We start from the raw sequence: 165,608 nt of genomic DNA, 5'->3' as shown, positions 1-165,608 counted from the left end.
GGTGTGAACCGATCGGGTGTTACGTGTCAAGGCAGAAAAATGTTACTTTAATTAGTTTTGGGGACCAAGTTCAGATATTGATGCACGCAGCCGGGTAGTTTCTTTGACACATTACCGTTAGATGAATACTCGACTTATCAAAAATATATAAACAATGATTATATTAAAAATAACAACTTAGTGGGTATTTAAGCCATTGTTGCCTAAAAAAGTTAGCGTTAATCAAGAAAATAAATAACCGAAAGTAAAAAATGCCTGAACCATCAAGGTCGCAGGCACTGACATCTAATTCAAGTTTAATGACAAAACATATTCTATATAATGACAAAACTAATTACAGCGGACACAAAAGTAGGCTCGTTAGCTATAGAGATTGTTCATTATAACATACAATTGTATAATATATTGATCATTTTCGAGGTTCCGTTATATACTATAATGAAATTTAGAATGGAGGGAAGGTTGAAATGTCTATAGCTTCGGGGTTGAGCGAAACGGAGCGCGATCCACTCCACTTTTTACAAGGAGTCAAGGATTGTATCCCTACGTTGCTCGGTTATGTGTGTATTGGCTTCGCGGCAGGCATTGTGGGGGCCTCGTCAGGTGTGAGCACGATGGAAATTGCCCTGATGTCGGCGCTTGTGTACGCAGGAGCTTCCCAATTTATTATGTGTTCGATGCTGGCTGCGTCCAGTCCCCCCTCTGTCATTATTTTAACGACATTCATTGTGAATGCCCGCCACCTGTTGTTAAGCGCATCGTTGGCTCCTTATTTCTCAAAATATTCATTGTGGAAAAACATAGGCATCGGCGTACTGTTGACAGACGAATCCTTTGGGGTAGCGTCGGATAAATTGGCTAAAGGCGGGCAGGTAAGCGATCGCTGGATGAACGGGCTTAATATCACCGCTTACCTCGTCTGGATTGCCTCCTGTGTGGCAGGAGGGATTCTCGGGAACTGGATTTCCCGGCCAGAGGCATTTGGTCTGGATTTTGCCTTGCCAGCAATGTTTCTGGCTCTGCTTATTTCCCAGTTGCAAAGCGTCCAGATCTCCAAGCTCAAGCACCGTCTGCTGCTCGTGCTGTGTATGGCTGTTCTGATGTACCTTTTGTCCTGGTGGGTGCCGTCGCATATCGCCGTCATTGTAGCTACTGTGATGACCGCAACGATTGGAGTGTTAACCGACAAATGAACATTGATCCCAACGTCATGTACATCATTATCGGCGGCATGGTCGTCACAGCCATCCCGAGAATCATTCCCTTCGTCGTACTGCAAAAGCTGGCTCTGCCCAAACCAGTGCTCCAATGGCTGTCCTACATCCCTATTTGCATTTTTACGGCGCTCGTCATGGAACATCTGCTCGTCCGAACGGAAGGCTCCGTCACTTTTAATTGGCAAGTGCTTATTGCGATCCTTCCTACACTAGTGACTGCCTTATGGAGCAAAAACCTGCTGGCTACCGTTATTGTCGGTATTGTGAGTATGGCTGTAGTTCGGCTGCTATGGCTGGGATAGAGAAAAAAAGGTGCAGTCCCTTTTTACGGCTGCACCTTTTTAGATATTCATTCTTCGTTCGTTACCCTGCTCCCTTATACAAACTTGCGATGGTGCTTCTTGCCATCGTATGAGAATAAGGCCAGCTTGCCTTCAATCATCGTTTCCAAATGAACGGTCCGCCCCCACAGCTGATACACATACGGAAGCGTACGCTCCATATATTTTAAATCCAGCTCAATCCCTTCAAACTGGTGCTTGAGCTTCAATTCGCCAGTGTGCAGATAATCTCCATCCTCAACGACGATATAAGGAGAGCCACCATTCACACGCGAGAATACGAGCTGGTCCCGTATGTTTTCCCACGATTTATCTGTGATTTTCCAATCCGGTCCCCGTTTCTCGAATACGTACAGATCCAAATCCTCCGTCAGTTGCTTGGTCATGTAATTGCGTATAAAAGAGGTGTCTGAGTCAAACTCCCGTACCTCGAACATTTTAGCGCGTCCTTCGCCCGGTTTTCGTCCTTGTCGCTCCTGCTCTTCACGGGTTGGGTTATCCCATCGCTTTTCAATATCCTCAAATATTTTAAGCCCCAAATAATACGGATTCAGGCTTTGCTTGGAAGGCTGTACGACAGAAGCATTCAGCAGTGCAAATTCAACAGTTTCATCCCCGGTCAAATCCAATTCCCTGACAATCCGCTGATGCCAATAGGAGGCCCAGCCTTCATTCATAATTTTAGTCTCCATTTGGGGCCAGAAATACAGCATTTCGTCCCGCAGCATCGTCATAATATCCCGCTGCCAGTCCTCCAGCACTTCCGAAAATTCCTGAATAAACCATACGACATCCTTCTCCGGTTCAGGCGGGAACTGTCGTATCTGGATGCCTTCGCTTTCCGTCGAATCCGGCTGTAGCTTCACCATGTCCAGTGACCATAGATCATCGTAAGGACCGTCTGGGCGCTGCCGTTTTCCCGGTTCCTTTTGCTCACGGATTTTAAGCTCCATATATCGCTGTTTATCCAGATGCTGCGGTTTGATCAACTGCGGATCAATATGCTCCTGTATAGCCAGTACTGAATCAATGAAGGATTCGACGACCTTCGAACCGTATTCCATTTCATAACCGTTAATTCGGTCTGCCGTAGCGGACATACTCTCCACCATATTGCGGTTGGAAGCTGAGAAGCGGGCGTTGTGCTTGAAAAAATCACAGTGCGCCAGCACATGGGCGACAATCAGTTTATTTTGAACCAAAGAATTTCCCTCCAGCAGGAAGGCGTAGCAGGGATTGGAGTTGATGACCAGCTCATAGATTTTGCTCAGGCCAAAATCGTACTGCATCTTCATCTTGTGAAACGTTTTTCCAAAGCTCCAGTGGCTGAAGCGCGTGGGCATCCCATAGGCCCCGAACGTGTATACAATATCCGCCGGACAAATCTCATACCGCATCGGATAGTAATCGAGCCCGAATCCATTTGCAATCTCCATAATTTCTGATATCGCGTATTCCAGCTCTTTCTGGTCGGTGCTCATCCCACCGTTCCCCCTTCCCGTTTGCGAAAAAAGGTGCGTAAGGCTTGGTATACCTCGCCCTTTTCCTTGATAACGTAATACATAAACTGATCCATTTTAATGTTCTTATAGGCCGACATCAGTGTGCTGCTGCGGTTATATTGATTCACTTCTCCATAGCCGAACATGTTGCTGCGCTTCATAAGCTCCTCGATTAGCTTCACGCACCGCTCGTTGTCCGAGGTCAGATTGTCGCCGTCCGAGAAATGGAAGGGATAAATATTGTAGTTGGAAGGAGGATAGCGCTTGTCGATAATCTCCAGTGCCTTGAGGTAGGCCGAAGAGCAGATGGTGCCGCCACTTTCTCCACGGGTGAAAAATTCTTCCTCCGTAACCTCTTTGGCTTCGGTATGATGCGCCAGAAAGACAATCTCCACCTTTTCATATTGACGGCGCAAAAAGCGGGTCATCCAGAAAAAGAAGCTGCGGGCGCAATATTTTTCAAAAGATCCCATTGAGCCTGAAGTATCCATCATCGCAATGATCACCGCGTTGGATTGGGGGATGGTTTTTTCCTCCCATGTTTTATAACGGAGATCGTCCGGACTGATATGATGAATGCCCGGATTGCCCTCGCGGGCGTTGCGACGCAGATTTTCGAGAATCGTTCGCTTCTTGTCAATGTTGGCCTGCATGCCTTTTTTGCGTATATCATTGAATACGATGGACTCAACCTCAATCTGTTCCTTGTCTTTCTGCTGCAAATGCGGTAATTCCATGTCCTCGAACAGCATATCTTCCAGTTCTTCCATGCTGACTTCCGTCTCCATGATATCGTGTCCGGGCTGGTCCCCGGCTTTCTCGCCTTTACCGGGCTTCTGGGAAGCAGGATCACGTCCGATGACATCCCCCACCTGACTATCTCCGTCCCCTTGGCCTACATGCTTTTGCTTCTGATAATTATAAATGAAGCGATATTCGTCCAGACTGCGAATCGGCACTTTAATAATCTGCTTACCGTCTGACATGATAATATTTTCTTCCGTAATCAGATCAGGCAGATTTTGCTTAATCACATCTTTGACCTTCTGCTGATGACGCTGCTGGTCTTGGTACCCTTTGCGATGCAGCGACCAATCTTCACGGGATACGACGAATGAATATGGCTGACGTGGTTCCGGCATTGTTAGGCACCCCCCAAGTGGATACACGGCACAGTTTGGCCTTGTTGGTTATTAAGTATATTCACGGGGATGTACGATATGTGATGGAAGCCAAAAAACCTTTCCAATTTCAGGGCGGCTGTTTCAGTTCGGATGAGGGGGGTGTATTATAATAATAGAAAAAATGACCCGTGGGTCATTTGTGTAAGTCATATATGCAAATGAGAACAGGAGTGTGGATATAGATGAACAGCCATCCTGGCTTTCGTGAAGTACGAGAAAGTGACCAGCAGGTATTCCCCGTCGGCTGGTCCAAGGAACTGCGGGATAAGCCGCTTAAAAAGCGGCTGCTCGGCAAGGATATCGTATTGTACCGTGACAACCATCGGCAGGTACGTGCCATACATGCGTATTGTCCGCATCGGGGAGCCGATTTGTCGCTGGGCTTTTGTCAAAACGGGCAAATCACATGTCCTTATCATGCATGGTCCTTCGATGAGAATGGGCAGTGCGTGGATATCCCGGCTCATCCGGGGCGTGCCATTCCCGATTTTGCTCATACCTACGCCTATCCTGCGATTGAAAAAGTCGGGTTGTTGTGGGTCTATCCTCAGGCTGTTGGCCCAGTATCCGGGCCGGGTACAGAGAGTTGGGCATCCACTTTGACACCTCCCCCGCTGGAGCTTTTTCCCGAGCTGGAGGACCCGAATCTTATGATGTCACCCTACGATTCTGTATGGAAGGCGCATCTGACAAGAGTTGTGGAAAGCGTGCTGGATGTCGCCCACCTGCCGATTGTACACAACAAAACCATTGGTAAAAAATCGTCTACCGACATCCATATCCAGTTCGAAGCAGATCACGATCATATTCGGGTGAAAAACGGAAGCGGGCTACTGCAATACACCTTTCCGCAGCAATGGATTCTGACTCCGGCTGAGGAGGGACGCAGCAAGTTTATTAATTTCGTCACCTTCACCCCAATTGAGCAGGAAGTGACCGCCATCTACGGGCTGGCTGGGCGTAATTTTGCCAAATTTGTACCGGGTATGAGCCGGATTTTTTCCAGATATAGCAACAGAGTGCTGGAAGAGGATCGAACCGTGGTGGAAAGCCAGCATCCGCGTCCTATCCCTGAGGCGCTGCGCATGGAGGCGCACGTACCCGCAGACGGGCCTCAGGTTCGTTTTCGCAACCGCTGGTACGACTTTCTCGTTAACGATGAACCTCGTGTCCGCCTGGACCAAGAATCAACGTGGTGAATGGATGGGCAAGCGCCAAGCAACTGGCGTTCGTTCACAGTATCTTTTCTGCCTTATAGCCTATTCCATACACCGTCTGCAATAGCGACTGATGCGGCTCAAGCTTCTTGCGCAAGCGCTGGATGTGAATATCCACCGTCCGTGTTCCACCTGCATAATCGAAGCCCCATATCTGCTCCAGCAGCTCGTCCCGCGTGTATACCCGCCCAGCGTGTGACACCAGAAGCGCCAGCACATCAAACTCCTTGGGTGTCAGCTCCAGCACTGTTTCCTCCAGTTCAGCCGTCCTGCTGGACGGACGCACTCGTAACGGGCCAAGTATCGTTTCTGATCCTTCCGGCGCGGGCGCTCCTTCCCGCTCCAACCTCCGTACCAGCGCCTTGATGCGGGCGAGCAGCTCTCGCAGATCAAAGGGCTTGCTCATAAAATCGTCCGCGCCCAGCTCCAGCCCGAGCACCTTATCCACGATATCGTTTTTGGCAGTCAGCAGCAGAATACCGATGCCCTTCCGACTTTCCAAACGGCGGCACACCTCATATCCGCCCAGCTTGGGCATCATCACATCGAGCACCAGCACATCGGGGTGAAACAAACGGACTTTTTCCAATGCGTCCTCCCCGTCAACAGCGGTTTCTACCAAAAAACCTTCTCTTTGCAACGCATAGGCCAACGCATTGCGAATGCTGGGTTCATCGTCCGCTACTAATATTTTTTTATCCATGTCTTTTCCTCCCTGCCCTATAAACCAACCGGTTCTGCCTACTTATGTTCCCGCAAATAATAATGGATCAGACAGGTATGGCATATGAACTGCTCGCGTGGATCGTTGAGATCAAAATCCGCAATGTCACGAATCCGTTCCAGTCTGTATTTGACCGAATTACGATGTATAAAAAGATAATTCGCTGTATCCATCAGACTGCCCCGATTTTCCAAATAATAAAATAACGTTTTAAGCAAATCGCTGCCATGAGACCGATCATACTGCTGGAGTTTGCCCAGCTTACGTTCAAACAAATCGGCAAATTCCTCTTTGTTCATTGCTTCCCCAAGCATATAGTGCATTTCGATATCTCTGAATTTACATACACGTCTATCGGGGTACAGCCGCTGGGAGACAGTGATGGCACGTCGTGCCTCATTATAGCTTTGCATCAGCTCCCACAGCTTTTTGGTACTTCCAATGCCTATATAATAATCGCCCGTTCCCAATGCTTTTTCACTGTTCCAGCTCTTTAGCGTTTCAGCCCAGGTTAGTCCCTGATCAGCGCCAGCCCCGTCATGGTGGTCATTCGGATGAAGAGTAGGTAAAAATAGTATCGCCCGATTGGAACGGAACTCAATATGGGATACCACACGCCGCCGGATGGATTCCTGACTCAGCAATCCGGACAGAATCTCTTCTGGCGGAGCGGTAGCACTTTCCAGTACAGCAACCTCCCAATCATATGCCGGGTTAAATCCCAGTTGACGCCCTCTCCGCTCAACCTCATGTCGCAAAGGTACCGGAGGGGTCATCAACTCGTCGATAAAGTTACCCCGTAGTCGGCTTTCTGTATCTTCTACTGCCTTTTCACGCATTAATTCCAGTGCCATGACCAGACGTGCCTGCTCAATGCCCACCTGCTCCATATCATCCAGCTCATTGCGGGCAATGACCAGCTTGGCAACCGTGCGTTTATCGACATTAATTGGAAAATGACGGGAATCCTGCGCCTCCATCCAATTCCATTCCTGTGGTGAAGTGACGATGGCTCGGCCTCCATTATCAATCAAAGCAACCGGGGCTTTAAGCAGCTCTGCTATATTATCGCTTACAGCCTGTATACCGCTGTTCTCCAGCACCATCGTTGTTAAGGTCCGATATATTTCTTCCGAGCGTCGCAGCAGCTCTGCCTGCCGATTCAACACCATATCCATGACTCGCTGTGTAATATCCGTATATGGAATATCGGCCGGAATCTCAATCACGGGCAGGCCGCACGCATTGCTTTCCTCCAGCGCACTGCGGGGAATTTCCTTGAGAAAGCGGGTCGGCTTGATCGCAAGTGCTGCGGCCCCGCCCTGGTGCAATAATTGAATAATTTGACACAATACCTCAGGCTCATGACGGATGGAATAAGCGGTTGTCATCAATAGTACGCCTTCCCTGATCCAGCCCTTCAAGTCAGGGACCTCCATAATATCAATAAAACGGACAAACCGATTTAATCCCTGCTCTCCGCTTAGTACCTTCGCCTCCTTCAATACGGGCATTGTCATAAGCTCCTGAACGGTTACACCCGGTATTTTCATATGGACAGACCACCTTGCTATTTATTTTGCGGTAACGGCACATATATTGAGGATTTTGCAAAGTTCTCGCCTAACTTAATTTTCAGGATAGTGTACCAAAAAAGTATACAAAACAAAACCTTTTACCGGATGGAACGCAAATAAACCGCCCTTTCAGGAAAAGGCGGTTTAATTCAATACCCTATTATTTTATAAGTCAGGATTATCCTGCCTGGACTTCATCATTCTCCCGCTGCCAGTGCACCGATGCGGCTGCGCCGAGCGCCACAATCGGATCAATGGCACGGATGCCCAGCCTGCGCTCCAGCTCCGGTGCGAAGTTCATCGTCACAAAACCCGTACAGGCCAGCACGATAGCCTCTGCTCCCTTCTCCTGAAGCCGCAGCGCCGCTGCCATGGCCGCTTCCTTGCCTTGCTGAGTGTTCAGGTCCAGCGTCGTACGTACACCCTCAGGGCGCTCTGTGCCGATGTAAGACTCACCCAGGATACGGCGGATCAGCGGGGGCGCCTCCTCCAAAATGGTCAACACACCGACACGACTGGCCGCTGTCAATGCCAGATGCGCCGCACAGGAGCCTGCGCCGTATACAGGTACATTCACCGCATGGCGGGTGTCCTCCAACGCCGGATCAGCCGCGCAGCTAATGCCAATAGACGTGCAGCCCTGCTCGACGAGCTGTTGTGCTGCGACCACAATTTTAGGCACCGATTCCCGATCCGTTGCATCGTCGTAGATTCCCTGCGGCTGGTCAGGGATACACACACTGGTGACAGGCATTCCGTAGCGCTGCTCGATAACTCGGCCGTGAAGGCCAATAGCGACTTCGTCTTGCATGGTAAGCACTCTGATAATTCCGAGCATGATGAATTCCTCCCTGTTTTTACAGCTCCTGCTGTTTCTCACCCACCTAGCGCTCCAGCAGTTGCCCAGCTTTCATAATCAGGCGGTCATCCAGATACACATCCGGTCGCTGAACGACACCGTCAATATGTACACCCGCAGCGATGGTCCCACCAAAAGTATTATTGCTGCCAAAAGCCACATGAATCGTGCCGTACACCTTCTCATCTTCCAGTACGACACCTGTAATACGTGCTTTATCATTCGTACCGATACCGAACTCTGCCAGCATTCTGCCGTCACCTTCACCCAGCATTTCCAGCAGGGACTGCCCTGCTTCCCCTTCTGCGGCTGTCAACCTGCCGTTTTCGACCGTCAGCAACAGCGGCTCCTTCAAGGCACCGATTCCTGCAACAGAACCGTCCACCACAATCTGGCCTTGCGCCGTCCCCTCCAGCGGAGCAATATACGCTTCACCGGAAGGAAGGTTGCCGGATTCGCCAGGGTTCAGATACATGCCCGTGCTGGGCACGCCGTTGCGACCCTCAATGGTAAAGCACAGGCTGTACCCATCCTTCTCGATCCGCACCTGCTTGGCAGCTGTCAATAATGCGGTCACCTCTTCGGTCAGCGCCTTGACCTTCGGATAATCAGCAGCAATCGCCCCGTTCATGAACATGTCGTCCGTCATGCCAGGCATCGTCGCTAGACGCGCTCCAGCGGCTGCTGCTTGCTTGCGGGCATGGGTATGGGTCAGCGAATACCGGGTGACACATACGACAACATTGGAGCGAAGCATGGCTTCGGCCACAGGTGCCGGAGGCTCTTCCCCTGATTTGGAGCGTACCTTCATCGTCAAAATAGCAGCTTCTGCGCCCAGCGCCTTGCCAGCTTCATAAATGGACTCGCCCAATTCCTTTTTATCATCGTCCGTTACCACTAGAAGCGTCTCTCCAGCGGTAAGTCCCAAACATTTTTGCAATACATTTTTACTAATTTCAACACGTTGTTGGCTCATTTTTTTACCTCCTATTTTCAGTTAGCTTATACGCTTACACCATTTCCGATACCAGCTTGCCGATCAGGGCATTGGACAATACGACGGGAACCCCCGCGTAACGCGCCGCCAGTTCTCTGTGAACATCCGTATACCCCATACAATCCAGCACGATAAGATCAGCCTGATCCTTGAACTGCCCGGCAGCCTGGCGAAATTCCTCTTCACTGCTGCTGTAAGGCGAGGCCGCTGCAAACCCGGGATTCATTCCGTGAGGACTGAATTTGAGCTTGAGATTGTCCTTCTGCTCTTCCAGCGGACCAATCAGACCGACCCGCCGTCCGCCGGACATCGCCTTAATCACAGGAGGAAGCACATGGTCCGGCTCAATCAAAAAGGCGGTTCGGGTATGCAATCCCGGAAATACGCCGGTACATAGCAATAAAATCGTACGGATGCCTTGTTCTTCCATGCGCGTGATTTTCTCCTGAAGCAGCGGCTGGATTTTTTCGCGTGATATAACCACCGACTCGCCAGTCGTCAGGCGGGAGGTCAATACATACTCTCCCGGCGACGGAGACAAATGCTCTTGTATATAAGCAAAAGAAAGACCGTCCAGCGCACCTGCCTGTACCAGTTCTGCACGTCCTTCCAAAGCCCGTTCCACGATAGGAGCCACATCTGTCCGGGGCGCTTGCCCAATCGTAATCATCCCAAGCTTATCCATCTTCAATCCCCTGCTTTCGCATCCATTTTATTTTACGCTCCTGACGGCAAAGGGCAAGCCTGTGGCCTGCCCTGTTTAGCATCAGCCGTGGTTTTGCGCACTGCCTGCTGTCTGAAATATCTTCATGGAGCCGTACAATTCGGTAATTTTGACAAATTCCTGCGGGTTATAAAATGCACAAGTGCCATTCGTAAATTCCTTGGCCGTTTCAATGGAAAAACGTACGGCTGCCGCGATATCAATCTCATGACTGGCCCCGGTCCCACATCCTGGTACGGCAGCCTGCGCTGTAATAGCAACACCAACCACAGGCGCATCCGTCGCTACAGCAGGCTGTAAAATGGAATTAATATGGTATAAGTCATTACCGTACGGCGTGATATCCTGCGTGGTTACCGGAAAAGTAACGGGCAATTGTCCCGTAGTCTGCTCCATCAGGCGCAGCAGATCCTCACTGACTCGCAAAATATAGCCTTCCTTCACCGTGGGTGAAATGGCGATCCCCTTATGATTAATAACACGATTGCCCTTGGTGGTATCAATGGACAGAATAGCTTCCATCTCGGGAACAATCTCATGACGATTCATTTCCAAAATATCCACAGGGGAGTCCATAAAATCAACCGGCTCGTGCGGACGGGTAGGTGCATCCGGGCAAATATGCGTAGTTACGATCACATCACCCTTCAGCTTGTCACCTTTAATTTGCATATCCGCCAGCTTCAGCCCAGCGGCAACCGCTGCAATAGCTCCATCCGCATCAGATACAAGACCAATTCGGGAAGGACGTGCGCCGATCCCGCCTAGACGTCCTACAATGCCAAATGTCGGTGCCGTACCTCCAGAGCTTTTGCCTTCCGTACCCGGAATAAGCACTTGTATAAAATCCGTGCTGCCCTTGGCTCCTTTTACCTGTTTTACCGTTACCACAATGTCCTCGTATCCGGCGAAAAGCTGCTTAACCCGCTCTCCGTTCACATAGGCGCTGTCCAGCGCTTCGAATACGGTTAATGTCTGTTGAAGTGCCATCGTTGCATTCCTCCCGAAATCATTTTATAGATAGGACAGTATAGGCTTATGGATAATTTGCTCAATCGGTTGCAGCAGCTTGGTGTTAAACATGGTCGTACTCAGCAGCAGCTTTTCCTTCGGTACCACGATGACAGCCAGACGCTGTCCTTGGGCTACGGCGGCTGTGATTACAGGTCTGCCTGTATCCATATCCAGTGTCATGATCAGATCTGGAAATGTCGCCAGCCGCTCCCCATCAAGCTCCAGGGACATGTACTCATTCCAGAAGGTCATTTCGTAGGCCCGACCACTATCGGTAATGCGAACCAACCCGGCATCAAAGCCCCCCGATGTTTCAAGTCGGCATTCTGTTACTTCTCCTGCGGCGATAACCTTACCGCCCAGCTCAGCTGCCACGGCTGCAATCGCAGCTTCGCCTTGATGGGCCAGCATCGCTTCTCCAACAGCAATTGCCCGGGAAATGGCTCCCGGTGCACCGTTGGCTCTCGCATAAGCGGCCGTCACCGGATTCCGTGCAACCGCTACAAGTCCTCCAGCCTCTACCGAGGCTTTACGAACCAGCGATGCAGCATGGTCCAGGGAGCCTGAAATACCCACTTCCATATAATGCTCTCCACGTCCGCCCACCGCAGCCTGATGGCTTACGTAATCTGGAAGCTCGGTCAGGTTCATGGAGCCCATTGTGCCTGTCGGATGTGCCCGGCCATTACATGCAAAATCCACAACCGGAATACCACTCAAAGCCGACTGAAACCAGCCGTTAATCGTTGTCTCGCCGCCATTTTCATTCGTATGCAAAGCCCGGACACCCTTTCCTGTCATGGAGGACACCATTTCCAGCGCCTTCACATAATGAACAGGCTTCACATATTTATTCGGAGCAGCCGGGGCACCAACGACAGCCACGGTGACGAAGAGATCGTCATCTGCGAAGCTTTCGACGGATACCAGCTTCGGCTGTCCCACTTCAAGAGCCAGCTTTCCGATCCGCAGACCTTCTTCAATCCAGCCTCCGCCTCCTCCGCCCAGAACAGCACCACCATAAACGGCATATTCAACAATTCTCTCATCCAGCTTCAAAGCGTCCATCTGCATCATCTCACTTTTTTAGTTTAAATACGGAATTAAAGAAGTTGTACAGCGCATCCCCTGCGATAAAACCTGCGGCCAGAATCGTCATGGAAGAAACGACCTCTTTTTTTGCGAAACGGGTTACGAGGAAGCGAATTGCGATGCCGGCCAGAACAGCCCAACACGCATTCGCTGTCGCAATCAGTAGCCCTGTCGCGAACATAACACCCAGTTGGCGCTTGGAGCCACCTATGAGTTGGAGAATCGCTCCCGGTATCGCCCACAGCAAGAGCTGGCTTGCCACACCCGGTGTAGCTCCGGCCTGAATGGTGGATACATATACTTTATCAATCGGTGGCACCAGATTTTGCGCAAAATAACTCGGATAAGCCAGAGCTACAGTCACCAGTGCAACAGCGAAGGCGATCAGAGCCGTTATATACTGTTGCTTTCGACCTTCCCGTTCCAGCTCCTTATCCTTACCGTTGCCACGCAGGATATAGCCTGTTTTCAAATCAAAGCCCATATCCGCAAAGGCAGGACCTGTAGCCGCGCTAAACCCGGCCAGCAATGCCAAAGCCACTGGCGGAAAGCCGATCATCATACCGCCAAGCAAGGTAATGAAGGCGACCGCAAAGGCGGGGAACCACCCGGAATGCATGGCGGCAATGCCGACGATAATTTCATGCACGAACGCGGCAAAGGCTGCAAACACGATAAAGCCGATCAGCATGCCTACGGACATGTGCGTTACCAGTCCACCGATGATGGCGATCAGCAGGGAAATCGCCAGATACGCGATGAACCCGAGTCCAAGCGTACGACGAGCCTCTGCAATCGGACGGGTGTATTCTTCATCCTGCGAAGAGGCTTGCACGGGAGCCCCATCCACGACAATGCTACTCGTGCCGGATGCTTCATTTGAAGCTTTATCCGAAAGCGCGGCGGTACTATCCTTTTTCTTGCCGGAACGGCCGAATACGAGTACAGCAGCCTGAATCAGCGCCACAATGCCCGCCCCGATCATCACTCCATGCGCAATGTATAGCGCATTTACATCAATCTGAAATAGCGGCATGGAATACTGGCGAATCAATAAGCCGACACCAAACATGCCCAGGGCCCAAATATTACCGATAAAAGCCACACCAAAGGCAGACATCGGAATGCTGAGATAAGAGCCGACTACCCCGATCAGTGCGCCGACACCCAGCAATCCGGCACGCTTGCCGCCCTTGTCCCCGGCTCTGATGGATTCCGCTGTCGCAACACCCGGAGCCCATGTACCCGAGGCGGGGAACAGTCTGGAATCAAAAATTTTGTACAGTATCGTTGCATCTGCGAACATAGCCAACGCCGCCCCCAGCAGCATGGGTACGACCAAATCAGGGGTTCCCATGAGATATGGAATTCCAATCGGAATCAGCAGGCTATTGGCCGCCCCGAAGGTAGCCGAGGAAATCGCCGTCTGGACCAGATTTTGACGATGTACCGATTTATAACGTAAAAACCAGTTAAACGGGATACGTGCAATCAGCATCGCGATTAACGCTCCGATGATGGCCGTATTTGGGGTCACCCCCAGACTGGTTACGATCTGCATTCCGATAATAGCTCCCAGAACACTTGTAGCCACAATGAGAATAAATGCAAAAGGCTCAAACGTTTTCGGGTGGCGTTTTTCTTTTTCGTTTTCCATATGACCCTCCTGTGGCTTAGACATGATGTATTTCGTCCTCTATTGAATAGGTTTAACTTATGTTACTGCAACTTTCCTTCCATAAACAATGTTCGTCCTGACCAAAACAAAGGCTTATTTATTGTGCATACAGGATAAAAGACGATATATATAGCGCTATCATGACATTTTATCCCTTTTCAATGTAAAGAAATATAACACAAGAAAGTTCGCTCAATCCTTGGTATAAAAATAATCTATATATATATATGTCTTATCTAGTATATACTTACAAATCCTGTGCTGCTTAAGCGTGTCTTACTCGACCGCTTATGCTAAAATACTTCCGTATCGGCTATTCGCCTACAGGGGGGGCATCACAATGAACCAATCCATTCTGATCGTGGAAGACGAAGAGAAAATTGCCCGGCTTCTGGAGATCGAGCTTGAGTTTGAAGGATATCAAGTATGCAAAGAAAAAAACGGAATTGACGGACTGGAGACATATTGCAAAGGTCATTGGGATCTGGTCCTGCTGGATATTATGATTCCCGGCCTCAGTGGCATCGAACTACTGCGGCGGATTCGTAAGGATGATGCGAGCATTCCTGTCATTTTACTGACGGCCAAAAGTTCTATTGCAGATAAGGTCGAGGGGCTCGATCTTGGAGCTAACGATTATATTACCAAGCCCTTTGTGATCGAAGAGCTGCTTGCACGTGTCCGCGCCGCGCTTAGGGTAGGTGCAACGAAAGAAGCCGTTCCCGAAGTGGAAGATGCATGGCTTCATGCCGGGGATTTACGCCTCCATGAAGGTACCCGTGAAGTTCTTCGCGGTGAGCACAGCATTGAGCTTACGCCACGAGAGTTTGACTTGCTCGTTCATTTGCTGAGACATCAGCGGCAGGTGCTTAGCCGAGAACAATTACTGGAGAATGTATGGGGTATTGATTATTACGGCGATACCAACGTAGTGGACGTGTATATCCGATACGTGCGCAATAAAATTGACCCCACGCGCCAGCTCCCTGAGCTGATTCATACCGTACGCGGAATTGGCTATGTGCTGAAGGAATCGTTATGAAGCTGCAAAACAAGATCCATATGTACACCTCGTTATTACTCGCGATTTTACTTGTGGCCATTAACTTTTCGGTCTATTTCCTGTTCAGCCACCTTTCGATAGACAGCCGCAAAGATCAGGTAGAAGCCGCAGCGGACAACATGATTCGCGGCATTCAGCGCGCCCCCGCATCGGTAGTCGCAGGGGATCTTCTTCGAGCCTATGTGCCACCAGACGGTATGCTTCGGCTAATGAAACCGGAGGGCGATTTTCTTTCCCCGATCACCTCTTCTTCGGAGCAATCTCTCAGTTTGATGAAGGCTGTTTATGATGAGACACGACAAGTACGCGTGATTACCCATGAAAACAACCGTTACATTCTTGTATCGGTTCCCATGATCTGGAGCGATGGAGAGGTCGTCAATCTTCAGATAACCGAAAGTCTGCAACCAACGATGCAGACGCTACAGGTACTCAGAATCGTACTTATAGCTGTCACAGGGATTGCGCTCATTCCTGTCGTGATCTCGGGAAGATTGCTCGGCAGATTCATTACACGTCCAATCACATCTATGATCAGCACGATGAGAGAGATTCAACGTAGCGGGAAATTTAAGCGCCTTCCGCTCAACTCCTCATCACGCGACGAACTGGTAGAAATGGGAGAAACGTTTAACGACATGATTGAATTGCTGGAGCGCAACTTTGTCCGGCAAGAACAGTTTGTTTCCAATGCATCCCATGAACTGAAAACACCCCTCACCATTATTGAAAGCTATGCTAGCCTGCTCAAACGCCGGGGACTGCAGCATCCCAAGATTTTCGCCGAGTCCGTTGAAGCCATCCATTCCGAAGCGATACGAATGAAGGAAATGGCAGAGCAGCTTCTTCTTTTGGCGAGAAACGAGGAGCAATGGAATATCGTGTTGGAGCCGGTTCGCCTGAGCAAAATCGTGACAGAGTTGAAGGTCACATTTGAAAATGCTTTTGCCCGGGAAGTGCAACTGGACGTGCAGGCGGACTGTATGGGCTACAGCGATGAAAATAAGCTGAAACAGCTACTGTTTATCTTTTTGGATAATGCACGTAAATACAGTGACGAGTCGATACGCCTAACTATTGGAACCACGGGTGAGATGGCTCAACCTTGTATCAGAATCACAGACCAAGGGATTGGAATTCCGCAGGACAAGCTATCTAAAGTATTTGACCGCTTCTATCGTGTGGATGAAGCCAGAAGCCGCGAAGAAGGTGGAGCCGGACTAGGCTTATCGCTGGCTACAGGAATTGCAGAGGCCCTTCATGCTCACATTGGGCTAGAAAGTATTCAGGGAAGCGGAACGACAGCAACGATCATCCTCCCCGCCGTTCCCGCAGATTAATCAAAAGGAGAGAATAACGATGAAAGCCATCTATGCGTGGATGATTGGGGCGGCAGGGACGGCTATACTGATCACACTTTACCTTCTGCAATCGCCTTGGGCACAGTCGCTATCAGCTTCACCGTTGGAGGAAAAAGCGGCCATCCAGTCTGTATTGCATCAATATCCCGGCGAGGTGCTGGAATCCAAACGATTGAATGATGCTTATCTGATCATGCTGCAGCGTCCCAAAGGAAAATACGAAATACAAGTCAACGCCTATAACGGCCATATTGACTCCATTCGACGAACACAAGCTTATACGGATACGACACAGGAGCCCCAGAAAAACACCCCAAGCTCCCCTAAACCTGATCCTGTATCTCTCGTCATCACAGAAAAGGAAGCGGCCCAGCTTGCTGCAAAGGCGGTGAACGGAGGAACCACAGATGATATTGAGCTTCATCGTAACGAAAAGAGTCTTTATTATCTCGTTGAGGTTGATGTGAAGGATGGGCGTGAGGCCGTGGTGCAGGTCAACGCGGTATCAGGCTCTATTGATTCTGTAACTTGGGAAAAAGAAAAACAGGACAACGAAGATTAATAATGACTCTCTTCTCATCATCGCTCATTTTCTCTCATCGTTTTCTAATGATTTTATTACGTTCCTCTCATTTTCAATAGATAAGCTGTACTCAAGCTTACATCACAAGGAGGAACTATACATGAAAAAAAACTATACATTAGGAATCATGGCGGCAACAGTTTTGCTCGGTGCTACAGTAGCAGGTGTTTCGGCGAATGCCGTCTGGGCAGCCAAGCCTGCGAATCTCATTGGAGCGACAGCCGCTGCCAATATCGCCAAAAAGGCTGTGGGCAATGGTGCTAAGGTTGAAGATGTAGAACTGGAACATAAAACCGGAAAAGCCTACTATGAGGTGGAACTTCAACAGGGTAATAAAGATTGGGACGTGGATGTGGATGCTTATACTGGAAAAACCCTTCGGTCCCATTCAAAGTTGGATGATAACTTGAATGCCAAGAAGCCCCTAAACAAGCCAAGTAATATCACCATAACCGAAAAACAGGCCGGACAGATTGCTCTTAAGACAGTACCCGGTACCCTTCTGTCTACCCAATTGGACAAGGGAGACGGACAGTTTATCTATGACGTGAAGATTCTCACCAACGAAGGAACCGTTGACATCGAAATCCATGCGACATCTGGAAAAATCGTGGATACGGACGATGATCATGATGATGACCGTTACGATGATAGTAATGATTAAATATCCAGACCCTATTCCAGCTTGCAAAATACAGAGTTAATTCAAAAGGAGTAGCGAACTTTCGCTGCTCCTTTTTTTATGGCTCTTGCAATATTTGAACTCACCTTCATCTTCCTCATGAATAGACTGATAACTAACAAAGGATTACCTTTTTCTATAATCACAAGTCAAGTGAGGTTCTTATGACGAAATCCTATACCAAAGCACAGATTCGCAAAATCACCAGTCGTTTCGGTCTGATCCCGTTAAAATCAAGCTTGGTCTCATCACTGTACCGAAAAAATGCAGTAATCCAGGTGAAAACGAAAAAGGGAACTTATGCATTAAAGCCCTTCAGCCGTACTAAGATGGTCCGCTCAAATACAATCCAACAGATGGAGCAGGCCGCAAGCATGATCAGGCTTTTGAAAAAGAGAAAGTATAGCTACATGCCCGCATGGCTTCCAACACATGCCGGGAAGCTGTGGACTATACATCAAGAAACGCCATTTTATGTAAGTCAGTGGATCAAAGGACGGGGATTGGAGAATGCTGAAGATTTTGAAAAGCTTGGGTGGGCACTTGCCACGCTTCACGCCTCGTCCACTGGCTTGCATCGGATTGGAAGCGGTAAATCCCCTACGTTTCAGCAATTGCGGATATGGAAAAACCAGGACCGTCTTTTTCAAAGAAAAATAACACAAATCAGCCGTCATGACAAAGAATATGGCAACTGGTACAACGCTCACGGCAAAGACTGCAAACGTTTAGCCAAGCGGGCATGGAAGGATTTGCAGGACACATCCATTGTTAAGCTGCTTCAGAAGGAAAACCGTTCCCCCTCTTTAATACACAGCGACATCACGATCCCCAATGTCATTATTTCAGATGATGGTCAACTCAAGATCATTGATTGGGATCGGGTTAAGGTCGGCTCAGTCTATGTAGATCTGGCAAAGGCCCTTATGAATACGACCCAATTCAATCCTGAATTTGTGCAATCCTTGCTGAAGGGATACCAAAAACGCAAACCACTAAGCCGAACTGAACGAAAAATGGTTACAGCCTTGTATAAACTGCCACGCGAAGCGTGGCATGCCTCCCTACACCCGAATCGCTCAAGAAACCGCGAGATCCTGAACAATTGGGATCAATCGTGGCCCCTTCGTTTACAAATCATTCATATTTTGCAGGAATGGGTGCATGCATAAAAGAAAGTGAGGATCAAAATGTCGATTTTATCGAACGTTGAGCAGATGTACGGAATCAAAATTCAACGTACTCGTCAAAAGAAGGACATACACAAGATTGAGACCGCCGGCATGACCTATTGTTTAAAGCCTTACAAATTCCCAGAAGATGAAATTCGTTTTATTACACGTGTGTTGTCCTTCCTGGATGAGCGCGGGTTTACCCGTAGCCAAAAGGTCTATCCGACAGTGCAGCAAACCGCTTATATGACCCATGAAGGCATTTCGTATACATTAACCAATTGGGTTGATGGAGGAAGACCAAAATTTACAAAAAAAATAGATTTCAAAAAGGGAATTTCCACCTTAGCCAAATTTCACTCCAGTGCCGTAGGCTTTCCTGTCACCGAGACTCCGGCAGACAGAATACGTTACGAAGGCTTGGGTGATGAAATAGCTAGATACAAAAAACACCTCAGTCCCTACAAAGGCACAGCACATCTCGTGGCTCTCTGTGAAGAAGCGTCGAAGCATCTACAGCAGCCCAAAGTTCGAGAAGCAATTAACTCGGAGCAAAAAGCTGCCGCATTTATACATGGCGATTACAATTATCCCAATCTGATTAAAGACAGACAACTCAAGATTCATTTAATCGATTTTGAAAATTGCTCCCTGCACGTAAGAATGAAAGACTTGTCCCATCTTCTTCATCGAAATTGTCTTTGGAACGGGACCAAGATGCTGCGCGCGGTCGACTACTATCAACGATATCGTCCGTTGAGCGCCCATGATTTACATTTGCTTCACACACTTTTGATCTCTCCCTATCATGTGGTCCGCAACATCAGAATAGGCGGCATCCGTTCTGCCAAACGTGTTATTCCATCATTCGTGCAGTTAAACAAATACCGACGTGAACTTAGAGCGCTGCTATAATCTGTCGGCTTGGAACTAAACAGGAAAACAGACCTGGCGAAACGGTCTGTTTTTTTATGTTCTGACAACTATCTTTGATAAATCTACATGCCACCGAACCGAATCCACTGGCTGATTGTACCGGTACAATCAAAAGTTTATAGCATTGTAATCAATACGCCCCCCTTCTACAATGATGCTATGACTCAGGGATCATTTGTTCCGAAAAGATAAATTGAGAAACTAACAATAGAGGTGACTGCACATGTACATCATGACAAAAGAAGAAATAAAGGCTTATCTAAACAGGATCGGAATTCAAGACATTCAGCCTCCTACCCAATCCTATTTATTTGAGCTGCATAAGGCCCATGTGAAACATCTTTCGTGGCAAACGGTGGACATTTTTGCAGGTAAGCCGGCAGCCATTGGTTTTCAAGAATCCGTTCAACTTATTTTACAGGGAAGAAGCGGTTATTGTTTTCATCTGAATGGTGCCTTCAGCACACTACTACATTCACTGGGCTACAAGGTCTGCCTGCATCGTGCCGGGGTTCAGCCTTTAGGGGCAGAGCCACGCATCAATTCATTTCATCTTGGGTTAACCGTGAACTTGTTAAATGAGCAGCACGAAGATGAAGTATGGATTGTTGATGTTGGTTTAGGCGATATGCCCTATGAGCCTGTTCCACTCCATATGGGCACTTATGAACAAGCTCCTCTTCAATATAAGATTACGGAGTCTGGGGTTGTTGCAAAAGGCTGGCGGTTAGAGCATGATTCGCTTGCTTCATTTGTTGGCGTTGATTATGACCCTACGTTTGTTCGGGATTTGGAAGAGTTTATGCCAAAACATCATTTCTATAGCCGCTCAGCGGATTCTCCATGGTTCAACCTGTTTCTGATTCGGCAAAGACAAGCATTAGAGACGAATGAACTAAGAGGCTGCATTTGGAAAAAACACGGGCTGAACGGATTGGAAAAAATAGAGCTGGATCATAAATCGCAGTGGCTGGAAGTGTTGGCAGATGTGTTTGGTGAGCCGCTTGTTAACTATAGTCACCAGGAACGGGACGAGTTATGGAAAAGGGTATTTGCGGCTCATACTGAATGGAAGAAATCAATCATTTCCTTATAAGTATTACGCTCTTCCTCGGTTGCGTTGATTGGACCGCCACGGAGGGAGAGCGTTATTTTCCCGTCATGCTCAAAGAAAGAACGTATCGATATCTAATTCTATCCTCTCACACCTACATCATTTCGCCGGGATGTTGAAGCGTTTCCAATTCTTTCACCATATTTTCGATCAGCTTTGTGAATGAAGCCAATTCCTCAGAACTGGAGGCCTGTTGTCGGGCGCTGGCTGTTGTGGCAGCCGTTTCGGATTGCACACTGTTCAACATATGGGCAATATCCAGTACCTTGCACTGGATTTGCTCCTGCGCCTGCTTGGAATTGGATGCCAGCTTGCGTACTTCCTGTGCCACAATCTGAAACCCGCGCCCTGCTTCCTGCGCATGTGCTGCTTCAATCGCCGCATTCAGCCCCAGCAAGTGTGTCTGATCCGACAGCTCGCGAATCGTGCCGCTCATCTGCTCAATATGCTTGATCTCATCGCCCAACTGCTGTACCAATTCTTCCGTATGTTCCTGCGAAGAGGCCGTTGTACGTGCACTATCTGCAATGTTACCTGTATTTTCACGTAATTCAGCAATCATACCGGTCAAATTTTGAGCAATTCGGGACACGACGGTTAATACTTGTGTCTGCTCATCGGCCAGCTCGTTAATTTGCTCCTTTTCCTTCTTCTGATAAGCTTCCAGCACAAGCTGCGAGTCCAGATTGAACATTTTGGAAAGAGCGTGAACAATCGGATACCAATCGTCGATCCCCGAATGCTTCAAAATATCTACTGCAATGTCCAAGTAAGTTATGTATGTGCCCAAATAATAATCCGAGGACAGACCAATGCGGGAATGCACCTGACCTACAAAAAGACGGTGCTCTATAAATGGTTCATCTATTTTCCCATCTGCCAGAGAAAGCCAGTAATCTCGTTGTGTTTGCTTTAAGCGTTCAATATTGGACCATTTGGAGATAATCGACATGAGATGCGGGACCTTTTCCACATGATCATAAAATCGATCCACCACCTCATCCACAATAGATTGGAACAAACCCTGATGGAGATGCAATAAAGCCAAATCATCATCCGTGATTCCAATATATTGAATCTGTTTTAATCTACTTTCAGCTACATCAATCATAAGGTTCCTCCAAATAAATAGTTTACATCCATTTAACATTACCATATTTATCGGCGCATTTTTGGAAAATGTTATAAATTAGTGGATTCATTGTGACTTTTCACATATCCATGATGGACAAGCACCTGAAATAACTTCTTCATGATAAAAAAAGAATCCGGTAGCAAGTACTTGAAACTCCCAGTGCTTGCTACCGGATTCCTCATAGGTTACGCAGCCGATTGATATATCTGTTCAGCTACAACGCCGTCCATTACAACTCATTACTCCAGCCTATTGCTTTTGCTTACCTTAAGCTTACCGATTTTTATCGATTCAACAGACTTCCTACATACCTGAGCAGGTCGTTGGCACTGGCACCTGTATAACCGTGTTCCTCAATCAATCGCTTAATCACCTCATTCATGCGTTTGAGCTGATTAGCATCGGGTGTTTTGGTCGAGGTCGTAATTTTCACAATATCCTTCAAATCAGCGAACAGCTTTTTCTCAATCGCTTCTCTCAGCCGATCATGATGATGATATTCGAACTTGCGTCCCTTGCGTGAGTAAGCGGAAATCCGGATGAGAATTTCTTCGCGGAACGCCTTTTTCGCATTTTCCGATACCCCAATCTGCTCTTCGATCGAACGCATCAGCCGCTCATCCGGGTCGAGTTCCTCATCCGTAAGCGGGTCGCGGATTTTCACCCAATTGCAGAAAGCTTCGATGTTATCCAGATAGTTATCGAACAGCGTCTTGGCTGATTCCTCGAACGAGTACACAAAAGCTTTCTGGACTTCTTTTTTCGCCAGCTCGTCATACTCTTTACGGGCTACGGAAATGAAATTCAGATAACGCTCCCTTTCTTCCTTCGTAATAGAAGCATGCTGATCCAGACCATCCTTGATAGCTCGTAAAATATCCAGTGCATTGATGGATTCTACATTTTGCTTAATGAGCGCACTGGAAATGCGATTGATGACGTACCTTGGGTCTACCCCAGACATACCTTCCTCCAGAAACTCATTTTGCATTTCCTTCAGATCGGCTGTCTTGTAGCCTTCCACCTCTTCGCCATCATACATGCGCATCTTTTTGACCAGATCCATGCCCTGCTTCTTCGTCTCCTTCAGGCGGGTAAGCACGGAGAAAATAGCAGCCGTCCGCAGCGCATGAGGGGCGATGTGAATATGCTTCATGTCGCTTTGTCCAATGAGCTTGGCGTAAATTTTTTCTTCTTCCGAGACTTTAAGGTTGTAAGGAATTGGCATCACGATCATCCGCGATTGGAGGGCCTCGTTCTTTTTGTTCGAGATAAAGCTTTTATACTCCGACTCATTGGTATGGGCAACGATCAGCTCATCTGCACTGATTAACGCAAAACGTCCCGCTTTAAAATTCCCCTCCTGAGTCAGAGACAGCAAATTCCATAAAAACTTCTCATCGCATTTCAGCATCTCCTGAAACTCCATCAGTCCACGGTTGGCTTTGTTCAGTTCTCCGTCAAAACGATACGCGCGCGGATCGGATTCCGAGCCATACTCCGTAATCGTAGAAAAGTCGATGCTGCCCGTCAAATCAGCAATATCCTGTGACTTCGGATCCGAAGGACTGAACGTACCGATGCCGATCCGATTTTCTTCCGATATAAACACCCGCTCCACGCGGACCTTTTCAATATCTCCATCGAATTCTGTACGCAATCTCATCTGGCAGGCTGGGCACAGATTGCCTTCAATCCGCACCCCCAGCTCCTTCTCAAAATCCGGACGCAGCTCATGAGGAATGAGATGAAGCGGATCTTCGTGCATGGGGCAGCCTTCAATGGCGTATACCGCTCCCTGATCCGTCCTCGAAAATTTCTCCAGACCGCGTTTGAGCAAGGTGACCAGCGTGGATTTACCTCCACTGACGGGTCCCATCAAAAGTAGAATACGCTTGCGCACATCGAGCCGACGGGCTGAGGAATGGAAGTATTCCTCCACCAGCTTTTCAAGCGCACGGTCCAGCCCAAAAATCTCCTGCTCGAAAAATTTATATCGCTTATGTCCCCCAACCTCTTCTACACCAAAAGATTCAATCATCTTGTAAACCCGTGCATGAGCGGTCATCGCCGGCGTCGGGTCTTTCTTGAGTATCTCGATATACTCTCTAAAAGTGCCGCTCCAGGCCAGACGGTTGTTTTCCGCCCGGTACTCCGCAACGCGTTCAAAAATATTCATGCTCGGTTCCTCCCATGACTGCGTAATGACTATCCTCCACTCCGGATGGTTAATGGCTACACTCGTCCACGCCTTTCAGGATATGATGCAATCCTCTTAAAAAAAGTGTAATACATACCTATGCAGATTGATTTCAGAATTGACCTTTTTTTTGCGACAGGTTCCCTTGCTTTTTCGAAAAACAGAGAGATACACTGTGCTAAAATATACAACAACGACGCGGACCTGACGCATTATGGTACAATATAAACTCGGAATAATGGGATAAAGGAGCGGGAGAAGCATGGCGGTTCGGCATGAGACGGAGCTGTACGCTCCGATCAAAGCCTTTTTTGAGAGCTTGGGATACGAAATCAAGGGAGAAGTGCGTAACTGCGATTTGGTGGGTATAAAGCCAGAACAGCAGGAGCCACTGATTGTGGAGATTAAAAAGACGTTTAATCTGGCTCTTGTGCTGCAGGGCATGCAGCGTCTGAAGCTAAGCAGCAATGTGTATGTGGCGGTGGAACGAAACCGTGCGAAAAAAGGGGCTGTCAATCAGCGCTGGAACGAGCTGGTCGGACTGTGCCGCCAGTTGGGGCTGGGCTTGCTCACCGTCACCCATTATAAGACCAAGCCGCCGCTCGTAGAGGTACTTTGCAAGCCTGCGAGTACGAACGGTGGTGACCGCAAAACGGCGACAGCCCGCACCGGCTCGCGCAAGGAAAGGCTGCTGCGAGAGTTTCACGCACGTAGCGGCGACCACAACACTGGCGGCAGTACCCGACGCAAGCTGGTCACGGCCTACCGGGAAAAAGCGCTGCGCGTGGCCGCAGCCTTGCAGGGCCTGGGGGAAGCTGCCCCGGCGCAGCTCGCCCGCACAGCAGCCATCAGCGGGGCAGCAGCCGTGCTCCAGCGCAACTACTACGGCTGGTTCGAACGCGTAGCTCGTGGCCGCTACAAGCTGACCCCGTTTGGCGAGGTTGCCCTGAGCGAATATGCGGCGGTACTGCAAGAGCAAGGCGCCGAAACGGCCGCTGGCAAGGCTGTAGAGCCTGATGACGGCGGCGGACAACAGCGAATCGCGGAAGCGCCAGCCGCGTACTCTGCCACTACGAATGCGGAGGATCTCTGAATATCCTGCCGCCTACTTCAGGCGCTCCGAATGCAGACGATCACTGAAAAGCCTACAGCTTACTTCTGACGCCGCGACTGCCGGAAGCTCTGCTGTAGCAAGCAGAGCATTCGGCCCCAGCTAGCTTCGCGCAGTGAATTCACTGATCGTCTCACCGATCAAATTCATGCCCATGAGTAGCTGCTCGCGGCCCGGATGGCTGAAGTTCAGGCGGATATGGGACGCGCCTTCGCTGCCAACCGCGCACAACTCTCCTGGCATAAAGGCTACACCCTTGGGTAAGGCCGCCTTTAGCAGCAGTGCGCTGTCCAGCCCATCGGGCAACCGAACCCACACATACATGCCGCCGGACGGAATATGGTACGTCACATCTTTCCAAAATGGACGCTTGAGCAGCTCCAGAATTAATTGCAGACGTGTCGAGTACTCTTTGTTCAGCATGGCTAAATGCTCGTGCCATTGAAACCGCGAGCTGGTCAGCAACTGGAACAGGAGTCGCTGGTTCATCGTACTGGACTGCATATCGGCCAACTGCTTCAAAGCGTACATACCTTCGATCAACGGAGCAGGGCCTGCCGCCCATCCGGTTCTCAGTGCGGGCGCAACCGTTTTGTTGAATGAACCGATATATAGCACCTGACCACCCTGCCCCGCATGATCCAGCGCAAATAGCGAAGGATAGGCTTCTGCAAATTTCCGACTTTGCCCATGCTGGCTCTTGTCGCCGGATTCATTTTTTTGTTTAAAATGTAGCTCTCCGTAAGAATCGTCCTCCACGATCAGCACCTGATGGAGCCTGCACAGCTCCAAAATCTCCTGACGTCTTGCCGCGCTCCATAAGGAACCGGTCGGATTCGTAAACGTGGGTGTGGCGAAAAAAAGCTTGGGATGGTGGTGAATGATTAAGGCTTCAAGCTGATCGGGACGCACACCTTCTCCATCAGATTCAACGGGAACGATCTGCGCACCTTGCATTGAGAGCACTTGCAGACATCCGGGAGATGTCGGATTTTCGACTAACACAGGGTCGCGTTCATCCACCATCAGCCTTACAATCAGGTCAATGGCCTGCTGACTGCCTGTTGTCAGGAGAATCTGTCCTGGTGGCACTCTAACTCCTTTGCGCTGTTCCCACTCTCCTGCAAGCCACGCCCGCAAAGGAAAATAGCCCTCCGGTTCACCATACTGGAGGGCGTCAGGGCCAGAACCAAATACATCATGAGCCGCTTCTTCCAGCAGCTTCACTGGAAAGAGCTCTTGTGCAGGCAATTCTTCAGCCAAAGATATAAAGGAGTGTCTTCTCGCATTTTCCCGGATATGACGCACTGGAGAAGCCAACATTGCAGCGGTTCGTGAAGCAAAGGAATATTGCATGAACATCCTCCTTCTCCTGAAAAATAGGCTCACGACCTCCGGGTTGGCGCGTCAGGCATACAGCTGCTTCGCTTGACGCGCGTACAAGGCATAACGTTCAATCGCCTGCGCCCGGCTGGACACGCCCAATTTAGCATAAATTTTACGTAGATAATTATCAATGGAGCGCCGACTGACTTCGATCTCGATAGCAATTTTGTCATATGTAATTCCTTGCACAATACGTTCCATAATGAAAATTTCGGTCTGTGTCAATTCGTCGAAAGGTTCAGAAGCCATGAGCGGCATAAAAGGCCAATTTCCACAACGAATCCAATCCATCGGTAACGAAGCAAATCCTTCGCGCAAACCGTTGATCAGATGGATCAACTGGCTTGGTGACGCCTGTTTGGATAGCATTCCATTCGCTCCCAGCGAAATCAGCTGTTGGAACAGCGTAATATTATCCTCATCCGTCATAATAACAATATGGCTGTCTGGAGACAAGGCCCGTATTTGTGTTAGGAACGGTTCCGCCGTTCCCTCAGGCAACCTGTAATCCATTAAAATGATTTCCGGCCGAATGGAGCAAGCCAATTCCAGACCTTCCGTCCCGGAGGAGGACATCCCTCTGACAAGCAAATCCTGCTGGTCTTCCAAAATAAGCTTTGTTCCCAGCATACTTGTAGGATGGATGTCTATGATGACCACCTGCCATACTTTTCTCATATCTAAACCTCCTGATTTCACAAAAAATACATAAAAATACATAGTTAGCGAAAATGAATCTATAATTTGGGGTTGCATATGTAGAAATTGCGCAAATATGAACATATAAGAAGCGAAAATCGCTTAAGGAAATTGTATCCTAGGACTTCCTTCCGTTGCAATCTCTTTTTCCAAATAATTTTATGCATCTATTTCGCTTTTGCGAAATAAATAGGCCCATGATAGAATTGGAACTGCAAAATAAAGACTGGAAATTTGATTTTACACGGGAGTTGAAAAATCGCATGCAAGCTTCACCTGAACACCCTCCTGCCGAATCCCGGCGGGGCACTTCAAGAAAGGGGATGCCCGTAAAGGCTTTTCTGCTATTTTGGTTCCTGCTTATTATACTAGGTGCTCTCGCAACCTATCTGTACAGCAATCATTTGAAGCAGGAAATGTTGAACGAAATGCAAACCCATACGAACCAGCAGATTCAAGCGCTCAAAACCGACTATGAAAAACAGTTGGCTGCGCTTTCCAAGGAAGTTAACGGATTAGAGGGCAAAGTGCAGTCCTTCAATGAGCTGCTGACCTTTACCAAGGATAATGCAAACAATAAAACCGACAACAGCAATAAGCTTTACACCCAACTGAACGAAGTTAAGCAGCAGCTCAATACACTTCAGAAAAAAATGGACCTGCTGAAATGAATATGGATACAAAACAGGTAAATCGTTTCTTCATGTTGGCCCTTGCTCCTTTTATCGGTTTGTTGGGGTGTGTTTTGTTAATTCATCCCACATTTAGTTTTTCGGGGTCTACCGTCCCGAGTCTGCAAAAAGCCGAGGTCGTTCTACAAACGCAATCAGTAGGCAAGCAGCTTGATGAAGCCAAACAAACGGCAACATACACCTTGTCTACTATTCGCCGAACATCGGAACTGTACAAGCAAACAACCCAAACGATGAACCAGCTTGTCCAAACGGCCTCCACTCAATCCAAGCGTCCCGAAAAAATCTATAATCGACGCATCACCGCCAAGCTCGGGGTTCCCTATGAGCGGGTAGACAGCAACCGGATTACTATTGAATTGTTTAAGGTGAACCCGGGGATTTATCATGGCTATGCCATGAAGGTCAAGCTTAAAGATCCTGCCGCTATGAAAATGTCTCTGGGGAGCGACAAACTGGGCGGCTCCGAAACGACCATGCGTGCTGTCCTGAGACACGGAGCTGTCGCTGGTATTAATGCAGGCGGCTTTGCGGATGGAGACGGCAAACGCTATCCATTAAGCACTACCGTCATGAACGGCCATTACCTGACCGGCTTTCAGTCCAGTTTTAAGGATTTGTCCTTCGTCGGATTGAGCAACACCGGCAAGCTCATCGGTGGCAAGTTTTACAGTCAGGGCGCTCTGGACAGCCTAAAGCCTGCCTTTGGAGCTACCTTCGTTCCCGTACTGCTGCAAAGCGGCCAAAAGATGCCTATTCCGGATAAATGGAAGGTATCGCCCAAACGAGCGCCACGTACAGCCATCGGCAACTATAAAGATGATCAACTGCTCATTATTGTCGTAGACGGCTACAATGAAAGCGGGGGTTCAGGTGCAACACTGGAAGAACTACAGGGAAAAATGTACAATCTCGGCGTTCAGAATGCTTATAATCTGGACGGGGGAGGCTCCTCCTCACTCATCCTGAACGATCAGATCGTGAACAAGCCGTCGGATGGCAATCTGCGTCCGGTCCCTACTCATTTTTTGTTCTATAAATAGGAGTTTATCGTTTACAAGCATGTAAACTACGCTTGCTCCCTTATACTCTATAAGAAAAAAAGCATCACGAACAAATGTCGTGATGCTTTTGCCCCATTTTAGGAGTACTGTGTCATTTCCGTCAAGCATTGAGCACAAATATAACGATCTTTAAAATTGTTCACTTGCTCAACTGATCCGCAAAATACACATTTCGGACGATAACGCTCCAAAATAATATGGTCACCCTGAACCAAAATTTCGACAGGGTCTCCCTCATTCATTTGATATCTTTTGCGCAGTGATTTGGGCAACACTATTCTTCCCAGTTGATCAACTTTACGCACCACACCGGCAGGTTTCATCGTGATCGTACACCTCTCCTATTTCATTATGAATTGCAATTTTTTCCCTGCGAAAAACTAGGTACAAAGACACTATTCTTTATGTAGTATTCGCTGTCTTTTTGTCGAATCCTGCTGATCACAGGAAATTTTATTACATTTTTTCATAAAATCATGAACCATATCAAAGTATGGCACAGAATGTCTGTAATATTTTTATCGACCGAAATGTCCATTATCATTAGCTTTCTCTGAGGATTTTACAAATTACTGATTATAACCTTATTTTCAAGCCCTACGTCGGGTTTGTCTGAACAACAGAGGCGCGAGGCTTGATTAGCAACTAAGGTCCTGGTTCTTTATTCGCACTTATACCCACTCACTTGATATTATTCACGATAAACCTGGAAATTCCATTTGCCGCAGCGCTTCATATACGATAATTGCAGCGGAATTCGACAAATTTAGCGATCTTACTTTATCTGACATAGGCATCTTGATGCATGTATCCGGGTTGGCAGCCAGAAGCTCGGGAGGCAGCCCCTTCGTTTCTTTGCCAAATACCAGAAAGTCTCCATCCTGAAATGCAATATCACTATAACGCTGATTCGCTTTCGTGGTGGCATAAAAAAAGCGACCTTCCTGATACTTCTCCTGCACCTCAGCAAAAGATTCATGGTATTCAATGTGGACCGCATACCAGTAATCAAGTCCAGCACGTTTTAACGTGGCATCGTCGGTACGGAAGCCCAGCGGCTTTACCAGATGCAGATGTGTTCCTGTAGCAGCACACGTTCTAGCAATATTCCCTGTATTAGCCGGAATTTCCGGCTCAACAAGCACAATATGTAATGGCATCACGTTTCGTTCCCTTCATTTTTGAACTGAAAAAATTTACACATTCTATTATTTTAACAAAATCGGTGAGATATGAACATCAAACCAAAAAAATAATCGCTCCACACCACTAAAAGCCTTCCCCTATACACGTTCAGGGAAGGCTTTACTTCGTTTTTTCGATTTCCAACATTCGTGTATCGAAATATATGTCCGTTACAATCAGCTATGACGCTGCTTAAAGCTATCCATAAACTCGGCCAACGCTTGACAGTTCTCCAGTGGAACAGCATTGTAGATCGAAGCGCGGAGCCCTCCTACACTACGATGTCCCTTCAGACCGATGAAACCGGCCTGCTCAGACTCCTTAATAAATTGCTTTTCCAAGTCCTCATTTGCGAGGCGGAAGGTCACATTCATAATGGATCGGTCAGCGACGTCTACACAACCACGGTAGAAGCCTTCACTGCTGTCAATACGGTCGTAGAGCAAAGCAGCTTTCTGCTGGTTGATGCGTTCAATACCTTCCAGGCCGCCTTCTTCCTGAATCCATTTCAGTACCTCATTCACCATGTATATAGCAAAGGATGGAGGTGTATTGTAGAGAGAATTATTCTTTTCATAAGTGCTGTAACGCAGCATCGTAGGAACGTTGTCCGGTGAAGTTGTCAACAGTTCTTCACGGGCGATCACGACCGTTACGCCGGAAGGTCCCAGATTTTTTTGTGCTCCAGCATAGATCAGTCCGAATTGAGTAGCATCAAACGGCTTGCAAAAAATATCACTGGACATGTCCACAATCAACGGCACAGAACCGGTATCCGGGAATTGCTTGAACTGTGTACCTTCAATCGTCTCGTTGGAGGTAATATGCACATAAGCAGTATTGTCAGGCAAGTCCAAAGAATCCACATTCGGAAGACGCATATACTTTTCATCAGCAGAGGATGCAGCAATGTGGGCTTTGCCCAAAAGCTTGGCTTCCTTATAAGCCTTGTCTGACCAGCTTCCTGTCATGATATAGCTTCCTGTCTGCCCTTCGCTCAAGAAATTTAAGGGCAGCATAGCAAATTGCGTACTAGCGCCTCCTTGCAGAAATAACACCTTGTAGCCTTCTGGATTGCCTAGCAGAGATAACAGACGTTCCTGCGCTTCATTATGAACAGATTCATACACAGCTCCACGGTGAGACATTTCCATAATGGACATACCTGTTCCCTGAAAATCTACGAATTCAGCTTGTACACGTTCCAGCACTTTGAGCGGCAATGCCGCTGGTCCTGCATTAAAATTATAGGCTCTCTTACTCAACAAATTCCCATCCCTTCTCTACTCTGGTGCGGATATTATCGCTATGATAGCAGTAATCATAGGAGCGTTCAAGACTTGTTAAAAAAAGTTGCCGATTTCATTTACGATGTGACAAAGATGTGAATGTAAGTATATTTAACATCTTAACTTTGTGGTATTTAATTTAATGTTAAAAGGTCCCCGGCTTAAAAACCGGAGACCTATCTTGAATACTAACCGTTACCCATAGGCAAATGGTTAGTATTCAAGGCAGCTATGCTGCTTGTTTTATTAACTAATGATTGTTATTCAAGAGCAACCATGCAGCTCATTTATTAACTGCTATTAGCAGTCGAAATACAGGCTGTATTCGTGCGGATGAACACGGATGTTAACCGATTTAGCTTCAGAACGTTTGAGCTCTACATAGTTATCAATAAAGTCCTTCGTAAATACGTCGCCTTCTGTCAAGAACTCGTAGTCAGCTTCCAGAGCATCCAAAGCCTCATCCAGCGAAGCAGGAACACTGCGGATTTTACCAATTTCAGCGTCAGACAGCTCATAGATGTTCGTATCAAGTGGACCATATCCCAATTCGATCGGGTTCAGTTTGCGCTTGATGCCATCCAGACCCGCCATCAGCATTGCAGAGAAGGCCAGGTAAGGGTTAGCTGTGGAGTCTGGTGTACGGAACTCGATCCGACAGCCTTTAGGCGTAACAGCCGCTACTGGAATACGGACAGCCGCAGAACGGTTACCTTTGGAGAATACCAGGTTAACTGGAGCTTCATAGCCTGGAACGAGACGCTTGAACGAGTTCGTACTTGGGTTCGTCAAAGCGATCAGCGCTGGTGCATGGTACAGGATACCGCCAATGTAATGAAGGGCCAGTTCGCTCAGGTTAGCGTAAGCACCTTTTTCGTAGAACAAAGGAGTGTCTCCATCGAAAATGGATTGGTGAACGTGCATACCGCTTCCGTTGTCTCCAAAGAGTGGTTTTGGCATAAATGTTGCCACTTTACCGTATTGACGAGCTGTGTTGTGTACAATGTATTTATAAACAAGCAGATTATCAGCTGTTTTCTTGAGTGTATCAAAACGGAAGTTAATTTCCGCCTGGCCTGCCGTAGCAACCTCATGGTGATGGCGCTCAATTCTCAGACCTGCTTCTTCAAGCAAACGGCACATTTCACTACGGATGTCTTGTTGGGTGTCTACTGGCGCTACAGGCACATATCCTCCCTTCACTCCCACTTTAAAGCCCAGATTGCCGCCCTCTTCCTTGCGATTCGTATTCCAAGCTGCTTCTTCGGAATCTACAAAGAAGGAGGAGCTGTTCATACTGCTTCCATAGCGCACTTCGTCAAAAATGAAAAATTCGGATTCAGGTGCAAAGTTAACTTTTGTACCTACACCAGCAGTTTTCAGGAATTCTTCTGCTTTTCTTGCAATGCCGCGAGGATCGCGGTCGTATTTTTCGCCGTCTGGCGTAGCAATGTCACACAGAATATTCAGTGTAGGATGCTGAGTGAAAGGGTCGATAAAAACCGCTTCCGCATCGGGCAGCATAACCATGTCGGATTCCTCGATGCCACGATAGCCGGGAATGGAAGAACCGTCGAAAGCAACACCGTTAACAAATGTTTCTTCATCTACTTCGGAAGCTGGCAACGAAATATGGTGAGCACGGCCGGACAAATCTACAAAGCGAAAATCTACCCACTCAATATTATTTTCCTGAATTGTTTTTAATACATTTTCAACGGACATGTCTTCTTCCTCCCAATTTTCCGAACATTAAGTCTTATACAACCCTGAAATGTTCATGATCGAATGTTTTTTTCTGTCGTCATTATAAATCTCAAACATGACACGGGTCAATAGCTATGTAAGGTATTTTTTAAACTAATGTTAGATATGCTTACGCTCTTGATAACATTTGAATAGCACAAAAAGCCCGAAACATCGGGCTTTTGGGGCGATTTTAATCAAATGACTGCGTTGCGGCAAAACTTTTATGCATTAATGTTAAGTATTGGTTTTAAGAAATGGTACTAGGCGTATGAAATGTTTTTCCTACAGCTGGAGCCAGCAATTCCAAATCTTTCAGCAAATCTGAAAATTGATCCGGGAACAGGGATTGTACACCATCACCCGTCATCGAATTGTCGGGGTCCGTGTGCATTTCAATAATTAACCCGTCTGCTCCGGCAGCCACCGAAGCCTTCGTCATAGGAACAACCAGCTCACGGCGCCCTGTGCCATGGCTCGGGTCGGAAATAACCGGCAAATGGCTCAGTTGTTGCAGAACAGGAATAGCTGACAGGTCCAGCGTATTTCTAGTGTAGGTTTCAAATGTCCGGATTCCGCGCTCACACAGCATAACATTCGGGTTACCGCCTGCCAAAATATACTCGGCAGCATTCAGGAACTCATCGTAAGTCGAACTGAAACCACGTTTGAGCAGCACTGGTTTGCCGCAAGTTCCCAGCTTGCGCAACAGATCAAAATTTTGCATGTTACGTGTACCTACTTGCAAAATATCCGCATATTCCGCACAGATATCCACATATTCGGGGGTCATAACCTCTGTGATGGTCAGCAGGTCATGCTTCTTGCCCGCCTCGGCCATCATGATCAAACCTTCTACACCCGTTCCTTGGAAGCTGTAAGGACCCGTACGCGGCTTAAAAGCACCTCCACGGAGAACTTGTGCGCCCGCAGCTTTAACCAATGCAGCAATTTCGTCAATCTGCGCAGCAGACTCAACGGCGCATGGTCCACCCATAATAACAAGCTCGCCTCCGCCGATATTCACACCTTTGATAGAGATGACGGTATTTTCGGGATGAAAATCACGGCTCGCCAATTTGTAAGACTTCGATATTTTGACTACATTCTCTACGCCCTTCATTTGGCGCAGGTGTTCAGCCAACTTGGGCTCTACACTTCCGATCAGCCCGATAATCGTACGATCCGATCCATGGGAAACATGAGCCTGCAAACCTTCTTTTTCAATAACTGCAACAATAGCCTGGATATGTTCTTCAGGTGTTTGGACACCAGCGATAACGATCATATTTTTCTTCCTCTCTATTAAACATATTTAATGGACCATTTACAGATGACATTATATCACTTAAACGCTTGTTCGCTTTTAAGCTTTTATTCGTTAAAGTAAATATACCTGTTTTGCCTGTACTCGTCAAGACTTAATTATCCTGAATACTGGCCTGCAATTTCGATCCTCGTGATGCCGATTTAGTCCGGGTGGGTCTAGCGTCCAATTCAAAAAAAGCTGCTATCCGGGAGTCCCTTTCCGAATAGCAGCCATGATCTGTTACAAATTATTTAGTCGTTTTTGACTTTTCACGCACAGGGGGTAGCAGCTTCTTCATATCAATCGTCCGCTGAATCTCCCATGTATCCGGGTTAGCCGGATCATATTGCTCCAGGTACAAAATAACCTCTTTCGTAATCAACGTAGGCGTAGAAGCTCCAGAGGTCACTGCTACCTTGTGAACGCCCTCCAGCCATTCCCGCTTCAGCTCTGTTACATCGGAAATACGGTAAGCTGTTGTACCCGCAATTTCCTCAGACACCTGAGCCAATCGGTTTGAATTGTTACTGCGCGGATCGCCAACGACAATCACCAGATCCGCCTGTCCGGCTTGCTCCGCTACCGCTTCCTGACGCACTTGAGTGGCCAAACAGATTTCATTGTGTATTTCGGCACCCGGGAACTTCTCCAGCAGCTTTTTCATAATGTGCTTGATGTCCCACTGACTCATAGTCGTCTGATTCGTGATCAGGATTTTGCCCGCAGACAATGTAAGGCTGTCGATCTCCTCTTCCTTCTCGATCAGATGAACATGGTCGGGAGCAATGCCGATAGCTCCCTCCGGCTCGGGATGATTCTTTTTGCCGATATAAATAATCTGATATCCCTCGGCAGACTTCTCCCGAATCAGATCATGGGTCTTCGTGACGTCCGGGCAAGTTGCATCAACCGTAGTCAGCCCCTTATCGCGAGCCAGCTTGCGAACCTCAGGGGATACACCATGGGCGGTGAAAATAACGGTACCACTCTCCACCTGGCTTAAAATCTCCATACGGTTAGGGCCGTCCAGTGTAATAATTCCCTCATCCTCGAAGGAATTTGTGACATGACTGTTATGCACAATCATGCCTAGTATATAAATAGGCCGAGGTAAATCCAAGTTTCTGGCCGCCTGACGAGCCAATACCATGGCATCGACTACGCCGTAGCAGTAACCCCGGGGCGAAATTCTGAGCACTTCCAAAAATAGCACCCGCTTTCTTCGACACAGTATACAGCTCCAAAAACTGGGTAGCTGCGGCATCCAAGCCTTTACCGGCCAATTCTATGATGTAGTTGCCTTCCTATTATAGCCTATTCCAAAGGCGCGGAAAAGCTGACCGGAAGCCAGATGATAAATGTCGTCCCTTCCCCTTGGCGTGTAACCACTTCCACGGACCCGTGATGCTCATCTATAATCCACTTGGCAATGGACAAACCCAAGCCAATTCCCTCCGTCACCCCGCGCGACTCATCCGCCCGATAAAAGCGGTCAAAAATAAAGGGAACCTCACTCTTGTCCATCCCGATGCCTGTATCACTAATCCGCAGACCTACCTGTCCCTGATAGACGATAGCATCAAACCGGACCATACCTTCAGGTGTATATTTGAACGCATTATCTATGAAAATGAACAGCATTTGCTGCAAATAATCCTTACTGCCATCCATATAAACGCCATTCAGTATCGAAAAGTCACCCACATTCCATTCGGACGTCCGCTCCAAAAATTGAGCACGCCGGGCAACCTCACTTACGAGTGGTTCCAGCGCCACCGGGGCCTTCTCGAAGGTTTTCCCTGTATCTGCTCTGGCGAGCGACAGCATATCGCCAACCAGACGGCTCATCCGTTTTCCTTCATCCGCCATATCACTCAGGGCCTCCATAGAGAGTTCACGAATCATCGCTTCATCCATATCGGGTCGGTCTCCCGGCTCGGTAGTCCACATTTTAAGCAAAAAATCAACGTTGCCTCGGATTGTCGTAAGCGGCGTACGCAGTTCATGGGAAGCATCGGCTACAAAGCGGCGCTGGGCTCCATAAGCATCCTCCAACTCCTTATAAAAAACCTCCGTACGCCCCAGCATCTTGTTAACCGTCGCGATCAGTTGCCCAATTTCATCTGGCGGTCCATCATATTCAATGCGAACACTCAAATCATTACTGGACTGAATCTGATTAGCCCCTTCGATCACCTTGACCAGCGGCTTCATGGACTTGCGGGCTAAAAAGAGGCCTGAGGTCGCAGCGGCGAGTAAAGCAAATAACGAACCGTATACAAGCACACTTTGCAGCCTGTTCATAAGCCGATCCTGAGAGCCTGTAAATTGCCCCACCTGTAACAGTCCAACCACTAATCCCAGTTCCTCAGATTTGATCGGTTGCTGATAAATCATAAAGGAATCCCCATCCACACTTACACGTCGAATTCCCTCATTTTGAACCGCTCCTGCCGCTGTGGATGGAACCGGAAAGGTAATATCGAGATTTTTCATATTTTGCGTCGTCTTGGTGACACCGGATGTATAATTATAAATTTGTACATATAGCTGTGATTCATCAATTCCACGACCCTGCACCAAGCCCAAATCCAGATTGGGGACCTCAAACAGTCCTCCTTTGACGGTAAGCAGTAACTGCTTGTTAATACGTGGCGTCTGGTTCATAAGCTGACTTTTCACTTCATTATATGTGTAATAATATACCAGTCCGTAAATAGCCAGTCCAAACATAACAAGTACTATAGCCAAGATGCTGGAATACCAAGCTGTCAGTCGCCAACGAATAGGCATAATTACACATCACCTCTTAAAATATAACCCGCTCCCCGAATCGTACGAATGAGCCGTTTGCCGCCATCCTGCTCCGTTTTTTGTCGGAGCATGGCAATATACACTTCTAGCACGTTTGACTCTCCGCTGTAGTCATAACCCCAAATTTTGTCCATAATCAGATCACGAGACAGAACGCGCTTCGGGTTTTGCATAAACAAGTGGAGCAGTTCAAATTCCTTTGCCGTCAGCTCCAGCCGCTTGCCGCCGCGAACCACTTCACGCGATTCGTTATCCAGCTGTAAATCTTCGAAGGTCAGTCGATGTCCATTATGATCCTGCTGCTCGGTTTTACGGCGCAGAAGCGCCCGCACACGAGCCAGTAGCTCCTCCAGAGCAAACGGCTTGACGAGATAGTCGTCTGCACCCAGATCCAGTCCCTTGACCCGGTTCTCCACCTCGTCCTTGGCTGTAAGCATCAGAACGGGCACCGTACTTCCTCCCTCCCGCATGCGACGGCATACCTCAAAACCATCCAGTTGAGGCATCATCACATCCAGCACGACAACGTCTGGCTCAGCTGTAAGCATTTTATTCAATCCCTCTGCGCCGTTGGCAGCCGTCATCACTTCATAGCCCTCGAAGGCCAGCCCTCTGCGCAGCATGGACACAATTTTTTCATCGTCATCAATAATCAGAACGGTAGAACGCATACACCATCGAGCTCCTTTATTATCTTCTTTTCACTCTATTGTAGCAGGAGTAGACGCGTGTAGCATCTTGCTGCCGCATACAGCAAGAAACGGAAGGTAGCTTCCTTCCGCTTCTTTTCACATTTTTCACTTTTAAGAATGATTGAATTACTGTTGAAGAGTCGAGCTAAAGTCGTTCTTGTTACCCACTTTTAACTGGACATCCTTTTTCTGTCCTGCCCGTTCAATGTTAAGCGTCAGTGCTGTACCCACTTTTTGCTTTTGAATGAAATCGATCAGCTCCTGTGATGTGCTGTAAGGAGTACCATTAGCTCCGATAATCACATCATAAGGACGCAGATCCGCCTGATAAGCTGGTGATTTGTAGATAATATCCCGCACCACTGAGCCTTCAGTCAGGGTTGTCCCCAATTCCTTGGCTACTTCGGGACTCAGATTCAACAGACTTGCGCCAATGAAAGGAACGGGTTCTTTCGGAATAGGCTGATTGTTTTTCAGCTTGTCGACGACTTCCAAAATCGTATTGGACGGAATCGCAAACCCGATTCCCTGTGCGTCAGCACTGACAGCTACGTTCATGCCGATAACCTGTCCTTGCAGGTTCAACAGAGGGCCACCAGAGTTCCCCGGGTTAATGGACGCATCGGTCTGAATTAAATGTTTATATTGAGTAGGTTTTCCCGTAGACTCACTGTTAATGGTAATCGTACGTTCCTTCGCACTCAACACCCCGGCTGTTACCGAATGCTCGAAGCCTTCAGGGTTACCGATGGCTACCATCCACTCACCGACTTTAGCATTTTCGGAGTTGCCTAACGTTACCGTCGGGAAGTTATCCTTGCCTTCAATTTTCAGCACAGCCAGATCCAGGTCTGCATTTTTGCCCAGCACTTTGGCTTCATAAGGCTTATTGGTTCCCTCTACCGTGACCTGGACCACATTCGCGCCTTCAACAACGTGATTGTTCGTCAGGATGTAGCCCGTTTTATCGAAAATAAAGCCGGAACCAATACCAAGCGGAGTCAGTTGTCCGCTGTTGCTGCCTTCATTTTCATTGCTGCTGCCGTTGTTTCCGCTATTACCACTGTCTCCATACTGATTACCGAAAAAATATTGATATAGCGGGTCATTATAATAAGGACTGCTTTGTCTGCCACTGCTACTAGATTGCTTAGCCAGTGTTTCAATTTTGACGACTGCCGGACCCGCTTTGGCCACAACGGATTGAACGTCTGCAGTGCCGGAAGGCATCACAGCCGGAACTGCGTTAGGTAACTGACTCGTCGTTCCCGAATTAGTCGTTTCTCCGCTTTCAGCTGCCGCCGAAGTCAACGCCGTCTCAGGAGTGAACATATTCGTGCGGTCGGCCGTGTACATCAGAACCGTAATAACCAGCATCCCGGCCAAAAAGGATAGGAAAATCGTCTTTACCTGGGACTTGGGTTTATTTTGTTTAAATTGCCAGTTACCACCGTTCCGACCCGAGCCGTCTTGTTGTTGTTCAGCCCCGGCACGATGGTAAGAGGAAGGAAGAGGCCTTACCGCCTGCGGTGGCGTAATCTCAACGTCCTTCTCTACAAGCTTCCCATCCTTGCGTTGTCCATCTGATTGAACCGAAGAAAAGGGACCGTACGAATAGTAATATGAGGAACCGTTTGAATCATTTTGCCGGGTTGTTTTATCGGATTCAACCTGATCGTTGTCATCCCGGCGTCCGGAATTATTATTTTTAAATTCGTCCATTGTATATCTCCTCCCAAACCCTATGCTTCAAGGTGGTGTTGTTTAGCTGACTTTATTTTGCACTTTAAACCTTAATTCCACCTTAAAAACAATTAAAAAGGAGATAAAACCTTTTACTCCATGATAGCTTACGCCTTGTTCAAACACAAAATGCCCCGGATATGAATCCGGAGCATTGTCAATCGTATATGCTTTTTATTTCGTGTTAAAGTTTTCGTCGAATTTTTCGTTCGGTGTTTGAGCATTGTTTTGAACTTTGCTGCGGCTGGAGTTTTGTACCTTTTGTGCGACAGAGCTTGTGCCGCCTTGATCTGCTGCGAATTCTTCGCTATATTTCTCATTTGGTGTCTGGTAGTTGTCCTGAATTTTATTTTGCTCGGACTTTTTCACCTTTTGAGAAACGACACCTACCGAGTTGTCTTGGGCAAATTCCGCTTTGTACTGACTTCCTGCGTTTGCCTTGTTACCTTGATTTGTGTACGAACTTCCGCCTTGATTTGCCATAATTCTCAACCTCCCAGTATGTTTTCGGGATAAGCTTATCCCGCAACATAGTATGTGAAGTCAGGAAGGACAATATACACGAATTATATGGAATCATCCAGCGTAGCGGCCGGAATGGATTTGTGCGTCTCGATCACCCTTTGGAGCGAATTCAGCATCTTCTCCGTACATTTTCCGCTTCCTTTTCTAATAATTTGCACATCCACTTCTTTCTTGCCCCACTCGGAATACACCTGCCGGGTAGTTTTGAAATACAGGTCGATTTTATTGCCTTTGATCGCTGATCCCGTATCTGCCACAATGCCGTAGCCGTAACCTGGAATGTACAAAATGCTGCCCAAAGGAAATGTTTTGGGATCGGCCGCAATCGTGGACAGTGTGTTTTTGTCACGACGCACTTTAACACCGGAATACGTAATACCGTAACCCGGATGACTTGGCCGCTTGCCAGTGGATTCATAGCCTGCTGTATATCCTGTTGCCGTGACCGTCATGGTCGTAATCACCGGCTCCTTCCGTGGAGCCAAAACAGGCGTTGACTGCCCTTTTTTATGCTGGACCGGCTCTTTGTGACCATAAACCTCATTGCCGGGCAATACCAGACAAGTGGTGGTTAACACGGTTCCCAAAATCCGTTTCCATACCAACATGGATCTCATAAAAAACCTCCCCTTGAGGCAAAGGCTTTCCAGAAATCCGTTGGTTTATACGAGCACTTGATTATTTTTGAACATCCTGCCCGGGATAGAGCCTGCTGAGCTTCATTTTATCTTCAAAAATATGCAGGAGCGTCCGCACAATAGGGGTGTGCTCGTCGTCTGTGTGTAATATAATGGAAGCAGGCGAAATCGAAATGAGTGTACTGACGATCCTGTCCTCCACCTCCATTTCCAGTTCAACCCCTGGCATTTCCACAATAATGTCATCTCCTTCAGGTGTCGGTATCGGCACCATGGAGCTATCGAGGATGGTAAAATCATGCCCACCCTGATGAAGCACATGCACTAGTGGAACTTTACTTTCCTGGAAAAACACAAAATATTTGAGCAATCCCATAAATTCTTCATACTGCCGATCCGCCCAAAACTCTTCCATGGCATAGTCGACGATTTCCTCAAGCTCTTTTTTGTATGTGTTCAACCTGAATTGAATAAGCCCTTCCAGATTAATCACGCGCAGCTCCATAAAATCCTTTTCCAGTAAGGCCGCCAGTTTGCCGTGACGCTTCATACGCCCTCTTGAGCCATCATCCTTTAACAAAGAACGCACCATGCTGCGAATCTGCTCCGTATCCTCTTCCTCCAGTAGCGAACAGGCTTTAGCGAGGATCAGATTGAGCATCCCCCATTCCTTCACTTCGATAATATAATCCGCTATTGCGGAAGCCATGATGCTGTATACACAGGGGAGAAAGCTTTCAAACGCTGGATTGCTCTCTGTACCCTTGCAGGTCCATGCCACTTTGTTTTCCAGTTGTCTGAAAGTGAATCGAAATCCGCGCCGTGACATATGTAGTCCTTTGTTTCTACTCTTGACCACCTGATAAAAACGGTCGCTTTCCTGATTCCCGTCTGTATGGGTCCACACTGTAAACAGTTCCATTGGCTCACTCCTTTCGATCACTGATTACAGTATATGGCGGGCTGCAAAGGGTTATACGAAGTGAACGACTGGAAACAGGATACAGCGTAAAATGAGAAAAATCAGGTTTCAAAGAGCAGGTTTTGGTGTTATAAAGAATGGCTGCAACTCAATACGTTTGAATATTTAGGGTTGCGTATGTTAAGGTTATAGTAATATGAATTTTTCACAAGAGGGAGGGGATTAGATGTCAACGATGCTGAACATGCTGCGTACACTCATGATTGTCATATTGAGCCTCGTTCAGATTTTGTCCCTTCCTGTGACGTTTCACGCGGAAGATACTACTCAATCCCTCCAGTTTACTGCGGGATCTTCTCTCATGCCGATTGTTGAAGCTTCTTCGTTGGAAACGGATTCCCATGGGCTGGAGCATCACTCCAAACCAGCGATCCGCAAATCCTCTCCGGTCCTTCATCTGGTGATTGCTGCGGCCAAATCACTTCCCTTTGTCATTTTGGTGGCGTTGGTGCTACTATTGAGTATTCCAAAACTACGTCTGCCTTTTATTCCAGTCATCTGCAAGCTGAAAAAGCAATTGTACTTGTTCCCCATCAAATTCACCTCCAATTATGTGGCTTAACCCCTCTTGCATGCACACCATATTTGCATGTCTTTTTGTAAACTTTTCCTAATAGTTTAATAAGTAAGTCTGTTCTCTGTCTGTTTTTATGCCAATTATGTAATTTTATAATGTGAGAAAAAATTCCATGTCACGCCTAATGTATGTGATTTATTTCCCATACCAATTTTAAACAAATGTACAATACAGGAGGCATTACAAATGGATATTCGAGAATCTATTTTGCCAGGAATCGGGATTAAATATCGAATAGATGCGGAAAATGGCGATCGCCTTGTCATTATTATTCATGATGACGGCAGACGTGAGTTGTATCATTTTGATTATGAGGATTTGGAACAAAGTATTTCTATGACGACCCTAAGTGATCAGGAAGCGCGATTGGTGGCCTCCATTATCGGTGGCATGACGTATAAGCCCAAGCAGCTTGAAAGCGTAGAAATGACGTTCGACGATTTTATTATTGAATGGTACAGAGTGGAACCTCACTATGCTAGTGTTGGCAAGTCCATCGGTGAGCTGGATGTACGCCAAAATTCAGGAGCTACGGTTATTGCCATTGTTGAGAAAAAAGGGAACAAGTATGTAAATCCCGGCCCGGAAGTGATTATTAGCGAGGATGCTACTGTGGTCGTGGTCGGGGAACGTGATCAGCAAAAACGCTTTAAACAAATTCTTATGAACGGAAGCGGGTGATTGGATGGATCATCTGGTATTTGAGGTTGGATTGGCTATTGCTCTGATCGCCGCAGCCGGACTTATCTCCACCAAACTCCGCTTATCGGTCATCCCTTTTTATATCCTGATTGGAATGGCCGTCGGACCGCATGCGATGGAGCTGTGGCATTTTGATTTTCGATTTATCGAAAGCGCGCCTTTTATTGATTTTATGGGAAGAATCGGGGTGCTGTTTCTTCTCTTCTACCTGGGACTGGAGTTCTCGGTAGGCCGTTTGATTAAATCAGGCCGTTCCATCGCGGTGGGCGGCACCATATATATCGGCATTAATTTTACATTAGGACTGGCGCTCGGCTTTCTAACTGGTTTTCCCATCGCAGAGACACTCGTCATTGCCGGGATCACCACGATTTCCTCCAGCGCCATTGCTGCCAAGGTGTTGGTCGATCTGAAGCGAACCGCTAATGCTGAAACTGAAATGATTTTAGGCATTATTATGTTTGAGGATGTTTTCCTCGCCGTCTACATTTCTATCCTCTCCGGATTGGTTCTCAGCGATTCATCCTCGCTCGGGGGTGTGCTGTTATCGGCGCTAATCGCGCTTGGTTTTATGCTCGCAGTTATTATTATCGGTCGGAAGGCCGTCCCTCTGTTAAATCGAATTCTTCGTATTCGCTCCAATGAGGTATTCGGACTTGTTATTTTTGGCTCTCTGTTTCTTGTGGCAGGTTTTTCGGAAACGATTCATGTGGCGGAAGCCATCGGAGCCTTATTAATCGGACTCGTGCTAGCCGAAACAGAACATGCCAAACGGATCGAGCATTTAATTGTTCCTTTCCGCGATTTCTTTGGCGCCTTGTTCTTCTTCAGCTTCGGACTATCTATTGATCCACTGTCTCTGGGCGGAAACGCGATCTGGCTTGCGCTGGCAGCAGTCATTCTTACGTTAATCGGTAACATTTGGGCCGGAATGCTGGCTGGACGCACTGTCTCTCTGTCACCCAAGGCGTCGGCAAATATCGGTTTGACGATTGTGGCCCGCGGTGAGTTCTCGATCATTATGGCTAATTTGGGAAAAGAGGGCGGTTTGCTGGATATTGTTCAGCCCTTTGCCGCTATCTATGTACTTATATTGGCAATTATGGCTCCGTTACTGGCAAAGCAGTCAAAACCTATTTTTAATATGATGAATAAGGTTTTCAAGTTCAAGGACCCCCGCCTTCGAAAGGAAGAGAGGAACTCGGTGTAACTGAAATGTAAAAGCTGGATACGACAATCCAATAGGAGGGAAGGCTATGCCGCACGCTGTAAAACATGCCGAAGCTCTATGAGGCGGCTTGTGAAGCCCGCTTCGGGAGATGCGAGCAGGTTCCCTGTCTTTTATACGGTGATTGGCGGAATTACGGCATCCGTCGGTCTGGAATTGTTTTTGCATCCGCATGATATGATCGCTGGTGGCGTCACAGGCATTTCCAGACTCATGTCGCTTTATACACAAGAGCATTTTGGATTACTGCTGTTCATTTTGAACTTGCCGCTCATGCTGCTATATTCTCTGTCGACCCACAAGCCCATGCTACTTCGGGCGCTTCCAGGTCTGTTTGCCTTTTCAGGCTCAGCCATTATTCTGTCCCCTTTCCCGGCAGTAAGTGGTCACCCGGTAGTATGCGCTCTGGGCGGAGGGATCTGCATCGGACTTGGCGCAGGGCTGGCGGCCCGTCACGGAGGTTTGCTCGATTCTCTGGGGCTGAACGAATCTGACGATGGCCGTCCGTCCAGTCTGTTTCTGACACAGCGGAAGATTCCGTTGATACAAATTGTGATGCTTTGTAATGGCTTGCTGCTAATTACGGCTGGCTTCGTGCTAGGCTGGGAACCAGCTCTGTATTCAGCCCTATCCTGCCTTGCTGCCTATGAAACGACCCGACTGATGTTTACCGGTCTGACTCGGATGATTTGCGTCGTCAGCAAGGATCAGCAAACCGTCCAAGAAGCCTTATACCGCAGGCTCCGTATTTACAGTACGCCTGTGGGAAATCCTGCACAGATAGAGGGCAAAAATAGAGGTGAACGGGCAGAGGAAAAAGATGAACAGGTCATCGTCTACAGCGTTCATCTATTGGATTTGCAGCGCTTTAAGGCGGTCATCCAAATGGCAGATCCGCAGGCTGAGATTATGTATGTGAAGCGATGGGAAGTGTAGCAAGGCCAAGTATATTTACTTCTATATTAATGCGATTTGAGAAAAAAGAATAATCAATAATTATAAACACATTAAAAAACGCTTATCTACACTAATCCCTCTTCACGGATTAATGATAGATAAGCGTTTTGTCGTGATTACGATATATTAACGGTTGTATTCCTAATTTCGCATAATAAAGTCATGTTCATTTGCTTAGCAAAAATATGGATTGCTTGATTTTTATATTATGGATGTACTAACTCAATCCAATCACTGATATACTAACGAAAACAATCCAACATTATAGGAGTGGTTGAAAATGGATAAGGTTCGTTACAAGATAAGAGAAGTAACAGACAGTGGCAAAATTGATTCTTTCTTGAATAAAGCGAGGATTGGGCATCTGGGTATGGTTGATGGTAAGTTGCCATACGTTGTTCCGCTCAATTATGTTTGGTCAAACGGAAAGCTTTATTTTCATGGAGCTACTGGCGGGAGACGAAATCAGGTGATGAGTACAAATCCAGAGGTTTGTTTTACAGTTTGCGAAGAATATGGAACTATTACTGATCCAGTACCAGCTAAGACAGACACCGCGTATATGAGTGTTATGATTTTCGGCAAGGCTGAGCCTATTGTCGATCTGGACGAAGTTACACATATGTTGCAGGAAATGATTCGAAAATATGTGCCTGATTATTATAACCGCCCATTAGCCAAACAGCACGTTGACAAATATAGGTCCGCTGTATTCGGAGGTCCAGTTCAGGTATACCGAATTGACCCCTATCATATAACGGCGAAAGAAAATCCAATCGAAGAAGAAAAAATGTATAGACCAGCAAAAACAGTCTAATAGCCGTCTCTAATGAAACACTTATTTTTGCCAATTTGCATGTGTCTTTCTTTGTGATCTCCATTCCTGAACCAATATAGAGGTTACTTACATCTATAAAATAGGGGTTGGGATGAAAGTTAAACCAGCCAGGTCGAGCAATGACCAAAAGCCATGGATCCTAATCATAAGGACTGTGGCTCTTTACTGATGTTAGAACCAAAAATTTTGATAAGAAGGCATCAGAAATGCGAAAAGCTAAAATACTTGAACAAAATACATGGGTGAGAAGCAGAAAGAGGGTAAAACGAACATGGGCCATTTAGTCGAAGAAAATCTTGAATCCGTACGACAACGGATGGAATTGGCTTGCCAAGCTTCAGGGCGCAAGAAAGAAGATGTGAAATTGTTGTTAGCGACAAAAACCGTACCCCTTGAAAAATTAAAAATTGCCATTCAAGCGGGCGAAACTTTATTTGGTGAAAACAAAGCTCAAGAACTTTTGGGGAAATTACCACTTATGCAGCAGTACAACCAGGTGGAATGGCATTTTATCGGACATCTGCAAACGAATAAAGTAAAAGACGTTGTAAAATATGTCAAGCTCATTCATTCTGTGGACCGTTTGAGATTGGGGCAGGCATTGCATCATCAGCTCTTGAAAGAGAACAAGACCATGGATATTTTGGTACAAATCAATACGTCCTACGAAGAAAGCAAATTTGGCGCTCCGCCAGAAGCAGCACTGGAGTTAGTTGAACAATTGTCTCAGTTCGAAACGTTAAACATTAAAGGCTTGATGACTATTGGAAAACTGAATGCCTCAAATGACGAAACCAGACATTGCTTCCGATTGTTAAAACAAATTCAGGCACAGATTATGGTGGAAAAATTTCCACGTGTAGAAATGGACACTCTTTCGATGGGCATGTCAGGGGATTTCAAGGTTGCCATCGAAGAAGGAGCTACAATCATACGCGTAGGGACAAGCGTATTTGGCCAACGTTATTTGCCAGACACGTATTACTGGAACGAAAACGCGCGTCAGAACGATTAGGAGAGAGGCAGGAGAGAGCTTATGAACACAACATCAACTTCACTGCGCGGCCGCGATTTAATTTCACCCACTATAGCTGCTTTAATATCTGTCATTGTCAATTATGGGGGTACATTTATTCTCGTATTTCAGGCAGCAAAAGTAGCAGGTCTAAGCTCTGAAATGACCACTTCATGGATATGGTCGATTTCTATTGGTGTGGGTGTAACTGGTATATGGCTAAGTTACCGATACCGTGAACCGATTATTACCGCTTGGTCAACACCAGGCGTAGCTTTTCTTGTTTCGGCGTTAGCTGTAACCCCCTATCCAGAAGTGATTGGCGCCTATATTATCTCTGCTTTAGGATTTATTATTTTGGGGTTATCGGGGATGTTCGAACGTTTCGTCCGGCTAATCCCTCCAGGCATTGCTTCAGGGCTGCTGGCAGGTATTTTACTGCAGTTTGGCATTTCAGCCTTTGGTGGCGCGAAAGTTGACCCTCTGCTTGTAGTTGTCCTGTTTTCTGCGTATGTAGTATTAAGAAGGTTTACATCCCGTTACGCTATCGTGGGTATTTTGGCAATCGGACTTATTTATTTAATTAGTGTGGGGAAAGTAGATTTCAGTAATATCAAATTGGCAATTGCATCGCCGGTATTTGTCGTTCCAGAGTTTTCGTTTCATGCTTTATTGGGTGTTGCATTACCGCTGTTTATTATTACCTTGACAGGACAATATATGCCTGGAATGCTAGTGTTACGAAATGACGGATTTAAAACGAGCGCGAATCCGATTTTGACTGTAACGGGTTTAGGCTCGCTCTTAACAGCGCCTTTTGGTTCACACGCCTTTAATGTAGCAGCAATTACAGCCGCGATTTGTACAGGGAAAGACGCGCACGAGGATTCAACAAAACGTTACATTGCAGGTATTGCCTGTGGCATTTTTTACATTGTTGTCGGCATTTTTGGTGTGACGCTGTCTGCTCTGTTTCTGATTCTTCCTGCTACCTTTATCGCCACCTTAGCAGGATTGGCACTCCTGGGTACAATTGGCGGTAGCCTTGCCAACGCATTAACAGATCCCAAGGGACGTGAGACAGCATTAATTACTTTTTTAGCAACAGCCGCAAATGTTACATTACTTGGAGTTGGAGGTGCATTTTGGGGACTTATTACAGGTTTGGCGGCACATATTTTGATTTATGGACAATTTCGAAAAAAGCAATATAGTACGAATGTAATACAACAAGCTGAGCAGAACCAATAGAAGGCTTGAAATCAGTACAGATACAGATAAGGTCACATGAGAAGCTGCTTGGCGGTAAGCAACGAGTATTCACCTTTGCTGCAAAAGTGGTAGCTACGCCATCTCATGAAGCTTTAATGATGCATCTCGGCGTAGACGGCGCCTTATAAAAGCATCTCCGCAAGGCGATAAATACCGACTTCAATTGCCTCCTCATCTACTTTAGCAAAACCAAGTACCCATCCTTTTCGGTCGCTATTTAGACAATAATTGCTTAGGGGATAAACACGTATTCCTTCTTTGAGCGCTTGGTTAGTCACAGCTTCTTCGTCAAACGATTCCTCAGCTTCGAGAAGCATGTGCAATCCTGTTTCTACCCCACTGAGTTTAAAACGCTTGTCTAGACCAGTAGCAGCTATGGCCTTTGTCATGGCTGCATGTCTACGCCGATATACATTTCTGACTCTTCTCATATGGCGCATGAAATGCCCGTGTTCAATAAAATGAGCAAGCGTCAATTGTTCCATAATTGGAAGATGACGATAAGTGAGTGCATGGACTTGAGCAAGCTGTTGGATGGCCCCTTTTGGCCCAACAATCGCCGATATTCGTATTCCAGGAGCAACCATTTTGGAAAAGCTCATCATATATAACGTATTTTGGGGTTGATGGCTGAATAACGTAGGAAGTGGGTCCCCACGATATCGAAATTCACTATCATAATCGTCCTCAACAATCCAAAATTGATGTTGTGAAGCCTTACGTAACAATTGTTGCCTCCGTGGTTCCGACATTATGACTCCAACTGCACACTGATGCGAAGGCGTGACAAAAGTTAGCTTGGATTGTGGATGAATGTGATCTACCTGTAATCCGTATTCGTCAACAGGAACGGGCACAACATTCATACTCCTATATTTCATGGTCATCCAAGCGGCAGGAAAACCGGGATCTTCAACAGAAACCGTGTCTCCTTCAGTTAATAGCGCTTGGGCGATCAAATCAAGGCTATGCTGCGCTCCTGAGGTTAACATAATTTGATCGATATGCACATGGATTCCTCGTTCAAGTGACAAATACCGTTGTATCTGTTCGCGCAGTGATACAAAACCGTAGGCGTTACCATAAGCCCAATTCGCCAAGTCCATTTCTGTGGAGGCTTGTAAAAATGATTGTCTCCATTTTCTTTGAAAATGTTGGTCCAAATAAGGTTCGTGGGGACAGAAATCAATCTCCACATTTTGCTCTTCTTTGCCTCTAAGCCAGCCGTGTAGATGATTGACTGCAGCCTTTAATACAGGTAATTCAGGGGTGACTGGCCCTTGAGGCATAACATCTTCAAAAGAGCCTGTTATATAGCTCCACTCACTTACCCTTGTTCCACCGCGCCGAGATGTCACGGTGTATCCACGGCTGAATAATTCCTCATAAACAATCTGTATGGTTGAACGCGAGACACCGACTAATAAAGCGAGCTCACGAGATGGGAGTAGCAATTCCCCTGGTGGCCATTTTCCTGTTCTAATATTATGAATCGCTTGGTCTAGAAGTTGCTGCCATAGGGGACGTTGGTCGTTTCGGTTAACTTTGAGCATAAGATTCACCTTCATATGTATTTGAATTCAACATGTGGATTGCTTAAATCACTTATTAATGTATGATTATAACACTCCATTAATTAATATACTATCATGACGATAGCTGCCTTTCAATACGATAGTATTTAGAAAAAGAGGACAACTAGAGCGTTTCTCCAAACTTTAAGCAGCCAAATCATGATGGAAACCAACGTCAAAAAAACTTGTCTATCATTAATCCTTACATTTGGATTAATGATAGACAAGTTTTGTGTTACTATCGCAAAATAACAGGTTATATGCTCCATTATGTGTTAATTTAGTTATGGTGTGTTTGTCTTAATTTTGCATAATAAAGTCATGTTCAATACTGCTGGCACCGTCAAAGGTTCGAATAATATCATAGCGGGTATTGCGTTGTGCCGGAACATGACCCGTTTCGCGGATCAGCTGTAAAATGGATTCGATGTTGACTTTGTACGTTGCGCCTGCGGCGGAAACGACGTTTTCCTCAATCATGGTACTACCGAAGTCGTCACAACCGTAATACAGTGATTTTTTACCGATCTCTGGTCCCATCGTTACCCATGAAGACTGAATATGTTTGATGTTATCCAGTACAAGGCGGCTGATTGCGACAGTCTTCAAATATTCCTCTGGCGTCTGGCGTTCCTTTTTCAGGTTCGTATTATCCGGTTGGAAGGTCCATGGAATAAAGGCCAGGAAGCCTTCGGAATCATATTTGTTTTCAATGCATTCGTCCTGAGCATCACGAACACGCAATAAATGCAGTGCACGCTCCTCCATCAACTCGCCAAAGCCGATAACCATCGTGGCCGTCGTGTTCATACCCACCTTGTGAGCGGTCTGCATCACGTCCATCCAATCACGCCAAGAGCCTTTGAGACGGCTGATTTTGCGGCGTGTGCGGTCATCTAAAATTTCTCCGCCCCCGCCTGGCAGGGAATCCAATCCTGCTTCATGAATGGCTCGAATCGTATCTTCCATGGACAAGCCGGATTTTTCCTTCATCTTATGAATTTCAGCTGGCGAGAAGGAGTGCATCGTAATATCGGGAAAACGCTCCTTGATCGCTTTGAGCAAATCGGTATAGTAACTGAACGGCAGATTAGGATTCACACCGCCTTGCATCAGAATCTCAGTGCCGCCTACATCCTGGGTTTCCTTGATTTTCTGGAAAATCACTTCATCGGGCAGGACATAGCCTTCATCTGAACCCGGTCTGCGGTAAAAAGCGCAAAAGCGGCAATATACGTCACAGACGTTCGTATAGTTAATATTTCGTCCGATGACGAAGGTTTTGATCGGATCAGGATGCATACGGTTCATCACTTTGTTCGCCGCGTGACCGATTTTTTCTACTTCGTCTGACTCGAACAAAGCAACGGTGTCCTCTAAATTCAGGCGTTCGCCGCGTAGGGCTTTATCTAAAATATGGTCGATTACACTCATGGTGTATCCTCCTTCGCTTTCACAGGGGGACGAAATGAAAGACAGGACTTATGAACGAGAATGATTTCACAAACCTGCGTTCGAACCCTGTCGTATTATATGTGTTCATGACTGGCTTTGTATTTGTCTGTGCTATATAGCATAGTAAAACCTAATGATAATACTAACATATCTTTAGGTAAGGAACCATACTTATTCCCGTTTCTTTCTGCTTTCTACCCAGGGGATGATGCGACGAACAAGCTATAATTCTACGGTACATTATCCCATGGAAAGGGAAGATGGGGTTGTGCAACAGCGTTCATATTGCCCTCCGCCATGTCGCGCCTACACAAAGCAGCAAGCTTCCCACTACACAGAAGCTTGCTGCTTTTTTAGATTTTATGTTTATTATGCCGTGTTTTTGTTTTAGCGAAGAGCCTCATTCAGATCATTGATCAGATCGTCAATATCTTCCAGGCCTACGGAGAAACGCAGCAGACCGTCCGTGATTCCCCGCTCCAGACGTACACTATGCGGCATTGCAGCATGTGACATCATTGCCGGATACGACAAAATACTTTCTACAGCTCCCAGGCTCACCGCCACAATCGGAATTTGTACGCGATTGAGTACCTCTTTTGCACGCTCACCGGAACCTACATCAAACGAGATAACCGCACCGTATCCACTGGATTGGCTTTCATGTACGGCACGCCCCGGATGATTTTCCAGACCCGGATAGTATACCGCCTCAATGTCACTTCGCTCGTTCAGCCAATTGGCCAGCTTCGCTGCACTCTTTTCGCTGTGAGCCATACGTGCTTCCAGTGTCTTCATCCCGCGCATAAGCAACCACGACTCCTGTGGGGCCAATACGGTTCCAAGTCCGTTTTGAAGCTGCTTGATTTGTCTGCCCAACGACTCCGTACGTGCTACCGCAAGACCTGCCAATACATCGCTGTGGCCGCCGAGAAATTTGGTTGCGCTGTGCAACACAATATCGACACCCTGCTCAATTGGACGTTGATAATATGGCGTCATAAAGGTGTTATCCAGCAGTGTCAGCAGCCCTTTATCCTGTGCCCAAGCTGTTATCCCTGCCACATCGGTGATTTTGAGCGTTGGATTGGAGGGCGTCTCCATGTACACTGCCTTCGTATTTTCCTGCAATGCTTCTTTCACAAGGTTGATGTCTGTCATATCGACGAAGGTGGTTTCGATATTCATCCGTTTTAAAATAGAAGTCAGCAGGCGGTAGGTCCCTCCATATACATCTTCCGAAACAATGACATGGTCCCCAGCGGACAACAGCATAAACGTACTGGATATAGCCGCCATGCCCGATGCAAAGGCAAAACCTCTCGCTCCACCTTCCAGTAAGGCGATGTAGTCCTCCAAAGCTTGCCGTGTCGGGTTGCCGGAACGGCTGTAGTCATGCAGCGGAGGATTGAAAATATCGTGATGGTGAAAGGTGGACGCCTGATAAATCGGTACGCTCGACGCACCCGTAACACTATCGATTTCAGAGCCAAAATGTAGCAGCTTGGTAGCAAATTTCCGTTCTTTTTCCGACTCTTGCCCGATTTTCCGCACGTCCTCAATCATTGCTGTTGTCCTCCTTCGATTTCCTGACGTGCCGCCTCCAACGCTGAACGCAAATCTTCAATTAAATCATCCGTATGTTCAATGCCGACGGAGAAGCGCAGCAACCGATCATCTACTCCCACTGCATCCCGAATCTCAGCCGGTATATCGGCATGTGTCTGCACAGCAGGATAAGTCATTAACGATTCCACACCGCCCAGACTTTCTGCAAAAGCAATAAGCTTAATGTTTCGAAGCAATGGCTCCACATAACGGGCATCTTTTACTTTAAAAGAGAAAATACCTGTGTTGCCGCTGGATTGTTTATTTTGAATTTCACGACCAGGATGACCCTCAAGCCCCGGATAAAACACCTCAGCCACCGCCGGATGCGTCAGCAGATAATTGGCCAGCACCGTCGCATTGTGCTCATGCCGATCCATACGCAGCGCCAATGTTTTCATGCCCTTCATCAACTGGTAGCTATCGCTCGGAGAAAGTACAGCACCAATGGAATTATGAAGGAAGGAAATTTCGGCTGACAGCTCCTTACCCTTGGTTACAATCAAGCCTGCCAGCACATCGTTGTGTCCGCCCAGATACTTGGTTGCGCTATGTACCACAATATCGGCACCCAGTTCCAAAGGACGCTGGAAATACGGTGTTAACAGCGTATTATCTACAATGGTAAGCAACTGACGTTGTGATGCCCATTCGGCTACAGCGCGAATATCCGTAATCATCATTAATGGATTCGTAGGCGTTTCAATGAATACCGCTTTGGTATTCGGTCGACATGACTGCTCGATGGCTTCAAGATCGTTCGTATCCACATAGCTCGCCGTCACGCCGAATCTGGATAAAATACGTTCCAGCAAACGATACGTGCCTCCATATAGATCCAGCGATACAATCAGATGATCTCCTTGTCCAAACAGGGCAAATACCGTTTGCAGCGCCGCCATACCTGAACTGCATGCAAAGCCTGCATCACCGGATTCCAGTGTAGCGGACGCCTCTTCCAGCACCTTACGTGTCGGATTGATCGTTCGAATGTAATCAAATCCTGTGCTTTGACCCAAACGGGGATGGCGAAACGCCGTAGATTGATAAATCGGAAAATTCACTGCTCCGGTTACCGGCTCTTCGATTGAACCAATTTGTGCTAATCTGCTTTCGATTTTCCACTGTTTCTCACTCATATGAATCCTCCTGTTCATTTCCACAATAGGTGCTGTAACATATGCTGCAAAATTGGATTATCACATCTATACTGCTGCGCTGCTGCAAGGTGGTACTGCGTAGATATAAACGTTAAGCCCCTTTTTTAAATCTGGGGCCCGATATCGAAAGGGGTTTCTTGGTATACATAATAGTTGAGCCAATTTGAAAATAATAAATTGGCATGCGCACGCCAGGTTGAGGGCGGTGTACGCTCAGGGTCATTGTTGGGAAAATAATTTTTCGGTACTTCAATATCCATCCCTTTGGCGACATCACGATCATATTCCCATTTCAGGGAAAGTGGATCGTATTCGGAATGCCCAGTCACAAAGATTTGTTTGCCATCACGCGTAGCTACCAGATACACTCCGGCTTCCTCAGATTCGGATAAAAGCTCCAGTTCGGCAATATGCTCAATATCTTCGCGCCGAACCTCTGTATGCCGGGAATGAGGTGCATAAAACAATTCATCAAAACCGCGTAGCAATTTCACTTTAGGTTTAATAACGCTATGTGAAAACACGCCAAAACATTTGTAATCAAGTCCGTATTTAGGAACATCGAAATGATGGTACAGACCCGCCTGTGAAGCCCAACAGATATGCATGGTCGAAGTTACATTCGTTTTCGTCCATTCAAAAATTTGCCGGATTTCCTCCCAGTAGTTCACATCTTCAAACTCAAGCTGTTCAACGGGTGCTCCCGTAATAACCATACCGTCAAAACGGCTGTTTCTGATCTCGTCAAAGGTTTTATAAAACATGTTCAAATATTCCTGCGATGTATTTTTAGATACATGCGACTTCATGTGCACCAGCGTAACGTCCACTTGAAGCGGGGTATTGCCGACCAGACGCAACAGTTGGGTTTCCGTTGTCTCTTTGGTAGGCATCAAATTCAAAATGGCGATGCGCAACGGACGAATATCCTGATGATAGGCCAGGCTTTCATCCATTACGAAAATATTTTCGCCCTCCAGCACTTCCTTGGCAGGTAGTGTATCCGGAATTTTAATCGGCATGTAAATTCACTCCTTGTTCGGTGAAGTTTTTTGCGAAAATCGTCATGTTGAGATGCCGGGCATATAATAAAAAGACCTTCCTCGGTTACGAGAAAGGTCATATTTGTATCCATATGCGCCTCTCTCATCTGTCAGGGCATCGCTCTTTGTAAAAAGCGCGCGTCCTGCAAGAATTAGCACCGTGCGATTAAAATCGCCGGTTGCCGGGTATCATCGGGCTAGTCCCTCCACCTGCTCTTGATAAGATTTCGCTATATTCATTTTGGGTTCATAAAAAGTTCTTGTTGTTCACTTTAATGCATCCGCTGGGCTTCGTCAAGATGGGACTTGTAATTTTCCACCCCTGCATTCACATTTCGTCTTACATTTCCATATGTTAAATCATACATTACCCCATCGCCGAAGCTCTTGTCACTCCTGTTGATTTAGCCCATGATTTTGCGCTTGAAAGGCTGTAGGCCGAGCGTTATACTATACAAGTGCTATAGGCGAAAATATAAAGCAGTGGTGCAGATTTAGAGTGCTTTCTGCGATACTGTGGCAACCTAAAAAGAACATTTGTGAGGTGAATCCGGAATGGAAGGCGACCCGAGTCCGAATAGGCGGCGATCCCTGAACAACAGCATAGGAATGACTTCAGCTTGCCGAAAGACGGGACGCCAGGCTCTGCATGCTCCAAAAGCCTCTGGCTTTTGATGGGATGCCGCTTACCCGATCCGGCTAACTGGCTAACTGAGTCCATTCCTTATGCTTGAGATACACGTATTTTCCGTTACGACGGAGCATAAGGAGTGACATATATGAAAATCCGTTTGGTAAACAATGGGGTTTTTACCCCTGTCGAAGAAATTGAAATGGCGCTTACTCCGCCAGCAGAAGGCTTTTATTGGATTGATGCCGATGTTGATGATCTGGCAGTGCTCCAGCCTTTGTTCTCCATGCATGATCTCGCGGTAGAGGACTGTTTGAGTGAAGAAGAGCAGCGTCCAAAGATTGAAATTTACGAGAGCCATTATTTTATCGTTGTAAACAGTATTCGTTTTGATGATGAAGAAATATTTTTACGTGCTTTGAACATTTTCCTAGGCCGCCATTTTATCATTACGGTGACGAAGCAGAAAATCAATGAGCTACGTACCCTCAAGCCTATGCTATGGGAGCAGGAGGTTAGCCAGCCTGACCGTTTTATGTATCTGTTGATCGATTTGATTGTTGACAACTATTTTCTGGTTGGTGACCGGATTGAGGTTCGCATTGAAAAGCTGGAAGAAGACATTCTGATGCATACGAAAAAATCGCATTTGAATGAAATTATCGGCTTACGCAGTGAGATCCTGTGGCTGAAAAAAGTGCTTGGTCCACAAAAAGAAGTCATCAATACGTTGAACAAACGGGATTTACGGCTGATTGACGATCAATTGCAAAAATATTTCAGCGACATTTATGAAAATGCCGTGAAAATTTCGGAGACTTTCGAAACTTACCGCGATCTAATGGGTAACCTTCGAGAGGCTTATCAATCCAGTATCGCTAACCGTGCGAATGAAATCATGCGCGTGTTTACAGCGATTACAACCGTGTTTATGCCGTTGACTGTTATTACCGGAATTTATGGTATGAACTTTGATAATATGCCTGAGCTTCATACACGTTATGGTTATTTTGTCGTCATTGGTATTATGGTGGCGCTGGGTGTAAGCATGTTTTGTATTTTCCGCAAGAAGGACTGGGTTTGAAAAGAATCAGCGGCAGCCGTATCCTCACAGGATATAGCTGCTGCTTTTTTTGTGTGGTTATTTTTATATTTGCGCTATGTTATCCCGCATGTCGTTCTGATGCTACCTGATGACGAAAACGGATACGAATCAGACGCAGCCGCTCATAAACTTGATCCAATCCCTTTTCCGCAGCCTGTTCCTCACCATATACCCGCAGCATGACGGGCTTGAGCAGCGTATCCCCCAGTTCTTCAAACGCAGACCAGATCGCCATCTGCTCTTCTTCAGATACGTTCACCAATTCCTGACGGATCAGTTTTTCCATATCGATTCCATCTCTATCCAAATGCTCTACTGCTTCAATCATTTCTCTACGATGTAACCCCGCCTTCAGTCCGATATGCTCCAATGTAAGACCGTCTGAAATACCTTCAATAATGGTTTTTGTCAGACTGAATTTATTCAGTTCCTGCTTATACTGGGTCTCTTTTTGCTTGTACAGCCATGATAAGAAAACTTCCTCATCCAGCGTCTCTGTTACCCAATTTAGCGGAAATGGCGTAGTCCGGTCATTTTGTGTCGTTATAGCCAGTAGCTCTGGCCCATATTGAGATATTTTACCTTGCCCCATCCCTGGTAGCTCCAGCAACTCCTCCTCGGTATGGGGAAGATAGACGCTAATCAACCGGAGCAGACGATTGGTAGCGATAAAATAAGGTGCCTTTCGCTCGGCAGCCGCCTTTTGCCGCCTCCACATCGTCAATTGCTCATACACATCATCACGCGGAAACAAATCACTATAGCAATACAGCTTTTGTAATGTTTGTCCACGTCCTGCTGCCCCTGCCCCTTCCTGCTCATGAAAAACACCATGGATTAAGGGTCTGTAGCCCTCTGCCATCTTCAGCGCCAGCTCATGGCGGTATACATGCAGCAACTCCTGCCACAAGCTGCCCTCATACCAAAGATCATCTGTACTTTCATCCAAGCTGTGTTGTGTGCTCCATCCTGCACTCCATACCCCATCATGTTGACCAATCCATACCTGGGCAAATAGCTCATGGCCCTGTTCATTCCGTTTGGACAAGCGGTTTAAAAATACAATTTCCATGCTTTTTTCCTCCATGCTTATAATTGGGTTACAGTCCGGTACAACGCCAAACGCAAAAAAAGCACCTATCCCGCGTATTCGCAAGAAAGGTGCTTCCCTTTTTGAGCCGTACTATACTGTTGCCTATATGATAACCGTACCTCGGATCGCCGTCAACCCAAAATTATCATTTGTTCAGCTTTTCCTTTGCCAAGGCAAGAGCACCGCACAATCCGGCATTGTCTCCCAAGCCTGGGGCCACGATATATTGATCAATTTCTGTAGTCAGACTCCGATGCTGTACGTATCCGTTCAACAGTTTTTGAAGCTCGGCGCGAACGAGTGGGAACAGTTGCTCCTGCTTCATCACTCCGCCGCCCATAATAATTTTTTGCGGTGAAAGAATCAATACATAGCTCATCAAAGCCTGTGCCAAATAATAAGCTTCCATCTCCCATGCCGGGTGATCCACAGAAAGCTCATGGCCTTTGACCTTCCATCTTTTTTCAAGTGCAGGACCCGCAGCCAGCCCTTCCAGACAATCTCCGTGATAAGGACATGTCCCTTCATAGGTATCTTCCGGATGACGACGCACCAGAATATGGCCCATTTCAGGATGGGACAGTCCATGAATCAGCTTTCCACCGACCTGAGCACCCGCTCCGATACCTGTACCTATCGTAATATAGAGACAGCTATCCAGTCCCTTAGCCGCCCCCCAGATGGATTCGCCCAATGCTGCACCGTTCACATCCGTGTCAAATCCCATAGGTACGTCAAAATGCTCTTTCAGTTTGCCGATCAGGTTATAATTGCCCCAATGCGGCTTTGGCGTTGTTGTAATATAGCCATATGTATCACTGCCTTCGATAGGATCAATCGGCCCAAACGACCCTACACCCAGCGCTTCAATGCCCTTCCCTTCAAAAAATGCAACGACATTCGCCATCGTTTCTGCTGGCGTGGCTGTCGGAAAGCTTGCGCGTTCCAGCACCTCTCCCTGTTCGTTGCCAATTCCACATACAAATTTGGTACCGCCTGCCTCAATTGCTCCCAATACTGTCATAGCTGCTGTTGTCCCCTCTCAGTCATGATCCGATTCTCTCTACCCTATATTCTCCTGAAACGTATCCAAGGTCAATCCCCTTAAAAGGACACTAACGCACAAAGCGCCAGCATCCTCATATGTGTAATGAGAGCTCCGGGTTGTACTTGTGAAGCCAAGCTGGCTTCGTTATGATCCAGTTGCCACACCCATTAACGTACACAAGCTTTTCATTTCAAGCTCCTCAAACTTGTCTACAATTTGCACATGATCCAGTGTCAGCAGACAGCTGTCCAGTTCGCATGCTACAGGTACACCACAGTGAATTTCAGCCAACTTACGTGACAAATGCAGCATATCCAGATCACTCTCGATCTTTTTGCGCACCGCCGGCGTCAATTGATCCAGATTCTCCAGAATACCTTCAATGGAGTCATATTCCTGTACCAGCTTGAGTGCCGTCTTCTCACCAATGCCCCGTACTCCCGGATAATTGTCACTTGCATCCCCCATTAGTCCCTTGAGGTCCACGACTTGGCGAGGTTTGAGTCCTTTTTCGGACAGCAGCGTTTCCGGGGTATACACCATATAATTGCCGTGGCCTTTTTTCATAATAATGACCCGTGTCCGCTCATCCACCAATTGGAGTAAATCGTGATCTCCGGAGAGAATCATTACATCCATGTCCTCAGTCTGCGTATAAAGGCGTGCCAGCGTACCGATACAATCATCCGCTTCAAAGCCTGCCGCTCCAATGTTAGGAATGCCGAGGCTGTCCGTCACTTCACGGATCAATGTAAATTGGGGAATCAAATCATCTGGCGCGTCAGCCCGATTCCCCTTGTACGCAGCAAAATGCTCCCCGCGAAACGTCGTTCCTCCCATATCCCAGCAGCATACGACATGCGTTGGATTATATGTTTGTACCGCATCCCAAAAATATCGAATAAAACCATATATGGCGTTCGTTGGCACTCCGGCCTTTGTACGCCTTATATAACCGTTTGCAGCAGTTGCATAATAAGCGCGGAATAACAGAGCCATGCCGTCAACCAGCATTATGGATTGTTCTTTACGTTGTGTCACAGATTGTATTGCTCCCATTCATGATATTATTATTTAACCCCAACAGTATAACATATCACGGAGCCGAATTGGACGTTATTGAGCGCCCCATGCTTCCTCAAATGTTTCCTCTTTGAAGCCTACCGTTACTTTGTTCCCGTCTGTTACAATCGGGCGCTTGATCAATCTTCCATTCGAGGATAAAAGCGAGATTTGTTCTTCACGGCTCATGTCTGCCAACTTGTCCTTTAGCTTTAGATCCTTATAAGCCTCACCGCTCGTATTGAAAAACTTTTTCAGCTCCAGTCCACTTTTGCTGATTAAATCAGCTAATTCCTCCGGGCTGGGAGGTTGTTCAAAAATAGGAACCAATTCCGTTTCATGTTCCTTGCTTTGCAGCCATTTCACTGCATTGCGGCAAGTGCTGCATTTAGAGTACTGGTATACTTTCAACTGGCTCATTGTTATGCTAACCCTCCATTTTGATTTCTTAACACCTCTTGCAACTTGGCCATATCGTCCGGCAAAGGAGCGCAAAACGTCAGCTGCTCTCCGGTCACAGGATGCACCAAGGACAGCTCTGAGGCATGCAATGCCTGTCGGGGCATCTGGGCATCCAACTGATCATAGCGCTCACGTTGTGCAGCGTCATCAGGCGTATTTCGGTACATTTTATCTCCAATCAACGGACATCCGATAGAAGTCATGTGTACCCGGATTTGGTGCGTACGCCCGGATTCCAGCTTAATCCCGATGCGGCTCCCCTCATTCCAGGCTTCCTCCAGCTTATACAGTGTAAGGGCCGGATAACCATCAGGGGTCACCATGCGCAAATGTGGATCATCCGGATTACGGTCAATCGGCCCATCCACCCTGCCTGTCTGTGGATCAGGGCAACCGTGCACCAGGGCAGTGTAACGCTTATCCACCGTTCCCATAATCATTTGCTCTGAAATATGCTGGTGTACATATGGATTTTTAGCCACCACAAGAACGCCAGTCGTCTCCTGATCCAGACGATGAACGGGGCGAAACCGGAACAGCTCACCTTTGGCCTGCCAATAATGCACAATCCCATTAGCCAGTGTTCCCGTGTAATGACCGTGAGTAGGATGGACAATCATACCCGCCGCCTTGTTGACAACCAATAAATGCTCATCCTCAAACAAAATGTCAAAAGGAATCGGTTCAGGCAAAATATCATCAGAACGCTCTCGCTCCATACGAATTTCCACCCGATCCCCGGACTGTACCTTTACACTGATATACACTCGTGTTCCGTTCAGCATAATGCCTTGTTCCGTCAGCTTGAGTTTGGATATCAGCTTGCGTGAAACATTCATACGTTTTTGCAAAATGGTCTTCAACAGCATTCCCTCCTCCTCAGGAGGGATCGTATACACGATAGGTTCATAGTACAAGCTCATCACAAATTCCCGGTTGCCTCCTTATTTGCGGAACACTTTTTTGCTGCGCACATATTCGACATCCGGCACCCCTTGACGTACATTCGCGGTGCGGGCCACGACGAAGAAATAATCGGACAGACGGTTCAAATACCGACGTACCGCAGGATTGATTTCCGTATGCTTGCCCAGTGTGACAGCACGACGTTCCGCTCGGCGGCAAACCGTACGACAAACATGAAGCGCTGAGGACAACGTGCTGCCTCCCGGAATAATAAAACGCTCGACCTTCGGATTTTCCTCCTGACATGCATCAATCCAGCCTTCCAGCCGCTCTGCCAGCTCATCCTTCACCTTGTATTTGCTTTCGTTGATTTTGACAAACGCCAAATCCGAACCGCAATCAAACAGTTCCTGCTGTACTTCCTCCAATTGGGTCCGAATATCTGCAAACTTTTCCCCTTCGGCAAAGCTGATCGCTTGACCTACAAAGCTGTTCAGTTCGTCAATCGTACCGTATGCCTCCACACGGTCATCATCCTTGGCCACCCGACCGCCGATCACCGAGGTTTGTCCCTCATCACCTGTTCTTGTATAAATTCCCATGGTATCTCATCCCCTCTATCATTCCGTCAATGCTTTTAACACCTTGATGGCTTCTTCCTTATTACTCGTACGCGGTGGCACGGTAGCAAATAATGTTTTGGAGTTATATTTTACATCCTTGAACATCTTCATCTGCTCCACCGGAATCCCGAACAAATGAGTTTCCTTGATCATATCTGTTCCTTTTTCCCCCTGCTCCTTCTCCTTAAATACGCCGCCCTCGAACACACCCCGAGCATACGTTTTCTTGTCAAAAGCATCGTCTAAAGGCAAATTCGAACCATTCTGTCCATACAACTTCATATCCTCTTCCGGCAAAATAAACAGGTCGTTTTCCCCGGCCGCATATTCAACGACCAGTTTCTGCTGGTTATACAATGGGCTAACTGCAAGCTCGATGGTTGGAGCCTGTTCGCCCAGTTTATCCTTAAGCTTTTGCGCCAGCTCATCACGAATAATTGAAGCATCCCCTTGCTTATCCATGATAAAAATGGTGAAACTGTCCTTGTCCCGCCCCCCGCATCCCGCCAACAGCACGAGTGCCAGCATTCCGATAATCCATGGCGACAGCCTTTTCAGCCCTGCTCTCATATGTACGCCCCCTCTTCCATGCCACTAATATATCATAAGTTGTGAACGCAAAAAAAGAAGGCCCTGCGGCCTTCTCTATACGTACGGCTTGGCTTCACACGGTTACACCTTGCATTCCGTACCGTACAGCTTCATGTATTCGTTAATTTTCAAATCGAGCTTGCAACTGATCTCAATGACAAGATCAGAGGTGAAGGACTTCTCTTCCTGAAACGTCCGCATCATCTCATTGCGCAGGAACAAAATTTCATCTTCCAGGGAAATGTCGTATCCTATTGAACCCGATGAATTATATCCAACATATGACATGATCATTCCTCCTGCAATTGAAAAATTGAACTTCCTGCTTTCGATTTTACATTATAGCATATAAATTTAGAAATAAAATACTTTTTTCTATGAATTACCCATAAAAAAATAATTTTAACCTTCTTTTCTTACTTTTTCTACAAAATGACCAATACGATCCAATGCTTCTGTCAGTTGAGACACAGAGGTCGCATATGAGCAACGAAGGTATCCTTCGCCCCCCAAACCGAATACGTTCCCCGGCACCGCCGCAACCTTGGCCTCTGCCAAAAGACGCTGCGCAAACTCATCCGAGCTCAGCCCTGTGCTTTGAATACTTGGGAAAACATAAAAAGCCCCTCTCGGTTCGTGGCATTCCAGACCAATTTCCCGGAACCCCTCAACCATCAGACGGCGACGCTGATTGTAAGCTTCCACCATGCGATCCTTCTCGCCCAAACCATTGCGTAGACCCTCAAGAGCCGCAACCTGACCCATCGAAGGCGCACACATCACGGTATACTGGTGGATTTTAAGCATAGCGGCAATTAAATCAGGGTGCCCGCATGTATATCCAATACGCCAGCCCGTCATGGCGAAGGCTTTGGAAAAACCGCTGACGAGAATGGTACGATCCATCATGCCTGGCATAGCCGCGAAGCTAACATGCTTCTCACCATAGTTCAACTCTGCATAAATTTCATCAGAAATGACGATCAAATCATGCTTTTCTACAACTTTCGCAATCGGAAGCCAATCCTCATAGGTCATGGTCGCCCCGGTTGGATTGCTCGGATAGCATAATATCAGCACTTTGGATTTAGGTGTGATTTTAGCCTCCAGCGCCTCTGCTGTCAGCTTGAATTCATCCTTGGCGAAGGTTTCAATCCCTACGGGAATACCGCCGCCAATCGAAGTGATCGGAGAATACGAAATGTAGCATGGCTCAGGAACCAGAATTTCGTCGCCAGGTACAATTAACGCACGCAAAGCCAGGTCAATCGCTTCGCTGCCGCCCACCGTCACGATGATTTCACTTTTTGGATCATAGCGGACTGCAAATTGCTCATCCAGATATTCACTAATCGCCTCACGCAGTTCAGGCGTCCCCGCGTTGGAAGTATAGCTGGTAAAACCCCGCTCCAATGAGTAGACGCAGGCTTCCCGCATATGCCAAGGGGTTGTAAAATCCGGTTCGCCTACCCCCAGAGTAATAATATCCTTGTTGCCGCCCACCAGATCAAAAAACTTACGAATGCCCGAGGATGGAATCTCGCGCACCAATGGAGACAAATACGAGCTCATGGCTTTGTTACTGTCAGTCAATGCTTCAGGTTTGATATTCATCATGATCTTCCTTTACGGCGAAATCATCAGACGATTATCTTCCTGATGATCTTCGAAGATAATTCCGTCCTGTTTGTATTTTTTGAGCGTAAAATTGGTCTTGGTAGACAGGACCGAATCAATAGGCGACAGCTTTTCCGACACAAAGTTCGCTACCTCGCGAAGATTGCGTCCTTCTACTTCCACTAACAAGTCGTATGCACCAGACATGAGATATACCGATTTAACTTGTGGATACAAATAAATCCGTTCAGCGATGCCTTCAAATCCTCTTCCCCGCTCCGGTGTAATTTGCACCTCAATTAAAGCAGTAACCTTTTCGTCGTCAACTTTATCCCAATTAACCACAGCGGCGTATTTGACGATCACATGCTGGTCTTCAAGCTCTTTAATCGCGGTACATACATCCTGTTCGGCAACTCCCAGCAAGGTAGCAAGCAGAGTCGGCGTCCTTCTTGCATCTTCTTTTAACAATTCCAGCACTTTTAATTTCAAATCATTCAGTTCTGTCATTCTACATAAGGCCTCCATCAAAAGAGATTACTATACATCATACAATACGTGCTTTAAACCTGCAAAGAAAAACCGCCCGCCCCGGTGAACCCGGCAGACGGACGGCTTGTTATGAGAAAAAGCTTCAAAAGCGGAGTGCCCCGTTTACATATAGTAAGGGTTGTTTTGGTGAGAAGGCTGGCCCTGTTGATGCATAGGCTGGCTATACACTCCCGCGGAGGACGATTTTTGCTGAATGAACTGCTGGCATTCCTGTTGGGTTTTTCGGGCTTCCTGAATCTGTTTGTCCAAATCGGTGCGCAACGCTTTGGTCGTGGTGGAGTACATGTTGTTCTGACTCATCAAACGGTACAAATCACCTTGCAGACGCAGTGTATCGCTCGTAAGGTCGGTGAAAAGCTGGCGCACAGACGGACAATTGGATTCAGTTGTCGCCGTTGTATATTCTCCCACAGTGCGTTTCATATCGGCAAGAATGGTATAGAGCAAATCTTCTTCGGGCATAAATGACGTATTGTTCTGTGAAAACATCGTGATATTACCTCCTTTGTTGGTTAATCCATAGTTACTGCTGCGGTTGCATAGGGGCAATCTGCTGGTGCTGTTGAAGGGCATTTGAAAGCAGATTCAGGTGGTGCTCATGAGTTCTCGCGAATTGCAGACAAGCTTGCTGAATGGCAGGATGCTGAACGGATGCTGCCGTTGCCGCACATTGCTTGAGCAGCAGTTCTTCATTGGAAATGGAGTCCACGATGTACTCCAGTTCTTTGCCAGTCAAAGGTTGCATGTTCGTAGATTGCATGGTCTGTGCCTCCTTAAATGTTTTGTTGCACGCTGGTTAGCTTGTCCGTTTGGCGGAATTATATGTATATGTGAAGAGGAGCGGAGTTTATCGAAATTTGACGATTTAGTGAAGTACGGTTCCTGAGGAGGACGCTACGCGATCCATTTGATCTTACGATCGCTGTTGCCTCGGGATTCTTTGGATTTTATAAAATATTTAGAGGTAAGAATTCCATGGCAAAGGCGAACGCTGTCGCTTCTTCAGATTCAAATGAATCGCTTCGCTGCTTTTGGCGGAAACGCCCACCACTAAGGCGCGCCAAAGATTTCGATAAGACTCCCCTTTGGGGTGGGAAGTGAAGGGTATTAAAATATGAGAAGCCTGATGGCTTCTCGGAACTACTTTAAATAACTACACACACATTGGATATTGCTTATAGGGAGTGTTTTGTTATGGATTTGATTAGTGGGAATACGTATTGGCCTAGCACCCTGGAGCACAAACTGGATTTTCCTTCTTTAACAGAAGATTTGACTTGTGATGTGCTTATCGTCGGGGGTGGGATGGGTGGGTCAATCTGTGCCCGACTGCTGGGAGAACGACAGGTGGATACAGTGGTCATTGACAAGCGTAAGCTGGCGCACGGAAGTTCTTCGGCCAATACCGGATTGCTGCAATATAGCAATGATAAGACGCTGACTTCTTTTATCAACACTTTTGGCGAAGCTAATGGGGTGCTGTTTTATCGGATGTGCAAGGATGCTCTGGATCAGTTGGAAAAGCTGGCCAGCACAGTGGACATCGACCCGTCCTTTATCCGGCGCAGCAGCCTATATTATGCGAGTACGCCGGAGGATGTGTCGGTGCTCCAAAACGAGTTCGAACAGCTAATCCGCTTTGGATTCCCAGTGGAATATTGGGATGAGCAACAGGTGGCTGCACGTTTTCCTTTTCGAAAACCGGCTGCGCTGTATACACATGAAGATGCAGAGGTAAATCCGTTTCGTTTTGCACAGGGACTCCTGCAATCTGCCAGCCGTCTTGGTGTACACTTATATGAGCATACCGAAGCGAAGCATTTTGAATTTGGTGACAATGAGGTCGTTTGTCATACCAGCGGTGGAACCATTCGGGCGAAAAAGGTTATTTTTGCGGCAGGCTATGAAACGCAGGAAATTAAAAAGGATCGTGGAGCCATACTGGAAAGCTCTTATGCGATTGCTACCCAGCCGGTTGGAGATTCAGCCATGTGGCATGAGCAATGTCTAATCTGGGAAACCGCCCGTCCTTATCTGTATATACGCTCCACTACGGATGGACGCGTGATTATCGGGGGGCTGGATGAGCCTGTACTCGACCCGAGACAGCGTGAAGTCAGGCTGCTGCACCAACAGAAAAAGCTGCTGCAAGCATTACAGAAGCATTTTCCCGATATACCCTTCAAGATTGATTACGCGTGGGCAGCCGTCTTTGGCTCCTCCCATGATGGCTTACCGTATATTGGCCCGCACCCGCGCTTTCCGAACTGCTACTTTTTGGAGGGCTACGGGGGAAACGGCACAGTCACCAGCATGATGGCTGCACAGCTGTTGGCTGATGAACTGACGGGCACACACCGACCTGAGATAGAGTTTTTTTCACTAACACGTACCACCAAGCCTTCACCCGAAATAACGGAGCCGCTGGCTTAATAAATACGAAACACGAAAGAGCCTCCCATTCCCATTTTCGTGGGTTTGGAGGCTCTTTTTGAATATATATTTTAAGCTACTCGGTTTGCCTGTGCCAGCGTCGTGCCTTGGAATGAGACTTGTTCTGCTTCGTTGTTTGCTCCTTCTTTAGCACATTGCGCATAAATACCCATCCCGCCACGGGCATTAACGCAAGCCCAATCAACAGCCAGATCATGGCTATAGGTGCCTTGCTCATACTCAACACACCCAGAAAGATAAGCATTCCGGTCAATCGACCTACCATCAAACACAACTCGCGCAGTACGACCAGTTCCACCCTCTGATTAACATCCTCTTCGCTCACGCCCATCAGGTCAAAGCTCGCAGAAATCATCGGGATTAAATATAACGGCAAAAACAAGGCGGTCCCGATGCCCATAATCAACAGCATGCTATACTCCATACGCCACAGTAACGGCAAAAGTACAATCACCAGCAGCACGGCCCCCAACAGCATGCCAACCGAGCGATATTGTGGTTTGAGCCATTTGCCAACAGCCCAAAAGCTGAAAAATGAAACTGCGGATGTAATAAGTGAAAACTGCGCCAGCTTCCACTCCTGCTGAGTAGCGACATACACAAGCAGCGTAATCAGAAATGCAAAAACTCCTTCACGAATACCCTGTGTAACAAGCGACAACGACAATGGCCGCCACATACTTCCTTTTTGCGACAAACGTTGCTTGGACTCCTGCCAATTGTAACTTCCTGTCGTCTTACGCTTGTGAAGAAAGAAACTCAGCACTACCCCTACCACATAAAGTGCCAGAGAGATACTAAATATCACGCGATATCCCGCATCATCCTCCATACGGGCAATAATCCAGCCGGACAGCAAGGGACCGACAATACCTGAAAACGAACCCAGCAGACCGACCCAGCCATTAAAATGATCCCGGCTTCCCTGATCTGTGACTTCGAAAAAAATCACATTAAAAGCCAGCCAAAACAAACCCAACGCTGCACCCAATAGCATCCCTAAAGGCCATATGTAGTTTACAGCCTGCGATCCCGTATATAAAACCACCAGATAAAATAACCCGGACAATGCGGTCCCTACGCGCAGAGCATTCATTTTGTTATGCTCCTTGACCCATTTTCCAGCTACCCAAACCATGATTCCCAGCGCAATTTGCTGGCTGACATTAAACCAGCCAATCATCGCGTAATCCTGCCTGCTTTTCCACAGATATACGTTAAGAAAAGTACCTGACAGAGCTGCCGCAAACACAAACAATCCATTCAGGCTTAGCAGCAGAATGGATTGTCCGTTCAGGTTTGATTTCAATGTAGTTCCCCCTAACCGAAAATCACCATTCAGCTCCTTTTATCTCAGCTTGCTTCAGAGCTTCTTCGGTTTAAGATGCCCGAGTTCAACTTGGGCTTATCCGGGGGAATATAATTTAATTGTTGGAAATACCACTCAGCTTCTCTAACAAGCGCAATCGGTCATCCTCTGACAACGTCTGCTGAACATGGAAGCAGCTTGGACATACATATACATTTAAGACAAACGGCAAATCCAGAACAGGTCTGCCAAGCGCAGGAGACATCGACGGTACAAAGCCTTCTCCGGTCACGGTTTGCGAACCTGCATGCAGCATGTATTCACCGCATTGGGAACATTCGAGAACCTCATCTTGTCTGTCGAGTATTTGTTCAGCGCCTTGTTCATAAGCCATCAGATCCGCACCGCTTTCTTCGAATTTTTGCAGGGTATGCAGCACAGGCAGCTTGTGAAGCTCGTTGTCCTGTAACAGTGGAGCGTCAGCCGGCTTTTCAACTACGGCTTCATCCTCTGCTTCATATAAAATATCCTGCTCATCATCATCCCCAAGCTGAATGCTTAACGTACGATAGCCCTTTAGGTCTTCCTTCACAGGGGAAAGCGCTGCTTGACCCACAGAGGTCGCATCATCATGGCTATGGTCGTGGTCATGTGCAAGAGTATGCATGTGTTCACTTTCTCCATGTCGGTGCTCATCCGTATGCCCATCAACATGTGCAGAATCAGACTCCGTTTCATCTTCATCATCGGTGATATCCGAATACCCTTTCAGGTCATTATGGCAATAAGGGCACTCTTCTTCAGGTCCCAATTCTTCATCCCAAATAATTTCCATGTTACACCATGGACAAATAGTCATTTCCAAGCTTCATCATCCTTCCGTTCCAAGCGTATACCAAGCTCTAGTATACAGGATGTGTCAAGTTACACTGGCACCAATCACATAAGATAACGATATCGAGATAATCATGGAGAACAAGCCGACAGCGCGGTTGTCCTCCTTAATTTCCTGATCGATTGAAAATACCGGTGTCAGAAACTCAAACAGAAAGTACGCCGCAAGCAGTAGTAAAAAGCCAACGAACGACCAAATCATCGTATCGTACACGCTGGATTTGGCCTCCATCGCAAAGCGGAGCACGTTGCAAATGCCAAACATTTTCCCGCCCGTAGCCATCGCTACCGAAATATTGCCGCGTTTGATCTCTTCCCAGCATTTATACCGGGTTACCAGCTCAAAGCAAGACAAAAATACAATCAGCTCCAGCACCGCCACCGAGAAATAGCCCAGCATCATTCCTAACGGATGTGACAGCAATTCATCAATCGCCATCTTCACTTTGTCCCTCCCGTTCTACAAAGCGTTCCCGGCCGGAGCCAGTAACCCGTAGCTCATTCCAATTCAGCAACCGTCACGCCTGTGCCGCCTTCATTGTAATTTCCGATACGGTAGCTTTTCACATGCTTATGCTTGCGAAGGTACTCCTGAATACCGGTCCGAAGAACCCCTGTACCTTTGCCATGAATAATGTGTACCTGCCCCAGATTGGCCAGAAATGCTTCATCCATGAAGCGATCTACCTCCATCAGTGCTTCCTCTACGTTCGCACCACGCAGATCAAGCTCGTTTCGCACATTATCATCCCGTGTTCGCTTAATGCCGGTTACCGGTTTCTGGGCTCTAGGTGTAGTTGTTTGGGCGGGTTGCAGCAGCTGCAGATCGTCCAGACTGACCTTCATTTTCATGATGCCCAACTGCACCACGGCTTCCTTGCTGCCAGACAGTTCCACCACATGACCTTTTTTATTCAGGCTGTGAACGGATACCTCATCACCCGCTACGATAGAGCGAGTACGTGTAGCCGCCGGGCGCTTGACTGCGCTTTTCATACGCTGTTTCGGTTCCGCTTCATCCAGCTCTTTGCGGGCTGCAATCAGCCTATGTTCCTTAACAGAAGCTCCTTCTTCCTGAGCCAACTTACGCAGATCAGCAATGATTATCTCCGCTTCACTGCGAGCTTTGTCCACGAGACTTCTCGCTTCGTCCGCAGCTTTCTCCAGCAAACGCTCCCGCTGTGCTTCCAGCTTTTCCAGTTCATTCTGGTGACGGGTGCGCAGTTCTTCCATTTCACCTCGCAATTGTTCCGCCTTTTCCCGCTCTTGCTCGGCTGTCAAACGGTTCTGTTCCAGTGACGCAATCATGTGCTCTACGCGCTGATCTTCTTCCGTCACCTCACCACGTGCATAATCCAAAATACGGCCCGGCAATCCCAAGCGCTCAGCAATGGCAAAAGCGTTACTTCGACCGGGTACACCTACAAGAAGACGGTATGTCGGGCTTAATGTAGCAACATCGAACTCCATGCTCGCATTAATGATTCCTTTGCGCTCATAGGCATAGGCCTTCAATTCACTGTAGTGAGTCGTCGCAACCATACGGCAACCCAAAGCATGCATATGCTCCAGAATGGATACAGCCAAAGCCGAGCCTTCCGCAGGATCGGTTCCTGCACCTACCTCATCAAGCAACACAAGGCTTTTCGGCGTCATATTTTTCAGAATGCTGATAATATTGGTCATATGACTGGAAAAAGTACTCAAGTTTTGCTCAATACTTTGCTCGTCACCAATATCTGCATAGATGGCATCAAATACGCACAATTGGCTTTCGTCCTCTACAGGCACAAAAAGTCCAGACATCGCCATCAGACTAAGCAAGCCGATGGTTTTCAGCGTTACGGTTTTCCCCCCAGTATTCGGTCCGGTTACGATAATGGAAGTGTACGAATTGCCCAGCTCCACATCAATCGGAACGACCTGCTCCAACGGAATAAGAGGGTGTCTGCCTTTTTTCAGCTTCAAGTAACCACGATCATTCATCAATGGCAAGGTTGCCTTCATCTCACGAGCAAGACGCGCTTTGGCAAAAATAAAATCAAGCGTCCCCAAAACATCTACATCATATAGCAGCATATCCGCTTGTTCTGCGACAAGTGCAGTCAGCTTTTGTAAAATCACTTCTATTTCGCGTTCTTCTCTCAACCGTGTTTCCCGCAGCTTGTTGTTCATGGCCACGATGGATTCAGGCTCGATAAACAGCGTTGCCCCGGACCCGGATTGATCATGCACAATTCCGCCAAAATAAGAACGATACTCGGCTTTAACCGGAATTACAAAACGGTCTCCACGGATCGTAATCAACTGATCCTGAAGCATTTTGGATACGGTGGAGGAACGAATCATGGAATCCAGCTTTTCCCGAATACGCACTTCACCCGAGCGCAGCTCTCTGCGGATCTGTGAAAGCTCTGTACTGGCAGAATCCAGCACCTCTGCATTTTCGTCGATACAGCCTTTAATCGAGTTTTCCAGACCTCTCTGTTCTGAAAGCTGTTCACTCCAATACAGCAGTGTTTCCACTGGATTTTCCTCATGCAAGCTTGCCACGTACACCTGTACACGGCGTGCTGCCTGGACTGTTGTCCGAATGCCAAGCAGCTCTTGCGGACTCAGTGTTCCGCCGATACGTGCGCGCTTGACCGCTGGAGTAATATCCACAACTCCGTTAAAAGAGGGTACTCCTTTAAGTCGATCGGCAGCATAGGCCTCATCCGTGCCTTTCAGCAATTTCTTGATATGTTCCAAATCATCGCTGGGCTGTAGCCGCTGGGCTGTCTGCTGACCAATCGCCGTTTGAGCATAGTGACTTAGTTTATTTAAAATTTTTTGATATTCTAGGGTTTTGAAAATTTTAGAGTCCAACTTCACTACTCCTTTCACTTATATCTATATTATAACGAAAGCCGCGCACTTACGCTATTTGCCAACTCCGTTTTACACATAAGAAAGCCCTTCATGCCACACAATAACCTTTGTATAACCCTGTACATTCAAAAAACAAAGGAGGTTATTCCGTGAGCATTCTCGGGCACATTGTGCGTTTCATCGTCGCCGCTTTGGTTCTGATGGTCGTAAGCTGGATCGTTCCCGGCTTTAGTGTAGGCGGCTTTTGGAGCGCGCTGATCCTTGCCATTGTCATTGCCTTGATCGGTTACATCATTGAGGCTATGTTTGGCCGACGCGTTTCACCATTCGGACGCGGTATCGTAGGCTTCCTGGTGAGCGCTCTGGTTATCTGGATCGCTCAATATATCGTAACCAGTGTCAGTGTTTCCTTTTTGGGCGCATTGCTCGCTGCATTGGTTATCGGGATTATCGACCTGTTCATTCCGGTATCTACACCGTTTGAAGCTGGCCGCAAGAGCGAGAAATAATTTGGGGTCACATTCCCGACAAGGCTGTTCCACAGCAGATTTCTTCTGCCGCTGGACAGCCTTTTGTCATCCAAGAACCGAATAGGATACAGCATACAAATAATCCCCGGCGATAAGCAGCCGGGGATTGCATTACATTGCATTTATAATCCGTATCTACTGATCCTGTTCAATTAATTCAATCCACTCATTGTACTCGGATTGAAGCTTGGTATATTCTTCTTGCAATTGACGTAATTCCGTCGATATCTTCTCCGTATTTTCCCGATCCACATCCTGTTGAACCTGTAAAAGACGAAGCTGATGAGCCGCCAGCTCATACTTCTGACCGACTTCCTCCAGCTCGGACTGTAAAGCCATCCGTTCCTGATCTACAGATTGCTGTTCAGCCTTCGCCGCCTCGGCAGCTTCAACGGCCAGACGAATTTCCTCTTGAAGCTGTTCCTTTTGTTCAACAGTTACGGCTATTTCTCGTTCCCACGAGGCGAATTCTTTCTTACGGGCAGCATCTTCGGCTTCCAAACGTTCCGCTTCGGCCTTCAACTGCTCATATTTAAGCTGCCATTCCAGTGATTCTTCTTCGGCGCGCTCCAGTTCCCTCCGCCGTTCGCTATCTTCACGCTGGAGCTGCTTGATATTCTGTCCCAGTTGCTCTGCCCGGCTCTTCATGCTTCCATACTGCTCCTGAAGCGTTTTGTAAGCCTTTGTTCCCTCTTGCTCACGCAGGATTGCCTTCTCCAGCTCATCCTGAGCGCGAATCAGCTCAGGTGAAAGTTCCTTGATTCTCGCTTCCAACTGCAACAGACGTTGCTGCTGTGCAGCAAATTTATGGTTTACAGCTTCAACCTCAGCCACGGCATGCTGTAATTGCTCCTGTACAGTATCCTTCTGTTCACGTACTTCCAATATCGAAAGCTCCAGCTCATCTACTGCGAGCTGGCGTTCCTCTGCAAGCTTCTTCCAAGATTTCTCGCTTTCGCCCAGTGTGGCCAACTCACTTTGCAGTTTGCGGGAGGACACATGCGCCTGCTCCAGCAACTTCTGCATCCGGCGCTGTTCTTCCTCCAGCTTGGCCGCTTGCTGCTGCGTTGCCTTGGCTTCCGCTGCCAATTCATCGTAACGGCTTTGCAGCTCTTCACGCGCAAGCGTATCCGCCTGCTCGCGTTCTGTCGCAGCCTGTCGCTGCGTTTCTAGCATAGACTCCAGCTCGGACTGCTGTTGCTTCAATGCTGCAACCTGCTCTTGCGCCTCTCCCAGACGGGAAGACAGCTCTGTACTACCTGCTTGTACCTGCTCCAATTGCTCTTGAAGCTCCTCGATCCGAATTTCCTGCTCCAGTGCAGCTTCCTCGGCCCGTTTCTCCGCTTCCTGATGCTGGAGCTTTTCTTCATTCAACGCCAGTTCCGCCTGTTTACGCTCCTGCTCCAACTGCTCCTTTAGCCCGGACCACTTGCCCTGCCATTCGGTGACCTTCCGGCTATGCTCCTGCTGCAAAGCAGAACGCAGCTTGTCCAGCTCTGTACGCTGACGCTCCTGATGAGCCTTTTCCGCAGCCGACAGCTTGGCTTCCGCCTGCTTGACCGCTTCGGCCAGCTCCTTCTTGGTTTGCTCCTCCATCTGGCGGATACGGGCATTTGCCGCCTCCTGCTGCTCTTTCAGCTTACGGGAAGCTTCCTGACGGGACTCCTCCAATTGACGTTCAGCCTGCTTTTGTCCATTTTCGAGTTCTGCCGCTTTTTTCTCCTGCTGTTCCAGCTTCGCCTTTAATTCGGCAATTTCCCTGGCTGATGTGGATTCGGTCTCCTTCCATTTTTTCAGAACCGTTTCCTTCTCTTCCTTCAATTGGGCAAAAGACTGCTGCATATCCGTATTTTTTTGCTGCTGTTCTCCAAGAGCCGTCTGGAGTTGAGCCAGTTCGCCCCGAAGCTCCGCCCGCTCCCCGGCCAACCGGTTCATATGGCTCTGAATTTCCTGAATTTGTACAGCTTCTTCTGCCATATGAACCGCAGCCAGTACGGCAATTCGGGGCATATCAAGACGCGAATGAGCCTGAGAAATGCTATGCATGCGCTCATCCACGTAATTGGCAACCTGCTTCATATAATCGGTATTACTGCCGACGAGTTTATAAGAAGTACCGTAGATCTCTACAGTGACGCGAGTACGATCTGGTGTAGTCACAATTAAGCCCTCCTTCAATACTACTGTATGTTGATTCTAAGTTGTGTCCGGTACTATGGTAACCCGCCCTTCGTGAAGCGTTCAACCCCATTAGTCCGGCTTCCCCGCAGCGGGTGAATATCAGAGTAGAGAGCTTCAATGATGATAGGCCAAAAAGCCGTATCGAACCTCTGTCACTAAGATTCGATACGGCTCCCCGCATTTCCTGCTACTTTCTCAATTCCGCTCCAAAAGTTTGTTCCAGAGACGTAACGACAGGAATATGTGCCGCATTAATCTCTTCATCCGTCAACGTATGCTCCCAGTGACGGTAGGTCAGGGAGATAGCTACGCTCTTCTTGTCTTCGCCAAGCTTGCTGCCTGTAAATACATCAAACACCCGTGCATCCTGCAATAGCTCTCCGCCAGCCGCATGAATCACACGCAGCAGTTCGCCTGCTTCTACGTCCTTATCCACCACGAGGGCAATGTCGCGTTCCACGGACGGGAAGCGAGCCAGCTCTCTGAACTGAATGTGACTGTTGGCGTGTTCGATCACCTGTTGCAACGCAATTTCCGCTACATACGTATCATTCAGCCCATAAGACTGTTGCAGCTCCGGATGGATCTGCCCGATGGTGCCGATTCGTTGGGAGGTTCCATTCACATCCAGCCATACGGAGGCAGAACGTCCCGGATGATAGCTTTGCGGCTGGTCAGCCACATAACGGATGCTTGCACCCAATCCGAAATAGTCAAATACCGTTTCCAGCGCGCCTTTAATATCAAAGAAATCAACCTTCTCAGCACCGATATTCCATTGTTTTTCACGGCGTACGCCAGTCAGCAGCAGACTGAGCACTTGAATTTCCTGCGGCTGGCGGGTCAACGTTTGTTCCCCGGTATAAAATACAGTTCCTATTTCGAAAATCGCCAGATTTTCCTGCTTCCGGTTCATGTTATACACTGCTGTATCCAGCATTTGCGGAATAATACTCGTACGCAGCACACTGCGGTCTTCGCTCATAGGCATCGCCAAACGTACAGGATGGCTTCCCTCTGTCAGCGCATTAAACAAACCTGCACTTTCCGGATGCACAAACGAGTAACTGATCGTCTCTTGCCAGCCGCCATGGGCCAGCAATTTACGCAGCGAACGGCGCAGTGATTGCGATGCCGTCAAAGCACCTGGCGTCGTTGGTCCTTCAATCGGCGTCGTCGGAATATTGTCATAGCCATACAGACGGGCCACCTCTTCAATCAAATCCACATCCATGGAAATATCTCCGCGCCGTGTAGGCACTTCCACTTCCAACACACCTTGCTCCACGTCACCGCATCCGAAATGAAGCTTGCCGAAAATCGTCTTCACCTCAAGCAGCGACAATTCTGTTCCCAAATACCGGTTCACTTTATCCAGCGACAACTTGATAATCCGGCTTTCGGCCTTCGCAGAAACAGCTTCCACGATGCCTTGATGCACAGTGCCTCCTGCATAACGCTGAATCAGCGCAGCCGCACGGTTCACCGCAGGTACAACAGCACCCGGATCAACCTCTTTTTCAAAACGCAGGCTTGCTTCGGAACGAAGTCCAAGCTGACGGGACGTTTTGCGAACCGTACCGCCGTCAAACTTCGCGGATTCCAGCGCAATGCTGACCGTCGTATCCGTAACTTCGGAATTCGCTCCGCCCATCACCCCTGCCAACGCAATTGGCTTTACGCCGTCTGTAATCAGCAGCATATGCGGCTCCAGCTTCCGCTCCTGATCGTCCAGCGTAACCAATGCTTCGCCTGCACGAGCGAGACGCACTTCAATGTTGCCACTTTCCAGCTTATCCGCATCAAAAGCATGCAACGGCTGACCGTATTCCAGCATGACATAGTTCGTAATATCCACGATGTTGTTGATCGGACGAACTCCCGCCGCCATCAGGCGGTTTTGAATCCACAGTGGAGAGGCCCCCACTTTCACACCCGTGATATAGCGAGCCGCATAGTGCGTACACAGTTCAGGTATATCCACCTTTACCGACAGATGATCTGCCGCCACATCGCTGATTTCCACCAAATCCTTAGCCGGGTCAGCCAGCGAAATGTCACGCCCCAGAATCGCGCTCACTTCATAAGCCGCTCCATGCATACTCAAGCAATCCGAACGGTTTGGTGTCAGATCAAAATCCAGCACCTGATCATCCAGCGCCAGCAGCTTCGTAATCGGCGTACCGATTTCAGCATCCTCAGGCAGCACCAGAATACCTTCCTGCAACTCTTTGGGCAACAGCTTGTCATTCATACCCAGTTCCTTAGCCGAGCAGATCATGCCCATGGATACGACACCGCGCAGCTTGGCCTTTTTAATCTGAAAATCTCCCGGCAGCTTCGCGCCCACGACGGCAACAGGAACCTTTTGCCCTGCATCCACATTTTTGGCGCCACACACGATTTGCAGATCTTCCTCTTGTCCCGCATCGACGATACACACATTCAGCTTATCCGCATCAGGGTGCTTTTCCTTGCTTTTGACATAGCCGACCACGACGCCAGTAATCCCTTTGTTGCGATGTTCGACCTCATCAATTTCAATGCCCGAACGGGTGATTTTCTCTGCCAGATCCTCCGCGCTCACCTGATCCAGCGATACATACTCGGATAGCCAATCGAATGATACTTTCATATGGGTTCACTTCCCTTCATATAGTTGTTTATTGACGCGCAAACTGCTTCAAGAATGACAGGTCGCTGTTATAAAAATGACGAATATCGTCAATTCCGTATTTCAAAATGGCAATCCGTTCTACACCCATACCGAATGCAAAGCCGCTATATACCTCGGGATCAAAACCGCCCATTTCCAGCACTTTCGGATGCACCATGCCACAGCCCAAAATTTCGATCCATACGCGCTCGCCATTTTTCTTTACAAAAGTCACGTCCACCTCGGCACTCGGCTCTGTAAACGGAAAGAAGCTTGGACGCAGACGGATTTCGGTCGATTCCCCGAACATTTCGCGTGCGAATTGCAGCAAGGTTCCTTTCAGATCACTCATGCGAATGTCTTTTCCAATCACAAGCCCTTCAATTTGGTGGAATTGGAAAGAATGCGTAGCATCGTCATCATCACGTCGGAAAACCGTACCCGGACAAATGACCTTAATCGGCGTTTCGCCCTTCATCGCCTCCATTGCGCGAATCTGAACGGGTGACGTATGGGTACGCATCAACAGATCCTCGGTCAGATAAAACGAATCCTGCATATCCCGCGCCGGGTGATTTTTAGGCAGGTTCAACGCTTCAAAGTTATAATAATCCGTCTCAGCCTGTGGACCTTCTGCAACCCGGTAGCCCATACCTGTAAAAATATCCTCGATCTGCTCAATTACTTTGTTGAGTGGATGCAATCCACCTTGCGGCATTGTGCGTCCAGGTAGTGTAACGTCGATCTTTTCCGCTTGCAGACGCTCATTCGTCTCCGCTTTCGTGAACTCATCCTGTTTACGGTTGACGACTTCTTCAATCGCCTCGCGCACTTCATTGGCTACTTGTCCGACAACTGGACGTTCTTCCGCGCTCAGCTTGCCCATACCGCGCAAAATTTCAGTCAGCGCACCCTTTTTACCCGAATATTTGACCCGCAGATCAGCTAGCTCTTTGGGCGTTGCCACCTTCTCCAATACTTCCAATGCTTCTTCCTTCAAGGCCAGCAAATGTTCCTTCATTTGGATGGTTTCGCTCATCGCCTGTTCAGTCCCCTTTCTTCATATCCAGTTTTTCAGACAACAAAAAAAGGTCCTTTCTCCCGGTAAGGGACGAAAAGACCGTGGTACCACCCTCGTTAGACAATCCTGCTCAGCCCACCCCGCGCTTTGCCTTTCGACAATATCTGCCTCTCGGCAACACAGGTGTTTATCCATGCTATGCAATCATGATCTCGCTCTGCACGTTGTAACGGTCGTGAACCGGTATCCCCTACTTGCCCACTTGCCATCTACAGATGGCATACGAGGTTCAAGGAACTGCTCCGGAGCGAACTTCAACAGCCCTGTTCTGCAGAAACGCTCTCAATCCTACGGCGCTTCCTCCCTGTTCAATCGGACACTGCCTACTCTTCTCCATCAAGACATTTTCAAATTTCGAACTATTGTCCATTATTATATGCAAACCCTAGCGCTTTGGCAAGCCGGGCACACGGTTTTACCCATTCTGACGCAGCCGTTTAATCCGACTGATCCAGTTTGGCACGAATACGCCTGATTTCTGACAGCAGTTCCTCATTTTCATCGTCCGGCCCCGCCGTACCCATCAGCTCCGTAAGACGCAACTGTAATCGCAGACGCTCCTCACGCTGTTCCTGATCCTCTGGTTCCTGTTGACGGTTCCGCTGTTCTTCCTGCTTTTCGTCGGCTGTCCCTTCATAGATTTCATAGGTGCCTCCAGGCTGCATATCAAGCAAACGGGTTGCCGTCCGTCGCACCAGCTCCCGGTCATGTGAGACAAGAACCAGCGCCCCATCGTAACTGCGCAAAGACTCCTCCACGATTTCACGGGTTTCAATGTCAAAATAATTGGTTGGCTCATCCAGCACCAGCAGGTTGGCTCCACTAAAGTACAAACGTAGAAAGGCCACTCTGCATTTCTCACCCATACTGAGCGTCCCGATCCTCTTGAACACATCTTCTCTGGCAAAAAGAAAGCATCCCAGCACCGTTCTCGCTTCCGTCTGCGTCATGGTGGGGAGCGCAAGCAAGCTGTCCAGCAATGTCTGATCCTTTGGAAGCTGCTCCAGCTCCTGTGAGAAATATCCGATTTTTAGCTGTGGATTCGCTGTGATCTTTCCCTTATACGGCTCCAACTGTCCTGTTAACAGCCGCAGCAGCGTTGTTTTGCCAATTCCATTCGAACCCCGAACAGCCAGACGATCGCCACGAGCAATGTTCAGGTTGAGATCCTGCACAATGGTATTATGGTCGTCGTAGCTAAAATAGACATGCTCGGCACGCAGCAAATATTTGGCCTGAAATCTGCTGTCACTTAATTTCATATGCAGAGACGCGGCTTCACGCGGCTGCTCAACCCGATTGGCCTCCAGCCGTTCCAACTCCTTCTCCTTCGCATGATAACGGGAAATATTTTTATTAGCCTTGGCCTTATAAAAGCTTTGCGTAACGGCCATTTCCACATTGGAAGCTGCCCGGTGCGCCTGATGGAACCATTCCCGATAACTTCGGATCGTCTCCTCCAACGCCTGCCGTGCCAGCTCCTGCTTCCGGTAGTTGGCTTCCTGCTCCCGCAGCTCCCTTTCCTTTTGCTCCTTATATTCCGTATAGCCGCCCTTATAGCGCCGAATGCCCGTTGACGTCAGCTCGCAAATACCTGTAGCTACTCGATCCAAAAAGGCTCTGTCATGCGATACAAACAACAACGTCCCATGATATGTGGACAGCCACTGCTCCAGCCAGAGCAAACTTTCGGCATCCAGATGGTTGGTCGGTTCATCCAGCACCAGCAGCTTCGGCTGTCTGACCATCAATCCGGCTAACCGTACTCTGGTCTTCTGCCCTCCGCTCAGGTCACCATAGGAAATAGGCCACGTCTCAGCAGGCATCCCCATCCGGGTCAGCGCCTTTTCCACTTCGGACTCCCACGCAAAACCTTGCAGCCGCTCGTACTCATCCATCAGCTCGCCGTATTGCTCCAGCCGACGCTCTGCTTCCTCTCCCCTATGGGCAATTTCAGCCTCCAGTTGCTTCAGCGTCGTCTTCACTCGCCAATGCTCAGGACTGGCCTGCTGTGCCGCCTCCAGTGCAGTTCGCGCGGATTGAATGGTATCCTGCTGCTTCATCCAGCCCCGCTCCTCCAGCGGCAATTCATGCTCTAACTTACCTGAAGTCGGCGCCTCGTCGCCCAACAGTATCCGCAATAGCGTCGTTTTGCCTGCTCCATTTCTTCCGAACAGGGCGAGCCGCTCCCCCTCCGTCACATCCATGGACACATTCTCAAACAAAGACGTCCCGTTCCAATCCTTTATGACATCTCGAATACGCAAAATGGTTCTCATATGGTAATCATCCTTTCCCTGTCCGGTTTTCATCACCGGAAGCAATAAAAAAAGCCGCAGAAGGCTGCGGCTTGCTTACAAGGAATATAGAATGACTGCTATGAATCGTTTCAGAACATACGTTTATAAGAAAGAGAACCGTAAACGGAAAAAAGCATAATCCCGTTCCGGAGCAAACGTATACGTCCCAAACCTCATTTTCAGACACACTTCTCCCGTTGCAGCATACAGCCGCCTGCCACTAACTGTGCAGTTTATGGGGAAAATCGGTGTGCTTACTTCATCGGACGTATCGTTACCTTCCTTTTCACGGAATACTTGCTTGCAGCCAGTATAGCAGATCAGAAAATATTTGCAAATCCGTTGTACATCAAAATTATTTTCCGAATACAAGAGTTGTATTGGACGAGCCTGCATATTTAGTTACAAATTCCTTGGTATATTCAGGAGTTTGAACTTGATAACTGTAGTTCTTGCTCGGATTCCAGTTGGTCACCCGCGACTTTTGGTTGATAATGGCTGGAAAGCTGCCGACGTCTTTAAATTCTCCATTTGCTTTATCGTCCAGAATGCCGCCCTTTTCGCTACCTTTTCCAAAATAGTTGTACTCCGAATAGATCTGCATTCGTAGCTATCCTGTAGGCCAACTGAAAATTATTGATGTAATTATTTTTAACATGGAAATATCCATATCTCATAAGCCCAGGACCGCGAACTTGCAAATTTTCAAAATAATTATTGGAGATAGTGATATAAGGTAAAGCTGAATATCATCATTATCGTTAATGTGGCGCTATGTTCAAAAGTCAAGTTTTGAAAGATCACAATACCGGAATTAGCCGTTGTTTTCAAATGAATATTAACCAGTTGTTCTGCGCGTATGAACCCATAAGCGATTTGTTGGAACCAATATTGACAACGGTTTTAGAGGAGGCAAAAATATTTTTTTCAATCACCAGGATTTTGGGAGTTGAATCCCCTAACTGGTTTTTCAAATCGTTGAGATTGTTGATATAGATATTTTTGTATAATAGTGTAAAAAAACAGTTCGTAAGAACGCAAACAAGCCGGTACACCCGATTGGCATCCCGGCTAACTATATGTAATCCAACTGCCCCTTGATCTGCTCCTATTTTAAAAAGGAGTCTGTCGTACGTCGAGCTATGGGCAAAACAAAAACCCTTGTAGGGCAAGGGTTTCAAGCATTTTATACAGCAAAGCGGGTGATGGGAATCGAACCCACGCTATCAGCTTGGAAGGCTGAAGTTCTACCATTGAACTACACCCGCACTTTAAAATATCTTAATTCTTATGAATGACATATTCGAACTGTTGTCAACCAGCAGAATCAGGATGTTATCTAGTATAACTTACCTGCCTGTAAATTGCAAGCAAACTACATACCATCCTGAACCAGCCAATTCATAGGTTTGCGCAAAAACAGGTTTTCAAAGGATTCTGCCGGAATGGGCCGACTGAAATAATAGCCTTGTCCCTCATGGCAATCCTGAGACTGTAAAAATTGGAGCTGGCCCTCATTTTCCACTCCTTCAGCCGTAACCTTCAGCTTCAAATGGTGGGCCATGGAGGCAATGGTCGACACAATAGCCGCATTTTTGCTGTCCACCAGTACCTCATTGACAAAGGAACGGTCAATTTTAAGTCGGTCAATCGGAAGATTTTTCAAATAATGCAACGAACTATAGCCTGTTCCAAAATCGTCGATACTGATTGCAACGCCAATGGCCTTTATGTTTTTCAGTTGCTCAAAGGCCAGATCCTTATCAAAAGTCATACTCTCTGTAATCTCCAGCTCCAGGTAGCACGGCTCCAGTTCCGTGTAGGTCAAAATGCCCCGTATCACATCCACGAGCTTTTTTTGCTGAAATTGGCGCATGGATAAATTCACTGATATCGGGATCGGCTGGTACCCTGCCTTCTGCCAACTCTTGTTTTGCAGGCAAGCTTCCCGCAGCACCCATTCCCCCAAAGGCACGATCAGACCGCTTTCTTCGGCCACCGGAATAAAATCTCCCGGCATCACCATTCCGCGATGAGGATGATTCCAGCGCACCAGTGCCTCCAAGCTTGTCAGTTCACCGCTTTGTAAATGAACACGCGGTTGATACACCAGTGAAAATTCCTCATTTTCAAGCGCACGCCGCAAATCATTTTCCAATTGGAGCCTTTCCTGCGCACGCATCTGCATAACACTGGTATACCGCTGAAAATTCACTCCCTGCTCCTTGGCATTATGAACAGCGGTATCCGCATGCTGAATGAGCTGCTCACCCTGAGTGGCATCCAGAGGATATAAAGCTATCCCCATACTCACCATCACATGATAGTACTCACCATTAATATCAAAAGGCTGCTCAAACAACTTTACCATATCATCAATACGATTTTTCATGGCATCTATATCCTGGTAGCCTGTGAGAAGAAACGCAAACTCATCTCTGCCCATACTGAAAACATCCTCGCCTTCACGGCAAAAATGCTCCAAGCGTTCTCCCACCGCATACAGCAAATAATTCCCTGCCATATGCCCCAACGAATCGTTAATGGTTTTGAATCGGTCAATATTCAATATTAAAAGAGCTGCCGTCTCATCGGGTTTTAATGGATTACGCAGAGATTGCTCCAGACGTTGTGAAAGACGCCGACGATTCGGTAGCCCTGTGATATCATCATAATAGGCTATGTAATTAAATTCAGATTCTGCCGCCTTCTTTTCCAGGTATGGAACAAGGACCATGAGCCGAACCAAGCCGCTTAGCAGATCATAAAACGCAATAGCATTCATCAAAAGTCCCATAAGCTGATTTATATCACTCATTTGCCGGGAGGACAAATAAAACAACTGGCTCACGATACATAGCCCAATCCCGCGAAGCATAAGCAACATACCAAATTCCGATGGAAGATATTTAAAATATTTTCGTGCGCCCAAAATAAAATTGGATACAAGCAGAAACAGGATAACCCAGTTCAACATCCATCCCAGATTGTCCAGTTCATGTCTTATACGAAGATCCGGTAAGTACGGTCCGTAGATCTGAATAGTCCCAAGGATCAGCAAAGTAAAACTTATACCTGTCCATAAAGCGGTTTTCTTGTGTCCTGATTTGGCTTTTCTAAAGGGGAAGGAGCAAATGACTATAAGCATAATGGAGGTAAAGACACGGTTCACATAAAGAATCCATAGCGAAATACCCGGAGACAAAACAAAATCTGTCAGGCTAATAAAACTAAACGAGACGATATGAATAAGGTAAAGAAGACCAGTCACCAGAAATGTGGGCGCGATGAGAAGTCTCTGCCAGGATAAGTGCTCCAGCAAAACCGACCAAGATTGATAAAAAATAGAGAAACAGATCGCCGCACAGACGAATCCAGCAATGGGATATAGCAAGAAAAAAACATTATAGGAGTATAGCTTATTCAAAGTTACATGAAATAACTGAACCAGGACAAACAGAACTAGCGCAGCAATGCCGATGCCTATCGTTTTCTTTACTTCCAGCCGTGTACTCATTCAGCCTCTTCAGCCCCCTGCATATCGGAAATTCCGATCATCTAAGACGTTTGACAGCTTTGGAAGCCGTTTTTTAAGTCTTTAGTATCAAAAATAAATATGGATTATGGTACATAATAACATTTAATCTGTGAAAGGTGAATCATTTTTTTGTCTTATATTCATTATTTCATTTTCGTATTTACGCAAATAAATAAGCTTCCAGAACCAAAAAAGCGCATCATCTCTTCAGATAATGCGCTCTATCCGGTCTTTTTCAAATGAGTGATACCTATGCCCCAGTTCTGTACAACACAAAAGAATCAGTACCTACTACATCCCTTGTGAAAGTCCCAGAACACTAAACTACAGGAAGCGTGATTTTAAACTGTGTCCCCTTTCCATGTGTACTGTCTACATGAATAAAGCCCCCGTGATTTTTGATGATCCGATAGCTCACTGCCAGTCCCAAGCCGGTACCACTTTCTTTCGTTGTAAAAAATGGATCAAATAAACGTGATAATGTATTGTGATCCATTCCCAAACCGTTATCTTCAATGCAAATATGGACATACGAGCCTTCCAGCACTGTATGGATATCAATGCATCCCTTACGGTCCTCTCTGATACCTTCGATGGCATCCATTGCATTTTTGATCATATTGAGAATGACCTGCTTAATCTGCTTTACATCAATCGAAACCTTCATGATCGTACTATTTTCATCCAGTGCAATTTGACAACCCTTCATCAGCGCCTCGCTTTCGGTCAGCATCACAACCTCTTTCAGCAGACCCATCACAGGTACGGCTGTTTTTTGCGGAGCTGAAGGCTTGGACGAATTCAGAAACTCATAAATAATGTCGTTCGCACGATCTATCTCTGTCAATATTATACGAGCATACTCATCTCTTCCCAGCTCCACCAGATGCGGCCGCAGTAATTGAATAAAGCCCCGAATAGCGGTAAGCGGGTTACGGATTTCATGAGCAATCGAGGCGGAAATGCGGCCTAACATCGCGAGCTTGTCATTTTGATACGCCGTCTGCTCAATTTGCTTATAATCCGACACATCCTTGACACTGAACAAAAAATCGCCATCCATCTGATCCCCGTAGGTCACCGTAATCAACCAATGCCGACTATATTCATCAATTAGCTCATGATAGCGCTTTCTATGAAAGATGGTCTCTTTGTATATCCGCATAATTTTCTTCTTCTTAAATCGGCTTAACTCGGGATGATGCAAAATTTGCATCAAGTTGCGGCCTGCCAGCGAACTACGCGGCAGTTCCAGCAGTTTGGCCATTTGCACGTTAATAAAGGTCAGTACACCGTCACTGTCAAACAGCATGATACCACTATCCAGGTTCTCCAGAACATTTTCATACTTGTTATTGGCGATCTGAGTGGAAGGACAAGCTCCCACGGTATCAAGCAAGGCTTCTTGGAATTCACTGATCATGCCAGGCTTCCCCCTTGTTTCGGAATGATAAACTGGCCGTATCGGACGCTTAACATTTTTTGAAGAAGAGAAAGACATCATCTATCGACTACCCTTCAACGGTTAGAAAACAGATTCAGAAAATCCTGGTCATCTCTTTCCAATTGAGAGTCTAATTTTATGATAGACAAGACTTAGGATTCCAGTCAATCGGAAAAAGTGTCGAATTCACATTTTTATCCTGTTTTCTTTCGTCATAATATCTGCGCAACATTACCAAAAACGAAATAATAAGTTAGGAATAAGCATCCTACACACCAAAGAAGCTCTCTAGGTGTGAGAGCTTCTTTGGTGTGTAGGATGTCAACTGCCGCTCTTATTATGCTGAAGCCGAGAGCGTCTCTGGCTCATAACAGCCAGTCTTCTCTTGAGCTCTCCCTGCCATTTTTCATCGTTCATCTGTTTTGCTACCATCAATAAATCCAGAGACATGTCAATTTGACGCTTCACAATTTCAAACGCATCTTCACTCTCTCGATTCACACAATTCTCAAATATCGTATCATCATCTTCCATGACGTAGTCCTGAAAATCAATCTCGCTTGCCCCGTCTCCATGTGCATACTCCGCCAAAATTTCATACTCATTCTCGACTTTATAATGGACCTCAATGCGACGACATACTGGGCAAAACAGCAAAGGAACATTATGAACTTGGGTGCGGTAATGCTTCAGCGTTCCCTTGGTTCCTACCATGCTTGCTCCACAGCAATAACTCATCCGGGCTCAGCCTCCTCTGAACAAAACCTGTTCCGCCTTGTTTATCCTCTATGTTACCTTATTCGCTTTCACCAGTCGAAATTCCTCCAAAACACAGTAACATTTCCACAATTATTTCTTATTTCACCCTATACTGTTCACTTCAAACACACATAATTATAAAATCTTTTCCTGCATAACATAGGCAAGCAAGCCCCCAATGTCGGTAAAAAACCGCTTGTTGGGGGCTTGCAAGTTTAATGCTCAACTTCTTCTGAAGTTTGTATTACAGGTTCTTGTCGCCTGGTTTCCAGTTCATTGCGCACAAGCCGCCAGATTGCAAAGCTTGCAGTACACGCAATGTTTCTTCTACACTACGACCTACGTCGTTGTGGTTAACCACTTGATATTTCAATTCGCCTTCAGGATCAATGATGAACAAACCGCGCAATGCAACTCCTTCTTCTTCGATCAGAACGCCATAATCGCTTGCTGTTTTTTTCGTGATATCAGAAGCCAACGGGAAGTTCAGTTTGCCCAATCCATTGTTTTCTTTTGCTGTGTTGATCCATGCTTTGTGGCTGTGTACGGAGTCTACACTGATACCCAGAATTTCAGTATCCAGCTCTTTAAATTGGTCAGCAGCATCGCTCAATGCTGTGATTTCTGTTGGGCACACAAAAGTGAAATCCAGTGGATAGAAGAAGAACACGAGCCATTTGCCACGGTAATCGGAAAGCTTCACCGAACCAAATTCTTGACCGTCCCCAGTCACTGTTTCCAATGCAAAATCAGGTGCGGGTCTTCCTACCAATCTTTCTGCCATAATATGAAATCCTCCTTTTAAAATATGTAAGGATTTTGAAAACTCCTCATGTAAGAAAAACATCAAATGTGTTTTCCTCAATCATCTGTATTGTATTAAAACAACCTACTTGATAAATGTTATCATTCGCAGAAATCAAAGTCAATATTGTAACCATTACTTTTTTAGAATTATTTTAAACTAGGTTTTGAAAATTCACAATTTATACACATTCACCAGGTTGTACACTTCCGGATATAACAGCAGCCCCTGATGGCTCAGGAGCTGCTGTATCATCATGCACTTGCTGTATAATCAGCTACCTTGTTTTAAGGAAGCCTCTAAGCTTTTATCGAATAGCCGCTGCGATCAGATCGCCCATTCGAGTTGTCGAGATGGCCTTGGATTTATCCACCGCGATATCGGCTGTGCGATGTCCGGCATCCAGTACCTCAGCTACCGCCTTCTCAATGGCATCAGCAGCTTTCTCATATCCGAAGGTCATACGGAACATTAAAGCAACGGACAGGATGGTTGCAATCGGGTTGGCCAGTCCTTGACCCGCAATGTCCGGTGCCGAGCCGTGGACCGGCTCGTACAGACCGAAGCTGCCTTCCCCGAGAGAAGCGGAGGACAGCATACCGATGGACCCGGTCAGCATAGCCGCTTCGTCACTAAGGATATCGCCGAACATATTTTCCGTCACGATGACGTCAAAGCTGGACGGCCGACGCAGCAATTGCATTGCGCAGTTATCAACCAGCACATGCTCCAGTTCAACATCCGGATAGTCTACTGCGACCCGGTTAACCACTTCACGCCACAAACGGGAAGTTTCCAGCACGTTGGCCTTGTCCACCGATGCGAGCTTTTTGCGACGCTTTTGTGCAATCTCGAAAGATTGGCGAACAATGCGCTCCACTTCCATTACATTATATGCACATGTATCGACAGCTTCCTCACCCTGCGGGCTTTCACGTCTGAACTTCTCACCGAAGTAGATGCCGCCCGTCAGCTCGCGCACAACGATCAGATCCGTTCCTTCCAGCACTTCAGGTTTCAGTGTCGATGCGTCCTTGAGACAGTCGAAGACGACAGCCGGACGAAGATTCGAGAACAGTCCCAGCTCTTTGCGTATACCCAGCAATCCTGTTTCAGGGCGAAGCTCCTTCGGATTGTTATCCCACTTGGGACCACCTACGGCTCCCAACAGTACGGCATCTGCAGATTGGCAGACAGCCAGCGTTTCTTGCGGCAATGGTGTACCCTTCTCATCAATGGCAATTCCACCGAACAGTGCATGCTCCGTTTCAAATGAATGGCCAAACACTTCCTCCGTACGCTTCAAAATTTTCTCTGCCTCAGCGACCACTTCCGGTCCAATTCCGTCCCCGGCTATTACCGCAATCTTTTTCACGTCTGCCATCACGTACACTCCTCTTGTTTTACAGCCTTACGGGCGTATTATTCATACCTTCTTTGTAACATACATGACAGGGCTTTGACCAAGATATAGAATCTATCAATTTAATAGGATTAGCCTATAAGCTGAAAAGCTGTAGTAAGACAAAACAAAACAGGACCGGAAATACCCGATCCTGTAAACTCCAAATTGCTTGATTCGCAACCATTAGGACTTGTAATCTACACGATTGCTGTAGTTTTTACGCTTGTCGATCAAGCCATTCAATGCATCCACATAAGCGCGGGCACTTGCTTCCAGAATGTCAGTGCTTACCCCACGTCCCTGTACAGACAGATCGTTTTGGGTCAACACGACATGCACTTCACCCAGAGCATCCTTACCTTGGGTAACAGACTTGATCGAGTAATCCGAAAGAACGACTACCTCGCTGCTGGCTTGGTCAATCGCATTGTAAATCGCATCGACCGAGCCGTTCCCTTCAGCTTCCGTCTCAATAACCTGACCCTCGTCGGTAACCAAACGTACCTTGGCGGAAGGTGTAGCCTCGTTGCCATAGGTTACGAAAATCGTTTCCAGCTTGAAGACTTCCGGTGAATCGGCCAGTTTTTCTTCCAGTAGCGCCAGGATATCATCATCCGATACTTCTTTCTTCCTATCAGCCAAATCCTTGAACTGTCCGAAAGAGCGGTTCAGCTCCTCTTCGCTCAATTCGTAGCCCAGCTCGATCAAACGTTCGCGGAAAGCATGGCGACCGGAATGCTTGCCCAGTACCAGCTTGCTCTCCTTCAAACCAATACTTTCCGGCGTCATGATTTCGTAGGTCGTTTTTTCCTTCAACATGCCATCCTGGTGAATACCCGATTCATGTGCAAAAGCATTCGCTCCAACAATCGCCTTGTTGCCCGGCACAACCATGCCCGTCAGGCGGCTGACCAACCGGCTCGTACGTGCGATCTCGGACAGTTGCAGAGACGTTTTGGCCTGGAAAAATTCCTGTCTCGTCTCCAGCGCCATTGCAATTTCCTCAATAGCGGTATTTCCGGCGCGTTCACCGATACCGTTAATGGTGCCCTCAATCTGATCCGCCCCGTTCAGGATCGCAGCCAGTGTATTGGCCGTAGCCATTCCCAGGTCGTTGTGGCAATGTGCGCTCAGTTGAACCTTTTCCACATCAACCACATTTTCCTTAATATGCTTGAAAATGTTGCCGTATTCATAAGGTGTCAAGTAACCCACGGTATCCGGAATATTGACGACAGACGCGCCTTCCTGTACAGCCATGGTGACCATTTCCACCACAAAATCAAGCTCTGTACGACCTGCATCCTCCAGAGAAAACTCTACCTTTGGCAAATATTTTAACCCGTAACGAATGGCTGAACGAGCGGTTTCCAATACCTGTGCCTTCTCCATCCGCAGCTTATGCTGACGGTGAATCGGAGAGGTTGCCAAAAAGATATGGATACATGGGTCCTGAGCTCCCTTAAGTGCCTCGCGGACCGCATCAATATCTTGTTCCCTCGCACGTGAAAGACCAATAACCGTTGAATTTTTGACAGCCTTGGCGACTGCATTGACAGCAGCCAGGTCACCCGGAGAAGCAGCCGGAAAGCCAGCTTCCATACGGTCAATTCCCAGTTTCTCCAACTGGTAGGCGATCTCTACTTTCTCACGGGTATTCAAGTTCACACCAGGTGACTGTTCTCCGTCTCTCAACGTTGTGTCAAATATATATATTTTGCGCAACCTAACACACCTCCCTCAGGATAGAAGCATTAAATTACAATGCGGCTCACGCAATAAGCAGGGCCGCATTGTAAGATTACATTATGAATGAATCATATTGTCGAACTCGTTGTACAAAAAGATCTTATTTTTTGATCCAGTGCATCATTTCGCGCAATTGTCCGCCCACCACTTCAATCGGATGGTTAGCTTCATTACGGCGAGTAGCCGTCAGGAATGCACGTCCGGATTGATTTTCAAGGATAAAGTCACGAGCAAATTTACCTTGTTGAATGTCTGTCAATACGTCTTTCATTGCTTTCTTCGTATCTTCTGTTACGATACGTGGTCCAGTTACATAGTCGCCATATTCCGCTGTGTTACTGATAGAATCCCGCATTGTTGCCAATCCGCCTTCATACATCAGGTCAACGATCAGCTTAAGCTCATGCAAGCATTCGAAGTAAGCCATCTCAGGAGCATATCCTGCTTCAGTCAGCGTTTCAAAGCCCGCTTTTACGAGTGCGCTCACGCCGCCACACAATACCGCTTGCTCACCGAACAGATCCGTTTCCGTTTCTTCACGGAAGGAGGTTTCGATCACGCCTGCACGTGTACAGCCAATACCTTTGGCATATGCAAGACCGATTTCTTTCGCTTGACCCGTTGCATCCTGCTCGATTGCGATCAGACCCGGTACGCCAAAACCTTCTACATAGGTACGACGTACCATATGACCTGGGGATTTTGGAGCAACCAGCAGTACATCGCTATCTTTAGGAGCAACAATTTGTCCGAAATGAACGTTGAAACCATGGGAGAATAAAAGAGCTGCGCCTTTTTTCAGGTTAGGTTCAATTTCATTTTTGTACACAGAAGCTTGTGTTTCATCCGGCAACAAAATTTGGACCACATCTGCACGGCTTGTTGCATCAGCCACGTTCAGAACTTCAAAACCGTCGTTTCTTGCAACATCTGCCGATTTGCCTTCACGCAAACCGATAACAACATTCAGACCACTATCACGCAAGTTTTGTGCTTGAGCATGTCCTTGGCTACCGTAACCGATAACGGCAACTGTTTTTCCTTTCAATACGCTGAGCTCTGCATCTTTTTCGTAGTACGTTGTAACTGCCATGGTTAATTTCCTCCTTTTAATTGGACCCTTCATAATGAGCGGGTACTCCAAGAGACTCTGCCTCGTTACCAAAATTTGAAAATCTCTTCGAGCCCCCGCTCTTATGCGGGCGGTTCTTTATTGATGTAATGCGCTATAAGCGGTAATTCGTTAAAGCTCCGTATTAAGCATTGCCACGTATCATGGCCGTAACCCCGGTTCGGGTCAGCTCACGAATACCGTAGGGCTTCAACAACTCGATCATAGCATCAATTTTTTCGGTATCGCCAATGACCTGAACAATCAAGCTCGTCGTTCCAACATCAACTACTGCTGCTCTGAACGTTTCCACGACACCCATAATTTCTGGCCGCTGAGGTGGTTCTGCTTTCACCTTAATCATCGCCAATTCCCGCGCAACCATTGGCTTGGAGCTAAGATCAATAACCTTGATTACATCAACCAGCTTGTAAAGCTGCTTTTCAATCTGCTCCAGATTGTTCTCATCTCCTATGGTCACAATGACCATACGGGATAATCCAGCTTCCTCCGATTGACCCACGGTAATGCTCTCAATGTTAAAGCCACGGCGACCGAACAGGCCGGACACACGCTGCAAAACGCCGGGATGATCATTTACCAGTACAGCAATGGTATTTTTAATCGTCATTTTACTCGTCCCCCATCAGCATTTGATCAATCGTCGAACCTTGCGTCACCATCGGATATACATTCTCTTCCTTGTTGACCACAAACTCGACAACGACCGGTCCGGGTGTATCAAGCGCCTCCTGCCAAGCCCGACGTGCCTCTTCCTTATTCGTAGCACGCAGTCCTTTTACGCCGTATGCCTCAGCCAGTTTCACAAAATCCGGGCTTCCGGCCAGATCAATATGGCTATAGCGATTGTCATAGATCAATTCCTGCCATTGTCGAACCATCCCCAGCACCTGATTGTTGATAATTACGATTTTGACCGGGATGTTATTGATTGCACAAATGGCCAGCTCCTGCGAACACATCTGCATGCCGCCGTCTCCGTTAATTGAGATAACCAGTCTGTCGGGATTCGCCATCTGAGCGCCGATCGCGGAAGGGAAACCAAATCCCATCGTGCCCAGCCCACCGGATGTTACCCATGAGCGCGGCTGATTGAATTTATAATACTGCGCCGCCCACATTTGATGCTGACCCACATCCGTCGTTACGATTGCGCCGCCTTTGGTCGTTTCATCCAGCAGCTCGACAACCCATTGCGGCTTAAGCACTGTATCCGAATCCTTATAAGAATAAGGCTTCTCATTTTTCCATTGTTGAATTTGCGCTCTCCATGCATCCGCTCGATTCGCGCGTTTCACATCCTGATTCAGCAATTCCAGTACCGCTTTCACATCGCCTACAATCGGAATGTCTGTCGGTACGTTTTTACCGATTTCAGCAGGATCGATATCAATATGGACGATTTTGGCGTGAGGAGCAAAGCCGTCCAGCTTGCCTGTCACCCGGTCATCAAAGCGGGCACCAATACAGATTAGCAAATCCGACTGTTGAATCGCCAGATTGGAGGTGTACGTTCCGTGCATCCCCGGCATTCCCGTCCACAGTTCATGACCGCTTGGGAAACCGCCCAATCCCAGCAATGTTGTCGTAATCGGAATTTCCGTTTTGCGAACAAACTCGTAAAGTGCCTCATGTCCGCCGGAGTATACAACCCCGCCACCTGCCAGAATAAATGGGCGTTCCGCTTCAGCAATAGCCTGAGTCAGCTTGTCTAGCTGAATTTTGTTTGGTAATACCTTCGGGTTATAACCTCGCATGGTCACAGGTCCCGTTTGCGGAACAAACAGCGTTTGGGCTGCCGATATATCCTTCGGAATATCAATTAGTACCGGACCCTTGCGACCCGTGTTGGCAATATGGAACGCCTCATGAATGATTCGCGGCAGATCCTCTACATCTCTTACCAGATAGCTGTGCTTCGTAATCGGCATCGTGATTCCCGTGATATCGGCTTCCTGGAAAGCGTCCGTGCCGATCAAGGAAGATACAACGTTACCCGTGATGACCACTAACGGCACCGAATCCATAAAAGCCGTCGCAATGCCGGTTACCAGGTTGGTTGCTCCAGGTCCGGAAGTCGCGATACAGACGCCGACTTTACCGCTGGCACGTGCGTAACCATCTGCCGCATGAATAGCTCCCTGCTCGTGACGGGTGAGGACATGCTTGAAATCCTCAAAGCCGTACATGGCATCATAAATGTAAAGCACTGCACCACCAGGGTATCCGAAGACACAATCTACTCCCTCCAGCAACAGGCTACGGAGCAAAATTTCCGAACCTGTAATCACTTCAGGTTTCATCCACTTTTCACGTAATTCATCGGTTGACCGAACTTCAGGAATTTGTGCACTCATTGGTCATCCTCCTTCACAAAATTTACATACATCTGACATTTGTAAAAACAAAAAAACCTTCCATCCCTAGAACAGACTTGCTGTTACTGAGGGACGAAAGGCTGTAGCTTCCGTGGTACCACCCGTGTTTGCCCGATATTTCGCAATACCGAACCTTGGCAGGTACAGAAATCACAAAGGATCTCCATATCTGGCGTCTGTAACGTAGACCATACGATTTTCCCTAATAGGTGATTCAGCGCACCGCTAAATATCATCGGGCCCAAATACTTTTCAGGAAAACAGCTCCAAGGTGAGCTCGTTAAAAAGGGATTTTGGTGAAGCTTGCAGCTAATGCCTCACTCTCTGAACAAAAGAGCCCTAATCACTTCGTCCTTTTCATTGCCGTTGAGTTCATGTCATTCTTTCAAATGTTTAGACACATTATATGTCCCCCATCTGGGATAGTCAATACCCAGATTTCATAAAAATTTATGTTTTTTCTCCGGGGTACCTCTGAATCGCACGCTTCCATGAGGTATCCGCATATTATAAAAAAGACCACACGGCGAGACTGTGCGCACCTCCAAAGCTGCGTCTTGCCTTGCTAAAAGGGTGGAAAAGGAGGCCCGCTTATGATCCGCAAACGCAGCGCTCAGGATGACCGCATGATCCTTCGACTGATCGAGCAAGAGCTTGTTCCCCTATCGCATTTAAGCGCACAAGAAATGGATCAAATTCGTAAAGAATTACCCCGGCGCTTAAACCGGGGCATCACTTTTGTCGCTTGTAGGCCGGATAATGCACAGCCTGTCGGCTTCATTCATGTCATGCTGCATGGAGAGCTGCTGTATATTGATTTGATCGCAATCTCTTCGTCTCATCAAGGCCAGCGCTACGGAATAAAACTGCTGGAGCATGCCGAGCAATATGGGCGACTACGACGCTGCAAGCGGGCAAAAGTCATGGTAGACGAAGACAATATCCGTGGAATCCGCTTTTATCTGCGCAACCAGTACCAAATGCTACGATACGTCTCCCTGAGCCGATGCCATGAACTTGAAAAGGCATTGTGAAAAAGTACCTCCTACAGCTCATCATTCCATTATCCTAGAATAAATTGGGGTAAAACGGATAACCTCCGGGGTATCCCCCATCTGTATATGGGCCGTACTGAGGGCCACCGTATCCCGGTCCCCCATAACCTGCTCCGTAACCGCCATAACCGCCACCATATCCACCAACATAAGGAGCCGTGCCGATGGCAAGCAAGTCGAACAGCACCAAGGGAATAATCGCCTTCGTCTTTACCTTTTTCTTACGATTGGGTTGAAGAATCAGTCGGTTACCCGAAATGCGAATCAGCTTGCCGCTGACCTGGGAACCATCCTTGCGAGTAGCCAGAATGACTTTGCCGACAAGCTTCTCCACCTGCTTTCTGGTCACTGCCTGTTTCATCGTATTTCCTCCTTCTTTCTCAACGGATGGACAGATTGAACGGCTCCTTGATAGCTCACCGCCACCACAAAAACAGACTGGAGCTGACAGGGGCCGAGCGTTCGTCCAATCTGCATAGCACAGTCTATTCCATCCATGCCAGAAGCGTATGTTTAAATGCCTGCACAACCTAAAAAAATCCGGTACCTGCGAATGCAGATACCGGATTTGCGAACAAATGCAATTTTCAGATTTCAAGACAAACAGCTTTTAGCTGCCCATGTAAAATTAGCGCTTGCTTGGATCATAGAGCTGACCCAAAGCAGCAGGAGCACGCGAGCGCCCTACAGCCGCTACCAGAACAATAATCGTTAGGAGATACGGCAGCATAAAAATAATTTCCTGGGGAATACTTTGCGACCATGCGAATAACTGCACATAGTTGCGAATGGCCTGAGAAAAGCCAAAAAACACAGCTGCGCCAAAAGCGCCGAGCGGATTCCATTTTCCGAAAATCATAGCGGCAATGGCAATATATCCTTGACCGGATACCGTATTATGCGAAAACATATTTGTCGTCGTCAAGGTGATCGTAGCTCCGCCAATACCAGCCAACGCACCGCTGATCATGACCCCGATATAACGCAGTCGATTTACCTTGATACCAACGGTATCCGCAGCGCCCGGATGCTCTCCGACAGAACGCAAACGCAAGCCGAACGGCGTTTTATACAATGTAAAATATCCAATAATGACTAATAATATGGCCAAATAGGTCGTTGGATAGGCTTGGAAAAAGGCTTTTCCCAAAATCGGAATATCTACTAGATAGGGAATGGATATTTCGCTAAACCCCTGAATTCGCCCAGTATCCCCATCACCCTCAAATAAAAGCTTAACCATGTATAGTGTACTGCCTGCCGCCAAAAAGTTAATAACAATCCCGCTAATGACCTGATCGGCTTTAAACGTAATCGAGGCTACAGCATGAATCAGCGAAACCAGAATGCCGAATACCGCCGCCGACAGCACACCTACCCAAGCCGCAGAGGTTCCCCCCAGCCCTGCTTGTTCCGCATAAAATCCGCCTACACCCGCCGCAAACGCCCCGAACACCATAAGACCTTCCAGCCCGAGGTTCGTTACACCGGATTTTTCCGAAAAAACTCCGCCGAGAGAGGCAAATATAATCGCCGTCGCAAAAACGAGCGTTGTATGGATTAATTCACCAAGTGTTAACCAACTCATTTTACAACACCTTCTCTTTCTTCCGCTTGGAGTAGAGCGGCTTCACAACCCAACGTACAATTCCCTGGGCTGCAATAAAGAAAATAATCGAGCCGATGACAACCCGAATAATTTCGGGCGGTACATCCGCGCTAAAGCTCATCCCCGCAGAACCATACGTTAGCGTTCCGAACAAAACAGAGCCAAGCAGCACACCGAACGGATTATTCATCCCGATGAGCGCCACGGCGATACCGTCAAAGCCGGTCCCCGGCGATCCTGCCATGACAGATTGATAATGGAATACCCCCAGCACTTCAAAGGCACCCGCCAATCCGGCAAAAACACCACTAATGAACATCGCCTTTACGATGTTGCGATTCACATTCATACCTGCATAGCGGGATGCGTCCTGATTAAATCCGACAGCACGCAGCTCATAGCCCTGCTTGGTTTTCCACATGAAAATATAGAAAAACACCGCCGCCAGCACAGCAATGACGGTCCCCCAATGAACCCGGGCATTTCCCATCATCTGTGACAGCCATTCAATCGAAATCGAAGCGGAAGGCAGAATATCCACGGAACGATTTTCACCCTCCATGAGTGCGAACTGGTTAATCACCAGGTTAGCCAAATACAGACCAATCCAGTTCATCATAATACAGGTGATAACCTCATTAACGCCACGCTTGGCCTTCAAATAGCCAGCAATTGCAGCCCATAGACCCCCGAATACCGCCCCAGCAATGATTGCCAGCGGTGCATGAATAATAGCAGGCAGTCCATGCAGCTTGATGCCCACAATCGAAGCAGCCGTCATACCCACCAGAAATTGACCTTCGCCGCCGATGTTAAACAATCCGGCACGGGCAGCAAAAGCAAATGCCAACCCCGTCAAAATCAGTGGGGTCATCTCACGGATTGCCTCACCAAAATTGTATGAGTCTCCGTACACACGGCTAAATAGTGCAGAATACGCCACAATGGGATCATAGCCGCCAATCAGCATTACGACAGCACCCAGAAGAAGACCCAAAATAATAGAGACCAGCGCCAGAACAAAGGAGTCTTTCGTAAATATTTTCAATAGGTTAGCCATTCTCTACTCCTTTCTTCACTGCACTTCCGGCCATCATCAGTCCCAATTCCTGATCATTCGTTTCTTCCGGCAGCACTTCCCCAACAATCTTGCCCTCATAGATGACAGCAATTCGGTCGGAAACATTCATAATTTCGTCCAGTTCAAAAGAAATGAGCAATACCGCTTTGCCTTGATCCCGCTGGGCAATCAGTTGCTGCTGGACAAATTCAATCGCTCCAACATCCAGCCCCCGTGTAGGTTGGGCCGCAATGAGAAGGTCTGGATTTTTATCTATTTCACGCGCAATGATTGCCTTTTGCTGATTACCGCCAGATAATGCTCTCGCCTTGGTATGAATATCCGGCGTTCTCACATCAAATTTCTCAATGAGACTTTTCGCCTGCTTATCAATAGCCTCTTTGTTCAGAAAGCCGTTTTTACTGTAAGGAGCCTGATAGTAGGACTCCAGGACCATGTTTTCGCTCATGGAAAAATCGAGTACCAACCCGTGCTTATGCCGGTCCTCCGGGATATGCGAAACGCCTGCCTCTGAAATTTTACGTGGCGACTGATTCGTCATCTCTTGTCCGAGCAATCGAATGTGTCCGCCATCGACCTTGCGTAAACCGGTCAAAGCTTCAATCAGCTCACTCTGTCCGTTACCATCCACTCCAGCGATTCCCAAAATCTCACCTGCCTTGACTTGCAGGTTCAGCTCATTCAGAACGCTAATGCCATCCTTGTTTTTAGAGACCACATTGCTCATTTCAAGAACGGTTTGTCCCGGCTTCGCAGGCTGCTTGTCCACTTTAAAGGTCACACGGCGGCCTACCATTTTCTCCGCCAGGTCATTCGGCGTCGTTTCCGATGTCTTGACCGTATCAATGACCTGACCCCGACGAATAATCGTAACTGTATCTGCAATTTGCATGATTTCTTTAAGTTTATGAGTGATCAGAATAATGGACTTGCCTTCAGCTACCAGACGCTTCATAATGTCCAGCAACTCAATGATTTCCTGTGGAGTCAGTACCGCTGTCGGCTCGTCAAAGATCAGGATATCTGCACCACGATAGAGCGTTTTGATAATTTCCACACGCTGCTGCATGCCGACGGATATATCTTCAATTTTGGCATTCGGATTCACCTGAAGGCCGTACTGCTCAGACAACCGCTGTACTTCGGCGGCAGCCTTTTTATAATTGATTTTCAGACCTTTGCGTGGCTCCGAGCCCAGGACAATATTTTCGGTGACAGTAAACGGCTGCACGAGCTTAAAATGCTGATGCACCATGCCAATACCCAGATCAATCGCCTTATTTGGGCTATCAATCTGTACTGGTTTTCCACCGATTTCTATCGATCCTTCATCCGGCTGATACAGTCCGAAAAGAATATTCATAAGCGTAGATTTACCCGCACCATTCTCACCCAAAAGGGCATGAATTTCTCCCTTATGCAGCTTGATGCTGATGGAGTCGTTGGCAACGATGCCGGGGAATCGTTTTGTAATTTGCTTTAACTCAACGACGGGGGTCGCTGCATCCATGAGATCACCCTTATATACTTTATAGTATGTGCTCCAATGAGCTGATTTGCCGTTATGATCTGTATAACTCCAGACGTAAGAACAAGGCTAGTCTTGTGAACCAGCCTTGTCGCCACCTTTATTTATCTTGCAAGCCAAATCTTATTTCGAAGGAACTGTAATTTCGCCCTTAATAATTTTTTGCTTGTATTGTTCTACGAGATCAAGCACGTCTTTAGGAACGTTTTTACTGGATGTATCCGCCAAGCCAATTCCGTTATCTTTCAGAGCCAGCGTTTCGATACCGCCCTTAAATTTACCATCGATAACTTCCTGGGATACGCGTTTTACGGCTTCATCCACACGTTTGACCATTGAAGTCAACGTTACGTCATCACCAAACTCAAGCGATTGGTCTTTATCTACACCGATAACCCATACTTGCTGACCTTGTTGCTTCCGTGCGAGCGCTTCGTTAAATACGCCTGTACCTGATCCGCCAGCTGCGTGGAAAATAATGTCCGCACCGCTGTTGTAGATCGTTGCAGCCGCTGCTTTACCCAGATCCGGCTTATCAAACGCACCTGTGTAGTTTACTTCCAATTTTGCATTTGGATTAACTGCTTTAATACCCGCTTCGAAGCCTTTTTCAAAACGTTTGATCAGCGGGCTATCTTGTCCACCCACAAAACCGATTTTGTTTGTTTTGGTGAGTTTACCAGCTACAACCCCCACCAGGAAGGAACCTTCATTTTCAGCAAAAACAACCGATTTTACATTAGGCGCATCTACGACACTGTCGATGATCGCCAGATTTTTGTCAGGATTGTCTTTCGCTACTTGTCCAATCGCATTCGCCAGATTAAAACCAATACCCCAAGTCAGGTTAAAACCGCCCTTAACAAATTGGTTCAGGTTAGGAATATAATCTTGATCCGATTTACTTTGCAAGTATTTAGCCTTGGCGCCTGTTTCTTTTTCAATGGCTTGCAATGCTTCCCATGCAGATTGGTTAAACGATTTGTCATTTACTCCACCTACATCTGTAACCATGCCGATTTGGACATTCGATGTTTTGGCAGAACCACCTGCGTCTCCGCCACTTGCGTTGGACGCCCCTTGATTTTTGTTACCGCAGCCTGCGAGAATGACTGAGATCGCTAGCAGCATAACCAAAGACATACTGAACATTTTCTTCATGCTGATACTGTTCCCCCTTAGTGTTAGATCCCTGGACTGTCTCTTTTCTCTGAAAATGGACACGTCATACATTCCATTTACTGTCGAGACAGATCGTACAGAAGACTTACTTTAGAGATTATACAATTATGATCGACTAAAATCTAGATGATTAATAACCTTGGGTCAATTTTTTTTGAAAATTGATTAATGTAAGCGCTACACCTATTGTAAAATCCATACATTCTGTCATCATACGTCATGTTTATTCGTATTTTGAATAATTTGGACTTTTTTCATTTCGTTAAGTATGTACAAAAAAAGGCATCCCTACACAGCATACTGCTCGGGATACCTTTTCAACCACTTTCGCGGTTTCAACGCCTTCATTTCAATAATTAAGCGTTGATTTTGCCTTTAGCAACAGTTGCCAAAGAGTTGAACGCATTGATATCGTTGACTGCAAGATCAGCCAAGATTTTGCGGTTAATGTCCACACCAGCCAATTTCAGGCCGTGCATCAGTTTGCTGTAAGACAAACCGTTCAAACGAGCTGCTGCATTGATACGCACGATCCACAGTCTGCGGAAGTTACGTTTCGTCTGACGACGGTCACGGTATGCGTAAACAAGCGATTTCATTACCTGCTCGTTAGCTGTTTTAAAAATGCGGTGTTTGGAACCAAAATAACCTTTAGCAAGCTTCAATACTTTTTTATGACGACGACGAACGACGAATCCGCCCTTTACTCTTGCCATATCAAAAGACCTCCCAAATAATGTTTATGCTTAATTCATTGCCGTGCTGTGTGCTATTTCAGGTTAGCAAGACCTTGTTTCAGACGCTTAACGTCCCCAGGTGCCATCTCAGGGTTAGTACCCAGTACGCGTTTTGCACGTTTGGATTTGTGGGAAAGCAAGTGGTTTTTGTAAGCTTTGTAACGCATTACTTTACCAGTACCAGTAATCTTGAAGCGGCCTTTAAGGCTGCTATGTGTTTTCATTTTGGGCATTGAACTTCCTCCTTAATTTGTCATTGACTCTTTGGAGCCAATATCATAATCATGCTGCGTCCTTCGAGCTTGGGTTGGCGCTCCACGGTACAAAGATCAGCAACTTCCACTTTCACACGCTCGAGAATTTTTTGACCCACATTAGCATGGGTAATTTCCCGACCACGGAAACGAACGGAGCATTTCACCTTGTCCCCTTCATTCAGGAACTTAACCACATTGCGAAACTTGGTCTGGTAGTCATGCTCCTCGATGTTGGAACGGAACCATACCTCTTTGATGTCAACGATCTTCTGGTTTTTACGGGCTTCCTTTTCTTTCTTCTGTTGCTCATAGCGGAATTTTCCGTAATCCATAATCCGACACACGGGCGGCTTCGCTTGAGGCGCCACGTTCACGAGATCCAAGTTTGCGTCAATCGCCATTTGCAGAGCTTCACGAGTCGGTGTAATCCCGATTTGTTCCCCGTTAGCACCAACCAGACGTACTTCTCTCACCCGAATCTCATCATTGATCATATGTTCCTTACTAATAACCCTCCACCTCCAGAACCTGTTATTGTTGTATTGTGTTAAAGCACAAAAAAGGGATGACGACTATGCAGCCGACATCCCTGTCTGATACTCAATTCATCATGAAAGTTCAATTCACAAATCATTGGATCAAGACCAGCCGGCAATACCGGACAGGTGAGAAGTCGGACCTTCTACTTATAATCCATACTTTTCAATTAACATGCTTGAACATCTTATCACGCAACTCACCAGAGTGTCAACACATTTATTCAAAACAGTTGGCACTTAGGATCTGCGATACACTCAGCATTTAGCCCTGCTTACTTTGAACTTCTTCCAGCCGAACGACACGGGTATGCTGGGTGTGGCTCCATTGCTTGTTGTTTTGCGTAAAGAACGCATAGAACGTAATCGGATACCACGAAACCAGATAGACAGGGAACAGCAACAAATAAAGATACACTTTTTTGAACGTGACCTTTTCCAGGATCATCGCGATCAAAAAGGTGGTAATATTCAGACCAACAGCTATAGCACCGGTCCAGGCCGGGAATTGTACATAGATATTTTCGATATTAGGTCCACCAAATAACGTAATGTCTACCCACATCGCTACTGTCATCAAGAAGGTAAGCAGTACGATATACACGTTCAGACCATAGAGAGCCATATCGAATTTGACCAGGCTTCTATGCTTGATGCTCTGCCACAGCAGTGGGAAGAAATAACGGCGAGCGACTGTAAAGTGACCCTGCATCCAGCGCAGACGTTGTCTGGAGGAAGCTTTAAAAGTCAACGGCTTCTCGTCATATACCTTGGCATCATAATTAAATCTTGGATATACATTACGTTGCGTACAGCGCATGGTAAACTCCAAATCCTCTACCAGACTCGTCGCACCCCAGCCCATTTCCTTGAGCAGGTTCGTTTCAAAACACATGCCTGTACCACCAAGGAAGTTAGCCATGTTCAGGTTGTGACGTGACAACTGCCACAGACGGTTGATGTACCAGTAAGATACTCCGTATGCCGCAGTAATCCATGAATCCTCAGGATTCTTCGTATCAATGTACCCCTGGATAACACGGGCACCTGTGCACAAGTCGTTGTTCATTTCACTCAAGAAATTCGTATGTGCCAAATTGTCAGCATCGAACATGACAATCGCATCATATTGACGTGGCATAGCCCACAATTCCTTGAGCATCCACTCAATGGCGTAGCCTTTACCACGCAAATTCGGATTCGTACGTTCACAAGCATTCATGCCGTGTGCGCGAACGATATCCGCCGTCTTGTCCGTACAGTTATCACAAATAACGAATACATCGTACAGTTCCTTTGGATAATCAAGTTGCTTCAAGTTCTCCATCAATGCTCCAACAACCTGTTCCTCGTTGTGGGCAGCGACCAAAATGGCAAATGATTTTTCCGGAGCCGCATGCTCTTTCCTTTTTTTGCGAACCAGACCGAACAAGGAGAATCCAAACTGATAGACCGCGATCAGCGCCAGAATAATCTGGAGCGTCACAAAAATGGCGTCTAACATAATCTCTTGTTACCCCCTTTTTTATACCCCTTAAAAATCTTGCGTTTGTTTGTTTTCTATCTCTGTAGCGCAAGTTGCGGCGCTTTGCGCGCCTTTTTTTGTAGTTTTTGACCCGACCCTTGCTTTTTTCATTGACTGTGTGCAGCCCCCTATTGGCTGACACAGGAACGCCATTACGATTTTCGTTGGTTTTCAATCTTTTGTCAAAGCCTCTAAACCGTTCTCAGCAGCAAAAAAACACGACAAACTCCCGTTTGAACCAGGAATGCGACGCTGATCCTTTCATACATGACGGTAGGTCTTATTTTCATCCATTTGCTAACTTTTTATTTCTTTAGTCCCTCCTTTTTTGTGGTCCATTTAACAGCCACTTCTAAATACTCTATCGTATTAGACGAATGAACGCAAAGAAAGTTATACAATTCAACTTATATTCCATTAACATTTTTGTGTAGAATTGAACCAGATAAGTTGTGATTCTTGAAATGAGCAGCGTTTAAAAATATGATGAGAGCAAGAGAATAATGACTTATCACCTGATTCTGTCCAAGTGATTCAAAATATTTGCCGACCAACCCGGCACGGCAACCGGAGGAAACCAAATGCAACGTCTAGTCGTAAAACTTGTAAATCTGGAGCAGCAGTTGTTCAAATGGATCAACGGACGCTTACACAATCGTTTTTTGAACTTCTGGCTTTATTATCTTACACATCTGGGGGGAGCGACCTTTACAATCACCTCTACACTGCTTGTATGGCTGCTCGCTCCGCTTCCATGGAAGGAATCCGGTATGAAGGGGGCCATCGCGCTTGGAGTCAGCCACATCCCTGTAGCCATCGCCAAAAAGCTGTACCCGCGGATTCGTCCGTACCTGGCACTGCCAGATACGAATACGTTCCGTAATCCCCTGTCGGATCATTCTTTTCCTTCGGGGCATACAACCGCTATTTTTTCAGTAACCGTTCCTTTTATGCTACAGTCCCCCATGCTAATACTGCTTTTGCTGCCCGTCGCGCTGATTGTGGGTTTTTCCCGAATTTACCTGGGGCTCCACTATCCTACGGACGTACTCGCAGGGGCGGTCATCGGCACATCAGCAGCAATAGGAACGGTTGCATTCTGGCCTTAAAGCCGATATGGTATGATTGAGAACATCCCAGCAGGAACAGGTGAAATGAGAGTGGCTAAAAAACGAGTGTTATTATTATCGGAAGGTTTCGGTGCCGGACATACTCAAGCTGCGTACGCACTCTCAAGCAGTTTGCGCAAGCTTTCTCCGAATGTGCAGACCAGAGTGCTGGAATTAGGGAGCTTTTTGAATCCGAGAATGGCTCCGCTCATTATTACAGCGTATAAGAAGACTGTCATATCGCAGCCTCGCCTGATCGGAATGGTTTACCGTCATCAGTATAAAAAATCATTAAACCGTCTTACAACGCTCGCTTTGCACCGTCTGTTCTACACGCAGACCCGAAACATTCTTCGGCAGCTTCGTCCTGATTTGGTGGTATGCACTCATCCCATCCCAAGTGCAGTGATTTCACGTTTGAAGCGCTTGGGCGTACATGTTCCGCTCTGTACCGTCATTACAGATTACGATGCGCATGGAACGTGGATCAGTCCCGAGGTGGACCGTTACTTTGTATCTACGCCTGAAGTCATGCGTAAGCTGCGCACACGCGGAGTGCCTATGTCGAAAATTCAAGTAACGGGTATTCCGGTTCATCCGAATTTCTGGGAACATCCGGGGCACGACGAAATCCGGGACCAATTCGGTCTTAAGCCGATTCCCACCGTACTCGTTATGGGCGGCGGCTGGGGTCTGATGAACGACGAAGTCATTCATCGCTCGCTTACCCACTGGAGAGAAAACATTCAATTTATTTTTTGTCTGGGTCATAATGATAAAATTCGTCGTAAAATGCAGCTGGATCCCCGCTTCATTCATCCGAATATTCATATTTTCGGATTTACGCGGGAAATCGACAAATTAATGGAGGTATCGAATCTGCTCATTACCAAGCCCGGCGGAATGACATGCACCGAGGGGCTGGCAAAAGGGATTCCGATGTTGTTTCACAAACCTCTCCCCGGACAGGAAGAAGAAAATTGTCAATACTTTACGGCTCAAGGCTTCGGAGAACCGATTACTTCGCTGGATGTTGTCGTTAAATGGATGAACCGGCTGTTACACGAATTTCCGGAAATCGTTCGCAAGCGACAGGATCACGTTCATAATGTAGCGCGATATTATCCTCTTCAGAGTGCACAGAGTATTTTGGATATACTGGAACCAAACAGGGTGCTTTCCTAAAAGGAAGCACCCTGTTTTTTATTTATTTCCCATACTTCTCAAGACGCATTTTCTCATACTCTTCCAATGCATCTTTGCCAATCAACACCTCGACACGATGGATGTTCATGCCTTTGCCCATAAATTTATGTTCATACTCAGTCATGACATGCTCTTCGTTGATACCATCACGATGAAGATTCAACGATATATTCGTCATTTGCAGACCACTATCAGCAAACGAATTCAGCGAGAACTCAAACAGCGTCTCCGAATCGGTTTTGAAATGAATTTGCCCCTTGCTATTTAAAAGTTGCCGGTACTTGTCCAAAAAGCGCGGATGTGTCAAACGACGACGCGCGTGCTTGGCTTTAGGCCACGGATCGCTAAAATTCAAATAAATGCGTTCAATTTCCCCAGGTTCAAAAACATTCTCAATCTGTTCAATGTTCGCAAGCGCCAATTTGATATTAGGCGGCGTATCAACCTCTGTATCACTCCAGGCCAGACGCGACTTTTCCGCTGCGCGACGCACCAGTTCATCATACATATCAAAGCCAATATAGTTGATTTCCGGATTCCGATAGCTCATTTGACTGATGAACCGACCTTTGCCCATACCGAATTCCACATGAATCGGACGATCATTGCCAAAAAGCTGCTGCCACTTTCCTTTATACTGTCCCGGCTCCAAGATCACCAGGTCCTGCTGTTCTTCCAGACTTTCCCGTATTCCTTTTCTTCCGCGTAAACGCATGTTACTCCTCCATATGCTCTGTTATCAAGGAAAAAGGAATCTCACCCCCGCTTGAAGATACGGAAATGAAATTCCTTTTTCAATATATTTGGATTGGGGTCCAACTAATTTAATTGTTCATAGTCTACCCCATCAGCAGGTGAAAAATCAATCGTCTTTTGGCAAGCGGCTCTGATTTTTTGACGTGCGGCCGTTCCAATCTGGCGGTCTTGCCCAAAACGGACACCAGTCAGCGCCAATGCCTCGTCAAAGGTTAACTCAACAGTAACTTTATCCATACGCGTTTTATCCTGCGTATTCATAAAAGATCACCTCACGGGTTATTAGTGATGGAACCGACGTGCATTTACCCTAAAGCAGGCGATAGAAGCAGCATAGCTGCCCTGAAAAATAATCATTAGCCGATGGTTAACTTTTATTTTCAGGATCGAAAACAGTCCTTTTATATTATGTCTGGTACCGCTTACAATATAACACATGGTGTAACCTTTTTCAATCCTGAATCCAATAAAATCCGCACTTTCTCTTGCCTTTCGCTCTCAAGTGATTCCCAATTCCGACTGATTTTTGTTACAATAGGGTGATCGCAAAAAAAAGGAGTACACCCATGAAAACAGATTTGTTGCCTGCTTCTCTCCTGTGGGGAGATAAACGGTTCCATACGTGGAATTACGAAATGCGCGAGCAATTTCAAAATAAAGTGTTCAAAGTCATGCTGGATGCAGGCTTTACCTGTCCGAACCGGGATGGTTCCATTGCCAAAGGAGGCTGCACCTTTTGCAGCGCACGGGGATCTGGTGATTTTGCCGGACGCCGCCGGGACGATCTCGTCACCCAATTCAATACGATTCGGGACCGACAGCATCTAAAATGGCCAAACGCCCAATATATCGGCTATTTTCAAGCCTATACGAATACGTATGCCCCGGTTGAGGAGCTACGCGAATACTTCGAGGTCATTCTGGAGCAGCCCGGCGTTGTTGGTCTGTCCATCGCTACACGTCCCGATTGCCTGCCTGACGATGTAGTGGATTACCTTGCCGAGCTGAACAAGCGCACATACCTGTGGATCGAAATGGGCCTGCAAACCGTCCATGAATCCACCTCGGAGCTGATTAACCGCGCCCATGACACTCAATGCTATCTGGAAGCGGTGGAAAAGCTGCGCAAGCGCAATATCCGCGTATGCGCGCACATCATTTACGGACTGCCGCAGGAAACGCATGAAATGATGCTGGACACAGGTCGTGCAGTGGCGGCTATGGATGTGCAGGGCATCAAAATCCACCTGTTGCATCTCATGCGCAAAACGCCGATGGTCAAGCAGTATGAAGCCGGATTGCTTCGCTTTCTGGAAAAAGATGAATACGTCAAGCTGATCGTCGATACGCTGGAATTTTTGCCGCCCGAAATGATCGTTCATCGGTTGACCGGGGATGCACCACGGGATTTGCTGATGGGTCCGATGTGGTCGCTCAAAAAATGGGAAGTACTCAACGCCATTGACGATGAACTAAAATCACGGGAAACGTGGCAAGGTAAGTATTGGAGGCAGCCTTAAATGGGCTTCCTGTCTGTACTGAGCTACGCTCATCAATTGGTAGCTGCGCGAGTCCAGCCGGGCGATACGGCTATAGATGCCACAGTTGGCACCGGAGCGGATACGCTGTTCCTGGCTAAGGCTGCCGGAAGACGGGGACGTGTCTATGGCTTCGATATCCAGCAGGAGGCTTTGCAGCTCGCTCGTCGTCGGCTGGACAAAGACGAATCCCTCTCACTGGCGGAGGTATCGCTATTGCTGCAAGGTCATGAGCAGATGCGGGAAGCCGTTCCCAACAAACTGCATGGCAAAGTCGCTGCGGTCATGTTTAATCTCGGCTACTTGCCCTCCGAAGGCGCTGATCCATCTGTTATCACGCATACCGACAGTACACTCGCCGCTCTTGATGCGGCACTGTATCTGCTGCGTCCGCGCGGTATTCTGACCGCCATACTGTATCCGGGACACGCTGGAGGCGGCGAGGAAGCCGAAGCTGTCCTTCAATGGGCCTCCACCCTCCCGGTATCCAGTGGTCAAAGCATTATTTACCGCCAATTACAACGAGCTGCTTCGCCTTACGTAGTGGCGGTTGAAAAGAAATAATGTCGCATTTTTAAATTCGCATATTCAGGTTATGAGCGGCTTTTTTAGCCGCCTTACATATATCTTTTTTTGAGCGTCGTACGGGCTATTCACCCCAGTTTTATTGCCCCAGCGGCATGTTTCTGGTCGCACTCATTACTCATTATGGAGGAGAGAAATTATGCTAAAGCCATACCCGCTGCAATTTCAACCTGAGTTCAAAGAGAGAGTTTGGGGAGGACGAGCCTTGGAGCAATTCGGTTTAACCCCGCCGGAAGGGCATATTGGGGAAGGATGGATGATTGCCGATCATCCAAATGGAACCACAACGGTCATCAATGGCCAGCTGGCTGGCAAGGGGCTGGATGAAATTCGCGAAACCTACGGGCAGGACTGGCTCGGGGCCAAGGGTGTATCGGAAAAAGGCGGACGTTTTCCGCTTCTGATCAAGCTGCTGGATTGCAATGACGATCTGTCCGTGCAAGTGCATCCGACAGACGATTATGCAGGACTTCCAGCCGGAGAGCTGGGAAAAACCGAAATGTGGTACGTGCTTGATGCCAAGCCGGATGCCAAAATTATTTACGGTTTGACCGAGGGCGTGACCCGGGACAGCCTGCGTACCGCCCTTGAAAGCGGAGACATCCTGGGTAGCTTGCGTCAGGTTCCTGTTGAGGCAGGCGACACATTCTTCATCCCTGCTGGAACCGTACATGCGTTGTGTGCAGGCGTTGTTGTTGCTGAAATTCAGCAAAATTCAGATACCACCTATCGGTTATATGACTACAACCGTCCTGGTCTGGATGGCAAGCCCCGTGAGCTGCATATCGAGGATTCCCTCAATGTGACCTCTTACGAGGGGGCTGGTGCAACAACAATGAAGACAGGTGGTTTACAGCCGGGTGAATGGCTTCAACTCGCAGCCTGTGAGTATTTTGTCGTGGAAAAGGGTATCGTAGAGGGAAGCTGGGCGCTTTCCACAACCGATGACAGCTTTACCATTCTCGTGATTTGCGAAGGCAGTGGTACATTAACGTGGGACAATCATTCGTCGTCTCTCTCCTGCAAAGCTGGAGATTGCTTCCTGCTCCCCGCTAATCTGGGTGGTTACACGCTGAATGACGGAATGACTGTCCTTAGATCTTATCTTCCTTAAAGCTTAAAGGGTGTGTTGTCTAACTTATGCGGGAATATACCTTCACCATCGCTGAAAATGACGGAACGGAGCTTTTTGCCTACCGCTGGCTACCGGATCAGCATACGCCCGTGCGGGGAATCGTTCAGATTTCGCACGGGATGTGCGAGACATCCTACCGCTATATTCGCTTGGCTGAGAAGCTTACAGCTTCCGGCTATGGTGTATATGCCAACGATCATATCGGCCACGGACGTACCGCCGGTGATTCTGATAAGCTTGGCATGCCAGGGGCGAATGCATTCCAACGAATGGCAAGCGGTATGCTGGATCTGGGCGAAATTGCGGCCAAGGAGTTTCCAGATCAGCCTCGTTTTTTGCTCGGTCACAGTATGGGATCCTTTTTAACCCAGAAAATCATGTATGATGATAAGCAACAGTATCACGGATTTATTTTATCGGGAACGAACGGACGGCGTGGCCTGCTGAAACTTGGAGAACAAGTTGCCCTGCTGCAAGCCAAACTGCAAGGAATGGATCACCGCAGCATACTGCTCAACGCTATGGTCTTCGGCGGATTTAATCGAGCCTTTCGTCCGGTGCGTACAGCGTTCGACTGGTTATCCCGCGATCCCGATGAAGTAGACCAATTCGTACATGATCCGTTATGCGGTGCCATCTGCACGACAGGCTTTTTTCTAGATTTTTTCCGGCTTTTGCAGGAAATTCATTGGCCCTCCTCACTCGAAAAAATCAATCCCAAGCTGCCAATCTATATTTTTGCCGGGGATCGTGATCCGGTGGGGTTGTTCGGTAAAGGTGTTCTAACGCTGGTGGATATGTACCGGAGTCTGAAGCTTCAGGATGTAGAATATCGTCTCTATCCTGACGGCCGACATGAGATGCTGCATGAAACGAATCGCCATGAGGTCATGACCGATATCGTTGATTGGCTGGATCGCCATATTAACACAGCAGCGACCTCCGTTTCTGTTATGTCTGGAGGCTCTGAGGCATCTTCATAAATAGCTCTTAATAAAAAGAAACCTTCAAAACCACGGTTAAAGTGAGTTTAAAGGTTTCTTTTTATTTCTTTGTCTGCGTCGTGACACCACAAGTAACTTTTCAGTTCAGCTTATTAGGAGATTACCATGTATTCCGTTCTCTTAGGGAAGTAATATGAGCTATATGATGTTTGCCGTGCCAGGCATAGATGCCAATGTTTCGTTCCAGGCGGATCGTCTGACCCGATTCCGGATGGATAAACGTTCGGTGTAATTGATCATCCCCCAGCGAACGCAACACAACCACCCACCGTTCATGCAGCCCTTCCAGCAATTGCAGAGAAGGCTCCAGCGGAAGCTCCCTTGCATCCGGTATTTCGGCCCAACGCCCCTCATCATATGGCTTAATCGTGGGTGTATCCTCTGTTAGCGCTAGCTTGAAGCGAATATAACCGTTCATATGGCTGTCTGCCAAATGATGGACAACCTGCCGAACCGTCCAGCCTCCTTCGCGATAAGGCGTGTTCAACTGTTGTTCGTCCAGCCCTTCGACCGCCTGACGAAGCTGAGAAGGCAGTTCAGCAATATCGTGAGTCCATGCCAGAAGCTGTTCTTCTGTAATGGTATCCGGAACGACGAATGGCCCAATCGGGTAGCGCAAATCATGATCCAAAACAGTTCCCCACCCTTCTCTGCATCTGAGTATCCTACTACCTGTAATCTTATGTTATAACTATGCATGAAAAAAAGCAGACCCGCAAGAGCCTGCTTTTTCATATACGTAAAGATTGGATACAACTGTTGATCTATTTATCCTTCCAGCAACAGTGATTCCGGATCTTCCAGCAATTCTTTGACCGTTACCAGGAAGCGAACCGCTTCGCTGCCATCAATAATCCGGTGATCGTAGGACAACGCGATATACATCATCGGACGATTTTCCATACGTTCCTCGTCAATGGCAATCGGGCGAAGCTGGATTTTATGCATTCCCAAAATACCCACTTGCGGTGAATTCAGGATCGGCGTAGACAGCAAGGAACCGAAAATACCTCCGTTGGTAATGGTAAAGGTTCCACCTTGCAGATCCGCCAGAGAAAGCGAATTGGAACGTGCTTTGCCAGCCAAATCTGCAATGCTTTTCTCGATTTCGGCAAAGCCGAGACGATCAGCATCCCGTACAACGGGTACAACCAGCCCTTCCTTCGCAGATACAGCAATCCCGATATCATAGTATTTTTTCAGTACGATATCATCGCCGTTAATTTCCGCATTTACAGTAGGGAAACGCTTGAGCGCACCGACCACTGCCTTCGTAAAGAAGGACATAAAGCCCAGCCCAACATCGTGCTTCTCCTTGAACTTATCTTTGCGGCGTTTGCGAACATCAAGGATGGCGGTCATATCCACTTCATTAAAGGTCGTAAGCATAGCGGCCGTTTGCTGTGCCTCAACGAGACGTTTGGCAATGGTCGCTCTGCGGCGGGACATGCGCTGACGTTCTACCGGCTTGCTGTACTCTGTCTGAGACGGAGACGCAGCAGGTTTATTCGCAGCGGGAGAAGCAGGTGCAGGTGATGCAGCACGCGAAACATCGGCGCTGTTCCCATGCGTTTTAACGTCCTCCTGGAACACGCGTCCAAGCGGGTCCTTCCCCTGTACCTGCTCCAGATCAATTCCGCGCTCACGCGCCAGCTTCCGGGCAGAGGGAGATGCCGTCTGACCGTTCCCGTCACCGTGGGACGGAATAGGCTGTGCGGCCTGTTCCGCTGCTGATTTGCCATCGCCTGCTGTGGAAGCAGGCGAAGTGGCTACAGGCGGTGCCTCCGGCGCTTTGGTCGCTGCTGCTTCTCCGGCACCGGATGATCCTGCGCTAACGCTCCCACTGCCGCTTCCGATCAAGCCTACAGCTTCACCGATAACCACCGTTTCCCCTTCCTGTCGAAGGATTTTCTGGACTACGCCCGCTTCTTCTGCGCTAATTTCCAGATTGACCTTATCAGTTTCCAGCTCCAGTAGAACATCCCCCTGTCCTATGGAATCCCCTTCCTTCACAAGCCATTTGGAGATTGTTCCTTCCGTGATGGATTCTCCCATTGCTGGCACTAAAATATCGCTCACAGCCGCTACCTCCCCAGTGTAATATTGTTTTTGGAATCCTGCTTCAACGCTGATTGAATAATTCGCTGCTGCTCTAGGCTGTGTACTTGCTGATAACCGCTCGCTGGGCTGGAACGATCCGGTCTGCCTGCATAGCGGATTTCCGCTCCTTGCGGCACAACATTCCGCAAACGAGGCTCAATGTAACTCCAGGCACCCATGTTTTTCGGTTCTTCCTGTGCCCATACGAATTCCTTAACATGCTGGAAACGGCTGAAAATATTCCGAATTTCCTCTTCTGGGAAAGGATACAACTGCTCGACACGAATAATGTGCAGACGGTCCTCCGCTTCAGCCTTGTCCTTCTCCAACGCTTCTTCCAGATCAATGGCAATCTTGCCACTGCATAGTACAATCCGTTCTACACGATCCGGGCGCGCACCCAATCCGGGCTGCTCCAGCACGGGACGGAATGTTCCTTCGCTGAATTCGGAAGCAGGCGAAGCCACACGGTTATTACGAATGAGACTCTTCGGCGACATCATCACAAGCGGACGAGCTTCCTCACTCTCGCTTAATACAGCCTGACGGCGCAGCAGATGGAAATACTGCGAGGCACTGCTCAAGTTAGCTACAGTCCAGTTATTTTGTGCAGACAGTTGGAGGAATCGTTCCAGACGTGCACTTGTATGCTCCGGTCCTTGCCCTTCACTACCATGCGGCAACAGCATTACCAGACTGGATTTCTGTCTCCATTTGGCACGGCCAGCGGAAATGAACTGATCGAAAATAACCTGCGCACAGTTGGCAAAATCACCGAATTGCGCTTCCCAAATCACTAACGTTTCAGGAGAGTACACGTTATAGCCATACTCAAAGCCAAGGACAGACGCCTCAGACAACGGGCTATTATGAATACTGAACGAAGCACGTGCTTCCGGCAATGTGTGCAAAGGACAATGCGTATTGCCCGTTTCAGGCTCGTGCAACACGAGGTTACGGTGAGCAAACGTTGCCCGCTCCGCATCTTGACCCGTCATACGGATCGGTTTGCCATCTGCCAGAATCGTAGCCAGAGCGAGCGTTTCCGCCAAGCTCCAATCCACCTTTTCACCTTCGTTCAGAGCCGTTTTTCTACGCTGTAAAATACGATCCAGCTTCGGATATACCTGGAAGGCTTTTGGCCATTTCAGCAGGTTTTCATTGATCTGACGCAGCTTTTTCAACTCTACAGCCGTACGAACCACAGAATCCTGACCCCGTTTTGCCTTGGAAGGAGCAATTGCAGGCTCCTCTTCCGGGTTATTCTTCACATGCTCATGCGCTTCCTTGAGTCGATTTTGTACCTTTTCGATAAGTCCAGCATTAAACGCTTCATCCACGATTCCTTGCTTAATCAGTTTTTGAGCGTACAATTTGCTAACCGTTGGATGGTTTTTCACCTTGCTGTATACCAGCGGTTGCGTTGTTTCCGGATCATCGGATTCATTATGACCGTAACGGCGGTAGCCAATCAGATCAATCAGGAAATCCTTCTTGAAACGGTTGCGATATTCGCCAGCCATTCGAGCTGCTGCAATGCACGCCTCGGGATTGTCCGCGTTCACGTGTACGATCGGAATTTCGTAGCCTTTGGCCAGATCGCTTGCATAGCGGGTCGAACGTGAATCCACGCTTTCTGTTGTAAAGCCCAGACGATTGTTAACAATAATATGAACCGAGCCGCCATTACGGAAGCCGCGTAAATTCGTGAAATTAAGTGATTCCGCCACGATGCCTTCACCTGGAAAAGCCGCATCGCCATGCATGATAATGGTTGCCGCCTTGCTGACATCCAGCTTCGGATAGCCTGCCTCACTGCGATCTTCCTGTGCTGCGCGGGAAAAGCCCTGCACGACCGGGTTCACGTATTCCAGATGACTCGGGTTATTCGCCAATGTCAGACGGGCCTGTACCGCTTCCCCATCCTTTACAAAACGATTGGCACCCAGATGATATTTTACATCTCCGGTCCAGCCATAATTAATCCCTGTCGAGCCTTCCGACGGAATCAGATCCTTATTCGGAGAATGATGAAATTCAGAGAAAATTTTGCTGTAAGGCTTGCCCAGTACGTGGGCCAGTACATTCAGACGACCACGATGCGCCATCCCCATCAACACGTGGCTTGCACCTGCATTCGTCGTAAGACGGATAATCTCGTCGAGTACTGGTACGAGGACATCATTACCTTCGATGGAAAAACGTTTCTGTCCGACAAACGTTTTATGCAAAAACTCTTCGAACTGCTCCACCTCTACCAGTCTGCCTAGCAACGCCTTGCGTTCCTGTGTGGTGAGTGGTTTGGAGGACCAGCCGGATTCAGCGTAGCTGTTCAGCCAGCGGCGTTCCTCCTCGTTATGAATGTGACTAAATTCATAGGCAATCGGGCCTGTGTATGCCACACGCAAGCGTTGGATGGCTTCCCAGCCGTTAAGTGTTCCAGCGGGAGCGTTATCCCATATTAAAGAGGCCGGAAAAGCCTTTAGGTCCTGTTCAGTTAAACCGTAGGATGCCGGATCAAGCAAGCGTGTATCCTGCTCGGCATCCAGTCCCAGCGGGTCTATTTGTGCAGCCAAATGTCCGTATTCACGGATGTTCCACACCATTTTCCCAGCTGTAACCGCTTTCTGTAATGTGTTCGAATCAAGATGTCCCTGAGCGCTTGCCGGGGGGCCTTGCAATTTGTAGTCTATCATGGAAGCAGCCGAGTATTCGGATTGCGGCGGCTCACCCCATTGATCAAACAGCTCGCGGTAAGCCGGATCAACTGTTCCGGGGTCCGCTACATACTTTTCATACTGGTCCTGCACATAACCTAAATTAGGTCCATAATAACTCTGCCAAGGTACCTGTCTGCTGCTCTCTTCCATTGTCATCTCGTTCCCTCCGTCAAATTTTGAAATTCATAGCTGGACGGAAATCATTTTCATTTCAGTTTTCGCAAAATTCTCAATTTAAGTTGTTCACAATATGCTCACATTATATGAAATCCTTCATCAAAAGTCGAATTTCACAATTCCTATCCTTCTTCCATTGTATAAACTTTTCCGTCGATGAGCATTTCCTTTTTCTCAACATACCAATGCATAAATTAGATCAATCAGGTTATTTCGTATGAAAACAAGCGCCAGAGACTGGTTTGTCCCCCAGCCTTGGCGCTTTTATCGTACAAATCATAGTATCAGGAACCAAATTGGGCAGTATGCAGACGACTGTACACTCCACCCGCCGCCATTTGAATTAGAATCGGAGTAGTTGTCGTATCTGCTTCACATCCATTTTTCTAAAAATCACGTAGTTGATCAAAAATCTCAAACAACGGATCTCTGTCAACGAAAGCCTTCCTTTGCTCACCAAGCTGCTGCTCCACTTGATCCAATAGACCTGCCAGCACCATATAAATTTCTTCGCGTTCTACCGTTTCGATAAACCCGATACGTCGATCCATTTCGTTAAAAGCTTCTGTGTATTCCGTCACCAGCGATTTCAATGTTGCATTCACTGTATTTATGCCCATTTGTTCATCCAGTGTTCGTACAGTTGCCAGCATTTTTTTATATAGTTGGGCGGATTTTTTGGCATTGGCTGCTGTGATCTGCTCGCGTCCATCCCAATCCCGAAACGGATTGTCCAGATTTTCAGTCAGCCATTCCGGTTTACGCGCTTTGGTAATGGAGAGGTCTAGTCCACGTGGGACTTCTTTTTTGTAAGCAGCCTTAATCAACTTGCCTGCGTCTGCTGGTAAGCTGGTCATCCACAACATGGACAAATGCGGCAATCGGTCTGGAGCAGGAAATTCTTCACCCTTGAATCCGAACAGGTCGTATGTAGTGAATTGGCGCAGCTCCTTGAGTCGCTCTAAGCTATGCAGATTAGAGATGATTCCCGGCTTGCCCCAGATCCGTAATTCATACAGATGAGGAAAACGAACGACAATTTGCTGCATATTGATTTCTTTAACATTGGTCAAAGAAAGCGCATTTAAACGATCAAGTCCGTGAAATGTCGGAACATCGGCAGAATATTGAACACCCATCCATCGTCCATCCTCATGAGCATGAATCGTCAGGCCGGGTGAAAGGGTGCCGCTTAACATGAGTTGTTCCAGATCCTCGTTCAGATAAAGTTCTTCGATACCTTCTGCATTCAAAATAAGCCGACTCACATGACTATTTCTGAGATCCAGTTGGCTTGAGCTACATGATATGAGCTGAAGTTCATTGATAAATGGATTGCTTTTTACATAATGAATCAGTGCTTGATCTGCGTTATCGGTGTGTATCGTCATCAGGCAAGGAAGCTTGTCCAATTCAGACATATCGTCTATCACTTGCAGGATCGTAACGTTAATTTTACTGGTATCCCGGCGTATGCTCTGACCCCCGATCTCAATAAAGGTGTCATCGTTTGCAGCAGCTTTAAATTGTTCCCGTTTACCCGGATCAATCTTTTCCCAATTACGCTGACGATGCAGGCTTCCTCACATGCCACCCGCCACTGTAACTGTTCGTTTCCTCCTGAACTAAGGGTGGAATATTGCCAACCAAAGTATAGTTAGGCGGGACATTGGCTCCGACAAAACTATGATCTAAGCGATTGTTCCAGAAGTGAAAATCGCAAACGAGAGGTTTCATCGTATGTAGTTCTGCCTCATCTGGTAGACGATCTCCTGTCCAATCCAGTTCAAGTACAGCGGCAAGCTGTGGGTTTCTTTTAGAATCAGTCTCTCTAAGCATGGTGATCTGACAGGCTACATATTGCTGCAATTTGTCCGAGTACACACAATAAATATCTCCAACGGATGGTATCATCGTAATCTCCTTTATGTAACATGATTCTGTAAAATTTTTTTTTTTAGTATAGCAAAAGATTCTACTGGTGGTTCACTTCTAATCTCAAAAAAAGTTGACAACGTTTTCAGATCATGATAACTTATCCGTGAGGCTTGTTACCGGTAATGCGGGCAAAACCACAACAGAAATGATGATGTTTATTTCTGTTGTAGTTTTGCTCTTTTTTATTCCTCAAAATGGGTGGTTCAATGTGATAATTAAACAAATCTTCAACAATAATATTGTCAGTACGGTGGACGATAAAAATCAGGAGCTGCTTATCCTCGGCCGGGGTATCGGCTTTAACTTCCGTGCGGGTGACCCGATTGATGAAAATCGGATTGAGAAAATTTTCCGTCTTCAGGATGCAAATATTTATGAGAAGTTTAAAGCGATCGTCATGGAAGTTCCGATTGATATTTTACAAGTCACCGATGACATTGTTAGTCTGGCGCGCACACAGTTGAACAAAAAAATAAGTGACGGTATCTATGTATCCCTATCCGATCATATTCATTTTGCCATACAGCGTATGGAGCATGACATGATCGTACGCAACCCACTATCATGGGAAATTCAGCATTTTTATAAGGCTGAATATGACGCTGCCAAAGAATCGTTGACGCTTTTGCGCGAACGTCTGGGTATTGAATTCCCTAAGGAAGAGATTTGTAATATTGCCCTTCATTTCGTGAATGCTGAAATTAATGATTCGATGAATGATGTCACTCATATGATGCAGTTGCTTCAGGAGATCATGAACATTATTAAATATCATTTTAATGTGGAATTTGATGAGGACAGCGTGAATTACTTCCGTTTTATTACACACCTCAAATATTTCTGCCAACGCGTTATTACGCATTCGAGCCATGATGATGCAGAAGAATATTTGTATGAAGTCGTGAAGAAAAATTATGCAGACACTTTTAAATGCATTGGTAAAATCGAAAGATTTATTCAAAAAAATTACGAGTATACCATGACGCATTCTGAGCAGTTGTATCTGACACTGCATTTGGAGCGTCTCATCAAAAGAAAATAAATATTTTCAAGGCTTGTAACTGTTAAATCAGGCAAAACCTGAATGAAAAAGGCTCACGATACGTGGGTCTGCTCATTCGGGTATTTTTTTACCTAAAAATGGGGGGATTCAAGATGGATCAACAGGAAACAGCCCAAAAAATTGTGGCCTCCGTTGGTGGAACAGACAATATTAATTCTGTATATCATTGCGTTACACGCTTGCGCTTTGATCTCAAGGATAACGACAAGGTAAATCTGGATGAATTAAAGAAGCTGGACAAGGTTATGGGCACAAATGTATCTGGTGATCAATTTCAGGTCATTATCGGCAACGAAGTGGCCAGCGTATTCAATGCCATGACGCAGCTATATCCTGTTTTAAAGAGTGACTCCAGCGAAAAAAAACCTTCTGAAAAAAAGAAACAAAATGCTATCTCCAGATTATTTGAGTTCATTGCAGGTGTATTTGCTCCTATTTTGCCTGCCATTGCGGGTGCGGGTTTGCTCAAAGGTTTGATTGCTTTGCTCGTATCCGTGGGCTGGCTTACAGCGGGCACTGATACGTATCGAATTATCTCAGCGATCGGAGACGGAGTCTTTTATTTTCTGCCGCTATTGATTGCTGTGAGTGCCGCCCGAAAATTCGGTTGTAACCCTTATGTCGCCGTTGCCGTCAGTGCAGCACTCATGTACCCGGACATGGGAACGTTATTATCGAGTGGTCAAGCTGTTTCTTTTATCGGTATTCCGGTTACTGCCGTTACCTATGCGTCCTCCGTTATCCCTATACTTCTGGCCATTTGGCTGATGTCTTATATCGAAAAAGGCGTAGACCGTATCATTCCTTCTTCTTTTAAGCTATTACTTGTCCCATTGATTACGATGCTCATTGTCGTTCCGGTTACATTGATCGCTATTGGACCGCTGGGTACTCTGATCGGTAATGGATTGTCAGGCGGTATTAATTGGCTGATTTCCGAAGGCGGCTTGTTCGCAGGTATTATTTTGGGCGGAGCTATGGCGTTGATCGTGATGACAGGCATGCACTATGCGCTCGTTCCAGTCATGATCAGTAATTTGGCGAAACTGGGTTTTGACAAGTTTCTGCCGCTGACCTACATCTCCAATATGGGGCAGGCAGGAGCAACCATGGGAGTATTCTTCCGTGCAAAGAATAAGAAGCTGAAATCTGTAGCATTTTCTACAAGTCTGACAGCACTTATGGGTGTCACCGAGCCTGCTATGTATGGAGTTAATATGAGATATAAACGGCCTTTTGTAGCGGGTATGATCGGTAGTGCCGCAGGTGGCGGCTTCTCCCTTGCCTTTGGTGCGAATGCCTATGTACTGGCGGGCAACGGTGGGATTCCGGGGCTACCTGCACTGATTGGACCGACGTTCTGGTATGCATTTGGCGGTATGGTAATCGCATTCGTTGTAGCCACAATCGCAGCTATACTGATGGGGATTAACGAAGAACTGAGCGACGAAGCTTTGCAAACCACGAGCGAAACGGCCGTCTCTCCAGCAAACCGTGACAGCTCAACGGATTCCTCTAATGAGGTACAGGAAGATGTAAATATTCCCGCTTCGAATGAGACAATTTATGCTCCCATGACAGGTCGGTCGATTCTACTAAAGGAAGTGAATGATCCGACATTTGGTGACGAATTGATGGGTAAAGGCGTGGCCTTTGTTCCTGCCATTGGCGAATTGTCCTCACCTGTAAGCGGCACCGTGCTGAATGTGTTCAAAACGAAGCACGCCATGGTTATTCGCAGCAACGACGGTGCAGAGCTGCTCATCCATGTGGGAATCAATACTGTTAAGCTTCGCGGGCAGTTTTTTGAGGCTCATGTTCAGGCTGGTGATGTAGTTCAAGCAGGCGATAAGCTGCTCACGTTTGATCTGGAGCATATCGCAAAAGAATATGATATCACAACAGCCATGGTTGTCACCAATACAAGCGATTATCAATCTGTTTTTCCAATCAAGCTGGGGGATATCATCATGAAGGAACCCGTACTGAAGGTAGAAATCTAAAAAACGATAAAGGAGCACACACTTATGAGTAAAGCACAAGTATTTCCCGAGAACTTTCTATGGGGAGGCGCTATCGCCGCCAATCAAGCTGAGGGCGCATTTGACGCAGACGGCAAAGGCTTGTCTACCGCAGATATGGTTCCTTATTATAAGAAAAAAGATTATGCCAATCTTAGTGCCCTCATGCACGTATCCAGTGAAACGATTGCAGAGGCCATGGAAACAAAAACAGCCGAGGGTTATCCGAAGCGTTATGGAATTGATTTTTATCATCATTTTAGAGAAGATATTGCGTTATTTGCTGAGATGGGCTTCAAAACATTCCGTCTTTCCATTAACTGGAGCCGCATTTTCCCTAATGGAGACGATCAGGAGCCAAATGAGGCTGGCCTACAATTTTATGACAATGTTTTTGAAGAGCTACGTAAATACGATATTGAACCTCTGGTTACTCTATCGCATTATGAAATGCCGATGACGCTGGTATTGAATTATGGCGGATGGAAAAACAGAAAGGTCATTTCGTTCTTTGTGAAGTATGCCGAGACCGTTATGAACCGATATCAGGATAAAGTAAAATACTGGCTGACGTTCAATGAAATCAATACAACCCTTATTGAACCGTTCACAGGCGGCGGAATTGTCGGGGACAAGGAAGAAAACCTGTTGCAAGCGTCCTATCAAGCATTACATCATCAGTTTGTTGCCAGCAGCCTGGTAACCAAAAGAGCACGTGAAATCAATCCGGCCTTCCAAATCGGCTGTATGTTGGCCAGAATGATCCATTATCCTGCTACAAGCAGCCCGGAAGATGTACAGCAAGCTCAGATCGACAACCAGATGAACCTGCTTCACACCGATGTCCAGGTACGCGGTAGCTACCCGCCAATCATCAAGCGTTATTTTGAGGATCATCAAATTCATATCGTAAAAGAAGCAGAAGACGATCAGATTTTGAAAGAAAATACTGTCGACTTTATTTCCTTCAGCTATTATACATCCCTCGTCTCCACTACAAAGCCGGAGAAGTATGGAGTTACTGGAGGTAACCTGTACAGTACCGTCAAAAATCCAAATCTGAAGGTGACGGAATGGGGCTGGCAGTTGGACCCGATTGGCTTGAGAACGGTTTTGAAAGAATTGTATGATCGCTATCAATTGCCTTTGTTTGTGGTAGAAAACGGGCTGGGAGCCAAGGATACTGTCGAAGAAGACGGCTCCATTATAGATGATTACCGGATTGACTATTTTAGACAGCATATTGAACAACTAAAAGAAGCTATTCTGGATGGCGTTGAAGTGATTGGCTATACCAGTTGGGGAGCAATTGATATCATCAGTGCATCCACTTCAGAAATGTCCAAACGCTACGGATTTATTTATGTGGATCAGGACGACGAAGGCCACGGAACCCTTAACCGCAAAAAAAAGAAAAGCTTCGACTGGTATAAAAAAGTGATTGCTACGAATGGCGAGGATTTGGGTTAATTTAGATTAGAGACTGCCCCCCATTTGTGAGTCAGGAATCAAACACCTGGCAAGTTAACCAGCCAGTCGTCGGATATCAACCGACGGCTGGTTATTTAGTTTATGTTGCACCTCATACTACGCCAAACGAGTTTAAAAACAACTCCCCAGTCCACCCTACTATGTTTATCGTTAATAGCAGAATTTAAAAGACAGATGGTCCGATACGATGCAAACTCAAATTTTAATATGACATTAAAGTCACTTTTCTGTACAAAATTCCTACTTTTCACTATTATTTTAATTAGGCATCTAAAAACCGCTTTGAAAGCGAAAGGGATGGAACTGTGACTGGATTAAAACAAGTACTCAGAAACAAGAATTATGTCAGGCTTTTTCTGGCAACGTTCGCCTCACAAATGGGAGGAATTATTGGGGTTACTGCATTCATGTTTTATTTGTTGAAACGGTTTACGAATCAGCCATACTATGCAACGCTTGCCGAGTTAATGTATTCGCTCCCGATGCTGGCAGTATTTCTCGTAGTTGGAGTACTTGCAGATCGGATGGACCGACAAAAAATTGCTGTTAATTGTGATTGGATCAGCGCTTTTTTATCCTTATGTTTGCTTATTTTTGTTTGGGTTGATTCGATTCCTTTGATATTTGTCTGCCTCTTCATCCGTAGTGCTGCTTCCAAATTTTTTTTCCCAGCCGAAAGTGCCATTATACAGGGAATCTTAAACAAAGATGATTACACCATTGCCGCAGGCCTCAATCAAATGATGGGGAGTCTTTTCATGTTGTTTGGAGGAACTCTGGGGGCCGTCGTTTACTGGCATTTTGGAATTACTGGAGCCATCCTAATTGATGCTGTTTCTTTTATTGTGTCTGCACTGCTTATCCGTTCCTGCAAAATTCAAAAGGAAGTACTCCTTCCAAACGGGGCACATCAATTTAAGCAATTAAAATTTAAACTGGTCATGCATGACTTTAAACAAGGGTTTCTTTACATATTACGCAACAGACTATTGATTTGGTTGGTTTCAGGCTTTTTTATGTTCGGTATTTTAAATGGTGGATTTAGCGTTTTACCGATGTTTATTCTTAAATATAAGCTAGCTCCAGGCAACTATGAGCAGTATATGGTATGGGCAGGTATTATTTTTGGGTCAGGTGTGTTGCTTGGCACCTTAATCGCTTCTCTTATCTCCACCAAGCTAAAGTTACACCAAATGATTGCAGCGGGAGTTCTGGTAGCCGGAATTGGTATATGCACACTTGGATTTGTTAATCACCTCTATGTATTTTTGATTATCAACTTCGCCATTGCACTGGTACTTCCGTTCATCAATATTGGCATAGGAGGATGGCTGCCTTGTATTGTAGATCCTCAAATGATGGGACGTGTGCAAGGTTTAATTAATCCGTTAATGATGCTGTCCCAGTCTCTTACATTAGGTTTCATTGCTGTAAGCTTTCCTTCATTTATTTCAATTGAAGTCTTATTTTTATTAGTCGGGATCTGTACCGTTATTGTAGGAATATATTACACTATTGTGCTCCCCCGTTATGCTGATTACGGCACTTCTTCTAACGTCCTTCAGGAATCTTTATAGGCAGATTAAAAGAGTCCTAAGTTGAATTGCCACTTCTGTCTCCATATCCAGTGCAGAGGTGGCTTCACCATAGCTCCCCTCAAATGCTCCACAAGCACGTACATTATGGTAGATACAAAAGTTAAGAGGTCAAAAACGGAGATCATAGGAGTTAACCATGCAAAGCAAAAAAGTGTTAATACCCGCAGCATTACTTCTTTTAATACAGTTAAGCGTTCCTGTCAGCTGTACCTTTGCACAGAATAACCTTGTCATAGATCATGAAACTAAAGAGAGACTCAAAGAACAATATGGCTTGGAAGAACCTCAGTCACCTATATTAGAGCAGCAGCAAAACATTTTATTCGGAGGTGATTGGGGCTTTAGTCCTTCTGCCGATGCCGCGATGCTGGAATTGACCATATGGATTCGGAATCCGCTCATTTTCATCAGTCAACAACTGGTACATTCACTGAAATCATAAGCTGTTTTCTATTCGGTAAGTTCCATGATATAGAGCATAAGGGTCATTTATTTTGTAGTAAGTTGTCTGCCACTTGGGGTCACTTCATCCTTCTTATTGAAAAGGTTTAATTCAATGGGTCCCCTACCATGTAGCCACAGCAGTTCATCGAATAAAAATGTCAGTCCATCCTTGGCGCATAAGCGTTCGATGATCTCCGTGACAACTTGCATAACCTCCCCTTGTACACCCGCTGCCAGTTGCAGACCTCCGCTCTCTCCATCCAGGTAAAGATGCGTATGATATGATTGCTCCACCTTCTTCACATGGCGCAAACACAGTATGCCATTTTCGAGGTAAAAGAAGTATTGATGGTCATAAAGAACCCCTTCGCATATCTCATACATATGAGGGAAATCATACGGCCCCTGCACCATTGAGACCCGCTCCAATCCCATTACTGATTCTGTCATACATCCTCGCTCCATTCCTTTGTTCAAAGTTTCTTATTTGCCAATATACTTTCTTCTACAGGTAGTTTTTCAAACTAGGTGGTTGAACGATAATTAATTGCTAATTGTAAAACGTTTTGGTACGATAAGCATATTACTACGACGTTCACAAATAACATTTCAATAAACCTAATGCACATTACAGTGTTATTTTTGTTGTTTTCAGAATACATCCAATAGTGTTTATTGTCAATACTTTGATGTTTCTTTTTAACACTATAGAATGCATTTAGCTGGAGGAAAATATGATAAAGATTCATCTTTCCCGTATTATGGGCGAAAAACGAATAAATATTGCCGAGCTTTCCCGCATGACTGGATTACATAGAAACGGAATCACCAAACTTTACAACGAAGAAACAGACGGTGTGAAATTTGATACGCTAGATAAAATTTGTAAGGCTCTACACTGCCATGTTCAAGATGTTATCGAGTATGTAGAGGATGATACAGACTAGATCCCTTCCGTTTATTTCCCCCTCCTCACGCATTTATTTGTTTAGGATTATCAAAATAGTAACTGTTGCTAATTTTAAAGCATTTTGATACTATGAAGGGATCAACTTAGTTTACTTATAATCTTGTTAACTAGATTACTTATTTACAAATATACACTTCTATTCTATACATGTCAACTAGTTTACTTGATTACTTTTGGAGGAATTGTTGTGATTAGATTTTCTCTTGATAAAATTATGAAGGACCGTGGACTCGAACAGAAAGATATTGTTTCTATTACGGGAATTAATAGGAATACAGTTAAAGCTTTGGCCTCCAACGCAAACGCCCGAATTGACTTTCCAACCTTGAACACACTTTGTAGAACCCTTGGCGTACTCCCTGGTGAACTGATCGAATACTTGCCAGAAGACGACGAAGAGAGCCGTTAACATGCTTAACGGCTCTCTGTTCTTTATATAATATTCAAATTTTTAACGATCTTCCCACTCAAATTAGGTTCGAAGATCATAATCCCTTCCTATCAGCGATTTCAAATAAACTCTTCCCACGTATGATAAATATCAAATAATGCATTAGGGTTACGTTGCCCTTTTAAAATTGCGTACATTTTATTCGATACAATCCTGATCACATCCATATCTTTTTTCCTGAATCCAACAATAACAGGGCGATTAACGCTAATATAAGACTTTGGTTTAAAAACAATGCCCCAATCCAACCCACTATGATTACTTTTTACAACCTCTCCTAGATAAATGGAAATATCCAGTGTAAAAGCTTGAGATTTTGTGTCGAGTTTATTCTCATATATAGCTCTTCAACCATTCTTCGGTTTCTGAATGCTCCTCTTCTAATTCCGAAGCACTTTTACTTTGAATCTGTACACTCCCTAGATACCATTCTCAAATATCTATGAGCGAACGATCACTATAAATCCAGATGTATCTGTGAAAATGCGCCAAGGTGCTCTAAACGCGAAGGTATTTGTTGTTTAAACCAATTAAAATGTTCTTTCGCTTCATTTTTGTTCATTTCTGAGTATTCTTTCATGTCGAAAGGTGATTGCATAAATCCATAGTTCATTTATATATTTTTCTCATTTAAACCTTTTTTATCCTATATAAATTTATATAATCGATACAGTTTCCCAACTCCTCTTAAACCCTTAGAAAAGAAAAACCACACAGAATTTATCCATGTGGTTGGAGTGCAAACTCACTATTAAAGAATCATCTTGGACCGAATAAAAAATCGGAACATGTATTTGCTCTCAATTTAATTTGATTATTTCCTATTACCTTGAAGATTCTTTACAGTTCCAGCAATGGCCTGATAGTGATTAATAATTGAATTATTTTGAGGATTAGAAGCAAAACTGTTAGAGATTTGATATGGCTCTCTATTAAAATTACTAATTCCACCTATATTTTTAATAGAAGGACCATAATTTTGATCGTAGTACCACTCACCATCTAACGTATGGATAAAAAATTCTCCTAAGAAATAGCTTGATAATAGAACGTTTTCCTCCGTCGGTTCTGAACTTAGCAAAGCTTCGATGGTTTTTAATGAATTTTCATCTTTAAAGTTTAGATTATTTACCTCGACAAATTTCTGTAGCTTCTCAAACCATCCTTTATCTAAAAAGTTAGCAGGAGGAAGCGTATCTTTAGGCACATTCTCTTCAAACCATTTTAAAGCAAACTGATCAATAATCTTTTCTAGGGTGATAAATATATCTCGTAATGACTCTTCATCCTCATAGTAATGAAATTTCTCCATCTTTGATCCATCAATGAAAAAAAAACTATTAACTGATTCGGATTCAGTCATAAAAGTAATGCGTATTGCATTCTCCGTCCAATAACTTTTATCGATTTGGATTGTTTCCTTAAATCCATTGACTACTCTTGTAAAAAACCAAGTATTGTTTAAATGCTCATAAACAAAATTTAAAGTAGCCAATTTCTTACCTATAGTTTGTTTAATAATCATGGATATTTTCATGCAACATTCTCCTTACAGAATAATTGGCACACGCATCCGTGGAACAGGGAGAAATCCTCCTCCTCCTCCATGTGACGAGCTACCACTCGGACCTGGCATACCATTAGGCAATGGAACACCTTCAGGGTAATAATCAGCAGAAAAGAAGTCTTTGATTTTATCCCAAACCGTTCTTGTAACTGGAACTCGTTCATCCAAATTTTTGTCCCTACGATTTCTCTCACCATAATATATCATCCCCTGATCATTTGGATAAGTATAGTAGGTGATTTCCTTTTTTGAATTATATGGACTTGGGATAGAAAGCCCATTCGGATTCCATTTATTACCTATATAAGCAAAGCTTCTTTTTCCTTTGAAACCATTCACATTAATACCATCAATATAATTTTGCAATTGTTTTCTACCCGATGCGTGCAATGCTAGACTCTTTTCCTTACTCCAAGATACTGGCTTTAATTCACAAACTTCATAAGCATTCTCTCCTGTTTTCAAGATAAAATCAGCATACCCGATCTTCCCATTAGTTAATCTAATAGTCTGTTCTGTATACGCTACTTGTTTTCCTGTTACATAGTTAACAAATTTAAATATGAACTGTAAGGATCTATGTGCATAAATACCATAGGCTGTATCTCCAAATTGTGGAAGATGGCCTGTTGGATCGCCATATTTAAGTGGGTTATTTAACACATACGTATACAAATTCAAACTCAGAGAACTATCGATATCTCCTTCATACGTATCCTCATTGATAAATCTTCCACTATCAGGATCATACCATCTGGCGCGCAGGTATTGTAATTCCGTTGTATCATCCCACAATTCACCAGAGTAACGGAATGGATTGTGGACTTTTTCCTCCTTGACCTCTTCATTACCCCAAATATCATATTGATATTGATTCAGCAAGGCTCCGGAGGAATCCCTGATTTCGATAATATCTCCATGACCATTGTAGACGGGATAGGCTTCCGTTAGATCTGCATATGCTATGGCCTCTAATTTTAGACCTCGAATATAATTGGCTTTTAAAACAGGTTTCCCATTTTCAATCGTAGCTTCTGCTATGATTTGGGCACTGTTTCCATCGTAGTAGTATCGGGTTTGAACGCCATCCTGTATACGGTCTGTCAGTAATCCATCCCCGTTGTATCGGTACTCTACGCTCTTTCCGTCGATCTTGACTTGAGTCAATCGGTTCTGATCGTCGAAGCTATTCTCCCTCGGCTTCGTATGAGGCTCTCTCTCTGTTTCCATCGTAAGACGGTTACCTCTGGCATCATACGAATATGCATCCTGATTTTCGCTCGAAGTCGTAATCCGATTCAGCTTATCGTACGTAAAGGCATCCTCTACACCATTTTGAGTACGTTTGGTGATATTTTTACCAGGATCGTAGCTATATTGAAAGCTATTGGTCTCCGAATCGGATCGGGTGTGCTTCAATTCAACTAACTGAATCCCGTTATATTGGTTTTGCTGGCGATAACCATTTGCAGATACCGTTGAGTCCAGCAATCCATTTTTGGTGTAGGCATATTCTGAAACGGGCTTATCTTTTGTGCTGCCTACGGTCTTCAATCTGTTCAATTGATCATACGTGTAGTTTACTTGCTCGCCAAATGGCCCAGTCATTTCGGTTCGATTCCCATTGGAATCATACTGATTGGAAAGCTTTAGGCCGTCCGGGTAAGACAAGGTGTCTAATTGCTCCGTATACGGATCATACGCATAGGAGGTTGTGCCCGTTCGATCTGTCATGCTCAGCCGCTTGCCCGTAGCATCGTATACGTAGCTGACCGTTTCATCCTTACCTACACGCGACTTCAACCGATTACGGCTATCGTATTCAAAAGAAGTGACATTCCCGTTACGGTCTATTTTCTTGGATAAATTCCCGTTGGTATCAAAATAGCTCTTTTCTATCTGGCCCTTCTCATCTTTGGTTTGAATCACTCTACCCAATTCATCATACGACTTCACCTTGGCCTGACCATCCGGATACGTGATCCGAGTGAGATTACCCAGCATATCGTAAGTGTACTTCGTCGTTTCGCCGTTTGGCTCCGTCACAGCTGTCTGATCGCCCAAGGCATTATATGAAAATTGGGTCTCGTTTCCATTCGCATCGGTTTGACTCAAAATCTGATCGTTTACAGCATCATACTCCACTTTGGAAGTTAATTTTTGATTACCATCCATTGCTGATTTTTCTTCGTTTTGTACTAATCGGTTCCATTTGTCGTAGGTTTGAATTTGTTCATTCAACTCACCGTCTCGTTGCGTTACTTGACGAAGAGCATCATTATATCCTACTACAGCTTCTGAACCGTCCGCATAGGCTGTTGATGTAGTACGGCCCCAAGCGTCATAACTATAGCGCGTAAGATGTCCAAGCGCATCTTCACTGGATACTAATCTGCCGTTGGGATCATAAGCTGATTTGGACTTAATCACATAATCGTTACCTTCATACAGCCCTGACTCGATATTCCAGCCTAAAGCATTGTAACGTGTTTTTGCTCGTATCCCCAGCTCATTCGTCACCGTTACGATGTTCTCAAGATCATCATAGGCTACACGGATACTTTTACCGTCCGGATAGGTTACAGCCTTTACGCGATCAATAGCATCATATTGGTACTCTGTTTTTTGACCTTTTCCATCCAGCGAGGAAGTGATTAAACCAGTTAACTTATCATAATCCGACTGAATGGTAACTGTAGATTTTTCTCCATCTATATTCGTAACCTCTACACTTTGTTTCGTTGGAAAAGCATGATCGTCATCACTGCTATACTCCGTCGTTGTCGTCACGGATTTGTTACCATTTGCAATAGTTTGAACGGTTGTATTTCCGTAAGCATCTATACCTGAATAATTTACTTTTTGTAGTAATTCACCCCCGGGATGATCCTTGGAAACCATAACCTGCGTTACTTTCCCTTGCGGGTTTCGAGTGTACTCTGTAACTCCAGTGCTTTTGGAGTCAATCGGTTCAGTAACCGTTTTAATCCGATGCTTGTCGTCATACGTATACGCCGTTTGTGAACCCTTCTCATCCACTGAGCTTGTCACATTACCGTAATCATCATATTCAGCAGTCGTTGTCAAAACGTCTCCATTTTGATTATTGCTGGACGAGGTACGGGTAGGAACAGGTACGGTATAAGCTTTGCCTGTCACCTGCTTGCCGTACTGATACGCTGTGTTCTTTTCAGAATCTCCTGCTTTAACTACTGACTGATCCAGGTAATACTGCGGTGGCGTGTCTGCACTAATAAACTTTTTATTATAATTGAAGGTTGAACGAGTTAATCCATTGTCTGTGATGGTAGAGAACGAAGTATCTTTCACATAGCTCTCACCCATATCAGAATTGTAATGAATGGTTTCCTGATTATAGTTTTCGGTTTTATTGTTTTGATAAGTGATTTGATCTACACGTGAAACCGCTCTATATGCCTCGTTTACTGAGTTGGAGCCAATATAGCGTTTTACTGGCTGGTCCTCGTAAGTATACAGAGTAGAGGCTCCTGTAGGATGAAATACTTTGGTTAATAAAGCGTACGGGTTAGATATTTGTCTTTCCGGATGCGAAGCACTCAAATTAAACTTGGCCGGTGCTAATGTATATGAATATGTGGTTTTTCTACCTTCGGCATCTGTCACGGAATCCAGTAATTCAACGCCTTGTTCTGTATGTTTACGATAGACAACAGTGCGGTTTCCTTTAGACAGAGTGACGTCTGTAGCCGTATATTGAATATCAATCGAGTTACCGATTGCATCTTCTACTTTGCTAAGCAGCTTGCGTTTATACGTAGCATTGAGTTCATAATTAAACTTAATGGCATTATGATAGGCATCTTCAATTTGCAGCAACTGACCGTCTTTGGAGAAATATTGTTTTTTCGCTCCATCAACAGAAGTTAATACAGAAGCTGAGTTCTCCCCACTAACCGTTACTGAAGTATCGGGTGTGAAAGTCAGGCCTTTCCAGTCGTAACCTTTAAGCTGATCTCCCTCAATTTCATAGCTGCCGCCATCCCCCAAGTGCATGTACTGCTTGCCCTCTTTGGTTTCTACATAAGGTAGATTCCAGGACCACCCCTTGCCAAGAGGATTCAGTTGATCTTCAAGCGCAGGATAAGTTCGGTTTTGAAAAATAAATGAAGGTTGATAGGCTACAATTTCAGCAAAAATGGTAGCATCCGCATCTGCTGCAATATAGTATTTATTCCCATCGTCACCCTGAAATACAGTCGGAGGACTACTGTTAATTAAGTCTCTATAGTGTTCTGCCTCAGAAATGGTTTCAAACGGGATTGTCTGTCGGCGAACAGCCGTTTCGAGCCCCTCTGAAACAATCGTTTCAATTTGCGGTGATCCTTCCATAGTAAAGGCTGTTCTTGTCCTTCCACCTTTGCCATTACTTGTCCACTCGCTATAACCAATATCGCTTGTATAACCGGGCTTCGTAACGGTTCCGCTATAATCTTGTCTCCATTCTCGGGTATCGGCAGTTCCCTGATTGAAAACTGTTCCTGAATAAAACGCTGATCCTGACTCGGTACACATTACTCTACCAGGAGAGTACATGGGACATCTTGGATAAACCAGCATAGATGATAAAGATAAATCCCCTACATATGAATCCCTGTCGTAATGCATTTTAGAGTCCCCACATACCGGGCTACCTGGAAAATATCGCGAAGCGTTACCCGCACTATCATAATAGTACGAATTCATGACACTACATTGTTCCCAGAATATATTTTTAGAACTTGGACCCGTATATGATCCCTTGATGACTCTGGCTTGTCCATCTTTGCTTAAAGTTCCTGTAAATCCATCTTTACTATACTTTATTGAGTCTGGGAAGGCCTTCTCCCACTTTCCAGTTTCAGAGTCCTTTTCTACTCTTGATTCCGAGGGTATAGTATAGGTTATTTTTTGTCTCGCTGCTTTGCTAGCAGCTTCATAAGTCGTGTATGTGCCTATAACTTTGGTTTCAGGCTGGAGATTATAGGTATTAACATCAACATTCCCATCACCGTCTGTATCCTCTTGTACCCATCTTTTTTGCTGATAGGCTACCTTGTACGACTTGGTAACAGGTATCATCATCGCCTTAAAGTAGACATAATAGTTCTGCACAGCAGCACTGTTGTCAATGATTTCAGCGCCTTTGTCGAAAAATTGAGCCCGATTCGTATCATATTGACGCGTCAAAGAAAAGCCCAGTCCGTTTCGTCCAGGCAGTGTTAAATCTGTATTTTGCAGCGATAGGCTGCCTGATAAAGTGGATATAGATTCTTTATCGTCGCCAACAGAATAAGGAGCTTCATTAAAAGAAGCTTTATTGTATACTGGTGCTTCTTCTCTAATGGGTGGAAGCTGCGGTACATTCGCCACGAGACTCTGTTTCAGGAAATCTGTCTTATATACATCTTCAGTGACTTTGTTCGTAGAAGCAAGGTCATCTGTTGGATAAACATCATCTGTAACATTATGAGAGATCAAGTTATCTAGTGGAGCATCCGATAGCTTATTGTATACGTCACTTGTGACGGTTTGTGATTGGTTCTCTTCTATAGGAAATAACGAAGCTGCTGCTTGTTCATAGCTAATATGATCTTGTTCAGCCGAATATAACGCCGTATAAATCTGGTTTAAAGAATAACCTTTTCTTAATTGTTCTGACAAAAAAGATGACGTGACTCCAAATCTGGCAGCCATTTGATCCGCCGAGTATTGCGAATTGTCATTCCCCGCACCGAATACATTTGGAGGAACAAGTCCGCTAATTGTACCGAAAATAAATGTGATAATCATGATTATTGCTATATGACGTCTTGTTGTTCTAAATCGCAAGTTCTTCTCTCCATTCCCGACTTTAAATTTGGTTACATATCATTTATTTAGAAATTGCTCACTTTATAATCTGTATCAGGTTACCATTGGAGTCATATTGATATTGGAAAACAACTTGGCCATCCTGTTCAATATGTTCAAGCCTTCCATTAACGTCATAAATGTATTTATACTTTCTGGATAAGCCGCTTTTAACACTATTGCTAAATTCCGAATAGTTACCAGCCGCATCCTTGGCTTTTACTGCGAACATATATATTTTCTGAGGTTCTAATTGGTCTACTTGAAAGGTTAATTCCTTGGTATTGCCTATCATCTGACCATTACGATAAACATCATAGCTAACGACTCCAACATCATCGGTAGATGCTTCCCACGTTAAAATAATACGGTCCGGTGTAGGTCTGGAACCTGCCAGCTTCTTCGGTTTGGAAGGGCTTGTTATATCCTTAGGTAAATCATCAATAGCCGGTATACGATCCAATCGATCGTTAAGCTGTTGCTTGTCCGCATCATTGAGATGCACAAGCAAAGCACGGGCTATATTAATCTCAGTTTGTAAATTTGAAGTTTCTGCTTTTACAACTGCTTGTGTAGCTGTGGTCAATTGCTCAGTATAGGCAGCTTTTGCATCAATATTTTTCTGTATGGCTACTACCCTTTCAACAAGCTTGCCCTTGTCTGGATCACGCAGCTTGTTTATTAGTTCTACAGCTGCTGTTACATCGACTTGTAATTTAGAAGTCTCAGCTTGTACTACCGCTGCTGTAGTTTTGGCCAGTTGTTGTACATATTTGGTATCTAGAACTTTTACAACGAAGCTCTGGGATACAGACTTGCCTAACGGATCTGTAGCAGTTATCGTTATCGTCGATTCTCCCGAGCTTTGCGGTTGCAAATTTAGTATCGAGGTATTCCCTTTTGAATCCTTAACCAATTGATGTGTGACAACAGATGAATTTGAATTCGCACCGGAATACCGAAGCTGCTGCTGGTCAGGATCTGTAAAGTATTCGGATAAATCTTTAACTGAAATTCCCTCATCCATTTCAATCGTGGTTGCTGGAATGGTTTTAATAGCTACGGGGCCTCTGTTTATCAAATTTATGACAGAATCTGCAATCTGAGAAACATTTCCAGCGCTATCTTTTGCCCGTGCTTGTATGCGCATCCCGTACTCATTGACATCGATTGGTGAATTGTACACCTTCCATTCGCCTTGATTGATACGATATTCCCTTGATACTGCATCAGAAGGGTAGTTCATTGTAACTCTGATATTGTTGGCTATTTCACCCGCAGGGCTATGACTGAATGATGGCGGCGCAGGCGGTGCTTTATCAATGTTATTGACTACTAATGAATTCACAGCGCTTATATTCCCATATTTATCTGTACAACGAGCAAAAATAGTAGTGTTTTCAGACACTTGAAATGGGTTACTGTATGGAGTCCACGTACCGTTCACACCGATTTTATACTCGCTTTTAGAATTAGCAGGTACACCATCCAATTGGATAGGGACATTTTGATTCGTTATCCCTGTCATATTGGTACTCATACGTGGGCTGGCTGGAGTGGTTAAAACAATTCCTGAGTATGTAAAATTCCCCGAGGATTTAGCTCCATTATTCTCATTAATGTAAAAGTAATTGACAGTAATAGCGTTATTAGAAGATGCAGAAGCACTGTAAAATTTAACCGATAATGCAGCCCCAAGATCTTTGGAATAAACGACTACATTGTTGCGAATAAAATTGATATAAGGAGAACTCGCCTGCACATGTACAATCGAACCGTCTGACAAGGTTACTGCTTCATGTGTAGATGATGGCTCTGTCGTCGGTGTTTGACTGTCTTCTGGTATCCCTATTGATCCGCCCCTGTCTGGTCGTGGATAAATATTTATGGGTATTCCACCTGTAAACGCTGCTGACACTACTGCCTGAGGAAGCACAGTTGTGCTCCATGGAGATAAAAAAACAAATAAGCCAAGTATAGTTAAAACGAGTGACTTAGCTTTCTTTCCCTTTTCCTTCATCCCCAATTCGGAAAAATTATATTTCATTTTTAAAATCCATCTCCTCAAAATTAGTAACAATACGTTGTTAAAAGAATATTAAAATTAATATTCTTTCCTATACCCTCTCATATTCCTCCCTCTTCAAAAGGATATATTTGTATTTCATATGATAACAATGTCGCATTTAATTTGTATATAGCGAATAATGTCGAAATAAAGAAAATTAGAGAAATATTTTTAAATTACCATTAAAAATACTTAAAATAATAAATATCTTTTTTAAACATAATTCCATTTGAATGACCAGTATAATTAACCCCTTCACTTCATCCATTGATTTTATATAAACAAAATATTATATTGTCTATAAAATAATCAACATTTAATCGAGGTGTTTGTAAAAATGGATCATTCCGAGCTATTCTGGAATGCTGGAATCGAGGAACTGAAGCGTGGATATATCCGTCAAGGGGAGCAGGTGATTTGTCTGCTGGACGGACAGCACTACGAGCAAGGAATCATATATCAGGATCAAGGGGTATTTTATGACGCAGAGCGGTATATGCGTCTTCATATTGAGCGGACGTACAGTTCGGTCTTTGACTATTTGATCGGCCTGGACAAAAAGCTGACCGGACTGACGGATCATCAGAATCGATTACTCCAGTTGTTTTATCAAGGCATGGGCGATGCGGATATTCAAAAGGAAACCGGAATCGGCAGCGCATCCACCATCCGCAATCATCGCTTTGGCCTCAAAGAAAAGGAACGGCAGGCCAAGGTATTTCTGACCTTGATGGAGCTGCTAAAAGAAAAAGACCGCCACGCTCCCGCTATCGTCGAAGTGCCTGTACGGGCACGGATGGTGGATGAACGCTACAACATTACCGAAGACGAAAGGCAAAAGGTACTGGCAAAGTATTTTCCAGATGGTACACAGGGTCGCCTGAAAACCTTCAAAATGCAGGAAAAGCATAAGTTGATTGTGCTGCGTGAAATTGCGGGACGTTTTGAGGAAGGACGGACGTATCATGAGAAGGATATTAATGCCATTTTACAGGAAGTGTATGACGATTATGTCACGTTACGAAGATATATGATTGAATATAGTCTACTGGATCGCAAGCCGGATGGCAGTGAATATGGGTTGAAGGAATCTTGAGGCACGATATTTAAAAAACAAGGAGGACTCAACATGAATCGAAGAAAAGAACTGGTGCAGCAGTATATGGAGATCAAGACAGAGGCCGGAATCTACTGTATTCGAAATACACACAACGGAAAAATTTTTGTCGCTGGCACACCAAATTTAAAATCACTGAACGGTCGTCGGTTTGAGTTACAAATGGGCACTTGTCAGAACCAACAGCTGCAACGGGAATGGAATGAGTATGGCGAAGATGCGTTTGAGTTTGAGGTGCTGGAACTTTTGAAGAAAAAAGATTCGGAATTCTTCGATGTCAAAGATGCGCTGGCCAAACTGGAGCAGACCTGGCTTGATCGGCTCCAGCCTTACGGAGAAAAAGGATATTTGTAAAATTACCAATCCGCGCGATATTCTTCTCGAAGGATAGCAAAAATAACAGCATCGACAAACTGACCTTTTTCATAAAAATAGTCTCTCAAGTGACCCTCTTGGGTAAAACCACTTTTGAGCAATAACCGTCTGGAGCCTTCGTTATCTGGATCAATGAAGGCTTCAATACGGTGAACCTGCGGCAAATGAAATCCATAATGAATCACTGCCTTCATCGCTTCTGCCATCAGGCCCTGTCGCCAGTATTCGGGTGCCAGCTCATAGCCGATTTCAATACGAGAGTGCTTCTTGTGCCAGTTATGAAATCCAATAGTACCAACTACACGTTCAGGAGCTTCTCTTAACGTAATCCCCCAACGAAAGCCCTCTTGCTTTTCATATTTGGATCGCATGGAACGAATAAAATGTTCTGCTTGCTTTACCTCTGTAAAGCTTTCCAGATCATAATATTTCGTAACCTCATCTTTGGAGAAATAGGCGAACACATCCTCCGCGTCTCCCAACGTAAGCTGTCTTAAATGCAAGCGGCTGGTTTCCAGCACCGGAAACATTTCCTTTGTCATCATCTATCTCCTTCCTCATATATGAAGATACTATTTCATCAGCCACCAGCCGATTCCGACCATCACCCCATTGATTAAAAATAATAAAATACATGCCTTCCACTTATTTATTCCACTTGTTTGAAAAAATCCAGTCACTGTACTACGGCACATAAACACCGTAAACAGCAAATTCCAAACAATACGCATACCATACTTTACGTAGTATAGGGCAGGACTTAGATGTACGCCCCCCAACATTGGAGGTACATCCGGAATAAACAGGATCGCACACGCATAACGCATCGTTTCATATGTAAAATAAAATACAGCAAGCCACCAGGCCCACTTCTTACCAAATAACATGCCGACACCGGCAGTTGCCCCTGACAAACCGAGCAAAGCGATGAATCCTTGAAACATCCCCCTGCAAATTCCCACCAACGTAGAAGCCTCATTCAACGCATTAAGCGTCAACAGCTGTGTCACCAGCAGAAGAGCTCCATTAAAAATCAGTAAAATGGCTGCAATACTTACACCTAAAGGCCGCTCAAAAACTACATTCGTTACATAGTCTTTTACTTCTTTTTTCGTATACAAATCCGACACTTCTTCTACTCTCCTAACCCAATCATATACATCCATTTTCGGACGGGTACAATAACAGTGTGTGTTTTCGCCTCATTCAGATATATCGGCTTTTAGGAAAATATGGTTTAGATCGTTAACAGAATCCCAAATAGAGTAATATCTATCCTTATACTACCATTCCAAGATGAACTCTGACAAATAAAAGGACTAAAGTCCGGCCTTTCTCCGTGATAAATCTTCAATCATACATACCTGGGTTGCCAATCATTTGGGTGTGCCCAAATTTAAAATAATGTCATTCATGTATATTTCCGATTAAGCCCTTATATAGATGAAGCAACAGATGGCCTCGCCCAATCTGCGCCGCTTCTGCAATTTGCCGAATGGTGGTGGTGCTGTAGCCTTGGGAAATGAATAATTCAGTTGCTTTTCTTTAAAATGGGTTCAATCCAAAAGCTCTTGCAGCGCCTGTTTATACTTTTCTATTCGTGCTGTATCCTTCTCCGTGGGATGAGGGATGCGATCCAGATTCATATTTTCCTGAATATCCGCTATTTTCACTGCTCTGGACAATGGATTGTTTTTGGCTCGGCGTATAAAATCGCTGTACTCCTCTCCCTTGTTCCGAGTGAGTCCTTCCACCGCTTCAATGATGTGTTTCCCAAAGCCCGCTTCTTTCAGTTGATCCGCTGTGACCACTGTATCCTCCAGCACATCATGCAGCACAGCTACTATTTTTTCATCCATCCCCTCTACTCGGTTCATGACCTGAAGCGGGTGAAAAATATAAAGCTGACCGCCCTTGTCCGTCTGTCCCTGGTGAGCCTGTGCGGCAATTGCAATCGCTGTCTCTATGTTCATTGTGCGCCCCTCCATGCTCTGCTTTTTACCTTTGAACACCCTTAGCCATTATGAACGTAATCGTGTTATTTTCGTGGCTTCATAACCTTTAGATGACTGGATATGCTCTACTCGATAACCAGCCTGGATATCCAAAAGCTTTTCCATAAAAGGAAGGCACGGACTATAAATAAAGCTCCCTCCCGGCCGGATTGCCCTAAGCAATTCCATATATTTGTGGGCGTATTCGTGAATATTACCGTCAGCTTTCAGATGATGATGTATAAAATGATTGGAGAACGCCATATGAGAGATAATCGTTCCCCATACGCCTTCCTTGAAGGTTGTCTCCAGCCAATCTCCGTGAGTAACACCTGTTCTCTTTTCAGCCAACCGATCTGTCCCATAAGCCTCGATCCCAAGGGAACGCAAATAGCCGACCAGCCGTGCCTCTGCTCCGCAGCCTACATCGAGAACAGGCTCCTGCAAACGAGCAATGTCCAATCTTAGCAGCTTTGCCTGCAATTGAGGCGTGTATTCCTCACAAGGTATCCAAAAGGTGTACTCACTCTCTGCATACTTGGCAAACATGGTCCGTCCGTTGGTACGAATTAGAAAATCTCTTAAATGCCCGTAATGCTGTTGCAGCAGTAAATTTAGTATACTCTCATTCATAGCCTGGTTTTGGAACAGCTTTTGAATCCGGGTGAAAAGTCGATCATACAATTGCGTAAGCTCATTAAGATGATCGGAGTGAAAATGAATATACTGATTGACGCTCACAAACTGGTGCAGTGTTTTTACCGCGACACCCGTGACAAAAGCGGTATACTCATGCTGACGCTTCAAGCTTTGGAGCATGAGGAGTAGTTCCGGGCTTCTCTGTGTCAGCCAATACGTCATTTCCGGTGAAGGCCCCATCAGGGCGTTCCCCTCATGCATATAAAACAAACTCCGATGCTGATTATAGAGTATTTGACCGTCAATGAGTCTGTTCAACTGGGCAACCGACATTAGCGTTTCCTCCCAAGGCTCAAGATAAATGAAGTTCTTATTTTGCCAATGAATGCTCAAACTGCTCGCACAACTTGATGATATCCTCTACTCTCGCCAAGGAGGTAAGCCAATGCTGCGGAATCTCCCCAAGCCCATAATAAATTCCCGCCAAGCGCGTCTCCGATACATAGACCCAACATACCGTCCTTTATGTTACTCACGCCTGTCCTCTCCTTCTTCTGCCCGGAACGTTAAAGCCCTACCCAAGCCGGAACAGAGCCATCTTTGGGTAGGGCCAGCTTATTTTCTAAGTATACCATGCGTATGGAAATAGCGTTTTATGGTGAATTATTCGTCCGTACATAAGAGGATAAAGGGATATTCAGCTCACGGACACCCTGGGCTACCAGACGGGCTATTTGCTCCGCGCCGTACTCCTGAAAATGCGTATCGTCCTTCACTCCATCAGGGAACGCAGGGTATACTCCCGGCTCCAGATGTAAAAATAACGGAAGTGTCCCTTCCGGACCAAGTGTATTATAATATGCCACACTTAACTGGCTTAGATCGACCAGTGCAACGCCTGTCTCGGATGCCGTTTCCTTCATGGCTTGCACGTATTCCGGAAAACTGATTCGATAGGAAGCACTTGCGGCGTCATAATCCCTGCGGCCAACAGGGGTTATCAGCACAGGTGTGGCCCCGCGCTGTGTCGCTCCCTGAATGTAGGTTTTCAAATAGACTTTATAATCCGCTGGGGAAACATAACGCTCTTGGTTGTTGATTGCCGCATCATTATGACCAAACTGGATGAGCAAATAATCACCCGGTCGGATGGTCCGCAAAATATCGTCCAGTCTTCCTTGTACAAGGAAAGTCTTCGTGCTTCGTCCACCAATAGAACGGTTCACAAAAGTCGTCTCGTCTGTGAAGAACGGCGCAATCATCTGTCCCCAACCAGCCTGAGGCTTCATAGAGGCTTTATAGGTTTGGACTGTGGAATCCCCTGCAAGATATACGGAAGGATGGTCACTCTGCGTTCGAGTCTCTTTTGGCGTAATAACCAGCGCGTTAATCTTCGGATCATTTCCCGAGAAATACAATTCCAGCTGACCATCGATGAGCGCAAGCTCAAATGTGGCCTCGACAAATTGTCCCGCTGTTTTGGTGGTAGGCTCCACCTTGACGATGGACTCGGCCTTTACCGTAATATCTGTGCTTCCGTCTGTATCCCCGGCGATCAGGGAAAGCGTATAATCCGCAGGCGGCAAGTTGACGACAAAGGATGATCCCTGAACACGAACGAAATCCGAACGAATAGCGTCATTTCCACCACGATCCTCTTCTTTCACCTTGGAAAGATCGGTAAATCCATAGCCTCGTTCAGGCGTGTATGCATCCTTGGCGGTGACCTGAGTGTAGCCTGTAGCAACGCTACCTGGGCCAAAGTCAAAACGAAGAGGCCCCGCAAGCTGTTTATCGGCCAATGCCTGCCCCGGAACAAGTATGGTCGCAAACAACAAGCTGAACCCTGCGCATAATCCGATCATTTTACCCAACAACCTGTAACGCTTTCCCTTTTGTCTCAAGCGCAACCCTCGCTTTGCAGATTATTTGAATGACTCGTCATTGTCTATACGTGTAGTGATGCCTGCCAGCCTTCTATAACCTTGGTCCAATGCCCAGGATACCGCAATACCCACCGTGTACCGAACCAGATCGGCGGTCAGGAATCCTTTTCCCAACACCAGCCCGCCCAGTGTCGTCGCCCGGATACTATTAATCCAGGGAGCCTGGTACATCTGACTGAACTCAATGGCGAAACAAAACAGCAAACTGCCCCACAGCGCTACAGACAACCGACGATCCACCCACAACATCCTCAGCCCAAAGTAAATCATGCACGCCCACAAGGCATCCCCAAAATGATTGGCAATGAATTCAGGCAACCGGGAGGAAAAGGTCCGGCTTCCCAAGCCCAACAGGATAGCGACCAGCACCGAAGCCAGATACACAGCTCGGGCCTTCCAGCGGGATTTCACACCCGTGTTCCGATTCGTCTTCCTGTCGATGTCGACGCTTTTACGAGTTCTTCCCATGCTAAATCACCTGACCTAACGTTGGAAAAGCTTCGCCAAGCTGCTGGAATCTCGTCGAGTATCCCCTTAGGTTAGCGCTTGCAAGAGTGCTGATATTCCTGCTGATGTCATATTGTATGCACACTAGCCTGTCTGTATTTTTCATGATCCAATTCATCATAAGGAGGCCTCCGAAATATCGTACAAACGTAGCTTTCTTGCGCTTTTGGCTCATAATATTGTATCCCCGTTCCACTTCTGATGCTAAAATTCAATGCCGCGCACCTTGGCAAAAATCATTTGGCTGGCCAGTGTGCCTTCTTCATCATACTCGACATTCCGCAAAATACCCTCCAGCGTAAAACCTGCCCGTTCTGCTACCTTGGCGCTGCGTGTATTTCTGGAATCACAACGAATCTCGAGCCGATTCGCCTCCAAATGCTGTATGGCAAAATCCGTGATACCGTGTACTGCCTCTGTTATCATGCCTTTTCCTGTGCAAGACGTTCTGAGCCAGTACCCGATTTCAAACTTGCGTGCAGCCCAGTCGATCCGGTGCAAGCCACTGCTGGCTACAAAAGCTCCCGATACCGTCTCAAATACGTACAACATCATGTCAGACCGGTCCAGAAATTGAAGTCTGGCTTGGCGTGAACGGATTTCAGATTCCTCTGGCGTAGGAAGATTTCTTGCAAAAGGCAACCAGGGACGCAATTCTTCCACACTCTCCCGTATGGCTTCATTGACCATCGCCCCATCACCCCACTGTGGAGCGCGAAGCGTCAACCGTTCTGTCTGGAATTGCTCCGGAAACGATAATAAAATGGGGCTGGTCTGATCCGTCTGCACCTTACTCATGATGCTCCCTCCTCCATTTTCCCCGAATAGCTGGCATGATCCAGCCAACCAATAATTTCGCGCAAACTGCCAATCCTGTAATTCGGCACAATGCCCGTTTCCTGCCACGGCATAAATCCCTCCAGCCAGATCGTATGCAAGCCTGCACTTTGGGCACCACGAATATCATTCGTCGGATGATCGCCTACATACCAGACGTTGCCTGGGTCTGTAATCTCCAGCTCATTTAACGCCAACTCGAATATGCGAGGATTAGGCTTCTCCACGCGGACGCCTCCCGAGACGATAATGGAATCAAAATAATCCTTCAGCATCACACGGTTGATCTTTGCTTGTTGTGTGCGGAGTGAGCCATTGGTGATGATACCAAGCTTCAAACCCCGCGACCGCAGCTCGGACAGCACTTCCTTGGCTCCATCCATCAGTACCGTAAACTTATGAAATTCACCATACCAAAAGCCCAGCATTTCCTGTACCGTCGTATCCGGATTTTTCAGTTCCAACTCTGCATGCAGCTCCGTATACAGCTCCCTTTTGTCACGGTATCCATCCTGATCCGCCAGGCGTATGTGCTCGACTATTGCTGCCCTGCTCGCCGGATCTTCCGCCACAATGAAGCGTTCCACAAAACGCTCCGTATATGCCGCAAACGCCTGTTTACGATGAATCAGCGTATTATCCAGATCAAAAATGATCGCTTCTATGGACATCACGAACTCCCTTCTTCCGGTTCGTTATACCGATGAGTTGGAAACAAATTGAACAACTCCGATCACCAAAAGCAAGAAAAATACAGACAAGAAAATGATAAGCATCGTTTTCAGTATTCTTCCGGAAGTCGACCTTCGTTCCAGATTTTCCTCGATCTGGGCCAGTCTGTCCTTGATGTCTTCCAAATCCTGTTCCACCTTCACTTCATTCTCCCCTTTCTTCGTTTTAACTTACTGCTTTCGACCTCAGCAATCTCCTGTATGGATAGACTCGAGGTCATGTTAACTCACCTCCATTTACTGGCAGGAACTGTTTGTATCATCGTGTTCCATCTAAAACTACCAACATGACTCAATTCTTTTCAAAAATGAGCATTTTGCAACAATCCCAAGAGCGATTTCAAATCAGCAATATAGATCGAAACGGTTTAATTCGTCTATCTATTGTACTTTCGAGCGTTGGGAATCGAATGATGCAAAATGCTGAAATATGTACTTCGTACTAGTGTAAACTAACAGGAAAAGAAATCCAAGACCCATCCGCAATGAGTTGCCGAATAAGCTTGGATTACATAAGTCCCTCTTGAGTCAGAAAATATGACTTCTATACCTGCTGTCCGTTCACCTGAATATCCACGGCTACCTGCTGCCCCAGCCATTCCCGCATACGATTCCACGAAAAACACTGCTCCATGTGAAATACACCATGAGGAAGCTCAGAACGGTATAGCGCCAGCGCTGCAAAGACTGCTGCCTTGGCGGTTAAATCGGATTGATGATGTCCCCTTAGTTGGCATTCGACTTTCGTTTCCTTGCCATGGAGGGTTCCTCGCGCATCTACCTTGACTGCCACGGCGTTCCCTCCCAGATGCAGCTTGCTAAAGCTGCGAACCATTGCGTTACGCACGGATTGCTGTCGGAGTAAACCCGATATCCCTGTTGTCCGAAGCCCTGCCAGAAGCCGGGTAGTTAACCGGGAATCGAAGCAAAGACGTGTACTGACCGTAGGAATTCCGAGCGTACGTGGGAGTGTATGCTGATCGGAAAAAGGAAAACGATACGCGCGGTGACGCCCCACTCCTGCGCCGAAGTCTGCCACTCGCCCATCGCTAAAGCTTTTTCGAATCACCGGGCTGCCCTGTTCCATAACCTCCAAATCGGTATGAATCTGGTCCACTGTCCATTCAATGGCAGCCTGACCATGTTCGTCTCCTAAGCCCAGCATCAGAGATATGTTCAACTCATCCGTCTGATCCATAAGCTGCGTCGCTTGCAATGCTAACAGATTCGTCAGCCCCGGGGCCAATCCTACACTTAGCAGGGCAGTAGCCTGATAAGCTCGCGCCTCCTGATGACACCGCTCCACCTGACTCAAGAAAGCTGCATTCGCGGTAATATCCATATAATGCACCCCATGCTGAAGGCAGGCACGTACCAAGTCTGTGTTTTCCTGATCCAGACACATGATAACGATCTTGGCATGCTTTAAAATCGACGAGGCTATCGGCTCATGGATATTAAGCTGTAAAGGCAGTACCTTACCACCCGATTGCTTGCTAAATTCAGTGGCACGTTCCATGCTACGCCCTGCGGCAAACACCTTGCCGGGAAACATTTCACTTAGTTCCGTGCATAAAATTTTTCCAACATGACCGTATCCGCCAATGATGATAATGCTATCCTTTGTCATGAGTAGCTTCTCCCCCTTTAACTGCAAACCACCCATTCACTAAAAAAGCGCCAAAATACCGGGTGATATGGGTAAAGCCTGCATCTACCAACATTCCCTGTATTGCCGTATTGGACACCGGGTCTGACTCACGGCCAATGGAGGCAGCGAATCGCTCCCAATCCTCCAGGGGAATGCCCTGATCCAGCATATGACTTTTCCACGCCTGCATTTGAATGGAAAAGGCAGACTCCTGTGGATTTCCATTGATGGAAGCCAGGCAAAAAGGCGCGCCGGGTTTGAGACGAGCAGATATCTGTTGCAGCAATGCCCGTTTGCTCTCCAGGCTGTGAAGAAAATGAAGCACCAGCAGGCAGGTGGCAGCATCATAAATCGGCTCAGCGTGTGATGCTTCGGTCTGTTTTCCAGACTGCTCCTTAGGCTGTTCTTGGAGTAGTTCTCCGGGCAGTTCTTCCAACGTGCCTGTGACAAATGATATTTTTGACCTTATGCCCGCTTGCGCCACACGCTGACGTGCCAAATCCAGCATGCGTTCAGATGGATCAACTGCCGCAAAAGACCATGCCGCATGTTGTCCTCCGAGTGTAATCAGCTCCTGACCGCCGCCAGCCCCGATAATCAGTACATTCGGATCCGTCGCCTCCGTGCGGGTCTGAGCCTCAAGCTGTGCGGTTATCAAGCGGCACGTCATCTCATACAGATGAGCATATCCCGGTATTTTTAAAGCAATCGTGTCCGGGTACTTGCTTACATTCGGATCGTTCCAGCTCATAGGCTGGTTAGGAATTTTATGTTCAGCGCTTGTATGACGGCTGTTGCCTGTGTGATGAGCGTCCTTAGGATCGTTTGACTTACTACTGCTATATTCCATATATAGTTCCCTCCAAAATCGAACAGCTGGAAAAAGATGCGACTGGCCTTACATCTAGCCTTGATCTTCCCCTAGCATTCGTATATTGTTGATTTAATTGAGGATTTTGCAAAATCCTGAATTAAGAATCATTCTCAATTATAATGACTGTACGTATATTCACCATCCCATAGATGTGGGATTTACTTCGATACAATGTTGCGAAACTCCAGCTTTTCACGATGGGAGCAATGTATGAGCGCACAATATACACAATTTTCACAGCTAAAAGATGCTCGACAGCAAATCATTCGACTGGGAGAAAAAGCCCCTTCATCGCAAGCTTACAAACATACGCTAATCGACCGCTTACGTACTCAGGTTCCGTTCGATGCGGCGTGTTGTACATCAATAGATCCGCATTCGCTGCTTTCCACAGGGGCATTCACCGAATCAGGTGTGGATGGCATTCATTACAAGCTGTTAGAGTACGAATATCTGCGCAATGATGTGATGAAATACGACCAGTTGGTGCGGGAGGGGCAATCCATAGCGACTCTAAACGGAGCTACGGGAGGTCATCCGAATCGGAGCGCACGTTACAGGGATGTTTTGCAGCCTGCCGGATTCGGGGATGAATTACGTGTTCCGTTAATGTACAAAGGAACCTGCTGGGGATTTCTCACGTTGTTTCGCCTTCATACGGAGCCGGTATTTAGTGAGGAAGAGCAGCAGCTTCTTGAAGCCTTAGCGCCGTCCATTGCCTATCATTTACGTCAGGCCAGTGTGGGCTTATCTCCACACTCCGCTATAATTATGGAAAATGATATGGAGCCAGGGGTTCTGGTGCTTTCTGGCAAGCTGGAGCCGATTTCCTCCAATCCAACGGCAGACCAGTGGCTTAAGTTGCTTCGGCAGCAGGAAGGCATCGACGAAAATAGCCTTCCCGCACCCGTTCGGGCGGTATGCTTTCGCGCACTATCCACAGCCCTTCCGGAAGCTTTCACTACTTCCGCTTCACCAGCCAAACTATGTATACCCGCCGCAGACGCAGGAACCCCGTGGGTAACACTCAGGGCCACCCTTCTTCAAAGCGGGCAAAGCAAAGATGAAAAACAGCTTGCCGTATGGTTTGAGCCTGCTAAAGCATCTGAAATGCTGCCGCTCATGGCCGAGATGTTTGCATGGTCCGAGCGGGAAAGACAGATTGTCCGGCTCATTGTTCAAGGCTTTTCGACCCGAGAGCTGGCAAGCGCACTTCATATTTCAGCCTACACGGTGCAGGATCATCTGAAAGCGATTTTCTTGAAAACAGGTGTAAGCAGCCGCCGTGAGCTGGTATGGAAGGTATATTCCAGATTCAACTAATTTCAACCCGCCTATTCCACCATAATACATGCCAAAGAGACAGATGACCCGATTAAGGATCATCTGTCTCTGCATGTTTGCTCTATTTGGACGCAAGAGTCTTATTGCTTCGAAGAGGTTTTCGTATCATCGTAGGACACAGGTGAAGGCTTCGCAATCCATTCGTCAGCCTCCGGCTCGATATCCACGCCGTTTTCCAGCTTGTTTTTCTCCATCAAGGAATCTCCGTCCTCGTTCTTCTTGTTGCGGATTTTCGCTTCGTCTTGAGTGTGGTCGCTCATGTTGATTCCTCCTTTTTGACTTCATCTGATTGATGTACCTTACTCAACATTCCCCATTGCCGTCCTGTGCAAACCTCTACACAACCAGATGCCTTTTTTTCTCTGCCGGACCAATGGTCGCCTCTATCCCGGCATTAAACTCCAGAAAGTCGCTTTCTACTCCATCGCTGAAAATGACTCCATGTTCCGGCATCTGCGAAGCAATCCGCAGCGGTTTTTCGGCTTCCACCTGACCAAATACAAGATCCGCAGCAGTCGTCCGACTGGGAAATGGTTCTCTCACCGTAAAATATAGCGATGGCGAACTCCATGTTGCGCGGTTGTCATGACTATAGTCATCGTCACTGCCATGGTCGCGCCCGTTGCTTCTCCGGCCTCGTTGCCGTCCTTCTTCCACTGCTTCTTGACGGAAAGCGGCGCCCGGCACCAGATGATCTGGAGTCAGCGAAATTGGACGCTGCGTAGCGCTGCCGACAATCCCTGCCGCCCCGGCAAGCACGCTGGTCAACCAGCCTGTCGCGCCCAGCCCCGTCGAAACGATAATGCCGCTGGAGGATTGCTGCTCTACCTGATCCTCCAGCCTCAGCTCATATCTCGCAGAAACATGAGTTTTGCGACCGATGAACAAATCGTTCACAGCGTACATCGATTGACCGTCATTTAGCTGGGCCTTAGCCAGCGTAACCTCCTTGATCGGACGTCTGCGCACGAATACATCTGGCACAACCCAGCGCAAATCTGATACGGTAAAGGGCAGCAGCACCCCGTCCCAGCGCAATGGATCTGGATTCACACCGATAAGCGGCTGCTCGGTCAAGTATTTTAACGTGTTGGCCACCAGCCCATCCTGACCCAGTACCACCACCGTATCCTGCTCACCAAAAATAAAGTTTGGCACATGCTCCCGCTCCACAATCTGAACCCGCCCCAAGGCCGTCAGCTCCGACGTCGCCGTTGCCACCGCTCTGCGGTAATTTTCATCCTCCAGCACATAATCACTGAAATCCGCGCCCAGCCGTTCAATAAAAAACCGGGCCTGCTGCACCGTGTTATACCGGACAATCAGTTCCTCCAGACGTGTTTTTCGCTTCACCAAAATGATCTTGTGCTCTGTCATCCGGTTGCTCATCGACCTCTTCCTCCAGATCCTCTCGTTCCTTCCGATCCGCCTGTTCCTTGACCGGACATCAGACCTTGCAGCAAATCTGGTGTAATGTTTAGCTGACCGATTTTCCCTGCATTTTCTGCAAGCTCCTGGAATGCAATCGCAATCAGCTTATCCGGACTCATATCCATGTTCGTCATAGCCTGAAGCACGTTCGGCTCGACATCCTGCAACGATTTCATGACTGCCGTCAGCTCATAAGCCTTGGCATCGGCTTCCGCCTTTTTATTCGTTACGGTCAGCTCAATCAGCTCACGTTTTTTCTCCTCCAAAGCCGTGTCAAAACGCAGTTGCTCCTCCTTCATCTCGCTTTGCTTCTGCTTCACTGAACGTTCGGCATCGAGCTGGGTTTCGCGGATTTGCTTCTTTTTCGTCTCCACTGCAATTTCGGTGTTCAGCTCATTCTCCTTCACACGCCGCTCCTGCTCAATGGAAGCATTCCGACGCTCATATAGGGCGTGATCCGCATTGCGAAGAATTTCCTCCCTTGCCTGCGCCTCCAGCGCTCGCATCGTTTCTTTATTCGGTAAAATCGCCAAAATCGACAGTCCCATCACCTCAATACCGAGCTTTTCGATTTCCGCGTGTTGAGCGATATCCTTCGCCATACTTTGGGCCAAACGTTCACTGGATTGAACAGCCTCTTTGAGCGGAACACGCTCCAGATATTTTTTGGTCAGCACCTTTGCAATGTTAATCACCCGTTGGGCCAGCTTGCCAGGGTCATCCGAAATGTAGCGATTTGCTTTCAAGTCATACGTATAATTCAAAATCTGCGTCGTTCTCCGATAATCCACAATCCGATAAGTCAGTTGCCCCTGCACCGTCACCGCCTGAAAATCATGGGTCATTTCCTCGAATATGAACGGCACATCAATAGAAGATACAGGAGCGACGACGACTGAGGTTGTTGGAGCATAATAATAAAAGGATAATCCCACGCCTTCCCGAACTACCTTTCCATTCCTCACCTTCATCACATACTCACTGGGCTGAAATTTCACAAAATTAAATCCGAACATAGCCGCTTCCTCGCCTTCCTTATAGTTTTTATTATTTTGTTATTATCAACTTGTTATTAACAATAAGATAGCATACATCTCCGATAATATCAATACGACATTTATATAAAAAAAGGCCGTTCCCCCTCCGATACACTCGGTTAGAGGAAACAGCCTTATTGAAACAACTTATTTATCATCCACATTCCATTCTCTATAAAACTGCTCCAAATACATCTCCATCCATTGATGCCGGACCGCCGCCAGTTCTTTGGCATAAGCGGTATTCATTAAATCCTTGAGCTTTAACAGCTTTTCGTAAAAATGGTATATGGCACTTTTTCCCGCAGCACGATACTCATGCTGTGAAAAATCCTTGTCCGGGTGGTGCATCATGCTGCCTCTTGAGCCTGCATACATAAAAGTCCTCGCGATGCCAATCGCTCCAAGGGCATCCAACCGATCTGCATCCTGCACAACCTGACCTTCCAGCGTATCCATAGGTGGATTTTGTCCACCATTATAGGACATCGTACCGATAATGGTCATCACATGCGTAATCACCCCCGGATCGCTTACATGCAGACGCAGCCAGTGCTCCACTTTGTCGAGTCCCGCTTGTTTGGAGTCGTTTAATTTTTCATCCGCTACATCATGCAGCAGCGCTGCCAGTTCACAAATAAACGTATCTGCGCCTTCTTTGGCAGCAATTTCGAGGGAGAGCTTTCTCACCCGGTCAATGTGCCACCAATCGTGACCACTGTGGTCATGCTCCAACTGCTGCTGTACAAAGGGTTCTGCCTGTTGAATAATATCTGCTAAAACAGCTTCCTGTTGCTCTGTTTGATTCTCCATAAGTCACCTTCCGCTCCCGCCCTTGTATTCCAAGGCGAGTTATTTTAATTTCTTACACTTGTTCATTTACCTATTCATTTGCTTACTGCGGATCATAGAAAGCGCCTTACGGGCTGCCAGCTTTAATCGCCCGGTTGCTAGCTCATACCCATGATGTCCCAAAAGGGTACACCGCTCCTTATCTTTCTACTCAAAATCTGCTATATAAGGCCGAAAAGGACAGGCTATCTCTATTTTATTCTATATGGTGTATGGCATCCAACCTTTGTGATGGAGTTAGTGACCGTACAAAAAAGAACTTCCAATTCCACATCAACAGTGGTCTCGGAAGTTCTTTTGCGTTTTGCCTATCCTATCTCTATCCTATCAGACTTATTTACGTATCTTACTCCACGACACCAAGCTCGCGGTTTTTTTCCTTGAAACGGCTGTTGTGGGAAGATACATAGGCCACTTTATCTGCTGCGGGATCAATGTACAGCTTGGCGCTATTCAGCGCAAGGGCAGCATCCGTAAACGTACCCGCAATCAGATACAGCTTGCTTCCGTACTCGACAAAATCGCCTGCGCCGAAAACCCCTGGCAGATTCGTTTCCAGCTTCTCACTCACTCTGGCATGCCACTCACCCATATCCAGTCCCCAATCCCGAAGCGGGCCAAAATCCGATTTCAGACCATGGTTCACAATGATTGCATCGACGTTCAATACTTGTGTTTCACCCGTCTCTACATGACTGATCGTCACCTGTTCAATCGTCTCGCCATTATTACTATGCAATTGGCTCACCGCGTAAGGTGTGAGGACATGAACAGAAGAAGCTTTCATGCGGGCTATATTTTTCTCGTGACCGCCAAAATGCTCTCGACGATGGACTACTGTCACATTTGCGGCAATAGATTCCAGCTCATTCGCCCAATCCACAGCCGAGTCGCCTCCTCCGGAAATCAGGACATGCTTGCCTCGGAACGGCTCCAATTCTTGCACAGTATAATGCAAGTTTGTAACCTCAAAGCGGTCAGCTCCTTCAATCTCCAGCTTGGCCATTTTGAGAATGCCATAGCCAACTGCCAGCACCACTGTACGTGTCCAATGCTGTTCCCCTGTCGCAGAGGTCAATAGGAAGGTTCCATCCTCTTGCCGATCCAAACCTGTGATCTGCTGTCCCAGCACAATCGTAGGCTCGAACGTCAACGCCTGCTGCTCTAGCTGATCAATCAGCTTTTCACATAATATCGGCGTGACACCTCCAACATCCCAAATCATCTTCTCCGGGTAAATGCGCATCCGTCCGCCCAGCTCATGCTTGGCTTCAATTAACTTGGTCTTCATATCTCTCATTCCGCTGTAAAATGCGGTATACATACCGGCAGGACCACCGCCGATTATCGTTACATCATATAATTCCAAGGACTCTTTCACTCTGCAACTCTCCCTACCTTAGCGTGATATGTCTGCTCCTATTATAAGTGATAATAATTATCAATATCAATTAAGAATTAAAAACATATCCGCTTCGGGAGTTTTTGTGACCTTGGAACTACATTTTTATACGGTATATATGGCTGTTGTTTCTCTCATTTTTCTGAGGTATTCAGAGATTGCTGCACTATAGCACGTAACGCTTTCTCATTAAGTCCTGTCTGTACAAATTGAAAGCGGTGATCTGCTAATCTCTGCACGCGGTCTATGATCTGACCCAGATGATAAGCCGTATGCTCCACCACATGGTAAACATTGTACATATCTATCGAGCCTGTGTTGTCCAATGCTGCGCAGAAGGATGAAAAAGCCTCTTCCACCTCAACCATAAGCTGCACCTTGTCTTGTAGCGAAGGTGTGAAGCTATCCTCCATCCCTTGCTTATATGTAATCGTCGGATCTATGAGCTTAGCTGCGTTTCTACGCACATGCACCATGATATGATTGATAATACCACCTATACTGTTCGTTTCCCCTTCACCAACCTGCCACAGCACCTGTTCGTCCAAAGTCTCGACGCATGCCCGCAGCTTTATCAAGTATTGATCGTTCATTCTGTGCTTGGAGATGATTTTAAACTCACGCATGGAAGAATCCATATTTCCCCTGCTCCTCTCATAAGAATTTTTCAAAAAATGACTTCCCATCTATAATCCAATACCGCTCAGACGGAGACACCTCGTTCAAAAAGTTTTGATATTCCCCATTCCATCCCGCTGGAACATAATGCTCAAACGATGCTGGCTCTGGAAACAGCGAATAGAGAATTTTCTGGTCAAAATCAACATACAGCGCAGGGCAGAACTCTAACACCTCATCCTTATGCTCAATGGCATCAGCCAGCATACTGAGCAGTAAGGTTAGTTCATCAGCAGCTACTCTATATTCACAGATATGCCCCAAAAATGCTCCTGCCGTTGTTTCATCCAAAATGGGAATACCAAACCGTTCCTCCATTTCTGTATTCAGAAACCAATACTCTCTTTCGGTCACATACCAGTTCCATTGTCCTTCAAAAATGACACCCACAATGATGTTTTGCGCATATTCAGGCTGTAATTTCATAAGCTTTTCGCGCTACCCTCCTTCTTACTTTCTTGTTGTATACCACGACTTCGCAAAATCTTTATTTGGGATACTCGGTTCCGTTTAATGCCAATATAACAGATTCCAACGGCAGAATCGGACGTTATAGCAAGGTGTCTCCGAATAACCGTGGAGAATTCAGACCCATGTATGAGCAAGCGTATATGCGAAAATCCACTTACAGTTCTATCCAAAATCGATTCATACGATTTCCATCTTCATCAACGTAATCCTGATCCGGTGTTCCTCCGTTGCCAAGGATTGTTTTTTTGGAGGCGATATTATCGGAGTCGCATACGACCAAAGCTCTGGAAATCCCCAGCTCTTTTGCTTTTTCCAGTGCCAACGCAAGCATAGTAACAGCGTAGCTATTCCCCCGTGCGGAAGGACGGATACCGTAGCCGATATGCCCTCCGGTATTTAACAGCTTTTCGTTAAGCTCATGCCTGATGTTTACCACTCCGACGACCTGCTCAATTGCAGTCACAAGCCAATACGTTGAGGTTTTGACCCAGCCTTCCGACAGACCAATTCCATTTTCCTGATTGCTCAAAAACGTCAGCATACCTTCAAAATCATACGGTTCTGTAGAAATTACCCACGGTACCATAAGCTCCTGACTCTGTTTCCATTCCTCATAAAAAGAAAGATAAGCTTCCTTCCATACACTTTCCGGCTTTACCAAGCTCACTGTTTGCACGCCTATCACTTCCTCCTATTAAACTCGCAATTCTTCTTGCCTAGTGTTCATATATCTCAATATCCGTGAATTTACGGGCCCAATCTGTAAAAGATTGCTTGTCATCCCAAGTGACCTGCTTCATCGCTTTGGCACAGCCCCAATTTAAAATCTGCTGATGCAGCATATGCACCTGGAAGCGTTCTACAAATCCTTTTTTATCTTCCATCCCTTTCAAGTAAGCTGTAAGAAAACGTCTGGCCAGCTCTTCCTCTCCATTCTCCAGATACATTATGGTTATTTTCGGAAGGTCTGCAACCCCGTCACCAAAATAGGCTGTCGTAAAATCAAAAAGCCCACTGACTCTCCAACCACCATCGCCGTTTTTAACAAGGAAATTTTGCGGTTTAAAATCTCCCATTACAAATGTGTTGGTATCCAGTTGATCGAATGCTTGGCGTGAGCCTTCCAAAATACACTCTACCCATGCTATGTCCTGTGCAGAAATGTCTGAGTATTTTCGGGCATCCTCTAGCCAGTAACGGATACGTCCATATAACCACGCCCGATAAGAGACATCAAAAGAACGAATAGCCAGACTGATTGTATCCAGCTCTCCACTGTTCTCAACCTTCCAGCTATGAAGCTCCAGTAGTACAGTAGCCAGCATTTCAGCCATCTGTTGTTGACCAGGCGGTGTCAGTCTCGCTTGCAGCTCGGGCGTATGTATATGCTGACCGTCTAAACAAGGCATAACAGCATAGCTCCAGCCAAAAATATCCTCGGTTTCATCCACAAGATACGGTGCAGGCACAGGAATTTGGGTCCTTGTATGTAGCTGCTCCACTATAAACTGCTCTTCCACCCATTGCCCTTGAAAAAGCGGGTTGCCCTTCAATACAAATTGTCCAGCCGTCGAAGAAATATAGAGGGTTTGTCCCATGACGCCTTCTGCCGTTTTCCCCGAAGATCGCAGGCGACCCAGATTGAAACGATCCAGCATCCTCTGTAATTGATCATCTGCTACCTCCCCCAACCGGTTAGAGGAAAAATAAATGGTCGTCGTCATCTCTACACCCCATAGTTTTTGACCGTTGCTTCCAAAGTTTCATTCGTGTCCTGTATCCACACCTGGCTCACCTCAAAGGTTCCGGGAGCGAAAAACAATGGGAATCTCTGTTTAAACCAATCCTGCATCGGCAGATCGAGCGCTTCCTCCATATCCACCCATAGCAGTTCTCCTTCTGGAGGATTTTTTAGCAGCTCCCCTTCACTCGCAGTAGCCAAATAGTTAAATACCATGTATCTTAACCCTTTGCTAGGGTCACAAAATTCGTCAATTCCTTTAAATACAATTTCCGTTACGGTTAATCCTGTTTCTTCCTTCACTTCACGAATGGCCCCATTCACAATGCTCTCTGGAAATTCTACTTTCCCTCCTGGCGCGATGTAACCTGGAAAGCCCTTTTTATCCGGTCTGTTGAGGAGCAGTACCTTGGTTCCATCCTGAATCATGCACATGGTATATATTTTGTGTGTTACTTCCGTCGTCAATCCGATCATACCTTTCTTTATCCCTATTCTTTATAGTATAACTCCCTTTAGCCGCATATATTAGAGTCCTCGCTAGATGTTTTTCTTATAATAATAGTGCTTAAAGCCTCGGGGGGCATCATCAATGACGCCGATCACTTCGTACCCATACTTTTCATAAAAATCGGGTGCTTGAAAAGTAAATGTGTTGAGTTGTATAAAGGTACACCCTTTATCTTTGGCGATTTGTTCGATCTCACCAAGCAATTGTGAACCATAGCCCTTCCCTCTGTAGCTCTGATCTATCCACAAAATATCTACCTCCACCCAGTTCCAGCACAGCACACTTAAAAGACCACCGATCACCTGACCATCGTCGTTTTTGAGGGTAAGATTGATCTCCTCATATCGGGTTTGGATATCTTCAGGTATGTGTTTTGCGTTAAATTCAATCAGTTTGTTCCTGACAAATCGCGCTTCATCCTTACTGCTTCGACTCATTTGAGGTTCCAGCGTCATGGCATAAATCCTCCAATTTAAAATTAAAATTTATAATCGCTTGAAATAAGATTTTCACGTTAAGCTTCATCGTAGTTACTGTTTTATATTGTATAAATATTTCCATGTAAAGTCACCTTCTCATTTTTCTTATTACACCAAAAAGATCACAGTAATGATTCGAGAAAAATCTCGTCAATTACTGTGATCTCTTATCAACCTTGTAAGATCGCTTTATTTTTTCCAAAGAAGGCAGAATGATGAGACGAAACACCAGCCATATCTAAAGCGGTTGGTTCCAGATAGAGCTTAGCACTATTTACGGCTAATACGGCATCATTAAATGCTCCTGCAATTAAACGAACCTTACTGCCATAGGTGATAAAGTCTCCAGCCCCAAAGATTCCCGGAATGCTTGTACGCATTCGAGCATCAACAGAGACACCATAATCTTCCCTGTCTAGTCCCCATTTCAATACATCACCAAAATCACGATCAAATCCATGACTGACTACAACTTCATCTACTTCAACCTGCTCTATAGCACCGGTCTTGATATGCTTGAGAGACACGCTTTGAATAGAATCCCCCGTACCATATAAGCAATCTATCATGTACGGTGTCATGACCTTAGCGGATGCTTTCATTTGGGCTACAGGCAGTTCATGTGCAGTAAATTCATCTCGTCTATGAGCCACAATAACTTCTTTGGCCAGCTTTACCATTTCATTCGCCCAATCAACCGCAGAATCTCCGCCCCCTGAAATCAGAACTCGCTTATCTTTAAATCTGGACAAATCTGTAATCACGTAATGAAGGTTCGTCAATTCATACCGATTGGCCCCTTCAACATCCAGCTTTTGAACTTGTGTCATTCCTCTTCCAGCACATAATAATATAGTACGTGTGTAGTGGCATTCACCCGTTTTTGATGTCAGTACAAAGACATCATCATGACGTTCAAAATGTGCGATTTCCTGACCTAACACAATGGTGGGATCAAATGTTTTCGCTTGTCTCTCCAAAGCATCAATTAATCTTTCACATCGTATCGGACCTACTCCGCCCACATCCCAGACTAATTTCTCAGGATATGTACGCATAAATCCGCCTAGCTCCTGTTTAGCGTCAATTAATTTGGTACGCATCGCTCTCATTCCACTATAAAAAGCAGCATACATACCAGCAGGGCCGCCGCCAATAATGGTGATATCGTAAATATCCCGTTGCTCTGTATTCATTTAAGGCACCAACTTTTCTACGATATAGTCAATAAGCAGACTTGATCCAATTGGACCTTCACCTTCAACAAAATCACTTGTTTTTAGTGGAAATACATGATTATTTTTAACAGCGTCCATGTTCTTCCATAACGGACTTTCTTCCAAACTTTTCAGTGAATCTGCACTATTATAATTTTGTATCATTCTTTTCTCAAGGAAAACAAAATCCGGTTTGATTTCAGGTAAAATCTCTAGTGAAAATGGTGTAAACCAGTCTTTTGAGTCTTTAAATATATCAGGGATTTTTAGCCCAAGTGTTTTATAAAAGAATTCACTGCTCTCGCCAGCTTGTGATCCTAAATAACGGTATTGTTTTGGGTCTACTCGAAGAATAAGCACCGTTTTATTCCCGATAGCTTGATGAATTTTTTCTCTCGCCCTTGTCGCCTTCTCACTAAATTCAGCTAATACCTTTTCGGATTCTATCTTCTTATCGAAGAGGTCTGCTAATTTGGGCATTGCGTCATACATGCCACTACCTGCCTGTAAAGCAATAGTTGGAGCAATCCTGGATACCTTTTCATATACTTGTGCATCCATCCCCTCTCCTTGTGTGATAATCAAATCCGGCGATAAATTAAGCAATTTTTCATAATTCATTTGATACTGTTGCTCTTGAATCATTTTAACTCCATGCTTTTCAAAATATGGCAGACGATAAGCCGGTTCTATTTCGGGAACAAATGAAACCATTTGTGGCGTAATTCCCATTTCAATTAAATACTCTGCATATTTGGAACTCATAACAAGCATATTTTTCGGATGAGATGGGATCGTCACATCTCCAAAAGCATCCTTCACGACTCTTGTTCCACTGCTCTCCTGATTCTCTACGGAAGAAGCCGCTTCCTTCTGATTTGATGCATTGGAACACGCTGCTAATACGAAGGTAAAAGCTAACAGTACGGTTCCCAATCGTATCATCGCCCGTTTTGACATGATGGCCCTCTCTTCTGTTGATAATAATTATCATTATCAAAGATTATCAAATAAGAAGATATCCTTCCATAGCTAACAGTGCGTATTGAAGTGGATTATTGTGCTCTATTATTTGGTGAATCCATTAAACTGCTCACGATTTGATCCATAATCATCGTATACCCAACAACTCCACTACCATCCACCCACAGACTCGTATCTATAAAGAACACCCGATGATCTTTAACTGCTCTTACATTTTCCCACTGACTGCTCTCCATGAGTTTCTTCATATTTTCCTCTGCGCTGAAATTCTCCATCACACGTTTCTCCACAAATAGATAGTCAGGATTAGCCATAAGCAGTTGCTCAAGGGAACATGGATTAAACCAGGCTTCTCCCGCCTTTAGCGGTTCTGGGAGTGATAGTCCTAACTTCTGATACAGCAATTGAGATACCTCGCTTGAATATCCCCCAAGATATCGATATCCAAAGGGTTCTACTCTTAGAACCATGACTGTAGCAGAGGATTCTACTATTCTTTTTAATTGTTTTCTTGCTGCTCTCACTACTTCTTCCATTTGAGCCTGGAGCTTTTCTGCTGCTGCCTTTTTATTAAATAAGGCTGCAAATTGATCAAGCAAAACATCCAAATTGATGGTAAGACCTGTGATAATGGGTGCGATTGTGCGCAATTTCTTCTTTATATCTTCCGTTAACAGATGTCCAATAATCAGCTCCGGCTTCTTTTGTTGAATTAAAGTTATATTCATATCGTATTGTGGTACTTCCAGCAATTCTACTTGATGTTTCTCAAATAATTGCCGTTGATGCTGTGGTAATAGCAGGGGGGTGACCATAACCGCATATGGTATGATGCCTAATTCAATTAAAACGTCAGCACAAAGCGGTGATATCGATAAAATTTTGCGTTGCTCCAAGGTTCGAACATAATTTCTTGGCGACACACCTGTAAAATGTTTGAAGCGGCGGCTAAAATAATGAGCATCCTCAAAACCTACTTTTTTAGCAATCTCTTGAGATTTCGCTGAAGTTAATAACAGCTCTTCTTGTGCGCGATAAATCCTGTATTTCGCTAGATACTCTAGAGGAGGTTGGCCACATAATTCACTAAATTTCCGAGAATAATGCCACTGACTTATGCCTGCCATCTGTGCTAATTGCTCACGTGTAATCACTTCATCGTAATGTTCTTGCATATAGGTGATTGAACGTATAATTCCATTTTCAGTGGTCTGCTGCTCAGTTGGCTGTTTATGATATAAATTCTTCAATAATCCATACAAAAGATGTTGATTCTCAACCATCATCTCACTAATTCCATCACAAACTTGTTCTTCACTCAAACGGTCACGTATACTCGCTAAAAAACCGCGGGTTAACTGCACTTTTTGATAGGCTTCCCCGGTAGGTACATGCCATTCAAATTTCATGATTTCTCGTTCTTGGTGGAAAGAATACGTATCAAACTGAATTTTCCAGCCAGCCAGATCAAGATTCCCACCCTCTAGAACCTCAATCAACGATCCCTTTTCGATTGCAATCAAATACCCAAATGCAACATGGACATGCTGCCCATTAATATTCCAAACCGCTTGCCCGTCTGTAATGAGAATCAGTGCATGGCTAAGAAAATAATGTATTTCTCCTACGGTAAGCCATTTATCAGTTAACGGCTGAGTTGACTCCCATTTCGCAATCCATGCGTTCTCATTTGGTTGTGCTTGTACTCGAGTCAATATTGTTAATCTCCTGTTCCTGCAAATATAAATGATTATGTCAACGATTTTAAGATGAATGCTCTTATTATTTAAAACAAATACGCCCATGCACGGAAGAATCCAACATGGGCTTTAGCTATTTTAACACAATCTTTTTTATAGATTCAACTAACAGCTCTATCAAACGAGCTACTTATGAGGCACTGACTGGAGTCAGCTTGCCGCCGCCAGACAAAGTAATGGTCTCCCCATTCAACCAGCTATTTGCACTCGCACTTGCATCATAATAGATGGTGTGTCCGTTATCCACGATGTTTGAGAGCTTAATGTCGCTGTCTGTCAAAGAGGTTAGATAGGAATCCGCTGTAACGACCCATTTGCTCGTTTTGTCCAAGGTTAAAGTAACCGATTTAGCTGTGTTTTCCGAATTTATAGAACCTTTCAGGGTTGTCTTGTTTTTCAGATTAGCTGTAATGGAACTGATTTTATCCGCAGTGATGCTGCCTGGCAATGTTTGGTTATCTGCGTTCAGTGTCACATTCGCCCCGTTTGAACCTGTGGTTCCCCACTTGTCAGCAGCAGCGTTCAGCAATACTTCTGTATTTCCTTTTAATTTGGCCCCTTTCAGGTTAACCACAGCTTCTGTATTGGTAGAATAGAAGATCGGACCCGCCTTAGCCGTCAATGTACCATCATTCATCGTAAAGACGCTGGTTCCGACCTCGGCATCGCCCGAAAAGCTTTGATACAGCATGACGCCACGATCTACATCTCCAGACAGGCTGGTGTTATTGACCGTAATGCTGTTTCTACCCTCAATGACAGCCGCTTCCGATCCGGTTGCTTTCAAATCCGAATTGGATACAGTAATCGTACCTGTCGAATAGATGCCTGGGGAACCTTTTCCTGTTGTTTTGCCCGTTGCTTTGGTCACATTAATCGTACCGTTGCCCCGGTCTGTCGCAATAGCGGCGGAATGCTCACCAGCCGTTTGGATTTTGACATTCGTTGCATGAACCGTCCCCTTCAAGGTAGCATCCAGTCCACGCGAGGAGTCGGCGCTAGTTTGAATGGTAACATCTTTTACATTAATGGTAGAGCCTTCTCCTGTTGCAAACACCGCATTGGCTCCGTTGGCATCCGTTTTAATAGTGGAATCCGACAACTGGATGGTGCTGGCAGAAGCAGCTAAAACCCCGGCGTTCAGGCCGTAAAAGTTACTGTAATCGTCCGATGAGGTAGCGCCTTTTTTAGTCAGAGTGGACTTAGAAAGTGTTAATTTTCCACTGTCAGTTACTTTGACAATCGACTGATCTGCCTGATCCGCAGCAATCGTCTGCTTGGACAGGGTTACACTTTTACCGCTTTGTGTGTATTTTGCTGTTCCGTTATCTGTATAGCTGTCCGAGCCTTCACCCGGTTGTCCGCTGGGTGGCTCGCCATCCGGAGGCGTTCCTTCCGGTGGGGCTTCTACGATTGCGCTAGTACCTGTGGTACTGGTGTCAATGGAAGTTAGTGTAGCGGAATCCTCTTGAGTGGCAGTTACAGATGATGCAGTAGAAGCAGCGGTCGTCCCGTCCGTCGATGAGCGGGCATAAGCATACGATGCAGTAATGGAAGCCAGCAGTACAGCCGTAGCGATTACATTCAATTTCTTTTTCATAAAATCCATCCCTTTTCACAAAGTATAGTTTGGTGAAACCTGTATGCATGGACTTGATGGTCCTACAAGGTGTCAGGAAGCTTCTAAGGAGTGAATTGCTTGTCCTTATCAGCTACAAACTCATCTTAGAACACTAGATTGAAAATAAAATGAGTGTTTACTGAAGGTTTGCTGAATGCTAAAAAAACAGGCCCTCCGGTGAGGCGGAGAGCCTGCTAACTGCTGTCTTCTGTTATCTATTGTCTTCCGTAAAATGAGAAGAGAAGGTTTGATTAGATTGAAATATCCAATGACTTCCCAACGCCCGTAATGTCGCTGCTGTTAGCAGTGTTGACACGAGTTGTTTCTGTGTTGTTCGCAGCTGGCTTTTCCACTTTCTGAGTTGAAGTACCGCTGGTTTGAGAACTTTGCTGGGCAATCTGCGCTTCAATTTGTTTAATTTGCTGCTGAAGCTGCTTCATTTTCGTTTCTTTTGTATCTTTATTATCCTTACTTTGCTGTACCTTGTTGTACTCCGCTTCAAGTTGAGCTTTTTGCTTTTCCAGACTAGCTGTATCATTGGTACTCGATGAAGATGAGGTGCTTGCAATAGATATAGAACTGCTGGATGTCGATGAAATGTTCATAAAAGATTCCGCCTTTATAATAGTATGTGTTTACAGTTGTGGGCTAACTATACTCTAAGTAATGGTATTGCAAAGTATGACTATGAAGATGATGAAACAGATTGTTCAAAAACTTTAGCGATTTTATCAAATAAAGCCGATATTTCCTCATCTGTCGCATTCGATTCGTCCGTACTGCCCCATGCGTTTTTTAATGCAGACAACAGATCCGTTGCTTGATCATCCTCTGAAGACGTCGAGCCGGACACCAGACTGGAACTCAAAATACTTTGCAAGTCACTCAGGAGAGATCTTTTTTCATCTACGGTAAGTTCCTTGTCAGATGTAGTGCTGTTGTCCTCTTGGTTGGAGGTCTCTTGGATATTCCATGCGAACGGAGGCATAATTCCACCCATCGCTTGCATCATAGGAGGTAGACCGCTGCTATTGACTTCCGACTGGAATGAGTCATCTTTGGGCGGCGGTGCAGGCCGATTATTCTGGATCGTTTCTGCTACTTTATCGAATAGATCCGATACTTCCTCATCCGTTATCGTCGAAATATCCCGATTGGATAATAACTCGGTAACCGAAGCCAGCGGGTTCTTGGTGTTGCTTCTAGTAGGTTCATCTGTTTCAGATAAGGCGCTTGAGGAGGTCAGGTAGCTTTGCAGCTCGGATAATAACGTTTTCTGTTGATCCGTAGTCAACGTAAGCTTATCCTGGTCGTATTTGTAATCATAACTGTAATTTTCCGTAGGAAGCGAGGTTTGCATTCCACCCGCATATTCCATAAATTCCGTGCTCAATTCGAGTGAATCACTCGATTTCTTGTGTGTGGTGTTACCTGTGTTATTTAATCCAGTCTCGTTGGACTTCACCGTATTCGAGGTATCATAGGAAGTCGTGATCAGATGCCTGTTAATGGATAGTGACAAAGTAGATCCCCTCTCAGTGTACATCATTTTTTTAGTTGCCCCCCCTCTTTCATCGGTAGCGAAACTGAATGCAACCTGAAGATACGCTGAATGATAACTGAATAATTTCCCCACTGCTTCCTAGACTATAGTCAAGGAAAATCCCCGTCTCAGGACGGGGATATGAACCCTACTCCAGACAGGAGCAAGCAAAGGTATAATTTGTTACTCTTAGCAGAGAATAAACGAACGTATTCAGAAAATCGAAAGTAGGGGAACGGTTCATGATCCGTATTAGTCATTTGGTTCAAGAGAGATTTCTGTTTTTATTTAAATTTTTGCATTCGCCAGCCTATGTGGGTAGTGTAACACCAAGCTCCAGATTTCTAGCTAAAAAAATGATCGAATCCATTCCATGGAGTGAAATTCATAGTGTTGCCGAGCTTGGTGCTGGTACCGGGGCAATCACTCAATACATTCCATCTGCTGCAAGGGAACAAACCAAGGTACTGCTTTTTGAGAAGGATCAGACAATGCGACGAGATTTAAAAAAGAGATTTCCAAATTATCTTTGTTACTCCGACTCCCTTGAGCTTCAACGTGCTATGCAAAATGCCGAAATTGAACAGCTTGACTGCATTATAAGCGGGCTGCCATTTTTTAATTTCCCCCAAGCGATGCGAGATCAAATTGTAGAACAGATTCACCTATCGCTCAAGGATCAGGGAATGTTTGTCGCCTTTCAATATTCCAAGCAAATGAAACAGCAATTAGAGGAATGGTTTGATATTGAGGAAATCAAGTTTGTGCCTATGAACATTCCACCTGCGTTCGTCTATGTATGCCGGAAGAAAGCATGATTAGGGGGAGTGATTATGGACGTTGAACATTTAATTTCCATCATCGAACAGTATGGCTATGCGGCATTATTTTTTTCCCTATGGCTCGGGATCGTTGGGCTACCCATTCCAGACGAAGTGATTGTGATGACTGGCGGGGCTGTAACCAGCATGGGAATACTTCAACCGTTACTCGCCTTTTTCATCGTATATCTAGGGGTTATATCGGGCTTGTCCTTAGGCTACGTATTGGGAAGATTCTTGGGCACAACCGTTCTGGATCGTTTACGACGAAAAAAGAAAATGGACAAGTACATTACATTTTCGGAAAATTTGGTACATAAGTATGGCAATTTCACCATTTGCATTAGTTATTTCCTGCCGATTGTCCGTCACATCATCCCTTATATTGTCGGAATCAATAAAATGAGCTTCAAGCGTTATGCTCTGTTCTCTTACTCAACAGGCTTGATCTGGACGCTAATCTTCTTTTTACTCGGACATTTCTTCGGCGATCATGTACAAACAGCAGGAGAACTCATACATCGTTATGGCTTACAGATCGCATTGCTTCTCATGGTACTGGCCATACTATTTTTTATAATGAAATATGTTTGGGGGAAGAGAACAACTGAGGAGTAAAGGTTGCTCATGTTCGGCATTCTGGCTTTACTTACCTACATGAAAAAGAAATAGACCGCCCTGACTAAGGAAAACGGTCTATTTCCGACCTTATCTTACGCGGCCGACTGCTCTTTATGCAGTTGTTGTATGCTGAAGCCGTGTTAGCGCACGGCTCCTTACTTATTCTTACCTCATTATAACCGATTTTATAACGTAATTACAGCTATAAAGTCAAATCATAATAATAAAATTCCGGCCAAACTTCTCCTCA

At 46.3% G+C, this 165,608-nt stretch carries 153 protein-coding genes, 1 tRNA gene, 2 pseudogenes and 1 riboswitch; of the genes and pseudogenes, 43 read left to right on the top strand and 113 right to left on the bottom strand.

Annotated elements, in window-relative coordinates:
• The first annotated feature begins 467 nt into the window (after positions 1-467).
• Both ABH897_RS13235 and ABH897_RS13230 read left to right on the top strand, forming a co-directional pair.
• Entirely contained in the window at positions 468-1,193 is a 726-nt protein-coding gene (locus ABH897_RS13235; RefSeq protein WP_283655275.1) for an AzlC family ABC transporter permease, read from the top strand.
• A complete protein-coding gene (locus tag ABH897_RS13230) occupies positions 1,190-1,519 on the top strand; it encodes an AzlD domain-containing protein (protein ID WP_044647499.1) in 330 nt (109 codons plus the stop codon). The genes ABH897_RS13235 and ABH897_RS13230 overlap by 4 nt, the downstream gene beginning before the upstream one ends.
• A 74-nt stretch (positions 1,520-1,593) precedes the next feature.
• Here the strand turns inward: ABH897_RS13230 and ABH897_RS13225 are convergent, their stop codons facing one another.
• Together ABH897_RS13225 and yhbH are read right to left on the bottom strand one after the other, a co-directional pair.
• Positions 1,594-3,039 carry a SpoVR family protein gene (locus ABH897_RS13225; RefSeq protein ID WP_404592126.1) on the bottom strand — a complete coding sequence of 482 codons (1,446 nt, stop codon included), beginning with the start codon at positions 3,037-3,039 and terminating at the stop codon, positions 1,594-1,596.
• Positions 3,036-4,202 carry a sporulation protein YhbH gene (yhbH, locus tag ABH897_RS13220; protein WP_044647500.1) on the bottom strand — a complete coding sequence of 389 codons (1,167 nt, stop codon included), beginning with the start codon at positions 4,200-4,202 and terminating at the stop codon, positions 3,036-3,038. The genes ABH897_RS13225 and yhbH overlap by 4 nt, the downstream gene beginning before the upstream one ends.
• A gap of 224 nt (positions 4,203-4,426) precedes the next feature.
• Between yhbH and ABH897_RS13215 the strand changes: the two genes are divergently transcribed.
• Positions 4,427-5,443, top strand: coding sequence for an aromatic ring-hydroxylating oxygenase subunit alpha (locus ABH897_RS13215; RefSeq protein WP_283655273.1), 1,017 nt, complete (start codon positions 4,427-4,429; stop codon positions 5,441-5,443).
• 34 nt (positions 5,444-5,477) lie between these two features.
• On the opposite strand, the gene ABH897_RS13210 is transcribed toward ABH897_RS13215, so the two are convergent.
• The 8 genes from ABH897_RS13210 to ABH897_RS13175 all read right to left on the bottom strand — a co-directional run bounded on the left by ABH897_RS13210 (position 5,478) and on the right by ABH897_RS13175 (position 14,105).
• A complete protein-coding gene (locus ABH897_RS13210) occupies positions 5,478-6,164 on the bottom strand; it encodes a response regulator transcription factor (protein WP_404520058.1) in 687 nt (228 codons plus the stop codon).
• 38 nt (positions 6,165-6,202) lie between these two features.
• Complete coding sequence (locus ABH897_RS13205; RefSeq protein ID WP_404520056.1) at positions 6,203-7,738, bottom strand: PucR family transcriptional regulator; 1,536 nt, start codon at positions 7,736-7,738, stop codon at positions 6,203-6,205.
• A gap of 202 nt (positions 7,739-7,940) precedes the next feature.
• The gene (locus ABH897_RS13200) at positions 7,941-8,600 is read right to left on the bottom strand and encodes an aspartate/glutamate racemase family protein (RefSeq protein WP_404580840.1); all 660 of its coding nucleotides are present in this window, start codon (positions 8,598-8,600) and stop codon (positions 7,941-7,943) included.
• A gap of 46 nt (positions 8,601-8,646) precedes the next feature.
• Positions 8,647-9,597: an aminopeptidase gene (locus tag ABH897_RS13195; RefSeq protein WP_283655269.1), complete on the bottom strand. Its 951-nt coding sequence runs from the start codon at positions 9,595-9,597 to the stop codon at positions 8,647-8,649.
• Positions 9,598-9,631: 34 nt separating this feature from the next.
• The gene (locus ABH897_RS13190; protein WP_283655268.1) at positions 9,632-10,303 is read right to left on the bottom strand and encodes an AroM family protein; all 672 of its coding nucleotides are present in this window, start codon (positions 10,301-10,303) and stop codon (positions 9,632-9,634) included.
• Positions 10,304-10,384: 81 nt separating this feature from the next.
• On the bottom strand, positions 10,385-11,332 hold the full coding sequence (locus ABH897_RS13185) for a DUF1177 domain-containing protein (RefSeq protein WP_283655267.1): 948 nt from the start codon (positions 11,330-11,332) through the stop codon (positions 10,385-10,387).
• Between the two features lie 24 nt (positions 11,333-11,356).
• The gene (locus tag ABH897_RS13180) at positions 11,357-12,424 is read right to left on the bottom strand and encodes an S-methyl thiohydantoin desulfurase family protein (protein ID WP_283655266.1); all 1,068 of its coding nucleotides are present in this window, start codon (positions 12,422-12,424) and stop codon (positions 11,357-11,359) included.
• Between the two features lie 10 nt (positions 12,425-12,434).
• Positions 12,435-14,105 carry an OPT/YSL family transporter gene (locus ABH897_RS13175; protein WP_404520053.1) on the bottom strand — a complete coding sequence of 557 codons (1,671 nt, stop codon included), beginning with the start codon at positions 14,103-14,105 and terminating at the stop codon, positions 12,435-12,437.
• Between the two features lie 361 nt (positions 14,106-14,466).
• Here ABH897_RS13175 and ABH897_RS13170 point away from each other — a divergent pair, with 361 nt between their 5' ends.
• The 7 genes from ABH897_RS13170 to ABH897_RS13140 all read left to right on the top strand — a co-directional run bounded on the left by ABH897_RS13170 (position 14,467) and on the right by ABH897_RS13140 (position 21,019).
• Entirely contained in the window at positions 14,467-15,168 is a 702-nt protein-coding gene (locus ABH897_RS13170) for a response regulator transcription factor (protein WP_134910525.1), read from the top strand.
• A complete protein-coding gene (locus tag ABH897_RS13165; protein ID WP_283655264.1) occupies positions 15,165-16,529 on the top strand; it encodes a sensor histidine kinase in 1,365 nt (454 codons plus the stop codon). The genes ABH897_RS13170 and ABH897_RS13165 overlap by 4 nt, the downstream gene beginning before the upstream one ends.
• Positions 16,530-16,548: 19 nt before the next feature.
• Positions 16,549-17,112 carry a PepSY domain-containing protein gene (locus tag ABH897_RS13160; RefSeq protein ID WP_404580838.1) on the top strand — a complete coding sequence of 188 codons (564 nt, stop codon included), beginning with the start codon at positions 16,549-16,551 and terminating at the stop codon, positions 17,110-17,112.
• 121 nt (positions 17,113-17,233) lie between these two features.
• Positions 17,234-17,797 carry a PepSY domain-containing protein gene (locus tag ABH897_RS13155; protein WP_404580837.1) on the top strand — a complete coding sequence of 188 codons (564 nt, stop codon included), beginning with the start codon at positions 17,234-17,236 and terminating at the stop codon, positions 17,795-17,797.
• 182 nt (positions 17,798-17,979) lie between these two features.
• A complete protein-coding gene (locus tag ABH897_RS13150) occupies positions 17,980-18,987 on the top strand; it encodes a phosphotransferase (protein WP_404592124.1) in 1,008 nt (335 codons plus the stop codon).
• An 18-nt stretch (positions 18,988-19,005) separates the two neighbouring features.
• On the top strand, positions 19,006-19,902 hold the full coding sequence (locus tag ABH897_RS13145) for a phosphotransferase (RefSeq protein WP_404592122.1): 897 nt from the start codon (positions 19,006-19,008) through the stop codon (positions 19,900-19,902).
• Between the two features lie 244 nt (positions 19,903-20,146).
• Positions 20,147-21,019: an arylamine N-acetyltransferase family protein gene (locus tag ABH897_RS13140; RefSeq protein WP_404592120.1), complete on the top strand. Its 873-nt coding sequence runs from the start codon at positions 20,147-20,149 to the stop codon at positions 21,017-21,019.
• Positions 21,020-21,131: 112 nt separating this feature from the next.
• Here the strand turns inward: ABH897_RS13140 and ABH897_RS13135 are convergent, their stop codons facing one another.
• Both ABH897_RS13135 and ABH897_RS13130 read right to left on the bottom strand, forming a co-directional pair.
• A complete protein-coding gene (locus ABH897_RS13135) occupies positions 21,132-22,148 on the bottom strand; it encodes a protoglobin domain-containing protein (RefSeq protein WP_404592119.1) in 1,017 nt (338 codons plus the stop codon).
• A gap of 307 nt (positions 22,149-22,455) precedes the next feature.
• A complete protein-coding gene (locus ABH897_RS13130; RefSeq protein ID WP_283655257.1) occupies positions 22,456-24,351 on the bottom strand; it encodes a PrkA family serine protein kinase in 1,896 nt (631 codons plus the stop codon).
• A 283-nt stretch (positions 24,352-24,634) separates the two neighbouring features.
• Here ABH897_RS13130 and ABH897_RS13125 point away from each other — a divergent pair, with 283 nt between their 5' ends.
• Positions 24,635-25,465, top strand: coding sequence for a DUF2161 domain-containing phosphodiesterase (locus ABH897_RS13125; RefSeq protein ID WP_404592117.1), 831 nt, complete (start codon positions 24,635-24,637; stop codon positions 25,463-25,465).
• Positions 25,466-25,585: 120 nt separating this feature from the next.
• Here the strand turns inward: ABH897_RS13125 and ABH897_RS13120 are convergent, their stop codons facing one another.
• Entirely contained in the window at positions 25,586-26,839 is a 1,254-nt protein-coding gene (locus tag ABH897_RS13120; RefSeq protein WP_283655255.1) for an aminotransferase-like domain-containing protein, read from the bottom strand.
• A 51-nt stretch (positions 26,840-26,890) separates the two neighbouring features.
• Positions 26,891-27,547, bottom strand: coding sequence for a response regulator transcription factor (locus ABH897_RS13115; RefSeq protein WP_044647442.1), 657 nt, complete (start codon positions 27,545-27,547; stop codon positions 26,891-26,893).
• Between the two features lie 284 nt (positions 27,548-27,831).
• Here ABH897_RS13115 and ABH897_RS13110 point away from each other — a divergent pair, with 284 nt between their 5' ends.
• Entirely contained in the window at positions 27,832-28,239 is a 408-nt protein-coding gene (locus ABH897_RS13110) for a hypothetical protein (RefSeq protein ID WP_044647467.1), read from the top strand.
• Positions 28,236-29,303 carry a phosphodiester glycosidase family protein gene (locus tag ABH897_RS13105; protein ID WP_404592115.1) on the top strand — a complete coding sequence of 356 codons (1,068 nt, stop codon included), beginning with the start codon at positions 28,236-28,238 and terminating at the stop codon, positions 29,301-29,303. Before ABH897_RS13110 ends, ABH897_RS13105 begins: the two co-directional genes overlap by 4 nt.
• Before the next feature lie 98 nt (positions 29,304-29,401).
• Here ABH897_RS13105 and ABH897_RS13100 read toward each other — a convergent pair whose 3' ends face one another.
• The 12 genes from ABH897_RS13100 to ABH897_RS13045 form a co-directional block, all read right to left on the bottom strand.
• Complete coding sequence (locus tag ABH897_RS13100) at positions 29,402-29,647, bottom strand: AbrB/MazE/SpoVT family DNA-binding domain-containing protein (protein ID WP_014280616.1); 246 nt, start codon at positions 29,645-29,647, stop codon at positions 29,402-29,404.
• Positions 29,648-30,019: 372 nt separating this feature from the next.
• Complete coding sequence (trmL, locus tag ABH897_RS13095; protein WP_283655253.1) at positions 30,020-30,484, bottom strand: tRNA (uridine(34)/cytosine(34)/5-carboxymethylaminomethyluridine(34)-2'-O)-methyltransferase TrmL; 465 nt, start codon at positions 30,482-30,484, stop codon at positions 30,020-30,022.
• Positions 30,485-30,685: 201 nt separating this feature from the next.
• A complete protein-coding gene (serC, locus tag ABH897_RS13090; RefSeq protein ID WP_404592114.1) occupies positions 30,686-31,777 on the bottom strand; it encodes a 3-phosphoserine/phosphohydroxythreonine transaminase in 1,092 nt (363 codons plus the stop codon).
• A 321-nt stretch (positions 31,778-32,098) separates the two neighbouring features.
• The gene (gene glnA, locus ABH897_RS13085) at positions 32,099-33,523 is read right to left on the bottom strand and encodes a type I glutamate--ammonia ligase (protein WP_044647439.1); all 1,425 of its coding nucleotides are present in this window, start codon (positions 33,521-33,523) and stop codon (positions 32,099-32,101) included.
• A gap of 271 nt (positions 33,524-33,794) precedes the next feature.
• A complete protein-coding gene (aroF, locus tag ABH897_RS13080; RefSeq protein WP_025682268.1) occupies positions 33,795-34,832 on the bottom strand; it encodes a 3-deoxy-7-phosphoheptulonate synthase in 1,038 nt (345 codons plus the stop codon).
• A gap of 268 nt (positions 34,833-35,100) precedes the next feature.
• Entirely contained in the window at positions 35,101-36,057 is a 957-nt protein-coding gene (locus ABH897_RS13075; RefSeq protein ID WP_044647438.1) for a 4-hydroxy-3-methylbut-2-enyl diphosphate reductase, read from the bottom strand.
• 110 nt (positions 36,058-36,167) lie between these two features.
• On the bottom strand, positions 36,168-37,646 hold the full coding sequence (locus ABH897_RS13070) for a sensor histidine kinase (protein ID WP_283655251.1): 1,479 nt from the start codon (positions 37,644-37,646) through the stop codon (positions 36,168-36,170).
• 2 nt (positions 37,647-37,648) lie between these two features.
• Positions 37,649-38,338, bottom strand: coding sequence for a response regulator transcription factor (locus tag ABH897_RS13065; RefSeq protein WP_283655250.1), 690 nt, complete (start codon positions 38,336-38,338; stop codon positions 37,649-37,651).
• Positions 38,339-38,485: 147 nt separating this feature from the next.
• Positions 38,486-40,081, bottom strand: a complete 1,596-nt coding sequence (locus ABH897_RS13060; RefSeq protein ID WP_283655249.1) for a S1C family serine protease — start codon at positions 40,079-40,081, stop codon at positions 38,486-38,488.
• Positions 40,082-40,276: 195 nt separating this feature from the next.
• Positions 40,277-40,585: a hypothetical protein gene (locus ABH897_RS13055; RefSeq protein ID WP_283655248.1), complete on the bottom strand. Its 309-nt coding sequence runs from the start codon at positions 40,583-40,585 to the stop codon at positions 40,277-40,279.
• 83 nt (positions 40,586-40,668) lie between these two features.
• Positions 40,669-41,244, bottom strand: coding sequence for a 3D domain-containing protein (locus ABH897_RS13050; RefSeq protein WP_283655247.1), 576 nt, complete (start codon positions 41,242-41,244; stop codon positions 40,669-40,671).
• A gap of 61 nt (positions 41,245-41,305) precedes the next feature.
• Entirely contained in the window at positions 41,306-42,187 is an 882-nt protein-coding gene (locus tag ABH897_RS13045; RefSeq protein WP_044647432.1) for a putative sporulation protein YtxC, read from the bottom strand.
• A 226-nt stretch (positions 42,188-42,413) separates the two neighbouring features.
• Between ABH897_RS13045 and ABH897_RS13040 the strand changes: the two genes are divergently transcribed.
• The 7 genes from ABH897_RS13040 (at position 42,414) to ABH897_RS13010 (ending at position 48,815) form a co-directional block, all read left to right on the top strand.
• On the top strand, positions 42,414-42,809 hold the full coding sequence (locus ABH897_RS13040; RefSeq protein ID WP_404592111.1) for a hypothetical protein: 396 nt from the start codon (positions 42,414-42,416) through the stop codon (positions 42,807-42,809).
• A gap of 201 nt (positions 42,810-43,010) precedes the next feature.
• Positions 43,011-43,505 (top strand): cation:proton antiporter regulatory subunit, encoded by a 495-nt coding sequence (locus tag ABH897_RS13035; protein WP_134910545.1) that lies wholly within the window; start codon positions 43,011-43,013, stop codon positions 43,503-43,505.
• 4 nt (positions 43,506-43,509) lie between these two features.
• Positions 43,510-44,736: a cation:proton antiporter gene (locus ABH897_RS13030; protein ID WP_044647429.1), complete on the top strand. Its 1,227-nt coding sequence runs from the start codon at positions 43,510-43,512 to the stop codon at positions 44,734-44,736.
• A 90-nt stretch (positions 44,737-44,826) separates the two neighbouring features.
• Complete coding sequence (locus ABH897_RS13025; RefSeq protein ID WP_283655244.1) at positions 44,827-45,690, top strand: YitT family protein; 864 nt, start codon at positions 44,827-44,829, stop codon at positions 45,688-45,690.
• Between the two features lie 301 nt (positions 45,691-45,991).
• Positions 45,992-46,528: a pyridoxamine 5'-phosphate oxidase family protein gene (locus tag ABH897_RS13020; protein WP_283655243.1), complete on the top strand. Its 537-nt coding sequence runs from the start codon at positions 45,992-45,994 to the stop codon at positions 46,526-46,528.
• Between the two features lie 292 nt (positions 46,529-46,820).
• Positions 46,821-47,564 carry a YggS family pyridoxal phosphate-dependent enzyme gene (locus ABH897_RS13015; protein ID WP_404520031.1) on the top strand — a complete coding sequence of 248 codons (744 nt, stop codon included), beginning with the start codon at positions 46,821-46,823 and terminating at the stop codon, positions 47,562-47,564.
• Positions 47,565-47,585: 21 nt separating this feature from the next.
• The gene (locus tag ABH897_RS13010; RefSeq protein ID WP_404520029.1) at positions 47,586-48,815 is read left to right on the top strand and encodes a benzoate/H(+) symporter BenE family transporter; all 1,230 of its coding nucleotides are present in this window, start codon (positions 47,586-47,588) and stop codon (positions 48,813-48,815) included.
• A 143-nt stretch (positions 48,816-48,958) separates the two neighbouring features.
• On the opposite strand, the gene pdxR is transcribed toward ABH897_RS13010, so the two are convergent.
• The 5 genes from pdxR to metA form a co-directional block, all read right to left on the bottom strand.
• On the bottom strand, positions 48,959-50,389 hold the full coding sequence (gene pdxR / locus ABH897_RS13005) for a MocR-like pyridoxine biosynthesis transcription factor PdxR (RefSeq protein ID WP_283655240.1): 1,431 nt from the start codon (positions 50,387-50,389) through the stop codon (positions 48,959-48,961).
• Positions 50,390-50,710: 321 nt separating this feature from the next.
• Positions 50,711-51,844: a cyclic dehypoxanthinyl futalosine synthase gene (mqnC, locus tag ABH897_RS13000; RefSeq protein WP_283655239.1), complete on the bottom strand. Its 1,134-nt coding sequence runs from the start codon at positions 51,842-51,844 to the stop codon at positions 50,711-50,713.
• Between the two features lie 408 nt (positions 51,845-52,252).
• Entirely contained in the window at positions 52,253-53,431 is a 1,179-nt protein-coding gene (locus tag ABH897_RS12995) for a trans-sulfuration enzyme family protein (protein WP_283657751.1), read from the bottom strand.
• The gene (locus ABH897_RS12990; RefSeq protein ID WP_283657750.1) at positions 53,428-54,612 is read right to left on the bottom strand and encodes a PLP-dependent transferase; all 1,185 of its coding nucleotides are present in this window, start codon (positions 54,610-54,612) and stop codon (positions 53,428-53,430) included. The genes ABH897_RS12995 and ABH897_RS12990 overlap by 4 nt, the downstream gene beginning before the upstream one ends.
• Positions 54,613-54,737: 125 nt before the next feature.
• Positions 54,738-55,655 (bottom strand): homoserine O-acetyltransferase MetA, encoded by a 918-nt coding sequence (gene metA / locus ABH897_RS12985; protein WP_283655238.1) that lies wholly within the window; start codon positions 55,653-55,655, stop codon positions 54,738-54,740.
• A 121-nt stretch (positions 55,656-55,776) separates the two neighbouring features.
• A riboswitch (SAM riboswitch) is annotated at positions 55,777-55,902 on the bottom strand.
• A 553-nt stretch (positions 55,903-56,455) separates the two neighbouring features.
• Between metA and corA the strand changes: the two genes are divergently transcribed.
• Positions 56,456-57,391, top strand: coding sequence for a magnesium/cobalt transporter CorA (gene corA, locus ABH897_RS12980; RefSeq protein WP_014280596.1), 936 nt, complete (start codon positions 56,456-56,458; stop codon positions 57,389-57,391).
• A gap of 79 nt (positions 57,392-57,470) precedes the next feature.
• Here the strand turns inward: corA and ABH897_RS12975 are convergent, their stop codons facing one another.
• The 12 genes from ABH897_RS12975 to ABH897_RS12920 form a co-directional block, all read right to left on the bottom strand.
• Positions 57,471-58,484 carry an HRDC domain-containing protein gene (locus ABH897_RS12975; RefSeq protein ID WP_404580828.1) on the bottom strand — a complete coding sequence of 338 codons (1,014 nt, stop codon included), beginning with the start codon at positions 58,482-58,484 and terminating at the stop codon, positions 57,471-57,473.
• 166 nt (positions 58,485-58,650) lie between these two features.
• Positions 58,651-59,529: an ROK family protein gene (locus ABH897_RS12970; RefSeq protein WP_283655236.1), complete on the bottom strand. Its 879-nt coding sequence runs from the start codon at positions 59,527-59,529 to the stop codon at positions 58,651-58,653.
• 168 nt (positions 59,530-59,697) lie between these two features.
• The gene (locus tag ABH897_RS12965; protein ID WP_283655235.1) at positions 59,698-60,594 is read right to left on the bottom strand and encodes a 5'-3' exonuclease; all 897 of its coding nucleotides are present in this window, start codon (positions 60,592-60,594) and stop codon (positions 59,698-59,700) included.
• A gap of 75 nt (positions 60,595-60,669) precedes the next feature.
• Positions 60,670-61,035, bottom strand: a complete 366-nt coding sequence (locus tag ABH897_RS12960; protein ID WP_283655234.1) for an arsenate reductase family protein — start codon at positions 61,033-61,035, stop codon at positions 60,670-60,672.
• Positions 61,036-61,037: 2 nt separating this feature from the next.
• Positions 61,038-62,000, bottom strand: coding sequence for an RluA family pseudouridine synthase (locus ABH897_RS12955; RefSeq protein WP_404580854.1), 963 nt, complete (start codon positions 61,998-62,000; stop codon positions 61,038-61,040).
• A gap of 21 nt (positions 62,001-62,021) precedes the next feature.
• On the bottom strand, positions 62,022-62,585 hold the full coding sequence (locus tag ABH897_RS12950) for a cob(I)yrinic acid a,c-diamide adenosyltransferase (protein ID WP_283655233.1): 564 nt from the start codon (positions 62,583-62,585) through the stop codon (positions 62,022-62,024).
• A gap of 18 nt (positions 62,586-62,603) precedes the next feature.
• The gene (locus ABH897_RS12945) at positions 62,604-63,176 is read right to left on the bottom strand and encodes a hypothetical protein (RefSeq protein ID WP_283655232.1); all 573 of its coding nucleotides are present in this window, start codon (positions 63,174-63,176) and stop codon (positions 62,604-62,606) included.
• Between the two features lie 102 nt (positions 63,177-63,278).
• Positions 63,279-63,485: an aspartyl-phosphate phosphatase Spo0E family protein gene (locus tag ABH897_RS12940; RefSeq protein WP_044646649.1), complete on the bottom strand. Its 207-nt coding sequence runs from the start codon at positions 63,483-63,485 to the stop codon at positions 63,279-63,281.
• Between the two features lie 114 nt (positions 63,486-63,599).
• Positions 63,600-64,811 carry an aminotransferase class I/II-fold pyridoxal phosphate-dependent enzyme gene (locus ABH897_RS12935; RefSeq protein WP_283656226.1) on the bottom strand — a complete coding sequence of 404 codons (1,212 nt, stop codon included), beginning with the start codon at positions 64,809-64,811 and terminating at the stop codon, positions 63,600-63,602.
• Between the two features lie 12 nt (positions 64,812-64,823).
• Positions 64,824-65,324: an Lrp/AsnC family transcriptional regulator gene (locus tag ABH897_RS12930; protein ID WP_014280586.1), complete on the bottom strand. Its 501-nt coding sequence runs from the start codon at positions 65,322-65,324 to the stop codon at positions 64,824-64,826.
• Between the two features lie 144 nt (positions 65,325-65,468).
• Positions 65,469-65,855, bottom strand: coding sequence for a spore coat protein (locus ABH897_RS12925; protein ID WP_014280585.1), 387 nt, complete (start codon positions 65,853-65,855; stop codon positions 65,469-65,471).
• A 34-nt stretch (positions 65,856-65,889) separates the two neighbouring features.
• Positions 65,890-66,126 (bottom strand): hypothetical protein, encoded by a 237-nt coding sequence (locus ABH897_RS12920; protein ID WP_044646651.1) that lies wholly within the window; start codon positions 66,124-66,126, stop codon positions 65,890-65,892.
• A 434-nt stretch (positions 66,127-66,560) separates the two neighbouring features.
• Between ABH897_RS12920 and ABH897_RS12915 the strand changes: the two genes are divergently transcribed.
• Positions 66,561-67,799 (top strand): NAD(P)/FAD-dependent oxidoreductase, encoded by a 1,239-nt coding sequence (locus ABH897_RS12915; protein WP_283655231.1) that lies wholly within the window; start codon positions 66,561-66,563, stop codon positions 67,797-67,799.
• A 76-nt stretch (positions 67,800-67,875) separates the two neighbouring features.
• Here the strand turns inward: ABH897_RS12915 and ABH897_RS12910 are convergent, their stop codons facing one another.
• The 4 genes from ABH897_RS12910 to ABH897_RS12895 all read right to left on the bottom strand — a co-directional run bounded on the left by ABH897_RS12910 (position 67,876) and on the right by ABH897_RS12895 (position 72,891).
• Positions 67,876-69,129 (bottom strand): MFS transporter, encoded by a 1,254-nt coding sequence (locus tag ABH897_RS12910; protein ID WP_283655230.1) that lies wholly within the window; start codon positions 69,127-69,129, stop codon positions 67,876-67,878.
• A gap of 115 nt (positions 69,130-69,244) precedes the next feature.
• The gene (locus tag ABH897_RS12905) at positions 69,245-69,994 is read right to left on the bottom strand and encodes a hypothetical protein (protein ID WP_283655229.1); all 750 of its coding nucleotides are present in this window, start codon (positions 69,992-69,994) and stop codon (positions 69,245-69,247) included.
• 54 nt (positions 69,995-70,048) lie between these two features.
• Positions 70,049-70,462 (bottom strand): DUF350 domain-containing protein, encoded by a 414-nt coding sequence (locus ABH897_RS12900; protein WP_007429540.1) that lies wholly within the window; start codon positions 70,460-70,462, stop codon positions 70,049-70,051.
• Between the two features lie 59 nt (positions 70,463-70,521).
• Positions 70,522-72,891, bottom strand: coding sequence for an endonuclease MutS2 (locus ABH897_RS12895; protein WP_404520017.1), 2,370 nt, complete (start codon positions 72,889-72,891; stop codon positions 70,522-70,524).
• A 152-nt stretch (positions 72,892-73,043) separates the two neighbouring features.
• Here ABH897_RS12895 and ABH897_RS12890 point away from each other — a divergent pair, with 152 nt between their 5' ends.
• On the top strand, positions 73,044-73,403 hold the full coding sequence (locus ABH897_RS12890; RefSeq protein WP_044646656.1) for a phage holin family protein: 360 nt from the start codon (positions 73,044-73,046) through the stop codon (positions 73,401-73,403).
• Between the two features lie 156 nt (positions 73,404-73,559).
• On the opposite strand, the gene ABH897_RS12885 is transcribed toward ABH897_RS12890, so the two are convergent.
• The 15 genes and pseudogenes from ABH897_RS12885 to ilvB all read right to left on the bottom strand — a co-directional run bounded on the left by ABH897_RS12885 (position 73,560) and on the right by ilvB (position 94,831).
• On the bottom strand, positions 73,560-75,584 hold the full coding sequence (locus ABH897_RS12885; protein WP_283655227.1) for a cell division protein ZapA: 2,025 nt from the start codon (positions 75,582-75,584) through the stop codon (positions 73,560-73,562).
• 208 nt (positions 75,585-75,792) lie between these two features.
• Complete coding sequence (gene pheT / locus ABH897_RS12880) at positions 75,793-78,240, bottom strand: phenylalanine--tRNA ligase subunit beta (RefSeq protein WP_283655226.1); 2,448 nt, start codon at positions 78,238-78,240, stop codon at positions 75,793-75,795.
• Positions 78,241-78,268: 28 nt separating this feature from the next.
• Positions 78,269-79,300: a phenylalanine--tRNA ligase subunit alpha gene (gene pheS, locus ABH897_RS12875; RefSeq protein ID WP_404520014.1), complete on the bottom strand. Its 1,032-nt coding sequence runs from the start codon at positions 79,298-79,300 to the stop codon at positions 78,269-78,271.
• A gap of 479 nt (positions 79,301-79,779) precedes the next feature.
• Positions 79,780-81,621 (bottom strand): ribosomal protection-like ABC-F family protein, encoded by a 1,842-nt coding sequence (abc-f, locus tag ABH897_RS12870; RefSeq protein ID WP_404592109.1) that lies wholly within the window; start codon positions 81,619-81,621, stop codon positions 79,780-79,782.
• A 376-nt stretch (positions 81,622-81,997) separates the two neighbouring features.
• Positions 81,998-82,640: pseudogene (locus tag ABH897_RS12865) on the bottom strand (pectate lyase family protein); the annotation flags it as partial.
• A gap of 199 nt (positions 82,641-82,839) precedes the next feature.
• Positions 82,840-82,910, bottom strand: a tRNA-Gly gene (locus ABH897_RS12860).
• A 107-nt stretch (positions 82,911-83,017) separates the two neighbouring features.
• On the bottom strand, positions 83,018-85,159 hold the full coding sequence (locus ABH897_RS12855; protein ID WP_404592107.1) for a putative bifunctional diguanylate cyclase/phosphodiesterase: 2,142 nt from the start codon (positions 85,157-85,159) through the stop codon (positions 83,018-83,020).
• Between the two features lie 340 nt (positions 85,160-85,499).
• Positions 85,500-86,603, bottom strand: coding sequence for an ATP-binding protein (locus ABH897_RS12850; RefSeq protein ID WP_283655222.1), 1,104 nt, complete (start codon positions 86,601-86,603; stop codon positions 85,500-85,502).
• Between the two features lie 342 nt (positions 86,604-86,945).
• Positions 86,946-87,362 (bottom strand): hypothetical protein, encoded by a 417-nt coding sequence (locus ABH897_RS12845; protein WP_007429530.1) that lies wholly within the window; start codon positions 87,360-87,362, stop codon positions 86,946-86,948.
• A gap of 265 nt (positions 87,363-87,627) precedes the next feature.
• Positions 87,628-88,167, bottom strand: a complete 540-nt coding sequence (locus tag ABH897_RS12840) for a peroxiredoxin (RefSeq protein WP_014280569.1) — start codon at positions 88,165-88,167, stop codon at positions 87,628-87,630.
• A 328-nt stretch (positions 88,168-88,495) separates the two neighbouring features.
• The gene (gene leuB, locus ABH897_RS12835) at positions 88,496-89,572 is read right to left on the bottom strand and encodes a 3-isopropylmalate dehydrogenase (RefSeq protein WP_283655221.1); all 1,077 of its coding nucleotides are present in this window, start codon (positions 89,570-89,572) and stop codon (positions 88,496-88,498) included.
• A 204-nt stretch (positions 89,573-89,776) separates the two neighbouring features.
• Entirely contained in the window at positions 89,777-91,318 is a 1,542-nt protein-coding gene (locus ABH897_RS12830) for a 2-isopropylmalate synthase (RefSeq protein WP_044646663.1), read from the bottom strand.
• A 124-nt stretch (positions 91,319-91,442) separates the two neighbouring features.
• Entirely contained in the window at positions 91,443-92,435 is a 993-nt protein-coding gene (gene ilvC / locus ABH897_RS12825; protein WP_014280566.1) for a ketol-acid reductoisomerase, read from the bottom strand.
• Between the two features lie 163 nt (positions 92,436-92,598).
• Entirely contained in the window at positions 92,599-93,084 is a 486-nt protein-coding gene (ilvN, locus tag ABH897_RS12820; RefSeq protein ID WP_283655220.1) for an acetolactate synthase small subunit, read from the bottom strand.
• A 1-nt stretch (position 93,085) separates the two neighbouring features.
• Positions 93,086-94,831 (bottom strand): biosynthetic-type acetolactate synthase large subunit, encoded by a 1,746-nt coding sequence (ilvB, locus tag ABH897_RS12815; protein ID WP_283655219.1) that lies wholly within the window; start codon positions 94,829-94,831, stop codon positions 93,086-93,088.
• A gap of 614 nt (positions 94,832-95,445) precedes the next feature.
• Here ilvB and ABH897_RS12810 point away from each other — a divergent pair.
• On the top strand, positions 95,446-95,886 hold the full coding sequence (locus ABH897_RS12810; protein ID WP_044646666.1) for a GNAT family N-acetyltransferase: 441 nt from the start codon (positions 95,446-95,448) through the stop codon (positions 95,884-95,886).
• A 34-nt stretch (positions 95,887-95,920) separates the two neighbouring features.
• Here the strand turns inward: ABH897_RS12810 and ABH897_RS12805 are convergent, their stop codons facing one another.
• A complete protein-coding gene (locus tag ABH897_RS12805) occupies positions 95,921-96,268 on the bottom strand; it encodes a hypothetical protein (RefSeq protein ID WP_283655218.1) in 348 nt (115 codons plus the stop codon).
• A gap of 26 nt (positions 96,269-96,294) precedes the next feature.
• On the opposite strand from ABH897_RS12805, the gene ABH897_RS12800 reads away from it, so the two are divergent.
• Positions 96,295-96,441, top strand: a complete 147-nt coding sequence (locus ABH897_RS12800) for a hypothetical protein (RefSeq protein WP_404580826.1) — start codon at positions 96,295-96,297, stop codon at positions 96,439-96,441.
• Between the two features lie 94 nt (positions 96,442-96,535).
• Here the strand turns inward: ABH897_RS12800 and ABH897_RS12795 are convergent, their stop codons facing one another.
• The 8 genes from ABH897_RS12795 to ABH897_RS12760 form a co-directional block, all read right to left on the bottom strand.
• Complete coding sequence (locus ABH897_RS12795) at positions 96,536-97,495, bottom strand: ABC transporter permease (protein ID WP_283655217.1); 960 nt, start codon at positions 97,493-97,495, stop codon at positions 96,536-96,538.
• A gap of 1 nt (position 97,496) precedes the next feature.
• The gene (locus ABH897_RS12790) at positions 97,497-98,576 is read right to left on the bottom strand and encodes an ABC transporter permease (RefSeq protein WP_283655216.1); all 1,080 of its coding nucleotides are present in this window, start codon (positions 98,574-98,576) and stop codon (positions 97,497-97,499) included.
• Positions 98,569-100,107: an ABC transporter ATP-binding protein gene (locus tag ABH897_RS12785; RefSeq protein ID WP_283655215.1), complete on the bottom strand. Its 1,539-nt coding sequence runs from the start codon at positions 100,105-100,107 to the stop codon at positions 98,569-98,571. Before ABH897_RS12785 ends, ABH897_RS12790 begins: the two co-directional genes overlap by 8 nt.
• Positions 100,108-100,248: 141 nt before the next feature.
• A complete protein-coding gene (locus ABH897_RS12780) occupies positions 100,249-101,286 on the bottom strand; it encodes a BMP family lipoprotein (RefSeq protein WP_283655214.1) in 1,038 nt (345 codons plus the stop codon).
• A 377-nt stretch (positions 101,287-101,663) separates the two neighbouring features.
• Positions 101,664-102,023, bottom strand: coding sequence for a 50S ribosomal protein L20 (gene rplT / locus ABH897_RS12775; RefSeq protein ID WP_007429517.1), 360 nt, complete (start codon positions 102,021-102,023; stop codon positions 101,664-101,666).
• 53 nt (positions 102,024-102,076) lie between these two features.
• Positions 102,077-102,277 carry a 50S ribosomal protein L35 gene (gene rpmI, locus ABH897_RS12770; RefSeq protein ID WP_013309379.1) on the bottom strand — a complete coding sequence of 67 codons (201 nt, stop codon included), beginning with the start codon at positions 102,275-102,277 and terminating at the stop codon, positions 102,077-102,079.
• A gap of 20 nt (positions 102,278-102,297) precedes the next feature.
• Entirely contained in the window at positions 102,298-102,795 is a 498-nt protein-coding gene (gene infC / locus ABH897_RS12765; RefSeq protein ID WP_014280557.1) for a translation initiation factor IF-3, read from the bottom strand.
• 307 nt (positions 102,796-103,102) lie between these two features.
• Positions 103,103-104,341, bottom strand: coding sequence for a glycosyltransferase family 2 protein (locus tag ABH897_RS12760; RefSeq protein WP_283655213.1), 1,239 nt, complete (start codon positions 104,339-104,341; stop codon positions 103,103-103,105).
• 602 nt (positions 104,342-104,943) lie between these two features.
• On the opposite strand from ABH897_RS12760, the gene ABH897_RS12755 reads away from it, so the two are divergent.
• On the top strand, positions 104,944-105,471 hold the full coding sequence (locus ABH897_RS12755) for a phosphatase PAP2 family protein (RefSeq protein WP_283655212.1): 528 nt from the start codon (positions 104,944-104,946) through the stop codon (positions 105,469-105,471).
• Positions 105,472-105,522: 51 nt separating this feature from the next.
• Positions 105,523-106,656: an MGDG synthase family glycosyltransferase gene (locus tag ABH897_RS12750; RefSeq protein WP_481857716.1), complete on the top strand. Its 1,134-nt coding sequence runs from the start codon at positions 105,523-105,525 to the stop codon at positions 106,654-106,656.
• 22 nt (positions 106,657-106,678) lie between these two features.
• On the opposite strand, the gene trmB is transcribed toward ABH897_RS12750, so the two are convergent.
• Together trmB and ABH897_RS12740 are read right to left on the bottom strand one after the other, a co-directional pair.
• Positions 106,679-107,392 carry a tRNA (guanosine(46)-N7)-methyltransferase TrmB gene (gene trmB / locus ABH897_RS12745; protein ID WP_283655210.1) on the bottom strand — a complete coding sequence of 238 codons (714 nt, stop codon included), beginning with the start codon at positions 107,390-107,392 and terminating at the stop codon, positions 106,679-106,681.
• Between the two features lie 104 nt (positions 107,393-107,496).
• Entirely contained in the window at positions 107,497-107,694 is a 198-nt protein-coding gene (locus ABH897_RS12740; RefSeq protein WP_013370066.1) for a hypothetical protein, read from the bottom strand.
• A gap of 305 nt (positions 107,695-107,999) precedes the next feature.
• Between ABH897_RS12740 and mnmL the strand changes: the two genes are divergently transcribed.
• From mnmL to ABH897_RS12720, 4 genes are all read left to right on the top strand, one after another.
• Positions 108,000-108,953: a tRNA modification radical SAM protein MnmL/YtqA gene (gene mnmL / locus ABH897_RS12735; RefSeq protein WP_404520000.1), complete on the top strand. Its 954-nt coding sequence runs from the start codon at positions 108,000-108,002 to the stop codon at positions 108,951-108,953.
• On the top strand, positions 108,954-109,535 hold the full coding sequence (mnmM, locus tag ABH897_RS12730; RefSeq protein ID WP_404519998.1) for a tRNA 5-(aminomethyl)-2-thiouridylate-methyltransferase MnmM: 582 nt from the start codon (positions 108,954-108,956) through the stop codon (positions 109,533-109,535).
• Between the two features lie 160 nt (positions 109,536-109,695).
• A complete protein-coding gene (locus tag ABH897_RS12725; protein WP_283655208.1) occupies positions 109,696-110,670 on the top strand; it encodes a type I phosphomannose isomerase catalytic subunit in 975 nt (324 codons plus the stop codon).
• A 26-nt stretch (positions 110,671-110,696) separates the two neighbouring features.
• The gene (locus ABH897_RS12720) at positions 110,697-111,674 is read left to right on the top strand and encodes an alpha/beta fold hydrolase (RefSeq protein WP_283655207.1); all 978 of its coding nucleotides are present in this window, start codon (positions 110,697-110,699) and stop codon (positions 111,672-111,674) included.
• Between the two features lie 121 nt (positions 111,675-111,795).
• On the opposite strand, the gene ABH897_RS12715 is transcribed toward ABH897_RS12720, so the two are convergent.
• From ABH897_RS12715 to ABH897_RS12695, 5 genes are all read right to left on the bottom strand, one after another.
• Positions 111,796-112,326 carry a YfiT family bacillithiol transferase gene (locus ABH897_RS12715; RefSeq protein WP_283655206.1) on the bottom strand — a complete coding sequence of 177 codons (531 nt, stop codon included), beginning with the start codon at positions 112,324-112,326 and terminating at the stop codon, positions 111,796-111,798.
• 137 nt (positions 112,327-112,463) lie between these two features.
• The gene (odhB, locus tag ABH897_RS12710) at positions 112,464-113,774 is read right to left on the bottom strand and encodes a 2-oxoglutarate dehydrogenase complex dihydrolipoyllysine-residue succinyltransferase (protein WP_283655205.1); all 1,311 of its coding nucleotides are present in this window, start codon (positions 113,772-113,774) and stop codon (positions 112,464-112,466) included.
• A 5-nt stretch (positions 113,775-113,779) separates the two neighbouring features.
• Positions 113,780-116,671, bottom strand: coding sequence for a 2-oxoglutarate dehydrogenase E1 component (locus ABH897_RS12705; RefSeq protein ID WP_404592104.1), 2,892 nt, complete (start codon positions 116,669-116,671; stop codon positions 113,780-113,782).
• Positions 116,672-117,078: 407 nt separating this feature from the next.
• Positions 117,079-118,113 (bottom strand): hypothetical protein, encoded by a 1,035-nt coding sequence (locus ABH897_RS12700; RefSeq protein WP_404592102.1) that lies wholly within the window; start codon positions 118,111-118,113, stop codon positions 117,079-117,081.
• A 139-nt stretch (positions 118,114-118,252) separates the two neighbouring features.
• Entirely contained in the window at positions 118,253-118,606 is a 354-nt protein-coding gene (locus ABH897_RS12695) for a hypothetical protein (protein WP_283655202.1), read from the bottom strand.
• A 232-nt stretch (positions 118,607-118,838) separates the two neighbouring features.
• Between ABH897_RS12695 and licT the strand changes: the two genes are divergently transcribed.
• The 5 genes from licT (at position 118,839) to ABH897_RS12670 (ending at position 125,245) form a co-directional block, all read left to right on the top strand.
• Complete coding sequence (gene licT / locus ABH897_RS12690) at positions 118,839-119,672, top strand: BglG family transcription antiterminator LicT (protein ID WP_283655201.1); 834 nt, start codon at positions 118,839-118,841, stop codon at positions 119,670-119,672.
• 113 nt (positions 119,673-119,785) lie between these two features.
• A complete protein-coding gene (locus tag ABH897_RS12685; protein ID WP_283655200.1) occupies positions 119,786-121,696 on the top strand; it encodes a beta-glucoside-specific PTS transporter subunit IIABC in 1,911 nt (636 codons plus the stop codon).
• Positions 121,697-121,720: 24 nt separating this feature from the next.
• Positions 121,721-123,184, top strand: a complete 1,464-nt coding sequence (locus ABH897_RS12680) for a glycoside hydrolase family 1 protein (protein WP_404580016.1) — start codon at positions 121,721-121,723, stop codon at positions 123,182-123,184.
• 326 nt (positions 123,185-123,510) lie between these two features.
• The gene (locus tag ABH897_RS12675; protein ID WP_283655199.1) at positions 123,511-124,782 is read left to right on the top strand and encodes an MFS transporter; all 1,272 of its coding nucleotides are present in this window, start codon (positions 123,511-123,513) and stop codon (positions 124,780-124,782) included.
• 157 nt (positions 124,783-124,939) lie between these two features.
• Positions 124,940-125,245: a hypothetical protein gene (locus ABH897_RS12670; protein ID WP_283655198.1), complete on the top strand. Its 306-nt coding sequence runs from the start codon at positions 124,940-124,942 to the stop codon at positions 125,243-125,245.
• Between the two features lie 47 nt (positions 125,246-125,292).
• On the opposite strand, the gene ABH897_RS12665 is transcribed toward ABH897_RS12670, so the two are convergent.
• Positions 125,293-125,697: a hypothetical protein gene (locus ABH897_RS12665; protein WP_283655197.1), complete on the bottom strand. Its 405-nt coding sequence runs from the start codon at positions 125,695-125,697 to the stop codon at positions 125,293-125,295.
• A gap of 284 nt (positions 125,698-125,981) precedes the next feature.
• Between ABH897_RS12665 and ABH897_RS12660 the strand changes: the two genes are divergently transcribed.
• A complete protein-coding gene (locus ABH897_RS12660) occupies positions 125,982-126,194 on the top strand; it encodes a helix-turn-helix domain-containing protein (RefSeq protein WP_283655196.1) in 213 nt (70 codons plus the stop codon).
• Between the two features lie 186 nt (positions 126,195-126,380).
• The gene (locus ABH897_RS12655) at positions 126,381-126,626 is read left to right on the top strand and encodes a helix-turn-helix domain-containing protein (RefSeq protein WP_404592100.1); all 246 of its coding nucleotides are present in this window, start codon (positions 126,381-126,383) and stop codon (positions 126,624-126,626) included.
• 499 nt (positions 126,627-127,125) lie between these two features.
• On the opposite strand, the gene ABH897_RS12650 is transcribed toward ABH897_RS12655, so the two are convergent.
• The 4 genes from ABH897_RS12650 to ABH897_RS12635 form a co-directional block, all read right to left on the bottom strand.
• Positions 127,126-127,248 carry a hypothetical protein gene (locus ABH897_RS12650; RefSeq protein WP_404592098.1) on the bottom strand — a complete coding sequence of 41 codons (123 nt, stop codon included), beginning with the start codon at positions 127,246-127,248 and terminating at the stop codon, positions 127,126-127,128.
• A 234-nt stretch (positions 127,249-127,482) separates the two neighbouring features.
• Entirely contained in the window at positions 127,483-128,205 is a 723-nt protein-coding gene (locus tag ABH897_RS12645) for a hypothetical protein (protein ID WP_283655195.1), read from the bottom strand.
• Between the two features lie 12 nt (positions 128,206-128,217).
• Complete coding sequence (locus ABH897_RS12640) at positions 128,218-134,046, bottom strand: RHS repeat-associated core domain-containing protein (protein ID WP_404580822.1); 5,829 nt, start codon at positions 134,044-134,046, stop codon at positions 128,218-128,220.
• Positions 134,047-134,143: 97 nt separating this feature from the next.
• On the bottom strand, positions 134,144-136,153 hold the full coding sequence (locus ABH897_RS12635) for a fibronectin type III domain-containing protein (RefSeq protein WP_404519969.1): 2,010 nt from the start codon (positions 136,151-136,153) through the stop codon (positions 134,144-134,146).
• A gap of 358 nt (positions 136,154-136,511) precedes the next feature.
• On the opposite strand from ABH897_RS12635, the gene ABH897_RS12630 reads away from it, so the two are divergent.
• Entirely contained in the window at positions 136,512-137,270 is a 759-nt protein-coding gene (locus ABH897_RS12630; RefSeq protein WP_404592096.1) for a DUF2087 domain-containing protein, read from the top strand.
• 33 nt (positions 137,271-137,303) lie between these two features.
• Positions 137,304-137,645 carry a GIY-YIG nuclease family protein gene (locus ABH897_RS12625; protein WP_404592094.1) on the top strand — a complete coding sequence of 114 codons (342 nt, stop codon included), beginning with the start codon at positions 137,304-137,306 and terminating at the stop codon, positions 137,643-137,645.
• 2 nt (positions 137,646-137,647) lie between these two features.
• Here ABH897_RS12625 and ABH897_RS12620 read toward each other — a convergent pair whose 3' ends face one another.
• The 13 genes and pseudogenes from ABH897_RS12620 to ABH897_RS12560 form a co-directional block, all read right to left on the bottom strand.
• Positions 137,648-138,208 carry a GNAT family N-acetyltransferase gene (locus ABH897_RS12620; protein ID WP_404592153.1) on the bottom strand — a complete coding sequence of 187 codons (561 nt, stop codon included), beginning with the start codon at positions 138,206-138,208 and terminating at the stop codon, positions 137,648-137,650.
• Between the two features lie 30 nt (positions 138,209-138,238).
• The gene (locus ABH897_RS12615; protein WP_283655190.1) at positions 138,239-138,796 is read right to left on the bottom strand and encodes a hypothetical protein; all 558 of its coding nucleotides are present in this window, start codon (positions 138,794-138,796) and stop codon (positions 138,239-138,241) included.
• Positions 138,797-139,073: 277 nt separating this feature from the next.
• Positions 139,074-139,196 (bottom strand): annotated as a pseudogene (locus ABH897_RS12610) (TetR family transcriptional regulator); the annotation flags it as partial.
• 26 nt (positions 139,197-139,222) lie between these two features.
• Positions 139,223-139,639 carry an HD domain-containing protein gene (locus ABH897_RS12605; RefSeq protein WP_404592092.1) on the bottom strand — a complete coding sequence of 139 codons (417 nt, stop codon included), beginning with the start codon at positions 139,637-139,639 and terminating at the stop codon, positions 139,223-139,225.
• Positions 139,640-139,687: 48 nt separating this feature from the next.
• Positions 139,688-140,632 carry a class I SAM-dependent methyltransferase gene (locus tag ABH897_RS12600; RefSeq protein WP_404592090.1) on the bottom strand — a complete coding sequence of 315 codons (945 nt, stop codon included), beginning with the start codon at positions 140,630-140,632 and terminating at the stop codon, positions 139,688-139,690.
• Between the two features lie 56 nt (positions 140,633-140,688).
• On the bottom strand, positions 140,689-140,835 hold the full coding sequence (locus ABH897_RS12595; protein WP_404592088.1) for a hypothetical protein: 147 nt from the start codon (positions 140,833-140,835) through the stop codon (positions 140,689-140,691).
• Positions 140,836-140,952: 117 nt separating this feature from the next.
• Complete coding sequence (locus tag ABH897_RS12590; protein ID WP_404592151.1) at positions 140,953-142,164, bottom strand: rhamnogalacturonan acetylesterase; 1,212 nt, start codon at positions 142,162-142,164, stop codon at positions 140,953-140,955.
• Between the two features lie 60 nt (positions 142,165-142,224).
• A complete protein-coding gene (locus ABH897_RS12585; protein WP_404592086.1) occupies positions 142,225-142,713 on the bottom strand; it encodes a ribosomal maturation YjgA family protein in 489 nt (162 codons plus the stop codon).
• Positions 142,714-142,956: 243 nt separating this feature from the next.
• Positions 142,957-143,550 (bottom strand): GNAT family N-acetyltransferase, encoded by a 594-nt coding sequence (locus ABH897_RS12580; protein ID WP_404519965.1) that lies wholly within the window; start codon positions 143,548-143,550, stop codon positions 142,957-142,959.
• Positions 143,547-144,260, bottom strand: coding sequence for an HAD family hydrolase (locus tag ABH897_RS12575; protein WP_283655185.1), 714 nt, complete (start codon positions 144,258-144,260; stop codon positions 143,547-143,549). The genes ABH897_RS12580 and ABH897_RS12575 overlap by 4 nt, the downstream gene beginning before the upstream one ends.
• Before the next feature lie 24 nt (positions 144,261-144,284).
• Entirely contained in the window at positions 144,285-144,464 is a 180-nt protein-coding gene (locus ABH897_RS12570) for a hypothetical protein (protein ID WP_283655184.1), read from the bottom strand.
• A gap of 400 nt (positions 144,465-144,864) precedes the next feature.
• The gene (locus tag ABH897_RS12565) at positions 144,865-145,950 is read right to left on the bottom strand and encodes a saccharopine dehydrogenase family protein (RefSeq protein ID WP_404592083.1); all 1,086 of its coding nucleotides are present in this window, start codon (positions 145,948-145,950) and stop codon (positions 144,865-144,867) included.
• Positions 145,937-146,722 carry a class I SAM-dependent methyltransferase gene (locus tag ABH897_RS12560; protein WP_404592149.1) on the bottom strand — a complete coding sequence of 262 codons (786 nt, stop codon included), beginning with the start codon at positions 146,720-146,722 and terminating at the stop codon, positions 145,937-145,939. Before ABH897_RS12560 ends, ABH897_RS12565 begins: the two co-directional genes overlap by 14 nt.
• Before the next feature lie 333 nt (positions 146,723-147,055).
• Here ABH897_RS12560 and ABH897_RS12555 point away from each other — a divergent pair, with 333 nt between their 5' ends.
• Entirely contained in the window at positions 147,056-148,168 is a 1,113-nt protein-coding gene (locus tag ABH897_RS12555; protein WP_404592081.1) for a LuxR C-terminal-related transcriptional regulator, read from the top strand.
• A 101-nt stretch (positions 148,169-148,269) separates the two neighbouring features.
• Here ABH897_RS12555 and ABH897_RS12550 read toward each other — a convergent pair whose 3' ends face one another.
• The 17 genes from ABH897_RS12550 to ABH897_RS12470 form a co-directional block, all read right to left on the bottom strand.
• On the bottom strand, positions 148,270-148,449 hold the full coding sequence (locus ABH897_RS12550) for a hypothetical protein (RefSeq protein ID WP_014280513.1): 180 nt from the start codon (positions 148,447-148,449) through the stop codon (positions 148,270-148,272).
• 76 nt (positions 148,450-148,525) lie between these two features.
• The gene (locus ABH897_RS12545) at positions 148,526-149,578 is read right to left on the bottom strand and encodes a diacylglycerol kinase catalytic domain-containing protein (RefSeq protein WP_404592079.1); all 1,053 of its coding nucleotides are present in this window, start codon (positions 149,576-149,578) and stop codon (positions 148,526-148,528) included.
• Positions 149,575-150,636 (bottom strand): SPFH domain-containing protein, encoded by a 1,062-nt coding sequence (locus ABH897_RS12540; RefSeq protein WP_404592077.1) that lies wholly within the window; start codon positions 150,634-150,636, stop codon positions 149,575-149,577. The genes ABH897_RS12545 and ABH897_RS12540 overlap by 4 nt, the downstream gene beginning before the upstream one ends.
• Positions 150,637-150,804: 168 nt before the next feature.
• Positions 150,805-151,470: an HD domain-containing protein gene (locus tag ABH897_RS12535; RefSeq protein WP_404592075.1), complete on the bottom strand. Its 666-nt coding sequence runs from the start codon at positions 151,468-151,470 to the stop codon at positions 150,805-150,807.
• Between the two features lie 385 nt (positions 151,471-151,855).
• Positions 151,856-152,890, bottom strand: coding sequence for an NAD(P)/FAD-dependent oxidoreductase (locus tag ABH897_RS12530; RefSeq protein WP_404592073.1), 1,035 nt, complete (start codon positions 152,888-152,890; stop codon positions 151,856-151,858).
• A 155-nt stretch (positions 152,891-153,045) separates the two neighbouring features.
• Positions 153,046-153,549, bottom strand: a complete 504-nt coding sequence (locus tag ABH897_RS12525) for a DinB family protein (RefSeq protein ID WP_404519955.1) — start codon at positions 153,547-153,549, stop codon at positions 153,046-153,048.
• Positions 153,550-153,565: 16 nt separating this feature from the next.
• Positions 153,566-154,015 (bottom strand): hypothetical protein, encoded by a 450-nt coding sequence (locus tag ABH897_RS12520; protein WP_404519953.1) that lies wholly within the window; start codon positions 154,013-154,015, stop codon positions 153,566-153,568.
• A 199-nt stretch (positions 154,016-154,214) separates the two neighbouring features.
• On the bottom strand, positions 154,215-154,736 hold the full coding sequence (locus tag ABH897_RS12515; protein WP_283655175.1) for a GNAT family N-acetyltransferase: 522 nt from the start codon (positions 154,734-154,736) through the stop codon (positions 154,215-154,217).
• Positions 154,737-154,776: 40 nt separating this feature from the next.
• Positions 154,777-155,784, bottom strand: a complete 1,008-nt coding sequence (locus tag ABH897_RS12510) for a phosphotransferase family protein (protein WP_404519951.1) — start codon at positions 155,782-155,784, stop codon at positions 154,777-154,779.
• 2 nt (positions 155,785-155,786) lie between these two features.
• On the bottom strand, positions 155,787-156,278 hold the full coding sequence (locus tag ABH897_RS12505) for an 8-oxo-dGTP diphosphatase (protein ID WP_283655173.1): 492 nt from the start codon (positions 156,276-156,278) through the stop codon (positions 155,787-155,789).
• Between the two features lie 63 nt (positions 156,279-156,341).
• Positions 156,342-156,767: a GNAT family N-acetyltransferase gene (locus ABH897_RS12500; protein WP_283655172.1), complete on the bottom strand. Its 426-nt coding sequence runs from the start codon at positions 156,765-156,767 to the stop codon at positions 156,342-156,344.
• A gap of 194 nt (positions 156,768-156,961) precedes the next feature.
• Positions 156,962-157,987 carry an NAD(P)/FAD-dependent oxidoreductase gene (locus ABH897_RS12495; RefSeq protein WP_404519950.1) on the bottom strand — a complete coding sequence of 342 codons (1,026 nt, stop codon included), beginning with the start codon at positions 157,985-157,987 and terminating at the stop codon, positions 156,962-156,964.
• A complete protein-coding gene (locus tag ABH897_RS12490) occupies positions 157,988-158,968 on the bottom strand; it encodes an ABC transporter substrate-binding protein (RefSeq protein ID WP_404519948.1) in 981 nt (326 codons plus the stop codon). It lies immediately after the preceding gene.
• A gap of 95 nt (positions 158,969-159,063) precedes the next feature.
• Positions 159,064-160,707: a helix-turn-helix domain-containing protein gene (locus tag ABH897_RS12485; RefSeq protein ID WP_404519946.1), complete on the bottom strand. Its 1,644-nt coding sequence runs from the start codon at positions 160,705-160,707 to the stop codon at positions 159,064-159,066.
• A gap of 175 nt (positions 160,708-160,882) precedes the next feature.
• Positions 160,883-162,352 carry a hypothetical protein gene (locus ABH897_RS12480; protein WP_404592071.1) on the bottom strand — a complete coding sequence of 490 codons (1,470 nt, stop codon included), beginning with the start codon at positions 162,350-162,352 and terminating at the stop codon, positions 160,883-160,885.
• A 272-nt stretch (positions 162,353-162,624) separates the two neighbouring features.
• Positions 162,625-162,978, bottom strand: coding sequence for a FlxA-like family protein (locus ABH897_RS12475; RefSeq protein ID WP_404592069.1), 354 nt, complete (start codon positions 162,976-162,978; stop codon positions 162,625-162,627).
• A gap of 80 nt (positions 162,979-163,058) precedes the next feature.
• A complete protein-coding gene (locus ABH897_RS12470) occupies positions 163,059-163,895 on the bottom strand; it encodes a hypothetical protein (RefSeq protein WP_283655166.1) in 837 nt (278 codons plus the stop codon).
• 263 nt (positions 163,896-164,158) lie between these two features.
• On the opposite strand from ABH897_RS12470, the gene ABH897_RS12465 reads away from it, so the two are divergent.
• Both ABH897_RS12465 and ABH897_RS12460 read left to right on the top strand, forming a co-directional pair.
• Positions 164,159-164,734 (top strand): class I SAM-dependent methyltransferase, encoded by a 576-nt coding sequence (locus tag ABH897_RS12465; RefSeq protein ID WP_283655165.1) that lies wholly within the window; start codon positions 164,159-164,161, stop codon positions 164,732-164,734.
• Positions 164,735-164,749: 15 nt separating this feature from the next.
• Complete coding sequence (locus tag ABH897_RS12460; protein ID WP_283655164.1) at positions 164,750-165,355, top strand: DedA family protein; 606 nt, start codon at positions 164,750-164,752, stop codon at positions 165,353-165,355.
• Positions 165,356-165,608: the final 253 nt, after the last annotated feature.

Origin of the sequence: Paenibacillus sp. RC73 (assembly GCF_044908085.1) — a bacterium.
Taxonomy (GTDB): Bacteria; Bacillota; Bacilli; order Paenibacillales; family Paenibacillaceae; genus Paenibacillus; species Paenibacillus terrae_A.
The sequence above is the reverse complement of the archived record's forward strand: the minus strand, read 5'-3'. Positions and strand labels throughout refer to the sequence as shown.

Excerpts from the sequence above, each read along its gene's own strand:
- ABH897_RS13235 (WP_283655275.1), top strand. The coding sequence starts at position 468 with ATGTCTATAGCTTCGGGGTTGAGCGAAACGGAGCGCGATCCACTCCAC.
- ABH897_RS13230 (WP_044647499.1), top strand. The coding sequence starts at position 1,190 with ATGAACATTGATCCCAACGTCATGTACATCATTATCGGCGGCATGGTC.
- ABH897_RS13225 (WP_404592126.1), bottom strand. The coding sequence starts at position 3,039 with ATGAGCACCGACCAGAAAGAGCTGGAATACGCGATATCAGAAATTATG.
- yhbH (WP_044647500.1), bottom strand. The coding sequence starts at position 4,202 with ATGCCGGAACCACGTCAGCCATATTCATTCGTCGTATCCCGTGAAGAT.
- ABH897_RS13215 (WP_283655273.1), top strand. The coding sequence starts at position 4,427 with ATGAACAGCCATCCTGGCTTTCGTGAAGTACGAGAAAGTGACCAGCAG.
- ABH897_RS13210 (WP_404520058.1), bottom strand. The coding sequence starts at position 6,164 with ATGGATAAAAAAATATTAGTAGCGGACGATGAACCCAGCATTCGCAAT.
- ABH897_RS13205 (WP_404520056.1), bottom strand. The coding sequence starts at position 7,738 with ATGAAAATACCGGGTGTAACCGTTCAGGAGCTTATGACAATGCCCGTA.
- ABH897_RS13200 (WP_404580840.1), bottom strand. The coding sequence starts at position 8,600 with ATGCTCGGAATTATCAGAGTGCTTACCATGCAAGACGAAGTCGCTATT.
- ABH897_RS13195 (WP_283655269.1), bottom strand. The coding sequence starts at position 9,597 with ATGAGCCAACAACGTGTTGAAATTAGTAAAAATGTATTGCAAAAATGT.
- ABH897_RS13190 (WP_283655268.1), bottom strand. The coding sequence starts at position 10,303 with ATGGATAAGCTTGGGATGATTACGATTGGGCAAGCGCCCCGGACAGAT.
- ABH897_RS13185 (WP_283655267.1), bottom strand. The coding sequence starts at position 11,332 with ATGGCACTTCAACAGACATTAACCGTATTCGAAGCGCTGGACAGCGCC.
- ABH897_RS13180 (WP_283655266.1), bottom strand. The coding sequence starts at position 12,424 with ATGGACGCTTTGAAGCTGGATGAGAGAATTGTTGAATATGCCGTTTAT.
- ABH897_RS13175 (WP_404520053.1), bottom strand. The coding sequence starts at position 14,105 with ATGGAAAACGAAAAAGAAAAACGCCACCCGAAAACGTTTGAGCCTTTT.
- ABH897_RS13170 (WP_134910525.1), top strand. The coding sequence starts at position 14,467 with ATGAACCAATCCATTCTGATCGTGGAAGACGAAGAGAAAATTGCCCGG.
- ABH897_RS13165 (WP_283655264.1), top strand. The coding sequence starts at position 15,165 with ATGAAGCTGCAAAACAAGATCCATATGTACACCTCGTTATTACTCGCG.
- ABH897_RS13160 (WP_404580838.1), top strand. The coding sequence starts at position 16,549 with ATGAAAGCCATCTATGCGTGGATGATTGGGGCGGCAGGGACGGCTATA.
- ABH897_RS13155 (WP_404580837.1), top strand. The coding sequence starts at position 17,234 with ATGAAAAAAAACTATACATTAGGAATCATGGCGGCAACAGTTTTGCTC.
- ABH897_RS13150 (WP_404592124.1), top strand. The coding sequence starts at position 17,980 with ATGACGAAATCCTATACCAAAGCACAGATTCGCAAAATCACCAGTCGT.
- ABH897_RS13145 (WP_404592122.1), top strand. The coding sequence starts at position 19,006 with ATGTCGATTTTATCGAACGTTGAGCAGATGTACGGAATCAAAATTCAA.
- ABH897_RS13140 (WP_404592120.1), top strand. The coding sequence starts at position 20,147 with ATGTACATCATGACAAAAGAAGAAATAAAGGCTTATCTAAACAGGATC.
- ABH897_RS13135 (WP_404592119.1), bottom strand. The coding sequence starts at position 22,148 with ATGATTGATGTAGCTGAAAGTAGATTAAAACAGATTCAATATATTGGA.
- ABH897_RS13130 (WP_283655257.1), bottom strand. The coding sequence starts at position 24,351 with ATGAATATTTTTGAACGCGTTGCGGAGTACCGGGCGGAAAACAACCGT.
- ABH897_RS13125 (WP_404592117.1), top strand. The coding sequence starts at position 24,635 with ATGGCGGTTCGGCATGAGACGGAGCTGTACGCTCCGATCAAAGCCTTT.
- ABH897_RS13120 (WP_283655255.1), bottom strand. The coding sequence starts at position 26,839 with ATGCAATATTCCTTTGCTTCACGAACCGCTGCAATGTTGGCTTCTCCA.
- ABH897_RS13115 (WP_044647442.1), bottom strand. The coding sequence starts at position 27,547 with ATGAGAAAAGTATGGCAGGTGGTCATCATAGACATCCATCCTACAAGT.
- ABH897_RS13110 (WP_044647467.1), top strand. The coding sequence starts at position 27,832 with ATGCAAGCTTCACCTGAACACCCTCCTGCCGAATCCCGGCGGGGCACT.
- ABH897_RS13105 (WP_404592115.1), top strand. The coding sequence starts at position 28,236 with ATGAATATGGATACAAAACAGGTAAATCGTTTCTTCATGTTGGCCCTT.
- ABH897_RS13100 (WP_014280616.1), bottom strand. The coding sequence starts at position 29,647 with ATGAAACCTGCCGGTGTGGTGCGTAAAGTTGATCAACTGGGAAGAATA.
- trmL (WP_283655253.1), bottom strand. The coding sequence starts at position 30,484 with ATGCCATTACATATTGTGCTTGTTGAGCCGGAAATTCCGGCTAATACA.
- glnA (WP_044647439.1), bottom strand. The coding sequence starts at position 33,523 with ATGTCCGTTGAAAATGTATTAAAAACAATTCAGGAAAATAATATTGAG.
- aroF (WP_025682268.1), bottom strand. The coding sequence starts at position 34,832 with ATGATCGTTATCGCTGGTGTCCAAACACCTGAAGAACATATCCAGGCT.
- ABH897_RS13070 (WP_283655251.1), bottom strand. The coding sequence starts at position 37,646 with ATGCCTATTCGTTGGCGACTGACAGCTTGGTATTCCAGCATCTTGGCT.
- ABH897_RS13065 (WP_283655250.1), bottom strand. The coding sequence starts at position 38,338 with ATGCGTTCTACCGTTCTGATTATTGATGACGATGAAAAAATTGTGTCC.
- ABH897_RS13060 (WP_283655249.1), bottom strand. The coding sequence starts at position 40,081 with ATGGACGAATTTAAAAATAATAATTCCGGACGCCGGGATGACAACGAT.
- ABH897_RS13055 (WP_283655248.1), bottom strand. The coding sequence starts at position 40,585 with ATGGCAAATCAAGGCGGAAGTTCGTACACAAATCAAGGTAACAAGGCA.
- ABH897_RS13050 (WP_283655247.1), bottom strand. The coding sequence starts at position 41,244 with ATGAGATCCATGTTGGTATGGAAACGGATTTTGGGAACCGTGTTAACC.
- ABH897_RS13045 (WP_044647432.1), bottom strand. The coding sequence starts at position 42,187 with ATGGAACTGTTTACAGTGTGGACCCATACAGACGGGAATCAGGAAAGC.
- ABH897_RS13040 (WP_404592111.1), top strand. The coding sequence starts at position 42,414 with ATGTCAACGATGCTGAACATGCTGCGTACACTCATGATTGTCATATTG.
- ABH897_RS13035 (WP_134910545.1), top strand. The coding sequence starts at position 43,011 with ATGGATATTCGAGAATCTATTTTGCCAGGAATCGGGATTAAATATCGA.
- ABH897_RS13030 (WP_044647429.1), top strand. The coding sequence starts at position 43,510 with ATGGATCATCTGGTATTTGAGGTTGGATTGGCTATTGCTCTGATCGCC.
- ABH897_RS13020 (WP_283655243.1), top strand. The coding sequence starts at position 45,992 with ATGGATAAGGTTCGTTACAAGATAAGAGAAGTAACAGACAGTGGCAAA.
- ABH897_RS13015 (WP_404520031.1), top strand. The coding sequence starts at position 46,821 with ATGGGCCATTTAGTCGAAGAAAATCTTGAATCCGTACGACAACGGATG.
- ABH897_RS13010 (WP_404520029.1), top strand. The coding sequence starts at position 47,586 with ATGAACACAACATCAACTTCACTGCGCGGCCGCGATTTAATTTCACCC.
- pdxR (WP_283655240.1), bottom strand. The coding sequence starts at position 50,389 with ATGCTCAAAGTTAACCGAAACGACCAACGTCCCCTATGGCAGCAACTT.
- mqnC (WP_283655239.1), bottom strand. The coding sequence starts at position 51,844 with ATGAGTGTAATCGACCATATTTTAGATAAAGCCCTACGCGGCGAACGC.
- ABH897_RS12995 (WP_283657751.1), bottom strand. The coding sequence starts at position 53,431 with ATGATTGAGGACGTGCGGAAAATCGGGCAAGAGTCGGAAAAAGAACGG.
- ABH897_RS12990 (WP_283657750.1), bottom strand. The coding sequence starts at position 54,612 with ATGAGTGAGAAACAGTGGAAAATCGAAAGCAGATTAGCACAAATTGGT.
- metA (WP_283655238.1), bottom strand. The coding sequence starts at position 55,655 with ATGCCGATTAAAATTCCGGATACACTACCTGCCAAGGAAGTGCTGGAG.
- corA (WP_014280596.1), top strand. The coding sequence starts at position 56,456 with ATGAAAATCCGTTTGGTAAACAATGGGGTTTTTACCCCTGTCGAAGAA.
- ABH897_RS12975 (WP_404580828.1), bottom strand. The coding sequence starts at position 58,484 with ATGGAAATTGTATTTTTAAACCGCTTGTCCAAACGGAATGAACAGGGC.
- ABH897_RS12970 (WP_283655236.1), bottom strand. The coding sequence starts at position 59,529 with ATGACAGTATTGGGAGCAATTGAGGCAGGCGGTACCAAATTTGTATGT.
- ABH897_RS12960 (WP_283655234.1), bottom strand. The coding sequence starts at position 61,035 with ATGAGCCAGTTGAAAGTATACCAGTACTCTAAATGCAGCACTTGCCGC.
- ABH897_RS12955 (WP_404580854.1), bottom strand. The coding sequence starts at position 62,000 with ATGAGCTTGTACTATGAACCTATCGTGTATACGATCCCTCCTGAGGAG.
- ABH897_RS12950 (WP_283655233.1), bottom strand. The coding sequence starts at position 62,585 with ATGGGAATTTATACAAGAACAGGTGATGAGGGACAAACCTCGGTGATC.
- ABH897_RS12945 (WP_283655232.1), bottom strand. The coding sequence starts at position 63,176 with ATGAGAGCAGGGCTGAAAAGGCTGTCGCCATGGATTATCGGAATGCTG.
- ABH897_RS12940 (WP_044646649.1), bottom strand. The coding sequence starts at position 63,485 with ATGTCATATGTTGGATATAATTCATCGGGTTCAATAGGATACGACATT.
- ABH897_RS12935 (WP_283656226.1), bottom strand. The coding sequence starts at position 64,811 with ATGAATATCAAACCTGAAGCATTGACTGACAGTAACAAAGCCATGAGC.
- ABH897_RS12930 (WP_014280586.1), bottom strand. The coding sequence starts at position 65,324 with ATGACAGAACTGAATGATTTGAAATTAAAAGTGCTGGAATTGTTAAAA.
- ABH897_RS12925 (WP_014280585.1), bottom strand. The coding sequence starts at position 65,855 with ATGTTTTCACAGAACAATACGTCATTTATGCCCGAAGAAGATTTGCTC.
- ABH897_RS12920 (WP_044646651.1), bottom strand. The coding sequence starts at position 66,126 with ATGCAATCTACGAACATGCAACCTTTGACTGGCAAAGAACTGGAGTAC.
- ABH897_RS12915 (WP_283655231.1), top strand. The coding sequence starts at position 66,561 with ATGGATTTGATTAGTGGGAATACGTATTGGCCTAGCACCCTGGAGCAC.
- ABH897_RS12900 (WP_007429540.1), bottom strand. The coding sequence starts at position 70,462 with ATGGCGATTGATGAATTGCTGTCACATCCGTTAGGAATGATGCTGGGC.
- pheT (WP_283655226.1), bottom strand. The coding sequence starts at position 78,240 with ATGAAAGTATCATTCGATTGGCTATCCGAGTATGTATCGCTGGATCAG.
- pheS (WP_404520014.1), bottom strand. The coding sequence starts at position 79,300 with ATGAGCGAAACCATCCAAATGAAGGAACATTTGCTGGCCTTGAAGGAA.
- abc-f (WP_404592109.1), bottom strand. The coding sequence starts at position 81,621 with ATGAGAACCATTTTGCGTATTCGAGATGTCATAAAGGATTGGAACGGG.
- ABH897_RS12855 (WP_404592107.1), bottom strand. The coding sequence starts at position 85,159 with ATGAGTACACGGCTGGAAGTAAAGAAAACGATAGGCATCGGCATTGCT.
- ABH897_RS12850 (WP_283655222.1), bottom strand. The coding sequence starts at position 86,603 with ATGATCAGTGAATTCCAAGAAGCCTTGCTTGATACCGTGGGAGCTTGT.
- ABH897_RS12845 (WP_007429530.1), bottom strand. The coding sequence starts at position 87,362 with ATGAGTTATTGCTGTGGAGCAAGCATGGTAGGAACCAAGGGAACGCTG.
- ABH897_RS12840 (WP_014280569.1), bottom strand. The coding sequence starts at position 88,167 with ATGGCAGAAAGATTGGTAGGAAGACCCGCACCTGATTTTGCATTGGAA.
- leuB (WP_283655221.1), bottom strand. The coding sequence starts at position 89,572 with ATGGCAGACGTGAAAAAGATTGCGGTAATAGCCGGGGACGGAATTGGA.
- ilvC (WP_014280566.1), bottom strand. The coding sequence starts at position 92,435 with ATGGCAGTTACAACGTACTACGAAAAAGATGCAGAGCTCAGCGTATTG.
- ilvN (WP_283655220.1), bottom strand. The coding sequence starts at position 93,084 with ATGACGATTAAAAATACCATTGCTGTACTGGTAAATGATCATCCCGGC.
- ilvB (WP_283655219.1), bottom strand. The coding sequence starts at position 94,831 with ATGAGTGCACAAATTCCTGAAGTTCGGTCAACCGATGAATTACGTGAA.
- ABH897_RS12810 (WP_044646666.1), top strand. The coding sequence starts at position 95,446 with ATGATCCGCAAACGCAGCGCTCAGGATGACCGCATGATCCTTCGACTG.
- ABH897_RS12805 (WP_283655218.1), bottom strand. The coding sequence starts at position 96,268 with ATGAAACAGGCAGTGACCAGAAAGCAGGTGGAGAAGCTTGTCGGCAAA.
- ABH897_RS12800 (WP_404580826.1), top strand. The coding sequence starts at position 96,295 with ATGGACAGATTGAACGGCTCCTTGATAGCTCACCGCCACCACAAAAAC.
- ABH897_RS12795 (WP_283655217.1), bottom strand. The coding sequence starts at position 97,495 with ATGAGTTGGTTAACACTTGGTGAATTAATCCATACAACGCTCGTTTTT.
- ABH897_RS12790 (WP_283655216.1), bottom strand. The coding sequence starts at position 98,576 with ATGGCTAACCTATTGAAAATATTTACGAAAGACTCCTTTGTTCTGGCG.
- ABH897_RS12785 (WP_283655215.1), bottom strand. The coding sequence starts at position 100,107 with ATGGATGCAGCGACCCCCGTCGTTGAGTTAAAGCAAATTACAAAACGA.
- ABH897_RS12780 (WP_283655214.1), bottom strand. The coding sequence starts at position 101,286 with ATGAAGAAAATGTTCAGTATGTCTTTGGTTATGCTGCTAGCGATCTCA.
- rplT (WP_007429517.1), bottom strand. The coding sequence starts at position 102,023 with ATGGCAAGAGTAAAGGGCGGATTCGTCGTTCGTCGTCGTCATAAAAAA.
- rpmI (WP_013309379.1), bottom strand. The coding sequence starts at position 102,277 with ATGCCCAAAATGAAAACACATAGCAGCCTTAAAGGCCGCTTCAAGATT.
- infC (WP_014280557.1), bottom strand. The coding sequence starts at position 102,795 with ATGATCAATGATGAGATTCGGGTGAGAGAAGTACGTCTGGTTGGTGCT.
- ABH897_RS12760 (WP_283655213.1), bottom strand. The coding sequence starts at position 104,341 with ATGTTAGACGCCATTTTTGTGACGCTCCAGATTATTCTGGCGCTGATC.
- ABH897_RS12755 (WP_283655212.1), top strand. The coding sequence starts at position 104,944 with ATGCAACGTCTAGTCGTAAAACTTGTAAATCTGGAGCAGCAGTTGTTC.
- trmB (WP_283655210.1), bottom strand. The coding sequence starts at position 107,392 with ATGCGTTTACGCGGAAGAAAAGGAATACGGGAAAGTCTGGAAGAACAG.
- ABH897_RS12740 (WP_013370066.1), bottom strand. The coding sequence starts at position 107,694 with ATGAATACGCAGGATAAAACGCGTATGGATAAAGTTACTGTTGAGTTA.
- mnmL (WP_404520000.1), top strand. The coding sequence starts at position 108,000 with ATGAAAACAGATTTGTTGCCTGCTTCTCTCCTGTGGGGAGATAAACGG.
- mnmM (WP_404519998.1), top strand. The coding sequence starts at position 108,954 with ATGGGCTTCCTGTCTGTACTGAGCTACGCTCATCAATTGGTAGCTGCG.
- ABH897_RS12725 (WP_283655208.1), top strand. The coding sequence starts at position 109,696 with ATGCTAAAGCCATACCCGCTGCAATTTCAACCTGAGTTCAAAGAGAGA.
- ABH897_RS12720 (WP_283655207.1), top strand. The coding sequence starts at position 110,697 with ATGCGGGAATATACCTTCACCATCGCTGAAAATGACGGAACGGAGCTT.
- ABH897_RS12705 (WP_404592104.1), bottom strand. The coding sequence starts at position 116,671 with ATGACAATGGAAGAGAGCAGCAGACAGGTACCTTGGCAGAGTTATTAT.
- ABH897_RS12700 (WP_404592102.1), bottom strand. The coding sequence starts at position 118,113 with ATGTCTGAATTGGACAAGCTTCCTTGCCTGATGACGATACACACCGAT.
- ABH897_RS12695 (WP_283655202.1), bottom strand. The coding sequence starts at position 118,606 with ATGATACCATCCGTTGGAGATATTTATTGTGTGTACTCGGACAAATTG.
- ABH897_RS12685 (WP_283655200.1), top strand. The coding sequence starts at position 119,786 with ATGGATCAACAGGAAACAGCCCAAAAAATTGTGGCCTCCGTTGGTGGA.
- ABH897_RS12680 (WP_404580016.1), top strand. The coding sequence starts at position 121,721 with ATGAGTAAAGCACAAGTATTTCCCGAGAACTTTCTATGGGGAGGCGCT.
- ABH897_RS12670 (WP_283655198.1), top strand. The coding sequence starts at position 124,940 with ATGCAAAGCAAAAAAGTGTTAATACCCGCAGCATTACTTCTTTTAATA.
- ABH897_RS12665 (WP_283655197.1), bottom strand. The coding sequence starts at position 125,697 with ATGACAGAATCAGTAATGGGATTGGAGCGGGTCTCAATGGTGCAGGGG.
- ABH897_RS12660 (WP_283655196.1), top strand. The coding sequence starts at position 125,982 with ATGATAAAGATTCATCTTTCCCGTATTATGGGCGAAAAACGAATAAAT.
- ABH897_RS12650 (WP_404592098.1), bottom strand. The coding sequence starts at position 127,248 with ATGAAAGAATACTCAGAAATGAACAAAAATGAAGCGAAAGAACATTTT.
- ABH897_RS12645 (WP_283655195.1), bottom strand. The coding sequence starts at position 128,205 with ATGAAAATATCCATGATTATTAAACAAACTATAGGTAAGAAATTGGCT.
- ABH897_RS12640 (WP_404580822.1), bottom strand. The coding sequence starts at position 134,046 with ATGATTATCACATTTATTTTCGGTACAATTAGCGGACTTGTTCCTCCA.
- ABH897_RS12635 (WP_404519969.1), bottom strand. The coding sequence starts at position 136,153 with ATGAAATATAATTTTTCCGAATTGGGGATGAAGGAAAAGGGAAAGAAA.
- ABH897_RS12630 (WP_404592096.1), top strand. The coding sequence starts at position 136,512 with ATGGATCATTCCGAGCTATTCTGGAATGCTGGAATCGAGGAACTGAAG.
- ABH897_RS12625 (WP_404592094.1), top strand. The coding sequence starts at position 137,304 with ATGAATCGAAGAAAAGAACTGGTGCAGCAGTATATGGAGATCAAGACA.
- ABH897_RS12620 (WP_404592153.1), bottom strand. The coding sequence starts at position 138,208 with ATGACAAAGGAAATGTTTCCGGTGCTGGAAACCAGCCGCTTGCATTTA.
- ABH897_RS12605 (WP_404592092.1), bottom strand. The coding sequence starts at position 139,639 with ATGAACATAGAGACAGCGATTGCAATTGCCGCACAGGCTCACCAGGGA.
- ABH897_RS12600 (WP_404592090.1), bottom strand. The coding sequence starts at position 140,632 with ATGTCGGTTGCCCAGTTGAACAGACTCATTGACGGTCAAATACTCTAT.
- ABH897_RS12590 (WP_404592151.1), bottom strand. The coding sequence starts at position 142,164 with ATGATCGGATTATGCGCAGGGTTCAGCTTGTTGTTTGCGACCATACTT.
- ABH897_RS12585 (WP_404592086.1), bottom strand. The coding sequence starts at position 142,713 with ATGGGAAGAACTCGTAAAAGCGTCGACATCGACAGGAAGACGAATCGG.
- ABH897_RS12580 (WP_404519965.1), bottom strand. The coding sequence starts at position 143,550 with ATGAGTAAGGTGCAGACGGATCAGACCAGCCCCATTTTATTATCGTTT.
- ABH897_RS12575 (WP_283655185.1), bottom strand. The coding sequence starts at position 144,260 with ATGTCCATAGAAGCGATCATTTTTGATCTGGATAATACGCTGATTCAT.
- ABH897_RS12565 (WP_404592083.1), bottom strand. The coding sequence starts at position 145,950 with ATGACAAAGGATAGCATTATCATCATTGGCGGATACGGTCATGTTGGA.
- ABH897_RS12560 (WP_404592149.1), bottom strand. The coding sequence starts at position 146,722 with ATGAGCTGGAACGATCCGAATGTAAGCAAGTACCCGGACACGATTGCT.
- ABH897_RS12555 (WP_404592081.1), top strand. The coding sequence starts at position 147,056 with ATGAGCGCACAATATACACAATTTTCACAGCTAAAAGATGCTCGACAG.
- ABH897_RS12550 (WP_014280513.1), bottom strand. The coding sequence starts at position 148,449 with ATGAGCGACCACACTCAAGACGAAGCGAAAATCCGCAACAAGAAGAAC.
- ABH897_RS12545 (WP_404592079.1), bottom strand. The coding sequence starts at position 149,578 with ATGAGCAACCGGATGACAGAGCACAAGATCATTTTGGTGAAGCGAAAA.
- ABH897_RS12540 (WP_404592077.1), bottom strand. The coding sequence starts at position 150,636 with ATGTTCGGATTTAATTTTGTGAAATTTCAGCCCAGTGAGTATGTGATG.
- ABH897_RS12535 (WP_404592075.1), bottom strand. The coding sequence starts at position 151,470 with ATGGAGAATCAAACAGAGCAACAGGAAGCTGTTTTAGCAGATATTATT.
- ABH897_RS12525 (WP_404519955.1), bottom strand. The coding sequence starts at position 153,549 with ATGGATTCTTCCATGCGTGAGTTTAAAATCATCTCCAAGCACAGAATG.
- ABH897_RS12520 (WP_404519953.1), bottom strand. The coding sequence starts at position 154,015 with ATGAAATTACAGCCTGAATATGCGCAAAACATCATTGTGGGTGTCATT.
- ABH897_RS12510 (WP_404519951.1), bottom strand. The coding sequence starts at position 155,784 with ATGACGACGACCATTTATTTTTCCTCTAACCGGTTGGGGGAGGTAGCA.
- ABH897_RS12505 (WP_283655173.1), bottom strand. The coding sequence starts at position 156,278 with ATGATCGGATTGACGACGGAAGTAACACACAAAATATATACCATGTGC.
- ABH897_RS12500 (WP_283655172.1), bottom strand. The coding sequence starts at position 156,767 with ATGACGCTGGAACCTCAAATGAGTCGAAGCAGTAAGGATGAAGCGCGA.
- ABH897_RS12495 (WP_404519950.1), bottom strand. The coding sequence starts at position 157,987 with ATGAATACAGAGCAACGGGATATTTACGATATCACCATTATTGGCGGC.
- ABH897_RS12490 (WP_404519948.1), bottom strand. The coding sequence starts at position 158,968 with ATGTCAAAACGGGCGATGATACGATTGGGAACCGTACTGTTAGCTTTT.
- ABH897_RS12480 (WP_404592071.1), bottom strand. The coding sequence starts at position 162,352 with ATGAAAAAGAAATTGAATGTAATCGCTACGGCTGTACTGCTGGCTTCC.
- ABH897_RS12475 (WP_404592069.1), bottom strand. The coding sequence starts at position 162,978 with ATGAACATTTCATCGACATCCAGCAGTTCTATATCTATTGCAAGCACC.
- ABH897_RS12465 (WP_283655165.1), top strand. The coding sequence starts at position 164,159 with ATGATCCGTATTAGTCATTTGGTTCAAGAGAGATTTCTGTTTTTATTT.
- ABH897_RS12460 (WP_283655164.1), top strand. The coding sequence starts at position 164,750 with ATGGACGTTGAACATTTAATTTCCATCATCGAACAGTATGGCTATGCG.